Here is a 230,686-nt window from a genome sequence, read left to right as displayed (position 1 = left end):
TTAGATTCTGATTGCCGAGTTGTATTTAATGAGATTACTAAAACCGCGATAAAAGATTCATTTAAGAGACCGAGAAAAATCAATATGGACTTGGTAGATGCCCAACAAGCCAGAAGAGTACTTGACAGACTTGTAGGGTATAAGGTCAGTCCATTATTATGGAAGAAAATTAAAAAGGGTTTAAGTGCAGGACGGGTTCAAACTGTAGCTGTCCGATTGATAGTCGAACGTGAAAAAGAAATTGAAGCTTTTCAACCGGAAGAATATTGGAAGATCAAAGGGATATTCAGTGCTTCGGGCGAAGACTTTGAAGCTCAGTACTTTGGACTCAACGGCAAGAAACAAGAGCTTTCAAATGAAGATGAAGTAAAAGATATCCTGAGTAAAATCAAAGGGAAATCCTTTACGATTGATTCTGTACAGAAGAAAGAACGAAAAAGAAACCCTTCACCGCCATTTATCACTTCTTCCCTGCAGCAGGAAGCTGCTAGAAAGCTTAACTTCAGAGCGAAGAAAACAATGATGCTCGCTCAGCAGCTGTATGAAGGGGTCGACCTTGGAAAAGAAGGTACAGTCGGTTTGATCACTTATATGCGTACTGACTCAACCCGAATCTCAGACACTGCAAAAAGTGAAGCTTCGGAGTTTATCGCTAACGAATATGGAAAACAATACGTGAACAGCTCTAGAGCTGAAAAGAAATCAGGAAAGAATGCTCAGGATGCACATGAAGCTATTCGTCCTACTTCAGTTATGTATCATCCAAAAGAGTTGAAGACCTATTTATCCAGAGACCAGCTCCGTCTTTACAAGCTGATTTGGGAACGTTTTCTGGCAAGTCAGATGTCTTCTGCAGTACTGGACACTATGACTGTTGATCTTCAAAACAATGGAGTAACATTCCGTGCAACAGGATCAAAAGTAAAGTTCCCTGGATTCATGAAGGTTTATGTAGAGGGCAATGATGACGGCAAAAAAGAAGAAGACCGAATCCTGCCTGCTGTACAAGAAGGAATGAAGGTTGACAAGAAAGATTTGGAGCCGACACAGCACTTTACCCAGCCGCCGCCGCGCTATACTGAAGCTAGATTAGTACGGACGATGGAAGAATTGGGGATAGGAAGACCTTCTACTTATGCTCCGACTCTCGATACGATTCAAAAGAGAGGTTATGTTGCATTAGACGACAAGAAGTTCGTTCCAACTGAACTTGGAGAACTTGTCTTAGAGATGACACTTGAGTTTTTCCCTGAAGTCTTTAACGTCGAATTTACTGCCAAGATGGAAAGTGATCTCGATGAAGTTGAAGAAGGAAATATCGATTGGATCAAGATCATTGATGAATTCTATAAAAACTTTGAGAAGAAGCTTAAAATTGCTGAAGCAGAAATGCAAAAAGTAGAAATTAAGGATGAACCGGCCGGGGAAAACTGCGAGAAATGCGGACACGAGATGGTCTATAAGATGGGACGTTTCGGTAAGTTCATGGCATGCTCCAATTTCCCGGATTGCAGAAACACCAAGCCAATCGTCAAAGATATAGGCGTTGAATGTCCATCTTGTCATAAAGGATCAATTGTCGAAAGAAAAAGCAAAAAGAAACGAGTTTTCTATGGCTGCAACAGATATCCTGATTGTGAATTCGTTTCATGGGACAAACCCATTGCAAGAACATGTCCGAAATGTAATAGTATGTTAGTAGAAAAGAAAACGAAAAAAGGAAAAGTTGTTCAATGCGTGTCGTGCGACTATTCCGAAGAGGAAGCAAAGTAAGGAGTTTTACCATGAGCCATCAACATGTTAACGTAATCGGAGCGGGTCTTGCCGGCAGTGAAGCTGCTTGGCAGATCGCAAGCCGAGGAATAAAAGTTAAATTATATGAAATGAGACCGGTTAGACAGACACCGGCTCATCACACTGAAAAATTTGCAGAGCTCGTGTGTTCAAATTCATTGCGGGCAAATACATTAACAAATGCTGTTGGTGTATTAAAAGAAGAAATGAGGAAATTAAATTCCGTTATCATTTCATCTGCAGATGATTGTGCAGTACCTGCAGGCGGCGCTTTAGCTGTCGATCGTCACGAATTTGCAGGGCTTGTAACAGAACGAGTTAAGAATCATCCTAATGTTGAAGTAATAACAGAAGAAGTAACAGAAATTCCAGATGGTCCGACAATTATCGCTACGGGTCCTCTAACTTCTGATCATTTATCAAAAGCTTTAAACTCTTTAACTGGCGAAGAATATTTATATTTTTACGATGCTGCTGCTCCTATTATTGAAGTAGAGAGTATCAATATGGATAAGGTCTATTTGAAGTCCCGCTACGATAAAGGTGAAGCAGCTTATTTAAACTGTCCGATGACTGAAGAAGAATTCGACCGTTTTTACGAAGCTCTTATCACTTCTGAAACGGTTCCTTTAAAAGAGTTTGAAAAAGAAATCTTTTTTGAGGGTTGTATGCCTGTTGAAGTAATGGCTAAGCGTGGCAAGAAGACTCTGCTTTTCGGACCGATGAAACCCGTAGGCCTTGAAGATCCGAAAACAGGAAAGATTCCATATGCTGTCGTTCAGTTAAGACAAGACAATAGTGCAGGGACGCTTTATAATATTGTAGGGTTTCAAACACACTTGAAATGGGGACCTCAAAAAGAACTTATTCAGCTTATCCCAGGTTTAGAAAATGCAGAGGTTGTGCGCTACGGTGTTATGCACCGTAATACATTCTTAAACTCCCCTAAACTATTAAAAGACACTTATCAGCTAAAAGAAAGAGATGATCTTTTCTTTGCAGGGCAGATGACAGGTGTTGAAGGATATGTGGAAAGTGCTGCATCTGGACTGATCGCTGGCATAAATGCAGCAAAACTCGTAAAAGGCGAGGAGTTAGCTGTTTTTCCTAGAGAAACTGCAATCGGAAGTATGGCATATTATATTACGACTGCAAATCCTGATAATTTTCAGCCGATGAATGCAAACTTTGGTTTGATGCCTCCACTTGAAACAAGGATTAAAAACAAGCAGGAAAGAAACATGGCAATCGCAGAACGAGCATTGGAAACAATTCAGAATTTTATAACAAATTTGTGAACATCTATTGCTTTAGCCCCTAAGTTGTGATACGATTTAGGGGCTTTGTGAGGTGTATGAAATGGAATCAGAACGCCAGCTCGTGGTGGATTTTCTTAATTATTTGATGATTGAGAAGAACAGTTCGCCATATACGATCGAACACTATGAAAAAGATATTAATGATTTTACTTCTTTTTTGAAACAGCAAGCAATCGAAGGATTCGCTGCTGTTTCTTATGTTTTAGTTAGACATTATCTCGTGACCCTTCATGAAAAGAAGTATGCGAGAAATACGGTTGCTAGAAAGATATCTTCCATGAGAAGTTTTTACCGGTTCCTGAATCGGGAAAAAGTCGTGGAACAAAACCCTTTTGCAATGGCCTCTCTACCTAAAAAAGCGAAAATGCTTCCTCAATTTCTTTATGAAAAAGAGTTGGAGAAGCTTTTTAACGTGTCTGATTTAAGTACGCCAATCGGACAAAGAAATCAGGCCATTCTCGAATTGCTCTATGGTACTGGCATTCGTGTGAGCGAATGCTGCAAACTGCAATTGAAGGATCTTGATCTTTTTGTCGAGGCTGCCTTAATCAAGGGAAAAGGGAAAAAGGAAAGGTATGTTCCCCTCGGTTCTTTTGCTAAGGAAGCATTAGAAAGATATATCAGCGATGGACGGAAAGTTTTACTTGAAAAAACAGAAAATAAAACGGATTCCCTGTTTTTAAATTATAAAGGGGAACCTTTAAGTGCGAGAAGCGTAAGAAACATATTGAATAAAATCATTGAAGAATCGTCGCTCAATATACATATCAGTCCACACGTTTTAAGACATACTTTTGCGACACACATGCTCAATGAAGGTGCAGACTTAAGAACAGTTCAGGAACTCCTGGGACATTCGCAGCTCTCATCAACACAAGTCTACACACATGTAACGAAAGATCATTTGAAAAAAATCTATAATAATGCGCATCCTCGTGCATAAAAAACAAAAAGGGAGGGATTTTTCGATGTCAACTTTTCATGCGACCACTATTTTTGCTATTCAGCACAATGGAGAAGCTGCAATGACTGGAGATGGCCAGGTCACTTTCGGCAATGCAGTTGTAATGAAGCATACTGCCAAAAAGGTAAGGAAGCTGTATGGTGGGAAAGTACTTGCTGGTTTTGCAGGCTCAGTAGCAGATGCATTTACTCTTTATGAAAAATTCGAGAGCAAACTTGAAGAATACAGCGGCAACTTACAGCGTGCATCTGTTGAAATGGCTAAAGAATGGCGTACTGATCAAGTTTTAAGGAAACTCGAAGCATTGCTGATCGTTATGAACAAAGAGCATATGCTGCTTATTTCAGGAACAGGTGAAGTCATTGAACCTGATGATGGCATCCTTGCAATAGGCTCAGGCGGAAATTATGCTCTTGCAGCAGGAAGAGCATTGAAAAATAATGCTCCTCAGCTTTCTGCTAAAGAAATAGCGCTCGCTTCATTGCAAACAGCCGGAGAGATTTGTGTCTACACAAATACGGAGATTGTATTAGAGGAACTGTAAAATCCTATATAAGGAGTGATTTTGTTTGAACAGTCAACTAACTCCAAGGCAGATCGTTGAAAAACTCGATCAATACATTATTGGACAAAAAGATGCTAAAAAAGCAGTGGCGGTTGCTCTCAGAAACCGTTACAGAAGAAGTCTCCTGGATGATAAACTTCGCGATGAGGTATCTCCAAAAAATATTTTAATGATCGGTCCGACTGGTGTCGGAAAAACAGAGATTGCAAGAAGACTTGCAAAACTTGCTCAAGCTCCTTTTATTAAAATAGAAGCTACGAAATTTACTGAAGTAGGCTATGTTGGTCGAGATGTCGATTCCATGGTTCGTGATCTGGTTGAAACATCTGTGAGGCTTGTTAAAGAGCTGAAAATGAATGAAGTCAAAGACAAGGCCGAACAGAATGCGAATAAGCGTTTAGTAGAACTTCTTGTCCCTGGAAAAAAAACAGAAACAAGCTATAAAAACCCCTTAGAAATGTTTTTCGGCGGCGGGAATCAAAACCAGGAACAGTCAACACAGCAGGATGACGAAGGGAACTTAAAGCAAAGACGAAACCAGATGGCACAAAAATTAGCTCTTGGAGAAATGGAAGATCATCTAGTAACAGTGGAAGTCGATGAGCAAAACCCTTCAATGCTAGATATGTTTCAAGGCTCTGGTCTTGAACAGGTTGGCATGAATATGCAAGACATGTTAGGCGGGATTATGCCTAAGAAAAAAAAGAAAAGAAAGCTTACCGTTCGTGAAGCAAGAAAAGTTCTGACACAAGACGAAGCAGCAAAATTGATCGATATGGATGACGTAACGAGTGAAGCTGTTTATAAGACAGAACAAACAGGTATTATATTTATAGATGAGATTGATAAAATTGCCGGAAAGAATCAAAACTCTGCAGATGTCAGCAGAGAAGGTGTTCAAAGGGATATTCTTCCCATCGTAGAAGGTTCCACTGTCATGACGAAATATGGTTCGATTAAGACTGATCATATTCTATTTATTGCAGCAGGTGCTTTTCACATGGCAAAACCTTCAGATCTCATTCCCGAGCTTCAAGGAAGATTTCCGATCAGGGTAGAATTAAATAGCTTGTCTGTTGAAGATTTTACACGTATATTAATAGAGCCTGATAATGCGATTGTAAAACAGTACAAAGCTCTATTAAGTACAGAAGGTATAAATGTTGAATTTTCTGACGATGCTATTGCTAAGATTGCAAGCATCGCATTTGAAGTCAATCAAGACACCGACAATATTGGTGCGAGAAGACTTCATACCATATTGGAGCGCTTACTCGAAGACTTGTCTTTTGAAGCGCCAGATATCAGTTTAGATCAAATTACCATTACACCCGAGTATGTAGAAGAAAAACTGGCTAATATCGCAAAGAATAAAGATCTGAGCCAATATATTTTATAGGATGCACTAGGAGGAAGAAATACAATGAATTTATTAAACAAAGCAAGAAGCATTAACTCAATGTTGCAACAAACAGGTGGTAAACAAGTAAACTTTAAGGAAATGGCTGAAACACTTAGCTCAGTTATCGGAGCTAATATATTCGTAGTCAGCCGCAGAGGAAAGTTGTTAGGAACTGCTCTAAAGCAGGATATTGAAAACGAGCGTATGAAAAAGATGATTCAGGATCGTCAATTTCCTACGGATTACACGAAAAATCTTTTCAACATTACAGAATCAATGGCTAACATCGATGTTGAAAGTGATTACACAGCTTTCCCTGTTGAGAACAAGGATTTATTCTCGACAGGCTTAACGACGGTGGTACCTATCGTAGGTGGTGGTGAAAGACTAGGAACTCTTATCTTATCCAGACTGTCTACGTCGTTTGAAGAAGATGACCTAGTATTAGCAGAGTATGGTGCTACAGTAGTTGGTATGGAGATACTTCGCGAGAAAGCGGAAGAGATTGAAGAAGAAGCTAGAAATAAAGCTGTTGTTCAAATGGCGATCAGTTCATTATCATATAGTGAGCTTGAAGCGATCGAACATATCTTTGAAGAATTAGAAGGCAATGAGGGCCTTCTAGTTGCGAGTAAAATTGCTGACCGTGTAGGTATCACAAGATCAGTAATCGTTAACGCGCTTCGTAAGTTAGAGAGTGCAGGAGTTATCGAATCTCGTTCACTTGGCATGAAGGGAACGTACATCAAGGTATTAAATGATAAGTTCTTGCTTGAACTTGAAAAATTAAAAACTTCTTAAATCTAAAGATTAAAAACCAATCCGGATAGGGTTGGTTTTTTTTTGGTCTCAAACATGGATGTTTTTGAAAGTGATTGATTTCCGTTCCAGGTGCTCGCTTTCCGCGGGGCGTGCGGTGAGCCCACTCGTTGCTTTGCGACATTGAATGGTCTCACCTGTCCTGCTTCATGGGAGTATCCTTGCTCCTGTGTCTACTAGTAAATGCTACCGATGTAAGGGTTCCTCGTCGCATGCCAAACGAGAAGCTTCTCATGTTGTAGGCACGCACCTTGCACTCCAATCAATCTTTCAATGAAGCGAAAAAAAGTTAGAATGCAATTACCTGTTAGAAAAAATGGTCGATCGTATTTTAGACTGTTCTTGAAGATGATTAATTTCCGTTCCAGGTGTTCGATTACCCTCGGGCTGCGGTGAGCCTTTAAGATTCTCACCCTGACCCGCTTCATGGAAGTATCCTTGCTCCTGCATCTACGAGTAATTGCAACCGATGTGACCTTCCTCGTCGCATGCCTAGGGAGAAGTTTACTATGTGGTAGGTAACTTGCACTCCAATCAACTTGTGAGTAAAGAGAAGTTCAGGAAAAAGGCAACGGTCTACTTAAGATACGTGCTATTCAAAGAGGTATGTTTGAGCGAGCTTTTCATAAAAATATGGACATTTTTATGTTTTTGTTAAAAAAAATGTCGATTAAAAAAAGATTAGTAAAGTTGTACTGTTCGGCTAAATACGACAGGGATTTTATTACTAGATGAAGAATTAGGTATAAAGTCACGGTCGAAACATAGTGCTTTCTATCGAAAAAAGTCATTTTGGGAAAAAATACATAGACACTTTTTGGATATATCACTTAAAATATGATATAGCGGTAAGATTTAACATTAATTGAAACATCTATAGTAAAAAAGAGGGAAGTGATCAACTTGTTCTCTAGCCCTGTCATGAAAAACTTGGAAATGGCATTAGATGGATCAGCGTTAAAACAGAAAACCATTTCAAACAATTTGGCTAATGTGGACACTCCTGGATATAAAGCGAAAGAAACCGTTTTTAAACAGGAATTTGAAAGAAGTTTAAATGCATACCGTACAAATCAGCGCCATTTTACTTTTAGTACGGATCGACCATCCTCTTTTTATGTAAAAGAGCAAGGCGGCACAACCATGAACCATAACGGAAATAATGTGGATGTCGACAAAGAGATGGCTGAACTGGCAAAGAATCAATTGTATTATCAAACACTTGTACAGCGAATTAACGGAAAATTCAATTCAATAAAGATGGTTGTTAAAGGCGGGAGATAAATATGGGTATGTTTGAAGCACTGAATTTTTCTGCATCTGGATTAACTGCACAGCGATTGAGAATGGATGTAGCTTCTTCCAACATGGCAAATGTTGATTCGACAAGAGGCAGGTTGTTAGAAAATGGGGAGTGGGAACCATATAGGCGGAAAATGGTGGTGCTGGATTCAGGAGAGTCCAGTTTTAAAAGCATGTTTAATAAAGCAGTGAATCAGAATGGAAATCTTAATGGTGTTAAAGTAAGTGGAATTAAGAATGATGAGACACCTTTTAAATCTGTCTATCAGCCGGATCATCCGGATGCAGGAGAAGATGGGTTTGTACAACTTCCAAATGTAGATCCTCTAAAAGAGATGGTTGATTTAATGAGTGCGACACGTTCATACGAAGCAAATGTTACAGCATTGAATGCAGCAAAGGGTATGTATTTAAAAGCCCTTGAAATCGGCCGTTAGGAGAGGTAGCACATGGATAAAATTTCTTTAGGAACGATTCAAAGCATGAACGGTGTATCTCCGTCTGCAAAAACGACACCTTATGAAGCTCAAGAAAGCTTCAAAAATTATCTTAAGGGTGCATTGGAGAATGTAAATGAGACACAAGCACAGTCTAACGCAGCTACACAAGCGTTGATGAATGGCAATATGGATAATCTTCATCAGGTCATGATTACGGCAGAGAAAGCGAGTGTTACATTGCAGACCACTCTTGAAATTCGCAATAAAGTGGTAGAAGCATACCAAGAAATCATGAGGATGCAAGTTTAATAGCTAATACATAATTCGAAGTTCGCATTCTATTTTGGGGGTAGCTTCAAAAAATTTTTATTGTGTTTATCGGGGGAAAAAATGAAAGAAAAATGGAAACAAGTCACCAAGCAAATCACTGAACGTTTCAAATCACGTTCTAATGCACAAAAAGGACTAATTCTTGGCGGGATATTCATTTTTATTGCAGGCTTTATTTTTCTGACCGTGATGATGTCCAGTCCGAACCTTGTACCTTTATATACGAATCTCTCTCCGCAAGAAGCTGGGCAGATCCAAGAAAATTTAAACAGTAAAGGGATCGCCAACGAAGTGCAGGATGGCGGGAAAACAATATTGGTTCCACAAGACCAGGTGAATAACCTTCAGGTACAGCTTGCTGCTGAAGGGCTGCCTAAAAGCGGGAATATAGATTTTTCATACTTTGGAGAAAAATCGGGATTCGGAATTACAGATAAAGAATTCGGAGTTCTTGAAAGAGAAGCAACACAAACGGAAATTGCTAACTTGATCAAGAGTATTAATGGGGTAGATGACGCAAGTGTAATGATTACACTTCCGGAGAGCAGTGTCTGGGTCAATCAGGAAGAAGAGAAAGCATCTGCTTCTGTAGTTCTTTCATTAGGTGCCGGGGCACGGCTGGATGAAGAACAAGTGAAAGCACTTTATCACCTAGTATCTAAAAGTGTCGCTGATCTTCCTATGGAAAATATCGTCATCACAGACCAATACTTTAATTATTATGATCTAAACTCAGTGAACTCAACTTCTTCAGCATCAAAGTATGAAGAGCAAAGAAAAATAAAACAGGATGTAGAAAGAGACCTTCAGCGCAGAGTGCAGCAGATGCTGGCTACGATCATGGGACAGGGCAAAGTTGTAGCAACTGTAACGACGGATATAGATTTTACTGAAGAGAAACGTGAAGAAACCTTAATCGAGCCCGTAGATAAGGAAAACATGAAAGGCATCGAGATAAGTGTTGAACGGATTCGGGAGACGTTCACCGGCGAGGGTGCAACTGCCGGGGGTGTATCCGGAACAGGTGATCAGGAAGTACCAACATACCCTGGGTCAGCTGCTGGATCTAACGGAGATTACGAAAAAGTAGAAGAACGCATCAATAATGAAGTGAATAAGATCCGTAAAGAAATCGTAGAGAGTCCATACCAGATTCGCGATCTAGGAATTCAAGTGATGGTTGAACCTCCTAATCCGAAACAACCTGATTCATTGCCGCAAGAAAGATTAGATGATATTGAACAGATTTTGAGTGCGATTGTTAGAACGAGTATTTCAAAGGATGTTAACAGCGAATTAACAGAAGAGCAGATTCAAGAGAAGATCTTCGTTTCTGCACAGCCGTTTAACGGCAAGCCAGACATGGTGACTGCAAAGGCAGGCATTCCACTATGGATCTATATTACAGGCGGTATCCTGCTGATCGTTATTATTCTATTAATCTTCTTGCTGACACGAAAAAGAAGAGCGGAAGAAGATAAAGGCACGATAGAAGAATACGAGATGGAAGAACAACAGACATATTATGTACCTGATGTGAACAAGGAGCAGGGCTCAGAAGGCACGGTACGTAAAGAACAGTTGGAAAGAATGGCTAAAGAAAAACCAGAAGAGTTTGCAAAACTAGTACGAACGTGGTTGTCAGAGGAATAGGAGGTAACGAACGATGGCAAAAGGTGTAAAAGAGCTGTCAGGAAAAGAGAAAGCAGCGATCCTCGTTATCTCTTTAGGTCCTGATGTAGCAGCTCAAGTGTACAAGCATTTGAGTGAAGAAGAAATTGAAAGGTTGACTCTGCAAATCTCTCAAGTAAGAAAAGTAGATTCAACCCTAAAAGAAGAGATTATCACTCAGTTTCACCAATTGGCGCTTGCGCAAGATTACATTACTCAAGGCGGTATAGGGTACGCCAAAACGGTTCTGGAAAAAGCCGTCGGCAAGGATGAAGCCATGCAGATTATAAACAGGCTGACTTCCACACTGCAAGTTAGACCGTTCGATTTTGCGCGTAAAGCTGACCCAGGGCAGATTCTTAATTTTATACAAAATGAGCATCCGCAGACGATTGCACTTATATTAGCTTACTTAGATTCATCCCAGGCCGGACAGATCTTGTCTGAATTGCCGCAGGAAATGCAGGCTGATGTTGCAAAAAGAATTGCACTGATGGATAGGACTTCACCTGAAGTGATCAATGAAGTTGAACAGATTTTGGAGAGGAAGCTGTCAGCTACTGTAACGCAAGACTTTACTCAGGCCGGCGGAGTAGAAGCTGTCGTTGAAGTGCTTAATGGTGTTGACCGGAGTACAGAAAGAACGATACTTGATGCTCTAGAGATTCAAGATCCTGAACTTGCAGAAGAAATTAAGAAGAGAATGTTTGTGTTTGAAGACATCGTTACTCTTGATAACCGTGCGATTCAGCGTGTTATTCGTGAAGTTCAAAATGAAGACTTGCTCCTCGCTCTGCGTGCGTCCAGCGAAGAAGTGAAAGAAGTTATGTTTAAAAACATGTCACAGCGTATGGCTGAGAACTTTAAAGAAGAGATGGAGTTCATGGGTCCTGTACGTCTGCGCGACGTTGAAGAAGCTCAATCGAGAATTGTTGGTACGATCCGCAGACTTGAAGAAGCAGGAGAGCTGGTCATCGCTAGAGGCGGAGGAGATGATGTGATTGTCTAAGGTAATAAAATCTTTTAACAATCGCACGACTGAAAATATTGAGAAGGAAACAGATGTGGTAATCGGTATACAGCCTGTTTCCATATTCACAGCTCCATCCAGCAGTCTTATAGAAGAAGATGATGAAACTAGGATTCAGCGACTAAAAAATGAAGCAGCTGACCTCCTTGAAGAAGCTGAAAACGAAGCAACCAGAATAAAAACAGAGGCTGAAATGTTTCTGCAGGAGACGCAACAAAGACTTGCAGCACAAGAACAAGAGTGGCATTTAAAGATGGAACAGGAATTTGAGAAGACGAAACAAGAAGGCTATGAAACTGGTTTTCAGAATGGTTTAAATCAAGGGCTTGAAAATTGGAGCAATCAACTGGACGAAGTAAAGCATTTTATTGAAAAAACGAAACAAGACTATTATCAAGTTTTAAGTGAAGCAGAACCACAGATGATTTTATTAGCTATGAAAGCAGCCGAGAAAATTATCGGAAAGAAGCTTGAGGAAACACCAGAAACATGGGTTTCGATCGTAAAGCAGCTTGTTAAAGAAGCCCGTGAGTTTGAAGAAGTAAAATTATATGTTCCGGTCGATTGGTTCGATTTGACTGTCCAGCACCGTGAAGAATTGAAGAATGTGCTTCAATCCACTTCTTCACTATTCATCTATCCTGATGAATCATTAAGAGAAAATGGAGCGGTTATTGAGTTTCCGTTCGGAAAAATAGATGCCACTCTTGATGTTCAGCTAAAAGAAATAAGAGATAAGCTGCTGGAACAAATTGAGGTGACAGAAAATGAACGTTGATCACCTGCTGGATTCTTTACAATCGATAGATTCCTTTAAAAGATACGGAAAAGTAATCCGAGTCATTGGTCTGATGATCGAATCCAAAGGACCGAAAACTTCCATCGGTGATGTTTGTTATATTCATACAGCTAATGGCAGAAAACAAAAAATCAAAGCAGAAGTTGTCGGCTTTCAAGAAGAGAATGTGCTGTTGATGCCTTTTACATATGTGAAGGATATTGCCGTAGGCTCTCTTGTTGAGGCGACGGACAGACCTCTTGAAATTAAAGTAGGACAGTCCTTGATCGGCAAGGTTTTAGACGGGATGGGTGCTCCACTCGATGGAGCAGCTCTGCCAAAAGGATTATTCCGATATCCTACAGAAAATGAGCCGCCTAATCCGATGGAACGTCCTAGGATCCATGAGAGCATCCAGCTAGGAATTCGGTCGATCGACAGTCTTTTGACCGTAGGGAAAGGTCAGCGTGTAGGGATATTTGCAGGTAGCGGTGTAGGGAAAAGTACTCTGCTTGGTATGGTGGCGCGAAATTCTACAGCGGATCTGAACGTTATAGCCCTTATAGGCGAACGTGGACGTGAAGTGCTGGATTTTATTGAACGAGATCTTGGTGAAGAAGGGTTAAAACGATCTGTTGTGATTGTTGCAACATCTGATCAGCCAGCGTTGATGCGGATAAAAGGCGCACAGACAGCTACTGCTATTGCTGAATATTTCAGAGACCAAGGAAAGAATGTCATGCTCATGATGGATTCGGTAACACGTGTAGCCATGGCGCAGCGGGAAATCGGGCTGGCAGTAGGTGAGCCTCCGACAACAAAAGGCTATACTCCTAGTGTATTCGCTGTCCTTCCTAAGCTGTTAGAGCGTTCAGGCACGAATAGAAAAGGCACGATTACAGCTTTTTATACGGTGCTTGTAGATGGAGATGACTTTAACGAACCGATTTCTGATACGGTCCGAGGGATATTGGATGGACATTTTATCTTGGATCGGAACCTTGCAAATAAGGGTCAATTTCCAGCGGTGAATATTTTGAAAAGCATTAGCCGTGTAATGAATGATATCGTTTCAAAGGAACATCGGCAGGCTGCAGACCGGTTTAGAGAACTGCTTTCATCCTATGTTGATGCAGAAGACCTGATCAGCATTGGAGCGTACAAGAGAGGCTCTTCCAAATCAGTTGATGAAGCCATTCAGATCTACCCAAGCATTTTAGCTTTTTTAAAACAGCAGATCGATGAAGATGTGAGTTTTGACGAAGCCGTCGGACGGCTGCTTATGGAATTTGGAAAGGATGATCAGTAATGTCGTTTCAATTTTCAATGGAAAAAGTTCTTTCAGTTAAACAAAAAGAAAAAGAATCCATTGAACTGGAGCTTGGTGAAGCTGTTCAGGCATTCGAGAGTATCGCAGAAGAAATTTACAGTCTATTAAAACGTAAAGAAGATATTGAGAATCTCTCAAATCAGCAGTTCCAACAAAGAATCGTCGTCAATGATCTTCAGAATACACAGCGCTTTCTTCTATCTATGTCAAATAAGATTAAAGAAATGCAGCCCGTCTTACAAAGAGCCAGAGAAAGAATGCAAGTCATCCAGCAAAAACTGCTTCAACAGACGATCGAAGTAAAGAAGTATGAAAAATTAAAAGAAAAACAATTTAGTGCCTATGAAATGGAACTGACTTTGTATGAAAACAAACAGAATGATGAATTCTCCGTATTGCGCTATGCGAAGTCGTGAAAACAGGTGAGCTTATGAAACAGAATGAAAAATCAAGCAAGTTTGTATGGTTTCTTCTAGTTATTGCTGTGCCGGCAGTATTTGCTGTCACAGTATTTGGAATCGTGCTTTCATTTATGGGAGTAAATGTGATTGAAGAGGCCAAAAACAGTGGGAAAAAAATTCCGATTGTGAAAAATCTTTTAAATGATGAAGCACCAGCAGTATCTGTAAGTCAGAATACTGAAAAACAATGGAAAGATAGGTTCGAAGAGCAAGAAGAATACATAAAAATTCTTTCGGCGGACCTTCAAAAGAAAGAAAAAGAAGTTACTGTCTTAAAGAGCGATATCGCCTTACTGGAAAAACAAGTGGAAGATGCTGAAACGTCTGTTAAAGCAGATGAGAATGGACAGTTAAAAAAATTATATGAAGCAATGTCAGCGAAAGATGCAGCAGCCGTAATGTCTGAGATGAACAATAATGAAGTTCTAGCGATCCTCACACTATTACAAGCAGAATCACAAGCTGCTATTCTAGCAAAACTTGATGCCAAAAGAGCAGCTGAGTTAACGGTATTAATGGCAAGTAACTCTCTTTAAAGGAGGTGTTAACAATGCAAGTAATGATGGCACAAAGTACAGCGCCGGTTCAAACGACACAGGGCAGCAAACAAACTAGCATTTCCCAATCTCTCTTTTCACAATTTCTTTTACCTGCAGAACAAATTCCATCGGAGAGCAGTGAGGGCGCAGGTGCCTTAGCTGCAATCCTTGCAAATTTATTATCAGCTACAGAAGAAACTGAGCATTTCTGGAATCCGGAAGCAGTTGAAGATCCAGATGTCCAAGCATTGCTGAACGAATTTCCCGATGAAATCAAAGAAATGATCGAATCATTGATGAGTGAACAGATTAGCGGTACAGAAAACATCCAAATTCATGCACCCGAAATGAAGTTAGCTATTCTTTTACAAGCGATGTTCAATGATAAGCAGCACTCGTTGTCACAGCCGCAGCAAAAAGAATTGACTCACTTGATAGAAAAATGGTTTCCGGGATTAAAGCTGGATAGTAAAGATGCTCTTCCAAAACAAGTTGAGCAAATTTTTAGCAACGTAAAAAAACTTTTGCAGGAGAATGGTTCAACAGATAAAAACAGTTTCTATAAAATCATGGAACAGCTTTCCACTGTGAAAAAGGTACAGACTTTTGCTGAACAAGCATACCAGCGATACGTACCGGTAAAACAGACAGAACAGGTATCAAAGGAGTTTCAAACCGTCCAAAGTCCGTTATCTTCATTAGAACAATGGACGTTAAAAGTACCTGCTTCTTCGGAAGAAGGACAAAAGCAGCAATTCGTGCGTGAAATACAGCAGATCATTTCAAGAGGAAAGCTGATGGTAACGGAAGCTGGTTTTACAAAAATGCAGATTAAGCTTACACCGGAAAATCTAGGCACGATTGAAATTCAGCTGACTCAAAAACATGGTGAGATCGCAGCAAAGATTATAGCATCATCTCAGGCAGCCAAAGATGCGTTGGATGGTCAGCTTACTCAGCTAAAACAAGCTTTTGCGGGACAAAATATTGATTTTGAAAAGCTCGAAGTTATATTCCAAAATGAAGAGCAATCCTTTCAATTTCATGATCAGGAAAGTCAAAACCATAAAGAGCAGCATCAGCCAAATGATAACGAAACAGATGACTCTGACAGCATCAATCTTTCATTTGAAGAACAGCTCTCACAAATGGTTTTAAATGAAAAGGTGTGATGAATAATGTCGAAAGTATCAGAAAATCTCATGTTATCCAACTACCAGGCTAAAACAAAACAGACCGGATCCAATATCTTAGGGAAAGATGATTTTCTTAAGATTCTTATCACCCAGCTGCAAAACCAAGATCCTACAAGCCCGATGCAGGACCGAGAATTTATTGCTCAGATGGCGAGCTTCTCCTCACTTGAACAGATGACGAACATGAACCAGACGATGCAGCAGTTTCTGACATTCCAGACAGAAGCATCACTTCTTCAACAAAGCCAGATGATTGGAAAGCAAGTTACTTATGAATCGGAAACTGTAGATGCAGATGGCGAGAAAGTATTAGAAGAAAAAGAAGGTACTGTTAAAGCCGTATTGTTTGAAAAAGGTTCTGTCATGCTTGAAATGAGTGACGGATCAAAGATAACCAGTTTCCAAGTTATTAAGATTACAGACCCAGCAAAATAAGAGGAGTTGATGCTATGAGCGAACGTATAACCGCTCATCAATTGTACCAGCCAACCCTTTACCCAGCACGTGCTCACCAAAAGCATGTTAATCAAAATTCGTTCAAGTCACTATTTGATAAAGAGTTAGATTCAACACTCACGATCAGCAAGCACGCAAAAAAGCGGCTGGAAGACAGGAATATAGAAATAACTGACGCTAGCTGGAACAAAATTGGCGAAAAAATAAAAGAAGCTGGCCGAAAAGGCGTAAAAGACTCTCTTGTGATCTTGAAAGATGTAACCCTTGTAGTAAATGCGCCGAACCAGACCGTGATCACAGCTTTAGGAAGAAACGAATCCGCATCCCAGATCTTCACAAATATTAATGGTGCTATCGTAATGGACGATTAAACGAGCTGGACCTTTACAGGAGGCTCACAAAAACTGCCGATTGATTGAAGCAGTTTACTAAACCAAGTAAGGGAGATAAAAACAAATGTTACGTTCTATGTATTCAGGAATCAGCGGTATGAAAAATTTTCAGGTGAAGCTTGATGTAATCGGAAACAACATCGCAAACGTAAATACATATGGCTTCAAAAAAGGCCGTACGACGTTCAAAGATCTAGTGAGTCAGCAGATTGCCGGTGCTAGTGCTCCTACAGCAGGCGCAAATGGAAGAGGTGGAGTGAATCCTAAACAAGTAGGATTGGGTTCCCAAATGGCTACTATCGATACAGTTCATACGCAAGGGAGCTTACAAACAACAGGACGACCGCTTGATTTAGGAATCTCTGGAGATGGTTTTTTTATTGTAAATGATGGAACTAATGACTACGTAACAAGAGCAGGAAACTTTTATTTGGATAAAAGTGGAAACTTAGTTAATTCAGATGGAATGTTTGTAATTGCTGCTGAACCAAATGCAACAAATACTGGGGTTTTAACAACAGCAGGTAAAATTGCTATTCCAACAGATGCTAAAAGTTTCAGTATTGGACCGGATGGGATGGTGACATATATAGAAGAAGGTACAAGTACACCATTAGTAGCGGGTCAAATTTTATTAGCGAAATTTGCTAATACAGGTGGTTTGGAAAAAGCAGGCGGTAATTTATATAGAGAAACTAGTAACTCTGGAACTATTAAAAATGGAGCTGATTATACAAACGTTGCTCCCCCTGGATCTGCAGGTGCCGGTGAAGTAGTAGCCGGCGCACTTGAAATGTCCAACGTCGACTTATCCGAAGAATTCACGGAAATGATCGTGGCTCAGCGTGGTTTCCAAGCGAATACAAGAATTATTACAACATCCGATGAGATCCTTCAAGAACTGGTGAATTTAAAACGCTAATGAAGGGAGGAGGGGTTAAGCATTCTGTTGCTTAGCCCTGAATTCATATGATTTCTTTAACTCAGTTAAATGGAAATACGTTTACCCTAAATGCAATCTATATTGAACAGGTTCAATCGTTTCCTGATACGACGATTACCTTGACCACTGGGAAGAAATTTGTTGTGAAGGAAAGTGAAGAAATGGTTGCTCAAAAGGTAGCTTCATTTTACAGAGGCATCACCTTGTTGCCGCTGAATGGCAATAAAGAGGAGGGTCAATAGATGGGTAAAAATAAAGCGGTAACGATCATGCTCTCCATGGTTGTAGCTATTGGCCTTATTGGCGCAGCTGGGTACTTTGGTTTTCAATACTTCTCGCCCAAGACCGAAGCTTCAGAACCAACTGCGGAAGAGCTTGATAAGCTGATGGTTGAAACAGAAGAGATTACCACAAATTTGGCTGATAAGTCTTATGTCAAAATCAAGTTTAAGATTCAAGCAGATAATAAGGATGCTAAAAAGGAACTTGAAAAAAGATTGTTCCAAGTTAACAACCTGATCATCTATGAAATTTCAAACAAGAAGACAGAAGAACTTTCAGGACAAAAAGGGTTGATCTCATTAGAAGATACCTTGCAATCAGAGATTAATAAAGTGATGCTAGATGGGAAAGTAGTAAGAGTCTACACTACTCAAAAGATCATTCAATAATCATTAAATACAAGCATGAAAAGAGGTGAGACTCTTGGTAGATGTTTTATCGCAAAACGAAATTGATGCACTTCTCTCCGCTCTGTCAACAGGTGAAATGGATGCAGAAGAGCTGAAAAAGGAAGAGTCAGAGAAAAAAGTAAAAGTTTACGATTTTAAAAGAGCGCTTCGGTTTTCAAAAGAACAGATTCGAAGTTTAACGCGTTTGCATGAAAATTTCGCAAGGTTGTTAACAACCTATTTTTCTGCGCAGTTAAGAACATATGTACAAATCGGAGTGGCTTCTGTTGATCAGCTGCCATATGAAGAATTTATCCGCTCGGTTCCAAAGATGACTCTATTAAATGTATTTGAAGCTCACCCGTTCGAAGGCAGAATATTGATGGAAGTGAATCCGAATATTGCATACGCCATGATGGACAGAGTGATGGGCGGCAGTGGTACTGGTATGAATAAGATCGAGAATCTGACTGAGATCGAAACGAGAATCATGAGCCAGCTGTTTGAAAATACACTAGATAGTTTTAAGGAAGCGTGGACAAGCGTTATTGAATTGGATCCATTCATGCTTGATCTGGAAGTGAACCCGCAATTTTTACAGATGGTTTCACCAAACGAAACAGTGGTAGTTATTTCACTGAATACGACGATTGGTGAGACGAGCGGCATGATCAATATTTGTTTGCCGCATGTTGTGATCGAACCTATCATTCCAAAGCTTTCTGTAAGCCATTGGATGCAGAACAAAAAGAGAGTGCGGACTTCAGGGGAATCGGAGTTTATTGAACAAAAATTAAAAAATGCATTTCTTCCTTTCAAAGTTGAATTAGGTTCTTCAGAGATGTCGATTGAGGAATTTCTTCATCTTGCTCCAGGAGACTGCATTGAACTAGACCAGAGGATCGGCCAGCCGCTTGTAATCAAAGTGGAAAACAATCCTAAGTTTTTCGGCCAGCCTGGAAAGGTGAAGAAAAAGCTAGCTGTACAAATATTAGAAACCATTAAGGAGGATGAGGATCAATGGTAAGTGGAGATATGCTTTCACAAGATGAAATTGATGCTTTGCTGAATGGTGGAAGTCCTTCCTCGTCCGGAACGACACAAACCGAAGACTATTTATCTACTATTGAACAAGATGCACTAGGTGAAATTGGAAACATCTCATTTGGAAGTGCGGCTACTGCGCTATCAACACTTTTAAATCAAAAAGTAGAAATAACGACACCTACAGTTAATGTTGTCAAAAGAACAGAGTTAAAAGACGAATTCCCGATTCCGCATGTTGCTGTACAGGTTACATATACAGAAGGTATCGAAGGTGCAAATCTATTGGTTATCCGTAAGTCGGATGCACAGATCATTGCAGACCTTATGCTTGGAGGTGAAGGGACGAACCCCTCGCCAGATTTTGGGGAACTGCAGCTAAGTGCTGTTGGTGAAGCGATGAACCAGATGATGGGTTCTGCATCGACATCCATGTCAACGATCTTTAACAAGAAAGTAGATATTTCTCCGCCGAAGATTGATTTTCTTGATGTTGAATCAAACACGAGCCTGATACCAGATGAAGAAATCCTAGTAAAAGTTTCGTTCCGTCTAAAAGTAGGAGAATTAATAGATTCTAATATCATGCAATTGATTGATGCTGAGTTCTCAAAGGATCTTGTACACAAATTGATGAATCCTGAACCACAAGCTGAGCAGGAGCCTGTTGCTGATTATAAGCCTCAAGTAGATAAGGAGCCTGTTAAGCAGCCTTCTTTACAGGATCATGAAGAATCTTACGTACAAAGAGAGACGAGACCAGAACCTCCACCATCTTATCAGCCGCAGATGAGAGATGTTTCTGTAAAGCCTGCAAGTTTTTCAGATTTCAGCGATTTTGGTTCCAGCCAGACTGAAACGAAGAACCTGGATATGCTTTTAGATATTCCGCTTCAAGTAACGGTGGAACTAGGACGCACAAAGAAAACGATTAAAGATATTTTAGAGATGTCAGCCGGGTCGATTGTAGAGCTTGATAAGTTGGCAGGAGAACCTGTAGATATCTTTGTGAATCAGAAGATGATAGCTAAAGGTGAAGTAGTTGTAATTGATGAGAATTTTGGTGTTCGCGTAACTGAAATTTTAAGTCAACGCGACCGTTTAGAAAAACTGAAATAAACAACGGAGGTAATTGTAATGGGAGAGCGTATTTTAGTTGTTGATGATGCAGCATTTATGAGAATGATGATTAAAGATATCTTAGTCAAAAATGGTTTTGATGTAGTAGGAGAAGCTGCTGATGGAGCTCAAGCTATTGAAAAGTTTGAAGATCTGAAACCTGATCTAGTAACAATGGATATCACGATGCCTGAAATGGACGGTATTACAGCGCTAAAAGAAATTAAAAAATCACATCCGGATGCAAAAATTATTATGTGTTCTGCTATGGGCCAGCAAGCGATGGTTATTGATGCGATCCAGGCTGGAGCGAAAGATTTTATCGTTAAGCCTTTTGCAGCAGACCGCGTAATCGAAGCTATAAAGAAAACCTTGGGATAAGCAGGAACCATTCCGATGTCGAAATGGATTATATGTTTGTTTGCAGCAGTTTGCCTTTCGTTTGTACCTCATAGCGTACAAGCGGAAGGCAGCAGTCAAGGGAAAACCGTATGGGATACAGTAAATGATTCGAAGAAAACCGATGACAAAGCAGAAAATAAAAGTTCTGAAATGAAAGAACCAGCTAAGAATGAAAGTACATTTTTCATGCTCGTTAAACTTATCTTCATGCTCGGAGTTGTCCTTGTAATTTTGTTTTTTGTCTTACGATTTATTCAAAAGAAATCAGTAAGCTTTCAAGATGGCAAGAACCTTCAATCTCTTGGAGGTATAGGGGTTGGTCAAAACCGGTCGGTACAGCTGATAAAGACAGGTAATTCGGTGCTGGTGGTTGGAGTTGGGGACACAGTTACTTTATTAAAAGAAATAACGAATGAAGATGAAGTGAAGATGATGCTAGAACAGCGTCCAGCCCAACAAGTGAGCTCAATGGCGAACCAGCTGAAATCAAAGTGGTTGAATCGCGAGGAATCATCAAAAAAGACAGTTGATGAGGGTTCGAAAGATCAAACAACGAACTTTAAGAACTTGCTGGCTTCACTAACGAATGAAAGAAAAGAACAGCGTAAAGAAATACAGAAGGCGTTTGAGGAAGGTAAACATCATGAATGAATTTATTCCAGGTCTAGATTTGGATTTTATCAACAATAGCGATCCGGCAAACATGGAAACAACGATTCAGTTGCTGCTGCTCTTAACAGTTCTATCACTCGCGCCAAGTATTCTTATCCTGATGACTTCTTTTACAAGGATCATTATAGTTCTTTCATTTGTAAGAACTTCACTTGCAACACAGCAGATGCCGCCGAATCAGGTGTTAATCGGAATTGCACTTTTTCTTACATTTTTTATTATGGCACCCGTGATGCATGATGTAAATAAAGATGCTATACAGCCACTTGTGAAAGGTGAAATCACACAAAAGGAGGCTTTTGATAAAGGAAGTCTTCCAGTTAAAGAATTTATGGCAAAGCATACAAGGCAGAAGGATTTGATGCTTTTTCTGGAATATTCCGAAGCGAAGAAGCCAGAGAGTATTCAGGATATCCCTTTAACAACACTCGTACCTGCATTTGCGATCAGTGAATTGAAAACGGCTTTTCAGATGGGCTTCATGATCTTTGTACCGTTTTTGATCATTGATATGGTCGTAGCTTCTGTATTAATGGCGATGGGGATGATGATGCTGCCGCCCGTTATGATATCACTGCCATTCAAAATATTGTTATTCGTGCTGGTGGATGGCTGGCATTTAATCGTTAAGTCATTGTTATTAAGCTATTAAAACGGGCAGGTGGAACATGGATTCTCAATTTGTTATATCTTTAGCGGAAAAAGGTGTATACATAACCCTTCTCTTATGTGGACCCTTGCTTGCTTTAGCATTAGTCGTCGGTCTGATCGTCAGTATCTTTCAAGCAACTACACAAATACAAGAACAGACTCTTGCATTTATTCCTAAGATTGTCGCAGTTTTGGTAGGTCTCGTATTTTTTGGACCTTGGATGTTATCCCAGATCCTTGCGTTTACAGCGAATATCTTTCAAAATCTGCACACGTACATAGGTTTATAACATGATAGATTTACTTTCTTTTCCGGCATTTTTATTAATACTAACTAGAGTATCGGCATTTTTTTTAACGATTCCTGTATTTTCAAATAAAAATTTACCAGTGATGCACAAAATCGGTCTTTCTCTATTTTTATCATGGATCATGCTTTACGCCATCAGTCCAGATCCAGTTCCAATTAACGGATTCTTCCTTCTTCTAGTCATTAAAGAAGCCATGATAGGACTAGCGATCGGTTTTATTGCAGCAATCGTCTTTTACGCACTTCAAGTAGCAGGAGGATTCATAGATCTGCAGATGGGTTTTGCGATTGCAAACGTTTTTGATCCGCAGACTGGTATTCAAACGCCCCTGATGGGGAGATACCTTTATACTTTTGCCATGCTCTTTCTTTTAGCTGTAGACGGGCATCACATGCTTCTGGACGGAATCTTTTACAGCTATAACTTTCTACCTTTGGATTCTCCGATCGCTAATTTTGGGAACGGAAGCATGACTAAATTTGTGGTGAGTGTCTTTTCCGGAATGTTTCTAGTTGCACTGCAGATGGCCATACCGATTGTCGGAACACTGTTTTTAGCAGATTTGGCACTTGGAATCGTAGCAAGAACGGTTCCTCAGATGAACATCTTTGTTATCGGCCTTCCGGTAAAAATCTTGATAGCTCTTGTATTATTTTTGGTTGTCATGCCCGCCTTTTTTGTCTCGATTCAAATGCTGATCGAACAGATGCGAGATACCATGGTCAATTTAATGGAACTGTTGGGGGCTGCTTAGTCAGATGAGATACCAGATGAATTTACAATATTTTTCACAAGAAAAAACAGAAAAAGCGACCCCTAAAAAGCGCCAGGAAAGCCGGAAAAAAGGACAGGTAGCAAAAAGTGCTGATATTAACGCAGCATTCGTATTGTTTGTGTCTGTGATGTTTCTTTCATTCATGGGAGGCTGGATGGGTGAGAGATTAAAGCACCTCTTCACACATAGCCTGGAGAAGAAGCTTTTATATGATGTAACAGAAACGAGTATCCCTAAGCTGTTTTGGGAATTGTCGATCGAGGTTGCGATTATTCTTGCTCCGGTAATGATAGCGGCAATGGCGGCTGGTGTCATTGGAAACTATCTGCAGGTGGGTTTCTTACTTTCAACCGAAGCGATTCAGATGAAACTTGAACGCATAAACCCCTTGTCAGGTTTTAAACGAATCTATTCCGTGCGTGCACTTGTTGAACTGTCCAAATCATTATTGAAGATTTTGCTGATCGGCGGTGTGACCTTTTTCGTCTTATGGATGGAGCGAGATGTTTACTTAAGAATGTCACTTGTAAGTATAGAAGCCTCGCTACCTGTTTTTGGCGGACTTGCTATCAAGATGGGATTTGCGGCTTCGCTCGTTTTACTGTTTCTTGCGTTTCTCGATTATATGTATCAAAAATACGACTTTGAGAAAAACATCCGGATGTCTAAACAAGATATAAAGGATGAATACAAAAAGTCTGAAGGTGACCCGAAGATCAAAGGAAAGATTAAGGAAAAACAAAGGCAGATGGCCATGAGACGGATGATGCAGGAAGTGCCAAAGGCAGATGTGATCATCACGAACCCTACCCATTACGCAATATGCTTAAAATATGATGATTCTGGAATGGACGCACCAGTTGTTGTAGCAAAAGGTGTTGACCTGATCGCCCAAAGAATTAAAGAAATCGGCAAAGAACATAATGTCGTGACAGTTGAAAATAAACCTTTAGCCAGAACACTTCATGCCAGGGTCGACATTGGGCATGTCATACCAGAGGATCTGTTTAAAGCCGTAGCCGAAATCTTAGCCTTTGTTTATCGCATCAAGAAAAAAGTGTAAGGAATGAATAGGAGAGTATACAGATGAAAGCTAGAGACATAAGTGTATTAGCGGGTGTTATCTTAATTATCGCCATGCTGGTCATACCAATGCCGACTTTTATGTTGGACTTCTTTATCATAGTAAATATTTCTCTGGCACTTTTAATTATATTGATTGCCATGAATACAACACAGCCTCTCCAGTTCTCTATATTCCCGTCATTACTTTTATTGGTGACACTTTTCAGGCTAGGGCTGAATGTTTCAACGACAAGAAGCATCTTATCCAAAGGAGATGCCGGAAATGTTGTTCATACCTTCGGGGAGTTTGTAGTCGGAGGTAATATTCTTGTAGGTATAGTCGTGTTTTTCATACTTATAATCATCCAGTTTATCGTAATTACAAAAGGATCTGAACGTGTATCCGAAGTGGCAGCAAGATTTACTCTTGATGCGATGCCTGGTAAACAGATGAGTATCGATGCTGACTTAAATGCCGGTATGATATCTGATCGGGAAGCGAAAGAAAGACGCGAAACGATAGAGCGCGAAGCGGATTTTTATGGAGCTATGGACGGTGCCAGCAAGTTTGTAAAAGGAGATGCGATCGCTGGTATCATCATCGTGCTGATTAATATGCTCTTTGGAATTATTATCGGAATGGTTCAAATGGGTCTAAGCTTTGGTGAGAGTGCGGAGATGTTTACCCGTATGACGGTTGGTGACGGGTTAGTATCGCAAATACCTGCTCTTATCATATCTACTGCTACAGGTATTATCGTTACACGGGCAGCATCAGAAGGAAATCTTGGTTTCGATATCAGCAAACAGCTCCTGGCATATCCAATCATGCTTTTTGTAGCTGGCGGAACGATCATCATGCTTGGACTTTTCACACCAATCAATGATTTTTTCACCATTACTATCGGAGGATTGCTTTCGGTCGGAGGATATTTACTTTTAAAAGCTGAGCGGGAACAAAAAGAAAAAGAAGAAGTCGTGGAGGAAGATATTCAGACCGAACAACTTAAAAGTCCAGAATCTGTCGTTAATCTTCTGCAGATCGACCCGATCGAGTTTGAATTCGGGTACAGCTTAATCCCGCTTGCTGATACATCTCAGGGCGGTGACTTGTTAGACAGGATCGTGATGATCAGAAGACAGCTGGCACTTGAACTCGGAATGATCGTACCGGTTGTCAGGATCAGAGACAACATACAGCTACAGCCGAATGAATACAGAATCAAGATTAAAGGCAGCCAAGTCGCAAAAGGAGAACTGCTTTTGGATCATTATCTTGCGATGAGCCCAGGTATCGATGATGAAGAAATAACAGGGATTGATACTGTAGAACCGGCATTCGGTCTACCTGCTATCTGGATCGGTGAGGAAATGAAAGAAAGAGCGGAATTCTCAGGCTATACAGTAGTTGATCCGCCTTCTGTCGTGTCTACTCACTTAACAGAAATCATAAAGAAACATGCACATGAACTAATTGGAAGACAGGAAACAAAACAACTGGTAGATCATCTCAAAGAATCGTATCCAGCAATCGTGGAAGAAGTTACACCAGATGCACTGACGATCGGAGAAATTCAAAAAGTTTTGTCCAAATTGCTTAAAGAGCGGATCTCAATACGCAACCTAGCCATAATTTTTGAAACTTTAGCGGATTTTGCGAAGATGACGAAAGACACAGATCTTCTAACGGAATATGTCAGACAAGGATTATCCCGACAAATCTCTAAAAGCTATGTAGCGGAAAACGAACCTTTGCATGTTATTACGCTTGGGGGATCAGTTGAGAAAAAGATTGCAGATTCAGTTCAGCAAACCGAACACGGCAATTATCTCTCATTAGACCCGCATGATTCACAATCAATATTTGACAGCATCACAAGGGAATTAGAATCCGGAAGAAGCTTTGATCAGTCAATCGTCATCTTGTGTTCTCCAGCGGTAAGGATGTATGTCCGTCAGCTGATCGAACGCTACCTCCCGGATGTAGCCGTATTGTCATATAACGAGTTAGAGCCTGAACTTGAGGTCAAAAGTGTTGGGGTGGTGAATATTTAATGAAGGTTAAAAAGTATACAGCAAACAGCTTGCCGGAAGCTATGAAGCTAGTAAGAGCAGATCTTGGAAGCGGCGCAGTCATTTTAAATACGAGGGAAGTCCAAGCTGGAGGATTTCTTGGATTTTTCACTAAAAAGAATATCGAGATTTTTGCGGGTTTAGATCAAGACATTGATTACCATCCCAAAAAGCCTGTGGTTATAAACAATGAACCAGTCCAAAGTTCGGTAAAAGATGAAGAACTTACACAGGAAATTCGTCAGCTTAAACAAATGGTACACAACATGACGATTCAGAATAAAGATAGTGAACCTATACCTGAATTCGCTGAAGAATGGAGATCCTTTCTACAGCTTCAAGAACTTGAACCAGGTATTTCAGAAGATCTTATTATCCAATTAACCAACAAATATCGTTCGTTTGAGCCAAACGAAGCACAAGAATATGACTGGAATAAATGGATGACAGACTGGCTCAGTGCGCGTATGAAAAAGAGTGATTTTGGCGGGTTTCATTATGAAACAAAATTCTTGAATTTGATCGGGCCTACTGGGGTGGGAAAAACAACCACAATCGCAAAAATTGGCGCGAAAGCAGTTCTGAAGGACGGTAAAAAAGTTGCTTTTATTACAACTGATACATATAGAATTGCAGCGATCGAGCAGCTGAAAACTTATGCTGAAATCTTAAACATTCCTTGTGAAGTAGCTTATACGGCTGATGACTTCAAAAGAGCGAAAGAAAAATTTAATGATTATGATCTAGTACTTGTTGATTCAGCTGGAAGGAATTTTTTAAACCGATTTTATATTGAAGAGCTTCAGCGAATTGTTCATTTTGATAAAGATATGAAAAATTATCTCGTATTGTCGCTTACTTCAAAATATAAGGACATGGAAACGATATATAGTCAGTTTAAGAGTCTTCCAGTCCACAAAGTGATATTTACAAAGAAAGATGAAACGACAACATTTGGTGCGGTATTAAACCTTTCCATCAATCACGGTGTTCCTATCGGCTATATAACAAACGGTCAAAATGTACCTGATGATATGTTTGAAGCAGATGCGGAAGAACTGGTCCAGATGCTATTAAAGGAAAAGCTGAAACATGATTGATCAAGCTGAGAGTCTTAGAAAGCAATTAATGTTATCGTCCGCACAAAGCGCAAGAGTTATATCTGTTGTAAGCGGAAAAGGTGGAGTAGGCAAAACGAATATCACGGTGAACCTAGCTCTCTCTCTTATGAAAATGGGAAAAAGAGTACTCGTTATGGATCTCGATGTCGGAATGGGCAATGTGGATTTAATCTTAGGAAGAAGAGCTCCTAAGCATATTATGGATCTGCTTCAAAACCATTTGTCAGTTTGGGAGATCATAGAAGAAGGCAAAGAAGGTTTGCATACGATTGCAGGCGGCAGAAACTTTGGTTCTCTTGCTCATATAACAGATGAAATGCTGGATCATTTTCTTAAACAGCTTGAAGAACTTGAAACTTTCTACGATTTTATCTTTCTTGATATGGGAGCCGGAGCTACTGAATCGGCTTTGAAGTTTATTCTGTCCAGCCATGAAATTTTAGTGGTCGCAACGCCTGAAATCACATCTATTACAGATGCCTACTCGATGATGAAGTTCATTCATGCGAAGGATAGTTCTCTGCCATTCTATCTGGCGGTTAACCGCTGTGAAAATGAGCGAGAAGGGCGAGAAACTTCATATAAATTAACGAATGTATGCAAGCAATTCTTAAATAAAGAACTCATTCATTTAGGAATGATTCCATTAGACCAAACCGTACTTGAATCGGTAAAAAAACAAGTTCCATTCACCTTAAATAAACCGGCTTCTGAAGCATCACGTGCAGTTGCTGATCTAGCAAGAACCTATACAGGAGCAGCACAGCAGCAAAAAGCATCCTATAAATCATTCATCAGCAGGTTAAAGTCATTATTTAGTGAGAGGTAGATGCTAAAGTGAAACGAATTTCGGTTCTCGTAGTAGACGATTCTGCGTTTATGAGAAAGCTGATCAAAGAATTTTTATCCGAAGACCCGAGGATAAACGTTTTGGATACAGCGAGAAATGGACAAGAAGCCATTGATAAAATCAAAAAACTAGAGCCTGATATTGTAACAATGGATGTAGAAATGCCTGTCTTAAATGGAATAGAAGCAGTGAAAATAATCATGAAACAGCATCCTGTACCGATCATCATGCTTTCAAGCACAACGAAAGCAGGAGCTGAAAATACGATTCTTGCAATGGAAGCAGGAGCAATAGATTTTATCGCAAAACCTTCTGGCGCAATCTCACTGGATTTACACAAGGTAAAGAATGCATTAATTGAGAAGGTTATTACATCGTCTAAAGCAAAATTGAAACCAGTAATACAAGCTCGCATTCCAGATATTAAAATAACGACACAGCGCATAGAAAAGAAAGAGAAAAATAGTCTTTCAAAACTTGTATTAATAGGAACTTCTACGGGCGGACCACGTGCACTGCAGGAAGTGATCTCGAGTCTTCCGGCAGATATTGATGCACCAATCATTGTAGTTCAGCATATGCCGCCAGGCTTTACACAGTCGTTAGCCAACAGGCTTGATACACTTTCTGAAGTGAAGGTGAAAGAGGCGGAACAAAATGAACCTATAAAAAAGGGAACCGTTTATATCGCACCTGGAGGGTACCATGTACGTCTGCAGGAAAAGCTGGGACAAGCATTTCTCACCATCGATCAGGAACCCCCGGTAGGTGGTCACAGACCAGCTGTTAATGTTCTGTTTGAAAGCGCTGCAAAACTAAAAAACTATCATAAAGTGGCCGTCATTATGACAGGCATGGGATCTGACGGCACGCTTGGTATCGTAGAGTTAAAGAATTCAGGTCAGACAACGGTTATAGCTGAAGCGGAAGAATCGTGCATTGTCTACGGAATGCCAAAAGCAGCTGTCCTGACTAAAAAAGTAGATGAAGTCGTACATCTCGGTTCAATTGCAAGTGCTATTCAGAACAATTTGTAAAATGGGAGGGTTTTAACAATGGAAATGACTCAATATCTCGACATATTTATAGAGGAAAGCAAAGAACATCTTCAAGCTATTAATCAGCAGGTGCTTCTGCTTGAAAAATCACCTGAAGAATTATCGATCGTAAATGAAATTTTCCGATCTGCACATACACTTAAAGGAATGTCAGCAACGATGGGGTATGAAGACCTGGCAAGCTTAACACATTGCATGGAAAATGTACTTGATGCTATCCGCAATAAAAAGATCACAGTGACTACTCAAGTACTAGATGTACTTTTCACATCACTTGATCATTTGGAAGCGATGGTCGTCGAGATTTCAGAAGGCGGCAGCGGAAAGCGAGATGTTTCGAAAACTGTGCGCGAACTGGAAGCACTTGAAAAAGGTGAAGTGTCTATACCTCAACAAGAAGGTAAACCTGCTGAACGGTCTCAGTCTTTTGATCAATATGAAAAACAGATCATCTTGCAGTCAAAAGAACAAGGGTTTCACGCATACGAACTTTCTATAAGTCTTCGTAAAGACTGTATTTTAAAGGCAGCCAGAGTCTATATGGTATTTGAAGTGGTTGAGCAAATCGGTGAGATCATAAAAGCTGTTCCCTCTGTAGACATGCTTGAAGCAGAACAGTTTGAATCAGATTTCAAACTCTCGATCCTTACGAAAGAAAATGGTGAAGAATTAAAGCAGCGGATTTTGAAAGTTTCTGAGGTTGACGAAGTGGTTGTTTCAGAGATTAATACAGAAATGCTTAACGACTCCGTACATACTGAAAGCGAACTTACATCAGAAAAAATAATAACAGCAGAAACAAAAAAAGAAGACACTTCAGCAAGCAGTAATGCCGGTTCAGCATCCGGAAAGACAATAAGGGTTAATATTGAAAGACTTGATCAACTAATGAACCTCTTCGAAGAGTTAGTGATCGACCGCGGACGCCTTGAAGAAATTTCTAAAATGCTGAAAAGTACAGAGCTTAATGAAACGGTAGAACGGATGTCCCGTGTTTCAGGTGACTTGCAAAATATTATTCTTACAATGCGCATGGTGCCAGTTGAACAAGTATTTAATCGTTTTCCACGCATGGTTCGCGGACTTGCAAAAGACTTAGGTAAAAATGTGAACCTTGAGATTGTTGGCGCAGAAACCGAATTGGACCGTACTGTGATTGATGAGATCGGTGATCCTCTCGTACATTTACTGAGAAATTCTATAGACCATGGCATTGAGAAGCCATCGGTTCGAAATGCGTCAGGAAAAAATGAGACAGGAACGATCTATTTAAGAGCTTATCACAGCGGTAACCACGTCTTCATTGAGATTGAAGATGATGGAGCAGGTATAAACCGCCAAAAAGTATTAGAAAAGGCGTTAGAAAACGGTATCATCACAAAAGAGATGTCTGAAAATTTGAGCGATAAACAGTGTTTTGAATTATTGTTCGCTTCAGGTTTCTCTACAGCAGAAGTGATTTCTGACATCTCAGGTCGGGGAGTAGGATTGGATGTTGTAAAGAACAAGATTGAGTCATTAGGCGGTTCGATCTCTGTAGATTCAACAGCAGGGTTTGGAACAATTTTTTCTATTCAGCTTCCACTAACACTATCGATCATGTCGGTCATGCTTGTTGAAGTTCAAAAAGAAAAATATGCGATTCCACTTTCTTCTATTATTGAGACTGCAATTATTAAAAAGGAAGAGATATTATCTGCACATAACCAAAAGGTAATGGATTTCCGAGGAAGAGTTGTTCCTTTAGTATTTATGAAAGAAATATTCGAAGTGCCTTCTGCTATGGAAGCAAGTGAATATGTTCCTGTAGTCGTTGTGAGAAAAGGAGATAAAATGGCAGCTCTAGTTGTTGATTCGTTCATTGGGCAGCAAGAGATCGTTCTTAAATCACTGGGGCAATACCTGTCATCTGTTTTCGCTATCTCTGGTGCAACGATATTGGGTGATGGACAAGTAGCATTAATTCTAGATTGCAATGCACTAATCAAATAAATAGGTGGGTGTCCAAATATGTTAAACGAGCAAAAAGTAATCATATTTCAATTAAAAGATGAAGAGTATGCTGTACCTGTTCAAGAAGTAAAGTCCATTGAAAGAATGCAGCATATTACAAGGATTCCAAGGACAGTTCCTTTTGTAAAAGGTGTCATCAATTTACGAGGTGTAGTGACCCCTATCATTGATCTGCGTTCACGCTTCGACATAGAGGAGACCGATTATACAGACAGCACACGTATCATCATCGTATCAGTAGGTACTATTGAAGCTGGACTTATCGTAGACTCAGCAAACGATGTTATTGATCTTGAGGCAGATTCAATAGAACCTCCTCCCGAAGTTGTAGGAGGGGTAGATGCTGAATATATAAAAGGAGTCGCAAAGATAGAGAAACGTCTTCTTATCTTATTGAACCTTACTAAAGTATTAAATCCCGAAAAGCTTGCTGTGCTTCAACCATTAGAAAGCGGAAAGTAATATGGATTTTACAAAGATCAATCATATTCATCTAGATATCCTGCGGGAGATCGGCAATATTGGAGCCGGTCATGCAGCAACAGCCTTGTCTACGATGCTGAATAAAGCTGTTGATATGAAAGTGCCATCTGTAAATGTAATTTCTTTTGACGAAATTACGGAAATGGTTGGCGGTTCCGAAAATATTGTAGCATCTGTTTTTTTAAGGATTGTTGGAGATGCACCAGGTTGCATGTTCTTCATGCTTCCAATTGAACAAGCAGAAAAACTCTTAGGAGACTTGTTGGGAGGAGAGGCAGTCCAGCTTACTGAAGGCGTACACTCAGAAATGACAATATCCGCTCTTCAGGAAGTAGGGAATATCCTGTCAGGGTCATACCTAACATCATTCTCTGATTTTACTGGGCTTAATCTTCAGCCATCTGTTCCAGCAACGAGCATAGACATGGCAGGGGCAATCCTTAGTTTTGGACTTTTAGAAATATCTGCCGTAAGTGATTTTGCAATTGTAATTGATACCGCTTTTACAGATATAAAAAAATTGGATGAAGTAAAAGGACACTTTTTCTTATTGCCAGATCCTGAGTCATTCGCAAAAATTTTTAATGCACTGGGAGTTCCGATGGATGAGTGAAATTATAAAAGTTGGGATAGCGGATATCAACCTCGTATCCCCTCCCGACACGATAAGAACAACAGGTCTTGGTTCTTGCGTAGGAGTTATTTTATACGATGAAGGCAAAAAAATAGCCGGAATGGCACATGTGATGCTGCCTGAATCTGCTCTGATCAAATCAAATACAACTAATTTAGGAAAATTCGCGGATACCGCTGTAAACGCTCTATATGACATGCTTATAAAAAAAGGCGCTTCTGCAAAAAGCATTAAAGCGAAAATAGCGGGAGGAGCCCAGATGTTTCAATTTTCTTCCGGAAGCGAAATGATGAGGATCGGTCCAAGAAACGTTGAAAGTGTAAAACTTCATCTGAACCAATTTGGTATCCCGCTTATTTCGAGTGATGTCGGGGGAAACAGCGGGAGAACAATTGAATTCGATCCGCTAAATTCGCAATTGACCATTAAAACAGTAAACAAAGGCACAAAAATTATTTGAACCGAGACAATCGGTAATAAAACGAGGAGGATTACCATGACGGAGCCATCTTTAGTAGAAGAACAAACTTGCTGGGAAAAGTGGAATACTAGCCGTGATCGAGAAGCAGGTGACGAATTGCTTCGTGCATATTTGCCTCTTGTTAACTATCATGTTCAAAGAATATCGGTTGGACTGCCAAAAAGCGTAAATAAAGATGAACTCCGGTCCCTCGGGATGCTCGGCTTGTATGATGCTTTAAAGAAATTTGAGCCAGAGCGCGATTTGAAATTCGATACTTATGCTTCTTTTCGAATCCGAGGAGCAATCTTAGATGGTCTTCGAAGAGAAGATTGGCTGCCCCGCAGTCTTCGCGAAAAAACAAAAAAAGTAGAAGCTGCCATAGAAAAGCTTGAACAAGAGAACCTGCGTTCTGTAAGTGCGAAAGAGGTTGCTGAGGAACTCGGTCTTTCAGAAAATGATGTAACTACTGTAATGTCCGAAAGCTTTATGGCTAATGTGTTATCGATAGATGAAGAGAATAAAGAAACTGAAAGCCGTGAGAAGGTAAGCTATACAATTGAAGATAAAAAAGCAATAACGCCTGAAAACAGTTTGCTTCAGGAAGAACTTCACGGCGAACTTGCTCTCGTTATTAAAGAACTATCTGAAAAAGAACAGCTTGTTGTAAGTTTGTTTTATTTTGAGGAATTAACGCTGACCGAGATTGGACAAGTACTCGGTTTATCTACATCAAGAATTTCTCAAATTCATTCTAAAGCACTTTTTAGAATCAGGCAGGTTCTTCAACGATACATGTAAGGGGTTAGATGAATGGATCAGTGGTTCAATATAAAACTATTAGAAAAAGAAACGATAGCTATTCTAGTCAAAAAGAGCGACGTTGAAATTAATCCTGAAGAAGTAACCTTTGATCGTCTAACCACCTGGATTCATTCTAAAGGAATTAAGTATGGCTTACAAAGTGATGTAATTCGTAAAGTTGCGGTAAATAATGATACCAATCACTCTCAGATCGAAATAGCTAAAGGGAGACTGCCTGTTCATGGTGAACCTGCAAAATTAATACCTGCTGCAGATGCGGATATAATCAAAAATAATTCCGAAAATGAGAAGGTTGATTTCAAGCGTCTTTTCATTATCCCGACTGTATCATTCGGACAGCTTATAGCGCGAAAACGTGAAGCTACTGAAGGAACACCTGGTATTACCGTCTTTGGTGAACCGATCCCAGCCAAAAGAGGGAAAGACTTAAGAGTTAAAAATGGAGAGAACACCGTATTTAATGAAGAGAATTTAGGTATTTATGCAGCAGCCAGTGGAGAAGTAAGTTATCGATCAAACTGTGTAAATGTTTATCCTGTTTATAGAGTAGACGGAGATCTGTCGTTAAAAACAGGTCACATTGATTTTGTTGGGAATGTCCATGTTACAGGGGATGTCCCTTCTGGTTTTAAAATTAATGCACAAGGTGATGTGAGGATAGAAGGATTAGTCGAAGCTGCAGAGATCGTAGCTGCCGGCAATATTGTAGTAGGTGGAGGAGTTCTTGGTCAAGGTAAAGGGTCTATAAGGTGCAGAGGGAATTTTACTAGTCTGTATATTAACCAAGGTAATATAATGGCTGGTGAAAATATCGAAGTGGCCCAATCTATTCTGCACAGTAACTGTGAGGCAGGCAAAAACATCGTTTGCATAAGCGGAAAAGGAAATATAGCAGGCGGCACATGTACTGCTGAAAACATGATAACTGCTAATGAAATAGGAAATGAGACGTATTCAAAAACGTTGATATATATGAAACAAAATGAAAAGCAACCTAATCAATCATTTGCTGGTGATGAAAAAATTAAAGAATTGCAGTTGAATCTAGAAAAACTGCAGCAGCTAAAAGATGCTTTGGTCAGACAGGCGGGTAATAGCAATAGATTAGATCAGGGAACGGTCAGCAAAATAGACAATACGATCAATCAGACTGCTGCTAAATTATCAGAACTATATATGGAGAAAAATAACTTTGCTTCAAATGAGCAAAGTCACTCGTCTCATGTCATCATTAAAGGAACGTTGCATCCAAATGTAGAAATCAGTATGGGGAAATATAAACGAATCGTTCAGTCTCCTTTCCAGTCAGCAAAAGTTTATATGGAAGAGAAAGAAATAAAAATATATTCCTTATAAAGAATGGGTGTAGAATATGAGCTTGAAATTAATAGAGCTTCAAGTAGCGATTCCACGAACAATGGATGCTGGAAAAACAGCGGCTGAACTAGCACAAAAAGGCATGATTCAACAAGCACACCTTATAGACCAAGATAGAAAAAAACAAATTACTGAATCCAAAAAGGTCTCTGCAAAAGAACGGACAGACAATAGTACGCTGCATACGGGAGAAAACAATACAAGTAAATCCACCCAGCGGTCTGCTATGCATCCGTTTAAAGGACAGGAAATTGATTATTCAGGATAGGTGAAAGCTGTGACAGGTATTATAATTATTAGCTTACTTTTAAATGTTGTCTGTATATATTTTATATATTTACTTTGGAAAAAGATCGATGAGAATCATAAAAATGCTGAATCAACAGATCATATCGAAGAGCTGCTGGAGCTTTTTTCACAGGAGATGCGATACGAGAATGAGCAGCTTTACAAACTGATCTCTGACCTCAACAGCAAAAATAAGCATGATAGACAGGAAATTCATGAAAAGCCAATTAAAAAAGGAATTGAATCCATAAACAATAATACTATTAATGAAGAAAATAACGAAGAAGATGATGAAGTACATATTGAATCAAAATCAACACCTGTTACAAATAAGGTGATTATTTTAGCCAAGCAAGGTTATAATGCAGAGCAAATAGCTAAAATGATGAACAGAGGAAAAGGCGAAGTTGAGCTACTTTTAAAATTTTATTCTTAACATGCCAAAATGACTTGCGGAAATTACGCGAAATATGTTATATTATTTCTCGGTGTTAATCACACACGTTTGCGGATTTGAACAATGTGGTGCTGCTAAAAATGCAGTTATTGTTCAAAGGTGAAACAAACGGAGGAAAAAAACCTAGGAGGTGCCATTATGGCAGTAATTTCAATGAAACAATTGTTAGAAGCTGGTGTACACTTTGGTCATCAGACTCGCCGTTGGAATCCGAAAATGTCTCGTTACATTTTCACAGAAAGAAACGGTATCTACATTATCGATCTTCAAAAGACGGTAAAGAAAGTAGAAGAATGCTACAATGTTATGCGTAACATCGCAGCAGACGGCGGAAAGATTCTTTTCGTTGGTACTAAAAAACAAGCTCAAGATTCAGTGAAGGAAGAAGCTGAACGTTCTGACATGTACTACATCAACCAACGCTGGTTGGGTGGAACATTAACAAACTTCGGTACAATCCGCAAGCGTATCAACCGTTTGAAGGATCTTGAAAAAATGCAGGAAGACGGTACTTTTGATGTGCTTCCGAAGAAAGAAGTAATCCTTCTTAAAAAAGAAATGGAACGTCTTGAAAAGTTCCTAGGCGGAATTAAAGAAATGAACAAGCTTCCTGATGCATTATTCGTTGTTGACCCTCGTAAAGAGCGTATTGCGATTGCTGAAGCTCGTAAATTAAACATTCCGATCATTGCTATTGTTGATACTAACTGTGACCCGGATGAAGTTGACCACGTTATCCCTGGTAACGACGATGCTATCCGTGCAGTTAAACTTCTAACTGGAAAAATGGCTGATGCTATCATCGAAGCTAACCAAGGCGGAGAAGAAACAGCAGAAGCTGCTGAAGAAGAAACAACTGCTTAATTAATTTAATGGAATGCTCAAGGGTGGTAGAGGGGATGACCCTTTATCACCCTTTTTAATGTAAAAGCTCGTTGCTTACGGACTTTATATTCTCTTCTTTGACAAGTTGATTGGAGTGCAAGGTGCGAGACTCCTGCGGGATCAGCGGGACAGGAGAGACTCCTAATGGTGCAAAGCACCAAGGAGGCTCTCCGCACGCCCCGCGGAAAGCGAGCATCCTAAAACGGGAATCAACTACTTTAAAAGCAACTTGTTAAAACAGCCTAATTAAAAAAGTACTACATATCACACAAGGAGGCAAAACACATGGCTATTACAGCTCAAATGGTTAAAGAATTGCGTGAGAAGACTGGCGCAGGTATGATGGATTGTAAAAAAGCACTAACTGAAACAGACGGAAACATGGAGGCAGCAGTTGACTACCTTCGTGAAAAAGGAATCGCTAAAGCAGCTAAAAAAGCTGACCGTATTGCAGCAGAAGGTTTAACTTCTGTTATCGTTGATGGTGACAAAGCGATTATTCTAGAAGTAAACTCTGAAACAGATTTCGTTGCTAAAAACGAAAACTTCAAGAGTCTTATCTCTGAATTAGGAAACCACTTACTAGCTACAGAACCAGCTTCTGTTGAAGATGCATTAGCTTCTGATTACAACGGCACTACAGTTAATGACTATATTAACAGTGCAATCGCTAAGATTGGTGAGAAGATCACGCTTCGCCGTTTTGAAATCTTGAAAAAAGGTGAAAACGCAGCGTTTGGTGCATACTTGCACATGGGTGGAAGAATCGGTGTTCTTTCTGTAGTTGAAGGAACAACTGACGAAGAAGTTGCTAAAGATGTAGCAATGCACGTAGCAGCTGTAAACCCTAAGTATATCTCTCGTGATGAAGTTAGTGAAGAAGAAGTTTCTCGCGAGCGCAAAGTGTTGACTGAGCAAGCTCTTAACGAAGGCAAGCCTGAAAACATCGTTGCTAAAATGGTTGAAGGACGTCTTGGAAAGTACTTCGAAGATATCTGCTTAAACGATCAATCTTTCATTAAAGATCCAGACCAAAAAGTAGGTAAATATGTAGCTTCCAAAGGTGCTACTGTTAAAGCCTTCGTTCGTTTTGAAGTTGGAGAAGGTCTTGAAAAGCGTGAAGACAACTTCGCTGAAGAAGTAATGTCTCAAGTGAAAAAGTAAGCACAATGATTTAAAAAAGGGGAGCACGTTGTGTTCCTCTTTTTTTACAGAAATAACCTTGGATAATTAAGGTTTCATCTTACTAAAAAGATGGTTGCTATTAATCATTTTTAATCGACTTCATAGATTGGTTGATTGAAGTGTAAGGTACGAGACTCCTGCGGGACGAGCAGTCAGGTGAGACACTTAAAGGCGCGAAGCGGCAAGTGGCTCACCGCATGCCCCGCGGAAAGCGAGTACCTGAAACGGAAATCAACCACTTTCAAAAGCAGCGAAGAGTACGAAAATTACAGCCTTAATTAAATACATTTTTTTAGGTGATGGAGGGACAAATGACTACTTCAAAATATAAACGAGTCGTCTTGAAACTTAGCGGAGAAGCGCTAGCTGGTGAACAAACATCTGGAATCGATCCAAAGATTGTTCAATCCATAGCTGAGCAAGTGAAAGAAATTGTAGAATTAGATGTAGAAGTTGCTGTAGTTGTAGGTGGTGGAAACCTATGGCGCGGAAAAACAGGCAGCGAGATGGGTATGGACCGTGCATCTGCAGATTACATGGGCATGCTTGCTACTGTGATGAATTCATTGGCTCTTCAAGACAGTCTTGAAAATATCGGGGTTCAAACAAGAGTACAGACATCAATTGAAATGCGACAGGTTGCAGAACCTTATATCAGAAGAAAAGCCATTCGTCACCTTGAAAAAAAGCGTGTAGTTATTTTTGCAGCAGGAACAGGGAATCCTTATTTCTCTACAGATACTACTGCAGCACTTAGAGCGGCTGAGATCGAAGCAGAAGTTATTTTGATGGCTAAGAATAATGTTGATGGTGTTTATTCAGCTGATCCAAAACTGGATGAAAACGCGGTAAAATATACAACGTTATCATATCTAGATCTGTTAAAAGACGGTTTAGCTGTAATGGATACAACAGCTTCGTCTTTATGTATGGATAATGATATTCCTTTAGTTGTCTTCTCGATCATGGAAGAAGGAAACATTAAGCGTGCTGTCGCGGGCGAAAAAATTGGAACAGTTATAAGGGGGAAAAACTAGATGGCTAAAGAAGTTTTAACTCAAGCTGAAGAAAAGATGCAAAAAGCAATCGGAGCATTAAGACGTGAATACTCTACTCTTCGTGCAGGAAGAGCAAATCCTTCATTATTAGACAGAGTTCAAGTTGATTATTATGGTACACCGACTCCAATTAATCAATTAGCAGGTGTAACGACTCCGGAAGCAAGACTATTAGTGATCCAGCCTTATGATAAAACGGCCATGGGTGATATCGAAAAGGCGATCTTAAAGTCTGATCTTGGTCTTACTCCATCAAATGACGGTCAAGTGATCCGTATTGCTATTCCGGCCCTTACGGAAGAAAGAAGAAAAGAACTAGTTAAATTAGTTAAGAAATTTGCAGAAGAAGCAAAAGTTGCACTTCGCAACATTCGCCGTGATGCAAACGATGACTTAAAGAAACTTGAAAAAGAAGCAGAGATCACAGAAGATGAACTTCGCCGCTACAACGATGATGTTCAAAAGCTTACTGATAAGTATACAGCTGAGGTTGACTCTGTAAGTTCAAATAAAGAAAAAGAAATCATGGAAGTATAAAGCTTTTCCATGTACAATTAAATAAAAAAAGCCCTCTATAAAGGGGGCTTTTTTATTAGACTATATCAACGCGCAGGCAGGAAAAAGGAAATCCTGTCGAATTGTTGATTTCAGCATTATAGAGATCCTGACCGGGCTGATTATATTCATCTAATAGCCGATGGTTTCTTTAAGTAGTCTGAAAAGATGGAGGCTTATACATGCTTGACAAGCTTTTCTTTAGAAAAAAAAGTCATGAAAAGAAATGGGATCTTGACGATAATATTCCATCACATGTTGCAATAATTATGGATGGAAATGGCCGCTGGGCTAGAAAAAGAGCTTTGCCGCGAATCGCTGGCCATCATGAAGGCATGAAAACCGTCAGGAAGATTGTAAAAGAAGCGAATAGAATCGGAATTAAAGTTCTTACTCTATATGCTTTTTCAACTGAAAACTGGAAAAGACCTCGTGAGGAAGTTGATTTCCTTATGAAGCTTCCTGGTGAATTTCTGAACACGTTTTTGCCAGATTTGATTAAAGAGAATGTACAAGTGAGAATAATGGGTAAAAAGGAATTGCTGCCCATACATACTGTTAAGGCAGTCGATCAAGCGATCAGCCAAACCGAAAGTAATACAGGGTTGATTCTGAACTTTGCGTTGAATTATGGGAGCAGAGATGAAATCACCGCTGCCGTCAAAGCAATTGGGACGGAAATTAAAAATGGAACACTCGATCCCTCTCAAATAAATGAAACTACTATTGAAAATCATCTAATGACGTATGGGCTGAGTGATCCAGACCTACTAATCCGTACGAGTGGTGAAGTGCGATTAAGCAATTTTATGCTTTGGCAGCTGGCTTATTCAGAATTCTGGTTTACTGAAGTTTATTGGCCTGATTTTTCAGAGGATCATTTACGAGAAGCTGTATCACAGTTTGCCCAGCGAGGCAGAAGATTTGGCGGGGTTTGATTAAGGAGGACTTATGAAACAACGAATTATTACAGGTGTAATCGCAGCCGTTTTATTTATAGGGATTACCCTTTACGGCAGCTGGCCATTCTCATTATTAATCCTTTTACTTGCAGGAATCGGCATGTACGAGCTGCTGCGGATGAATAGAATGGAACGGACATTTATTGGGCTGATCGGCTACTTATTGGCGATCGTAATTGCTTTACCCGAACAATGGTTGAAAGCGATTGAGCCATTTTCTAAAACAGATGCAATTATACTTGCAGTGCTTTTATTATTAGTTGTAACGGTCATCCATAAAAACAAAACGGAATATAATCATATTTCATTCGTTTTGTTTAGTGCCCTTTATGTAGGTTTTGGTTTTTTCTATTTAGTTGAAACTAGAATATTAGAGAATGGTGTCCAATTGTTGTTCTTAGTTCTATTTATGATTTGGGCAACTGATTCTGGCGCTTATTTCGTAGGCAAATCTATTGGGAAACGAAAACTGTGGCCTATCATTTCACCAAATAAGACGATAGAAGGAGCGGTAGGCGGCATATTCTTCAGTATTTTAGTAGCAGTAATCTGTTATGCTGTAAGTTTTGTTGAACTATCCCTTTTATCAATACTAATCATTTCTGTGTTAGTCGGAGTCTTTGGTCAGATTGGAGACTTGGCTGAATCTGCGTTTAAAAGGATTTATGATGTGAAAGATTCAGGCAGCCTTCTGCCTGGCCATGGGGGAATCTTGGACAGACTGGACAGTGCATTGTTTGTATTCCCTTTGCTGCACGTACTCCACTTGTTAGGATAACATTAAGGGGGATCATATGAAGTTTGTAAGTTTATTAGGTGCAACAGGGTCAATCGGTAAACAGACTCTCGAAGTCATTGCATCCCATCCAGAACAATTTCGATTAAGTTCGATGTCAGTCGGGAAAAATATTGAGGCAGCTGAAGAGATCATTCGAAAGTTCAAACCTGAGATCTGTGCCGTACAGAACGAATCTGATGCACAGAGACTTAAGGAACGGGTAGACAGTTCTACGAAGATTGTTTCTGGGATGGAAGGACTTATAGAAGCGGCGGTTTCTACTGAATCAACTGTAGTCGTTAACTCTGTTATAGGAAGTGTCGGCTTATTGCCCACATTAAAAGCTATAGAAGCCAATAAGACGATTGCATTGGCTAATAAAGAGACTCTCGTTACCGCTGGCCACCTTGTGATGGAAAAAGCTAAAAAGCATAACGTTGCCATTTTGCCTGTAGATTCAGAGCACTCTGCTATATACCAATGTCTGAACGGCGAAGATATAAATCATGTGGAGAAATTGATTCTAACGGCATCTGGCGGAAGTTTTAGAGATAAAACACGTGATGAGCTGAAAAACGTTACCGTTAAAGAAGCTTTAAATCATCCAAACTGGTCGATGGGAGCTAAAATTACAATAGATTCAGCGACAATGATGAACAAAGGGCTAGAAGTTATTGAAGCTCATTGGCTATTTTCATTCGATTATTCAAAAATAGACGTCATTTTACATAAGGAGAGTATCATACACTCTATGGTAGAGTTTGTTGATACAAGCGTAATTGCACATCTAGGACAACCTGATATGCGCGTGCCCATACAGTATGCTCTAACACACCCTGAAAGACTTGAATTAGTAAATGGGAAAAGGTTAAACTTATGGGAAGCCGGCAAACTCCATTTTCAGAAGATGGATTATGACCGTTTCAGATGTTTGAAGTTAGCATTTGAAGCAGGAAAGATAGGCGGCTTAATGCCAACTGTATTAAATGCTGCAAATGAAAAAGCAGTGGAATTATTTTTAGATGGGAAAATATCTTTCCTTGAAATCGAGGAAATGATAGAACGTGCTATGCTGCAGGCTGAAAATATAAACAAGCCTGAATTGGATTCTATACAAGAAACGGATAAAAGGACTCGGAATTTTGTAGAGTCACTACTAAACAAAGGCAGGTAATGGAAATGAACACTGTGATAGCCATTATCATCATTTTAGGGGCTTTGATATTCTTTCATGAACTAGGACATCTTTTGCTGGCAAAACGCGCTGGTATTTTGTGCCGGGAATTTGCAATAGGATTTGGCCCGAAAGTGTTTGCCTTTAAAAAAGGGGAAACCGTCTATACGATTCGTCTATTGCCTCTTGGAGGATTTGTACGAATGGCAGGCGAAGACCCTGAAGGCATCGAATTAAAGGCAGGTCACAGAGTTGGTTTAATTTTTAACAATGCAAATGAAGTAGAAAAGATTATTGTTAATCACCGTGAAAAATATCCGGTACAAAAGACCATTACGATCGAAAAAGCAGATTTAGAGCGTGAGTTATTCTTAACCGGTTTTGAGAACGAAGAGTCAGGACCAGCTACTTACAAGGTTAAAGAAGATGCTCTATTTGTAGCAGATCACCAAGAAATGCAGATTGCTCCTTATAATCGTCAATTTGGTTCTAAAACAATTATGCAAAGAACGCTTGCGATCTTTGCGGGTCCTGCGATGAACTTCTTACTTGCGTTCATTATCCTTGTTGCCTTTTCTTTAATGCAAGGAATTCCTACGAACGAATCAAGACTTGGAACCCTTCAGGAGGGAGCTGCAGCAGATAAATCAGGGTTAGTTGAAGGAGACAAAATTGTAGCCATCCAAGGAGAAAAAATGGATGACTGGAAAGAACTTGTTTCAGTTATTCAGCAAAACCCTGGTGAAAAATTGATGTTCACCATTAATCGTGGCGGAGAAGAAAAAGTTGTTCCGGTAACCTTAGGTTCTAGAAAGGGACCTGACAACAAGAATGAAGGCTTTATTGGAGCGCACCCATTTACTGAGTCTTCATTTGTTGGCTCACTGGAATATGGTGCGAAACAAACATGGTTTATGACTACGGCGATCTTTACAGGAATCGGACAGCTAGTTACAGGTCAGCACGGTATTGATCAGTTGTCTGGACCGCTTGGTATTTATGAGTATACGGATCAAGCCGCAAAAGCCGGTGTGTATATGCTGTTGCAATGGGCTGCTATACTAAGTATAAACTTGGGTATTTTTAATCTTCTGCCTTTGCCTGCTTTGGACGGAGGAAGACTTCTGTTCCTAGGTGTTGAAGCACTTAGAGGAAAGCCGATCGATCCTCAAAAAGAAGGGTTGGTCCATTTTATCGGATTCGCTTTCTTAATGCTGTTGATGTTAGTCGTAACATGGAATGATATACAAAAAATATTTCTGAGCTAATTTGGGATTTTTTGAGGAGTAGAGAAAATGAGACAAAGCCAGTTGTTTATGCCGACACTAAGAGAAGTGCCAGCAGATGCAGATGTAAAGAGTCATCAGCTGCTTTTGCGAGCAGGGTTTATCAGACAAAATGCAGCAGGAATCTATTCATTTCTGCCTCTGGGGAAAAAAGTGCTTCATAAAATAGAAAACATTGTACGTGAGGAAATGAACCGTGCCGGTTCACAGGAAATGATGATGCCGGCCCTTCAGCTAGCAGAACTATGGCAGGAAAGCGGCAGATGGTATAGCTACGGACCAGAACTGATGAGATTAAAAGATCGTCATGATCGTGACTTTGCACTGGGAGCTACGCATGAAGAAGTAATTACAAGCATTATTCGTGACGAGGTTAAATCATACAAAAAGCTTCCATTGAATCTTTATCAGATTCAAACTAAATTCAGAGACGAAAAGCGTCCTCGTTTCGGACTGCTTCGCGGCCGTGAGTTTATCATGAAAGATGCTTATTCTTTTCATGATAAGCAAGAAAGTCTGGATGAAACTTATGAAACAATGAAAGATGCTTATTCTGCTATTTTCAGCCGCTGCGGTTTGAACTTCCGTGCCGTATTAGCAGATTCAGGTGCTATCGGCGGGAAAGATAATCATGAGTTCATGGTTTTGTCTGAAATCGGAGAAGATTTAATCGCCTATTCTACTGAGTCGGATTTTGCTGCGAACATCGAAATGGCTCCTGTCGTATTAAAGGAAGACAGTTCATCTGAAAGTCCGTTTGATATTGAAAAAGTTGAAACACAGACTGCAAAGAATATAGAAGATGTTTCAGTATTTTTAAATGTTCCTGCTTCAAAAATCATTAAGTCCCTTCTCTACATGGCGGATGGTGAGCCTGTACTTGTCTTGGTACGAGGTGATCATGAAGTAAATGAAATCAAATTGAAAAATGAATTATTGGCTTCTGAAATAGTTATGGCAAGTGAAGAAGACGCAGTCAAGTGGCTGAACACTAAACCGGGTTCAATCGGTCCCGTATCAGTTTCAGATGTAAAGGTAATTGCTGATCAAGCTGTACCACTTATGGTTAATGCTGTAAGTGGTGCTAATGAAGAAGGCTATCACTTTGTAAATGTCAACGCAGAAAGAGACTTCAAGATCGATCAGACAGCAGACCTTCGTTTTGTAGTTGAAGGAGACCTTTCTCCAGATGGAAAAGGTAAGATCGTATTCGCAAAAGGTATCGAAGTAGGTCATGTATTCAAACTTGGAAAAGTATATAGTGAGCCTATGAAAGCATCCTACTTAGATGAAAACGGAAAAAATCAAATTATGTCAATGGGCTGCTATGGCATCGGAGTTTCCAGAACGTTAGCTGCAGTGGCAGAAGAAAATAACGATGAAAACGGCTTGATTTGGCCATTATCACTAACGCCATTCGATGTTCATTTAATTGCAGTAAACAGTAAGAATGCAGAACAGGCTGCTCTTTCTGATGAACTGTATGAACAACTGAAAAGTGAAGGATACGATTGTTTATATGATGATCGACCTGAACGGGCAGGTGTTAAATTTGCCGACAGTGATTTAATCGGTCTACCTATTCGTGTTATGGTAGGCAAGAAGGCTGCCGAAGGTATTGTTGAAATGAAAATCCGCAAAAGCGGTGAATCCTATGAAGTTCCTGTATCCGAACTTAAGAGTGTCTTAAAGCGTGAATGGGATAAACTTGTTTAATTAAATCCAGGTGCCTCTTTTATGAGGTGCCTTTCCTATTTAAAAATGAAGGCTGTTTTTGTAAACTTTGTTGGTCTTAGAAAGTGTTGATTTCCGCTCCAGGTACTCGCTTTCCGGGGGGCGTGCGGTGAGCCTCCTCGGCGCTTTGCGCCGTTAGGAGTCTCACCTGTCCCACTGATCCCCCAGGAGTCTCGCACCTTACGCTCCAATCAACTTGTCAATGAAGCAGCTAAAGACCATTTTTTTAAAGCAGCCTATTGAAATAAACCCCTTAAAAAAGGAGGTTCTTATGAGCGGTAATGATCAGCAAATCAGACAAGAACGTCTGTCGCTTCTTTTAGAACAACTTGGAATTCCTGACGAGATGAAAACTGGCTTTTTAGGTGGAACGATTGAAAAACTGACCATTGATAAGGCGAATAGAAGCTGGCATTTTTTAATTGGAATAAAACGCCCTTTATCTTCTAACAGCTATGCGTGGTTCAGTTCAAGTTTACAGCAAACATTTGAGCATATTGCAAAAGTTACTTTTTCTATTCAATGTTCAGAAAGCTTCCAGTCTGAAGAACTGCTAGCCTATTGGCCATTATGCAAAGAACAGCTCGTAAATACAGCAGGTCCGAGCCTAGGAAGTATGCTTTCAACACAAGAGCCTTCAGCGGAAGGTAATTTTTTATGTCTAACCGTAAGAAACGATGCAGAAGAGGCACTTGTACACCGAAAGTTATCTCCAATCATAAAAGAGATGTACCAAACTTTTGGGTTTCACTCAGTACTATTAAAAACGGAAATTAACCATTCCGAGGAAGATTATCAGAGGTTTATTGAACAAAAGAAACAAGAAGACGAACATAAAATAATGGAAGCTCTAGTAGAAAAAGAAAAGGCGTCCAAAAGAGCTGATGCGCCAGCTGCTAGAACTGACATCATGATCGGTTATTCGATCAAGGATGAACCTGTTCCGATTCAGACGATACAAGATGAAGAACGAAAGATCACGATTCAGGGGTATGTATTCCATTCTGAAACAAGAGAACTTCGCAGCGGCAGAACACTATTAACTTTTAAAATTACTGATTATACAGATTCACTACTTATCAAGATTTTCTCACGTGACAAAGAAGATATTCCGATCTTGCAGGGGATTCAGAAGGGAATGTGGCTAAAAGTTCGCGGAGGAATTCAAAATGATACGTTTGTTAGAGATCTCGTAATGATAGCAAACGATATTAATGAGATAAAACCGGAAACTAGAAAAGATCTTGCTGAAGAAGAAAAAAAGCGTGTAGAACTTCATTTGCATACTCCGATGAGTCAAATGGATGCAGTCTCTTCCGTATCTGCGCTCGTAGGACAAGCGAAGAAATGGGGACATCCAGCAATCGCCATTACTGATCATGCGGGTGTACAGTCTTTCCCGGAAGCATATAGTGCAGGAAAGAAAAACGATATCAAAATTTTGTACGGACTCGAAGCGAATCTAGTAGATGATGGTGTCCCGATTGCTTACAATGAAGCACCTAGAAAGCTTTCTGAGGAAACATATGTCGTTTTTGACGTGGAAACTACGGGTCTTTCAGCCGTTTATAATAAAATTATAGAACTAGCAGCAGTTAAGATTAGAGGCGGAGAGATCGTTGACAGATTTGAAGCTTTTGCTAATCCGCATGAATCCTTGTCTCAGACTACTATTGAATTAACAGGCATCACGGATGATATGGTGGAGAATGCTCCTGAGATCGAAGAAGTCCTTCGAGATTTTCATACGTTTATGGGGGATGATATCCTTGTTGCGCATAATGCAAGCTTCGATATGGGCTTCCTGAATGAAGGTTTGCGCAAGATTGGAATAGGAGAAGCAAAGAACCCAGTAATCGATACACTGGAACTTGCCAGATTCTTGCTTCCACAGTTAAAGAATCATAGATTGAACACACTTTGTAAACGGTTTGATATTGAACTGACACAGCATCACCGTGCCATCTATGATGCCGAAGCAACGGGGTATCTTTTATGGAAGCTTCTTAAAGAAACGTTTGAAAAAGAGATCTTTTATCATGACAGGCTGAACGATAATATGGGTCAAGGCGGTTTTCAGCGTTCACGTCCTTTTCATTGTACGCTGCTCGCGGCTACCCAAGAAGGATTGAAGAACTTATATAAACTAGTTTCAGAATCTCATTTATCGTATTTCTACAGAACTCCGCGTATTCCGCGGTCTCGTTTAAGTAAGCTTCGTGAAGGGATATTGGTGGGTTCCGCATGTGATAAAGGCGAAGTTTTTGAGGGCATGATGCAAAAACCGATAGAAGAAGTAGAAAAGATTGCTTCCTTTTATGATTACTTAGAAATTCAGCCGCCAAGCAATTATTATCATCTAATCGAAAGAGAGCTTGTATCAGATGAGATGAACCTTAGAGAGATTCTCTCAAATATTGTACAGCTTGGTGAGAAATTGGATAAGCCGGTTGTTGCCACAGGTAATGTCCATTATTTGAATCCGGAAGATGCGATATACAGGAAGATCTTAATTTCCTCTCAAGGTGGTGCCAACCCGCTCAACAGACAGACACTTCCTGAAGTTCACTTTAGAACAACAGATGAAATGCTGGATTTGTTTTCATTTTTGGGTGAAGAAACTGCTGAAAAAGTAGTGTGTCATAATACGAGGCAGATAGCGGATTCGATCGCTGAAATCAAACCGATTCCAGATGACCTCTATACACCGAAGATCGAGGGTGCAGATGAAGAAGTCCGGTCAATGAGTTACAACCGAGCGAGAAGCATCTACGGAGAAAACCTTCCTGAACTAGTAGAGAAGAGGCTTGAAAAAGAGCTTACAAGCATCATCGGTCATGGTTTTGCAGTTATCTACTTGATCTCGCATAAGCTTGTTAAAAAATCATTGATTGACGGTTATCTAGTAGGATCACGTGGTTCAGTAGGATCTTCATTTGTTGCTACAATGACAGAAATTACAGAAGTTAATCCTCTGCCGCCGCACTATGTTTGCCCAAGCTGCAAAGAGTCGCATTTCTTCAACGATGGATCAGTCGGTTCTGGGTTCGACCTGCCAGATAAAAAATGTCCGAAATGTAATGTTCTATATATTAAAGACGGTCAGGACATTCCCTTTGAAACATTCCTTGGCTTTAAGGGAGATAAAGTACCAGATATCGACTTAAACTTTTCAGGCGAATATCAGCCTAGGGCACATAATTATACGAAAGAACTTTTCGGTGTAGACTATGTATACCGTGCAGGTACGATTGGAACGGTTGCGGAAAAAACAGCTTATGGCTATGTAAAAGGCTATGCAAATGACAATAACCTCACAATCCGATCGGCAGAGGTAGATCGTCTAGTATCTGGGTGCACGGGAGTAAAAAGAACCACAGGACAGCATCCGGGCGGCATAATTGTAGTGCCTGACTATATGGATATTTATGATTTTTGTCCGGTTCAGTTCCCTGCGGATGACAGTTCTTCTGAATGGAAGACAACACATTTTGATTTCCATTCTATCCATGATAACTTGCTCAAACTAGATATATTAGGACACGATGATCCGACGGTGATCAGAATGCTTCAAGATTTAAGCGGAATTGATCCTAAAACAATACCTGCGTCCGACCCGGAAGTTATGAAAATCTTCTCTGGTCCAGAAGTACTCGGGGTAACCGACGAACAGATCATGTGCAAAACAGGGACATTGGGAATACCCGAATTTGGTACTAAGTTTGTAAGACAGATGTTAGAAGAAACAAAACCAAGCACTTTCTCGGAACTCGTACAGATCTCTGGATTATCACACGGTACAGATGTTTGGCTGAATAATGCAAACGAACTTATCGCAAATGGCACATGTGTCTTAAAAGACGTTATCGGCTGCCGTGATGACATCATGGTCTATCTGATCTACAAAGGACTGGAGCCATCGCTTGCATTTAAAATTATGGAGAGCGTTCGTAAAGGTAAAGGTCTTCCAGATGACTGGATCGAAGAAATGAAAAACAACGATGTGCCTGATTGGTATATCGGTTCATGTCTGAAGATCAAATATATGTTCCCGAAAGCCCATGCTGCAGCTTACGTTTTAATGGCTGTCCGGATCGCATATTTTAAAGTGCATTATCCAATCTGGTTCTATGCGGCATACTTTACGGTAAGAGCGGATGACTTTGACGTTGAATCCATGATTCGCGGTTCAAAAGCTCTTCGTGCCAAAATTGAAGAGATCTCGGCAAAAGGTCTTGATGCTTCCACGAAAGAAAAGAACTTGCAGACCGTACTGGAACTTGCACTTGAGATGTGCGAAAGAGGTCTTTCATTCCAAAAGATAGACTTGTATCGTTCGAGTGCTACTGATTTTCTAGTAGAAGGGGATACACTGATTCCGCCTTTCAATTCCATTGCTGGACTTGGAACAAACGCTGCTCTAAATATTGTAAAAGCAAGAGAAGATGGGGAGTTCCTTTCAAAAGAGGATCTTCAGCAGCGTGCAAAATTATCAAAGACAATAATTGAGTATTTAGATGATCAGGGATGTCTCGAAGGACTGCCTGACGCAAACCAGCTTTCTCTCTTCTAACACAAGGGTTTAAGCAGGAAGAAAGTTGCAGTATTTTATTGGTTATGGTATAGTATTTTTGGAAATACTGTTGAATGAATAACTGTCGGCGAAAGAGTGGGGCTCCCCACTCTTTCGTTACGTTTTAAGGTCATTCAGCCAGAAGGAGGGCAGCAATGAGTCAGAAGATTACAGAGCTCACGACTGAGCTTGTAACCCCAATCGTTGAAAAACTAGGACTTGAACTTGTTGACGTTGAATTTGTTAAAGAGGGTAAAAACTGGTTCCTCCGTGTTTATATCGACTCAACCGGCGGTGTTGATATCGAGGAATGCGGAACGGTCAGTGAACAGTTAAGTGAAAAATTAGATGAACTTGATCCGATTGAACAGCCCTACTTTTTAGAAGTATCTTCTCCAGGAGTGGAAAGACCGCTAAAAAAACCAGAAGATGTTAAAAATGCTATTGGCAAAAATGTAAACATAAAACTTTATGAGCCTATTAATGGTGAAAAAGTATATGAAGGACTTTTAAAAGACTTTGACGGTGAAACGCTGTTTATGGAGATTAAAGTGAAAACCCAAGTCAAGAAGGTAGAGTTGCCATATAAAAAAGTGGCAAACGCCCGTCTTGCGGTTGTTTTTTAATGAAGAGGGGAGTAAAAAAATGAGTACCGAGCTTTTGGATGCACTTACATTATTGGAAAAAGAAAAAGGGATCAGCAAAGAAGTAATTATTGAAGCGATTGAAGCAGCCCTTATTTCAGCGTATAAACGCAATTTTCATCAAGCGCAAAATGTTCGTGTGGATTTTAACAGAGATTCAGGCAGTATCCGTGTGTTTTCTAGAAAAAACGTGGTCGCTGAGGTAGAAGACGATCGTCAGGAGATTTCAGTTGCTGAAGCACAAGCGATCAACCCTGGTTATGAGATCGATGATATTGTAGAAGAGGAAGTAACTCCAAAGGATTTTGGACGTATTGCTGCACAAACCGCTAAACAAGTTGTTACACAGCGTGTACGCGAAGCTGAACGTGGAATCATTTTCTCTGAGTTCATCGATCGTGAAGAAGATATCATTACAGGTATCGTACAACGTCAGGACCATCGTTATATGTATGTAAGTCTTGGCCGTGTTGAAGCATTATTGCCTGCAGCAGAGCAGATGCCTGGTGAATCACACACTACGAATGACCGCATTAAAGTATATATCACCAAAGTTGAGAAAACGACTAAAGGGCCTCAAATTTTAGTTTCACGTACTCACCCTGGACTTTTAAAACGATTGTTCGAACTTGAAGTACCTGAGATTTATGATGGTACAGTTGAGATTAAGTCTATAGCTCGAGAAGCAGGAGACCGTTCAAAGATCGCTGTACATGCAGCAGATCCAGAAGTTGACCCAGTAGGTTCGTGTGTTGGTCAAAAAGGTGCGCGAGTACAAACAATCGTTAACGAACTAAACGGCGAGAAGATTGATATTGTCCGATGGAGTGAAGATCCTGTCGTTTACGTCGCAAACTCTTTAAGTCCTGCAAAAGTTCTTGAAGTACAAGTGAACGAAGAAGATAAGATGACGACGGTGATCGTACCTGATTATCAGCTGTCACTTGCTATCGGAAAGCGTGGCCAGAATGCACGTCTTGCTGCCAAGTTAACAGGTTGGAAGATTGATATTAAAAGTGAATCAGAAGCAGTAGAATCAGGTGTCTATGATCCTGCCAATTCAGCAAATGATTCATTCTATAACGACTCTGACGAGGATGAAGAGTAAGAGAAGACGAGGTGGAGACAATGAAAACCCGCAAGATTCCAATGAGAAAATGCGTAGCCTGTCAAGAGATGAAGGCGAAAAAAGAATTAACACGTATTGTCCGCTCACCTGAAGGGGAAGTCTCTGTCGACTCGACCGGAAAAAAATCCGGAAGAGGAGCTTATCTTTGTCATGAACTTGTTTGTGTTGAACAAGCAAAAAAGAAAAAGATTCTAGAGACACACTTGAAGTCGAAAATTCCGGCTGAACTATACGAACAGCTTGAAAAAGGAAGTCATACATCTTGAAAAATAGCCGGTGGGAAAATTTCCTTGGAATAGCTGCTCGGGCTGGGAAAGTTATTTCTGGTGAAGAGCTCGTAGTAAAAAGCATACAAAAACAGAACGCAAAAATCGTTTTATTGTCTAAAGATGCTTCTGAGAACACAAAGAAAAAGGTTACAGATAAGTGTCTTTTCTATAAAGTCGATTATTTTTGGATAGAAGATCGAAATGTTTTAGGCAAAGCAATCGGAAAAGAGCAACGAGTTGTAGTTGCTGTCAATGATCAAGGGTTTTCAAAGCGTTTAAAGGAACTTCTTGATCACTAACACGGGGGTGAACATATGAGTAAAATACGCGTATACGAATATGCGAAACAGAAAAATGTTCAAAGTAAAGACATTATCGAGAAGCTAAAAACGATGGATGTTCATGTAGCGAATCATATGTCTATGATCGATCAGGCTGCTTTAACAAAGCTCGATGAAGCTTATAGTTCAAAAGCTCAAAAAGATCAGCCTGCAAAACCAAAAAATCAGAATCAACTCCCTAAAACAGATAAGAATAGAAACAACTCTGGTAACGACACCAAATCTAATAAAAAGGAAGTTCAAAAAGAGAGTAATATGAAAATTAAAAAAGAGACCGATAATCGTAACTCATCACAATCGAAAAGCCCGCAAACTCAAGGGGCGAAGCCAGGTAATTCAACTAACCAAAATGCTTCAAAGAATAACAATTCAAAAAACAGCAATAACAGAAACCAGAATAATAACAGAAACAACAATAACCGAAACAATAACAACAAGAACCAGAACAGAAACAAGCAAAACAGAGGCGGAGGCAACCAGCAGCAAGCTCCTCAAAAGAAGGTTCTTGAGACTCCAAGCAAAATCACCTTTACCGACACTCTTCAAGTAGGTGAACTTGCGAAAAAGTTAAACAAAGATACTTCTGAAATCATCAAAAAGCTTATGGGTCTTGGCATCATGGCAACGATCAATCAAGAGCTTGATAAAGAAGCGATTGAACTAATCGCCGCTGACTATGATGTTGAAGTGGAAGAAGAGATTATCGTTGATGAAACGGAATTTGAAAATTATGAAGTCGTCGACGATGAAAAAGATATGCAAGTACGTCCGCCGGTTGTAACGATCATGGGACACGTTGACCATGGTAAAACAACGCTTCTTGATGCTATTCGAAACACGAAAGTAACCGCAGGAGAAGCTGGTGGTATCACTCAGCACATCGGTGCATACCAGATTACAAACAACGGAAAACAAATTACATTCCTTGATACACCAGGACATGCTGCGTTTACGACTATGCGTGCACGCGGTGCTCAAGTAACGGATATTACAATTCTTGTTGTAGCTGCTGATGATGGTGTAATGCCACAGACAGTTGAAGCGATCAACCATGCAAAAGCGGCTGAAGTACCGATTATCGTTGCTGTTAACAAAATGGATAAAGAAGCTGCTAATCCAGATCGTGTTATGCAGGAACTTACTGAACATGGACTAGTTTCTGAAGCATGGGGCGGAGATACAATCTTCGTTAACGTTTCTGCTATAAAAGGTGACGGAATTGATGACCTTCTTGAAATGATCAACCTTGTTTCAGAAGTTGAAGAATTAAAAGCAAATCCTAATCGTACTGCTGCTGGAACTGTAATTGAAGCACAGCTTGACAAAGGGCGTGGTTCTGTTGCAACGCTTCTAGTTCAGTCAGGTACATTAAATGTAGGAGATCCTATCGTAGTTGGACATACGTACGGCCGTGTTCGTGCGATGGTGAATGACCTTGGTCGCCGTGTTAAATCTGTTGGACCTTCTACCCCTGTTGAAATTACGGGATTAAATGATGTTCCACAAGCCGGAGATCCGTTCATGGTATTTGCTGATGAGAAAAAAGCTCGCCAAGTTGGAGAATCCCGTTTCAAGAAACAACAGGATGCTCAGCGTAAAGAATCTTCTAAGCTTAACCTGGATGACCTCTTTAATCAGATTAAAGAAGGTGAGATCAAAGATATCAACGTTATCATTAAAGGTGATGTGCAAGGTTCTGTAGAAGCACTTGCAGGTTCTCTTCAAAAGATTGATGTTGAAGGTGTTAAAGTTAAAATCATTCACTCAGGTGTTGGAGCGATCAACGAGTATGATATCATGCTTGCTTCTGCTTCAAATGCAATCGTGATCGGATTTAACGTTCGCCCGGATGCAGGTGCTAAACGTACTGCAGACGCTGAGAAGGTTGATGTACGTCTTCACCGCATCATCTATAACGTTATAGAAGAGATCGAATCAGCGATGAAAGGTATGCTTGATCCTGAATTCGAAGAAAAAGTTATCGGTCAGGTTGAAGTAAGAACAACTTTTAAAGTATCTAAAGTTGGTACGATCGCCGGTTGTTATGTTACTGAAGGTAAAATCACAAGAGATTCAACAGTGCGTTTGATCCGTGATGGTGTTGTTTCGTATGAAGGCAAAATTGATGCACTTAAACGTTTCAAAGATGATGCTAAAGAAGTTTCAGCTGGATACGAATGTGGTATTACTCTTGAAAAGTTCAATGATATTAAAGAAGGCGATATCATTGAAGCTTATATTATGGAAGAAATTAAAGTAAAATGATCGGATTATTAACGGTTGAGTTTTTTATATATGAAGCACAGTCGTTAAAAGATAAGCGTTCAGTTGTTCAAAAAGCGGTTAACAGACTTCGGCAGCGCTTTAATCTTGCTGTATCTGAAACAGGATTTCAGGATTTATGGCAGCGGGCAGAGATAAGTATGGTAACCGTTTCTTCGGACAAAATAATAGCAGAAAAAGAATTGCAAAGAGCACTTGCAATGATTACATCTATTACCGAATTGGAAGTAACCGATTCTAAAGTGGAGTGGCTATAAGGCAAGTGGCAAGAAACGGGGTGTATAAATTATGGGCACAATCCGTTCCAACCGTGTTGGGGAACAGATGAAAAAAGAGCTAACTGATATAATTGGCCGGAAACTTAAAGACCCCCGCGTTGGTTTTGTAACTGTTACGGCGGTTGATGTAACTGGTGACCTGCAGCAAGCGACTGTATACGTTTCTGTTTTTGGCGACAGCGAACAAAAAGAACAGACTTTACGCAGTCTTGCTAAAGCTACTGGTTTTATCAGGACTGAGATTGGAAAACGTATTCGCATGCGTAAAACACCGGACATCTTCTTTAAATTCGATGAATCCTTGAATTATGGAAGCAAGATCGAAAGTCTTTTATCCGAAATTAAACGAGATGACGAAGACAACGAAGAAAATGAAGATTATCCGAAACCATAATAGCAAATGGATAGGCAATTAAATAAATTGTCTATCCATTTTTGCATGAATGCAGGTATGTAAAAGGAGAAATTGATATGACTGTTAGGCAAGGAATTTTAGCACTGAAAAAACCTGCCGGAATGACATCACATGACTGTGTAGCGAAAATACGCAGGATCTTTTCAACCAAAAAAGTGGGACACACTGGAACTCTAGACCCGGAAGTTACTGGAGTACTGCCTATCTGTATTGGGCGAGCGACAAAAATTGCTGAGTATATGTCAGACTACGGCAAGGAATATATAGGAGAAGTTACGCTCGGCTTCTCAACGGATACAGAAGATGCACATGGCGAAAAAGTAATGGAAAAACAAGTAGATGAAGATATAGACTTTGGAAAAATAAAAGAGATCCTGCAGTCTCATTCAGGCGAGATCGAACAAGTTCCTCCCATGTACTCGGCTGTTAAAGTTAACGGAAAAAAACTTTATGAATACGCAAGACAGGGGATTCAGGTTGAAAGGCCAAAACGCAAAGTGACTATATATGAACTTGAACTGCTGAACAAAGAGGATGTTTTACGAAAAGAAAATCCTGTTTTTTCATTTAGGGTCAGATGTTCAAAAGGTACTTACGTCCGCACTCTCGCCGTTGCCATTGGTGAGAAGCTAGGTTATCCCGCTCATATGTCTTCTCTGATCAGAACGGCTTCAGGTCCATTTTCTTTAAGCGATTGCGTCACATTCGAAGACCTGGAAAACGCTGAGTCACCTTTGGATAATTTCTTATTTCCTCTTGAGAAAGGAATCTCGCATTTTCCAAAATGGACGGTTGATGAAGAGACTGAGAGTCAAGTTAGAAATGGATCAGTGCTTCCAAAACCAAAAGAGTTGGAACAAAGCCCGTTTGGTGTTTATAATGAAGAAGGAAAATGTCTAGCCATCTATCAGTTGCATCCTTCTAAACCTGGTTTGATAAAACCAGCGAAAGTGTTAGCCATTGAATAACGAAACAGGTTAGTAGGTGAGTCTTTGGAAACGATCGTCATTAATCATCCTCATCAATATGAAAAAGAAAATCTCCCGCCATTAATTTTGGCATTAGGCTATTTCGACGGAATTCACATCGGACATCAGCGTGTGATAAACTCAGCCGTTGAACTTGCAGAAAGAACTGGTGCAATTCCAGCTGTAATGAGTTTTCATCCACATCCTTCTGTCGTTTTAGGAAAAGCGGATGAAACGTGGACATATATCACGCCGCTTGAAGAAAAGAAAAAAATATTGAAATCTATGGGAGTTAAACGCTTCTATCTTGTTAAATTCGATCTTGATTTTGCATCACTCTCTACAAAGGAATTTGTTGATCAGTATATTATTGGTTTAAATGTAAAGCATGTTGTAACCGGTTTTGATTTTACATACGGTAAGTATGGAAAAGGGAATGTTGAAACATTGGTTCATGAAGCTGACGGCAAGTTTGGTCAAACTGTAATCGAGAAGATCGAGGAAAACGGCCAGAAAATAAGTTCTACTCTTATTCGACAATGCCTTAGAGAAGGAATGGTTGAGAGTATTGTACATTATCTTGGCAGAAGATATAAATTGAATGGTACTGTCATACATGGAGACAAACGGGGACGTACAATAGGTTTTCCTACTGCTAACCTTGATACGGATGTCTATACCCTTCCAAAAGTAGGCGTTTACGCCGTTGAAGTTAGTGTTGATGGAGAAAAGTACTATGCGATGGCAAATGTAGGCTATAAGCCGACTTTCAAAGATGATCAAAAAAGACCTTCTTTAGAAGTCCATATCTTTGACTTTCAAAAAGAAATATATGGGAGTACGATTGGTGTTAATTGGCTTAAAAGGATCAGAGATGAAAAGAAATTCAATTCAATCGATGAATTGATTGAACAGCTTAAAACGGATAAGAACGAGACATTATCAATCATCCAGTCAATGTGTTAAAAAAACTTGCATTTATTTCTTAAACAAGCTATGCTAATACATGTACATTTTTAATGTGCAAAATAACCGTTGCTTGGCAAGTCGAGTCACCGACGCTTGCTCGGTAATAGGTGTTTCTAATATTAAGGAGGTGAAAAGGATGGCTATTACTCAAGAGCGTAAAAACGAATTAATCAGCGAGTATAAGGTACATGATACGGACACTGGATCTCCAGAAGTTCAAATCGCTATCCTTACTGAACAAATTAATGAGTTGAATGATCACTTGCGTACACACAAGAAAGATCACCACTCACGTCGTGGTCTATTAAAAATGGTTGGTAAGCGCCGTAACTTGTTAACGTACCTACGTAACAAGGACATCACGCGTTACCGCGAATTGATCGGAAGACTAGGATTACGTCGTTAATCCAACAAAAGCGGGATTTAATCCCGCTTTTTTTATTGCAAGTAATACGAAAACCGACTTATCAGAAATGTTTTATACGGGTTATTAAATTCTTTACAGTTTTTCTTTTTAGGAAGGACTACGTTAGGATATAATAGAACCATAAAATACTAGGATTTTTTAAGTGTTGAGAGGAGTACCAAGTAAAATGGATCAACAAAAACGAACTTTTACCATGGACTGGGCGGGCAGAACGCTTACGTTCGAAATTGGAGAATTAGCAAAACAAGCAAATGGTGCTGTTATGGTCAGATATGGTGATACGGCAGTACTTTCTACTGCTGTAGCTTCAAAGCAGCCCAAAAATTTAAGTTTCTTCCCATTGACAGTAAACTATGAAGAACGTTTATACGCAGTCGGTAAAATCCCTGGAGGATTTATTAAACGTGAGGGCCGTCCAAGTGAAAAAGCTGTTTTGGCAAGCCGCTTGATCGACCGTCCGATCCGTCCTTTGTTTGCCGATGGTTTCCGTAACGAAGTACAAGTTGTCAGCACCGTAATGAGTGTTGATCAAAATTGTTCTTCTGAAATGGCAGCAATGATCGGATCATCTCTTGCATTGTCAATCTCCGATATTCCTTTTGAAGGACCAATCGCAGGTGTAACTGTTGGACGTATCGACGGTGAGTTTGTTATTAACCCGACTGTTGACCAGAACGAAAAAAGTGATATTCAACTAATCGTAGCAGGAACAAAACATGCGATTAACATGGTTGAAGCAGGTGCAGAAGAAGTTTCTGAGGAAACAATGCTTGAAGCAATCATGTTCGGTCATGAAGAGATCAAGAAATTAATTGCTTTCCAAGAAGAAATCGTTTCTGAAATCGGAAAAGAAAAAATGGAAGTTGTTCTACATGAGCTTGATAAAGATCTTGAGCAAGAAGTCCGTGATTTTGTCGGCAACGATGTAAAAGAAGCTGTAAAAGTAATTGAGAAACACGCTCGTCAAGAAGCACTTGATGCAGTTGGTGCAAATCTCGCTTCACGTTATGAAGAGGATGAAGAAAAAGCTAATGAAGCTAAAGAGATTCTACATAAACTTATCAAAGAAGAAGTTAGACGTTTAATCTTAAAAGAAAAGATTCGTCCAGATGGAAGAAAAACGGATGAAATTCGCAAACTTTCTTCTACTGTAGGGATTTTAGCTAGAACACATGGTTCTGGTTTGTTTACGCGAGGACAGACACAAGCATTGAGTATCTGTACTTTAGGTGCATTAGGTGATGTACAGGTTCTTGACGGACTTGGTGTTGAAGAGTCTAAGCGTTTTATGCACCAATATAATTTCCCGCCATTCAGTGTTGGTGAAACCGGCTTTATGCGAGGACCAGGAAGACGTGAAATAGGTCATGGTGCATTGGGAGAACGTGCCTTAGAACAAGTAATTCCTAATGAAGAGGAATTTCCGTATACAATTCGCTTAGTTTCTGAAGTACTTGAATCCAACGGTTCTACTTCTCAAGCTAGTATTTGTGCAAGTACATTGGCATTGATGGATGCTGGTGTGCCGATCAAGGCGCCGGTTGCAGGTATTGCGATGGGTCTGATCTCAGATGGTGAGGACGTTACTGTTCTTACAGATATTCAAGGTATGGAAGACCATCTTGGAGACATGGACTTTAAAGTAGCAGGTACACCAAACGGCATCACTGCTCTGCAGATGGATATTAAAATTTCAGGTATCAACCGTGAAATTCTTCAAGAGGCACTAACTCAAGCAAAAGAAGGCCGCATGATTATCTTGAAGTCTATGCTTTCTACACTTTCAGAGTCTCGTACGCAATTATCTCAGTATGCTCCAAAGATTTTAACAATGAAGATTAACCCTGACAAAATTCGTGATGTAATCGGACCAAGCGGGAAGATCATCAATAAAATCATTGAAGAAACGGGAGTTAAGATCGACATCGAACAAGACGGTACGATCTTTATTGCTTCAACTGATGAGCCGATGAACAACAAGGCTAAGAAGATTATTGAAGATATCGTAAGAGAAGTTCAAGTTGGCGAATACTACATGGGCAAAGTAAAACGTATTGAAAAATTCGGAGCTTTCGTAGAACTGTTCAGCGGCAAAGATGGATTAGTCCATATTTCAGAACTGGCTGAAGAGCGTGTAGGTAAAGTTGAAGATGTAGTTAAGCTTGGTGACGAAATCCTTGTAAAAGTTATGGAGATCGATAACCAGGGCCGTGTAAACTTATCACGCAAAGTCGTGTTAAAAGAAGAAAAAGCGAAAAACGAACAGCAGCAGAATGTTTAATTCTATATGGATAAAAGCCAGCCTTACATAAAGGCTGGCTTTTTCATTGAAGTCTTATTGTTTCAATAGCGTTCTAACTTGTACAGGTTGTACATAACTTGATTACAGGGAGGGGAGTTATGTGAAAAAATCAATTCTTCACTGGTCCGTCATCGTGTTAATCATTACTGCAACTGCTATTTCGGTGCATAACCCATTTACGAGCACTTATATAGAAAGTATTAAGGCGCAGAGTACGGCAGTTTCACAAATGAAATCAAATTCAATCTATGCACAGATTAAAGAAAAAGCTAAGGAATTAAACAAGCCGCCTCAGAATGCTGAAATCGACCCTGTTTGGAAAGCCACTCCCGGCTACAATGGACTAGTTGTAGATATGGAAGAATCATTTAAGGCTATGAAAAAAGTAAATAAATTCGATGAAAATAAATTAGTGGTAAAGCAAATAGAACCAACGATACATTTAGAAAACTTGCCTGCTTCTCCAATCTATCGAGGAAATCCAGAGAAACCTATGGTAACTCTTCTTGTGAATGTGGCTTGGGGCAATGAGCACCTGCCGGGTATGCTGCAGACAATGAAGAAGAATAATGTACACTCAACTTTCTTTCTGGACGGTTCATGGGTAAAGAAAAATCCTTCTCTGGCAAAAATGATCGCTGAAGAAAATCATGAAATTGGCAACCATGCATACTCTCATCCAGATTTGAAAAAAATGACGAATACGAGAATTACTGAAGAACTCAAACAAACAAATGAAGTCATAAATGCCACGTTGGATAAGTCACCAAAATGGTTTGCACCGCCAAGCGGAAGCTACCGGAACGATGTTGTTCAAATAGCTGCTGACCTTAACATGAAAACGATTCTTTGGTCTGTTGACACAGTAGACTGGAGGAATCCGAATCCTGATGAGATGGTGGAAAGAGTCCTAAAAAAGGTACACCCTGGAGCTATGATTCTTATGCATCCAACTGCTTCAACAGCGGAGGGGTTAGATAAGCTGATTAAAGGAATTAAAGAAAAGGGACTAAGTATCGGAACTGTCTCAGATCTCATGGATGAAAAAAGACTGCTGCCAAAATCAATCAAGTAAAGTTGTATAGGAGTTATGATAATGGTATATTGTTCCTATGATTAGTAGTGGCAGATTTGACAGCTAGGGGGAAACAAGTTTGATAAAAAGACATACATGTTCAAACGGCGTACGCGTCGTTTTGGAGAATATTCCAACTGTACGTTCCGTAGCGATAGGGGTATGGATTGGAACAGGATCCAGGTTTGAAAATACGAAGAACAACGGTATTTCACACTTTCTGGAGCACATGTTTTTCAAAGGTACAAAAACAAGAACTGCCAGAGAAATTGCTGAGTCGTTTGACAGCATAGGTGGTCAAGTGAATGCATTCACTTCCAAAGAATACACATGTTATTATGCAAAGGTTCTTGATACACATGCTCCATATGCGTTAGAAGTGTTAGCTGACATGTTCTTTAATTCAACTTTTGACGACGGTGAATTGTTAAAGGAAAAAAATGTTGTATTAGAAGAGATAAAAATGTATGAAGATACACCAGATGATATCGTTCATGACATGCTTAGCCGGGCTAGCTTTCAAAATCATGAACTCGGTTTTCCTATCTTGGGTACGGAAGAAACACTTCATACTTTTACAGGTAACACTCTTCGTGATTATATGAATACACATTATGTTCCCGAGGAAGTTGTTATTTCCATAGCTGGGAATATTGATGAATCCTTTATTAAAAACGTAGAGGAATTTTTCGGCAGCTACAAGACGAGTTCTTTAGCTAAAACTGAAATGAATTCCCCGGTATTCCATCCTGAAAAATTAGCTCGTAAGAAAGAAACGGAACAGGCTCATTTATGTTTAGGTTTTCCTGGTCTTTCTTTAAAAGATAAACGAAGCTACAGCTTGATCATCCTGAACAATATTTTTGGCTCGAGCATGTCTAGCCGCCTTTTTCAGGAAGTGCGAGAGCAGAAAGGTCTGGCTTACTCAGTCTTTTCCTATCATTCCGCGTTTCAGGACAATGGAATCTTCACTATATATGGCGGTACCGCACCTCATCAGCTCGATGAGTTGTATGAAACAATCACAAATATCGTCGATGACTTAAACGAAAATGGTATTACCGACAAAGAATTGAAAAACTCCAAAGAACAGATAAAAGGAAACTTGATGCTGAGCCTAGAGAGCACGAACAGCCGCATGAGCAGAAATGGGAAGCACGAACTCATCTTAGGCTATCATCGTACTTTGGATGATATGGTTGAATCTATCGATAAAGTTTCAAAAGAAGATGTAAACCAGCTTATTCATTCTATTTTCAATGAAGGCTGCTCAGCATCACTTGTCAGTCCTTCAGGAGAGCTGCCAAAGGGATTGCAATAAAATAACGAATACATTTAAAATCCGGGAACCTATCCCGGGTTTTTTTGATAGAAAAATCTGCTGTGAAAGTAGTCGATTTCCGTTACAGGCGCTCGCTTTCCGCGGGGCGTGCGTTGAGCCTCCTCTGCGCTTTGCACCCTTAGGAGTCTCACCAGTCCCGCTGATCCCGCAGGAGTCTCGCACCTTGCACTCCTTTTGACTAAATCAATGGAGACTACTCAAAAAATATTTGAAAGCAACAATCTTTAAGAATTGAGCTTTTTTAGATAGATCCTTTTTTGTGCTATTGGTTTTCGGCACATTATTGAAGCAGCATCAGGCAAGTTTTTTTATTAAATAAAAATGGGCGTTGCGATTAACTAATGCCCCAAACAAGGCAGATGCTCCTGAATATAATGATGTTGATTGATACCAATAGTTCGTAAAAATGATAATTTGTGACCGTAATTATAAAAAGTAATGCCGTTGTAAAATGGGGTTTTGAGTAACCAGATAGGCGGGGTGTTCATATTATGATGAACGTGGATAGCAATTCCCCTGCAGTAAAGGAACAACGGAGAAAGGGGAGAAAGAATGTTAACGGATTTGCATATCGCTGTATTTGGCGGCGATGCGAGGCAGCTAGAAGTAATCAGGAAGTTAACAGAATTAGACGCGGTACTTACACTTATCGGCTATGACCAGCTTGATCATGGTTTTACTGGCGCATCAAAAATGGATATAGATGAAGTAGATTTCTCAAAGTTAGACAGCATTATATTGCCTGTAAGTGGTACGGGGCTGCAGGGGGAGATTGATACTATTTTCTCAAACCGAAAAATTGTATTAACCGAAGATATGTTGAAAAAAACGAAGAGTCACTGTCAGGTTTTTTCAGGAATCAGCAATTCTTATCTTGATATGATCACAGCCAACAGCAACCGGAAGCTTACAAAACTGTTCGAACGAGACGATGTTGCGATTTACAACAGCATACCCACTGTTGAGGGTACGATCATGATGGTGATCCAGCATACAGATATAACCATACATCAATCAAACACGGTTGTACTGGGATTCGGACGTGTTGGAATGAGTGTGGCAAGAACTTTTCAAGCTCTTGGAGCACATGTGAAAGTAGGGGCAAGAAAATCGGAGCATATGGCAAGAATCTCAGAAATGGGAATGATTCCTTTTCATTTAGATGATTTAAAAAATGAAGTATATGAGACGGATGTATGCATCAACACGATTCCTACTCAGATTGTAAATGCTGATGTTATATCAAAATTCCCGTCCCATACGTTAATCGTTGACTTGGCTTCAAAACCAGGGGGTACAGATTTCCGCTATGCAGAAAAACGGGGTATTAAAGCGTTGTTAGCTCCGGGATTACCTGGAATAGTAGCTCCTAAAACAGCAGGGAAAATTGTGGCTAATGTACTTTCGCAGCTGTTAATCAATGAATTTTATAAGCGGAAGGGGTAGTTTTTATGGATTTTAATGGGAAGCATATCGGTTTTGGATTAACCGGTTCACATTGCACCTATAACGCGGTTTTTCCTCAAATCCAAAAGCTTGTTGACCTTGGTGCAAAAGTGACGCCTTTTTTCACGCATACTGTGATACAAACGACTACGCGCTTTGGAGCTGAGGGAGAATGGGTTGAAAAAATCAAAGAAATTACAGGCAATGAGCCTGTGGATTCAATTGTAAAAGCTGAACCATTTGGACCGAAGACTCCATTAGATTGTATGGTGATTGCTCCTCTTACTGGAAACTCCATCAGTAAATTTGCCAATGCAATGACAGATTCTCCAGTACTTATGGGGGCGAAAGCAACGCTAAGAAATCAGAAGCCTGTTGTTCTAGGAATTTCAACAAATGATGGTTTAGGTTTGAACGGTGTTAACATAATGAGACTTATGGCAACTAAAAATATATATTTCATACCATTCAGCCAGGATGATCCAGTTAAAAAGCAAAATTCATTGGTTGCACACATGGATACATTAATTGAAACCATCGATCTCGCTCTGCAAGGTAAGCAGCTTCAGCCTGTACTCAGGATGATAGATTAATACAACAGAAGAAAATCCGTTCATAACCGCTCAGTTTATGATAAAATATGATAAATTATATGGATTAACTAGGAGAAACCATACAATTGTGTTTCTCCTTCTGTTGTAGCTTGCTTACCTTAAACAATAAAGGAGTCAATAAAAGATGAGCCAAAAATCATTTCATGTAGCCGTAGTAGGTGCGACTGGAGCAGTCGGCCAGCAAATGTTAAATACTTTAAGTGAAAAGAATTTTCCGATCGGCAAGTTATCGCTTCTTGCTAGTAAAAGGTCTGCAGGACAGGTCATCACATTTAACGGGGTATCCCATACGATACAGGAAGCAACACCTGAAGCATTTGAAGGAGTCGATCTTGCTTTATTTTCTGCGGGAGGATCTGTATCTAAACAGCTTGCACATGAGGCAGTAAAACGTGGGGCGATCGTTGTAGATAATACGAGCGCATTCCGTATGGATCCAAATGTGCCTTTGGTTGTACCTGAAGTTAACGAACAAGATCTAATGAATCATAATGGAATCATTGCGAATCCAAACTGTTCTACTATTCAAATGGTAGTCGCACTTCAGCCTCTTCATGAAAAGTATGGCTTGAAAAAGGTGATCGTTTCTACTTATCAAGCTGTTTCAGGAGCGGGTGCCAAAGCAGTAGAGGAATTAAAAGAGCAATCTAAAGCCGTTTTAAACGACGAGCCTTTTGAAGCATCGATAATGCCATGTGCTTCAGATAAAAAACATTATCAAATCGCTTTTAATGCTGTTCCTCAGATTGATAAATTTGAAGAGAACGGCTATACCTTCGAAGAATTGAAAATGATGAATGAAACAAAGAAAATCATGCACTTAGAAAACCTGGAGATCGCTGCAACTTGTGTAAGACTGCCGGTTGAAACGGGGCACTCTGAATCTTTATATGCAGAGTTTGAAAATGGCAATCCAACTGTACAGGAAATAAGAGAAGTATTAAAGTCTGCACCAGGTGTAACATTGCAAGATCAGCCAGAAGAACAGATTTATCCTATGCCGGCACTAGCAGCAGGATTGCCAGACGTATTTGTCGGCCGAATTCGTAAAGATTTAGACCGTGACAACGCATACCATATGTGGGTAGTGTCAGATAATCTATTAAAAGGTGCTGCATACAATTCTGTACAGATCGCAGAAAGCTTGATCAAGTTAAACTTGCTTTAATTTCATAAAGAAGGTGCATTCATGAAGATTATCGTTCAAAAATTTGGAGGAACTTCTTTAAAAGAAGATACGGGCCGTTTAGAAGCAGTCCGTCATATAAAAAAAGCAGTAGATGAAGGCTATAAAGTAGTATGTGTGGTTTCTGCAATGGGAAGATTCGGTGACCCATATGCTACAGATACTTTGTTAAGCCTGTTAGGCGAGAATAATAAAATATCCAATCGTGAACAGGATCTACTTTTATCTTGCGGTGAAATAATTTCTTCGGTAGTATTTTCAGGTCTGTTGAATGCTTCAGACATATCTGCTGCTGCATTAACAGGACCGCAGGCAGGTTTCCGTACAAACGATGACTTTTCTAACGCGAGAATCATTGATATGAAATGTGAGCGAATTAGAGCTGAACTTGAAAATCATTCTGTCGTGGTTGTAGCTGGATTTCAGGGTCAATCGAAGAGCGGAGATATCGCAACACTTGGAAGAGGTGGCAGCGATACGAGTGCTTCTGCCCTTGGAGCGGCTCTTCAAGCAGAATTTATTGATATATTTACAGATGTTGAAGGCGTTATGACGGCTGATCCAAGACTTGTTAAAGATGCAAGACCTCTTTCTGTTGTGACATATGCTGAAATCTGCAACATGGCATATCAGGGAGCAAAGGTTATCCATCCAAGAGCGGTGGAGATCGCCATGCAGGCGAAAATTCCGCTTCGGATCCGTTCTACCTATTCAGACCTTCCCGGAACTCTTGTAACCTCTTCATTAAAAGGTCCGGCAGGAAAAGATGTGCAGGAATCAATCATAACTGGGATCGCTCATGTTTCCAATATTACACAGATTAAAGTTTATGCAAATGACGGGCAGTATGATCTGCAGACAAAGGTATTTAAAGCAATGGCACAAGAACAGATTTCAGTCGATTTTATTAACATCTCTCCTAAAGGTGTTGTCTACACGATTATGGAAGATAAAACCGAGCAGGCGCTGCGTAAACTAAAAGAGATCGGCTACGAACCTGATGTAACAAGAAACTGTGCAAAAGTATCAGCGGTAGGCGCTGGAATTGCAGGGACGCCAGGTGTAACTGCGGCGATCGTGGAATCTCTTTCGAGCAGAAATATTCAGATTCTCCAATCAGCTGACTCCCATACTACAATCTGGGTATTGGTTAAAAAAGAAGATTTAATTGAATCCGTAAATGCTCTTCATACAACTTTCCGCTTAAATGAAGAAGGGATTACCACAAACTTGCAAGAAATTGTACAGCAGCAGTTTAATGAGTATTGAGGAGTGAAAGTAATGAATTTTGGAAGTATTAGCACGGCAATGGTTACACCTTTTGACAGTAAAGGGAATGTTGATTTCGCAAGAACAACAAAGCTAGTTAATCATTTGATAGATAATGGAAGTGACAGTCTGGTTGTTGCAGGAACGACAGGAGAATCACCAACACTTTCAACAGAAGAAAAAGTTGCGCTTTTCAAGCATGTTGTAAAAGCAGTGAACGGAAGAGTACCAGTAATTGCAGGTGCGGGGAGCAACAATACAAAAGCTTCGATCGATCTGTCCAAGAAGGCAGTAGATGTTGGGGTTGATGCCATCATGATTGTTGCTCCTTATTACAACAAGCCAAGCCAAGACGGAATTGTTGCACATTACAAAGCTATCGCAAGCTCTGTAAGCCTGCCGGTCATGGCATATAACATACCTGGAAGATCTGTCATTTCATTTTCGGCAGATACCGTTCTTAGATTGGCTGAGATCCCAAACATTACTGCTCTAAAAGATGCAGGCGGCAACTTGGATTTCATGGCAGAAATCATTGAGAAAACTCCTGATGACTTTTTATTGTACAGCGGAGATGATGGTTTGACATTACCATCATTAGCAATCGGCAGTGCAGGAATCGTGTCAGTAGCATCACATGTAATCGGAAATGAGATGCAGACGATGATCAGCAACTTCAAAAATGGCGAGAACCTTGAAGCAGCACGTATACACCGTAAATTGCTTCCGGTAATGAATGAGTTGTTTAAAGCTCCGAGCCCGGCTCCTGTAAAAACAGCATTACAGCTAAAAGGACTTGATGTTGGAGGAGTAAGACTCCCATTATTGCCATTAAATCAAGCTGAAAGGGCTTCACTCGCTGCACGTCTAAATGAACTGTAAACAAACAAACCGGTAATCCGGTTTGTTTTTTTTGGTTTTTTAAATCTTTGTTGCACTTTTGAAGTGGTTGATTTCCGTTCCAGGATGCTCGCTTTCCAGTTGGCGTGTGCTGAGCCTCGTTTCAAATAATAAAGTGCTGCTCCTGCGTCTACAAGATAATCTGACAGTAGCGTGCTTCCTCGTCCTGCGAGATGAATAGTCAGATAGAGGGCACACTGCCTCTTTTTATATTAATTGTTGTTGCCTCAGTCTTGTTTTGTATTCCTCTGATAAGTTATAATGTTTTTAAGTGACGTGATCGGGATAAATTTTTTACATACAACCTAGGAGGAATATACACATTGTCAAAACAAAATAGAGAGAAAATTAAAGTTTTTGCCCTGGGCGGAGTAGGTGAGATCGGCAAAAACATGTATGTAGTGGATACGGGTGAAGAAATTTTTGTTATGGATTCCGGTCTAATGTTCCCGCAGGAGGAAATGCTCGGAATTGATATCGTAATTCCGGATGTGACTTACTTAAAGGAAAACATTGAACGAGTAACAGGAATCTTCTTGACTCATGCCCACGAAGACCATATTGGAGGACTTCCTTACGTTCTAAGACAAGTTCCTGTTCCTGTTTATGGAACTCGCCTTACATTAGGCCTTGTAGAAGCAAAGTTAAAAGAAGCAGGGCTGCTTCGTTCTACGGAACTGAACTTAATAGATACAAATCAGAAATTATCGTTTAACAGCGCAAAAGTTAGCTTTTTTCACGTGAATCATAGTATTCCAGACGCTGTCGGTATTGCAATTCACACGTCACAGGGAGTTATTGTAAATACTGGTGATTTTAAGATCGATCACACACCGATCGATGGACAGCATACGGAATTTGGAAAAATATCAGCTCTTGCAGAAGAAGGTGTTCTTTGTCTTCTTTCTGACAGTACGAATGCGGAACGTCCAGGCTCTACTGGACCCGAAGCTCAAGTTGGACATGAGATTCTAGATGTATTTCAGGCTGCAAAAGGACGTATTATTATAGCTTCCTTTGCATCAAACGTTCATCGTGTTCAGCAAGTGATGAATGCAGCTGCAAAAACGAACCGTAAAGTTGCTGTTAATGGGCGAAGCATGGTGAAGGTAGTAGACATCGCTTCACAGCTTGGTTATTTAAATATCGAAAAAGACCTCCTTATCACAATCGATCAAGCAAACGATTACAGTGATGAGAAAGTTGTTATTCTAACAACAGGAAGCCAGGGAGAGTCTATGGCTGCTTTATCAAGAATGGCTCAAAAATCTCATAAGCAAATTGCACTGCGTCCTTCAGATACTGTTGTTATTGCCGCTACCCCGATACCTGGTAATGAAACTTCTGTTGCTAAAATGGTAGATAAATTAATGCGAACTGGCGCTGATGTAATTTTCGGCCAAAAAAAGGTTCACGTTTCAGGACATGGAAGTGCAGAAGAGCTGAAATTCATGCTCAGTATGATGAAACCGAAATATTTTATTCCCGTTCATGGTGAATATAAAATGCAGAAGGCCCACCAAAAACTTGCGATTGAAGTAGGCGTTGAAAAAGATAATATCTTTATCATTGATAAAGGTGAAGTCGTAGAATTCGCAAACGGACAGGCTCAAAAGACTGGAAAAGTTCCTTCAGGAAATGTACTTGTAGACGGATTAGGTGTCGGTGATATTGGTAATATCGTACTCCGAGACCGTAAACTTTTATCTCAAGACGGCATTCTTGTTGTTGTAGTAACGATAAGCAAAGATTCTCATCAGCTTATTTCTGGACCAGAAATCATTTCCCGCGGGTTTGTATACGTACGGGAAAGTGAAGCCCTTCTTCAAGAGGCTAATATAAAGGTCCGTGATGTTCTTGAGAAATGCATGAGTGAGAACATGAAAGAATGGTCAAGTCTAAAATCAAACGTAAGAGATACGTTAAGTCAGTATTTATTTGAAAAAACAAAAAGAAGACCAATGATCATGCCTATTATTATGGAAATTTAACCTGCTGTTTTTTAGCAGGTTTTTTTATTTTCTTATCATACGTTTGGAAATTACGCCCATACTAATAAGAACTAAAACTGAAGGGGTGGAGATTATGGACCAAACACCAGAAACAGAAACACCGCAGCCGGATGCGCCTCAAAAAAAAGACGAAAATTCAGGATTGATACAAAAAATTCAATCATTAGGACAAACAAATGTACCTCAGCTTGAAGGTTCGAGTATTCACTGTTTAACGATTGTAGGACAGATAGAAGGTCATATGCAGCTGCCGCCAAATAATAAAGCTACAAAATATGAACATCTGATTCCACAGCTCGTTGCTATCGAGCAAAATCATAAGATAGAGGGATTGCTTGTAATATTAAATACTGTTGGCGGTGATGTAGAAGCGGGTCTTGCTATATCAGAGATGATCGCTTCTCTGTCAAAACCCAGTGTTTCACTAGTACTTGGCGGAGGACATTCTATCGGAGTACCGATCGCTGTCAGCGCGAAATACTCTTTCATCGTTCCCACAGCTACTATGACGATCCATCCTGTAAGGCTTACTGGATTAGTCATAGGTGTGCCGCAAACTTTTGAATATCTGGATAAGATGCAAGAAAGAGTAATTTCCTTTGTGACAAGTCATTCGAAAATAAGTGAAGAGCGTTTTAAAGAGCTGATGTTTTCAAAAGGAAATTTAACGAGAGACATCGGAACAAATGTGATTGGGACTGATGCTGTGAAAGATGGGCTGATTAATGAGGTTGGCGGACTAGGTCAAGCTATCAAAAAACTAAACGAACTGATAGAAGAACATAAAAATGATAAGACAGATGGTATAAAACAATGACTTGGTATACCATGCAGCCTTATGAATTGATGTTCCCTGAAGAAGGAAACAGTAGAGCTATGCAGAATGTAATACTCTATAATGATGTTCCTGTACTTGTTGAACGGGTCGGAGATGAAACAAGAGTGGTTCAGATCATGAGTACAGACCCTTCACATTATTTATTAGAAGACTGTCAGCCTGGAATGACGCTGCGAAACTTTTAATTAGACACCTAAGAAATATGCTATACTATTGTGGGCAGCCTTTCTATATGCAGGGCTGCTTTTCTTTCCTTTTCCTTGTATACATACATAATGAAAACAGCTTGGTTGTGAGGTGAAATTGGTGGCAAAAAACAAGAAAAAGAAAGCTAAGAATAAAGCAAGATGGAAAGAGCAGCTGACATATGAGATAGCAGGTCTGTCATTATTAGCTCTTGCATCATTAGGTCTAGCTAAAATGGGAAATGTCGGTATGGCATTCGTGCATCTTTTACGTTTCTTTAGTGGAGAATGGTATGGCGTACTGCTGTTAGCTTGTATTTTATTATCTTTTTATCTAATTTGGAAACGAAGCTTTCCCCCAATGATTTCAAAAAGATTAACAGGTGTTTATATTTTATTTTTCTCATTTCTCGTTCTGAGTCATTTAACATTGTTTGAACATTTAACGAATGGCGGAGATTGGAAAGATGCTTCCGTAATTAGAAACACTTGGGAACTGTACTGGCTTCAGCTTCAGGGAACGACTGCTGCAGATGATCTGGGGGGAGGTATTGTTGGATCTATAGGCTTTGCGCTATTTTATTTTTTATTTGGAGCGGGTGGCACAAAGCTAGTAATCTTTTTCTTGATTATTGGAAGTCTCCTCTTGATAACAGGCAAATCACTTTCTGTGATTATGCAGAAGATTGTAACGAGTTTAAATGAAACGAGTGCAAAACTAAAAGTATTTCTTTTAGAAAAGAAAAATGCAATTGCTGAAGAACGGTCTAAGAAGACAAGTGAAACAAAGAAATTAAAGCCTGCTTCACCAGATGTTGATGATGAAGCTGAAACTGAAGAAATTATTATTTCTGAAGAACCAGTAATCGAGGATTTTACAAAGAGGGTGCATAATACGGAGAGCGGTGTTCAACTAAAATTCGGTTCTCAAAGCTTTGATGACTCTGATGAAGCAATCCAGAAAAGCGAAACTAAAAAAGCTGAGAGTGAACCTTCAGCTTCACCACTTCCAGCTAATTTTGGTGATGAAGTTATCCAGAACGAGCATTATCAGCTTCCATCCATGAAACATCTGCGTACGCCTCAAAACAGTGGTCAGCATAAGGACAAACAGTATGCAGCCAGTAAAAGCAATGCGAAAAAATTAGAAAAAACATTTGAGAGTTTTGGAGTAAAAGCAAAGGTGCTAAAAGTTCATTTAGGACCGGCTGTTACTAAATATGAGGTATATCCAGATGTGGGTGTTAAAGTAAGCAAAATCGTAAATCTTACAGATGATCTTGCTTTGGCACTTGCAGCAAAAGATATAAGAATTGAAGCGCCGATTCCTGGAAAGTCTGCTGTAGGAATCGAAGTGCCGAACGGCGAAATCTCAATGGTAACGTTAAGAGAAGTGCTAGAAGCACCACAGTTTTCTGGACAAAAATCACCGCTTGCAATCGGTCTAGGAAGAGATATCTCGGGAGAACCGATCGTTGCAGATCTTTCTAAGATGCCTCATCTTCTCGTAGCTGGAGCTACCGGAAGCGGAAAAAGTGTTTGTGTTAATGGAATAATAACCAGTATTCTCATGCGGGCTAAGCCCCATGAAGTTAAAATGATGATGATCGATCCAAAAATGGTCGAGCTAAATATGTATAATGGTATTCCGCATCTCCTAGCTCCGGTTGTAACGGAGCCGAAGAAAGCAGCCCAAGCACTTAAAAGAGTTGTGTCAGAGATGGAAAGAAGATATGAATTGTTTTCTCACAGTGGTACGAGAAACATTGAAGGGTATAATGAATCCATCAGAAAACAGAATGGCAGAAGTGACGCCAAACAGCCGTTTCTGCCTTATATCGTCGTAATCGTCGATGAACTTGCTGATCTGATGATGGTTGCTTCTGGCGACGTGGAAGACGCCATCACACGCCTTGCTCAAATGGCGCGTGCTGCCGGAATCCATTTGATTATTGCAACGCAAAGACCATCGGTAGACGTAATTACAGGGGTTATAAAAGCGAATATACCTTCCCGGATCGCATTTAGTGTATCTTCTCAAACAGATTCAAGAACAATCTTGGATATGGGGGGAGCCGAAAAACTTCTTGGAAGAGGAGATATGCTATTCTTCCCATCTGGAGCTTCAAAGCCTGTACGAGTTCAAGGAGCTTTTCTTTCGGATGAAGAAGTTGAAACAATAGTAGAACATTGTGTAAGCCAGCAAAAAGCTCAGTATCAAAAGGAAATGATCCCTACTGAGGACGCAGAACCTGCAGTAATGGAATCGGAGGATGACCTCTTTTCTGATGCGGTTAAGCTTGTTGTTGATATGCAGACTGCTTCAGTTTCAATGCTCCAAAGAAGGTTCCGTATCGGTTATTCCAGAGCAGCGAGATTAATCGATACGATGGAATCAAAAGGAATAGTCGGACCTTATGAAGGATCGAAACCTCGTGAAGTTCTGATATCTGCAATGCCTGAAGAAAAAGAAGCTTCAAGTTCATAAAAACGGGCTTAAATTGCCCGTTTTTTTCTTATTTCCAAAATTTTTTTGCTGTTGAAGTTTTTTTGTGGGGCACTCTTCCTCGACTAGTTGATTGGAGTGCAGGGTGCGAGACTCCTTGGGGATCAGGTGAGACTCCTAAGAGCGCAAAGCGCCGAGGAGGCTCACCGCACACCCCCCGGAAAGCGAGCATCCCGGAGCGGAAATCAACCACTTCCAAAGACGTCAACGTGTATGAAAACAGCCTTTTTCCTTTACCTTTTTATTGAAAAAGTGGTAAATGAAAATAATACCTATTAAAAATTTGTAAAAATAGTATTTATTTATAGAATTAAAAATGGTATATTAATGTCGATTATTCAAACAATTTGTCATACGTCGAACAACTAGTTAAGGTGGTTTTGTAATGTCGATAAAAGCGGACCATCGCTTGTTATATATTAAAGTGATAGAGAAGTTAAAGAAAGATATTGAAGAAGGTATTTATAAAGAAGGAGAAAAGCTTCCTTCAGAATTTGAACTTTCCAAACAGTTAGGGATAAGCCGTGCGACATTGCGAGAAGCACTTCGAATTTTAGAAGATGAAAACGTCCTCATACGGAAACATGGAGTTGGAACTTTCGTTAGAACAAGAGCACTTTTTTCTTCAGGTATTGAAGAACTGTACAGTGTTACCGATATGATTGAAAGAGGCGGTAAGAAAGCAGGTACTATTTTTCTTTCTTCGCAGACGACAGATGTTACGGATGAACTTCTTGCAAAGTTTAATAACTCGCTGCCTGAGGGGCTCATGATGATGGAACGTGTCCGGACGGCAGATGGAGAACCGGTAGTATTTTGTAAGGATCATATGCCCTCACATTTGTTCCCAGCCAAGGGTCTCCACGATTATGAATCTTTTTTGGAAATGCTTGAAAAAGAAACGGGAAGACGTGTAATGTATGCGGTTACAAACATTGAACCTATCGGATATCATGACAGAATCTCTGAAATTCTGGAAAGTGATGAAGGTGTACCATTGTTAGTGTTAAAACAGATGCACTACGATCAATATGATGAACCTGTGCTTTATTCTTGTAATTACTTTAGATCTGATAAATTTCTATTTTCTGTTTTAAGAAAGCGCTTTTAACTAAAGTCTTTTTTAGGGGGTGATGGGGGTACTTAATCGTAGCACCTAGAGTTAGTCACAAAAATGAAAACATTTTTAGGGGGAAATTAACTTGAAAAAGAAATTAGGTTTAATGGTAACTGCAATGCTTACTGCTGGTACGATCCTTGCAGGTTGCGGAAATTCTGACGAAGGTAAGTCTGGCGGAGACGCTAAAAAAGATTTTAAAGTAGCTATGGTAACGGATACTGGCGGTGTTGATGATAAGTCATTCAACCAGTCCGCTTGGGAAGGTTTAACGAAGTTCGGGAAAGATAACAGCCTGGAGGAAAGCAAAGGCTACAAGTATTTGCAGTCAACTGCCCAAAGTGATTACAAACCAAACTTAAACTCGTTAATCCGTCAAAAGTATGATCTTGTTTTCGGAATCGGCTTCTTGATGGGTACTGATGTTGAAACAGTTGCTAAGCAGCAGCCAGATGCAAAGCTTGCAATCGTAGATATGGTTGTTAAAGGCGATAACGTAGCTAACATCACTTTCTCTGAGCACGAAGGATCTTTCTTAGTAGGATTAATTGCAGGTATGCAAACTACATCTAACAAAGTAGGTTTTGTTGGAGGAGTTAACTCAGAGCTTATCAAAAAGTTTGAAAATGGATTTAAAGCAGGGGTGAAAACTGCAAATCCTGATGCTGAAATTTTAGTTCAATATGCAGAAGACTTTAACAAAGCAGAAAAAGGACAGCAGATCGCTAACACATTCTATGAGCAAGGCGCAGACATTATCTATCATGCTGCTGGCGGAACTGGAATGGGTGTATTCACAGAAGCGAAGAATCGTAAAAAGAACGGTGAAGATGTTTGGGTAATCGGTGTTGACCGTGACCAGCACGAAGAAGGTATGCCAGAGAACGTAACACTAACTTCAATGGTAAAACGTGTAGACCAAGCAGTATATGAAGTATCTGAGCAAACAGCAGCAGGCAAATTCCCAGGCGGGAAAATTGTAGAATTCGGTCTGAAACAAGATGGAGTAGGTATTGCCCCAACTCAAGACAACGTTGAAAAAGACGCACTTAAGTCAGTTGAAGATTACAAGAAGAAAATCATCGACGGTGAAGTGAAAGTTCCTAAGACAGATGCTGAGTTTGAAGAGTTCGTAAAAAACTTAAAGTAAATTCTATGAAACTATCTAAATAACTGGCCAGGACTTGGCATTTGCCAAGTCCTTCCTTATGTACTTTAAAGGGGGGACATCAACAGAATGGAATACGTAATTGACATGCGGAATATCCGTAAAGAATTTCCGGGAATCGTAGCGAATGACAATATTACCCTTCAGGTTAAAAAAGGTGAGATTCATGCCCTTCTTGGAGAGAACGGTGCTGGAAAATCAACGCTTATGAATGTCTTGTTCGGACTTTACGAGCCTGAACAAGGAGAAATATACGTTAAAGGCAATAAAGTGGTGAACAATGATCCGAATATTGCAAACTCACTTGGTATTGGGATGGTTCATCAGCACTTTATGCTCGTTGATAAATTTACCGTTACAGAAAATATCATTCTAGGAAAAGAGCCGACGAAAGGCGGAAAAGTAGATTTACATACTGCCGCAAAAGAAGTTCAGGCCCTTTCTGATCAATATGGACTAAGAGTTGATCCGTATGCAAAGATCGAGGACATATCTGTAGGGATGCAGCAGAGAGTTGAAATCTTAAAGACACTTTATCGCGGTGCAGATATTCTAATATTTGATGAACCTACTGCAGTTTTAACTCCTCAGGAAATCTTGGAACTGATTCAGATTATGAGAAAACTAGTAAGTGAAGGGAAATCCATCATATTGATTACTCATAAGCTGAAAGAGATTATGGAAGTGTGTGACCGCTGTACAGTCATTCGAAGAGGAAGAGGCGTTGGTACAGTGGACGTTAAGGATTCCAATCCAGATTCGCTTGCTGCGATGATGGTAGGTCGGGAAGTGAATTTTACGGTTATCAAGGGAATCTCAGAACCAAAAGAACCTGTTCTGACGATAAAAGATCTTGTTGTTCTAGACAGCCGTAAAGTTCCGGCTGTAAACGGATTGAACCTGACAGTAAAAGCCGGCGAGATAGTCGGTATTGCAGGTGTAGACGGAAATGGCCAATCGGAGCTATTAGAGGCGATTACTGGACTTAGAAAAGCTAATGAAGGTTCTATTCATTTAAGGGATAAAGATATTACCAACAAGACACCTAGAAGTGTAACTGGAAGCGGGCTCGCACATATACCTCAAGATCGTCATAAACATGGACTTGTATTAGATTTTTCGGTTGGAGAGAACATGGTGCTTCAAACCTATTACCAAAAGCCTTTCTCTAAAAACGGAATTCTGAAATTTTCGCCAATATTTGATAAGGCTAAAAAGCTTATCTCTGAATATGACGTTAGAACACCTGATGCATATACACCTGCCCGAGCCTTATCAGGAGGAAATCAGCAGAAAGCGATCATAGCACGAGAAGTAGACCGTGATCCAGACTTCTTAATAGCCGCTCAGCCTACACGCGGATTGGATGTAGGTGCGATCGAATTTATTCACTCTAAACTTATTGAACAACGTGACAAAGGCAAAGCTGTTCTGCTTGTATCCTTTGAACTTGATGAGATTATTAACGTGAGTGATCGTATAGCCGTTATGTATGAAGGCAAAATCGTAGCGATTGTGGATCCGAAAGAAACGACTGAGCAAGAACTTGGCTTATTGATGGCTGGTGGAAAGAGAGGTACTGTAAATGCAGAATAAAAATAATAAAATGAAACTTCTTGTGCCTCTTGTTTCTGTTTTCCTTGGATTGTTAATCGGTGGAATTATCATGCTAGTTAGCGGATACAGACCGATCGAAGCTTATGTAGCATTATTTCAAGGGATGCTTGGAGGCCCGTATTATATCGGTGAAACGATCAGACAGATGTCACCTCTTATTCTTTCCGGACTTGCAGTAGCGTTTGCATTCCGTACCGGATTATTCAATATCGGTGTTGAGGGTCAGCTGTTAGTTGGCTGGCTCGCGGCTGTTTATGTTGGTGTAACTGTTGATGCACCAGCAATTGTACACATTCCTCTTGCTATTCTTGCTGCTGCTGTAGCCGGCGCATTATGGGGAGCAGTACCTGGTATATTAAAAGCTAGATTTAAGGTTCATGAAGTCATTACAACGATAATGATGAACTATATTGCGCTTTACACTACCAATGAAATCATCCGTAACTTTTTGCTTGCTCCAGGTGAGCGAACAGAGAATGTGAAAGAATCTGCTTCTCTTGCCTCACCATTCTTGCAAAGCATCACGGAATATTCAACCTTGCATTACGGTATCATCGTTGCCCTGATTGCGGCTGTGATCATGTGGTTCTTGCTCTGGCGAACTACAATGGGTTATGAACTCCGTGCAGTCGGATTCAATCAGCACGCGTCTCAGTATGCTGGTATTAATGTATCAAAAAATATTGTTCTATCAATGGCCATTTCCGGTGCATTCGCAGGAATCGCAGGAAGTATGGAAGGTCTTGGAACGTATCAGTACATGACGATTAATGCTGCATTCACAGGTGTTGGTTTTGATGGAATCGCAGTAGCTCTTTTAGGGGCAAACAGCGCTATCGGAGTAGTCCTTGGTGCAGCACTATTCGGTGGTTTAAAGATCGGTGCACTCAACATGCAGTCTATCGCAGGTGTTCCGACTGAACTTGTTGGAGTCGTGATCGCACTTATCATCTTCTTTGTTGCATGCAGTTATATCGTTCATTGGCTGATGAACCGTGTAAGCAAAGGGGGTAAAATCTAATGAGTTTTATGGATATTCTTGCACTAATTGTCCCTGCTGCAATCGTTTCAGCAGCTCCACTGATCTTCACAGCGTTAGGCGGTGTATTCAGTGAACGTTCCGGTGTTGTTAATATCGGTCTAGAAGGTTTAATGCTCTTTGGTGCTTTTACAGGAGCAGTAACGATTTATTATGGAGAACAGCTTGGATTAGGCGGTGCATCTCCCTGGGTAAGTTTTATCGTGGCAATGATTGTAGGTGCAATGCTTGCTTCTATTCATGCACTGGCGAGTATTACACTTAAGGCGGATCAAGTTGTATCCGGTGTTGCTTTAAACTTCCTGGCTGCAGGACTTGCTATCTTCTTAACGAAAAAAATCTTTAATGCAGGACAAACACCAGTAATCTCGGAAAGAATTTCAAAGAGCGATATTCCGTTCTTGTCGGATATTCCTCTAATCGGAAAGCTTTTCTTCTCAAACGCGTATCTAACATCCTATGTGGCTGTTGGTGTAGCTTTAATCGTATGGTATGTACTATACAAAACACCTTTCGGGCTGCGTTTGCGTTCTGTAGGTGAACATCCGATGGCTGCTGATACGATGGGGATAAACGTAACAAAAGTACGCTATATCGGAGTTTTATTAAGTGGAGCTCTTGCAGGTCTTGGAGGAGCAGTATATGTGGCTTCAATCTCTGGAAACTTCACACACTCTACGATAACAGGACAAGGTTTTATGGCGCTTGCAGCAATGATTTTTGGAAAGTGGCATCCGCTTGGAGCGTTAGGAGCAGCTTTATTCTTTGGATTAGCTCAAGCGATCAGTATTTCTGGATCTCACATTCCATTCTTACAGGATATTCCGAAAGTATTCCTATTAATCGCCCCATACGTTCTAACAATCTTAGCATTAGCAGGACTTGTAGGACGAGCAGATGCACCGAAAGCTCTTGGAACGCCTTACGAAAAAGGAAAAAGATAAATCACAAGACTGATTTCGTAATTATTGTTGCTATTGGAAGTAGTTGATTTCCGCTCCAGGTGCTCGCTTTCCGCGGGGCGGGCGGTGAGCCTCCTGGCGCATTGCGCCTTCAGGAGTCTCACCTGTCCGCTTCATGGAAGTATCCTTGCTCCTGCGTCTACAAGTAAATGCTACCGATGTGAGCTTCCTCGTCGCATGCCTAGCGAGAGGCTTCTTAGGTGGTAGGCACGCACCTTGCGCTCCAATCAACTAGACAATAAAGCGTACTCAACAAAATCGTCAAAAGCAGCAATCTTTTCAAATTGATCCAAAAACAAAAAGTTCGCCTTATGGCGGACTTTTTTTCTTTTGAAAGAAGGATTGTCATGGTGAGTATAGAAAATGGGTAAACTAGGATGTAGGCTATAATGAAAGGGGCATTTATCCAGATGGGAATAGTAAACCATGAAAAAACAGATCTCCATGGTATAACCGTACATACGATAGAAACAAAGAAGTATAAGACCACGTCTTTTATTCTGCAGATCAAACAGTCAATTAATGAAAAAAACGTTACAAAAAGAGCATTGCTGTCATATGTTCTCCAAAGTGGAACGAAAGATTTTCCATCCAGCAAAGAGTTAAGAAGTGCTTTGGATGACCTATATGGTGCTACCTTAAATGCTGATCTCTCAAAAAAGGGTGAGAACCAGGTAATCAGCATCCGTATGGAAGTAGCAAATGAGAAGTTCTTATCGAAATCTGAACCTGTCCTCGACAAAGCGTTTCATTTGCTCTCTCAAGTTTTGCTAGCGCCTGCTCTTGAAAATGGTGTGTTTAAAGAAAATATTGTAAAAAAAGAGAAGCGCAGCTTAAAACAGCAGATCGAATCCATCTATGACGATAAGATGCGTTATGCAAATAAGAGGTTGCTCGAAGAAATGTATGAATCAGAACCTTATCATTTAAATGTATACGGTAATGAAAATGAAGTAGATGCGATCACTTCAAAGGAATTATTTGATTATTATCAGGAAGTCATCATGAAAGACAGAATAGACCTATATGTAATCGGAGATATTTCAACAAAAGAAATGGTCGAAAAAGTCAAAAAGCACTTTCGTTTTTCAGAAAATCGAAATGAAACGGTTGAAACTGACAAGCAAAATCGCGAAGAAAAGAAAATCTCGGAAGTTAAAGAGATCTTCGAAGAACAAGATGTGCAGCAAGGAAAACTCCATATGGGGTATCGGACATATACCACATACAGCGATGAAGATTATTTTGCACTTCAAGTTTTCAATGGAGTTTACGGAGGCTTTTCGCATTCAAAGCTCTTTATCAATGTTAGAGAAAAAGAGAGTCTTGCATATTATGCGGCTTCCAGGTTTGAAAGCCATAAGGGTGCAGTGTTTGTAATGAGCGGAATCGAAACTGGAAATTACGAAAAAGCGGTAAAGATTATAAAAGAACAGCATGAAGAAATTAAGAACGGAAACATCACAGATGCGGAATTTGAACAGACAAAAGCAATGATCAATAACCAGGTACTTGAAACGATTGATCATCCGATCGGTTTATCAGAGGTCCTCTATCACAATGTAGTCGCAGGGACGAACAGAACCATTGAAGAATGGATTGAAGGCATACAGAATGTAACAAAAGAAGATGTTGTAAGTGTAGCTAAAAAGGTAACATTGGATACCATTTTCTTCTTGAAAGGAGCAGGCACAAATGGGAATGAAAACATTTGAACAACTAGATGAAACATTGCATTTTGAGGAACTTGAAAATGGCTTGAAAGTATATGTGCTTGAAAAGAAAGGCTTTAACAAAACATATGCTACTTTCACAACTCACTATGGATCTGTAGACAACCATTTTAAGCCTCTCGGAAAGAATGAAGAAGTTAAAGTTCCTGATGGGATCGCACACTTTTTAGAGCATAAATTGTTTGAAAAAGAACATGGAGATGTCTTTCAGGATTTCAGCAAACAAGGAGCATCAGCAAATGCATTTACGACATTCAACCGTACTGCATACCTTTTTTCAACAACGAGTGATGTAAAAAAGAATTTAACAACATTGATCGATTTTGTTCAAGAGCCCTACTTTACAGAGAAAACAGTGGAAAAAGAAAAAGGAATTATCGGCCAGGAAATCCGAATGTACGATGATAATCCAGACTGGAGAGTGTACTTCGGGCTGATCGAGAACATGTATCATCATCATCCAGTAAAGATTGATATTGCAGGTACAGAAAAATCAATCGCTAAAATCACAAAAGATACTCTCTATGAGTGCTACGAAACATTTTATCACCCAAGCAACATGATCTTGTTTGTCGTAGGCCCAGTAAATGCTCAAGAAATTCTTCATTTTGTAAAAGAGAATCAATCACAAAAATCTTTTAAAGAAAAAGCACCGATCGAACGTTTTTTTGCAGATGAGCCGCCTGCAGTAGCGAAAACTGAAAAAATAATCGAGATGACTGTGCAGACACCAAAATGCTATATAGGTTTTAAGGAGGCAACTCCTAAGCGTAAAGGAAAAGAATTGATGCGTCATGAGCTTTGTGTAAACTTGGCACTTGAAATGATGTTTGGAAAAAGCTCTCCAAATTACGAAGCGCTTTACGAAGAAGGATTGATCGATCAGACTTTTTCTTTTGATTACACGGAAGAGAACGGTTTCGGCTTTAGTATGCTAGGCGGGGATACTCAGTCTCCTGACGAATTAGTTAAACGTGTATCGAATATGGTTGAAGCTTTTAAACAGGATAATATCTCAACTGATTCATTTGAAAGAGCTCGAAAAAAGAAGATTGGTGCCTTTTTAAGATCATTAAATTCTCCTGAGTTCATTGCAAACCAATTCACAAGATATGCTTTTAATGAAATGGATCTGTTTGATGTAATTCCTGTATTCGAATCATTGCAAGCAAGTGATGTTGAAGAAGTTCTTCAAAATCACTTTAAGAAAGAAGCGATGACTGTTTGCCAAGTTCGTAAAAAAAAGTCATAATATAATCAAAAAAACATCCTGATTCAAGGATGTTTTTTACTTTCAGAGAGGGTTGTGAATTTGAAAACTGCGCTCGTTACTGGTGCAACTGGAGCTATTGGATCTAAAATATGCCAGATGCTAGCCAACCGCGGCTACTTTATATATATACACTACAATACGAACGCTGATGCGGCGATGAAACTTCAAGAAGAACTCGAAACCCGATATAAAGCAAAAAGTGCAATTATTTCTGCAGACTTGTCACTTCCAGAAGGACCGGAAAACTTATCTAAACAAATAACAGGTTCTATAGATATATTAATTTATAACTGTGGAGCACAGCATTACGGGCTTTTGACAGATTTTTCGGATCGATCAATAAATGAAACGATGCAGCTGCACCTTTTAAGTGCTATTTCTGTTACAAGATCAGTCATTCCTGAAATGGTTCGGAATAAAGCAGGAAAAGTGATTATGATTTCCTCGGTTTGGGGAGAGGTAGGAGCTGCCTGTGAAACGGTTTATTCTGCTGCCAAAGGAGGGTTAAATGCTTTTGTAAAAGCATTATCAAAAGAACTTGCCCCGAGCTGCATTCAAGTAAACAGCGTATCACCAGGAGTTATTGCTACACCTATGCTTGATCAGTTTTCAGAAATAGAAAAAGCAGAACTTGCATCAGATATTCCAGCAGGAAGGTTTGGAGAACCTGATGAAGTTGCTCATGCGGTAGAATTTTTGATAAGCGATAAAGCAGATTACATTTCAGGACACATCTTATCAATAAATGGATCGTGGTTTACATAAATTTTATGTATAAAAAACATCAATCTAAGGGATATTAATGCTGTATCAAACCTTTAAGGAGGAGACAGCATGTCTGTATTAGACAACTTTGGCCAATGGAAAAATTTCTTGGCAGAACGATTGAATCATGCTGAGCATGAAGGCATGAACCACGATACGATCTCAAATTTAGCTACAGAAATCGGCGGATATTTAGCTAACCACGTTGAACCTAAGAACGAGGAAGAAAAAGTTCTAGCCGATCTTTGGAAAGTGGCAGATGAAAATGAAAGACACGCCATTGCTAACATGATGGTCAAGCTTGTTCAAAACGACGGTAGCCGCTAAACTTAGAGAGGATGTTAAGATTTTTTTCTTAACATCCTTTTATTTTTCTTTCATAATAAATTGAAATCATTTATTATTAATTACAAGAATAAATGTAGAAATTTGTTTCATTTTGAAGAATAAGGAGCTGAAGCATGGGAGAGCAGGAATGGTATTTAGAGTATGAAATACATAAAAACCGGCCGGGCCTCCTTGGGGATATATCATCCTTGTTAGGTATGCTTGGCATTAACATCATTACGATCAATGGTGTTGATAACGAGCGGCGTGGTATGCTGCTGATTATTGATAATGAAGAGAAAACTAACCGGTTAAGATCTATACTGGATTCTATGGACAACATTACAGTAACCAAATTTCGCAAACCAAAGCTGCGTGACAGACTGGCTGTCAGACATGGACGATATATTGAACGTGATGCGGATGACAAAAAAACGTTTCGGTTTATTCGTGATGAGCTCGGTATATTGGTTGACTTTTTAGCTGAATTATATAAGGTTGAAGGACATAAATTAATCGGTGTCAGAGGAATGCCTCGTGTAGGAAAAACAGAAAGTATAGTAGCTTCGAGTGTATGTGCGAATAAAAGATGGGTCTTTATTTCATCAACTTTGCTTCGTCAAACCGTCAGAAATATGCTTGCCGACGATGAATATGATTCTGATCATGTTTTTATTATCGATGGAGCAGTATCTGCAAGAAATATGAACGATAAGCATTGGCAGCTGATTCGTGAAATAATGAGGCTTCCTGCGGCTAAAGTTGTAGAACACCCTGATCTTTTTGTGCAGCAAACCGAATATACGTTAGATGACTTTGATTACATTATCGAGCTAAAAAGTCACCGCGATGAAGAAATTACATATGAGGCTCTTAAAGAAGATCCAACAGGATTTGGAAATCTAGAATGACATAAGTGGGTGGGAAGGTTGACAGAACTCGGAAAACTATTGAAAGAAAAACGCGAAGAAAAAGGCATGTCACTAGAAGAACTTCAAACAGCGACAAAAATACAAAAGCGTTATTTAGCTGCGATTGAAGAGGGAAACTATGATGTGCTGCCAGGCACATTTTATGCAAGAGCCTTTATTAAAAATTATTGTGAAGCAGTAGGATTAAACTACGAAACGATCTTTGATGAGTATTCACATGAAATCCCGCAGGCAGTAAAAGAAACAACAACGGAATTTGAACCTCGGTCAAAAAGAGAACGCTCATCTGTTAACGAAGAGAATTCTTTTTTAAAGCGGTTAATCCCGATTTTACTTATCGGAGTTTTAATTATTGCAGTTCTTTTCTTTGTGTGGAAATTTTTGCTGCCGGATGGAAATGATCAGGCTAAACCTGGTGAAGATGTAAAATCCGTAGAATTAGATGCGGATGATAACAAACCAAAAAAGAAAGCAGAGCCAAAAAAAGAAGCTGATAAAGAAGAAACAAAAAAGGAAGAACCAGCTGAGAAAGAAGAAGCGGCAACACCAAAATTGACAAAGATTCAGACAACAGGCAAAGTAACAACATATGAGATGTCTGATGGAAATGAGCTCGTGATTGATCTGACAGCATCTGGGCCAAGTTATGTAGGAATTAAGGATGAAACCGGCAAAAGTCATTTTGATAGTCAGATTAAAGAAGGAGAAACAAAAAGTTTTGATTTAACTTCTGCAAAAGAGGTTACTTTAAATATTGGTGCATCTCATGTAACATCTATTAAAATAAATGGTGAACCATTCACTTATCCTGTACCGCCTGCAGATTTAGTTCACCAAAAGATTGTTATTAAAAAGGCACAATAATTAAATAAGACGTTGACCGTATTTTGGAGGAATTTGTTTTGAATTTACCTAACAAGATAACAATATCTCGAATTTTTTTGATCCCGCTATTTATGATTGTACTTTTAGGCGGATTTGATTGGGGAACATGGGAGTTAGCAGGAGAAAAATTACCTGTTACTCATTTTGTAGCCGCTCTGATCTTTATATTTGCATCCAGTACGGACTGGGTAGATGGTTACTATGCACGTAAATACAACTTAGTAACAAACTTAGGAAAGTTTTTAGATCCTCTTGCAGATAAGCTTCTTGTGTCTGCTGCTCTTATCGGTTTAGTAGAACTAGGTGCAGCTCCTGCTTGGATGGTTATCGTTATCCTCAGCCGGGAATTTGCAGTAACGGGTATCCGAGCTGTTGCTTCAGCTGAAGGAGAGGTTATTGCAGCAGGTCAGATGGGGAAACTGAAAATGTGGATACAAATTATAGCAATATCCGCTCTGTTGCTTCATAATCTACCTTTTGCATGGATCGGCTTTCCGTTTGCAACAATAAGCTTATGGCTTGCTACGTTAATCACTCTATATTCCGGGTGGGAATATTTTTTGAACAGCAAACACATTTTACTAAAATCAAAGTAAATCATGAAAAACAGGAGAGGAATACTCCTGTTTTTTTATTCTTACTAAGAGAGAAAACTAAAAATCAAGCTATAATTAGTATAATATCTTTTCTTTTACAAAGTTGAAGTAAAATGAATTGAAGATATAATCAGGGAGAGTGGTTGAGATGAACGCAGAAATTATTGCTGTCGGCAGTGAACTGCTTTTAGGGCAGATCGTTAATTCCAATGCTCAATATATTTCCAAGAACCTGGCTGACATAGGGGTGAACGTTTTTTATCATACGGTTGCCGGAGATAATGAAAAGAGATTGTCTTCTGTTGTAAAAACGGCCTGCTCGCGTTCGAACCTTCTTATTTTTACTGGAGGTCTGGGACCGACAAAGGATGATCTAACAAAAGAGACGATTGCGAAATTATTCAATAAAGAACTGGTTCATGATGAAGTTTCTCTGCGTTACATAACAAATTATTTTGCACAAACAAACAGGGAAATGACTGATAACAACAAGAAACAAGCTCTTGTAATAAAGGATGCCAAAGTATTGCCTAATGAAAACGGAATGGCTCCGGGCATGGCCTTTACTCAAGATGAACTAACCTGTATATTGCTACCAGGTCCTCCGAGTGAAATGAAGCCAATGTTCATTAATTACGCTGTTCCTTTTCTTCTTTCAAAGATGGATGTGCAAACTAGATTATATTCGCGTGTTTTGAAGTTTTTTGGCATAGGTGAATCGATTCTTGAAACAAAGCTTCAAGATTTGATTGAAAAACAAACCAATCCAACGATAGCTCCATTAGCGTCAGAACATGAAGTGACAATCCGTCTGACTGCTGCACATACCGATCAAGAAGAAGCCAAGAAACTACTTGATGAGACAGAGTCAGAGATTGTGAGAAGAACATCTGCTTACTTTTACGGGTACGAGAATGATACACTGGAAAAACAGACAATGGATACTTTGATGAAAAGAAATGCTACTGTTGCCTGCGCAGAAAGTTTAACAGGCGGTTTGTTCGGAAGGGTTTTGACAGATCAGCCAGGGTCGTCATCTGTGTTTAAAGGCGGTATAATTGCCTATTCCAATGAATTAAAGAGAAATTTGCTAAGTGTACCTGATTCTTTACTAAAAAACTACGGTGCAGTCAGTGAAGAATGTGCGGAGTGGATGGCTGAACATATTAAAAAGATAGCCAATACAGATTACGGGATCAGTTTTACAGGTGTCGCAGGACCAGAACAGCAAGAAGAAAAGCCTGCTGGAACAGTTTTTATCGGCGTTGCAGGGCCGAAGCAGACAAAAGTCTTTCCTTTAAAACTTGCAGGAACAAGGAAGAGTATTCGTGAAAAAACAGTAAAACATGGTTTATACTTATTAAATCAATTGGTCAAAGAAGATCAATAAAAAAATCGAATAAATGTTCGCAAAATGATTGGCAAAATGATAAAAAAGAGATATGATAGAAAAGTAGTTAACAAAGGAATTAATGAATCAAAAATAAATGAAGATACAAATTAGAGGAGTGAATTTTGATGAGCGATAGAAAAGCGGCTTTAGATATGGCTCTGCGTCAAATTGAAAAGCAATTTGGTAAAGGTTCAATTATGAAACTGGGTGAACAGACTGATCAGAGAGTTTCAACTGTTTCCAGTGGTTCCATTGCCTTAGATATTGCACTTGGGATCGGCGGTTACCCTCGCGGCAGAATAATCGAAGTTTATGGTCCGGAATCTTCAGGTAAAACAACTGTTGCACTTCATGCCATTGCTGAAGTACAAAGAAACGGCGGACAAGCCGCATTTATTGATGCTGAGCACGCGCTGGATCCTGTATATGCACAAAAACTTGGTGTTAACATCGATGAATTGTTACTGTCACAGCCTGATACCGGTGAGCAAGCGCTGGAAATCGCTGAAGCACTTGTTCGAAGCGGTGCGGTTGATATTCTAATCATTGACTCAGTTGCTGCTCTTGTACCAAAAGCTGAGATTGAAGGGGAAATGGGAGACTCACACGTAGGTCTCCAAGCCCGATTGATGTCTCAAGCATTGCGTAAACTTTCAGGGGCGATTAATAAGTCCAAAACGATCGCAGTATTTATTAACCAGATCCGTGAAAAAGTCGGAGTTATGTTCGGTAATCCTGAAACAACTCCTGGCGGAAGAGCTCTAAAGTTCTATTCTTCAGTACGTCTAGAGGTGAGAAGAGCAGAACAGCTTAAACAGGGTCAGGACGTTGTCGGAAACAAAACAAAGATCAAAGTTGTGAAAAACAAGGTTGCTCCTCCATTCAGAACGGCTGAAGTTGATATCATGTACGGAGAAGGAATCTCTTATCAAGGAGAAATTTTGGATATTGGTTCAGAGATTGATATTGTCCAAAAAAGTGGAGCCTGGTATTCATATGAAGGTGAGCGTTTAGGACAAGGCCGTGAAAATTCTAAGCAATTCTTAAAAGAAAACCCTGAGATTGCGGCAGCGATTGTTGCTGAAATCCGTAACTACTATCAGTTAGAAGGAAAAGCAGCAGAAGTAGAAGCTCCTGCTTTAGAAGAAGAATTTGAGCTGACAGAATAGTAAGAAATGCGGCCAGTCATTTGACTGGCCCTTTTTGTATTTGCTCTCATCACGAGCATACTGGAGCGGAATCAACCACTTCCAAAAGCAATAGTGAATGTGACAACAATCTAATTTCTTGAAGCGGAATTTCGTCGAATAAAGGCAAATAATGCTCCTTGCTATTTTTAAGTCATCCTATTATTATAGAAGATTGACTCTCTTGACAAGCTATTGGCACACCTATAAAATGGAGATATATTTTGATTTCTTATGAAATTAAAAGATATGTATAGAATTTGTACGACATGAATGGTGCAGAGCACATGTAACATGAATGACGCCAAGAAATGCAGTATGAAAAGCAGAAAAGCAGAATAAGCAAGAGGAGGTGGAAATATGCCAAGTTTAGCAGTATTCATCTCCAGTTTGCTTGTCTCATTAGGTGTCGGTGCAATTGTCGGATATCTTGTTAGGAAATCAATTGCTGAAGCGAAGATTTCAAGCGCAGAGCGTGCAGCTGCGCAAATTGTTGAAGATGCAAAGCGCGATGCTGACGCCAGCAAGAAAGAAGCGCTGTTAGAAGCAAAAGATGAAATCCATAAGCTACGTACCGAGGCAGAACGCGAGATTCGCGAACGTCGAAACGAGCTTCAAAAACAAGAACATCGATTGGTTCAGAAAGAAGAGATCCTGGACAGAAAAGGTGAAACTCTTGACAAGAAAGAGGAATCTTTAGAAAGACGTGAGGAATCTCTCACCAAAAAACAGCGACAAATTGAAGAGATTGAAAGCAAAGTGGAGGAATTGCTGGAGGAACAGCAACGAGAGCTTGAGCGCATTTCCAGTATTACCAGGGATGAAGCCCGCCAAATCATTATGACTGAAACTGAGAACGAGATGACACATGAATTGGCAATGATGGTAAAAGAAATGGAAAATCGTGCAAAAGAAGAAGCGGACAAGAAAGCGAAAGAAATTCTTTCACTAGCTATCCAACGCTGCGCAGCCGATCACGTAGCAGAAACAACAGTCTCTGTGGTAAATCTTCCTAACGATGAAATGAAAGGAAGAATTATTGGACGTGAAGGACGAAACATCAGAACACTTGAAACATTAACAGGTATCGACTTAATCATCGATGATACACCTGAAGCTGTTATTTTGTCTGGTTTTGATCCTATCCGTCGCGAGATTGCGCGTATGGCTTTGGATAAACTTGTTCAGGATGGAAGAATCCACCCTGCAAGAATCGAAGAAATGGTTGAGAAATCACGCAGAGAAGTGGATGAGTACATTCGAGAAGTTGGTGAACAAACTACGTTTGAAGTAGGTGTTCACGGACTTCATCCAGATCTAATTAAGATCCTAGGTCGTTTGAAATATCGTACAAGCTACGGTCAGAACGTACTGAAACATTCAACAGAAGTGGCTTACTTAGCTGGCTTAATGGCAGCTGAAGTAGGTGAAGATGTACATCTTGCTAGACGTGCTGGATTGCTTCATGATATCGGTAAAGCGATTGATCATGAAGTTGAAGGCAGCCACGTTGATATCGGGGTTGAACTTGCTACAAAGTATAAGGAACACCCTGTTGTTATCAATAGTATCGCGTCCCACCATGGTGATACAGAACCAACATCAATTATCGCTACTCTAGTGGCAGCAGCAGATGCATTATCAGCTGCAAGGCCAGGAGCGCGCCGTGAAACTTTAGAAACGTATATTCGCAGACTCGAAAAGCTGGAAGAGATTTCAGAGTCATTTGATGGCGTAGAAAAATCTTTTGCTATTCAAGCAGGACGCGAAATTCGTATCATGGTCAAACCGGATATGATTGATGATGTTGCTTCTTATAGACTTGCCCGCGATATAACCAAGAAGATTGAGAGTGAACTGGATTATCCAGGACATATCAAAGTAACGGTTATTCGTGAAACACGAGCAGTAGAATACGCAAAATAATGAACAGGTTCAAAAGGCTATTAAAACCTTTTGAGCCTGTTTTTTTATTTTTCATATGCAATATTCCGAGATTTTTAAAAATCAATAAGGTTTGAACTGTCAATGTTAAGGGAATCAGATAACCGGGGTTTATTCAGAAGGTCAACTCAGCAGAACAAAAGATACAGGTAAATTTGTTACTGCAGGAATACAAGCCTTGATCAATGAATATAGTAGAACAGGTATCTATCCTGAAGGAGGTTCAAAACAATGGAAATATTAAAAGTTTCAGCAAAATCCAACCCCAATTCTGTAGCTGGTGCACTTGCAGGTGTTCTCCGTGAAAGAGGAGGCGCTGAAATACAGGCGATCGGTGCAGGTGCATTAAATCAAGCTGTAAAAGCAGTAGCGATTGCAAGAGGATTCGTAGCACCGAGCGGAGTTGACCTCATATGTATACCAGCATTTACAGATATCTTAATTGATGGGGAAGAAAGAACAGCCATTAAATTAATAGTGGAACCGCGATAATGAAAAAATGAAAAAATGAAAAAACCTGTTTACTTCAAAATGAGTAAGCAGGTTTTTTTGTGATTTAAATTTTCTACAGAGATTGCTTATGGAGGAATATAGAGAAATATAATAGAATTGATTAGTACAAGAACTGTCATGGCATCAATAACAATGTGTCTCTTACATGATTTACCTGTTTTTGAAATAGTTTGAATAATTTCAGCCGAATACTTGCATTTTTATTAAGTTAAGTCTAGAATTGTAGACGTTTAGTACATAATTTATTTAACGTATCAAAACGTTGAAATCACCATGAATGAAAAACACAAAACTAGGTAATTTCTCAAAAATTAACGTTTGGGTTACTGAAAGGGTGGAGTACATGATTGATCAACTTTCTTGGAAAGTTGGCGGACAGCAGGGTGAAGGTATCGATAGTACAGGTGAGATTTTTGCGATGGCTCTTAATCGCCTTGGCTATTATCTCTATAGCTATCGACACTTTTCTTCTAGAATTAAAGGCGGTCATACCAACAATAAAATTCGTGTTAGCACGAGTGAAACCCGTTCTATTTCTGATGATCTTGATATTTTAATAGCATTCGATCAAGAAACGATTGATGTGAATGTACATGAACTTCGTGACGGCGGAGTAGTGATAGGAGATTCTAAATTCAATCCTACTGTACCAGAAGATCTGAATGTCAGATTGTATGCGGTTCCATTTACGGAGATTGCAAGTGAACTTGGTACTTCTCTTATGAAAAATATGGTAGCGATCGGCGCGACAAGTGCCGTATTAGGTCTGCCTGTTGAAAGCTACTTGGAAGTCGTTGAAGAGATTTTCTCCCGCAAAGGTGCAAAAGTAGTAGAAAAGAACATGGAAGCTATCCAAAAAGGCGCAGATCATTTTAATGAATTATCTGGTGGCCAGATTGATGGTTTCCAATTAAATAAAGCAGATGGCAAAAAGAGAATGTTCATGATCGGAAACGATGCAATCGCATTAGGTTTTGTTGCAGGCGGCGTTCGTTTTATGGCAGCTTATCCTATCACACCTGCTTCAGAGATCATGGAGTACCTAATTAAGAAGCTGCCTGAATTTGGCGGAACAGTTATTCAGACAGAAGATGAAATCGCTGCATGTACGATGGCAATTGGTGCGAACTATGCTGGAGTTAGAACGATTACTTCATCTGCAGGTCCTGGACTCTCATTAATGATGGAAGCACTTGGACTGTCCGGAATGACAGAAGTGCCATTAGTTGTTGTTGATACACAGCGTGGAGGACCATCTACAGGACTTCCGACCAAACAAGAACAATCTGATCTAATGGCGATGATTTACGGGACACATGGGGAAATTCCAAAGGTAGTCATGGCACCAAGTACTGTTGAAGAAGCATTTTATGATGCTGTAGAAGCATTAAATATTGCAGAAGAATATCAATGTCCAGTTATATTACTGACAGATCTTCAGCTTTCACTCGGTAAACAATCTGTAGAACCATTAGATTTTAGCCGTGTGGAAATTCGCCGAGGTAAACTTGAACCTAATCAGGAGCTGCCTGAAACGGATGATAAAGATGGTTACTTTAAACGATATGAAGTTACAGAAGATGGTGTCTCGCCTCGTGTAATACCGGGTATGAAAAATGGTATTCACCATGTTACAGGTGTAGAACATGATGAAACTGGAAAACCTTCGGAAGTAGCAGCTAACCGTCAAAAGCAGATGGATAAGCGTCTACGCAAATTAAATAACCTTAAGTTCAATGTACCGGTAGTAAAGCAGGGGCAACACGCGGAACCAGATATTCTTCTTGTAGGATTTAACTCTACTAGAGGTGTTATTGAAGAAGCGATGCCGCGTCTTGAAGCTGATGGATTTAAAGTAAATCATGCGCACATCCGCTTGATCCATCCATTCCCGGCTGATGAGATGAAACCGTTAATCGATTCTGCGAAAACCGTAATCGTTGTTGAAAATAACGCAACTGGACAATTAGCTAACATTTTAAAAATGAATGTTGGACAGCATGAGAAAATTAAGAGCTTACTAAAATATGATGGAAATCCTTTCTTGCCATCTGAAGTTGTCATGAAATGCAAGGAGCTGGTTTAATATGGCTACATTCAAAGATTTTCGTAACAGTATCAAACCTAACTGGTGTCCGGGTTGTGGAGATTTTTCTGTACAGGCAGCTATTCAAAGGGCAGCCGCAAATGTCGGTTTAGAACCAGATAATCTTGCGGTTGTATCTGGAATCGGTTGTTCCGGGCGAATCTCTGGATATATTAAGTCTTATGGTTTCCATGGAATACATGGACGTTCATTGCCTATCGCACAAGGTGTTAAGATGGCAAACCGCGATTTAACTGTTATTGCTTCTGGCGGTGACGGAGACGGATTTGCTATCGGTATGGGTCACACGGTACATGCGATCAGAAGAAATATTGATATCACTTACATCGTTATGGATAACCAAATTTATGGACTGACGAAAGGACAAACGTCTCCGCGTTCAGAAGTTGGTTTTAAGACAAAAAGTACGCCAGAAGGTTCTGTAGAATCAGCTATTGGCATTATGGAGCTTGCTTTAACGGCAGGTGCTACATTTGTTGCTCAAAGCTTTTCAACAGATCTGAAGGAACTTACTTCTATTATTGAAGCCGGTATTAACCACAAAGGGTTCTCTTTAATCAACGTGTTTTCTCCTTGCGTTACATACAATAAGGTAAACACATATGACTGGTTTAAAGAACACTTGGTTCCGTTAAGCTCCATTGAAAACTATGATTCTTCAAACCGCATGATGGCTATGCAAACATTGATGGAGAATAAAGGCCTTGTCAAAGGGATTATCTATCAGGATAAAGTAAAGCCTTCTTACCAGGATCTTGCTCATGGCTATAGCAAAGAAGCTCTAGCTAAAATGGATTTAAACCTTTCAGAGGAAAAGTTTAATCAGCTTATGACAGAATTCATGTAATTCATAGCCTTCTCCTATTTTTAGGGGGAGGTTATTTTATTAATTTCAAATTTTTTTATTAATTTTTTTTTGGTATCTGCGTATGTCCATCTGGGGAGAACACTGCTCTTTACCTCACTATTTATAAAATGTACAATGATGTTGGATATGATATTTGATGTTTAGTGAGGAGTGTTCAGTTTGGAAGGAAAAATGAAAGCGATTGTTAAGCATCATGCGGGATTTGGTGCTCGATTAGAAACAGTAGATATACCTCAAATTAAAGATGATGAAGTATTGATTAAAGTAAAAGCAACTTCAATCTGTGGAACGGATGTCCATATATACACATGGGATGAATGGTCTCAAAGCCGTGTGAAGACACCTTATGTTTTTGGACATGAATTTTCAGGTGTAGTTGAAAAAGTAGGAAGCTCAGTAAAAAATGTTAAAGTTGGAGATCATGTTTCTGCAGAAACTCATATCGTTTGTCATTCTTGTCCACAATGTTTAAAAGGGCAGTTTCATATTTGTAAAAACACTAAGATTATTGGTGTTGATACTCACGGCTGTTTTGCTGAATATGTAGCGATGCCTGCAGAAAACATCTGGAAGAATGATCCTGATATGCCATTTGAACATGGTTCTATTCAAGAACCGATGGGAAATGCTGTTCATACGGTTCTAGCCGGAGACGTAGCAGGGAAAACAATTGCAGTCATCGGCTGCGGACCGATAGGCATCATGGCTGTTAACGTTGCTAAAGCTGCAGGAGCAAGTCAGGTAATAGCACTAGACCTTAACGAATACCGCCTTGATTTAGCAAAAAAGATTGGAGCTACCACTGTTATTAATCCAAAGGATGAAGATCCAGTTGCAAAAGTGATGGAGCTTACCGACGGGAATGGTGTAGATGTTGTCTGTGAGATGAGCGGACATCCAACTGCTATCGATCAAGGGTTTAAAATGATTACAAACGGCGGCAGAGTATCTATTTTAAGTTTGCCTGTTAAGCCTGTTGAGATTGATCTAACAAATGATGTTGTCTTCAAAGGCGTTACAGTACAAGGGATCACCGGCCGGAAGATGTATGAAACATGGCAGCAGGTTTCTGGACTTCTACAATCTGGCAGCATGCATCCTGAAACAATCATTACTCACACTCTTCCAATGGAGCAGTTTGAGGAAGGTTTTGACTTAATGATAAAAGGCAATTGCGGAAAAGTAGTTCTAATACCTTAGAAAGGGGATTGATAGTGATGAAAGGCTTTGAATACTTACAAGAAGAATTGGACCATATGAAAGAAGAGGGAACGTTTAGAAAGCTAGTTCCTCTTGAATCTGAGCAAGGATCAAAAGTGGTTATCAACGGCAAAGAAGTAATACAGCTTTCTTCGAACAACTATTTAGGACTAACAAGCCATCCAAAGATGAAAGACGCAGCATTGAAAGCAGTTGAAGAGTTTGGTGTAGGTACAGGGTCGGTTCGTACGATTGCAGGTACACTTTCTATGCACGAGGAATTCGAAAAAAAGCTTGCTGAATTTAAACATACAGAAGCATGCCTTGTATTCCAATCTGGTTTTTCAACAAATCAAGGAATCCTTTCGGCGATCCTGACAGATCAAGATGTCGTTATTTCAGATGAACTGAACCATGCATCCATAATAGACGGGATCCGTTTAACAAAAGCAAAAAGAAGAATCTATAAGCATGTTGATTTAGAAGATTTGGAAGCTGCATTAAAAGAAACACAGGATTATAGAAAAAGAATCGTTGTGACAGACGGCGTATTCTCAATGGATGGCAATATCGCACCACTCCCTGGAATCGTAGAACTTGCTGAAAAGTATGATGCACTAGTAATGGTTGACGATGCACATGCTAGCGGTGTGTTAGGAACCAACGGACGCGGGACGATCGATCACTTTAATCTAAATGGCCGTGTACACATTCAAGTTGGTACATTAAGCAAAGCGATTGGTGTTCTTGGTGGTTATATTGCAAGTACTCAAACACTCAGAGATTACCTGATCCATAAAGGACGTCCTTTCCTTTTTAGTACATCTCATCCGCCTGCAGTTATCGCGGCAAGTTCTGCTGCTATTGATGTTTTAGAAGAAGAGCCTGAACACATGGAACGTTTATGGGAAAATACGAAATTCTTTAAAGCCGGTCTTAAAGAACTAGGATTCAATACTGGTGTAAGTGAAACGCCAATTACTCCTGTTCTGGTAGGTGATGATGCTTTTGCGCATAAGCTTTCAGATACATTGTTAAAGTATGGTGTATTCGCTCAAGGTATCGCATTCCCTACCGTTGCAAAAGGGAAGGCACGCGTTAGAACAATCGTAACCGCACAGCATACTAAAGAGGAATTGCAAACGGCCCTTGACGCATTTGAAAAGGCTGGAAAAGAACTAGGAATTATTTAATGTAAAAGCTGTTTTATTATGCTTTGTTGCTTTTGAAAGTAGTTGATTTCCGTTCCAGGATGCTCGCTTTCTGCGGGGCGTGCTGTGAGCCTCCTTGGTGCTATGCACCATTAGGAGTCTCACACCTTGCACTCCAATCAACTTTTTAATGAGGGCGAGTGAAAAGAACTTCAAGCGACAATTTTTTTAAAAGAGACAATGCAAAAAGAAGGAGAAATCCTTCTTTTTTGTTTGCACCAAAGATTCGGATTACCATAATAACTTTATGTAAACAAGTGGGATTTCACGTTTTAATAAAACCAATTATTTGATATAATGTTACAGTTAGATATATGTTTGAGAAGATATAAGCAGCAATATGCAGCAAAGGCAGTTAGGAGTGAAAATGTCTTGGATACGAAAGACAATAAAACAAGGAATAGAGAAAAGAATAGAGACTACTCACAATATTTTCAAACCACTTATACTCCGCCTTCTTTAAAAGACGCAAAAAAGCGCGGTAAAGAGCAGACACAAATTCTAAAGGATTTCACAATTCCTGAGAATTTAAAAAATATAGGTGTTGGGAAGAAGTTTTATATTCGTACTTATGGATGCCAGATGAATGAACATGATACAGAGGTTATGGCGGGTATACTCAATGAGATGGGTTATGACGTCACAGACACTTCAGAAGATGCAGATGTTATTTTATTAAATACATGTGCGATCCGTGAAAATGCTGAAAATAAAGTTTTCGGTGAACTTGGACATTTGAAACATACAAAAGCAAACAATCCAAACTTGCTTTTAGGTGTCTGTGGATGTATGTCTCAGGAAGAATCTGTTGTAAACCGAATACTATCAACTTATCCTCAAGTAGACATGATCTTTGGTACTCATAATATTCACCGATTGCCCCAAATCATTGAAAATGCACTATTTTCAAAAGAGATGATCGTAGAGGTTTGGTCTAAAGAAGGTGACATCGTTGAGAACCTTCCTAGAAAACGCAAGGGTAATGTAAAAGGGTGGGTCAACATTATGTACGGATGTGACAAGTTCTGTACGTATTGTATTGTTCCATATACACGAGGAAAAGAACGCAGCAGACATCCGCAGGATATTATCGAGGAAGTCAGACAGTTGGCAAGAGAAGGATATAAGGAAGTTACATTGCTAGGTCAAAATGTAAATGCTTACGGAAAAGATTTCGAAGACTTAGACTACGGTCTTGGAGATCTAATGGATGAGATCCGTAAGATTGATATCCCAAGACTGCGTTTTACGACGAGTCATCCCCGTGATTTTGATGACCGCTTGATCGAAGTGCTTGCAAAGGGTGGTAATATCGTCGAACACATCCATCTTCCTGTTCAGCACGGCAATAGTGATATCTTAAAATTAATGGCTCGAAAATATACACGTGAGCACTATATGGAACTTGTCAATAAGATAAAGGTTGCCGTTCCAAATGCAGCATTAACGACAGATATTATTGTTGGATTTCCTAATGAAACAGATGAGCAGTTTGAAGAAACGATCTCCCTTGTAAAAGAAGTAGAGTACGATGCTGCATATACGTTTATTTATTCACCTCGAGAAGGTACTCCTGCTGCAAAGATGAAAGACAATGTGCCAATGGAGGTTAAACGTGAGCGCCTTCAGCGCTTGAACAGCGTTTTAAATGATATTTCGCTTCGCAAAAACCAGGCTTACATTGGAAAAGTTGTAGAAGTGCTCGTTGAAGGAGAAAGCAAAAAGAATCCTGATGTGCTGACTGGTCACACTGGTTCGAATAAAGTAGTTAACTTTAAAGCTCCTAAACACTTGATCGGTGAAATTGTAAAGGTTAAGATTACTGACGCTAAAACATGGAACCTTGGCGGAGAATTGGTTGTAGAAAAATCAGAGGTGGTAAGCTAATGACAACTTATACGAAAGAAGAAATTTTAGGAAAAGCAAAAGAACTTGCAAAAATGATCGCGACAACTGAAGAAGTGGATTTCTTCAAGAAAGCTGAAGCTCAAATCAACACGAATGCAAACGTTGCAAAATTGATGGGGCAAATTAAGAACTTGCAAAAGCAAGCTGTTAATCTTCAGCATTATCAAAAGCATGAAGCTTCAAGAGAAGTAGAAGAAAAGATCGACGCGCTTATGGCTGAATTAGACAGCATCCCTGTTGTTCAGGAGTTTAAACAATCACAAAATGATGTGAATGATATTCTGCAAATGGTCTCACATACTATCTCAAACAAAGTAACAGATGAGATTATCGAATCGACTGGCGGAGATCTTCTTAAAGGAACAACAGGTTCTCAAGAAGGATGTTCACCTGGTGGCTGCGGCTGCCACTAATCTATCATTTTTAAGGCACGATGTTCTATTAGAGCATCGTGTTTTTTGTTGTTCCACATAATATTGCTAGAAGGAGACGCTAAAAAATAGGAGAAAGACCATTAATCAGGCTTTAGGGTCCTTTAGAGTATTTTATGATCCTTCCACAACATTTATGGGCCTTTAAAAAGATTTATGGTCCCACAAATTTATTTAAGATCCTTCAAAAAGTTTTATAAACTATTCGGCAAAACAGAGCATTTTACATAATTTCACGTACCGTACATCAAAAAAATTTTTTAGAACAATGTGCTAAGAATGCCCATATAAATAGACTAATTGTTGATTTTTTTATTAATAAGCACAATAGGCATTTGCCCTGCATAAAATGTATGGAGAGCGGAAATAGGAGGGATTCATGAATGGCTAGACACGTTGATCAAGAGTTGACTTACAGAGAGATCATCACAAAAGCGGTGTGTGGGAAGGGCAGAAAGTTTTCTCAGGCGACTCATACGATTGCACCAGCCCATCGTCCCAGCAGTATTTTAGGATGCTGGATCATTAATCATGCTTATAAGCCCAAGAGAAACGGTGAATGTGTAGAAGTCGAAGGAAGCTATGATATTAACGTTTGGTACTCATACAATGATAATACTAGAACAGAAGTGGTTACTGAAACCATTCATTTTAATGATAAAGTGGATTTGAGTGTAAGAGATAAACACGCTCTAGGGAACCAGTATGAAGTAACTTGCCGTGCACTGCAGGAACCAAATACGCTGGAAGCAACCATTTCTCCAAACGGCAATAAAGTCATTGTTCAAGTAGAAAGAGAGTTTGTTTGTGAAATTATAGGTGAGACAAAGGTATGCGTTTACGTGAATCCGGATGGATTTGACGATGAGAATACAAGAGATTGGGAATATGATGTTGATGATGAAAACTTCGAAGATCTTGATCCTAATTTTCTGATCGGCGATTTAGAAGAATAATCAGAAGCGGGGAGAATTCTTCCCGCTTTTTTTCATGCAGAGAAAACGAAAAGAAATGAGTAGTTATGATATAATAGCAACATCGAAACGTTATGAAAAAAGGTGAAATTATGTCGCAATATACTCCGATGATACAACAATACTTATCTATTAAGGCAGCTCATCAAGATGCCTTTTTATTTTTTCGTTTAGGCGATTTTTATGAAATGTTTTTTGAAGATGCTGTTCAGGCAGCACAAATCTTAGAGATAACATTAACGAGCAGAGATGGGGGCAGCCAGGATCGCATACCAATGTGTGGAGTACCTTATCATTCTTCTGCAGGTTATATAAAAACACTGGTTGAAAATGGCTATAAAGTAGCCATCTGTGAACAAGTAGAAGACCCGAAGCAGGCAGTAGGGGTTGTGAAGCGGGAAGTTGTTCAGATCATTACGCCAGGAACTGTTATTGATGATCATTTATTACAAGACAGAGAAAATAATTATCTCGTTTCAATTGAAAGAGAGAAAGAGTTATTTGCTTATATTCTTTGTGACTTATCTACTGGAGAATTAAAAGGATATACATATAGCGGTAATCAGCTGTCATTCATCCAATTGCTCTTAAGCCAAGGTGTTAAAGAAATCGTTGGAGATGCAGAGTTACATGCTGAGTGGAATGAAAAGATGTCTCTCAACGGACAGGCTTCGGTTTCCGTTCAACAAGAAAATACCGTCGATGAAAGATTTCAGCACCTCACAGGAGATATTTCGCATCTTTCCTTATTAAAAGCAGCTGGGAGACTGTTTCATTACTTAAACTATACACAGAAGCGCTCCTTTCAGCATCTTATGCCGGTTGAATTTCAGCAGAATGACCTGCGAATGAAGCTTGACGCTTTTTCAAAACGTAATCTGGAGCTCACTGAGTCCATTCGTGCAAAAGGCAAAAAAGGTTCGCTCCTTTGGTTGTTGGATTCTACTATGACGGCAATGGGTGCCAGAAAACTTAAACAATGGGTAGAAGAACCGCTTTTCGTAAAGAAGACCATCGAGAAACGGTTACAACTGGTTGAAGAGCTCATTAATGAATTTTTTATTCGTGAAGAAATGAAAGAACAGCTGAAATCTGTATATGACATGGAACGGCTGATCGCTAAAATCTCTTATGGGAATGCTAGTCCAAGAGATTTAGTCCAGTTAAAAAGATCATTGTTAAGCGTTCCTGTTCTAAAAGAAAAGATAAGTCAGATTCCAGGTGAGTATGCATCAGAAATTCATGAAAAGATGAAGGATCACAATGAGCTGGCTCACTATTTGGATTCAGCTATACATGATGAAGCTCCCGTTCAAATTAAAGAAGGCGGAATCATTAAAAAAGGGTATAATTCAAAGCTTGATGAATATAAAGATGCGAGCATGAACGGAAAAGCTTGGATCGCTGCACTAGAACAGCAAGAAAAAACAGAGACCGGAATTAAATCTTTAAAAATAGGATTCAATAAAATATTCGGCTATTATATCGAAGTTACGAAATCTAACTTATCGATGGTGCCACTTGAACGATATGAAAGAAAACAGACTCTGGCGAACGCAGAACGGTATGTAACTCCTGAACTTAAAGAAAAAGAACGTATTATTTTAGAAGCTGAAGAAAAAATTTCAGGTCTTGAGTACACTTTATTCTTAGAAGTTAGAGAATATGTAAAGCAATATATTCCTGGGCTTCAGCAGCTTGCTTCTGCGATTTCGGAACTTGACGTCATCCAATCGTTTGCTGCGATCAGTGAACAGTACCGTTATGTAAGACCCTCCGTTTCAGAAGATGGAAAAGTAAACATTGTTGGTGGCCGTCACCCCGTTGTAGAAAAAGTAATGGATGCACAAGAATATGTTCCAAATGATATTTTCTTAAATAATGAAAGAAATATGCTTTTGATCACCGGACCTAACATGGCAGGTAAAAGTACGTATATGCGCCAGCTTGCCTTAACGGCCATAATGATGCAAGTTGGTTGTTTTGTACCTGCAGAACAAGCTGAACTGCCGATGTTTGACCAAATTTTTACACGCATTGGTGCAGCTGATGATTTAGTAGGCGGACAAAGTACGTTTATGGTGGAAATGCTTGAAACGAACTTTGCTCTTACAAGTGCAACAGAAAATAGTTTGATTCTTCTTGATGAAATCGGACGTGGAACTTCAACTTATGACGGGATGGCACTCGCACAGTCAATAATTGAATTTATCCATGAAAGAATTCAAGCGAAGACGCTCTTTTCCACCCATTATCATGAGCTGACTGTTCTTGAAAATTCGCTTCCATCCTTAAAAAATGTTTTTGTAAGTGCTGTTGAGGAAAATGGAAGTCTCGTATTTTTGCATAAAGTAATCGATGGACAAGCTGATAAAAGTTTCGGGATTCAAGTAGCAGAATTAGCAGATCTTCCTCAGGATGTTATACAAAGAGCGAAAACCATCCTGCAGACTTATGAAAAACAAGAGAAGAATGAAGCACTCCCTATCCAGGAAGTATCGGCAACAAAAGAAGAAGTACAGGAGAGCCAGTTAAGTTTGTTTGCTGAAAAAAGCACTGTTTCCCGAAGAAGAGATTCAAAAGAAACTGATGTTTTAAAAGACTTAAAAGCATTGAATGTCCTCGAAATGACACCTCTTGAGGCGATGAATGCTTTATATAAACTGCAGACCAAACTGAAATAAGAAGGAGGCTAATAAAGATGGGCAAAATCGTACAGCTTGATGAGCATTTATCGAACAAGATTGCAGCTGGAGAAGTAGTAGAACGCCCAGCCTCTGTTGTAAAAGAACTTGTTGAGAATTCAATTGATGCAAATGCTTCTAGAATCGAGATTGAAGTAGAAGAAGGCGGCTTGTCACTCATTCGTGTGCTTGATAATGGAGACGGTATTGAGGCTGAAGACTGTGTCCTTGCTTTTAATCGTCATGCTACTAGCAAGATTAAGAGTGAACATGACCTTATCCAGATTCGTACGATGGGTTTTCGCGGAGAAGCGCTGCCAAGTATCTCTTCCGTCTCTCAAGTCGAGTTAAAATCTTCTACAGGTGATGGTCCTGGTACTTATCTGTTTATCGAAAACGGTAAAATTAAAAAACAGCAGCAAACGAATAGCAGAAAAGGTACTGACATGACAGTGCGTAACCTGTTTTATAATACACCTGCTCGTCTAAAACATGTAAAGACCATTCAAACGGAACTAGGGACGATCACTGATCTAGTCAACAGGCTTGCATTGGCAAACCCAGATGTTTCTTTTCGGTTAAAACATAACGGAAAAGAATTGCTTCATACATCGGGTAACGGAAACGTGCAGCAGATTATTGCAGCTGTTTATGGTATTCAGACAGCAAAGAATATGCTGCCGGTCTCATTTACATCTCTTGATTATGAAGTAACAGGCTATATAGCCAAACCCGAGATGAACAGAGCATCGAGACAATATATTTCACTGTTTATGAACGGCAGATACATTAAGAACTATGCACTTTCAAAAGCGATCCAAAATGCCTATCATACCTTTTTACCGATTGGACGATTTCCGATTGCTGTTCTTTCCGTAAGGATGGATCCGACAATTATCGATGTAAACGTACATCCTTCAAAACATGAAGCAAGGCTTAGTAAAGAAACAGAACTCGTCCAATTAGTCGAAAACGAATTAAGAAAAGTAATAAAAGCTGTTCAGCTCATCCCAGAAGTTAATATTCAGAAGAAAGAACAGAGGCAAAAAGAAACAGATATGCAGTCTGCTTTTTCATTTGAATACGCTCAAAAGAAACAAGAAATCGAGCCTTATCAAGTACCTGAACGTGTGCATCTTGAAACTTCTATTCCTTCAAATTCTCATGCAGGTATTCAGGAAGCGGTTCAAGTAAACGAAATGATGGATTCATTGTTAGAAACAAAGAATAAGTACACTGAAACAGTTGTTGAAGACATAGAAGAAAGCACCGAAAAAACAGGATCTGACCAGGAGAAGATACCTGTTCTTTATCCAATCGGCCAGATGCACGGGACATATATACTTGCACAGAATGAAAATGGTTTATATTTAATCGATCAGCACGCTGCACAAGAAAGAATTAAGTATGAATATTTCAGGAAAAAAGTAGGCATGGTTGAACGGGAATTACAGCTGTTAACGGTTCCTTACACATTTGAATACGCAACACACGAAGCTGCATTTATTAGTGATCATCTGGATTTTTTAAACCAAGTGGGGCTGTTTCTAGAGCCATTTGGACAAAATACCTTTATTGTTAGAGAACATCCGCAATGGTTTCCAAAAGGATATGAAAAGGAAACCATCATGGATATCATTCAGCAGGTACTAGATCATAGAAAGATTGATATCGAAAAATTAAGAGAAGAAGCTGCCATCATGATGTCTTGTAAAGGATCGATAAAAGCAAACCATCATTTAAGAAACGATGAAATATTTGCTTTACTGGAGACATTACGAAAATCTGAAGATCCTTATACTTGCCCGCATGGGAGACCGATAACCATCCATCTATCAACTTATGAACTCGAGAAAATGTTCAAACGGGTCATGTAGGAGCTAACCATGAAAGAAAAATTAGTAGTTATAGTAGGTCCGACTGCTGTTGGAAAAACGAAAACAAGCGTTGAACTCGCTAAGGCAATCAATGGTGAAATTATCAGCGGTGATTCTATGCAGGTATACCGCGGGTTAGATATTGGAACTGCGAAAATTACAGAAGATGAAATGGAAGGGATCCCTCATTACATGATTGATATCAAAGATCCTTCCGAGCCATTTTCTGTTGCTGAGTTTCAAGAAAAAGCAAAAGAACTGATCAGTATGATTAATAATAAAGGCAAGATTCCTATAATTGTTGGAGGGACTGGCCTCTATATTCGTTCGGTTACACATCATTATGAGTTTTCAGAAGCGAACAAAAATAATAAGATCAGGGATAATCTTCAAAAGAAGGCTGAGAGTGAAGGTCCAGATGCACTTCATTCAGAACTAATGTCAATCGATCCTGTAAGAGCAGCTGATATTCACCCTAATAATGTGCACCGGGTTATTAGGGCTCTAGAAATCTATTATGAAACCGGCAGCATCCCTTCAAAGGAACAAAAAAATATGCAAGACAAAGAGGAATCAACTTATAACTTAGCACTAGTTGGATTAACAATGGAACGGGAAAAGTTATATCAGCGCATAAACGCACGTGTAGATTTGATGATAAAGTCAGGTGTTATTGAAGAAGCGGAGTGGTTATTACAGCAGGATATCACCAATAGTCTTGCTGCAAAAGCGATCGGTTACAAAGAGCTTTTTCCCTATTTAACTGGTGAAATCTCATTAGAAGAATCCATTGAACTTTTGAAGCGAAATTCAAGAAGATACGCTAAAAGACAGTTCACATGGTTCAATAATCAGATGGACGTTCAATGGTTTTCAATGGATGAATCCTCATTTCAGAAAAAATTTATAGAAATTCGTCACTTTGTGGAAGGGAAATTAGATATTTCCGAGAATGTATAAAGGTAATGCCCAAAGAGGAGGATCTGTTCACATGAAGCAATCAATCAATTTACAGGATCATTACTTAAACCAATTACGGCGCGAAAACATTTATGTGACCGTATATTTGCTGAATGGCTTTCAGCTCAAAGGTTTAGTAAAGGGGTTTGACAACTTTACGGTTGTACTTGAGGCAGAAGGGAAACAGCACCTCATATATAAGCATGCCATTTCAACGTTCACCCCGCATCGAAATGTCGATTTATCTTCTGCAAATATGAATGAATAACAAATACTCCCTAAGAACCGAATCAGGTTCTAGGGAGTTTTTATTTGTTTTATGAAGTGGTCGTATCTTTGCAAAGTGAGATGTGATTTTAAACCGAACCAAGACTGAGCTTCTTCCTCTGTTTTACCTGAAGCTAAATAATTTAAAATAGCTGTCCTTCTAAGATGCTGTGAGCTTATACCTTGTCTAATTCCAGATCGTCTTATTTCCTGTCTTAACATCTTCTGAATAGCGATTACAGTTAAGGGTTTTGGTTCATAGATTGAATAATCAAATCGAAAGGTACCTCTTTGATAATCAAAAGCGATAAAAAAACGGTCAGATGAATAATAGTTTGGTCTGATCGCGGCAGGGATATCTTCCTTGTAGGTATATAACAGTTGTTGTGTGAAATCAGTAAGAGGCAAGTGTCTGATATCTGTACCATTTATAACCGTTAACTGTTTCCTTGTAAAATTAACGTGTTTCATTTCAATGTTCGTCAATTCTTGTAAAGTTAATCCGTAATGATACAGCAGTGACAGGATCGCTTCATTTCTTTTGATTAGCAAGTGCCTGAACTTTTGCTGCTTTTCTGTAAGCCCATCAAAAGAAGAGAGTGTTTCAAACAGCTGCTGAAACTCTTCCTCTGTTATAAAATCTTCTTCTAGCAGCTGTTTTTCTTCCTTTAAATCTTTTTCAACGGCTAAAAAAGGGTTTACCTGGATTATCCTTTGAGATTGAAGAAATTGAAAGAGACTTTTTATTACGGTAAATACACGTCTACTGGTCGCGGTGCTATATGCTCGCTGATCGGAAAGAAATAAGAAATATTCCTTTACTTGTTCAGAAGTCAAATTTTGAATCACAAGAATCTGATCACTATCCTTGACCACTCTAAGCCAAGCAAAAAAGTCCTGCAGATCATAATAATAACGTTTGATCGTACTTTTTTTTCTGCCTTTATTTTGAAGATATGAGATAAATGAATTGGCATATTCGGGTAAGTGTGGGTACTCTTCCATAATTGCCTCCTATAACCTCTTTTTCCCATTATATCAAAGGCACTATTTTTTGCATATTTAACATGAGTCCTAACAAAACTACTTAAAAAAGGATGATGAATATGCGAAAATTATCGGTAATAATTATGTGTTTATTCTTTACTCTTGGTGCTTGTTCAGGGAAGAGCGGATCAGGGGATGAGACACTTGATACGAAGCAGGTAAAATACGACACTTCAGAGAGAAAGCCTAATTCTCAAATCGATTCCCCGCGTGTGACAGAACATAGTGATGAAGTACATCAATCAAAAGATTTAGTACAGCTTGCTGAAAAAGTAAACGGAGTTGAAAAAGCATATGCAATCGTTAGTGGAAGTTATACACTGGTCGGAATTGTTTCTTCAGAACCAACAGCGCCTGGTGAAGAAAATGATGCTTTACGCAAGGAAGTTTATCGTGTTCTAAAAGGAAACGCACATGGCAGGAACGCAGCGATTACGACTGACCCGGATAAAATTGAAAAAATAAAAGAATTAGGGCAAATAGCAAATAGGAGTAACAAAGAAAGTAAAAGCGGCGTTTTTAACGAGATGGGCATATTGATCGGGAAGATAAAACCGCTTGAAGGACATTTGAAGTCGACCAGAAGGCAGGATATGCATGAAGAAATCGATCATAGCCGTGATGATCTATATGAATAAGAAGGTTATTATTTCCTAAGGAAGCGCAAAATTTGACACGATCAGACAGTTAATTAATATAATAATCATTATGTTAATTAATGAACAAAAAAAGCATTCTCCACATGAGGAGAATGCTTTAATTATTTCGTGCAGCTTCTGTTTTACCTGGGGCATAAAGAGTAGAGGTAGCTGCAGGTTTCTTGGTTGTTTTTAATTTTCCGGTAATATAAGAAGCGATTGTAATGGCAATGATCGAAATAAGAGCTTTTTTAAAGCCAACCATTACCACAGCTGATGAAACAATAATAAAATCTGTTACAAAAAGTGATAACCCGCGGTTTATATCCGATTTTTGCTCTAGGTATAAAGCGAGTATGTGGATGCCTCCGAGAGAAGCACCTGAATTTAGAACAAAACTCACACCGATCCCTATCAAAAGTCCAGCTATCACAGCAGCAATTACTGGAGTGATCGTTGGGAAACGAACAAAATCCATTAAATCTGATATAACTGATATAAGAAATATACATAAAAAAGTTGATAATGAGAAAGTCCAGCCGAGCTTTTTAATTGAAAGAATAAAGAAAGGGAGATTTACGATTAAAAAAAGAATCCCCCACGACCATTCAGTCATGAAAGTGCCAAGTGTGGCAACACCTGCTGTTCCTCCAAAAGTCAAAGAATGTACAGTTAACAGCTTAATTCCTGCAGCAGTTAAAAATAATCCCAAAATAATCATCATACTTTTATAAAGTTTAGCTTCCAATTTAGTTCCTACTTCCAATATAACAATTCACTTGATATTTCATTATTTAACATATCACGGAAATCGTGCATACTTGAGTATTTTTATTCGTCTGAAAATAGAAAACGCTTACATTTTATTCATAAATATTCATTCAGAAAAAACAAGGCTTGTCATTGTGGTAGACAATGTCGTTTCGTCATAAATTGATAACAGTGGATTATTAATCGATATAGGCATTTGTCACAGGTTTTATCTAACAAGCATATTATGATTTGACTGGTAAAGAGAGGTGGTACCGCTTGAACGAACCGATCGCGATAAAAAAACAGCGGCAGATCAACATTGTATTAAACCAGGGAAATGAGAAGATCAAAACAGATGATGCCATAAATATGGCTGGAAAAGATAAAGTGAAAGAACAGCATCTTCCATTATTAAGAATAGAACAAGATCTTAACAAGCTTGTTGGGATGGATGATTTAAAACATCATGTAAAGGAAATATACGCTTGGCTTCATATTAATAAATGCCGGCAGGAAATGGGAATGAAGGCAGAAAAACAAGCTCTCCATATGTTATTTAAAGGGAATCCAGGCACAGGCAAAACTACTGTGGCAAGAAAACTTGGTACACTTTTTCATGAGATGAAAGTATTATCTAAAGGTCATTTAATTGAAGCGGAGAGAGCAGACCTCGTTGGTGAATACATCGGCCATACCGCTCAAAAAACAAGGGAGTTACTTAAAAAAGCAAATGGAGGAATCCTCTTCATTGATGAAGCCTATTCTTTGGGCAGGGGTGGAGAGAAGGACTTTGGAAAAGAAGCGATAGATACGCTTGTAAAAGCAATGGAAGATCAGCAACATGAATTTATACTAATATTAGCTGGCTATCCGAAAGAGATGGATCGATTTTTAAAACTAAATCCAGGTCTTCCTTCAAGATTTCCGGTTGTAATTTCTTTTCCTGATTACACGGTGGATGAACTAATGGAAATATCCAGAAGGATGCTTTCCGAAAGGGAATACGTATTAACTAGAGACTGTGAGTGGAAACTAAAAACACATATTGAACGAGTCAGAAACTCAGGAAAGGGTTCTTTTGCAAACGGAAGATACATTCGGAACATGATTGAAAAAGCTGTGAGAAGACAATCCGTAAGGCTGTTGAATGATGCAAGGCAGGATAAAAAGGCATTGATGACCATTCAAAGTGATGACCTTGTGCTAGAAGAACGGGATCTGATTTGATATGATGGAAGGAGACTATGGAAAGCAGGGATCGCGAATTTGAACAGACAAAAAGATTCAGTTCAGGAAAAAGCGATTCTCGTCGGCTGTCAGCTTCCGCGGCAGAACGACGAGCGTTTTTTTTATTCGATGGAAGAATTAAAATCGCTGACGAAAACAGCGAATGGTACAGTTTGTGCAGTAGTTTCTCAAAAAAGAGACAGGTATGATTCTGCTACTTTTATAGGTAAAGGTAAAGTCGAAGAATTGATTACTCTTGAGGAAGAACTCGAAGCGGAACTTATTATATTTAACAGTGAGCTATCACCGTCACAAGTGCGTAACCTTTCAAAACATTTTCAAGCAAGAATTATAGACCGTACACAGCTGATTCTTGATATATTTGCTCAGCGTGCCAAAACACGAGAAGGAAAACTTCAGGTTGAACTTGCACAGCTGGAATATCTCTTGCCAAGGCTCTCTGGTATTGGTGCAAGCCTTTCAAGACTTGGCGGTGGAATCGGGACAAGAGGTCCTGGTGAAACAAAATTAGAAAAAGACCGCCGTCACATAAGACTTCGTATCCATGAATTAAAACAGCAGCTTAACCAAGTTGTAAGCCATAGAGAAAGATATAGGGAACGGCGCAAACACCAAGGAGCTTTTCAGGCAGCACTTGTCGGCTATACGAATGCGGGAAAATCAACAATATTCAATAAGCTGACTGAGGCTGACAGTTATGAAGAAGATCAGCTTTTTGCGACGCTAGATCCCTTAACAAGAAAAGTGAAACTGGCAAGCGGTTTTCAATTGCTGCTTACAGATACAGTAGGTTTTATTCAAGATCTCCCTACTTCATTAATTGCTGCTTTTCGATCCACATTAGAAGAAGCCGCTCAGGCAGATCTTCTTATTCACGTTATCGACGGTTCTAGTGAGGACCGCAATCAGCATGAAAAAACAGTTAAAAGAATTTTGAGTGATCTCAAGGCCAGCCACATCCCAATGTTGACGGTCTACAATAAAAAAGATCAATTTGCTTCAGACTTTTTACCTGAAAGTCCGTCTATTTCTATTTCAGCCTTATCAGAACAAGATATCACTACGCTAAAAGAAACGATTGAAAAGGAAGTAACGAAACAGCTTACATTTTACCAAATCAGTGTGCCTGCACACGACGGCAAACAACTTGCGAGACTGCGGTCCGAAACGGTCTTAATCAAACAGGAGTTTGATAAAGAAAAGCTCGTTTATGATTGCAGGGGTTATGCCCTTTCATCTACTTCTATCGAGTCAATCAGCAATAAAGGAGAATAGCATGTATTCGCAGTTTCAGAACGGAGAAATCTTAGAGATAACAGCAAAAAAAGTAGCAGATCGTATAAAGGATGTTCATGAATCGATCGATTCAATAGCACAGTATAATCAACTTAAAGTTTTAAAAGCATTTCAAAAAAATCAGGTTGGAGACCATCATTTCAACCCGTCAACTGGATATGGCTATGATGATTCTGGACGGGATACTCTTGAAAAGGTCTATGCAGATGTCTTTCAAGCAGAGGCGGCTATAGTCAGGCCGCAAATCATTTCGGGAACACATGCGATCACATTATCGCTTTTTGGCGTGCTTCGCCCAGGGGATGAACTTTTATATATAACTGGGAAACCTTATGATACTCTAGAAGAAATTGTTGGGATCAGAGGATCAGGTGAAGGGTCATTAAAAGAATATAACATCTCATATAAGCATGTTGACTTAACTGCACAAGGTGAAATAGATTACGAAGCGGTTACGGGATCTATTACAGAAAAGACAAAAATGATTGGTATTCAGCGTTCCAAAGGGTATGCTGACCGTCCATCATTTACAGTGAATGATATTAAAGAAATGATCGATTATGTAAAACGAATTAAAAAAGACGTAATCGTATTTGTTGATAATTGCTATGGTGAATTTGTTGAACAAACGGAGCCAATCGAAGCTGGTGCAGATATCATAGCAGGTTCTTTGATAAAAAATCCTGGGGGAGGTCTTGCGAAAACAGGAGGATATATCGCTGGAACAGAATCCTTGATTAACAGGATTTCTTACCGTCTTACTTCCCCTGGAATCGGAAGAGAAGCAGGTGCATCACTTTACAGTTTGCAAGAAATGTATCAAGGCTTTTTCTTAGCTCCCCACGTAACAGCACAAGCCTTGAAAGGAGCTGTTTTTACAGCCGCATTCTTGGAAGAGCTAGGCATGGAAACCCGGCCGGCATGGCATGAGAGAAGAACAGATCTCATCCAGTCCGTTATCTTCGGAGACAAAGAGAGAATGATTACATTCTGTCAGGCTATCCAAAAATCATCACCAATTAATTCATTTGCAGTTCCTTATCCTGATTACATGCCAGGTTATGAAGATGACGTCATTATGGCTGCAGGAACATTTATTCAAGGAGCGAGTATAGAGCTTACAGCTGATGGGCCGATAAGACCGCCGTATATTGCATTTGTACAGGGAGGACTTACCTTAGAACATGTCAAGATTGCTGTTATCTCTGCTGTAGATGAACTTTTAACACATGGTTTAATAAAAAAATAAGCATCTTAAAAAGGCCACTCTTGGCCTTTTTTTAATTTGATGTTACTTTTTCTAACATTATGTTTGACATGTTAGCTTTTCTGACATAAGATATAAAAAGAAGTTGGAAGGAGGTAATCATAATGAACGATATGAACCGCAGGAACTTACCTTTGTTCCCAATTAGCATTGTTATGCAGCTGACTGAATTGTCTGCAAGACAGATTCGCTATTATGAAGAACATGAGTTGATTCATCCTGCAAGGACAGAAGGTAATCGTCGTTTGTTTTCTTTCAATGATGTAGATAAGCTTCTTGAGATTAAAGCAATGCTTGAACAAGGTGTGAATCTGGCTGGAATCAAGAAAGTATTTGAACTTAACGAACAGGCAGCTGAATTACTTAAAAATCAGCAAAATGTTCAAGGAGTAAAAGAAATTTCAGAATCTGCGCTTCATCGCCGTCTAAAACGGGAATTGATTCATGCAGGAAGACATGGGAAGACCTCATTAATTCAAGGAGAACTTTCCAGGTTTTTTCACTAAACAAAAACAAAATAATACTTAATAGGTGAACAATCGCCTTAAATAGGCGTTTTTATATTTAAAGGAGGAGAAAGATTTGGCTAAGTACACTAAAGATGACATTTTAAGAATGGTAAAAGAAGAAAATGTAAGGTTCATTCGTTTGCAATTCACAGATTTATTAGGTGTAATTAAAAACGTTGAGATTCCAATCGGACAGCTTGAAAAAGCTTTGGAAAATAAAATGATGTTTGACGGATCTTCAATTGAAGGGTTTGTACGAATTGAAGAATCTGATATGAATCTATTTCCTGATTTAGATACATTTATGATTTTCCCTTGGACATCTGAAAAAGGTAAAGTTGCACGTTTGATCTGTGATATTTACATGCCAGATGGAAATCCGTTTGATGGAGACCCGCGCGGTATTCTAAAGCGAGTATTAAAAGAGATGGAAGACCTAGGATTCTCAGACTTCAACATTGGACCTGAACCTGAATTCTTCTTGTTCAAAAATGATGAAAAAGGTGAGCCTACACTTGAATTAAATGACAAAGGCGGTTACTTTGACCTTGCTCCAACAGACCTTGGTGAAAACTGCCGAAGAGATATCGTATTAGAGCTTGAAGATATGGGCTTTGAAATTGAAGCATCTCACCATGAGGTAGCGCCTGGTCAGCATGAGATTGACTTTAAATATGCGGATGCGGTAAGTACCTGTGATAACATCCAAACATTTAAGCTTGCAGTTAAAACCATTGCACGTAAACACGGGCTTCACGCTACATTCATGGCAAAACCATTATTCGGTGTAAATGGTTCTGGTATGCATGCGAATATGTCTTTATTTAAAGACGGCGAAAACGTGTTTTATGATGAAAAGTCTGAAACAGGATTAAGTGAAACTGCCATGCATTTCTTAGCTGGTATCTTAAAGCACGCACAAGGCTTTACAGCAATTACAAACCCTACTGTAAACTCATATAAGCGTCTAGTTCCTGGGTATGAAGCCCCTTGTTATGTAGCTTGGTCTATGCAAAACAGAAGTCCATTAATCCGTATTCCAGCATCACGCGGTATCAGCACACGTATCGAAGTTCGAAGTGTTGACCCAACTGCTAACCCATATCTTGCAATGGCAGTATTGCTTGCATCAGGTCTTGATGGAATCAAGAATAAATTAGCAGCTCCAAAGCCTGTTGACCGTAACATCTACGTAATGGATAAAGATGAGCGAGAAGCAGAAGGAATTCAAGATCTTCCAGCAACATTAAAAGAAGCTCTAGTTCTTTTCAGTAAAAATGAAGTTCTTACAAAAGCTCTTGGCGAGCATGCTACAGAACATTTCATTGAAGCTAAAGAGATCGAGTGGGATATGTTCCGTACACAAGTTCACCCTTGGGAACGCGAACAATATATGAGCATGTATTAAAATTCAAACCCCTGATACTAATTGGTATCAGGGGTTTTTGTTCTTTTAATATTGTTGAATAATATTCCATTCTTTTGTTTTTTGAAATCTCATGTGGTTTACTCTTTTAAAATAAAAAAACTCATATCATTGCGGATATTAAATAGGTGGTTATAATGATTTCTCCCTTTGTAAGTACATGAAAAGAAGAGATGTTAATAAATAGTCTCTTCTTTTTTGTATTCACAAATTTTTGTTTGAAAACTAATGAATAAATTGGTTTGACAAAGGTACCCTGTTTATGACAGGAGATTTTTTATGTGGTTGCTAATCCTTACTATTACAATTCTTTTAATAATTATATATGTAATGCCAAAAAACATTACGAAATCAGAGGCTTTATTTTCTGTATTTTTTTCAATGGCTTTTCAGCAACTGGTTGATTGTTATTTAGATTTTAAATATGACCTTTATGGATATTTCAGTGTTGATGTTGATTCAGAGTACATCTTGGTTTTACTGCTTTTATTCCCTGCTTTTAAACTTGTATTTATTAATTTTTTTCCTTTTGGTTTAAGCATTCGCTCAAAAGTTAAATACATATTATTTTGGACAGTTTTTTCAACTCTCTATGAATACGGATCCCTTTATACAAGTCTGTTCTATTATCATGGGTGGCGAATAGAATGGTCAATTGCTCTTCAATTAATGGATATGTATTTTATCTTTTTCGTAAATGGAAAGCTGAAGAGCAAGATAGTAATTCCCTCGGATAAGTTTAATGGTTTTATTATTCGATGAATTTAAAAGCACAAAAAAACAAGCCATTTTTTAAAATAGCTTGCTAAAATTACTTATGAATTAATGGATACTCCTGTAAACCCCTATTACTTTACCTAAGATTGTACAGCTCTGCAGAATAATAGGCTCCATAGAAGAGTTCTCTGGCTGAAGCCTGATATGATTCTTTTCTTTAAAGAATCGTTTTACAGTAGCTTCATCTTCATCGGTCATTGCCACGATAATATCTCCATTATTTGCTGTTGGCTGCTGCTTTACAACTACCAAATCTTTGTTAAAGATCCCTGCTTCGATCATACTGTCTCCAACAACGGAAAGCATAAAAACATTTTCATCTCCAACAACATGTTCGGGAAGAGGGAAATATTCTTCTACATTTTCAACAGCGCTGATTGGAAGCCCTGCCGTTACTTTACCGATAACCGGAATCGATACAGATCTAACAGAAGGAATATTATCCTCTAAACCTAATACCTCGATCGCCCTTGGTTTGGTTGGGTCCCTGCGTATTAATCCCTTTTTTTCAAGTCTTGCTAAATGTCCATGAACAGTAGAACTCGAGGCGAGTCCAACGGCTTCACCAATTTCTCTAACAGAAGGCGGATAGCCTTTTTGTGATACTTCTTCTTTTATAAAAGCCAGAATATCCAATTGCCGTCTGGATAACTTAGTCATTTTTAAGCACCTCACCAGATTTTTTATCTATAAAAAGTATAGCATGGCATTCTTGCAGATACAAACATAAGTTCGAAAAAATGTGTTGACACCGAACAAACGTTCCAGCTATTATAGAAATAAGAAATACGAACAAACGTTTGTTGAAAGGGGAATTATAATGAAACAAGGGACGTTGCATGTTATTGTATTTTTAGGTTTAGTAGGTGGAATCTTTTTTACATTATCTAATCTTGCATCACAGGATAAACAATATATAGAAGTTACAATTGAAGAAGGAGACTCACTATGGAGTCTTTCTGAAGAATACAATGCAAAACATCATTATTCCAACTGGGAGTTTATTAAGTGGGTAGAACAAAAAAACAGTGTAAATGCGGCGGCTGTATTTCCTGGTCAGAAAGTAATAATCCCGGTTAATAAATAAAAAGCAGGTCTTAATCAATGAAAGCGATCATTTATTGCAGAGTCAGTACAGAAAAGGATGAACAAACCACATCGATTGAAAGACAAAAAGCAGAGCTGTTAAAGCTGGCACATCAATTTAACTTAGAAGTACTTGATTGTATTTCTGAAAAAGCTAGCGGTTATTCACTGGAACGAGAAGAACTATTGAGTGTATTGGATATGGCAAGGGATGGTGAATTTCACTATCTGCTTGTACAGGATGATACTCGTTTAGGAAGAGGAAAGGCGAAGATGGCGATTCTCCATCAATTGATGAAATACAACATAAAAGTATTTACATTAACACATAACGGAGAATATACTTTGACTGAAGCGGATGAAATGGTCCTAGATATTGTTTCCACAGTAGAGGAATATCAGCGGAAGCTCCATAATATGAAGATTAGAAGAGGTATGAAAAAAGCGGTAAGGGATGGATATAAACCTCAGAAAAATCTTAAGAACAAAACTTATGGAGGCCGTGAAAAAAAAGAAGTACCTATTAACGAAATAGTTCGGCTAAAAGATATGAAGCTGACTTTTCATGATATTGCTGCAACACTCAGAGGGCTAGGCTATAATATCTCAAAAGCTACAGTGCATCGAAGATACAGAGAATATATGGAAAATACGGATAACTAGAAATTCCTTTTCTACTCATGTAAGATTGAGAGAAAGAGATGTTAAAAGGAGTTTTTTTAGATGTTATCTAAAGATAAAATGCAAAGAATAAATGAATTGTCCAGAAAATCAAAGCAAACAGAGCTATCGAACGATGAAAAAATTGAACAAAAAAAACTGCGAGAAGAATATCTTCAAGTATTTAGAAAATCATTTGTTCAAGACTTGCATGGAGTTACATTTGTCGATCCGAACGGAAATGATGTAACACCTGAAAAATTAAAGAGAAGTAAAGATAATAAAAACAACCTTAAACATTAATACTTAATGCCTATTTGCCAGTGTGCAAATAGGCATTTTTTTCTGTTGCATTAAATATTAATTAGTATATACTGTTATATAACAACTTTGAAAGGGGAGAATATTTTGACTTTTTCAATCACGAGTGCAGCTGCTAATCTTTATAAAGATATTGAATTAGGAGCAAAAGAAGGTTTACGTTTGTTTGTGAAGTATGCAGGTAGCGGTGATTCTGGAGGCTTTTCACTTGGTGTCACTCCTGCTGTTCCGGAAGAAAATGACTACATTCAGGAAGTAGAAGGATTAAGATTTTTTGTTAAAGCTGAAGAAAGCTGGTTTGCTGAAAATATGAAGCTTGATTATGATGAAAAAACGGATTATTTCTCTTGTCAGATTCCTAGATTAGCTTAAAATAAATGATACCGCCTGTACTATAACAACGTATCGTTGCAATAGTTTCAGGCGGTTTTTGTATGAACTGGAGAGGGTAATGGTAAAATAACAGTAGTTTATGATGTGTTTACCTTGTCTAATTGGACATGAAGGTTTATTATGTAATTCAAAACTGTTTAGTACATATGAAGGGATGATTTTTTTGTCACGTAATATTGATGAATTAGCAATTAATACGATCAGAACACTATCCATTGACAGCATAGAAAAGGCGAATTCAGGCCATCCAGGAATGCCGATGGGTGCAGCGCCAATGGCGTATAGCCTTTGGGCGAAATATATGAACCATAACCCATCTAATCCAGAATGGTTTAACCGTGACCGATTTGTTTTATCAGCGGGCCATGGTTCAATGCTCTTGTATAGCTTGCTGCATTTAAGCGGTTATGGGTTAACGATTGAAGACTTGCAGCAATTCAGACAATGGGGAAGCAAAACTCCTGGTCATCCTGAATACGGTCATACAGTCGGTGTAGAAGCAACTACTGGTCCGCTTGGACAAGGGATTGCGATGGCTGTCGGAATGGCTATGGCAGAACGTCACCTCGCTGCAAAATATAACCGTGAAGGCTACGAAGTAATCGATCATTATACGTATTCCATCTGTGGGGACGGAGACTTAATGGAAGGTGTATCAGCAGAAGCTGCTTCATTAGCTGGGCACCTTGGATTAGGAAGAATGATTGTTCTTTATGATTCGAACGACATTTCTTTGGATGGCGATCTGCATCATTCATTCTCTGAGAATGTACAGCAAAGATTTGAATCTTATGGCTGGCAAGTTCTATTTGTAGAAGATGGAACTAACTTGGAAGAAATCGAAAAGGCTATTGCAGAAGCACGTGAAGAGTTAAATAAACCGACACTTATCGAAGTTAAAACAGTAATCGGCCACGGTTCACCGAATAAGTCTGGTAAATCAGCTTCACATGGTGCACCACTTGGGAAAGATGAAATACTTTTAACAAAAGAAGCATACAAGTGGACATTTGAGAATGACTTTCATGTGCCTGATGAAGTTAAATCACATTTTGAACAGTTAAAGTCTGAAGGTCAGACAAAAGAAGAGGATTGGAACAAGCAGTTTAAGGCTTATGAAGAAGCTTATCCTGAATTGGCTCAAGAACTTCAACAAGCTATTAAAGGAGAGCTTCCAGAAAATTGGGATCAAGATATGCCTGAATTTGATAAGGCAATTGCTACCCGTTCTTCAGCTGGAAAAGCGTTAAATGTACTTGCTAAAAACGTTCCATCTATCTTTGGAGGATCCGCGGATCTAGCCGGCTCAAACAAAACACTTTTAGAAGGCGAAGTAAACTTTAGCCGAAACGATTATAGCGGGCGTAACATCTGGTTTGGTGTTCGTGAATTCGCAATGGGAGCGGCATTAAACGGAATGGCACTACATGGTGGACTTAAAGTATACGGCGGAACATTTTTTGTTTTCTCTGATTACGTTCGTCCTGCAATCCGCTTGTCTGCATTGATGGGGCTGCCTGTGACATATGTATTAACACATGACAGTGTAATGGTTGGAGAGGACGGCCCTACTCATGAGCCCGTTGAACAGCTTGCTTCATTACGTGCTCTTCCTAACCTAAACTTGATTCGTCCTGCTGACGGATATGAATCAAATGCAGCATGGAAGATTGCCGTTGAAAGTAAAGATCAGCCGACTGCACTAGTTCTAAGCCGTCAAGACTTGCCTATCTTGAAAAATACTAAAGAAAAGGCATATGAAGGTGTAAAACGCGGTGCTTATGTAGTGTCTCCATCTGAATCAGAGGCTGAAGTACTTCTTCTCTCTGCTGGGTCAGAGGTAAGTTTGGCTGTAGAAGCTCAAGAACTTCTGAAAAATGAAGGCATCTCAGCGTCTGTTGTATCCATGCCTTCTTGGGAGAGCTTCGATAAGCAGGATTCAGATTATAAAGAATCAGTACTTCCAAAACATATTACAAAACGATTAGCGATTGAAATGGGTGCTTCATTAGGATGGCATAAATATGTTGGACTAGAAGGTGACACATTAGCGATCGATACTTTTGGAGCTTCTGCCCCTGGTGAAGTTATTCAAAAAGAGTATGGCTTCACACCAGAAAATGTAGTAAAGCGTGTTAAAGAAATGCTAAATAAGTAAAAAGATTTTTAAAAGGAAGGTTTTCAAACGAAAACCTTCTTTTCTTTGTTTTTCGACAAAAAAAGTTGTTTTTCACTTTGTTTTTTAGACAAGCTTTTTCTCCAAATTTGTTTATACTTTCAGCAAAGAAGTTGGAGAGGAGCTTTTATATGAGAGAATTTTATATCTATTTAATAACAAAAGAAGTTGCTCATTCCTACTATGGAAAAGAAAATAAACTTTTTCAATTATTTTATGAAGAACAGCGTTCATCAGGTATATTTAAACAAATCTTAAACAAGCAGATCGGGTACATAACATCCTCCATTTCTGTTTCGCAGCTTGAGGAACATTTTTGGCTTCAATTAAGTAATAAATATGATTGGCAATGTGAAGGTCAAACCTATACACTTGCATGTAAGAACAGTAAAGTAAGAATTGAATTGAACGAAAGGTATCTCCATTTGTACAGCATTGGAAATTTTGAGGCAGAAACTATCATTTTTGAAGCATTAAGGCAATTTGAATCATACTTCTTAGCGATGGATTATGGTGAAAGAAAATACGGATGGCTGTCACCTTTTAAGCTGAACATGGTGTATGCTACTTAATTAACTTTCAAATGTTGTATGTACCCTATAACTTGTAGTAAACTAGTTCTAGACAACATGAAGGAGGAAGTTTTAACAATGAGTACTGGAATGGTAATCCTTGTGGCGGCACTTTCACTGATTGCAGGCGTTGCGATCGGATTTTTTATTGCCCGCAAGTATATGATGAGTTATTTACAAAAAAATCCACCGATTAATGAAAATATGTTGCGTGTGATGATGATGCAGATGGGTCAAAAGCCTTCGCAAAAGAAAATTAACCAAATGATGCAGGCTATGAACAAGCAGATGAAGTAAGTGTACAAGCACCCTGAGTAAAATCGGGTGCTTGTTTTCGTTCTAATTGCTTAAAGCGTCAAAAAAGGATGATGATTATGAACGATATAAAAACAATCCAGATAAATGAAATAGATTCTGATTCACATCTGCTTTTTGATGTCAGGTCCCCTAAAGAATATGAAGAATATCATATACCTGGTGCAAAATGCTTAAGTATTTTTTCAAATGATGAACGAGCAGAAATTGGAACGATCTATAAGCAAAATAGTAAGGAACAAGCAATGGAACGCGGGCTTGAGATTGTAGCTCCCAAATTGCCGCAGTTTTTTAAGTCAATTAAGTCAGAGATGGCAGAAAATCCGGAAAAGCAAGTTGTGATTTATTGTGCGAGAGGTGGGATGCGTTCAAAAAGTATCGCTCAAACAATGTCGATGATGGGGATACATTGTTTGCAGTTAGATGGCGGGATACGTTCTTACAGAAAGCAGATTGAAAGAATGCTTGATGAATATTCACAATATCCGAAAAACATCATAGTTATTGAAGGCTATACAGGCACAATGAAAACTAAGTTTTTGGAGAAACTGCAGGATGAAGGATATCCAGTAATAAATTTAGAGGGAATGGCTAGTCATAAAGGGTCAATTTTTGGAAGAATTGGAGAAGAACCCGCTTCACAGAAAAAGTTTGAATCAAGATTGTTTGAGCGTTTAAAAGATTTAAAAGACTCTCCTGTTTTAATTATTGAATCTGAAAGCAAACGAATCGGAAGGGTTGTTGTTCCCGATTTTTTGTTAGAAGGAAAGTATTCAGGCACCCGAATCCATATCGATATGCCTTTTGGGATGCGTGTAAAGTATATTTGTAATGTATATGATCCGATGTTGCATAAGGAAGAAATTGAAGAAGCAGTATTGAAACTTTCAAAAAGGATTCCATTTCCTATCATGACCGAGATCGAAGAAGCACTCGCACATCAAGAATATGAAAAAGTCGTTTCTTTCTTGCTTGAAAACTATTATGATCCAAAGTATGAGTTTGCTGAACAAAAATATGAAAGTCAATGTATCAAGGTATGTGGAGATTCTTTTGATTACCTTTACAACGAAATTAAGAATGAAATTAACAAAATTCTTTAACTTATTTAAAAGACTGCTCTTAAGGTAGTCTTTTTTTATGAACTTTTTTCTTTTCGGAATTTTCATATATTGGTAAACTATACTTGTTTTAGTTGCATATATGGGGGGACAGATATGAAGGTTTTTATGCAATTGATGTGGTATTTCAAACAAGAGAAAGTTCGATATCTCGGCGGCATCATTATGCTTGCGTTCGTTTCATTGGGTCTGTTAGTACCGCCTAAAATTGTCGGTCTGACTGTCGATCACATTAAGGGAGGTACCTTGACAGAAGAATTGTTATGGCGATATGGGGGATTGCTAATTGCAATTGCTGTAGGCATCTATGTTCTGAGGTATATTTGGAGAATATTAATCTTCGGTGCAGCGGTAAAACTTGCTATGCTGCTGAGAAACAAGCTATATGAGCACTTTACAAAGAAATCGCAAGAATTTTATCAAAAGCGCCGAGTGGGAGATCTTATGGCTCACTCAACAAATGATCTTCAAGCTATCCAGCAAACGGCAGGGGATGGTGTTCTGACCTTAGTAGATTCATTGATGATGGGTGGATTTACTTTGATTGCAATGGCCACAACGATCAGCTGGAAGCTTACCCTCGTAAGTTTACTTCCCTTACCTGTAATGGCATGGGCGACGAATAAATATGGCACTATGCTTCATAAACGATTTCACAGTGCGCAGGAAGCATTTTCGTCACTTAACGATAAAGTGCAGGAAAGTATATCTGGAACTCGTGTAATAAAAGCATTCGGACAGGAAACAGAGGATATTAACAGCTTTAAAGAATTATCAAAAGATGCTGTTAGAAAGAATATGGCGGTCGCTCGAATAGATTCATTGTTTGATCCTACAATTTCACTGATTATCGGCTTTTCATTCTTTCTAGCAGTTAGCTATGGATCATCTTTAGTCATTCAAGGTGAACTTACAATAGGAGAACTAGTATCGTTCACCAGTTACCTGGGATTATTAATCTGGCCAATGCTGGCATTTGGGTGGCTTTTTAATATCGTGGAAAGAGGAAGAGCGTCATATGATCGAATCGAAACATTACTGGCAGTTAGAGAGGAGATTTTGGATGAAGGGACAATTTCTAAGCTGCCAAAAGGTAATATTGAATTTCGTCTGAAGGAATTTAGTTATCTTGGAAAGAGTCCTGTGTTAAAGGACGTCAGTTTCACTTTGAAGAGTGGCCAGTCAATTGGAATCGTCGGAAAAACAGGGAGCGGGAAAACAACACTGTGCAGAATGCTTCTCCGTGAATATCACATCCAAAGAGATGATATTCTTCTAGATGGGGAAGATATCTGTGATTACCGGCTGCATATATTACGATCGGCGATTGGTTATGTACCTCAAGATCATTTTCTTTTTTCTGCTACCATCGCAGAAAACATTGCTTTCGGAAAGGTTGATTCCCCTTTTTCGGAAATAAAAGGAGCTGCAGAAACGGCTTCTATTCACAAAGATATTACCCAGTTTAAATATGGATATGAAACAGTTGTTGGTGAAAGAGGAGTAACGTTATCAGGAGGACAAAAGCAACGGATATCGATAGCGAGATCTCTTGTGACAGATCCTGAAATTCTGATTCTGGATGACTCATTATCTGCTGTCGATGCAAAAACCGAAGAAGAAATCCTTCAGAACTTAAAAGAAAAAAGAAAAAACAAAACAACAATTATTACCGCTCACAGATTGTCTTCTATCGCTCATTGTGACTTAATTATTGTTATGGATAAAGGCACCATTATTCAAAGGGGGACACATCAGTCCTTATTATGTGAAGAAGGATGGTATAAGGAGACTTACGAAAGGCAGGCTCTTGAAACATTGATCGCACAAGGAGGTGGATCCAAATGAGTGGAGACGGCAATGTACAACTAAATGAAGAATTGAATCATATGAATCAATGGACTGTTTTTAAACGTCTCATGTCGTATACAAAAATGCATAAGAAACGGCTTTCTATTGCTTTTCTTCTTCTATTGGCTGCTACTGCCTCAGAACTTACAGCACCGATATTAGTCAAAACGTTTATCGATGATTATTTAACACCTCGGATTTTCGATCAACAAGCACTCATTATTCTTGGGTGCAGTTATATTAGTCTAATTGTGTTGTCAGCATTCGTGAATTATATTCAATTTGTCTTGTTCCAGTCGGTAGCTTTAGACATCATTCAAACATTAAGGATTCAAGTATTCTCAAAAGTACATTCATTAGGGTTGAAATTCTTTGACCGCACTCCAGTCGGAAGTCTTGTTTCAAGGATCACGAATGATACAGAAGCAGTTAAAGATCTATATGTGAGTGTTCTGTCCACGTTTGTCCAGAACATTGTTTTTCTATTTGGTATTTTTGGATTTATGTTTTATTTAAATGTTAAACTTGCGCTTTTTTGTTTAGGTATATTACCATTTATTATTTGTATCATGTGGCTGTACAGAAAGTATAGTTCAAGATCTTTTTATGAAATGAGAGAAAAGCTCAGTCAGTTGAATGCTAAGTTAAACGAGTCACTTCAAGGTATGTCAATCGTTCAAGTCTTTAATCAGCAAAAAAGACTCAAGGAAGAATTTGCGCAAGTAAACAATGAACATAACGATGCTCAGATGAGAAATATAAAATATAATGGCTTACTTTTAAGACCAGCTGTAGACCTTATCTATATGCTGGCTCTTCTGATGATCTTATCCTTTTTTGGCATAAAGTCGTTTGATTCACCAGTTGAAATCGGTGTGATTTATGCTTTCATCAACTACTTGGATCGTTTTTTCGAACCTGTAAATATGATGATGATGAGGCTTTCGATTTTTCAGCAAGCAGTTGTATCTGCCGGAAGAGTATTTACCGTTATGGACGAAACTGAACTTGCTCCAGTTAAAAGATACACAGGTACATTAGACCCTGTTATAGGCAACGGAAAAATTGAATTTAAGAATGTGTCTTTTTCCTATGATGGCGAACAAGAAGTGCTAAAAAATATTTCATTTACCGCTAACCCAGGAGAAACTGTTGCATTAGTAGGGCATACAGGCAGTGGTAAAAGTTCCATTATTAATTTGCTTATGCGTTTTTATGATGTGGAAAAAGGTGAGATATTGATCGATGATATTCCTTTGTCACATTTCGATAATGATGAACTCAGGAAAAAAGTTGGTCTTGTGCTTCAGGATCCATTTTTATTCGTAGGAGATATCGCTCAAAACATCCGATTATACAACAAAGAAATAACAGATGAAGATATTGAGGCAGCGGCACGATTTGTTCAAGCTACAAGCTTTATTGAAAGATTGCCTGAAGAATATAATACGATAATGGGTGAAAGAGGAGCTTCATTTTCGAGCGGACAAAGACAGTTGATTTCATTTGCGAGAACGATGGCATTTTCTCCGAGAATTCTCATTTTAGATGAAGCAACAGCGAACATAGATACTGAGACGGAAGAAGAGATACAGCTTGCTCTTCATAAGATGAGAAGCGGAAGAACAACGATCGCAATCGCGCACAGATTATCAACGATTCAGGATGCAGAGTTAATTTTAGTTCTTCATAAAGGTGAAATCGTTGAAAGAGGAACACATCAAGAGCTGTTGAAGCAGCGGGGATTATATCATAAGATGTTTTTGCTGCAGCATGGTACAGATACAATAGAAGAAGTCAGTTAAGGGGCTGCTCCGAAAGTAAGTTTTACTTACTTTTGGCAGCCTTAAATTTTTATTCTATCAAATAAAAAATTGATATTAACGTAAGCGTTGTTGTTTTGGAAATAATGAATTTTGGTAGCAAGTATGTTTATAAAAAAAGGGTGAATCAAATATTTTTATTTTGAATCATCCTATTTTTTGTCTGAAATTTTTCGAATATATGAATATATTTATTAGGTCATTGACTTATTTGCAAATTATCCTATGATAAGATAGCATACATACAAACTGAACTAAAGGATGAGAGTGTTTTGAAGAAATATGTATTAACATCGGTGCTTATGGGAAGCGTGTTAGTCCTCTCTGCTTGTAAACCAGTAGATTGGGCTGAACAACAATGGAACTCAGCATTTAACAATTCGAAAGAGGAAAAAGCGGAAAAACCGGAAAAACAAAACGAAAATGAACAACAGAAAGACGAACGAAAAGATGAAAAGCCAACTGAGACAGATGGAGATGAAGAACAGGATCAACAAACAGATCTTCCTTGGCTTAGTGAAACCGTAACTGTTTCGGGTGACGGGAAATCAATTGTTCAAAACCTAGATGACATGCTTATCGTTGCAAACAAGGAAAGAAATCTTCCAGAAGACTATGAGCCAGCTGATCTGGTTGTTCCTGATGTTCCTTTTCCTTTTAAAGAAGATCTGCCTAAAAAGAAATTAAGAAAAGAAGCCGCATCGTCAGTAGAACTTTTATTTAAAGCTGCCCAAGAACAAGGTCTAGAACTATTGGCTCAGTCAGGATACCGCTCTTATGATACACAGGTTGCGATCTTTGCATACAATGCAGATCAGTATGGCGAGCATAAAGCCAATCAAACGAGTGCACAGCCGGGGCAAAGTGAGCACCAGACCGGCCTTTCACTGGATGTAACTTCACCACAAGTAAACTATGAACTTGTCGAAAAGTTCGGTGAAACAAAAGAAGGAAAGTGGCTTGCTGAAAATGCTTATAAATATGGATTCATAATTAGATATCTAAAAGGCAAAGAAGATATAACGGGATATCAGTATGAGCCATGGCATCTAAGATATGTCGGAAAAGAACATGCCAAGGAAATACATGATCGTGGAATAACGTTAGAAGAATATTTGCAAAAGCCATAAGTATACTTTAAGACAGCCTGTTGATGGCTGTCTTTCTTAATGATTGAACAAAACGGCTATTTTCTTTAAGATAGAGAGAGAATGTATAAAGGAGCTTCTGCGAATGACCGATCTAAACATTTGGCTTGCTTTCGGGGCCGGGCTGCTGTCTTTTATTTCACCATGCTGCTTGCCCTTATATCCGGCATTTTTATCCTATATCACCGGAATATCAGTTCAGGAACTAAAAGAAGAACAAGCGATGCTCAGAAAGAGAGCCCTGCTACATACAGCTTTTTTCTTATTAGGGTTTTCCATCATATTTATCGTTCTTGGTCTGTCTACAACGATAATCGGAGAATTTTTTGTTGAGTATCAATCTTTATTAAGGCAGATCGGGGCCATCATCATTGTCTTTTTTGGCTTGGTAGTTATAGGTTTCATCTCACCTGAATTCTTAATGAAGGATAAAAAGATGAAGTTCCAATCAAGACCAACTGGCTATTTAGGTTCAGTTTTGATAGGTATCGGTTTCGCTGCAGGCTGGACACCATGTATGGGTCCGATCCTTGCAGGAGTTATAGCGCTCGGTGTATCCAACCCAGCTGCTTCATTAACGTATATGATTGCATATGTTTTAGGGTTTGCTGTTCCGTTTTTTGTTTTAAGTTTCTTTTTGGACAAACTAAAACCAATAAAAAAATTCAATCGTCAATTTATGAAAATCGGTGGAAGTCTAATGGTTATAATGGGAGTCCTTCTCTATTTTAACTGGATGACCCAATTGACTTCGTTTTTAATCAACCGTGTTTTTGGAGGTTTCCAAGGTTTCTAAGAGCAACATAGGAAGGGGAATTGCAACATGTCATCACGCTCAAATGATCTTATTTTAAAAACAACAACAAATATCATTGTTTTCGTTATTCTAGCCTTCTCTGTAAATATGTTATTTTCAGGTCATAATGCACCTGGAGGAGGCTTTATAGGAGGATTGATGGGAGCTGGAGCTTTTTTGCTTCTTTATATCTCATATGGGCTTCAGCCGGTAGATAGAATCTTACCGATTAATTTTACCTATATGATCGCTGCAGGATTGCTGACGGCAATTTTAACAGGTGCCGGATCTTTTGTACTAGGTGTACCGTTTTTGAGTCATTCCTTCGGTTATTTTTATCTCCCTCTGTTAGGGAAAACAGAACTTGCTACTGCTATGCTGTTTGATCTTGGTGTTTATCTGACGGTAATCGGAGTAACGATGACGATTATTCTTTCCATTGCAGAAGACAAAATTGAAAAAGTGGAAGAGGAAGGTAACTAACCGTGTTCTTTATAGCTAGTACTTGTTTTGCCATCATCATGGCAGTGATTATTTTTAATTTCAGAATGAGGGAAACGAGAGAACCTGTAACATCTAAAAAAATCATAATTCCACCTATAGCTATGAGCACAGGCTTTCTTCAATTTGTATTCCCCGCTTTTCACATCACTTGGATCGAAGCAGGGGAGGCCTTTTTAGTCGGAATAATGTTTTCAATCTTTCTGATCATGACAAGTAAGTTTGAAATCAAAGGAAATCATGTATATCTCGTTAGGTCTAAAGCTTTTATCTTCATCATTATCGGACTGTTTGCTATTAGGTTAGGGTTAAAATGGTATATCGGATCTTCTATTTCCATATTCGAAACGAGCTCATTATTTTTTATAGTAGCATTTGGTATGATATTGCCGTGGCGGTTAGCGATGCTATTTTTGTTTATGAAAAAGAAGAACGAGATCGCTTTATAGAAAAACCCCTGAATCTTAGTTGGATTCAGGGGTTTTTATGCGAGCAGTGATTGATATGGTTTAATATCAATGTTTTTCTTCTTTAGTGTTTTTATCAGCCATTTATGATCACGTTTCGGCGTAGCAATGATATAGCCTCTTATGATTAAATCCTCTGTCATTGAAACCGCATTTTCAGCTAATGCGAGCTCACCGATCTTGCCTGCGATCTTTTCTTTTGCAACATCACGGAAAAGTTCAGGTACTGGAGCTACTAATTCATTTAATAGTTTCTTTTGATCATCATTCCATAAGTGGATCGTTTCATTAATATAATGATCCTGCCAATCCAAGATGGATTTACCATCTTTTTTCGGAAGGCGCTTTAAAAACTTTCGGAACATGAAATAACCGCCAATGGCAAACATCGTAAATAAAAAAACGGACCATAGAACAATAAAGGTGATGAACCATCCAGACAATGCGTCCACCTCATATGTATTTTATTTGGCGGGACCATGTGGGAATCGAACCCACCGGAGACGGCACGCGCCTCCCAAAAGGTTTTGAAGACCCAGGCAAGCACCAGCTACACATCTGGCCCCAAGATCTGCCTTAGAATAAAAGATAATTTCTTTTATTCACAAAGACTAGTATAGACTATTGAAATTTAAAATCCAAGTACATTGTTTTTACATTTTTAAAAAATCGAAGGTGGGGGAGGGGAGTTCCGGTTTTAAGAGAGGAGAAATTAGATAAGAGGTATTGAGAAGTTATACTAATTTTTCTTAGATTTAGAATCTTATTTAAAGGGTCCTATAAAAGAATGTGGCTGCAGCTAGTTTGTAAGAACTTTTTCATATAACTAAATTAAAGCAGAGATGCGAGACATCCAACAGGATAAGTAGAAATTATTCTCTATTAAAAACAGCAATTTATACGGAAACGAGCTTGCTAATGAAACCTCGCGCAGCACTGATACAGTTCGCCGATTTTGACTATAACAGTTTATCCTATATAACAGTTAGAAATCAGCACTATAACAGATTGATCTGTGGACAACTGTGAATAACTTTGATTGTGGATAACCTGTGTGTATCCAGCGATGAATATTTATACAATCATGCATAAAGGGTGCGGGAAATAATTTTGTTTGACCAATGCTAAATGATACTATGAATGTAAACAAAGTTATAAATCTTGTGTTTTTTCATCTGTTTTCATAAAGTGTAAAAGAATATGTACATATAGGTGGTTTAAACGATGACGATAAACTATTATACAATCGGTATGGCTGGACATATCGACCATGGAAAGACAACACTTACGAAAGCATTGAGCGGTGTTGATACAGATACTTTGAAAGAAGAGAAAGCACGTAAGATCACTATAGAACCAGGTTTTGCCCCGTTTCCTTTAACTGACAGCATTCATACATCGATCGTAGATGTGCCAGGTCATGAAAAATTAATTCGACAGATGATAGCAGGGGTTGCTGGAATCGATCTTGTTTTGTTGGTCATAGCAGCTGATGAGGGTGTCATGCCCCAAACGAGAGAACATTTTGAGATTCTTTCATTCCTTGATATTCAAAAGGGAATGATCGTTGTTACAAAGTCTGATTTAATTGATGATGAAATGAAACTCCTTATTGAAGAGGAGATCTCTGAGCTTACTAAGGATTCCGTCTTTCAATGGTTTCCCGTTCATTTCGTTGATAGTCTTTCTATGAGCGGTATTAACGATTTGAAAGAATCAATAGCTAATCATTTGAACGATACAGAAACGAGATCTGCGTCTGGACCATTCCGCTTGCCAATCGATCATATTTTTACGGTAAAAGGACAAGGGACTGTTGTACGAGGAACAGTGTACGAAGGTGAAGTTCATGAAGGTGATGAGCTGGAAATTCAGCCAGGGGGTGAAAAAGTTAAAGTAAGAAAACTGCAGGTTCACAAAGAAAGCGTACTGAATGCAAAAGCAGGTCAAAGGGCTGCTATCAATCTTTCCGGAGGCTCGAAGCTCGATTGGAAAAGAGGTCATGTTTTACTGACTCCAGGTGTTTTTTCAGTAACAGATACAGTGGACCTTGTATTAACTACAGGAAAAGAATGGGCAGGAAAGTTAAAGCAGAGAACACAGATTAAATTTTACACAGGAACAGCTGAAGTAATGGGTAAGCTCATATTCTTTGATAGAAACGAACTCGAAAACTCGACAGATCATGTTTTTTGTCAAGTGCGCTTAGAAGAACAAATCGTAACAAAACGAGGCGACCGTTTCATTGTTCGCCGGCCATCTCCTGAAGAAACAATTGGGGGCGGAGAAGTAATTGATCCAAACGGAACTGCTTATAAATTTGGAATAGGTACCATTCGAATGCTTCAGCAAAAATACGAGGGAACCCCTCATGAAAGAGTTTTACAAACTCTTCAGAAAAAAGGATCATTGACACCAGGAGAACTTGTGAAACTTACAGATATGGAAGAGCCTGTATTGGATAAGGTCTTACATGAACTTGTAGAGCTGAAGTCTGTTACTTTTATTAGTGGCTATTATATTGATGAAGAAACAATTAAACGAACAGAAACTGATCTGATCCAAAAATTAACTGTGTTTCACGATGATTATCCATTACGGCAAGGTATTCCCATGGCAGAGGTTGTACAATCGTTAAAAGGTAAGCTTCTCCAAAAAGCAAGCAGCGGTTATATTGATAGATTGATCCAGTTATCTACTATTAAAATTACTGATCAATTTATCCATCTGCCGGCATTTAAGCCGCACTTCCCGAAGAAATGGGAAAAACGCATGTCCCAAGTTGTAAATATCCTAGAAGAAAAGAAGCTTGAACCTGATGATCTTCTTTCAACTTATGAAGCACATCAACTACCAGAAAACCTCTACTCAGATTTTAAGTATTTTTTAGTTAATCATGATAAAGCACTTGTTTTGTTTGACGATGTTTTAATTGAAAAGAACACATTCGATTCGGCAGTTGATTTGCTGAAAAGTCAGACAGAGCAAAGTTTTACTGTTCAAGAAGCAAAAAATGTTCTTAATATTTCAAGGAAGTTTTTGATTCCTATTTTGGAATGTATGGATTCAAAAGGGTATACTGTGAGAGATGCTAACTTAAGGAAATGGGTGTAAGGATTGAAGGATCGTGCATTACAAGTAATGTTTTTCACCCCGTATTTTCATCAAAATCGCGGGAACTCAACAACAGCGAGAAGAATTCAGCACGGCTTACAAAAAGAGAAGGTTTCTGTTTATGTGTATGCGTATGAAGAAGAAGAGCTTACACAAGAGATTCGTGAGCAAATGGATAAGGCAGATGTTTTTCATATATTGCAGTTTGCCCGTTTTTTAAGCTGGTCACAAAAACATCAAATCGAATTAAATAAGCCTTACGTTGTCACTTCAGGCGGAACAGATATTAACCAATCGTTAAAAGAGGATGAAAAAATGTATGCTCCTCTTTTACAAAAAGCAAAGGCTGTTACCGTATTTACGGAAAAGGCAAAGGAATCACTCATCATGGATCATGGATTTTCAAAAGAGTTCATACATGTGATACCACAAAGTGTTTATTTACCTGAAAATAAGGATGAGACGAAGCTAATGCTGCCTGAAGGTAATCCAAGAATTTTACTGCCTGCAGGGTTGCGAAGTATAAAAGATGTGCTCTATGCCATTCCTGCTTTAGCAAAATTAAGAGCTGGATATCCACAAACTGTGTTTTTAATATTAGGGGCAAACTTGGATGATGGGGTATACGAAGAAGTTCGGAAAACTTGTGCAAAATATGAATGGGTTCATTATCTGCCTGAAATAGATTTGTCTAAGATGAAAGAAGTTTATAATTGGGCTGATATTGTAATAAATACATCTATTTCCGAAGGACAGCCAACTTCTTTACTGGAGGCAATGATTGAATATAAACCTGTAATTGCGAGAGATAACACAGGTAATACGAGTATTATTAAGCACAAGGTAAACGGTATGATATTTCGTGACGTAAACGAATTGTTTGATTCTTTAAAACGAATCGTATCAGATAATGCTTTTACACAAAAAGTGATCCGAAACGGGTATCATACTGTAATTGAGAACCACAATTTGAGTAAGGAAATAAACTCATATGTTTGTTTGTATGAGACAATAAAGGAGAATCGTAAATGAAAAAATTAGGTATGTTGTTTGTAATTCTAGCACTGTTAATATCTGCATGCGGTACAAAAGAAGAAAATAAAGATAAAGGTGCAGGCAATAAAGATGGAGTGTTCACAATAGGTGTTATTCCAGCTCAAACAGAAGGTGAAATGAAGGGAGCGCTTGATAAGCTACAGAACATTTTAAGCGAAAAAATGGATCGTGAAGTAAAGATCACTTCTTATCCTGATTACAATGGGGTGGTAGAAGCGATGAATTATGAAAAGATTGATATGGCATATTTCGGACCTCTTACATACGTAGTTGCTCAAGAGGAAAGCGGAGCAAAAGCGATCGTAACACAGCTTATAAAAGGCGAACCATTTTATTATTCTTACTTAATTACTCACAAAGACAGTAAATATGAGACTATTGAAGATATGATAAAAGATGCGAAAAACGTAAAATTTGCTTTCGGTGATCCTTCTTCAACTTCTGGTTCATTAATTCCGGGGATCAAGCTAAAAGATGAAGGTGTATATAAGAGTGAAGCTGAAAATGATTTCAAAAATGTGAGGTTTACTGGGTCACATGACGCTACTGCACTTGCCGTTCAAAATAAACAAGTTGATGTCGGAGCGATTGATAGTGCCATCTATGACAAGCTTGTAGAAGAAGGAACAGTTGATGGGAAACAGTTTAAAGTAATCTGGAAGTCTGAAAAACTGTTTCAATATCCTTGGGCCGTGGCAAAAAATACAGATAAAGAAACAATGAAACAGCTGCAAGATATTTTCTTGGATATTAAAGATAAAGAGATCCTTGATGCATTCGGAGCAACCGGTTTTACAAAAGCGGAGAACAAAGATTACGAAAGTATCCGCAAGGCGGCTATAAAAGAAGGTATGATCAAAGAATAGAGGGGAACAATGGTTTGGTTTAAAAAGAGACAATTCTTTGTCTTTCTCATCATTGCGGTTCTCGCAGTTTATAGTATGAGATTGACAGAGTTCGACCTTTCTAAGTTTCGGGACTTTGAAAATATGGGAGATTTTCTATCAAAATGGTTTCCGATGAATACAGATAGTCTTCCTTACTTATTTACAGAAAGTGTTTTGACGATATCCATCGCATTTTTGGGGAGTTTGTTCGGATTGATCATTGCACTTCCATTGAGCTTTCAGGCAGCGCGAAATACGAGCGGTCATCGCTTGATTTTTGCAGCTACTAGGTTCTATCTCAGCTTTTTACGATCAGTTCCAGAATTTGTATTTGGTTTAATATTATTAACCACATTAGGACTCGGCCCATTTCCAGCGGTTATCGCAATTGTACTCCATAACATCGGAGTGCTAGGAAAGCTCATCTCAGAGCTGATTGAAGCAGCTGATAAAGGTCCGATGGAAGCGATGTCTGCTGTAGGAGCTAAACGCTGGATCGGCAATTTGTTTGCCATTCTTCCTCAGATCTGGCCAAATGTTCTTTCACAATTTTTTTACCGGTTCGAAGTAGCTATCAGGACTTCCCTCATATTAGGTCTGATTGGCGGTGGCGGAATCGGTCAGCAGCTTTTTATTCACTTTAAGACATTTCAATATCAGCTAGTATCTGTAGATGTTTTGTTGATCATGATCATGGTAATTTTAGTAGATTACATTGGCGGGAAAATACGGGAAAAGGTTATTTAGGTGGTAAGATGATCAAATTCGAAAATGTGTCAGTTTTATATCCTGGTGCAGCTGAACCAGCTTTGAAAGATTTGAGCATCCATTTTAATCAAGGGGAGTTCGTGTGTGTATTAGGCAAGAGCGGTGCAGGGAAATCTACATTTATCCGATGCATCAATGGACTTCAACCGGTCTCAGAAGGAACAGTAAAATGGAATGATAAATCGCTAGCTGAAATGACTCCTAAAGAAAATTTAGAGGTTCGCCGCAAAACGGGAATGATTTTTCAGCATTTTAACTTAATTCCTAGGATGAGTGTTGTTCAAAACATATTAACAGGACTGTTTGGCTATAAAAAATCTTATGAAAATCTGCTCGGTTTATTTGATTCAAATGAAAGAATGTCTGCTTTAGAGGCAATAGATCAAGTTGAATTAACAGTGGAGCCAACAAGAAGAGTTGAGAATCTGAGCGGTGGACAAAAGCAAAGGGTAGCAATTGCAAGAGCGCTTATTCAAAATCCTAAAGTATTTTTAGGAGACGAACCTGTGGCTAGTTTAGATCCTGGTACGGCTGAGAGAATTTTTCATCTTTTAAAAGAAACTCATATCAAGCGAAACTTAGTATCGATTATCAATGTTCATGATGTTGGTCTTGCAAAAAAATTTGCGACAAGAATTATTGCTTTGAAAAAAGGAAAACTCATTTTTGATGGCTCCCCAGAAAATTTTGACGAAAAGGTTTATGCTGAAACATATAACCAGTAAAAAAAACTCCGGAAATCCGGAGTTTTTTTAATTAGCAATGATCGGTTTGTCAGTTAGTTCAGTAACTTTTCCAACAATACGAGCATACTGTCTGCCTTCTGCATGAAGACGTTTAATATATTCCTCTGCTTCATCTTCAGGCATGCTCACTAATAGTCCTCCGGAAGTTACCGCATCACATAATATATGCTGCTGCCATACCTCGAGGTGATCACCATACGTCACGTCTTCTTGAATCCAGCGATGGTTTGCTTTTGATCCGCCAGGGACGACCCCTTCTTGAGCGAGTTCTACAGTGCCAGGAAGTAAAGGTACGTCTTCAAAATTGATGTGTATGGAAATGTCTCCAGTGCCTTTAGCCATTTCTGTGGCATGACCGAGCAGACCGAATCCAGTAACATCTGTTACAGCATGAGGAGAAAGACCGTCTAAACATTCTGCAGCTGTTTTATTTAGTTCTGCCATCGTTTCAGTCACAAGCTGGAGCTGTTCTGATGTAAGTTTATCTTTTTTAATAGCAGTTGTCTGAATGCCTACACCAACCGGTTTTGTCAGAACGAGTGCATCACCAGGTCTTGCACCAACGTTTTTAAAAACCTTAGAAGGGTGTACGAGACCCGTTACAGATAGGCCGAATTTCGGCTCAGCATCGTCAATGGAATGTCCGCCTACAAGAACAGCACCAGACTCCTTTACTTTGTCTGCAGCACCTTTAAGTATTTCTGCTAATACATCGTGACCTAGTACTCCGATCGGAAAACCAACGATATTCATGACGGTAGTGGGACGTCCGCCCATCGCGTAAACATCACTTAAAGAATTTGCCGCAGCAATCTGACCAAACATATACGGATCATCAACGATCGGGGTGAAGAAATCAACCGTCTGAATCATTGCAAGTTCATCCGTTAATTTATAGACTCCGGCATCATCAGATGTATCAAGACCTACTAAAAGATTAGGGTCATAATCTCTTTCGGGTAAATGACGCAAAACTTGCGCCAGGTCTTCAGGACCAATTTTGCATCCTCAGCCACCTTTTGATGACAGATGGGTAAGCTTTACTTTATCTTTGCTTGTCATATGTATTACGCACCTCCTATAGGTAGTATAAACAATTTTTTTGTTTATTGGCTAAGGATATACTAAAATAGTCTTAAAAAAGGAGGATGAATGATGAAAGTTAGTATCGAATTCTGCATGATGTGAAACTTTGCACCAAAAGCCGCGAGTCTCGCGGAAGACCTTTTTAGTCATTTTCGTTCACAGATTCCATCACTTGAGCTTATCCCTAGTTCGGGTGGGGTTTTCGAAGTATCTGTTAATGGCAGTAAAATCTATTCGAAAAAGGAAACGGGAGAATTTCCAGATCACGAATGGATCATTCAAGAACTTGAAAAATTGAAAGCTTAAATGGAAAATTCCTCCTAAAAAGGATTTTTATTTAAGCCTTTTAGGAGGAATTTCATTTGAATAAATCTGATCTTTTAAGGCAGTTGCCTGCTGTTCATGAAGTTACGAAAGAAATCAGTTTTGAAGTGAGCGGTATTAATGAGAAGGAAATAACGCGCGCTGTTCAGGATGCGATAGCATTCTGGCGGAATCGTATACAAACGGATAAGGATTCCATTGACTTGAACACTGATATTTATGGACTCATTAAAAAAACGGTCATAAAAAAGTTAGGCAGTCACAAAAATCAGATTCACACAGTTATAAATGCAAGCGGTGTCGTAATCCATACAAATCTGGGAAGATCACGGCTCAGTGAAAAGGCTGTTAAAAGAATGACACAAACAGCCTGTATGTATTCGAACCTGGAGTATAACCTAGAACAAGGGAAAAGAGGTTCAAGACACGATCTGACGGAAGATTTAATAAAGAGATCGACGGGTGCAGAAGCAGCCCTTGTAGTAAACAATAATGCTGCTGCAGTTTATCTTATATTAAAAGCTCTTGCGAAAAGTAGGGAAGTAATTGTTTCTAGAGGCGAGCTTGTTGAGATAGGCGGTTCCTTTCGTGTGTCATCGATCATGGAGGAGAGTGGTGCCCTTTTAAAAGAAGTAGGTACTACGAACAAAACCCATTACGCTGACTATGAAAAAGCGATAAACGAAAATACTGGCATGGTGATGAAAGTACATACGAGCAACTTTAAAGTTATCGGATTCACAAAAAGTGTTTCTTCAGCTGAATTGATGGAACTAAAAAAGGATACACCAGAGGTTATCATCTATGAAGATCTGGGAAGTGGGGCACTTTATCCCTTCCAATCGCATGAAATCGGTGAAGAACCTTTAGTTTCTTCTATAATCAATCAAGGAATTGATTTAGTTTCGTTTAGTGGTGATAAGCTGTTAGGCGGGCCACAGGCAGGGATCATAGCGGGTAAAAAGAAATATATCGATATCTTAAAGAAACATCAGCTCGCACGTGTCCTTCGTATCGATAAATTTACAATCGCTGCATTGAATGAAACCTTAAATGCATATCTTAACGAAGATTTTGAATCTATTCCGACAGTACGGGATATTTTAAAAACCCCTGATGAGATTAAAAATAGAACACTTAAATTAATGAGCCAGATTGAAAATCGGGACAATTTACAGGTAGATCTCATTGAAGACTTTTCAAAAGTAGGTGGAGGCACAATGCCTGAAGTAAAACTGCCAACATATTGTCTTGTATTAAAACATGATAAAGGCGCATCTCATTTAGCAAACCTGCTACGCGAAAACCGAGTGCCAATAATCGTACGAATTAAAGATGAAGAAGTGCTTTTGGATCTAAGAACAGTAACGGAGGAAGAAGAAGCAATATTAATTGAAGCAATAAATTCAGTCGTTGCTTAAAAATAATTTTGGATAATAATGTAAAAACATATGATGACACCTATTTTTATGTGATCAAAAAGATTTTTTATGTGATTAAGTGTAATTTTTATGTGATGATCAGCATTTTTTATATGAAATAACAAGATGGGCTATCCATAACGGACCAGCCCATCTTTTTTTATATAAACTTAACTTCCCTGACCATGATTTTGTCTCGTATGGTTTCTTTGTTTTACTTTTTTTGACCCGCTCATTGGTGCAGGCTGTCCAGGATTTTCTCTTTTAGGTGCATTTTTTCTAATATCTTTAAATGTATTGTGTTCACCCATAAAATTACCCACCTTTTGAATAATAATTATTTAAAATGGAAGCTTAAAGGTATATCAAACCAAAAAAGGAAGGTTATTATGCCATATCACAAAGATAAGCAGCAAGCATACCAGGCAGCAGAACAAGGATACCATCATGCTATTGAAGTTTCTAAACAGTTAAATGCTTTTAACAGTGAATACGGCGTTTATTATTCTCACTTCATGACAGAGAATGAGAAAGCGCGTCAGCAGATTGAAAATGCACTGGAAACAGCATCAGAACATCAACATTCACAGCTGAAAAATTATTTACATGAATTAGAACAGCTTCAGAATCAATTTCCGAAACCTTAATGACGTTTTTTCGTTTTTTTATTGTTTTGGCGTTCAGCTTCACTTAGCTTTTCGTTAGGCAGAGTCAGAGCTTCGTTTCCGAATTCTGTTTCATATCCAGCACCTTTGCCTTGTGCTTTAGCTGCATTCATGCCAGGACGTACATGATTTGCTTTATTTCTTCCCATAATGTTTCACCTCCGTTTTCTTAGTGTGTACAAAATAAAAAAAGAAGAAGCACTCCAAAATAAGGAGTGCTTCATCTGTTCATGATTTATATTTTGATAAAAGCATCCATAAGCCCGAAAGCCCAACTAGACTATAGATAACTTTTGTAACTGTGGTAGCGCTTCCAAATATTTCAGTAACTACGTTGAAGCCAAAAAGACCAATTAATCCCCAGTTTAAAGCTCCGATTAAAACAAGCAGAGCTGCTAATTTTTTTAACCAATCCATCCTATTCCCTCCGATCTTATTGCGGCATGTTGAAGAAGGAAAAAATAAAACAAATTGTATTGCGTACTTTAATATATGTTTATTAAAATTAAACGGTGCTCAACTGATCATAAGTAAAACTTATGTCGATTGATAACGATTAACTATTTTACTTATGAAAGGGTTTTACATATGATTATAAAGGGAAAAAAAGTTTTTATGTGATTTACTAGGGAATTGAGCACATTTTTTCGACAATTTTTCTCATAATCGTGTATGATTGTTAGTGAAGGGAGAGAGTGGAGCATGAAAAAGAATGATGTATTTAATGCCCGTTCTACTTTTGATGTCAACGGTAAGCAATATAGCTACTACCGTTTAGGAGCGTTAGAAGAAGCGGGAATTGGTAACGTATCTAAGTTGCCTTACTCTGTAAAAGTTTTATTAGAATCTGTACTTAGACAGTATGATGGAAAAGTAATTAACAAAGAGCATGTTGAAAACCTTGCTAAATGGGGGACAAGTGAACTCAAAGATATCGATGTTCCTTTTAAGCCATCTCGTGTTATCCTTCAAGACTTTACAGGAGTGCCGGCTGTAGTTGATTTGGCTTCACTTCGTAAAGCAATGAAAGATATGGGTGGAGATCCATCACAGATCAATCCTGATATTCCGGTTGATCTTGTTGTTGACCACTCTGTTCAAGTTGATAAAGCTGGAACTGAAGATTCATTGGCATACAACATGAACCTTGAATTTGCTCGTAATGAAGAGCGTTATAAGTTATTAAGCTGGGCTCAATCTGCATTTGATAACTACCGTGCAGTTCCTCCGGCAACAGGTATCGTTCACCAAGTAAACTTGGAGTACTTAGCGCCAGTTGTTCTGACAAGTGAATCAGAAGGCGAAACGATTGCGTTCCCTGATTCATTGGTAGGAACTGATTCACATACTACAATGATCAACGGTTTAGGTGTACTTGGATGGGGTGTAGGTGGAATTGAAGCGGAAGCTGGAATGTTAGGACAGCCTTCATATTTCCCTGTTCCTGAAGTTATCGGTGTTAAACTTACAGGTTCACTTCCAAACGGAACAACTGCAACTGACCTTGCATTAAAAGTAACGCAAGTTCTGCGTGAGAAGAAGGTTGTAGGAAAGTTCGTAGAATTCTTCGGACCTGGTCTTGCCGAAATGCCGCTTGCTGACCGCGCAACAGTATCGAACATGGCCCCTGAGTATGGAGCTACTTGTGGATTCTTCCCTGTTGATGAAGAAGCACTTAATTACATGAGACTGACTGGCAGAACAGAAGAACAAATTCAGCTAGTTGAAGCATACTGCAAAGAAAACGGATTATTCTACACTGCCGGTGATGCTGATCCTGAATTTACTGATGTTGTTGAAATCGATCTTTCTCAGATCGAACCAAACCTTTCTGGACCAAAACGTCCTCAAGATTTAATTCCTTTGTCTCAAATGAAAGACAGCTTTAATAAAGCTTTAGTTGCTCCTCAAGGAAATGCTGGGTTTGGATTAACTGCTGATGAGATCAATAAGGAAGTTACAGTTAAGCATCCAGGTAATGAAACTTCTACAATGAAAACTGGTGCTGTAGCGATTGCTGCGATTACAAGCTGTACGAACACATCTAACCCGTATGTAATGCTTGGAGCAGGACTAGTTGCTAAAAAAGCAGTTGAAAAAGGCTTGAAAGTACCTGGTTATGTAAAAACATCTTTAGCTCCAGGTTCTAAAGTTGTAACACGTTACCTAGAAGAAGCTGGGTTGATGAGCTATATGGATCAATTAGGATTTAACCTTGTAGGTTACGGTTGTACGACATGTATCGGTAACTCTGGTCCATTAGCACTTGAAGTAGAAAATGCAATTTCTAAAAATGATTTAACAGTTGCATCAGTACTTTCTGGAAACAGAAACTTCGAAGGACGTATCCACCCGCTTGTAAAAGCAAACTACTTGGCTTCACCGCCATTAGTTGTTGCTTACGCACTTGCAGGTACAGTTAACTTCAACCTTCAATCTGATTCTTTTGGAACAGATAAAGATGGCAACGAAGTTTATTTCAAAGATATCTGGCCGACAACTGAAGAAATCAATGAAGCAATGAATAAAGCAGTTACACCTGAATTGTTCAAGAAAGAATATGAGCGAGTATTCGATGAGAACGAACGCTGGAACGAGCTGAAGACATCTGCTGATCAGTTATACGCTTTCGATACTTCTTCAACATATATTCAAAACCCACCGTTCTTTGAAGAGCTTTCAGCTGAACTTAAAGAAATTCAGCCTCTTAAAGATCTAAAACTGATTGCCAAGTTCGGTGATTCTGTAACTACTGACCATATTTCTCCAGCTGGAGCAATTGGTAAAGATACACCGGCAGGAAGATATTTAATTAAAAACGGGGTAGAGCCTCGTGACTTTAACTCATATGGTTCTCGACGAGGAAACCATGAAGTTATGATGCGCGGTACGTTTGCAAACATCCGTATCCGAAATGCTGTTGCTCCTGGAACTGAAGGAGGCTGGACAACTTTCTGGCCTACAAATGAAGTCATGAGCATTTATGACGCAGCGATGAAGTATAAAGAAAAAGGTACTGGCCTGATGGTTATCGCAGGAAAAGATTACGGTATGGGATCATCCCGTGACTGGGCTGCAAAAGGTACAACCCTGCTAGGTATTCAAACGGTTCTTGCTGAAAGCTTTGAGCGTATCCACCGCAGTAACCTAGTGCTTATGGGCGTTCTTCCTCTTCAATTCAAAGATGGAGAAAACGCTGAAACATTCGGCTTAACAGGTAAAGAGACATTCACTGTTCAAGTTGATGAGACAGTTAAGCCTCGAGATCTTGTTAAAGTTACAGCTGTTTTTGAAGACGGAACAGAAAAATCATTCGAAGTTGTTGCACGTTTTGATAGTGAAGTTGAGATTGAATACTACCGTCATGGCGGTATCCTTCCAATGGTACTTCGTAATAAGCTTGCACATTCTTCACAAACACAAAATTAACATAAAAAAATCCTTTGCCATGATCCGGCAAGGGATTTTTTTTTCAGCCATTTCTTGTATGCTTTTCATCCAGCTTTTTTTCAAGCTGTTCGAGATAAGATTCATCTTTTAATAGCTGTCGTTTGTTTTCATTCACAAGTTCACGAAAACTCATCTTTCTGTTCTTTCTCATAATGCCACCTCTAGGAATAAGATATTACCACTATTGCCTATTTAAAGTCAGAATAATCAAATTGCGAATAATTAAACCCTTTATTTGTAAAAAAAATTTGAGAAACATAAAAATGTTCATCTCAACTATACAAAGTCATTAACTGTCTCTTCCAAAACTACAAAGGCTCGTACTAAATGAAATTCTCTCTATTAAAAAAAAATCCAACGTTAATTTCATTAATCCCACGTTAAATTGTATAAAACCATGAGTCGACACCGCACGACAATAAATATATTGATGCTTATCATTCTCCATTAATAGGAGTAGTCCTTCATGCATAGAGCCATTTATTTAAAGGAAAAGTAAAAAGAAGACGAAAGGGGGTAAGACCTTTGAGTAATCCAAAACGCTTTCCAGAAGATTTTGTTCCGAACCACATTGGCACACAGCCAAGAGAAAGCAACAGTAACAAAGGAAAAAAGATGGCGAATAAGTCACATGACCATGCTGACTATGTTCCTCCAAAAGGCAAATAAAATTTAAATGAAAATATTCCCTCCTCCTAATTTTCACATGGACTCCCATATATTAAAGATTTTGTCGAAAAAATGTATGTAGTGAAAGAATTAGGAGGGGTACGTTTGATTACGGCATCTGTCAAACCATTGCCTGTATCACATAATAAAGATGATCAGGATTATTTATACCGTCAGCTTGAAATAGAAATGCAAAGGTTAGGGCATCTTGTTCCATTTCGTGAAGAATTAAACTGGGATAAAGAAGTTACTACGATGGATCTTGGAAATGTTGAAACGCTAGAAAAGCTAAAAAAAGCTGCTGCAAAAAATGATGGGGTATTCTTATTTTATGCAAAGCTAACAAAGGGAACTGTTTATCAGCACATCATCCTTCATCCAAATACGGAAGGATTTTATTTGCCGTTTCGTTTTGAAGAGCCTTTTCAGATTACTGTAAAAAATAAAAAGTATTGGATTGGATCTTCTATACGACTTGCCGAAGAGCTGGCTTGGCTTGAAATCACAATGAAAAATTCGGATGATGAAAGTGTAGTTGAGTATTGGAAGTATCTTACGGAACTTTGTAAAAGCAGTATTGAAAACATGAGTCCAATATTGCTTCAAAAAAATTAGAGAATAAATTATTTGGTTTTTTGCAAACACTATGGTGAATTCAACTTCAAACACAAAGGAGAATACATCATGCAAAAACCAAACAGAGACGATCGCAGTAATAACGTTGAGCGCTTAGAACAAATGGTCGAGAATACTCAACAAAACATTCAAGAAGCAAATGAAACAGCGGATAACACGAATTTAACTGCTAGCCAGAAAGAGCAGATTAAAGAAAAAAATCAGCATAGACAAGAATCGATCGAACAGTTTCAGAACGAAATTCAAGAAGAAAAAGCCTATAGAGAAGGTAATGATCTTCAATAGTTAAAAGACCGGCATATTGCTGGTCTTTTTTTGATATTTCTACTAAAGTGAAAGAAATAGAGAACAAGGGTGGAATGAATTCAAATGAAGTTTATTGAAACAACCGTTGATGTAAGATATGCAGAAACCGATCAAATGGGTGTGGTATACCATGCAAATTATTTAGTCTGGTTTGAAATCGGAAGAACCAAACTCATCGAATCTCTTGGATTTAAATATGCTGATATGGAAGCACAAGGTATTCTTTCACCTGTAACTGACATTCAAGCATCCTATAAAAAACCGTTAACCTATGGACAGCAGGCGATTATCAAAACTGCAATAAAAGAATATACAGGGATTAAAGTTGTGTACGCTTATGAGATTTATAACGAAAATCAGGAGTTGTGTGTGACGGGAATCTCTACACATGTTTGTGTGAAGAAGGAAAACTTTCGTCCGATCTCGATCAAGAAATACTTTCCTGAATGGCATGACGCATACATAAGAGCGAGCAGTGAATCATAATGGCGTTTGGAATAAAAAGATCTCAGCTTAATGAATGGAAGTCAGAAGTGGAAGCAGGTCAGATCGCTTTTCTTACTCATTATTGGCTTGATCCGCGTTTTCCTAACGAAAAGAGTGTAACAAAGGTTGGATGCAAGGATCTGCAGAAACTAATAGCATGGGGAAGTAAATATGGGTTAAAAGCAGAATGGATTCATGTAAGAGATGCCTATCCCCATTTTGATTTGATCGGGGATAAGCAAAGGATGATCATGAAGCAAGAAGGACGCATGAAAGAGCTTAAAAAGTTTTTATAAATTTTAGTTATGATAGGTGAATTTAATTTCATCGTTTTCAACTGAAACAGTTAGATCGTTTTGATCAAAAAACCATTCATCTTCTTCCTCAATAAAAAATTCATGGTTCTGCATGTTCATTTCAACCGCCGGGTGCTTCGGTGTATCTTTATTTATGCCAAGAGAAAATCCATCTTGAACCGTGCTGCAGCCTCCTAATCGGACAAAAAAACGAATTTTGTTGCCTTCTACCGCTTGAAGGTCTTTAATGATATACTCTGCTGTTTCTTCGCTCATGTGAATTTTCAAATGGGAACACTCCTTATATCTGAACAAAATTTATTGGTGCTATTGTGACATATACCTATTTAATAAACAATAAAAATGCCTTTCCAACTATGTTAAAATGGTTATAATAAGTAATAGTTATCTTTGACAGGATCTAACATATATAAAGGGGAAATTAAATGAAACATCGAGTTGCAAGGTTAGCACTAACCTTATTGCCGCAGAATAAAATTTCATCAATCGTTGGCAGAGCCGGACGTTCGAAACTAAGTAAGCGCTATGTAAAACGTTATGCTGAACATTATAAAATTAACCTATCTGAAATTGAGAAGCCCATTCATGAGTATGCCCATCTGACAGAGTTCTTCACCAGAAAACTTAAAAAGGATGCTCGGCCGATTTGTGGTGAAGCAACAGAAGCGGTTTCACCAGTAGATGGACTTGTTACACAGATGGGACGTATAGAAAAGGGGACGATCATACAGGCGAAAGGGATATCATATCCTGTCCAAAAACTCCTTGCAGATGAAGGCAATGCAGACTTCGAAAGCGGTCATTTTATTACCATTTATTTAAGTCCGAAAGATTATCATCGAATCCACATGCCAGTGAAAGGGCAAGTATATAGTTCTACGTACATTCCGGGAAGGCTTTTCCCAGTAAATGATATCGGTGTTAATCATGTAAAAGGACTATTCACAAAAAATGAACGTGTTGTTACATTTGCAGAAACAGACTTCGGCAAGCTCGCAATCGTGAAAGTTGGGGCATTTATTGTAGGAAGTGTAAAGGTTAAATATGATGATAAAGTCCGTAAATGGAAGAAGATCACGAAGACAAACGTTGCGCCTGTAACGTATGAAAAAGGAGAAGAAGTAGGTCTGTTTGAGTTTGGGTCTACAGTCATCCTGTTATTTGAAGATAAGGATTTTTCATTTGATCAATCACTTGAAGTCGGAAAATCTGTGCGTATGGGTGAAATTATCGGAAAGCATCCAGATACATCAAAACAAAAAGATTATTCAACTTCTAATTGATTTCCGCACTGGATCGTTTGAGACCAAATCCAGCCAATTCGCCTAAAATATATCCGGCAGACATTTGTTTGCTGGATTTTTGTTTAAATAAGAAAGGAGTATAGCCATGTTAAGTATAAAAGAGTTCTTTGAAAAAGCAAAAGCCAGTTACAGTGTTCCCGATATTGTTCAAGATCCAAAAATGATCTTTATCCTGGAATCTCCTCATAAAGAAGAGCTGAAAGCAGGCGTCCCTCTTGCCGGACTCTCAGGAAGATCAATGGCTAAGGAACTTTTTTTACAGGAAGATATACTTCCTATGGGGAAACATCTAAAACAGCTTGCTAAAGATAAAAGACAGATTTTTTACGGGATTGTCAACGTTTGTCCTTTTCCGCTTCAAGAATCGGCTTATCCTGATAGGGGATTTGTTCAAAGATTTAAAGGGGAACTGCAAATTGCAGAAGCTATCCGTAAAAGTTCAGCGAGTCAATTTAGAGATGAAGATAAGAAGCTGTTTAATAAATTGCTTATCCAAGATTTTCGAGACCGATTGATAAAAACAATAGAGGATGATTCGATTATCGTGCCCTGCGGAAAATTCGCGGAAAGGTATGTGAATCAATTAGCAATGAAGGATAAGCTGAATATAATTAAAGGAGTGCCACATCCTTCTTATAACTCGTGGTCAAGAGAACGTTATAAAGACGTTATCCAAACTGTCAGGGATCAAGAAAGAATACGAACCTCCTGACTCAGGAGGTTCAAAAGAACAAGACTGTAACCCCATATAGTACCGCGGTGATACCAGCAGCAATAAGTGCAGGTTTCAGCTTGTAGCGTGCATATTTTATAACTGATAAATTTAAGATGCGTGCAATCGTGTTCGTATCATCGCTTAATGGAGAAGCAAAAGCCCCAAAGGTACCACTCGCAAAAACGGCTCCAATCACGAGTGGCAAAGATACGCCAGCTACTCCAGCCATTGAAACCCCAAGAGGCATTAAAATTCCCCAAGTGCCCCAGGCTGAACCTATAAAATAAGACACCGCACAGCCAAATAAGAACAATAACGGAACAATAACAGATGCAGGTATCCAGCCCGCATATTTTGTTACAAATGCAGAAAAACCGAGCTCTTCCGTTACAGAAGAAAGCCCCCATACTACAGCCAGTAAAACAATGACGCTCATGAGTTCATTCCCTCCGAATATGAACCCATTTAGTAGATCGCCTGTTTTCATATGCTGTATTCTTAAGAAGAGAAATGTAAAGATCGAGGTAAACAATAGTGCAATCAGCATAGCATCCATTACATCTGCTGAAATGAATGCCTTTATGAAGCCTCCAGATTTTTTATAACCGTCCCACCATGTAAGGAGGAGGGTCAGAGAAACGATTAAGATTAATGGAATTATTAAATTCCAAGGCTTGTTAGGAAGATCTTTTCCGACTGCTGGATCACAATTATGCCAATCATCGTCCTCTTGTTCTCCGACGTGATCTGGATCACTCTCTTCCGTGGATTTTGAATGGTGAAAGAAACTTAAATAAATGCCAACAATTATCATTACGAATGAAAAGAAATTAAATGGGATACTTTGAATAAATAACGTATATGGATCTCCGCTTAGGTTTTCGTTTTTTAGTGAGATATCTACGATAGACGTCATATAGCCGACGAAAGCTGTAGCGATTGGTATAAGAACGATAATCGGTGTGGCTGTTGTTTCAATAACAAATCCGAGTTCTTGTGTTGACATCTTCACCTTTTTTAGCAATGCCCTCATAATAGGAGCGATCGTTACAAATCGGAAACTAGGTGCCGCAAAAGTACCGATGGTAGAAGCGTACGTTAGAAAAAGAGCACCTTTCTTTGTTTGAATCCTGCTGGATGCTTCTTCAACAAAGCCCCTAATCCCGCCAGAAAGCTTAATCATTGAGATCAATCCTGAAAAAGCATACAGAAAAACTAAAATCTTTATGTTCTTTGGGTCAATTAGTCCTTTTACAAGAAACTGGACCATTTTCTCAAGTCCTCCTACAAACGTAGGTTTAAGGAGATAAGATCCCGTTAAAAGTCCTGCGATCAAGCCCGGCAGCACTTGTTTTGTTTTTATCGCAATCGGTATGACAACTAAAAATGGGATGACTGAAACCCAGCTACTGCTCATAAAAGCCCTTCTTTCGCACGAAGTCATAAGATTAGCGTGTGATGGTTTCAAAAAAATATTCTGATTAAAAAATAAACATTTTTTTTGAGCGTTCATTTTCATGTTTTAACTAGTACTGCTTTGGTTAAAATAACGTAAACTCAAGCCATTTAAATACTGTTCACTAAAATATTTAAGTGCTTCTTGTGATGGAAAGAGTTGCATTTATTATGGTTACATGATAAGTTTAACAACGGAATATATATGGACGGAACAAGTTTGAATTACGGATAGCCTTGTAACTATTAACTTTTAATTTTTACGCATATTCACATGGCCAAGCATTTCCAGTCATTTACACTCGCGGAAATGCTATTTTATGTGCAAAACATGATGTATTTTGAAATCGATTTGGCTGACACCTTAAAGAGATTATTCTTATGTCAGGTCCACGAGGTTATCGTATAAACCTTTTTCGTCAAGAAAAGGAGATAGAACATTGACAACATTTAATGAATTGGGACTTAGTCCCGAGTTGCTTCAATCCATTAATAACATGGGATTTGAGGAAGCAACACCGATTCAGCGTGATACAATCCCTACTGCTTTAAAGGGGACTGACTTAATTGGACAAGCACAAACAGGTACTGGTAAAACAGCAGCGTTTGGTATACCGCTAATCGAAAAAATGGACACAAGATCAAGATTCGTACAAGGAATCGTTCTAGCACCGACTAGAGAATTAGCTGTCCAAGTAGCTGAAGAATTAAATAAAATCGGACAATTCAAAGGAATTAAAACATTGCCGATCTACGGTGGACAATCCATCGTTCGTCAGATTAAAGCGTTAAAAAATGGTCCTCATATCGTAGTAGGAACTCCTGGTCGTGTTCAAGACCATATCAACAGAAAAACATTAAAACTAGAAAATGTTCATACAGTTGTATTGGATGAAGCTGATGAAATGCTTAACATGGGGTTTGTTGAAGATATCGAAAAGATCTTGGAAAACGTTCCGACAGAACGCCATACAATGCTTTTCTCTGCAACAATGCCTAAACAGATTCAAAATCTTGCAGCAAAGTTCATGAAGGATGTTTTACTTATTAAAGTAAAAGCTTCTGAAATGACTGTTAAGAACATTGAACAAGAATATGTTGAAGTAAAAGAACGTCAAAAATTTGATGCTCTTTGCCGCTTTATGGATATTCACTCGCCTGAACTTGCAATCGTTTTTGGACGTACAAAGCGCCGTGTTGATGAATTATCTGAAGCTCTCAGCAAACGTGGATATTCCGCAGAAGGGATCCATGGTGATCTTCCACAGGCTAAACGTGATAAAGTATTGCGTGCATTTAAAAACAATACAATCGAGGTGCTTGTTGCAACGGATGTAGCAGCACGTGGTCTTGATATCTCAGGAGTATCACATGTTTATAACTTTGACATTCCTCAAGATCCTGAAAGCTACGTTCACCGTATTGGACGTACTGGACGTGCAGGAAAAACCGGTTATGCATTAACGTTTATTACTCCGCGTGAAATCGATCACTTGTATACGATTGAAAAAATCACAAAGCGTAAAATGGTAAAACGTTCGATTCCTTCAGTATCTGAAGCAATGGAAGGACAGCAGCAGATTACACTTGAAAAGTTAATGGAAGTTGTTGAAGAAGATAACTTTAGCGGTTATAAGCAAACGGCTGTAGAATTATTGGAAGAAAATGATTCTGTAACGCTTTTAGCAGCTGCTTTAAAACTCTTAACAAAAGAACCTGATACAACTCCAGTTAACTTAACAGATGAGCCGCCTTTATCAGTGAAAAAGCGCCGTCCAAACAACCGTTTCTCTGACCGCAGACGTTCTTCTGGAGGCAAAAGAGAAGGTGGAGGCGGAAGAGACCGTCGTTCCGGCTTCTCAAAAGGGGATAGAAGCGGATCTCGTGAAGGCGGAAGCCGAAGCGGTGGACGTGATCAGTCTTATCGTTCTCAAAAGCGTGTGCGTGAAGATTTTAAAAACAGAGGATAAATAAAAAGAAAAAAGCAAGGGGTGCAGTCAATGTCCCTTTGCTTTTTTTATTTTGGAGGATATCTGCAGTGAAAAAGATATTGATTTTATCTGATACTCATATGCCCCAAAAAGGTAGAGTGCTCCCTGATCAAATCATAAGTGTTTTAAAGGAAGGTGTGGATTATATCATTCACGCTGGAGACTGGTCTGAAAAGTCCGTGTATGAGGAGCTAACTCTCTATGCTCCAGTTTATGGCGTGAAAGGGAACGTCGAAAAAGATGAATGGGCTGAACAACTCCCAGAAAAAGAAGTGCTACAGGCAGAGCATTTGAATATCGCAATCGTCCATGGCCATCTCGGAAAGGGAAGGACGACACCTGATAGAGCTTTTCAATTATGTATTGACGAAGAACCAGACCTTATCGTTTTCGGTCATTCACACATCCCTTTTATGGAGAAGCGTGATAGGATCATACTATTCAATCCGGGTTCACCTACCGATAAAAGGAGACAAAAGGAGTTCTCCTATGGGTTATTAACGATTGATGCTAATGAAATTCAGTTACAGCACCACTATTTTACGTAATGAATGACAACATATGAAAAAGACATAATAAGAAAATATTGACAAGGGAGGAAATAGTGTATGCAGAGCGGGGAAATTTTTTCTTTTGGTGCAAAAAACGGTGAAACAATTATACTGCGTCCAGTAGATGAAAAAGATGCACAAGATATAATAAAGCATGTTGAAACGATTGTTAAAGCAGGAAGATATCTTCAAAAAGAAGAACCACGCTCTTTAGAAGAAGAAAGAAATTTTATTCATGAAACAAGGCTAAAAGGAAACATGTACACAGCTGTTGAACGCAAGGGGAAAGTGGTGGGAATCGCACGAGTTTTAAAAGGTGAACTCGAGATGAAAAAACATACCGGCATATTCAGGACGTGGATCCATCCAGATTCCCAAGGGTTGGGGATTGGCAAACAAGTTATGAATTATACGTTAAGATGGGGACGTACTAACAACTTACATAAATTATGGCTTACTGTTTTTTCAGGAAATGAGAAAGCGGTATTGGTATATGAAAAATCTGGTTTCATTATTGAGGGCAGACAAAAGAACCAGGCGATTATTGACGGGAAATTTGAAGATGAGATATTTATGGCCTATTTTTTTAATTCGAAGTAAGAAATTAATGGAAGAAATCTGTTTTCACGTATTCAGAATGATAAACAATGGTGAAATCGTTATCATATATATGGTAAAGTGAATAGTGATACATGAACCAAAGACAGGTGGATACGATGAAATCAACTGAAAAAGAATTGTTATATTCGGAAAAACAGCGTTTGATCGCTTTATATGAAAAGTTTGATGAGATAAAGGAACTTGAAAGAGCAGAACAGATTAGTGAACTATTTCTTAAAGTAGCTGAAGAAGAGTATGCTATCGCATTCTGCGGTCACTTCTCTGCTGGAAAATCCAGTTTGATCAATGCTTTATCAAATACGGGAATTTTACCTGCAAGTCCTATACCTACAAGCGCGAATATCGTAAAAATGAAACAAGGTGAACCTAAGGCGGTTGTTCATCTGAAAAATAAAGAAGTAGTTACGTTCAATCATCCTTATAACGTAGAAGAAATCAAGACTCTATGCAAGGACGCAGAACTCGTAGATGCTATCGAGCTCTTTTACGATTCAGAGGAAAACAATGCTGCAAACATTGCATTTTATGATACTCCTGGAATTGATTCTACAGATCCTGCTCATAAAAAAGCGACTGAGAACGTCATACATTTAGCGGATGTTATTTTTTATGTTATGGATTATAACCATATCCTCTCAGAGACAAATATTGAATTTATTAAATCGTTGAATGAAAAGGGCAAATCGATACGGTTAATTATTAATCAGATTGACAAACATCAGGAAGAAGAACTTTCTTTTCATTCTTTTAAAGAGAACGTGTTTGAAGCTTTTAAAGCATATGGAATCAATAAGGAACAAATCTTTTTTACAAGTGTCAGGTCCCCTGAACTTCCTTCTAACGATTTATCAGCTTTAGTAGCTTATATCAAAAAAATAGAAATAAATAAAGACCATTTACTCCTCGAAGAAACAAACCGCCAGCTTCGTTATTTTGTAACAGAGTTTGTGGAGCAAAATGAAAATAACAAACTAAATTTAGATGCGATTGACGAAAAGCTGGCACTTTTGTATAACGAAAAAGAAAAACACCATTCATTAATAAGCGATACTGAACAGACTAATAAGGAAAAAGAAGAAAACATTCGTGATCAGTTTGTGAAAATTATAGAGTCTGCTCAATTAATGCCTTATGAAACTAGGGAAAAAGCAGGGTTGTTTATTGAAGGTGCAAAAAAAGATTTTAAAGTAGGTTTGTTTTTTTCAAAACAAAAAACAGAGCATGAACGAAATCAAAGGAAAAATGCTTTTCAAGAAAAACTTCAAGAGTCGATTGATGCACATATTAACTGGCATGCACAAAATTATCTAAATAGCTTGCAGAAGGAGTTTCAAACAGATTTTCCCCAATGGGAAACGATAAGGCTAAAAGATGAAACGTTATATTCCCATGTGCAATCAGGTTTGTCTTCACAAGGACAAGGCTTGATCAATTATTGTGATAGCATTGCTGGGGAAGTTAAAAAGAAAGCCAGGCAGCAGATGAGTGATTTTATCTCTTTTGCTATTTCCCAAATAAAAGAAAAGAATAATAAAGTTTTTGCGCTATATCAAAAAAAAGCAGAAAGAATGAATCAAGAAATAGCAGCTCTTGAAAAGGAAAAAGAGGAAGCTGTTATTTGGGTTGAAAAAAAGAAAGAATTAGTTAGTATTGTTAGGTCTGAAGATTCATTTGTATTTCCAGTAAAAGAGTACGAGGAAAAATTCAAATCTCAATACAATGAGATATCTGTTGCAGAGTTTAAGAGTAAATTTAATAAAAAATCAGAAGACAATATTGTGAAAGCTGAACAAATTCATTCTGAAGTACAAAAGAAAGAAAATGAAAGATCCAGCACAATTCAAGATGAGACTGCAAATTTATATAAGACAGCAGCTCTGCTGAAGCCATTATCCGGGTTTTCAAACATAGCTGATGAGATGGATCAGCTTGCTGACAGGCTAAAGAAGCGGTCCTTCTCAACTGTATTATTTGGAGCATTTTCTGCAGGGAAATCTTCCTTCGCCAATGCCTTATTTGGAGAAGCGATTCTTCCTTCATCACCAAATCCAACAACAGCTGCCATAAATGAAATTCGAAAACCAGATGAAGGTAATGAGCACGGCACCGTAACAATTGAAATGAAATCAGAGCTGGAAGTTTTAAATGAAATCAATACGCTTCTTCAAGCGAATTATAGTGATTTAAGTCTTTTACAAGAAGCTTCTAGAGAAGAATTCAAAGATAACAAGCATGTAGGAGCCTTTTTGGAAGGATATCAAGATTCAAAGGGACAGTTAGGCACACAAATTAAAGCTGATATGTCGGAAATCAGAAACTTTGCAGCGGTTGAATCTAAAGCTTGCTATGTAAGAAAAATTACCATATATTACAGCTGTCCGCTAACCGAAAAAGGTCTTGTACTCGTAGATACACCTGGAGCAAACTCCATACATTCACGTCATACAGAAGTCGCATTCGAATATATGAAACAAGCGGATATCATTATCTATCTGACTTATTTTAATCATGCGTTCTCCTATGCAGACAGAGAGTTTTTAATACAGTTAGGTAGAATTAAAGACACATTTGCTTCCGATAAAATGTTTTTCGCCATTAATGCTTCCGATCTTGCAAACAGCGAAGAAGATAAAATGGATGTCGTTAATCATGTGAAAGGAAACCTTCAGACGTTTGGAATCCGCAATCCAAGATTATTTTCGGTATCCAGTAAAAATGAACTTTCCCAGCCAGGGCACCGTGAGAGCGGTTTTGGCTTATTTACTGAAAGTTTGTTCCATTATGTAGAGAATGATCTTGAACAGGCGATGATTAATAGTGCTCTAGCTTCTCAGATTCATGCAAGAAATGTCGTTCACAACATGCTCTCTGAAACAGAGCTGAGACTGAAGCAAGAAGATGAATACTTAAATGCAGTTCAACGAAGAGAAAATTCGTTGGTGGAGTATTGCTCGAAGAATATTTTCTTAGTTAAAAAGCAATTTGACCAAGAGCAGAAAGAGCTTTTATTCTACGTTAAACAGAGGGTTTTGATTCGTTATCATGATTTTTATAAAGAAACCATTCATCCAGCTGCTGTCAGATCTTCTAAAGCTGAGCTTAATGCATGTATCTCAGAATTATATGATAAGTTAGCACATGATCTTCACCAGGAATTCAGAGCAAGTTCACTGCGCTTAGATAAATGGATACAAAAAAATATAAATGACAAAGAAAAGAAAATGATAGAAAAAGCTGAGGAAATTCAGATTAGCTTAAAGGTTCCCTCAGAGAATACAGAATTGTATTTTACACCTTCACTTTCTTCTAAATTCAATGAGAGTGCAGGAAGAGATAATAAAGAATGGTTATCTTATTTTAAAAATGCTAAACAATTTTTCGAGCAAGGCGGTTCTAACGATCTAAAGAATGATTTGGCTAAACAAGTAGAAACAGAAGTGGAGCAATGGATTGCAGATGCTGAAAAAGCACTTGAACAGCATTACACATCAGTTATCGCGAAAGCAGAACTTCATTCAAAAGAAGATTTCTTAGATCAGATCACTGGTTATTTTAACGAATTAAAAAAACCAGGGGATTTAGAAGCACGCATCATTGAATTAAAAAATTGTCTAAATAAGATTGCACATTAATAAAAAGAGTTATTGCAAACTTTCTTGCTCTTGAAAGAGGTTGCTTCTGCGTCTACAAGATATTCCTGTCGAAGCTAGCTTCCTCGTCGCATGCCTTACGAGAGGAAAACTCATGTAGCTGGCACGCTCCAATCAACTTGTCAGAGAGGCTTACAAAAAACATTCGAAAGCAACAACAATCTCAAAAGAATCTTAACAAAAAAACAGCACCGCTGCTCAAGCATGTGCTGTTTTTTTCGTTTTATAACGCTGCTTTATTCAATGATTGAAAAAGTTTGACTGTAGATAAATCGGAATCTGAAGGATATTGATATTTTTCTTTGTAGCTCTCAGGTCCTTTTCCCGTTATAATGACCACACTTTTTGGAGGAGCTTCCCTTAATGCATAAAAAATAGCTTCCGTTCTGTCAGAAATTATTGTTGGAGTGTGCGGTCCGGCAGGTAGGGCTTCTTTTGTTTCTTGAATAAGCTGCTCACTTGGAACTCCATCTAAATCATCTACTGTTAAGACGGTTTGATCGCTATATTCTAAAGAGATGCTTATCATTTCCGATCTTTTCGTCACATCCCGATTTCCTCTAAACCCAAAAACGTGATAGAACGGGCGGCTGCCCGCTTTTTTTCTGGCAGCTTCTAACACTTGAGAAACGCCGTCAGGAGTATGTGCGTAATCGATGATGACTTCAGTTCCATTATTAAGAGTAAGTTCCTCAAACCTGCCAGGGATGCCTTGAAAGTTCTTAAGATGGTTGATCGAATCCTTTATTGGTACACCGTAATCAAGTGCAGCAGCGATAGCGGCAGTAGTATTTAACGCGTTATATTCACCAGGCAAGGGAAGAGGGACTGTGACATGAAGAGTTTCATGAACAAGATTAAAATAATTTTTCCCTACATCTTCAATATAAAAGTTGTCAGTTTTTCTTTTTCCATAAGTCCAAACCTGTAATGTGTTCGTTGAAGACAATTCCTGAATTAAACGTCTTCCATAGCTTCCTTCACTGCAAATTATAGCTGTGCCTTTTGGTTTTAAATATGAAAAAAGTTTTGCTTTGCACTGATAATAAGATTCCATCGTACCATGATAGTCCAAGTGATCATGAGTAAGGTTTAAGAAGATAGCTTGATCATATGTGATTCCCTCAATCCTATTTTGTTCAAGGCCATGTGAACTTACTTCCATCACAACTGCTTCGTCATTACTTTCACTCAACATTTTCTGCAACGTAACAGGGTCAGGGGTAGTGTGAGAGCTTTTGACAATTTTAGAATTAATATAATGATGGACAGTGCCGAACAATGCGGTTGATATATCATGTGATAGGAGGATATGCTGCAAAAGAAAGGAAGTCGTTGTTTTTCCATTAGTCCCAGTAATCCCTGTCATCTTATGCTTTTTATAGGGCTCATCATAGAAATAAGAAGCAGCAATACTTAACAGACGTTTCGTGTCTTCTGCGTAAAAGTAGAGTCCAGAGGCTGATGTTTCGCGATATTCACCAACTACAGCTGCAGCACCATTCTCAAATGCTTCTTGTATGTATTGATGTCCGTCCGCCTGCACACCTGAAATCGCAAAGAACAAATAACCCGGCTCTACTTTTTTTGAATGAGAAGTAATACCGGTGATTATTGGATCTTGGTCTGTATGGCATGCAATGTGCAGGTGGTTTAATAATGCTTTTAAATTCACGGAAACGTCATCCTTTTAATAAAGTATTTGTAGTGTTTTTCTAATTTGAGTTCTTATACACGAACCTAAATTTAACCGTAATATGGTTATGTAAACTATTCGAAAAAACTGCCCAATTTAGGGCAGTTTAAGAAATAGTTTTTATAAAATTTTCTAGACCGTTCATACCTTTTTCCAGCTGCTCTATAGATGCAGCGTAAGAGATTCTGATATAACCCTCTCCAAGGGAAGAAAAGGCATCACCCGGTACGACAGCTATACCTTGTTGTTTAAGGAGATTTAAAGCAAATTGATAAGAAGGTAAACCAAATTGCTTAACAGGTATGAAAAGGTAAAAGGCGCCATTAGGTTTTTCGAAAGCCAGTCCCATCTGCTCCAAACGCGTAGAACAGTATTCCAATCTTTTTTTATATTCATTTCTCATAGGAGCTGCATCATCTTTGCCCTTAGTCAGTGCTTCTATTGCAGCAGCCTGTGAAATCGTTGATGCACAAGTAACATTGTACTGATGAACCTTTAAAACATGCTGTAGGATTTCAGAAGGGGCGAATAAAAGCCCGATTCTCCAGCCTGTCATGCTATGTGATTTAGAAAGACCATTTATAACAAAGGTTTTTTCGCGCATCCCATTAAAAGAGGCTATAGACTGGTGTTTTCCGTTATATCTAAGTTCACTGTAGATTTCGTCAGAAATGACAAAGATATTTTGGTTACATAAGTATTGAGCCAGTTCGTCTAGTTCACGATCTTCAAGTGTTACTCCAGTTGGGTTGGATGGGAACGGAAGAATAATGGCTTTGGTTTTAGAAGTAATAGCTTCCTTAATAAGGTCTGGTGTTACTTTAAAACCTGTTTCTGTAGTATCCATATATATAGCTTTCGCTCCGCAAAGTGTAATTACGGGTTCATATCCCGGATAAACTGGTGCTGGCAGTAACACTTCGTCGCCTTCGGACAAAATGGCTCTCAAAGAAATATCGATCGCTTCACTTGCTCCCGCAGTAACAATAACTTCATCTTGATGGTTATAGTTTAGATCATATTTTTCATGAACAAATGAAACCGCAGCTTTTCTTAATTCTTCATAACCAGCGTTATGTGAATACACGGTTTGATTGTTATGTATGGCTTTTATAGCTGCTTCCTTGACATGCAGTGGAGTAGGAAAATCAGGCTGGCCAAGAGTGAGGGATATAGCGTCTGGATATTTCGCCACCTCATTAAAGAACTTGCGAATACCTGATATTTGAATGGATTTAGCACGGCTGTTTAGAAAATGTTCCATTAATTATTACTTCCTTTCGTCTTCCACATGCGATTTCTAAGAATTTTTGTTTAAAATCACTTTTCAATAAGTGTAGCTTTAATTTGTTTCTGCAGTCAATGGGTGGATTTTCTTGTATGGTTTCAGTACTTTTTACAATACTAAAGAGGTAATAGTACGGTTGTGGAGGATATTATGGAAGCTAAGAAAAAATGGGACCTGCTCGCACTCGCATCAATTCCTCTTGTAATGACACTTGGAAATTCGATGCTTATACCTGTTTTGCCTGAGATCGGAAAAGAACTAAAGATTTCCTCATTTCAGGTTTCAATGATCATCACAGTCTATTCAATTGTAGCCATTCTTTTAATACCCATCGCGGGGTACCTTTCTGATCGATATGGGCGTAAAAAAGTAATTATCCCGAGTCTGTTTATCGCAGGGATCGGTGGATTAATCTCAGGATGGGCCGCCTGGCAGGCTGATAATGCGTTCATGCTTATTCTTGTAGGGAGGTTCCTTCAGGGGGTGGGTTCTTCGGGTGCAGCACCAGTAGTAATGCCTCTAGTTGGAGATATGTTCAAAGAAGAGGAACAGGTAAGCTCTGGTCTAGGCTTGATTGAAACGTCCAATACGATAGGGAAGGTTTTAAGCCCGATCCTCGGCGCTTTTCTAGCCACAATTATTTGGTTTTTGCCTTTTTGGCTCATTCCCGTATTCTGTGTTATTTCTATTTTATTGGTATTATTTTTAGTTAAAGTCCCAAAGAAAGAACAAGAAAAACAGCCTTTTAAAGAGTTTTTAAAAAATGTTAAAGAAATCTTTCATAATGAAGGCAAATGGCTCATGGCTATTTTTTTTATCGGTGGGGTCATTATGTTTGTGCTTTTCGGAATTTTATTTTACCTTTCAACGATCTTGGAAGAAAAATACGGCATAAAAGGTGTCATGAAAGGTCTAGTGCTGGCTGTTCCTCTATTGGCTCTATCCATTTGCTCATATATCGCAGGTAAAAAAATTAAACAAAATAAGATAGTTATGAAATGGTGCACGTTCATATCCATGGTTCTTCTTGGAGGATCTGCCTTTTTAATTACTTTTTTTGAGAACGTATATTTTTTATTAGGTGCATTATTCATTGCTGGGATTGGAATTGGAGCAGCATTGCCTTGTTTAGACGCTTTGATTACAGAGGGAATTGATAAAGAAGCCAGAGGAACAATAACCTCTATTTACAGTTCAATGCGATTCGTGGGAGTAGCTTTAGGTCCTCCCATCTATGCAGTTCTGATGAAATCTTCACACGAAATCGTTTTCTATACGTCCGCAGGTGTAAGTATTCTAGCTGCAATAGCTGCTTTTTTTGCGATAAAACCTGAAAAAGAAAAAGGCGGCGGAGATGAAGGCAGCAAAGAAGCAAAGCCTGCAAAGAGTTTAGAGCCAGCAGTAGAGTAAAATGAAAGAAAAGGCTTAGTCCATTGAAAGTGGAAGTGGCTCGTTCAGCCCCGATAAGATGAGGAATAACATGAGTATTCTCCATGAAAGAGTGTGTCCAGGCACCTCGCCAGATTTTCGTGTATGCGTAAAATAGGCAATCAAAAACAGCGGACAAAAGCCGCTGTTTTTTTGGGTTTATTCTTCTATGAGTACAACACGTGCAGGGGAGGCATCTAGACCCCTGATCTTTAATGGTGCAGCAACCATCAGATATTCTCCTTCTGGAACATCTTTCAACTGCAGACCTTCAATAATGATCACATCATTTTGAAACAACTGTTTGTGAGTAGGGTGATTTTCTTGCGCCCGCTCGACTCCGAGAGCATCGATGCCCACACCAGATACTCCAATCTCAGCAAGTGTTTTGGCAGCTTCATGGTTTACAAAAATAAATTCAAAGTTAAATTCCGTATCCCACGAGTTTTTCGTCTTGAAAAGTACAAAATCATCTTTTTGAATATCTTTACCAGCAAGATCTTCCGCTTTTATTGAATCTTCAGCATTCGTAAGGTCGATTACTTTTGCTTTTCGTACTAGTTTTTCTAACGGCAGAGTTTCGATCGTATCACCGCCAGGCACCATGTGAAGGGGAGCATCAACATGTGTTCCTGTATGAACATCCATGGCTATTCTAGTTTCGGTAACATGGCCGTTTTGTGAAGTGTCAAAAGAAGGCTGTTTTTCAGGTTTGTTTTTATATACGGGCATACCTTCATAAATCGGTAATGAAACGTCATAAACTTTCATATGTTTAACATTCCTCTCTAACTTTAGTTGGTTCCCACCATGAATGGCCGTCTGCGTTTAATAATTGTTCTGCTTCTACAGGGCCCATACTGCCAGAATCGTAATACGTAATTGGAGCACCGGCACCGTTCCAAGTTTTAGTAATACGGTCAATGAACTCCCAGCTTAACGCAACTTCATCCCAGCGTGTAAAGTATGTTGAATTTCCCAGTAAACAATCATGCAAAAGCTTTTCATAGGCCTCAGGAGAGTTCATGTCTGTAGCTGATTTATTGTTATATGTCATATCGATCGGCAATAAATCAGATGTGTCTCCTTTTGGTTTAGCATTAAGTGTGAGACTGACACCTTCATCAGGCTGAATATGAATTCTTAGCAAGTTAGGCTGATATTTTTCAGTATTAGCGTGATAGAGAGCCATAGGACCTTGTTTAAACTGGATAACAATCTCTGTTGATTTAACAGCCATGCGCTTACCAGTTCGAATATAAAACGGAACGCCTGTCCATCTGAAATTGTCTATGAACAGTTTTGCGGCAACAAAAGTTTCAGTTTTTGAATCGGGATCTACATTTTCTTCCTCTAAGTAAGCCGGAACTGATTCCCCTTTTATCGTCCCATCTGTATATTGACCGCGAATAACGTTCTTTCTTACTTCTTCTTCGTTAAAGAAACGCAATGAACGAAGTACTTTTACTTTTTCATCACGGATATGCTCAGGCTTTAGTTCACCAGGCGGTTCCATAGCGACCATCATAACCATTTGAAGCATATGATTTTGTACCATATCTAACAGAGCTCCTGATTTTTCATAATACGCAGCTCTGTCCTCGACCCCTAGTGTCTCACTTGAAGTAATCTGTACAGAATCAATATATTTATTGTTCCAGATCGATTCAAAGATCGCATTTCCAAATCGGATCACTTGTATGTTCTGTACCATCTCTTTACCGAGATAGTGATCAATTCGATAGATATCATCTTCATTAAAACTTTGCTGAATTTCTTCATTCAGCTTAGTAGCAGAAGGAAGGTCATGACCGAACGGTTTTTCAATGACGATTCTTTGCCAGCCTTCTGTATTTGTGATTCCTTCAGATTTTAAGAATGTAGGTATGGTACCGAAGAAACGCGGTGCCATCGCTAAATAATAGAGACGGTTCCCGTTTGTCTGATAATCTCTGTCTAGAACATTCAGCAGTTCTTCAAGCTCATGATAGCTCGGTTCACTTGTAACATCCATCTTTAAGTAGTAGAAATGAGAAGCAAATTTCTTTAGCTTTTCAATCTCAGTTCCTGGCGTGTGTTCGTTAACAGCTTCGAACACTTCCTGCTGAAATTGCTCATGTGAATACTCTTTTCTGGATACACCTACAACAGAAAAGTTCTCTTTCATATGACCCTTTTGGTACAATTGATAAAGAGCAGGGAAGAGTTTTCGGTGAGCGAGGTCACCTGTCGCTCCAAAGATTACAATAGAAGCATTTGGTATACTATGTATCATTTTGCAAGTCACTTCTTTCTATCTGTTCTAATAGTTACAGGTTTCCCTAGATGAAGATAAATTAACGAAAATACTTCATAAAAAGGTGGTTATCTTATGTCCAATTTAGTAAGTCCCGAATGGGTGGACAGTAAAATAAAGGATGAAAATACTGTTATTTTCGATTGCCGTTTTTCATTGGCTGACCCTGAAATGGGTTATAAGGTGTACGAAAAAGATCATATCGAAGGAGCATTTTATGCTGACTTAGATAAACATTTATCTGGCTCCATTACAACTCATGGCGGACGTCATCCGTTACCTTCCGTAAACATACTATCACAATTTTTAAGCAGTTGTGGAGTAGACAAAGAAAAAATAATAGTAGCTTACGACGATCAATCCGGGACAATGGCAGCGAGATTTTGGTGGCTTATGAAATATGCCGGCATGAAACAAGTTTATGTTTTGCAGGGCGGTTACACACACTATAAAGAAAAAGGGTATGCTGTCTCAAGTAAAGTGCCTGATAAAAAGTCTTCAAAAATTGAGATTGATATAAATGAGAATATGATAATTACACGTGATGAAGTGGTTACAGCTGTTCAGCAAAAAGATAAGCAGCTTATTGATGCAAGAGAGCCTAAGCGTTTTAAAGGGATTATCGAACCGATTGATGGGGTCGCAGGACATATACCAACAGCGATAAATGTCCCGTGGGAGATTCATTTTAATAAACCAGGATGGTGGAAAGATAAAGAAGAGCTGCAGTATATATATAAAGATCTATTAGTCGATAAAAGTAAGACGCCAGTTGTTTATTGCGGATCTGGTGTAACGGCATGTGTGAATGTATTGGCAATGAGTGAAGCAGGATTAAAGATGCCTATATTATATGCGGGCAGCTGGAGTGACTGGATCAGTTATAATGATCATCAAATAGAAAAAGACTAAAAATATAATTTCACGTACCGTACTTAAAAAAGAAATTGAGGTGAAAACAATGAAACAAGGTGATCTGCATACACATACCACTGCTTCTGATGGAACGTTCTCGCCATCAGAAAACATCCAGCGGGCGATTGAAAAAGGATTGAAAGCAATTGCGATCACTGATCACGATACAATAAACGGGGTAGAAGAGGCATTAGAAGAGGCAAGCAAGCATAGTGATTTTGAATGTATTCCTGGAATCGAAATCAGTACGCTGTATAAAGGACAGGATATTCATGTCTTAGGATACTATATTGATTATAAAGATAAGAATTTTCTAATGATCCTAGATAAGCTAACTTCAGTTAGAAACCAGCGAAATAAGATGATCATACAAAAATTAAATAAGCTGGGTATACAAATAGATGAATCAGAACTTGAATCTAAAAGGTGTGGTGAAGGTAACGTAGGCAGAGGGCATATAGCAGAGATATTAATGGAAAAAGGGATCGTGAATTCACTTCCTGAAGCATTTGAAAAATATCTGGGCAAAGGTAGAGCAGCATACGCTATACCTGATCGTATTTCACCTTTAGAAGCAGTAAGAATTATTCAGGATGCGAATGGTGTCCCTGTATTAGCTCATCCTGGAATCTATGATGCTGACGAGCTGATTCCTTTATTAAGTAAAAACGGACTGGCAGGCATCGAATGCTGTCACCCTGACCATACATTAGAACAAGTTCATCATTATGAGAAACTAGCAGATAAATATTTCTTAATAAAGACTGCGGGTAGTGATTTTCACGGCTTTAGGAATGGTGAAGTCTTCCACGGAGATATAGGAAGCTGCACGGTTTCATTACGTACATTGCAATCTTTAAAAAATTTTTGTAAATAATTCTTGCCAGCAAGCTCGTAACCTTATAAGATTCAATACGGAGAGTTATTGAATTTAGAGAGGAAGTACGAGTTTGACTTGGGATCTTTTAAATATCATTGGCACGATCGCATTTGCAATTTCAGGCGCGCTCGTTGCTATGGAAGAAGATTATGACATACTGGGTGTATTTATTTTAGGATTGGTGACTGCGTTCGGTGGAGGAATCATTCGAAATGTATTAATAGGACTTCCTGTGGATACGATTTGGGAACAGGGTCTATTACTTAAATCAGCATTAGTTGCTATGGGCATTGTCTTTTTTATGCCGGAAAACTTAATTCGGTTCTCAAAGAGAAGCTTGCATTTCTTTGATGCAATCGGTCTTTCAGCTTTCGCTATTCAAGGAGCAATCGCTGCTTCAAGCATGGGTCATCCGATGAGCGCAATTATTGTTGCTGCGATTTTAACAGGAATAGGCGGGGGAATTATTCGTGATATTCTAGCTGGCAGAAAACCAGTAGTACTGAGAGAAGAAATCTATGCTGTTTGGGCTCTTTTAGGCGGACTGATCGTAGGATTGAATATAGTAAACGGTACAATTGAATATATGCTGCTGTTTATCACCCTTGTTGTATTTAGAATGCTATCACTAAAATATAACTGGAAGCTGCCCCATAGGGCATTGTGAACAAAATTACTCAGCTATCAGCTAAATTACTGAAAAAGCTAGTATTATTCAATAAAAATATCCCTTCTGATCATATTCAGAAGGGATATTTTTATTTTAAGAGAAAAACAAGGTGATTTTTACTAAAAACGATTGAAGCAAGAGTAGCTCTTATAGTCAAAAGCTCATATCAGTGAATGTTCGTGTACCGAAACTTTTTAAGATGGTACCTTGTGGGGTATACAGCGCATTTCAAGAATCGCATTACAAAATTTAACGGGATCAATCCAAAAATATGGGGTGTTTATCCACGAGTTTTAGCACTGAATCAAAAAGTTTCAGCAGTATATCCACGAGTTTACAATCCTCGACATATTTCGCACGTCATATACCCCTTTCACTAACAATTTTAAGGAGGGATCGAAAACGGTGAAATGCAGTTATTACAGAAAATCCGGCACACTAACCAGAATCAACAAGGGTAGTTTTTGTGCAGGAATTTTTCCGTATTTTATGGAATCTATGTAAAAGAGACAGGAGGGCTGATAAGTGTATACGACTTTTTATAAAAATGAAAAAATTCTCCAGCCGAATTTTACAGCCGAGGTTTGTTTTGATTATTATAACGAACGGATTCGAGTTGATGACTACCGCGGAAATGTAAATTTATTATCAAATTGGCTCGATGAGATCGTTTCTCAAAATAAATTTCAAAAAATAATAATTAAATGCCGACACGATGATCTTTCCCAATGGCTTGAGAAGGGCTTTATAAATGAAGGTGAATTTACAGGTTTCTTTAACGGTGCGTCTGCAGTGTCAATGTGCAAGTATTTTAGTAACGAAAGAAGAAACAGCAATTATTGGATAGAAGAAGACAAAATAATAAATGATGTTTTAAAGCTTCCGCAAGGTTCTATTTCAAGTTTAATCCCGAATGAATATACATTGCGTATGGCAGATGAACAAGACGCGAAAGAACTTGCAGATTTATATAATCAGGTATTTGAGGTATATCCAACACCAATGGATGACCCTGAATATGTCCTTAAAATGATTAGATCGGGAACGTTGTTCTGTGTGGTTACTTATAAACAAAAAATCATAAGCGCTGCATCAGCTGATGTAAATGCTGTATATCATAATGCTGAAATCACTGATTGTGCAACTCTCAAGGAACATAGAAAATTTGGCCTCATGAAACATTTGATCAATCGCTTGGAAAAAGAACTTTTTAACAGAAAAATCTATTGTTCCTATTCTATAGCTAGAGCTCTTTCATTTGGCATGAATGCTGTATTCCATCAAAAGGGATATGTTTTTAAAGGAAGACTGGCTAATAACTGCAAAATTTTTGATAAATATGAAGATATGAATATTTGGGTTAAAGATCTATCCAAAAATATATAAGTGCCTAAAATTCGGCACATGCTGACAAATAATCGGCATAAAAGGTGGTGTTGATTCATGATTTCTGGATCAATGGAAACAGCTGAAACATTAAATGCAATCCTAAAGACAATTGATGAAGGCATTCATGTTGTAGATGCAAATGGAATGACGATCTTCTACAATTCGGTAGCTGCCTCATTAGACGGTTTGACTTTGGAAGAGGTGCATGATCACCATGTTTTGGATGCATTTCCTTCCCTTACAAAAGAAACGAGTACGTTATTAAAGGTTATACAGACAGGTACTCCTATATATAATCAGCATCAATCTTACATGAATCGAAAAGGAAAACAAATTGACACTGTAAATTCAACCCTTCCTCTATGGCTGGATGATGAATTGATCGGAGCAGTTGAGGTAGCAAAAGATATATCAAAAGTTAAACAGCTTTCGGATAAACTGCTCGAATTGCAGGCTAAGATGAAAACATCAAAAAATAAAACCGATAAACAAACTTTCTCTACTTATTATTTTGATAATATTTTAAGCTTAGATCCCTTACTTAACAAAATTAAGGAACAATGCCGAAAAGCATCCAGGACAAGTTCTCCGATATTGATCTATGGTGAAACGGGAACAGGTAAAGAAATGTTTGTACAAGCTATTCATAATGAATCACCGAGGGCTGATAAACCATTTGTTGTTCAAAACTGTGCGGCTATACCAGGACCTTTACTTGAAGGGATTTTGTTTGGCACCAAAAAGGGCAGTTTTACCGGTGCGGTTGACCGTCCAGGGGTTTTTGAACTGGCTGATGGAGGTACATTATTTTTAGATGAAATAAATTCAATGCCTATTGAACTTCAGGCAAAGCTGCTTCGTGTTATCCAAGAAGGGGTGGTACAGCGGATAGGAAGTACAAATTTAAGAAAAGTAAATGTAAGAATAATATCTGCTCTTAATGAAACCCCTGAACAATGTTTATCAAAAGGTCTCTTAAGACAGGACTTGTATTTCAGGTTAAATGTCGTTTATATCGAGCTTCCTCCATTACGCGAAAGGCACAAAGATATTTCCTTTCTATCCGATCATTTCTTAAAAGAATTAAATACTGCTTTTAAAAAGAATGTGTTGGGATTCACAGAGGAAGCAGTGCAGTTACTTAATGAATATAGCTGGCCGGGAAACATTAGAGAGCTGAAACACGCCATCGAGCATTGTATGAATTTTGCGGATAACAATACAACGATCGGAATTGCCTTATTACCTAAACATATCAAAGGTACAATCAGAACTGAAAATCACATACCTCATCCTTCAGCAATACCCCCCTTGAGGGAAGCTCTAGGAGAGTATGAAAAGCAGATCATACAAATGGCTTTAAAACAAACCGCTGGTAATATACAGCAAGCTGCAAAAATATTGCAAGTTCCAAGGCAGACGCTTCAATATAAAATAAGACAAAAATAACCGCCGAAAAATCGGCGGTTTTTCTATTTCAGTAATTTAATATTAGGCCCGAAAAAGCTCTATCATGCATAAACTATAGCGTATTTATCATCATTTAGAAATTTCAGTCAATTGGCATGAATCTTGCATGTGTTATGAGGTGTAGAAATAAAGGAGGTCATTTATATGCCGGTAGTGAATGGATTGTTTCAACCTAAGAAACATTGGAAAGAGTATGAGCTTTGGAAAGATGTAACTGAGGAGCAATGGAATGATTGGTTATGGCAGCTTACTAATACAATCAGAAATCTAAACGATTTAAGAAAAGTGGTTAATTTGACACCTGAAGAAGAAGAAGGCGTTAAAATTTCTACTATGACGATTCCTTTGAACATCACACCTTATTATGCATGGCTGATGGATCAAGACGATGCTAGATGTCCTATACGAATGCAGTCTGTACCTATTGGAAAAGAAATATTAAAGACAAAATACGATTTAGAAGATCCCCTTCATGAAGATGAGGACTCTCCTGTACCTGGGCTTACTCACCGTTATCCGGACAGGGTTCTTTTCTTGGTAACAAATCAATGCTCTATGTATTGTCGTTATTGTACGAGAAGAAGATTCTCAGGACAGATCGGTATGGGGGTTCCAAAAAAGCAGCTCGATGCAGCCATTAATTATATAAGAAATAATCCACAAGTTAGAGACTGCTTGATCTCTGGCGGGGATGGACTATTAATCAATGACAATATACTTGAATATATTTTAAAGAACCTTAGAGAAATACCGCACCTTGAGATTATTCGCATCGGAACTAGAGCTCCAGTAGTATTCCCACAAAGAATTACAGAAAATCTATGTAATATCCTTAAGAAATATCACCCAGTGTGGCTCAATACACACTTCAATACTTCCTTAGAGATAACTGAGGAATCGAAGAGAGCTTGTGAGATGCTTGCGAATGCAGGGGTTCCTGTTGGTAATCAATCTGTCATTCTAGCAGGAATTAATGACAGTGTACCGATCATGAAGAAGTTAATGCATGATCTTGTAAAAATAAGAGTTAGACCGTACTACATCTATCAGTGTGACCTATCTGAAGGAATCGGTCATTTCAGGGCACCAGTATCAAAAGGTCTTGAAATTATTGAAGGATTAAGAGGGCATACATCTGGATACGCTGTTCCAACATTCGTTGTTGACGCTCCTGGAGGCGGAGGGAAAATCGCAGTCCAGCCAAATTATTTGATCTCTCAATCACCCGAAAAAGTAGTACTCAGAAATTTTGAAGGTGTAATTACATCCTACCCTGAACCGCAAAACTATCAAGCTGGCAGAGCTGATGCCTATTTTAATGAAATCATGGGAACCGATCATATCAAACCTGCTATCGGTGTATCTGCTTTAATGCGTGACGAAGCTTTCAACTTAGTTCCCCAAGGCTTAAAACGTTTAGAACGAAGAGAGGATTACGGCACAAACCCTGAACATAGTTCATTAAAAGATAAACGGGATAAGCGTGATGAACTGAAAGAGAAAAAATTTAAATTTGAACAAGAAAAAAACGCAGGAGTTTCTGCTACACCTGAAGAACAAAAGAATGCATAAGAATGGAGGATAACATGAAGTGTTTATGGTGTGAAAATGAAAATGCAGAACAGACTGCCCGTACTGGTTATTGGGAACTTCCAGATGGAACTAGGGCAGTTGAAATAACGATAATTCCTTCCGTTTCCTGTCCGTCTTGCGGCATGGAGTATCAAGAAGACCATATTGTAGATGAAATAGAGGATCAGCTTATGCTCATTGACACCAAGAAGATTGATGCTTCTATTTCCTATACTGAGTTGATGAGCATACCAAGGTTTTTAAAGAAAAATTACTTTAAGCTATAACAACTCATAGAAGAAGGAAATGTCTGCGAATATTGGCATTTCCTTTTTAACCTCACGAGGAAGGAGCCTTTTTTATGAGGAGAACACATCTCATTAAACCGGTTCTAGGAAATGATTATCCTGTAATTAGTCATGGTAAAGGAATCTACTTATATGACAAAGACGGAAAACAATACATTGACGGATCATCAGGAGCTATTACCGCCAATATTGGCCACGGTGTACAAGAAATTGCGGAGGCGATGTGGAATCAGGCAAAACACGTATCCTTTGTATACCGATCACAGTTTACAAGTGATGCTGCAGAGATGCTGGCTGAAAAACTAGCAGAATGTGCACCGGGAGATCTTAATTCCGTTTTCTTTGTTAATAGTGGTTCTGAGGCAACTGAAACAGCATTAAAGATTGCTATTCAATATTTTCAAGAGCAAGGAATTTTAACGAAAACAAAAGTACTATCGAGATGGACCAGCTACCACGGGATTACGCTAGGTGCTTTATCCATGTCCGGGCATCAGTTAAGAAGACAGCGCTTTAACTCTCTTTTGGAAGATTTCCCTGTTGCCCCAGCACCCTATTGCTATCAATGCCCGTTAAAAGATACTTATCCGGGATGCGGTGTGAGATGCGCAGATGAACTTGAAAACATCGTTCAAGCGATAGGAGCCGAACAGATCGCTGCTTTTATAGTCGAACCAGTGATCGGGGCTTCAGGTGGAGCTATCGTTCCTCCTGATGAGTATTATTCAAAGATTAGAGCGATCTGCAATAAATATGACATATTAATGATCGCGGATGAAGTCATGACTGGAATGGGCAGAACCGGAAAAATGTTTGCTATGGAACATTGGGGAGTTGTACCAGATATCATTGCACTCGGAAAAGGCATGAGTGCAGGTTATACACCTATGGCAGCTACAATCGTTTCAGACAAAATTATGAATGTCATTGAATCAGGGAGCAGAGTTGTGATGAGCGGCCATACGTTTAGTGCTAATCCTCAGTCAGCGGCAGCTTGTCTTGCAGTTCTTCATTATATGGAAAAAAATAATCTTCAAGAAAATGCAGCATTAATGGGTGACTATCTTCAAAATCATTTACAACGATTGCAATGGAAATATTCATTGATCGGTGATGTTCGTGGAAAAGGACTCTTATGCGGACTTGAACTGGTCAAAGATCCTATGACTCGAGAACCGTTTGAACTATCCAACAAGATTACAGATCGGCTGTTATCAATTTGTTTTGAAAAAGGGCTGCTTGTATATCCTGCGGTTGGCGGTGTAACTGGATTTTCAGGAGATTCTATCCTGATCTCTCCACCACTGACGGTAACAAAAGAACAGATCAATGACATGATAGATATCCTTGATCAATCAATAAGTGAACTTACGAATCAATTAATCTCTGAAGGTTTATATATTACGGAAGCTACGAGTTGAAAGAGGTGTGGGAGATGGCACAAGTAAATAAACAAATTTCATTAGAAAGTGCATCTCAATATTTTTTTAACGGAATGTCACTTATGGTTGGCGGCTTTGGAGGGGTAGGTGCTCCTCCTTCTTTAGTGAATCTCATTCTGGAAAAGAATATTCAAGATATTTTTCTTATTAGCAATGATACAGGGTTTCCATGGATTGGCCCTGGTAAGCTGATTACTGAAAAACGAGTTAAAAAGCTGATCGCATCTCATATCGGTTCAAATCCTGAAGCCGGAAAACAAATGCAGGATGGCTCTTTGGAAGTAGAGTTTGTGCCTCAAGGAACGCTCGCAGAAAAAATCAGGGCTGGAGGCATGGGACTAGGCGGAATTTTAGTAGACGTGGGTTTGGGTACTGTGGTTGAAGCAAATAAAGAAAAAGTTCATGTGAACAGCAAAGAGTATATGATAGAGACCGCTTTAACAGCTGACGTTTCCATTATCTATGCGAAAAAAGCAGATTTGTATGGAAATCTTGTATATGACAAAAGTGCGAGAAATACAAATCCCCTTATAGCGACAGCAGGCCAAATTACGATCGCTGAAGTTGAAGAAATTGTGCCGACCGGTTCATTAAATCCAGAAGAAATCATTACTCCTGGTGTATTTGTTGATTACATTATTCAAAGTAAAGGGGTGGACTGGAAATGGGTTTGGGAATTGAAACAAGGCACAGGATCGCAAGAAGGGCAGCGCTCGAAATAAAAGATGGCATGACCGTTAATCTGGGCATAGGAATTCCAACACTTGTTGCAGATTATATAGCAAAAGATTTACATATTATGCTCCACACTGAGAATGGCATTTTAGGAATGGGCGGTTCACCTGCAGAAGGGGAGGAAGATGGAAACCTATCAAATGCGGGAGGGTATCCAGTAACGATTCAGCCTGGTGCTTCTTATTTTGACAGTGCCACTGCTTTCGGAATCATCCGCAAAGGCTTGCTTGATGTAACGATATTAGGTGCACTTGAAGTCAGCGAGAAAGGGGATATCGCAAATTGGATCGTTCCCGGAAAGCGTGTACCGGGCATGGGCGGTGCAATTGACCTTGCTCAAAAAGCAAAAAAAGTAATCATATTAATGAACCATACAGACAAATTCGGAAATCCAAAAATTGTTAAGAATTGTTCTCTACCGCTCACTGTAAGAGAAGGAGCGCATATGATTATCACTGAAAAAGCGGTCTTTCATTGTGAGAACGGTCAATTATTTCTCAGAGAAATTATGAATCCATATACGATCGAAGAGGTTATCCATACGACAGGTGCTGCTGTTATCGTTGATGAAAAAGTTTCTGTATTTCAGTAAAGTACTGAGGGAGGACAGTCATGCTTTTAAAAGAAAAACTCTCGAATTGGCTTTTAAAAGAACAAGATAATGCGATACGTTTTTTGCAGGAAACGGTTCAAGAAGCAAGTACAACCGGGAATGAAGCAGGCGTTCAAAATCTGATCGCGAAAAAACTCCACGATATGGGGCTCGAAGTTGATATGTGGCACCCTGATGGGGAAGAACTGGCAAGGCATCCTTATTTCTGTGCAAGCCGAACGAACTTTGTCAGCAGCCCTAATGTTGTAGGGATTTGGCGAGGAAAAGGAAATGGGCGTTCACTTGTCCTAAACGGACATATTGATGTTGTTCCTGAGGGAGATCTGAATCAATGGGATGACCATCCATACAGCGGAAAGATTATCGATGGGAAACTATTTGGACGAGGATCCACTGACATGAAAGGGGGCAACTTGTCACTTCTTCTTGCTATTCAGGCGTTAAAAGAAACAGGCACAACATTAGATGGGGACTTATTTTTTCATAGTGTTATAGAAGAAGAGAGCGGCGGTGCAGGTACACTGGCTGCTGTTCTTAGAGGATATACGGCAGATGCTGCAATTATTCCTGAACCAACGAATATGAAAATCTTCCCTACCCAGCAAGGATCCATGTGGTTTAAGCTAACCATAAAAGGAAAGGCAGCACATGGAGGCACCCGCTATGAAGGAGTCAGTGCAATTGAAAAAACGGCTTTAGTTTTAGAAGCAGTCAAAGCTCTTGAAACGAAACGCAACAAAAGAATAACGGATCCGTTATATAGCGATATACCCATCCCGGTTCCCATCAATGTAGGAAGAATCTCAGGTGGCAACTGGCCATCTTCTGTTCCTGATACCGTTCAATTAGAAGGAAGGATAGGCGTTGCACCTGATGAAACATTAGAAGAAGTAAAACGTGAGTTAGAAGACTATCTTTCTAATATTCAGGATGAATGGCTATTGGAGCATCCTGTTTCTGTAGAATGGTTTGGTGCTCAATGGCTGCCGGGATCTATTGATACAGATCATCCTCTTATGAATACTTTAATTAAAAACTATGAACAGGTAAAAAAAGAACGGCCGATCATAGAAGCATCGCCATGGGGAACTGACGGCGGCCTGCTTTCACAAGCAGGAAATACACCCTCTATTGTGTTCGGACCGGGCGTTACTGCCGTAGCACATTATCCAAATGAATACATTGAAATCTCAAAGATTATTGAGGCAGCAGAAATTATAGCTTTAACCATTTATGACTGGTGCGGGGGGAGTAACTAATGAAGAAATCAGAAGAATTATTAAAGAGAAAAGAGCTGAATGTACCAAGAGGGCCGTTTAATACTGTATTGAGCTTTCTGGATCATGCAAAAGGAAGTACGATGACAGATGTTGACGGCAAGGAATACATTGATTTTGCCGGTGCTATCGGCACACTTAATGTCGGCCATTGTCCGCCTAGGGTTGTTGAAGCATTAAAGAATCAAATTGATAAATACATTCATCCTTGTTTTCATGTCATGATGTACGAACCTTATATAAAGCTAGCTGAAAAATTAAATGAGATCACCCCTGGAACTCATCATAAAAAGACATTCTTCCTGAACAGCGGAGCAGAAGCAGTAGAGAACGCAGTTAAAATCGCTCGGAAATATACGGGGCGAAAAGCGATCATCTCATTCGAACGCGGATTCCATGGAAGGACACTTCTTGCCATGTCATTAACAAGCAAAGTAAAACCATATAAGTTTGAATTTGGTCCATTTGCTCCTGAAACATACAAGATGCCATATCCTTATTATTATAGAGATGAGCGCAATACGGAAGAAACCGATGCAGCGATTTTAAGCAAGTTTGAGGATTTCTTTTTAGGGGAAGTTCCTCCAGAAGAAATCGCAGCAATAATCTTTGAACCTGTACAAGGCGAAGGCGGTTTTGTTGTACCATCCAAGACTTTTATAAAAGGACTTCGGCAGATCTGTGATAAATATAATATTTTATTAATAGCAGACGAAATACAAACCGGTTTCGGGCGTACTGGTAAAATGTTTGCCATGGAGCACTTTGATGTGGTTCCAGACTTGATGACAATGTCTAAATCAATTGCTGCCGGCCTTCCTATCTCTGCAGTAACAGGAAGAGCAGAAATTATGGATGCACCCGCTCCAGGTGAAATTGGTGGAACATATGGCGGCAGTCCCCTTGGCTGTGTCGCCGCACTGGAAGTAATTGCAATGATTGAAGAAGAACAGCTATTAACGAAAGCCAATAAAATAGGTGAAATCATATTAGAAACTTTTACCAAGTGGAAAGATCAATATGAGTTTATCGGTGACGTACGAGGTATCGGAGCGATGTGCGCACTGGAGATCGTGAGAGATAAAAAAACCAAAGCTCCAGATGCAGACAAAGCGAAGAAAATCATCGCTTTATGCAACCTTAACGGTGTAGCGATCATGGGAGCAGGATTATACAGCAATGTGATCAGGATACTCTCACCGCTTGTTATTTCAGAAGAGCAGCTTCTAAAAGGGTTGAATGTTATTGAAGCCCAATTAAATCATATAAGTGAAACTGTATCTATGTAATTAATCAACCCTTGCTGAATCTAAATCAGCAAGGGTTTTACAATTCCCAATAACTAGTATTTATTCATAAATATTCAAAATATTATGGTATTATTTAAGTAATAAAGAGATAACATGAGGGGTTGTAATCTTGAACAAATGGAAAAAGGTTTTAATAGGATCTTTATTACTAGCAGGTTTTGCGCTTTATCTTCAAAATGAAAAAAGCGCTGAACCTGTATGGAAGGTAAATGGGAAGGAATTTACTTTAGTAAACTCATTGCAAGATGGAATGAAAAGAGAATATATCAAATTTGATGAACTTGAGGTCGTTGATAATTATGGTTTTCTTCAAAAATCGAATAAAACGATCCATTTAAACGATGAGCTTCGAACTTTAAAATTTGAAAAGATCTGGAATCTGCACGGCCGTTTATATATTTTGTACAGTGTCGATCTTAAGGAACGCGACAAGGATGAAAGAGATATCCCTCGAATCACCGTTAAAAGGATGGAGCTTTCAGCAAAAGACGGAAAAGAAGAAATCTTTGATGCTAGTGAGGATACAGGAGTTCCCGGAACAAGAGATGAGGGTTTTGTTTTTAAACATCGGCTTTATCGGTCAATGATGATTGTTCCAATGGTATCGAACAGTGAACAAATGGATTGGGATTTCCTTTCAAATATCAATAGAATTGAACTGCAGGGAATAGAACTCGCTGATAATGAAGGAACTGAACCATTAAAGAATATTGCATTTAAAATATCCTCTGAGAATATATACGAAAAAGTACTCGAAACTTCTTTAATCAACAAAAAGTTTACATATAACGATAAAAAAGAAGCTGAAATCATTTCTTATGATGTTCTGCTTTATGAACAAAAATTTTCTTTATCGATGCCAAAAGGTGATAAAGACCTCATTGGATTTTTAGGCTACAAAAGTAATCAGTCAGAAACTTTTGTGATGGATATTATCGGAACGGAATCCAAAGGATATTCCATTCCGTTCTATGAAGATTTAACTCAGCCTAGTGCAGCTAGTAAAGATAAATCGATTACTTTACAATCATCCATTCATAAAGATGAACAAACTTACACATGGACCGTTCCAAAAGAAGATATTACTAAATTTAACAGGAATATTGATCAGCCTGTAGCTAAGAATGAAAAAATCGTAAATAGAGACAACATTCAAATCGTTTATGAAGGGTTAACCAAGTACAACGAAAGGCCAACGATAAAAATCAGCGTAATATCTTCTAATAAAAATGACATAAACTTTGTTAGGCTCATTCCTGAAAGCTATTATGGAACTGAAAAAATTCCAGAAGAATATGTTCGCAGTTTTCAAAAAAATCTGCTGACTATCACCAACGTGAAAAAAGAAAAGTTAGGGAACTTTGACATGTTTATTGATGAAACAAACTCTAAATCAACTTTTTATATAAATTTTTATAAGGAAGAAATTAATGAAGGAGCAACCAACAATATACCTATACCTGAAGAAAACTTAACATTCACGATATCAGATTTAGCATATTCTGAACCATTAAACTCACCCGTAACAATCAAATATAAAGTATCTGAAATCAAGAAATAGATGATAGATATCAACAAAAAGGGGAATCGACATTGAACAGCAAATGGGGAAAAATCATGATGGGAGCTGCTTTATTAATTGGCTTCGTAATCCTTACACAATTTAAGAAGAATGCTGAGCCAGCTTGGAAAGTAAACGCAGAAAACTTTACCGTCCTAGATAACTGGGAAGAGTTAATGGATTTTGAAAAAATGAAATATAATGAATTAAAATTTGCGGATCATTTTAACTTATTTAAAGACAGTGACATTTCTGTCCCGCTCTCAAATGAACACAGAACTTTAAGAATTGAAAAGACTTGGAATAATGGGTTTCAACTTTACGTGCTTTATAGTGTCGATCTAAAAGAAAGAGATAAAAATGAGGGCGATGTACCAAGATTGAATGTAGAAAAAATCAAGGTAACATCAACCCAAAGTAAAGAATTCTTAGGCAATGCAGAAATATATCCTGGTGAAACTTCGTCAAGAGGATATGTGTATAAACATCGCTTATATAGCTCAATGATGATTCATCCCGAATTTAATAATGCTGTAAACTCACAAGAAGATTGGGAAGAAGTGATGAAAAGCAATAGATACGAACTAAATGACATCTCCATGATTTCGAAGAATGGGATAATAAACCTGAAGCCTATTGCTTTTCAAGTTGAACCAGCTCAGATAAAAGGTCTTCCAAAAGCTATCGCATCAACCCCGATCAATCAAACTTTGCATATAAATAATGGCGATAAAATAAATTTAAAAAATATGGAGTTCTATCAGATCGGTTCCAGGATTATGCTGGATAAGAAAATTGATAAAGACCTGGTTACTCTGATTGGAGAAGTTAATATCAATAACAGAAAACATCCAGTTGAATATGAGATTGAATCATTAAATGAATCAGAGGATTTTATTCAAGGATACTCATTAATGAGTGAGCTATTTAATATCGAAGAAGCTGATGAGGGAAGTTTTTCAATAACACATTCTGTTCACCGTACCAATAATGAATATTCCTTTTCTGTACCTAAAATCGACATAGAAAAATATAATGCAAACCAAGCAGAAGGGGTAAGTAAAAACGAATTAGTTGTCAACGAAAATGGGTTAAACGTTGTTTATGAAGGATTGTATAGGGATGATGCCAATAATCAAGGCGGTATAAAATTCTCACTCGAAACTTTACCTAAACAAGACTCTATTCAGGATTTCTTTATTTATCCTCGTCCCAGTTATCATTTTAGTCCTCAGTCATACGATGAACGATACGCGAAAAACCTTGTCTCTGTTAGGGATTCTTCAGGTAAACCATTGGAGGAGTTTGACATAACTCAAATTTACCAAGACGAAAAACCTTCATTTTTAATTTATTTTTATAACGGTTTGCCTGTTGAGGACCTGTTTGTTACTCTTTCAAATCTCACACACATTGAGCCATTAAAACAAAAGGTAGTTGTTCCTTTAAAACTTCCTCCTGCAAAATGATAGAAAAGATGTAAGACTGCCTAAACCTTAAGGCAGTCTTTTTTGTCCATTATCTTGGATTGCTTTGAGCACGTTTAATGTACATTTCTTCTTCACCTACAATACCGCAAGCTCCGCATTGAATTAATCTTTCGGAACCCTTGTAAGGCAAGTGGAACATATCCAGTTGTCCTTCTTCATACTGCTGCACAACATCACCTGTAGAAGGGTCAAGTTTTACAGAAACCGGATTTTGTTCGATAACATTAAAACGTGTTCGATTTGTTTTGCAATTAGGGCACAAATAAGGATTTGCCAATGTAAAGACCTCCTTTTAAGTATTAGCCTAACCATTTGAGGAAAAATTATGTAAGTTTTAATTTAATCATATTTAGCCATAGTAAATATAAGGAGGGATAACTTATGGGCAGACAGAAAAAAGGCAATGCGAATGCGCAAAGAAACAACAATGTAAAAGAAAACGGAGCAGAAAACCAAACGGAATTTGCTTCTTATGCTGAGATGGAAGTTCAAAAGATGCATCACGGCAAAAAAACAAAATAATTTTACTTCTGATCCAAGACAGAGTATAATAAAAATCTGCGATGTTAGTGGCTTTCCAATGTCTTTAACCTATGTGCTAAAGACGGGAATCCAATATGATCTGTCAGACAGTCATGCCTTGCACTCGACTTGGAAGGCTGTAACGGCAGCTGCGGATACCCACCTGAGAGATCAGGTTCCAAAGGCATATAAAGTCACGGCAGAGCGGATTTTACTTAACAATTAACAAGCGTATTTTACTTTACTGTAAAATGCGCTTTTTTCATAACATAACCGGGGGATTTTGGAATGGAGAAGAAAGAAGTACTATTATTGATCGATGGATTTAACCTGCTAAGCAGATGTTATTTTGCAACAGCATATGGCAAAGAGATGCATGATTTGCCGAGAAATTCGAAAGGGCAGTTTACAAACGCCATCCGTGTGACCATTCAGAAGTTACTGATGCTTGTTAGGGAACACGAGCCTACTCATATCGCAGTTGCTTGGGATGTAAAGCGGGAAGAAACACTTAGAAGAGAGAAATTTGCAGATTATAAAGGAACACGAAACGAATTGCCTGAGCCACTAATTCAACAATATGAAACACTTGTTGATTTGTTTGATACGATCGGAATTACACAGCTTACGATTCCTAGATATGAAGCAGACGATATCATCGGTACAATGGTAAACCGCTGGCGCAATGAAAGAGACGGAGAATGCATTATCTATAGCAATGACCGAGATTTATTACAACTGCTATGCGACCGAACATCTCAGCTTATTTCAATAAAACGTGAAGAGTTAAAGTACACGCTGAACCATTTTCAAGAAGAATATGGGATCACTCCAGCACAATGGATCGATGTAAAAGCATTGCTAGGTGATAAAAGTGATAACATTCCTGGAGTAGCAGGTGTAGGAGATAAAGCTGCGTTACCTCTTATACAGCAATATGGTGCAGTTGAGCTCATCTATGAAAATTTTGAAAACCTTGATCCAAAATTTAAACGTTATCTGAAAAAACTTGAAGCAGGAAAGGATATGGCTGTTTTAAGTAAAGATTTATGTACGATCTTCACTGATGTTCCGGATATAATCGACAGAGATCTTGAAGAATGCAGATATCTATTAAATAAAGAAGCGGTTCGAGAAGCTATGCAGGCTTTGGAAATACAAATAAGAGTGGGTTAATATCCCACTCTTTTTGTTTTCTTTTTAAATGTGAAGTCACTGTATTTCAACTCAGAAAGAATCATACCGAACAAAATGAGAATACATCCGAACAGTGCTTTTGAACCTAAGCGTTCATTAAGCACAATAAATGCAGTAATTGCTGCAAACACAGGTTCCATCGCGAATATCAATGCCACTCTTGCAGGAGTGGTAAAGGATTGAAAATACGTTTGGGCTAAAAAGGCCAGAGCAGTCGCAAACAATGAAGTGATGAGAAGAGCTGTAATTACTTCAGATTTAAGCAGCATATTAATAGCAAAGATCTCCTGCCATCGCTCCGTAAAAAATGCTGTGATAAAGCTTAAGAAGGACACAGTAAAAAGCTGTAAAACTGTCAGGCATAAAGCATCAAAGGATTTGGCGAATTTACCTGTAAAAACAATATGCAGTGCAAACGATACAGCACATAGAAGTACGTAACCATCACCTATGTTTAGGGAAAAACGATTATGGATAGTAAGTAGATACAGACCAGCTACTGCAAGTAATGAACTAATTCCAATCTGCCAGTTCAGTTTTTGTTTTAGCAGTACATAGCTAAAAAGAGGGACTAGAACTACGCTTAATCCGGTTATAAATCCAGCTTTTGATGAAGTCGTATACAGAAGTCCAACAGTTTGAAATCCGTACCCTAGAAACAGCCAAAATCCTAATAACATTCCGCTTTTTAAAAGACTTTTATTTTTAAATTCCTGAAATGATGAACGCTTAAAAAAGTATATAATGAATAATAATAGTATAGCAGCTATAAAAAAACGGACAGTATTAAATGAATATGGTTCAAGAAAAGCGATGGCTTTTTGAACAATAACAAACGTCGTTCCCCATACGAACGCGACTAACAGCAGGTTAAAATCAGCAAACCATGGTTTTTTGATCATTTAGAACTCCTGTTCAACTGGATGGCTTTTCTAGCCAGTTCATCTGCTGCTTTATTTTGTTTCGACGGAATCCACTTTATAAAAAACAAATCGAGCTGGTCTGCTAAACTCAAAGCTTTCTCAAGGAGTACCGTATATCTTTTGTCTTTGGCATATCTCTTATCTACTGCGCTTTCCACGGCTTGAGAATCTGTCCGGAATGAGACAATCTGCCACTTGTTTTCTACACATAACTCCAAGCCTCGTATGAGAGCTTGAAACTCTGCTTCATGGTTAGACATGTTACCTAGTGGGAAATGATAAGATTGGGTTGTGCCATCTCCAACTTTTACATAAACTCCTGCACCTGACAATCCGGGATCACCAGCACTTGCACCATCTATATATACTTCGATCAATGGATGACTCTCCTCTGTGTAAATTTATATACGTTATTATAATGCACTTTAAATAAAACAAAAAGGAGATTGCTATGAACTTCTCCATAGAATATATGTTTAAGCATCCCAAATCACAATTGAAAATCAGATTTGTATCAGATCCTGTTTCGTTGCAAGAAGCAATTTTTACAGCGAATGATCTGGAAAAAACCGGCCGGATCTCTGAATTGATATTCATCGACACTAAAGGTGTTACCTGGACAAAAAAAGAACTGTTAAAACTTACTGAAGTTAAAAAAGAAGAGCCTAAAGAAATCTCTGTATTTTTTGATGGAGGTTTTTTGGCAGAATCAAGACTGAGCGGCCAGGGAATCGTTATTTATTACTCACAGAACGGCGTAAATTACCGTTTAAAGAAAAACGCCAATTTTACAAACATTGAATCTAATAATGAAGCTGAATATGCAGCATTATGGGTTGCAGCCATGGAACTTGAAGAACTGGGTGTTCAGTATGAGCAGGTGTTAATTCAAGGGGACTCTAAGGTAGTAATCGAACAGATGAAAGGTGAATGGCCATGCTATGAAGTGAACCTACAAAACTGGGCAGATAAAATAGAAAACCTGTTTAAGAAGCTTCAGATTGAACCTGTTTACGAATGGATTGCAAGAAATGAAAATAAAGATGCTGACCAATTAGTAAATCAGGCGTTGAATGGCAAGATCATCAAAGCGAAAAAAGAAGTCATTGATAATACCTGATTCTAACTGGTACAATTTACTAGTATCTTTTGATTTTGGGGTTGAGTAAAACGATGGAAGCAAACATTTTAGAAGATTATGTAGCACTGCTAGCTTCAAAAGGTTTTCGTCTTTCTGATGGGGATCTTCACTTTATTGATTTTGGCAAACATTATACAGAAGCAACTGATTCTCAAGTGAAAATAGCTTTAGAAGTTACACTCATCAAACAATTATCTTTTGATGGGAGTTATTTTATTGCTCTGCTTGAATCATTTGTTAAAGAAGGTGTTCGTTCCAAGAAACGTGCATATGAATTACTTGACCGATTACAATCGAACAGAGAAATTAACCAATCATGTACAGTGGGGTAAAGATGAGTCAATTAATGATAGAAAAAACAGAGGAATTTGTTAAAGAAAAATTAAAAGACGAAAGCAGCGGGCATGACTGGTACCATATTTACCGTGTAAAAAAGCTGGCAGAAAAGATTGCCGAGCAAGAAGGTGCTGATCATTTTACATGTGTAATGGCCGCATTACTTCATGATATCGCTGATGAAAAAATAGCAGGTACTGAAGAAAAAGGGCTTAAAGAGGTTAAATCATGGCTGGAGTCTATAGCCTTAGAGAGTCAATACATAGAACAAATCATTTCGATTATAAGCACGATGTCATTTAAAGGCGGAAACCAGTCTGCCATGCAAACCCTTGAGGGACAAGTTGTCCAAGATGCTGACAGGCTGGATGCTATTGGAGCGATAGGTATAGGGAGGACTTTTGCTTATTCAGGAGCAAAAGGACAATTGATGTACGACCCCGAGATTCCAGTTCGGGAAAAGATGACGAAAGATCAATACCGAAATGAAAAGAGTACAGCAGTTAATCACTTTTACGAAAAATTATTAAAATTAAAAGATACAATGAATACAGCTTCCGCAAAAAAGCTTGCTAATGAACGTCATGCATTCTTGGAGAGCTTTTTAGAGCAATTTTTTGGAGAATGGGAAGGGAAACAGTAGAAATTTTTACATGAAAGCTATGTTCGGTGCAGTAATTTCACCGATTTCATTATTAATTTCACCCAAAGCAGGAATATATATCTAAAATGAACTTAATTTCACTTTTAACTAAGTTTTATTAATATTTCAACATTTAACAACAAAAAAAGGGCCCCCACGGCCCTTTTTTTATTCGCATTCTTCAGCCGGACGAGGTCCAGCATCTAAACCTTCGGAACTTACAGTAAGTACAGGTTTGATCGACGCATCAGAACTTACGCAAATCTGACATGAAAGTCTGACGTTGCCGGATAAGCCTTTTGTTTCAATGATGTTAGCTTCTTTTTCTCCAATTGGACCAAGATCACCGGATAATACTTCTACACGGCAAGAAGTACATTTTGCTTTTCCTCCACAGCGGTGAAGAATATCAATCCCATTGTCTTCAAGTGCCAAAACAAGTTTTTTGCCATTTTCGATGTTATACGTTCCATAGCCTTGTACATCAATTTTTGCCATTAAGGTGCCTCCTTAAGAATATCTTTCCATTTCTATTATACGATAACCTGAATTCAAGTAAACTAAACGAATTAAAGTTATCATATAAAAACTAATCGCATCACATACTTATTTCATATACAATAGAGGGTGGAGACAATTTTACATATGGAGGGTCTAATCAACATGCTAGAAAAGGTTACGTATAAAAGTGATATCGAGATTGCCCAATCAGCTAAGATGCTGCGCATTGAAGAAATTGTAGGACAACTGGGAATTGATGAAGATGATTGGGAACCTTATGGAAGATATAAAGGGAAACTATCCTTAGATCTATTTCAAAAGCTTCAAAATGTTGAGGATGGAAAAGTAGTCTTAGTTACAGCAATCAGTCCAACGCTAGCAGGGGAAGGTAAATCAACTGTCACTGTTGGACTTGGACAAGCACTTAACCGCGTTGGAAAGAAAACGATTATCGCTTTACGCGAACCTTCTCTTGGCCCTAGCATGGGGATAAAAGGCGGTGCAGCAGGCGGGGGTTACTCTCAAGTCATGCCGATGGAAGATATCAACCTGCATTTTACTGGAGACCTTCATGCGATCACGACTGCAAATAACGCACTAGCTGCACTAATTGATAATCATATCCATCAAGGCAACTCATTGAATATTGATCCACGCAGAATCGTTTGGAAACGCGCTTTGGATATGAACGATCGTGCTTTGAGAAAGATTGTTATCGGTTTAGGCGGACCAGTTCAAGGTGTACCTCGTGAAGATGGCTTTGACATTACAGTTGCTTCAGAAATCATGGCCATTTTTTGCTTGGCTAATAACCTTGAAGATTTAAAGCTCAGACTCTCAAAAATGGTCGTAGCATTCGATTATGATAATGAGCCTGTAACAGCTGGAGATTTAAATGCACATGGTGCGTTAACACTTCTATTAAAAGATGCTGTCCGTCCTAATATTGTCCAAACACTTGAGAATACTCCAGCCCTTGTTCATGGCGGTCCTTTTGCAAACATTGCTCATGGTTGCAACAGTGTAATTGCAACGAAGCTAGCATCCAAGCTTGGTGAGATGGTAGTTACCGAAGCAGGTTTCGGAGCCGATTTAGGTGCTGAAAAGTTTTTAGATATAAAAGCCAGATATGCAGGAATTAATCCTAGTGCGGTTGTGATAGTCGCAACAGTTAGAGCACTCAAGATGCATGGCGGACTAGCGAAAGAATATTTGAAAACTCCTGATCTTGCTGCCCTTGAAAAAGGAATGCCAAATCTGGAAAAACACCTTGAAACATTAAGACTATTTGGAGTTCCAGTTGTTGTAGCCATCAATAAGTTTGTTACAGACACCGAAGAAGAAATCGCTTTTATTAAAGATTGGTGCAGTAAAAAAGGTGTCGCTTCAGAGGAAGCTGATGTATGGGCAAAAGGTGGAGAAGGCGGAGAAGAACTTGCAAAAAGAGTACTAGAGACGATTGAAAATGAGAAGAATGAATATAGCCCATTATACGAACTTGATTTATCGATTTCTGAAAAAATTGAAACGATATGTAAAAAAGTGTATGGTGCAGGTGAGGTTCAATTTTCACCTAAAGCTTTAAAGCAAATGAAACAATATAGTGAGTTTGGCTGGGACAAGCTGCCTATTTGTATGGCTAAAACACAATATTCTTTCTCAGATGACCCTAAAAAACTCGGCCGTCCCGAAAACTTTACAATAACGATCAGAGAATTAAAACCATCTATTGGTGCTGGATTTATTGTGGCGTTAACAGGTGATGTGATGACAATGCCTGGGCTGCCAAAAGTTCCTGCTGCTAATAATATGGATGTTACAGAAGACGGCAAAGCAGTTGGCCTATTCTAAAAAAATGAGTGAACAGCTTATTTTGCTGCTAAACTTTTTGCTGGAGGGAAGCATATGAAACCATTACAACTTTCTGCTGAAACCGCGGTTAAATTAGCAAAAGAATTAAATGTACCACTAGAGCAATTAATGCATATGCCTCAGCACATACTAGTAAAAAAACTAATGGAGCTTGAGGCAACAAAAGATAATAAAGATGAATAAAAAGAAACAAGAAGGCGAAAACCTACTATGTAGGTTTTTCTTTTTTTCTTTAACCCTCTTTTCTAAAAGATGTTACAACTAACAGAGTTTGTCGAAATTCTTCATTGAATAGTTAATTGGAGAGGAAGGGCGAGACTCCTGCAGGATGAGTGGGACAGGTGAGACCACTCAAGGTCGCGAGGCGACGAGGGGGCTCACAGCACACCATGCGGAAAGTGAGTCCTGTAGCGGAAATTAACCTCTTACAAAAACAACAAAGTAAACAGCCTTCTTAATTGATCAACAGAAAAGGAATGAAACGATGGAATCAAAAAAACCTGGATTAGTATATACCCTAAAAGTACTCAGAGATTCAGATTTAGGGTACGTTTTAGATTTAGAAGACGGAAAAGAAGTGCTTTTGCATAAAGCTGAAGCAAAAGGAAAGTATGAAGAGGGTGCGAGTGTTGAAGTCTTTCTCTATCAGGACCATGAAGGGAGAATAGCAGCGACCGAAACCATTCCAAAAGTAAGACTTGATTCTTTGGCTTGGCTGGAAGTAGCTGGGGTAAATCATAAGCTTGGAGTATTTTTGCATATTGGCATCAAAAAAGATCTTCTTCTTTCAAAAGACGATCTCCCTGAATCGTGGGATGAATGGCCACATATTGGTGATAAATTGTATTCTGGTATGAAACTTGATAAAAAAGGCCGCTTATTTGCTGATTTAGCTACCGAGGAAGAGATGGTTGAACAAGCAGAAGCAGCAACTGAAGCAGCTTTTAATCAACAAACATCGGGATATGTTTATAAAATCAATGAATCTGGCGTATTAGTGTTTACTGATGAACAGCACATTGGATTTATTCATAATGATGAATTGAAAGTAAAGCCGCGTTTGGGGCAAAAACTGGGAGCAAGAGTGGCTTTTGTACGCGAAGATGGAAGAATTAATCTGTCTATGAAAGCTAGAAAAGAAGTAGCTTATAGTGAAGATGCGGAACGGATCTATCAATACTTGCGAGAGAATAAAGGGCAGATGCCTTTAACGGATAAGTCATCACCTGATGAAATAAAAGCAACATTCCAAATGAGCAAAGCTGCTTTTAAAAGAGCTCTTGGAAAGCTTATGAAGGAAGAAAAAATTATACAGGAAAACGATAAAACTTATCTTCAAATATAAAGAAAGGAGCCTCTATAAAGGCTTCTTTTTTTTGCCACTGAATCATCACATGAAAAAACGATTCATAATAGTGATGAGTTGAATATCAACCCCTTGGGTAAAATAAATGATGATCGAAAGGTGGTATTATCATTGAGAAGAAATCTAGGGTTTTGGGTGTTAACAGCTTTAGTAGTCGGAAATATGGTAGGGTCAGGAATCTTCATGCTGCCAAGATCTCTAGCAGAAGTGGCTAGTCCTGCAGGAGTGATTTCAGCTTGGGTAATTACCGGTTTTGGTGTATTAATGACCGCTTTGGTATTTGGGAATTTATCTCTTAGAAAACCAGAATTAAATGGAGGCCCGCAAAACTATGCTAAAGCATTATTTGAGGAAAATAAAAAATCTGCCTTATTAAGCGGATACCTTGTCAGCTGGGGCTACTGGGTTGCTAACTGGTCAGGAAACGTTGCTATCATAACAACTTTTGCTAGTTATTTATCTACTTTCTTTCCTGTTATGACAAGTTCAAATGCCTTGTTCAAAGTACTGGGAACTACGATAACTACTGGTGGAGTCATAACATTTGTCGTATGTACGATTCTTCTGTGGGGAGTGCACCTCTTAATATTAAATGGAATTGAAGGTGCTGGAAAAGTAAACTTTATCGCTACTGCTGCAAAAGTATTAGGGTTCTTATTATTCATTTTTGCATGCATGTATTCTTTTCAAAGCAGTAACATTGTTCCTTTTTACGAGCCTATTGAAGGAGAAGGAGGAGTAGCTAACGGATTTTTAAGTCAGATCAATAATGCAGCGATCGCAACTCTTTGGGCGTTTGTTGGTGTAGAATCTGCGGTAGTATTCTCAACACGTGCCAAAAAAAAGAGCGATGTTAAAAAAGCAACTATTTTAGGGCTTTTAATCGCTCTGGCACTTTATTTAAGCATTACACTACTAGTTATGGGGACTCTTCCTCAAAATGAATTAGTCTCTTCCCAAAAGCCGCTGGTTGATGCGTTAATGGTTGCAATTGGCCCATCAGGAAGTATGATCATGGCACTTCTCGGAGTTATTTCATTATTAGGAGCAACGATTGGCTGGGTACTGCTTTCAGCTGAAGTACCTTTTCAGGCAGCCCAGCAAAGAATGTTTATACCTGCGTTTTTAAAGGAAAATATAAAAGGAGCTCCCGTCTTTTCATTATGGGTCACTAACTTATGTACACAGCTCTTTTTATTTTCAGTGGTTTCACAATCCATGGCACAAGCATTTGATTTTATGATATTTATAGCTACACTTGCGTTTTTAGTTCCTTATATTGTCGCATCCCTTTATCAATTAAAACTCGTAATAAAAGGGGAGACGTATGATAAATCCGGCAATAAAAGAACGACAGATGGTATTATTGCAGCATTAGCAGCGATTTATTCGATCTGGGTTATTTATGCAGGAACAGCAGATATCAAAACATTCCTTTTCGGAATTGCACTGCTTGCATCTGGAATATTGTTTTATCCGTTCGTTCCAAAGAATGCGGATAAAAGTGAAAAACCGGCTGAGTGACAGCCGGTTTTTCCTTTATGCTCCTTTACGTAAACCTGAACCTGTGTTAGCTTTTACGAGAATTTCATTAAACTTGTCTTCATCAGATGGCTTAGATAGCATTGTTCCTACAAATGCGCCTAAGAACCCAAGAGGGATGGAGACAATGCCGGGGTTAGCAAGAGGGAAAATAGCTTCTCCCGTTAGAATGGCTGCTCCCTCAACTGGAGACCAGACACTTGGAGACAGCGCTACAAGAATAAGAGAACTTAATAATCCCACAAGCATACCAGTAACGGCACCGGCAGTGTTAAAGCGTTTCCAAAAAATCGTTAATAAAATGATTGGAAGATTCGCACTGGCAGCAACTGCAAAAGCAAGCGATACCAGAAATGCCACATTCAATTTTTGAGCGAACAAAGCTAAAATAATGGATATGATCGCAACACCTACAGATGCCCATTTTGCTGCTTTCATCTGTTCTTTTTCTGTAGCTTTTCCTTTTCGGACAATGTGTGTATAGAAGTCATGAGCAAAGGCTGAAGCTGCTGATAAAACTAGACCGGCAACTACAGCTAAGATAGTCGCGAAAGCAACAGCTGAAACGAATGCGAATAAAAATTCACCGCCTAATACTTGTGCTAACAAGGGAGCGGCCATATTTCCTGCGGCATTTGCCGCTACGATGTTGTCTTGTCCAACAAAAGCTGCAGCACCAAATCCTAGAAAAATCGTCATGATATAAAAAGCACCTATAAGCCATGTCGCATAAACAACAGACTTTCTCGCTGTTGGTGCATCTTTAACAGTAAAGAACCTAATTAATATATGCGGAAGTCCAGCTGTCCCTAACACAAGTGCTAAATTCAATGAAATCGTATCGAGCGGATCTTTAAACTTGTTGCCCGGATTCAAGAAAGACTCTCCTAATGGAGTAGATTGCTTAACTTGTGCAAACATCTCTGTAAAACTAAATCCAAACTTTGCAAAAACCATAATTGATATAATAAAAGTCCCAATCATTAAAAGAACTGCTTTTACAATCTGCACCCAGGACGTAGCAGTCATTCCTCCAAATACAACATATACAGTCATCAATACTCCAACGATCAGTACTGAATATACATAATCGATTCCGAGAAGGAGTTTGATAAGCGCTCCTGCGCCAACAAGCTGAGCAACCATGTAGAATGTCGAGATTGCCATGGTATTTAATGCTGCAACACCGCGAACTTTCTTATCATTGAAACGCGCAGCAATCATATCTGCCATCGTATATTTCCCTAGATTCCGAAGAGGTTCCGCTACTAGATATAAAACAACAAGATAAGCAACTAAAAATCCGATACTATAGAAGAAGCCATCAAATCCAGCTAAAGCGATTGAACCTGCAATACCCAAAAACGACGCAGCCGACATATAATCTCCTGCGATGGCCAGTCCATTCTGCATTCCAGTTAGTCCGCCATCAGCTGTATAAAAATCACTCGTTGTTTTCGTCCTTTTGGAAGCAAAATATGTAATGACCAAAGTAAGGGCAACGATTGCTAAGAATAAAGTGAATGCTGTACCATTCATGAAGAGACCTCCTTATCCATTTCAGATACAACTTTTTCTGCAAGTTCATCAAATCGCTTTGCTTTTTTTGTATAGATCATGCAAAGTGCCCACGTCATTATAAATTGCGCAAATGCAAATATCCATGCCCAGGATATATCGCCTATTGCCTTATTATTTAAGACATTCGAATAAGCTGTCAGGACGGGAAGGCTGAAATAAAACAGTAAAAAAAATAAAGTCATCGGTAAGATAAAACGCTTTTTTTCTTCCATCAGCTGTTTAAAGTAATTGGAATGAACAATTTCGCTATACCTTGGTCCTTCATAGTTTTTCTGTTTTTTAGGTAACACGGATCTTCCTCCTTTGAGTGTGTTGTGTTATAGAAAACTGAACACCCAACCCTCCTTTACAGAATTATTTTTATTTTCAGATAATAAAGCTTTTCTTATTATAAACGGAAAACCGTTACCAATTCAAATTAATCAGCTTAATGTTTAGAAGGAATATATACTGTGGTTTGCGTATTATTAAGTAAGGGCAAAAACAGAGAAGAGGTGCAAACATCATGAGTGTTGTCTTAGTTAAATTAGGGATATCCGCTTTTTTCGGATTAATAATCGGTATCGAACGCGAATTAAAAAACAAACCAGTAGGGCTTAAAACAAGCCTTGTCATCTCAATCAGCAGTTGTTTGCTCACTATTGTAAGCATAGAATCAGCTGAACAATTCTCTACCGTATCGGGACAAACCGTTATGGACCCCATGCGTCTCGCAGCACAGATAGTAAGCGGAATAGGTTTTCTTGGTGCTGGGGTCATATTAAGAAGAAGCAATGATGTCATTTCAGGACTTACCACGGCTGCAATGATTTGGGGGGCTTCTGGTTTAGGAATTGCAGCTGGGGCAGGTTTTTACAAAGAAGCTGCAGCTGGAGCTTTATTAATTTTAATCAGCGTAGAATTAATACCTTTGATCATGAAATGGATCGGCCCGAAGGCATTGAGACAGATTGATGTAAAGTTAAAATTAATCGTTGAACCTGAAACAAACATGAGTGATGTGATGAAACAGATCAACGAGCTGAACGTACGTATTGTAAACGTAAGAATTAAAGACCTCGAGAATGATAACCGGAAAATGGAGATGGCTGCTTCTATTTATGAAAAAAGGTACACCACTGATCTGTATGACGATGTAAAAAAAATTCAAGGAATACGAAGTGTTGAAATTGAAACACTTGATTAATAGGAGGAAAAAATGAAAGCTTTAGTAGTAATTGATTACACGAATGATTTTGTCGCTGATGAAGGAAAGCTTACATGCGGAAAACCTGGTCAGGAAATTGAAGAGAGAATTACAGCAGTCACTGAAGAATTTATTAAAAATGAGGATTATGTTGTATTTGCAGTAGATGTTCATGACGAAAACGATCTTTATCACCCAGAAAGCAAACTGTTTCCCCCACACAATATCAGGAATACTGAAGGCAGGGAACTGTACGGAAAGCTCAAGAATGTATTCGTTGAGAACATGGCTCGGCCGGAAAAAAATATTTTATGGCTCGATAAAACACGCTATAGTGCTTTTGCGGGTACAGATCTGGAGATTAAACTAAGGGAGAGGAATATTCAAGAAGTACATCTGACTGGAGTATGTACTGACATTTGTGTATTACATACTGCGGTAGATGCTTACAATAAAGGTTTTTCAATTGTGATACACGAGGATGCAGTACAAAGTTTTAGCCAGCCAGGACATGAATGGGCACTATCCCATTTTAAAAATACACTAGGGGCAAAAGTTGTCAGTAAGAACAACAGTCTCGTTTAAAACAAAGGCATGACCTCAAAAGTATAAAAGCTTTTGAGGTCATGCCTCTTAATAGAGTTTATTCTCCCCGCACCTTGGTTGAAAGGGGCTTTCGTTATTGGTTATTGGTAGTTTTTACGGTACGTGTTCTTTATTCTGTTACACGTTTTCCGATAAAAGTGGAGCTTTCTCCGATAGATTGGTTGTTTCTGCCGGTAATCGACAAATTTTCGCCAATACAATAAAAAAATCAGACTTCCAAAAGTAAGTTCACCTCTACTTTAGGATTGTGTGCTTATTTTTACTAATAACGCTTTAATGAAACATCAGCAGCATTATCTTTATAATACCGGACAAGAACCGGCACATATTCTTCAAATGGCGGACACGTTATTCCAGTACCTTCTAGATCCTGGACTAGTTGAGAAGTATCATAATCTGCTTCATGTGAAAAGTAAGAAAGTGTTTCACGGGGTACTCCAAGCCATTTTGATATAAACGAAATCGATAACATTCGATCCGCAATTGTTCGAGGTAAATGCCAGCTAGGCTTCTTATCATTAAGCTCTTTGCATATTAACGTATACGCATCATGAATCTTTGGCGATGATGGACTTAACAAATGATAAGTTTTGGATTCACCCCGTTTATCGTGCAAAAGGAATACAGAAGCATTAATAATAAAGTCAACCGGAACAAGGTGAATGTTAGAAGCAGTACGGCCGATGTAAGGGATTGGCAGGGCAGATAGTCTTCTTAAGAATTGCATCATAAAATAAGGACCATCAAACTTTATTGTCTGACCAGTTCTTGAATCACCTACTATGATTCCAGGTCTTAAAATGGTGATTGGCATTTCATCCATATTCATTCTTACTATACGTTCTGCCTCATTCTTGGTTTGTTCATAATAGTTGCGAAAGCCCGCAGGTTCTGACAAGCTGAATTCTACTATTTTTCCTTTTTCATTCCCTGATACATATGCAGTGCTGAAATAACCAAACCGTCTAATATTTTTACATGTTTTCACGAATTTTATTACATGTTCAGTACCAATGACATTACAAGAATAAGAAGGGGAATAAGCTGCAGTTAGATCGTAAAGAGCAGCCAGATGGATACAATGTGTTATTTTTTCAGCTATTTCTCTACTCAAATAATCAGGTAGACCAAGTCCTTCTTTGGTTATGTCGCCTTCTAATAAAACGGTGTTTTTTCCGTAATCTTTAAGTTTTTGCTCAGCAATTTTTCTCTCTTGTTTTAGAGTAAGTAAATAAAATTGTGATGAAGGATATTTGTTTTGAAGTGCTTCTAATAGTTTTGTAGCTATAAAACCTGGAAATCCAGTGATAAAATAAGTATGTTCCAAAATTAGCACCAGCCTGTCTTAATATTTTCTTAGATTTTAATAAGCAGAAGGGATTTTTAAGTATGAATGAAAAAACTGTTATTGTAGCAGGGGCAAGCGGTCTTGTTGGCAAAGAAGTTGTAAAACAGCTTATTGCTGACCAGTGTTGCAAAGAAATAATACTGCTCGTTAGAAATAAATTAGAAATAAAACATCCAAAAATTAAAGAGATTTTATTTGACTTTACAAAATCAGAATATGAGATTGAGAACGTAGAGGCAGATAACATGATCATTTGTATTGGTACTACTATGAAAAAGGTACAAACAAAAGAAAGATTTAAAGAGGTCGACCTCAATATTCCTGTGAAACTTGCAAGATTAGCAATTAAGTTAAACGTTCAAAATGTTGCAATCATTTCTGCAATGGGAGCAAATTCCAAATCATCGTTCTTTTACAACCGTGTAAAAGGGGAGATGGAAACACAATTGATTTCCTTAAATATAAATAATCTTACTATAATAAGACCTTCCTTATTAATTGGAGATCGTAACGAATTTCGTTTCGGAGAAAGATTAGCAGAAAAGGTCTATTCAATCATTCCTTACATTTTCCCCAAAAAATATAGACCGATTGATGCGAGCAATGTTGCCAGAGCACTGATTAAAGCTAGCTTTGCTCCTTCAGATAAACAAGTGAACATCATTGAAAACTCTGACATTCATGAGTTAAGCCTAAACAGTTAAAAAAATAGCTTGTTTACGTTATAATAACATTGTATGTAAATGATTCGTTTTCAGGAGGAATACTTGATGAATGCCTATGAAGAATATATGAAACAAATGGCTCAGCCCATGAGAGATGAATTGACTCGTGCTGGGTTTGAAGAATTAAAAACACCAGAAGAAGTAAATTATTTTATGCAAGAAACTGAAGGAACTGCACTTGTAGTAATTAATTCCGTATGCGGATGCGCAGCAGGTCTAGCTCGTCCAGTAGCAGTAGCATCATTGAATCACTCAGAAAAACCGGACCAGTTTGTTACTGTATTTGCAGGACAGGATAAAGAAGCAACCGCTCAGATCAGAGAATTCTTCGGTGATATCCCGCCGTCTTCTCCTTCAATGGCTCTTTTAAAAGATGGAAAAGTGGTGCATTTTATCCACAGACATAACATTGAGAATCACTCACCAGAAGAAATTCTAGAAAACTTGCTAGGAGCTTATGATCAGCACTGTTAAACTCATGGATAATTTTGGTAATGTGTTGCAATCTAATTTTATCACAGTGCATTAAAAGAGAGAAGCGGATTCGCTTCTCTCTTTTTTTCATAAAATAATTACATTAATGAGAAGATGATGATGACTCATCTTTGTCGCAGTCGTCTTTACCATGGAAAGCTGTAGCACCGATAATGATTAATAGAATGAACAGAACAACAATAATTAAGAATCCGCATCCATAACCATGACCATAGCCACCGCCATATCCACCGTGAATAGGCATGTTAGCTACTGGCTTCATGCCAATATTCATATTGTCACCGTAAGGCATATTCATTTTCTTATTTTCCATTTCAGTCCCTCCAAAATTTAAGTCTAGGTCAACGTCACATTACACAATATGACCGGACTACCTAAGTCGACACGGACAAATGCGGAGTTTTTAGTGAAATCGCCTGTACTTTTTTAGGAGAAGAGCCTATTTTTTTAAAACATAAGAAAAACCGTTCTTAAAATTAAGAACGGTCATTAGATCCATTTTACTTTTGGCTCAGTTTTCTTAGCGATCCGAACAATATTCTGCCTATGTCTATACAATAAAAAGAGGGTAAATCCAATCAGGATATAAGTTGTAATGTTATCAGCAAGAAAAACACTTAAGATTACTGAGCCTACACCAGCCATGATTGATGAAAGAGATACATATTTACTTATGTATAAAGTTAAAAAGAAAGTAATCAAAACCAATAGAAATAATAAGGGCTCTGCAAACAAAAGAACTCCGCCAGATGTTGCTACAGCTTTTCCGCCCTTGAATTTTGCGAATACTGGATAACAATGCCCAATAACAGCGGGAATTCCTGCAACTAATGGATGAAGGTCTGCATTTAATATGAAGGGCAGGCTGGCAGCGAGTGTTCCTTTTAATACATCTGCTGCAGAAACGATAAATCCTGCTTTTTTACCCAATATCCGAAAAGTGTTGGTGCCGCCTAAATTTCCGCTCCCATGCTGACGAATATCAATGCCATAACCAAGTTTTCCAACTAACAGCGCAAAGGGGATAGAGCCTAGCAAATAGGAAAGAAGGATAATAATAACTGTGTCGATCATATAAACACCCCTAATATAAATAGCTAATTCTTATTATAGGACATAATGTTTTAATTTCCCACTATTGTTTAATGAAAAAAGCACCCTTATTAAAGAGTGCTTCGCTTTTTATTTCGTTTTGAAAAAGGCATCCACCAGTTCCAGTGTCCGAGTAGTTTCATAAGTGAAGGAACAAAAATCATCCTTACAATGGTTGCATCGATAAATATGGCTAATGCAATGGCAATTCCTATCTGTTTGACTGGCATTACATCTGTAAATGCGAATGACCCCGTAATAACGATCATTATTGCTGCTGCAGAAGTGATAATCTTCGAGGTTGAAGTCAGCCCCAGCAATGTTGCATTATCATTGTCACCTGTTTCTTCATATATTTCTTGAATTCTAGAGATCAAGAACACTTCATAGTCCATACTTAATCCAAAAACGATACCAAAAGTAAAGACTGGAATCATTAGTCCAATTTCTACCGGCTCCATAATTGTTCCGCTTTGGAATATCCACACGAGTATACCGAAAGTAGCTGCTAGACTCAGCATGTTCATAAAGATTGCTTTAAGTGGAATAAAGACAGACCTAAAAGCAACCATTAAGATAAGCAGAGTAGCTGCAAGCACAACAGCAAGTCCATATGGTGCTTTTTCAATAATCTCGTCAAAGATTTCTTGGTTAAACTTAGTTGCCCCGCCAATCGTTAAAGAAAGACCTTCATGTTTATTTTCCCATTCTTTCACAAACTGTTTTGCATCATTTCCTGTAACATCTACTGATAGATATGCTCGAATAACAGATGTACGGTCATTTACAAAAGGTTCTAGAGCAGGAGATAGCTGTTGTTTTCCTTGTTCTGTCTGAAGAAATTGGAATAGTTCGGTGCTGCTTAACTGATTCGTATAATCAAAGATTGATTCTGTTTTTGTGATTTCTTCTTGTTCTTTCAGGTCTTTTACTAAACGTTCTAAGGACAGCAATGCATCTTTATCTTTGAGATATGATTTCTCTGATTCTGCAACAATAAGAACGGGATACAACTCATCTTCCCCAAAAGTCTTTTCAAACTTTTCAAATGCTGTTCTAGATTCATAATCAGGTGGTAGAGCCTCTGCTTCTGGAATTGAAAGTTTCATATCTTTAATAGGTGTTACCGAGAAAATGAGCAAAATAGCTGCAAATAATGCCATTATTACTGGCCTTTTCATCACGAAAGATGCAAATGAATGCCAGATAGATCGATTATTTTCTTTTGTTTTGAGTATTTTTAGTGCATTAACCCGTTTACCAAGTACCGCAAGCAATGCTGGCAGGAATGTAATAGCGTTCAAGACAGACAACACAACAACAACCATTCCGCCAACAGCTACTGTTTTAAAAATATCGATATCAATAAGTAGCATTCCTGATAGTCCTAAAAACACACATAAACCAGAAAAAGCGATTGATCTTCCTGCTGTTTGTACAGATATGATTGTTGCTTTTTCAACACCGAGATGAAGTTCCTCCCGAAAACGGTTAACCAGAAGAAGTGCAAAATCAATTCCTAATGCCAGTCCGATCATAGGAACAACGTTTAATAAAAATATACTGACATTGGCTTCTAATCCATAAAAGTACAATAAACCAAGGGAGCTTGCTACACTGATCAACCCAACAATAATAGGCAGTCCTGCTGCTACTAGACCTCCAAACGCAAGCAATAGAATGATAAGAGCTGCTGGAATACCAATAGCTTCTGCACGTGCTAGATCCTGCTGGCTTGCTGTATTCATATCCTCAGCAATAACAGGGCCGCCCGTTAATGAGACAGAAATATCACTGTCTTTCGGCAGTCTGTCTCTTATTTGATCAATGGATTTTTTTAAATCATTAAAACTTTTATCAAATCGAATTGAGGCAAATGAAACGTTTTCTTTTATCATTTTATCTGGAGCATCATAGGGACTCTGAACACCTACTGCATCTTCAACATCTTTTACTGATGCAAGTGTCTTATTTACAAATTGTTTATAAGGTTCATCCTTTGCTTTGTATTTTTTTGAATCAAAGACTAACATTACAGAAGACTTAGGCTGGTTAAACTTGTCTTGGAGAATATTTTCAACTTTTGAAAATGATCCGTCCATCTCAAACCCGCTGCCGCTTAATATGGAAGGCAATTTTATCGCAAAGAAGCCCAATAGAATGGTAGTCAAGATCCAAAATGCTATAATAGCTATACGGAATCGATATGTAATTCTTCCTAATCCCAGGAAAGGGGAGCTTTTTTTCATTATTGTGCCTCCTTGTATATATCTTCCCATATTTTAGGTTTGTTCCAAGAGATATGCAAATAATACGAAATATGTTAAAGCAATTATTTTTTAGACAGGATGATCTTAATGATAGTGACAACCGCAGGAAAAAATGCTGAAAGAATATATGAGAAAGCAAAAGAAACTGCACAATTATTAAATAGCTCATTTGTAGATAGAGGACGTCATTCTATATCATCAATTATTGAAAAATATAACGATAATGTTCTAATGATCGGAGTAGATAAAATTTCTTATCACCCGAAAGACGGGAGTTCTCCTTTCTTCTTTCATCCTAATTCCTCTATGTTTAGGGTAAAGCAACTACTTAGGGGCGATAAAGATTCATTAATTGAAGCAGCAAAATTAAACACGGGTATGTCATTACTCGATTGTACTCTTGGACTCGGTTCTGATTCTATTGTTGCAAGTTTAGTAGCCGGTGAAAATGGAAAGGTGACTGGAATCGAGAGCAGTAGGGCTATTTCATTTGTTGTACGGAGCGGTTTGAAAGTATGGGATAGCAGTATAAAAGATATGAATGATGCAATGCGCCGCATTGAAGTCATTCATAGTGATCATTATGAATTCTTAAAAAAGGCAGCAGATAACTGTTTTGATGTTGTATATTTTGATCCCATGTTTGAATCAAGTATCCAATCACCTGGAATTCAAGGATTAAAAGGGAGTGCTGATTATCGTGTGATCACACCAGAAGTTATTGATGAAGCTATACGAGTTGCATCACAGCGAGTGGTAATGAAAGACAGCAGAAACAGCAGTAAATTTGAAGAGCTTGGATTCAAAGTAATTCAGAGAAACGCCAGCTTTTTATATGGAGTCATTGAGAAGAATAATTAAATTAGAGGTGATAGAATGATTGATTTAAGAAGCGATACACTTACACAACCGACTAAAAGAATGAGACAAGCTATTTTTGAAGCAACGGTAGGGGATGATGTTTACGGAGAGGACCCAACCATAAACCAGCTAGAAGAACTGGCAGCAGAAATGCTTGGCAAGGAAGACGCACTATTTGTTACAAGCGGAACACAGGGAAATCAATTAGCTGTCCTTGGTTATTGTTCACCCGGCGATGAAATTATCGTAGAATCTGAGTCTCACATCTTCTTTTATGAAGGAGGGGCGATTTCAGCATTAGCTGGAGTTCAACCCCGTGTAATTAAGGGGATAAAAGGGGCGATGGATCCAAAAGAAGTTAAGAGCGCTGTTCGGTCAGAGGATATTCATTTTCCTGATACTTCCTTGATCTGTCTTGAAAACACACATAACCGTTCAGGAGGCTCGATTGTTTCAACAGAGAATATGAAAGAGATCTTTGAGGTAGCCAAACAGGCATCTATACCTGTACATATAGATGGTGCAAGATTATTTAATGCGGCAGTAGCTTCCAATAAAAAGGTCACCGATTATACACAATATTGTGATTCCGTTCAGGTTTGTTTATCCAAAGGTTTAGGTTCTCCAGTCGGATCACTCTTAGCTGGAAATAAAGAGCTGATACAAAAAGCTAGAAAATGGAGAAAACGATTAGGAGGCGGTTTAAGACAGGCAGGTTTTTTAGCAGCGAGTGGTATAATTTCATTAACTGAAATGGTAGATCGATTAGCTGAAGATCATGAAAAAGCATTACGGCTAGCTGATGCTATTGAAGAGATTAACGGACTTTCCTTAAAAAATAGACCAGACACAAACATCGTGATAGTAAATATCGAAAAGACCCATAAATCGAATGAAGAATTTTTAAACGATCTAAAAAGAGAAGGTGTTCTTGCTGTATCTTTTGGTGAAGGTCAAATTCGATTAACGACTCATTATGATGTGAGTTTTGAAGATATTGAACAGGCAATCTCTGCATTAAAGAAAATCGTATAATGGTATGAACCTTTTTTCACGGACATGTTTTGCATAAGAATTATAGACATGAACCAACGTTAAATACGAGCTGCCAAAACCAAAAACCGGGGAAAGTCCCCGGTTCTTTTTTATTTGAGCTCAATCGGTTTACGCTTTTGGGTTGCTTGTTCATATGCATATGCAAACTCGATCAGTTTTTTCTCGGAGAATGCTTCTGCAGTAAAAATGATGCTTAAAGGCATTCCATCTTCATCAAATCCTGAAGGAACTGAAATGGAAGGGTAGCCCGCTTTTGCAGGAATGCCATACCAAACATCATTAGGACTGATAAGTGCATCAAGCTGATTTTCTTGCATGACTAAGTCAATTCCATTATTTTGTGTATTCTCTAAGTCATTCAACCTAGACTTCAAATAATCAGGGCTTGTTAATGTTCCTTCTGTCAGGTCACTCTCAACCAATAATTCTTGATTATGTTTTAGACAATCTTCTTTATGTTTTTCGTTATAAGCGATGATATCTGATAACGTCTGTAAACCTAAGGAAGGGGATACTGTCTTCAGGTAATTATTAATACCTGATTTAAATTCATGCAATAAAACGTTATAATCAAACCGGCCTTTCTCTAATGGAGAGATTTGATCCAGATAAACAATCTCGGCTCCTTCTTTTTTAAGGTCAAAAAGGGCTTGGTCAAACACCAATTTTTGATTTTCATTTAAGTTTTTTATACAAAAATCGTACGTAACTCCTAATCTTTTTCCCTTTAATGATGTATTTGTAAGTCCATCCGTGTAGGATGTGGCAGATGGTGCACAATGAGTAGCAGCATCTTCAGAGTCACAGCCTGCTAATATTTCCAGCAAAACTGCAGCATCCTTTACATTTCTCGCCATTGGTCCCGCTGTATCCTGGCTAATAGAAATAGGGATGATTCCTGTTCTTGAAACAAGACCTACTGTTGGTTTGATCCCAACAATATTGTTATTACCTGCCGGGCAGAGGATAGAGCCAGAAGTTTCCGTTCCAACTGCAAGCATCGCAAAATTACAGGCTACCGCTGCTCCTGACCCGGAACTCGAACCACTTACATCAAGGACACCGGGACCATAAGGATTTAACACTTTTCCACCCCTGGAACTGAAGCCATTCGGCATATTATAAGCCATGAAATTTGCCCATTCTGTCATATTAGCTTTACCGAGAATGATGGCTCCTGCATCTCTAAGTTTTTGTACAATGAACGCATCCTTATTTGCGTAATGATTTTGAAGGGCTAATGAACCGGCGCTTGTATGCATCTGATCATCAGTATCGATATTATCCTTAATTATCACAGGTACACCATGTAAAGGACCTCGAATTTTGCCGTTTTTTCGCTCAGCATCCAAATTGCGGGCAATAAATAACGCCTCTGGGTTTACTTCTAGAATGGAATTGATAGATGGACCTGACTTATCGTACAATGCTATTCGTTTCAAATAGTGTTTAACAAGATCGAATGACGTCAATTCCTCATTTTTAAAATAAGTTTGTAGCTGATCCAGTGTCAATTCTTCAATCTGAAATAGGTTTATTTGTGACATTTTGCCGCTTCCTCTCTTATTTACTCATTACTTATTATATAAAACTGTCACAAAAAAAGGAATTTTCATATTATTGCTAGAATACATAAAAAAAGGCCCGTATCATGCAGACCTTTAAGAGAATTAGCCGAATTGCTGTATCAGTCTTCTATTGAGATTTTCATTGGTGTCCATTCGCCAATGATACCTTGTCCATGAAGCGAAGTACTTCCTTCAGGAGATAAATCTTTCTCAGTCATTAAACCAAGTGCAACTGTAAATTCATTAAACTTGATCGGGACATTTTTCTCGATTCTCACTGCATCACCATTCACTGAAAAAACAACTTCATCGGTTGCACGATTATAACAGATCTCATACTCATTCCATTCTCTACGCTTAAATGCTGATTCTTCTTTAAAGATACAAAAATATCTCGTTTTATTCGTTTCAGGCACTTGTACACCCGGAAAAGGGAGGACTGCATATACACTCGCATACTGGTCATTGCCTGCAAAGAAATCAAGTGCTGCACCCGTTGTGAAATCTAATAAATTTACAGAAACAAATCCATCATATAAATCGCCAGGATTCGTGCCGATTGGCCGTGACCGCATTTTCCACTTAAATGCGATGCTTCCTTCTTCAGGGACTTTCACTGGTTCTTTCGAATAATACATGTGCTTTGCATTATCTAAAAATTGAACAGAAGGGTGGTTTTTAGTAAATGGATTAACTCTGACATATAATTCATCATTTCTTACGATCACAACTGCTTCCGGTTCTCTAAACTCATGGAAGGATCCATCAGGAAGAGGGAAACCTCCCATTTTCCATGTGTCAGATTCCGATAAAATGGAATGAAAATTACCCAGTACAATTTCACTTTGAAGTTTTTTCATTAAACACAGCTCCTAGTTATTTGCTTTATAAAGTTATTTAATCAAATAAAGAGTGTTGAGGCAAATGTTGGCTGTTCTATTAATACCCGTCCATAAAAAAGCTAGATTAATTACATGGACAAGTATATTTCAGAAAAAACTGAATAATAATGGTATTAAGAGCTCGCAAATTAAAGGAGGGTGTTTCTCTATGAAAACGGTATCTCATATTAATTTACGAAAAGAAAAAGAAAAGACGTTCACTTGTGATGATAGAATCATGTTGTTTATTACAAAATTTCATTTAAAATCCAAAAGGGACAAATGGTTAACATTGAGGCTTCTTCTTAGAAAAGGTTCTGTCGATCTAGTAGAACAAATTTTAATCAGTTCAGAATACAGAAGAGATTTTCCTGAACTGCTTGAGGACGAAACGGTTAGAGATTTTTACTTGGACTTAAAGAATCCGAAAAAAGAAATGTGCCTTACCATTTAGCCTTTTGGGAAACCAAAAGGTTTTCTTCTTGCCGTTTTTAGTGTGCATATTTACCTTCATTTGTTATAATACTGACAAGAATATGAAGGAGCATGATTTATGAAACGTTATACATTAGAAGAAGCGAATCAGCTGCTGCCGATACTGTCAAAGGAATTTGATTCACTTCATAACCTGCAAAGAGAATTTGATCTTTGGTACGAATCGTTCCAGCAGGTCGAGCCGCATTTAAATGCAGATGAAAAAGCAGAATGGGAAAAAAGAATTCAATACATGGAATTGGAAGCAGAAATTTTCATCTCCAATATTCTTTCTCATGGTGTATGGTTTGAAGATGCATTTTCATCTACACTTCATTTTCCTGCTATTTTAAATGGAGAAAAAGGTATCTTCAAATGGCATCCAGAAGAACCGTTAATAACCGTCTATCAAAGTACAGAAGAAAAAATCACTCCATTAAACTTAGTAAATTAAGGTAACCGTATATAATTGTTGTAAAAAAAGCTTGTTTTATTTCTATTTATTGTTTATGATATTAATCGTGACGGTAATTAGCGCCTATAGTGAAATGGATATCACACGAGATTTCGGCTCTCGTATTCTGGGTTCGAATCCTGGTGGGCGCGCCACTTTCCAATTGAATATATGATTATCGGTAATTCCGGTACTCACCACGGGGAATGGCAATTGGGACCGGTGGTTTTTTATTTGGCGTCATAAATAAACTAACGTTGCAGGTTGGTGATTATTAATGTCAGAAAAAATGAGAGTACTTTTGTATTATAAGTATGTACCGATTGATGATCCAGAGAGCTTTAAGGACGAACATTTAAAGTTTTGTAAGGATTTAGGACTTCTTGGACGTATCATTGTTGCGCCAGAAGGAATCAACGGGACAGTTTCAGGTACATTTGAACAAACACAAATCTATATGGACCACTTAAAAGCAGACCCTCGCTTTGAAGATATGGTTTTTAAAATAGATGAAGTTGAAGAACATACATTCAAGAAAATATTTGTTCGTCATAAAAAAGAACTGGTAACTTGGCGCTTTGAAGAAGATGTGAATCCGAATCAGCTTTCGGGTAAACGATTGTCGCCAAAAGAGTTTTATGAAGCACTTCAAGATGAAGATGTAATCGTAATCGATGGCCGTAATGACTATGAGTACGAAATCGGCCATTTCAAAGGTGCTATTAAACCTGATGTAAAAGCTTCACGCGATTTCCCAAAATGGGTCCGTGAAAACTTAAGCGAATTTAAAGATAAGAAAGTATTAACATATTGTACAGGAGGAATCCGTTGCGAAAAGTTCTCTGGTTTCCTTCTGCAAGAAGGCTTTAAAGATGTTTCACAGCTGGAAGGCGGTATCGTAACCTATGGAAAAGATCCTGAAGTACAAGGACGATACTGGAACGGTAAATGTTACGTATTTGACGAGCGCATCTCCGTGCCAATTAATCGCACTGAAGAAGATGTAGTTATCGCTACATGTTATTATTGCGGTAAAACAGAAGATCGATACGTAAACTGCGCAAATCCAGAGTGCAATAAACAGCATGTGTGCTGTACGGATTGTGAAGTAAAACATAAACGTTCATGCACAAAGGAATGTTTGGAGCATCCTCGTAACCGATACGAAACAGAAAGCAAAGAACAACAGAACGTTTAAACATAAGCCAGTATATATACTGGCTTTTTCTATTTGCCTGTTTTAAAGTTAACTATAACAACTCAACTAGTACTAGGGGGAACAAATGTGAACCGTGCAAATGAAATCTCTGAAAAAGTAATCAATAATTATCAGAAAGATGAAGGAATGATGATCATTATTTATGCCCAGTGGTGTGTAAATAATGGACTTGATCCAAAAGCTGTCTATTTAAAAGCTTATCCTGACCAAGGTAATAACGAATATGTTATGCATATGCTTGAGCAGACTGTAGCAAAAGAAGAGGCCGAAGATATTACTAATGAAACACTTCTACAAGTTTTATCTTTATTCGGGAACGAGGACCTAGCTTTTACTGTATCAAAAGAGATAGATGCATTGGAGGCGAAAAAGAATGACAGCAAATAAAAAGTTAGTGCTTGCCAGTTATAAAACAGGGCAATATATAGGTGAAGCAGAAGACGAAAGAAATCAAATGGTACTCCTAAAAGTTCTGGCAGTTGTATCACATCCTTGGCAAGGAGACCTTCATAATCCCAAGACAGCTGATGTTCCATTTTTTCAGGAAAGAAGAGCTTTAAGCCATGGAGAAAGAACATGGGTGCCGATTCATACGATTAAAGAATATGATGGGAATCTACCTGAATATAAACAATCTTTACGAACGGCTTTAAGCAATTACATAACTCAACTTAAGGAAGATAATAGTGATTGGGCTAAACGTTCACTGGAATGCCTTTTTCAATTAGAAAAAGATTATAAATTTGATTAAGATCCTTTAAATTGTGGAAATGAATTAAAAATACACACTCAATAAGGTGGCGATATAATTGGATTTGCAGCAAAAAATTATTGAAGAGTTATTAGTAAAACCTGAAATAGATATTGATAATGAAATTAATCAAAGAATACAGTTTTTGAAAGATTATGTAAAAAAAACAGGTGCGAAAGGTTATGTTCTAGGTATTAGCGGTGGACAGGATTCTACTCTAGCAGGTAAATTAGCTCAGCTCGCAATGGAACAGCTAAGAGAGGAAACAGGTAACGATTATTCATTTATTGCTGTACGACTTCCATATGGTGAACAAAAAGATGAAGAAGATGCACAACAAGCAATGAAATTTATTAATCCTGATCTTTCTCTTACAGTCAATATTAAAGCAGCAGTTGATGCATCAGTAAAAAATTTTAAAGATGCAACTGATAAAGAATTAAATAACTTTCTTAAAGGAAATACGAAGGCAAGGGAAAGAATGAAAGTGCAATACGATATAGCTGGTGCCTATCAATGTCTTGTAATCGGAACAGACCATGCGGCAGAAGCGATTACTGGTTTTTTCACTAAACACGGCGACGGTGCATGTGACCTCGTACCTTTATTCGGACTTAACAAGAGACAAGGCAGAGCTTTATTAAAGCACTTAGGAGCTGACAAACGCCTTTATTTAAAAGTGCCTACAGCTGATTTAGAAGATGACAAACCACTTATTCCAGATGAAACGGCATTAGGGGTAACATATGAAGAAATCGATGATTATTTAGAAGGAAAAGAAATTTCGGCATCCTCAAAAGAAAAAATTGAAAAACGATTCATACAAACCATGCATAAACGAAATCCTCCTGCCTCCGTTCATGATACATGGTGGAAATAACATTGAACACCTGGTCTTAAGCCAGGTGTTTTTGTTTTAACGTTTTTAGGTTATACTTGTTTTTGGAGAAAAGGGGAAGGGGATTCTTAAATTGAGTAAAACAGCAAAAATCATTATTGTCGCAGGAGTTATCTTTTTAGCTTATTTTGTATTTGATACAATTAATCGTGAAAATACTAGAAAAGAACGCCTTAATGTAATCGACGATCATTTTAAAAAACCTTTTAAAATAGAAGAAGAACTTAAAGAGCAATATGATGAAGATTTTTTAATTGAAATGGACGATGAATTTTATATGGTAACTGTTAAAGACAATAAAGTTGTTAAGACCGTTAAACAATAATGTAAAGACCGCAGAAAAGAGCGGTCTTTTTATTTTAAGATTTATTTTTAAAACAACCACTTATTTGTACATCTCTTAAGGCATGTGAAGAGGAAACATGCACCCCGAGGACAGCGAGTATACAGGATCAGTGATCTAATGCTAATCACATAAAATTATGGAATTATCACATAAAAAAGCGGGTTAATCACATATTTAACCATTTTATGGAAATTTGTCCACATGTAAAAATACCTTCTTTAAAAAGGAGATGTGAATTGAATTACTCCATAAACAGCGACCTGAAATATGTTCTATAACAAAGTTAGTAGGTCCTTATACTCAAAAACTTCACAAAACTTTTATATAAAAAGTTCTTTAGGAGCAATTTTATTTACAATTGAAAATGCTTGCTAACTCCTTAGCTTTCGTATGCTATGATTTTTTTGGCTTTATAAAATCATTAAAAGGGGTTTGTTTTATGAAATGGAAAAATTGTATATCCGCATTTGTAATATTAACTTCAGCTATTTCAGTTCAATCACCGTCTAGTTCACCTGTAAGTGCTGCAGGAACAATTGCAGGTCCAGTCATATCTGAAGTAGCATGGATGGGTACAACCATAGATGCAAACGACGAATGGGTTGAACTGTATAATCCGACAAACGAAGTCATCGAGCTAGATGGGTGGACACTTAAAGCTTCTGACGGAACTCCTACTGTGCAGCTTTCTGGCTCCATCAGCCCCGGAGACACTTATCTACTCGAAAGAACTAATGATTCAACAGTTCCCGGAATAACAGCGGATCAGATTTATACTGGCGCTCTTTCAAATACCGGGGAAATTCTAGAACTAATAGATGGAGCTAATCAAACCATTGATACCATTTCAAGCTGGTATGCTGGTGATTCAGCATCAAGAGCAACGATGGAAAGAATAAGCCCTTCTGGATCTGGTGATGATTCTCAAAACTGGCAGACTGCAACTGTAAACTATGACGCAGGATTTGGAACACCTGGAACAGTAAGTGGTACGTCAAACGGTCAGCCAGAACAATTAAATAATATTAGTAATGAAGCGGGAGCCATAAATGTTTATTTTAATAAAAGTGCATTAACTCAGTTTGCAACACCTGGTAATTCTGCAAACTATAATGTGAACTTAGAAAACCGTTTGATTAACCGGATTAACGAAGCAACAGAATCTATTGATATCGCTACATATGAGATCAATCTTCCAAACGTAGTCAATGCTTTAATCGAAAAGGCTGCTGCAGGTGTTACAGTTCGTATGATCGCTGACGCAAAGCCATTAAGTGATGCTGAGCATGATGCAAGATATGAACTTATGAAACTTTATTTGGAGAAATTAACGAGAGGAAAAGACGGAGCAGTTAACACTGCTGATGATGTTCATATTTTTTCGGATTCAATTATCTTCGCTGTAGAGGATTCCACTAAACGATCTCAGTATAATCTACCTCAATCTGGTTATCAGGATTTCACACTGCGCACAGTGAGTGTAGGCAGCGGCAGCCAAACAGGCCACATGCTTGTTGATGGGGAGTCCAAAGATACAAATGCTTATTATTCACCAGATGATCAGATGCATAATAAATATCTGATAATTGATGGGAAATGGGTATTTACAGGAAGCTGGAACTTCACCACTACAGGGCTTTACGGTACAGATGAGAACAGGGAGTCTGGAATATTAGATGGGAACTCCAATCATTCAATTGAATTACATTCAACTGAACTCTCATCCATATATAAGACTGAATTTGATGAAATGTGGGGAAGTACTGATTTGCAGCCAAATCCTGAAGTTTCTAACTTTGGATCTCGCAAAACAGATAATACACCGCATCAAGTTACAGTAGGAGGCAAAGTGATAGAAGTGTATTTCTCTCCTGGTGATAATGCAGTCCCTAAAATGAATGAGACTATTGAAACATCAGCTGATCAAAGTGCGTATTTCAGTATATTTGCATGGTCCGACCAAGCACTTGTGGATACACTGAAAGTCAAATGGGAAGGCTCTCCTCAAGATATGGAAGGTACACTGACTGGCTTTGATATCAAAGGGGTTTTTGATGATTCATTCTGGAATATGTGGTGGTCAGCCTCAGTGGATATGACAGGAAGAACTGCTTCACAAACGAGTACAAACAACCCTAATACACGCTGGAATAATCCTGCTCCCGTTTATATGGATAAGGAATCAAGAAAACTTCATCATAAATACTTTATCATTGATGCGGATACTTCCAGTGACCCGTTAGTTATTACGGGTTCTACAAACTGGAGTACAAACGGTAACGATGTAAATGACGAAAATGCATTGTGGATTCATGACTTATCCATTACGAACCAATTCAAACAAGAATTTATGGCAAGATACGAACAAGCTGGCGGTGCTATTCAATAAAATATATATTTGTAATAAAGTGACTCTTGAAGGGAGTCACTTTTTCATTTACAGTAGATGAAAGCTCAATTGCATACATACTATATAGATGAGGTGGTTAATACATGGAAAATTCATACGTTTTATATCATGATCAGATTATTAAAAGCGGCTCAATACCTGTAGATCCCGAAGATAGAGGGTATTTATTTGGAGATGGCATCTATGAAGTTGTTTTTGTATACGACAAAAAGCCATTTGCATTTAATGAGCATTTTGAACGGTTTGAGCAAAGCGCAAATAAACTAGAACTTGCAATGCCTTATGATATTTCAACCTTTAAACATCTGACAGAAGAACTAATAACGAAAAATAATATTGTGAACGGAATGGTTTATATTCAAATGACAAGAGGGGTTGCACCTCGCAACCACTTGTATGAACGTAATATGCAGAGTGTAGTTACGGGGTTTGCTAAATCTGTTTCTTTAGATTCCATTGAAAAATCTCAATCCAACGGAATTCAAACATATCTGACAGAAGATATCCGCTGGCTGCGCTGTGATATTAAAAGTTTAAATCTGCTTGGTAATGTAATGGCTAAAAGAAAAGCTGCAGATTCGGACTGTCAGGAAGCAATCCAGCACAGGGATGGGACTGTTACGGAAGGTTCATCATCCAATGTTTTTATTGTTAAAGATGGGATGCTAAAAACTCATCCTGCTACAAACCTCATTTTAAATGGGATTACAAGACAGGTGGTTCTTAAAATTGCTGAAAGCCTTCAAATTCCAGTAGTAGAGGAATCATTTACAGTAGAAGAATTAATTCATGCAGAGGAAGTATTTATTACGAGTACAACGATGGAAGTAACCCCCGTTGTTCAGTTAAAAGGGGAAAAAGAACAAACATATAAAATTGGACCTGTAACTGCAGAATTACAAAAACAGTTTAAAACTCAAATCCAGCTAAATACTTCTGCGATGAAATCTTAAAAAACGTTAGAGGAAAACATGAAGACTTTACTCAAATATTTTATTAATGGGTTATTAACAATCCTTCCGATCGTGTTAGCGGTCTATATTATTTACAAGATCTTTGGTTTCTTAGACAGTATTCTTGGAAACTTATTAAAAGATGTATTAAAAGAAGACTATATTCCTGGAATTGGTCTCGTATCAACCATTGTCTTAATAACGGTTTTAGGATGGATGTCTACACAGTATATATCAGGCAAGATATTTAGACTTATTGATCGAGTACTTGAAAAAACACCTTTTGTGAAAACGGTATATACAGTGATAAAGGATACGGTTCATTCACTCTTTGGTGAAAAACGTTCTTTCTCAATCGTTGTTCTTATCGAATATCCAGAGCTTAATATGAAAAGTGTAGGATTTGTCACAACAGAGGATGTAAGCAGTCTAGGAGACGAACTCGCCGATCACGTTGCAGTCTATATTCCACAAACCTTTCAGATAGCAGGTTTTACATTTTTAGTTCCAAAGAATAGAGTAAAAATACTGGATGTAAAGCCAGAAGAAGCAATGAAATTTTTGCTGTCCGGTGGCGTTGCCTCAAAATAAATGAAGAAGCATCCTTACTTGTTAAGGGTGTTTTTTTTGTGTTATAAACCTTTTCTTTTCATACATTGTGAATAAAGGAAGGTGTTAATATTGGGAACCTCTAAAAGATTTTATACAAAATTGACACTTATTCCGCTGCATATTATCATGCATTCTCTTTTTATGATTAAAAAGCAGAAGGTAATCTGGAAGATCGATACCAATCAAGAACAACAATTAAAGCGGAAATGGAATAAAATATCATTGAAGCGCTCTGAAGGGTTTTCTATAACTTTTCAAAAAGACAGAGAATTAATTGATCGTATTAAAAGGGAAACCTTACTTCATAACAAAAACAATATAACAAGAACAGCTGCATACCTTGCCTATTATAAAAGCCACCCTGAAGTTCACTGGTCTTTTTTAGCACACATGGTTTCCAGGAACGCCGGTTATTTTATGACCGATTTAAAAGGAGAATTTTTGCCTGAGCTGATAGAACCTTCTGTCATTCAAGAGTTATATTTTACCCTCGAAAAAGGGAACAGTATGATTTTTCATGACGCATATCCTCAGCTACTTTTATATGAAGAGAGTAAAAGAAGAAAGTGCTCACTATTTCACTTATGCAAATTCTTTAACGTTTCTACTTTTATGGAAGGGGTATGGGAGATGTTTTTTGATGGCGACCGCACTCCTTTATTGCCATCCGCACAAATAATTAATGAACAAAACCATATCGAGAAGAATTTGATTAGAACCGAACAGTTTCAAAAGTTGCAACACCAATTATCTTTTAAACTGCAAGAGTGGCTTCACCTTTCACAAATTCTTTTCCCAGTATTGCCGATCAATAAGTCAATAGGGAAGACCATGCAAGGTTTTGAGAGCGCAAAAAAAAGGATAGTGTTAGGACAAAACTTATACGTCATGCTCTTTCAGCGAAACAATTTTAGACCAGTCTATCATTTTGCATGTAATAACCGTCATACTGGATCTCGTTCTGATTATGATTCTGAGGTATTTGGTGCCTCTAAAAGTCAAACCTGCCATTCGCCAAAAGAAAAGTTATCTTTTTTCAAAACCAAAAAAAGTCAAAAACTATACAGCCCTAACCTTGAGGAAGTGTGGGACAATACCTATCACGGACCATTTCATTCTTCCGATTGGTTCTCTATTTCGAAAAATATTATTTCTCAGATCCGATTAGTCTCAAAACCGTCTCCTCAAATTAGGGTGGCTTATTGGGCAGGACTTCATCAAATAGAGACAGTTTATCTTTTAAAACAATATTTTAGATTAATAAAAAAAAATAGAGGCCTTTAAAAAGGCTCTATTTAAACAAAGAAAGTATGTTTCCCATTTGCTGAGCTAGACCCATAACTTGGTTTGCTCCACCCATCATCTTGCCAAAATTAAATCCTGAATTTTGTGTGCTTGGATACATCGATGCATTCTGTGGCTTTCCTTGAAATGGCATACCCTGCATCATTGGATGAGGGGCTAATCCAGGCGGCATCATTGGTGGCATATATGGCATGTATGGCTGTGCAAATCCTTGTGTATATTGCTGTGGCATAGTGGGAGCAGGAGCTGCTGGTGCATAAGGAGGTCTGTCAGGGATGTTATGGCTTTGGGAGAATACTTTTGGAGAAGGAGTAGAAAAAGGATCATATCCGCCATATGGGAACATTCTCGCAGATTTCTCTTTCAAAAAAAATCACCTCAAAATAGTTTCTATATATATATATTCAACTATACAAAAAGCGACATAACCCTTAGGAGGAACTGATTAAAACGCCCTGTCCAAATTTTATTCACATCCTTAATGTAGGGGAAGGTGCGAGACTCCAGGGGACTGGCGGACAGGTGAGACACTTAAAAGTGAAACGTCCGAATGTGGCTCACCGCTTGCCCCGCGGAAAGCGAGTACCTGGACCGGAAATCAACAACTTCCAAAAACTACAATGTTTAGAGAACAAAAAAACACAAAGCCGTATAACAGCTTTGTGTTTTATAAATTTTAGAGTACAGGCACTTTTTCAAATTCTTTGCGCAATGTTTTTGAACGTTCAGCAGCATTTTCTACAGCAGCTTCAATTGCTTTTCCGCCTCCGTTTTCATCTAGAGCATCCAGACCGGCTGCCGTCGTTCCGTTCGGTGAAGTAACCTTTTTGCGGAGCTCAGCAGGAGAATCATCTGATTGCATAACCATTTTACTTGCTCCATATAAAGTCTGTGCTGCAATATCTCTAGCCATCTCTCGATCAAGTCCGTTCTCAACTGCAACATCTTCCATATGTTCTAGCAGATAGTAGAAATAAGCCGGACCGCTTCCAGCGATTCCTGTGAAAACATCCATTTGTTTTTCGGATATAATTTTTACTTTACCAATTGCTTTCGATAATTCTTGAGCTAAATCCAAATCTTCATTTTTAACATATTTACCAGCGCTGATTCCGGTTATGGATTCTCCAATCATACTGGATGTATTAGGCATAACACGAATTACTGGGAGGCTTTTTCCAATTATCTCTTCAATAAATGGTGTTGAGATTCCAGCAAGAACAGATAAAATGATATGATGGTCTTGCAAATTGGGCTTTAACTGCTGCAGAACCTCTTCTGCTTGTTTTGGTTTTACCGCAAGAATAATCACATCTGTATTATTTAATGAAAAATCATTAAAAGAAACAGCTTGAATATCATATTTGTTGATTAGTTCAGATCTTCTTTCAACATTAGAATGATTTGCTGCAGTAATCCGTTCAGGTAAGATACCAGCATTATTAATAAGTCCTGATATCATTGCTTCTGCCATAGATCCTGCCCCAATAAAAGAAATGTTTCTGTATTTTAACATGCAACCCCTCTTTCAAAAATTTAACTGTTGTTTATAAAGTACTATGTTAACATGTTCACATTTAGATGCAAGTTTATCTGTTCATTATTACGTGATTGTAATATGATTTTTACATTAAAACGTTTTCAATGAAGGAGAGGGCAAATGAAATTTTATATCGCATCCAGTTTTAAAAATAAAGAGCTTGTTCAAAAGATATCAATAGATATTCGATCACAGCTAGGATGGAAACTTACATATGATTGGACTCAGAACGAAAGAGCGGAATCAATCGAAACACTGACAGAGATCGGAGTAAAAGAATTTGCAGGAGTATTAGAATCAGATGTGGTTATCGTGATTCTGCCCGGAGGAAAAGGGTGTCATATAGAAATGGGAATTGCGCTCGGCAGTAAGAAGCTCTTATTCCTATATGATCCAGACAGAATCTTAAATAACCTAGAAGATGCAGCAGCATTCTATTTTTTACCGGAGATTAAACATTGGAACGGTGATATAAAAGTATTGAATAATACTTGCTGTTCATAAAAATTATTGAGCTTTTTTATAGGAATGGTTTTGAAATGTTGTAATTGTTTTTTCGGCAATTCGGTCATAGCCTTCATCATTAGGATGAATGGAGTCATAGAGCCATTTATCAATATCATCTGTTTGAAGTGCGTCACTTACTGGAACCACTACAGACGGAGGATGGGAAAGTGCCGTTTCATAAGCAATTAAATTCCAGTCATTTAATAATTTTTCTGTAGCTGGATAATAGTTTTTCTCAGACTTTACGACATTGTATAATTCATTAAGCACTAATACAGCATCAGGATTATGATTACGGATTAATTTAAAAATATCTTCTAAATTCTGTTCGTAATCGGATTTAACTTCATCATAGCTTTGAATAGCTTTAAGAGGCCCTTCTTCTTTCGCGATTTGAACAATATCATTGCCACCAATATTAATCGAAATAATATCTGCTTTCCTTACGGATTCCTGCACAGCTGGTATCTGGAGCTGATTCAGCAAACCTTGACTGGTTGCACCAGAAATCCCTTGGTTTTCAAGAACAAAAGTTTTGTCAGTTAAGCTCTCTAGGTTTGTATTTACTTTTTGAGCAAATCCGCCTTCTTCAGAACCTCTCCCTTGTGCAACGGAATCACCTAGTACTAAGTGACTGAATGTTGATTTTGGATTGTCTTTGAAGTATTCAAGATAGGTGATCTGTTTCTTATCCTTATTTTCACTTTTAACGATAACCGATGCTTCTTTAATTTGATTTATTTTATATTGTGGATAATAGTACCACCCAGCTGTACCGATTATAATGAACAAAAGAAGCAAGGATACGATATATCTTTTTTTCACTTTTATCCCTCCTCCTTGAATGTTTTTATATTAAAAGATATTAACATAAATATGACTAGAAAGTGCAAGGTGACAATTTGAAAAACGATACGCTTAAAATACCCGTTTTAATTCCATTGATTATCGGAATTATTGCTATATCATTTTCATCCATTTTTGTAAAATGGTCAGACGCTCCTGTATCTGTACAAGGAATGTACCGGCTTTTATTCACATTATTTTTAATGCTGCCATTTACTTTGAAGTATATTAATACTCTCAAAAGCATCTCATTAAGAGAATGGTTGCTGCTGCTTTTATCAGGAATATTCTTAGCACTTCACTTCTTGTTTTGGATGGGTTCTTTAAAATTAACAACGGTTGCAAGCTCCACAATATTACTTTCACTGCAGCCGGTTTTTGTTATGGCCGGTGCATATTTTGCATTTCGGGAAAAGACATCTAAACCTGCTATGATCGGAATGTTTGTTGCTATTACAGGTGCTGTGATGATCGGGTGGGGAGACATAGGTATCTCGAAACAACACATTCAAGGAGATATTCTATCCATATTAGGAACAATCGTTGTTGCTGTTCATATGTTGATCGGTCAAAAGCTTCTTAAATCGATATCAGCAGCTATTTATAGTTTTACTGTATTTTTATCTGCAGTTGCCGTTTTTGCTGTATACAATACACTTTTACACATACCGATGACAGGATATTCCGAGAAAGATTGGGGAATATTTCTATTGCTAGCCATTGTGCCAACCGTTTTTGGACATGTTCTTTTCAATTGGCTTTTAAAGTACGTAACCGCTGCAACGATCTCTATGGCAATTTTAGGGGAGCCTGTAGGAGCTACATTACTCGCATATTTATTATTAAATGAAACATTATCTTTCTCACAATGGGCTGGTGGAGCAATTGTTCTATTGGGACTATACTACTTTTTAAAAAATACCCGAAAACTAAAGAAAGATAAACCACCAGCTCCGATAAAAAGCCCAGTAACTGCAGGGCCTATCGTTAAAAAAGGATAATGACAGATAATCGTTAAGCCTTTTTCTATGCTTTTGTAAGGCATTCTTATATGATGGAACAAATAGATTTAAAAAGGAGTTTGATTTCATGAAGAACTATGAAATTGCGACTTTTGCTGGAGGCTGCTTTTGGTGTATGGTAACACCTTTTGAAGAGTGGCCAGGCATTATCAAAGTTGAATCAGGTTATACAGGAGGTCATAAAGAAAACCCTACGTATAAAGAAGTGTGCAGTGAGACGACAGGACATTTTGAAGCTGTCCAAATCACGTTTGACCCCTTGATTATTTCTTATGAAAAAATAGTATCAGTTTTCTGGAAACAAATTGATCCTACAGATGCAGGAGGACAATTCTACGATAGAGGAGACTCTTATCGCACTGCTATTTTTTATCACAATGAAGATCAAAAGAATATAGCTGAACAATCTAAAGCGGAATTACAGGAAAGTGGAAGGTTCGATAAGCCAATTGCAACCTTAATTCTGCCTGCACATACTTTTTATAAAGCTGAAGAATATCATCAAGATTATCATAAGAAAAATCCGTTTCATTATAAAAGATACCGACAAGGTTCTGGACGTGATTCCTTTATAAAATCACATTGGGAAGATAAAGGGAAAAAAGAAGAAATACTGAAAACACTGAACCCCATGCAATATAATGTTACACAGAACGATGCAACAGAACCGCCTTTCCAAAACGAATTTTGGAACCATACGGAAGAAGGCATTTATGTCGATATTGTATCAGGTGAACCGCTTTTTAGTTCTCTTGATAAGTTTGACAGCAGCTGCGGATGGCCAAGCTTTACTAAACCTGTTCGTTCTTCGACGATCGATGAAAAAGAAGATCTTTCTCATGGAATGATCCGTACAGAAGTCAGAAGCAAAGAAGCTGATTCTCATCTAGGCCATGTTTTTACAGACGGTCCTAGAGATAAAGGTGGTCTTCGTTACTGTATAAATTCTGCGGCTCTTCGCTTTATTCCAAAAGAACAATTAAAGGAAAAGGGTTATGAAGAATACTTGACACTCTTTGATAATAAATAAAACCAGCCATTGGCTGGTTTTATTTGTTTATAAGTTTTGAATAAGAGTTGGATTGTACTGATTTAAGTCGGATAAATAACATGATTGCGCCAGCTGAAAGACCTGAAATTAATCCTATCCAGTATCCATATGCGCCAAAAGAAGTGAAGTTGGCTAAATAATACCCGACAGGCAAACCAAGTACCCAATAAGAGATGAATGACAATATAAATGTAACATTTACATCTTTATATCCTCTTAATGCACCCTGGATAGGGGCTCCTATCGCATCAGCTAGCTGGAAAAACACGGCGTACCATAAAAAAGAAATAGTAAGCTGTATAACCTCTGGTTCATTCGAGTAAATTCGGGCAACTTGTTCATCAAACCCAATAAGAAGTCCTGATAAAATAAGGGCAAAGCCAATTGCGGTAAGAATCCCAATATAACCGTACTGTGCAGCATCTTTATATCGTGAAGCACCAACTTCAAATCCAACTGCGATCGTTAGAGCAAAGGAGATGCTCAAAGGAAGCATATAAAGAAAAGAAGCAAAATTTAAAGCAGCCTGATGAGCAGCTATTGTAACGGTATTAAAGTCACTCATCAGTAATGTAACAGCAGCAAAAATACTAACTTCAAAAAAGATCGCCAGTCCAATAGGTATTCCGATCTTCAATTGTTCCTTCCATGCTGAAAGGGAAGGTTTAAAAAACTCTTTAAATAGATGATAACTTCTAAATACGTTTAACTTCATCACAATGAAAATCGTTATAACAGCTGATATCCAATAGGTTATTGAAGAAGCAACTCCGGCTCCAATTCCTCCTAATTCAGGAAATCCAGCTTTACCAAAAATAAACAAATAATTGAAAAAAGCATTTACGGGTAATGCTATAAGAGTAACAAACATTGATATTCTAGTTTGGCCCAATGCATCGATAAAAGATCTTAACGCTCCGTATAAAAATAACGGCAGTATCCCAAAAGACAATGCGATTAAATATCCTCTTGCTACACGTTCAACCTCTCCCTCTAACGACATCGCATCCAAAATCGGATTCAATATAAAGGAACCAAGAACAATCACGAATAATGAAAGTACAACGGAAAGGTAAACTGCCTGCATAACAGCTCTAGGAACGTTTTTAGTGTTTCTTGCACCTGTCAGTTGAGATACAATCGGAGTCAATGCCATTAAGATACCGTTTAAACCTGTAAAAATCGGCACCCAAAGACTCGTGCCAATCGCAACACCTGCAAGCTGTTTTGCACCAGCATGACCACTCATGACTGTGTCGAAAAAGTTCATAGCATATAGTCCAAGCTGAGTGATGAGAACAGGGACAACTAGAATTAAAAATTGCTTATATTTATCTTTTAATGTGTGTGTTTGGAACATTTGCATACTTCCTTTGTGTTTTTAACTGACAAACAGAGCTAATGCATTATATCATATAATTATCGACACAAACGTAAAGGAGCAGCTATGAGCGTTCAATTTTTATTTGAAGTTGAGTCAGTTCAGCCAGGGGAGCAAACAGATGAAAAAATAGTTTTGGTATCAACAGAACTTCTTTATAAAAGCAGTGGAGAGACGATCTTTACTGGTATCATACCTGTCCGGGTGAGTGATCACGGCGTCTTCGTTTCTATACAAGCTATTTCCTCTGCATTCACCTCCAAATATTTGCGAACAGAAACATTGTTCAGGCTGAAAAGATACATCAAAAAGATGAAAGATTACTTAGATTTTGACTAAATGGAATATGTTGACTTTTCAGGATATCCCTCATATAATATGAAAAACTAAAGAACCGAACATTTATGAAAAAGAGAGTAACCTGTCTAGTTTGTTATAGAGAGCCGGGAACGGTGGAAGCCTGGCACAGCTGACAGAAGAAGCGCACTTTGGAAATGTTTGCTTGAAGATTAGTAGGGCAGACCGGGACATCCCGTTAACAGATCAAGCGGCCTTATTAAGGCAACAAGAGTGGTACCGCGGTCTAATCCGTCTCTTCTATATATTAGAAGAGGCGGTTTTTTATTTTGGGAGGGAAAAATATGAATGAAAAAAAAGAGTTTGCATCTTATCTTAAAAGTCAGATCGGAGAAGATTTTTCTTTAGAACAAATCGAATCATTAATTGAAAAACCGAAGCAGCTGCATCAAGGCGATTTAGCGTTTCCTTGTTTTCAGCTAGCAAAGATCTATAAAACTTCTCCCGCTGAGATTGCTTACAGATTGTCAGCAAGTAGCCTCCCAAGTCTTTTTAGTAAGGTTGAAACCGTCGGTGGTTATGTGAACGTGTTCTTGGATAAAAAATCAGCGGCAGCTTACCTGATAACTAACATATTAAAGGAACAAGAGAATTATGGCAGTCATTTGATCGGAAAAAACAAAACAATTGTGTTTGACCTGTCATCACCTAATATCGCGAAACCTTTTTCAATGGGACACCTTCGTTCAACTGTAATCGGATCTTCTTTAGCCTTAATCAGTGAAAAATGCGGTTATGATACTGTGAAGATCAATTATATTGGTGACTGGGGCACTCAGTTTGGAAAATTAATCTCTGCTTATTTACGATGGGGAAAGGAAGAAAGAGTTAAAGAAAACCCAATCCCAGAGCTGACAACACTTTATGTTCGCTTTCACGAAGAAGCAGATAAAGATCCTTCTTTAAACGATGAGGGCAGAAAATGGTTCAAGAAGCTGGAAGACGGTGATCCAGAAGCATCACAATTGTGGATCTGGTTTAAGGAAGTATCATTAAATGCATTTCAGAAGATTTATGAACTTCTTGGTGTCGAGTTCGATTCGTATAACGGAGAGGCATTTTTTAACGATAAAATGGATGCTACTATAAAAGAACTGACGGACAAAAACCTTCTCGAACTTTCAGACGGTGCTCAAATTGTAAGTGTCGGTGAAGACATACCACCATGCCTGATCAAAAAAACAGATGGGGCGACACTCTATGCGACACGTGATCTAACTGCAGCCATATATAGAAAAAACACTTACGATTTTGATCAAGCTTTTTATGTTGTAGGACATGAACAATCTTTGCATTTTGAGCAAGTTAAACGAGTCCTTACTAAAATGGGATATGATTGGTCAAAAAACATGCATCATGTTCCATTCGGGCTTATTTTGCAGGATGGAAAGAAGATGAGTACGCGAAAAGGAAGAACTGTTTTGCTTGAAACCGTTCTTTTAGATGCTATTCAACTTGCTGAAAATAATATTCGAGAAAAAAATCCAGCATTACTCGAGGTGGACGAAGTAGCTCGTCAAGTTGGAGTAGGCGCGGTAATCTTTCATGACTTAAAGAATGAGAAAGGCAATGATGTTGAATTCTCTCTTGAACAGATGCTCAAGTTTGAAGGAGATACAGGACCTTACGTGCAATATACAGCTGCCAGAATTCAAACGTTATTAAATAAAGGCCCATTTAATGGTCAAATTCCAGATGAATTTTCAATTGCAGAAGAGAGCTGGGAAATGATTTCTGTTTTAAACGATTTTCCATTAATTGTACAAAATGCATTCTTGCGAAAAGAACCTTCAATTATATCGAAATATATCTTAAAGTTATCACACAAGTTCAATCATTTTTATGGAAGTGTTAAAATCCTTAACAGTGATAAGACGGCAGAAAGACTTGCATTATGCGCCAGCATACAGATCGTCCTTAAAGAGGGCTTAAGATTATTAGGGATTCAGACCCCTAAACAAATGTAGCGGGGTAGTAACTATTGAAGTGTGTTTACAATATTATATAGAAGAAAATAATTTTTTCTTTTAAGTTTACTTGCTAGCAAATTCTTTCGATTCCGTTATATAATCTTATAACCTTAAATCTTCCGGAATCGAGGAAAAGATCTATGAAAACATACAGCGAACAAACTAAAGGAGTCTGGTACGCAGCTTTAGCGTACTTGATCTGGGGGTTCCTTCCATTATATTGGAAACCTCTAGCCCATTCAGGGTCAGGAGAAATATTAGCTCATCGTATCTTTTGGTCATTTGTACTCATGCTGGCAGTTATGTTTATTCTAAAGAGAAAAAAGGATCTCATTAGAGATATTAAGATCCTTTTATCCAGTAAAAAACAATTCTTTTCTGTTTTTATAGCTTCTATATTAATCAGCGGAAACTGGCTAATGTATATTTGGGCTGTTAATAATGATCATGTAGTTGAAGCAAGCTTAGGATATTACATTAATCCGCTTGTAAATGTTATTTTAGGCATGGCAGTTTTAAAAGAAAGATTAAATAGCTGGCAGGTTGTATCCTTTGTTATTGCAGCATGCGGTGTTTTTCTTTTAACTTGGGAATATGGAAAATTCCCTTGGGTAGCAATATCCCTGGCTCTCTCATTTGGACTTTATGGGCTGGCAAAAAAACTGGGGAGCTTTGATTCATTAACCGGGTTAACATTAGAAACAATGTTTGTCGTTCCTGCTGCTTTTGCTTATTTAGTATTTCTTCAGTGGAACGGCACAGGTTCTTTTTTCGCTTCCGGTATCTCAACAACTGTTCTTCTATGGGGAGCAGGGGTTGTAACTGCATTGCCGCTCGTATTGTTCGCTCAAGGAGTTAAGCGGATTACAATGACGATGACAGGATTCCTGCAATATATTGCGCCAACCATTATGCTATTGCTGGGAGTCTTCTTATATCACGAGACATTTACGGAAATTCATCTCATTTCTTTTACCTTGATCTGGCTCGCACTCCTTATATTTACTATAAGTAAAACGAAATGGGCAAATTATCTTATAAATCGCAAAAACAAAAATTCACTTTCTGCGAAAATATAGTATAATGGCAATGACCATTGTTACAGTTGAAACCTTATCAATGATAAGGTTCTTTTCATTCATTGTTTGAGAGCGCTTTATATAGGGAAAAATTAATGGCGAGAAATGATGAATCACCTGTTAACAGCAACAGCACAATACTTACAAAGGGAAGCAGGAGGGAACAAAAGATGAGTCATCAACGTTCCAAATCAGAAAATCCTTGGCAGGGACTAAGCGGGCCAAATATGGCTTATGTCCTTGAACTATATGATCAATATAGTGTGGATCCGGAATCTGTTGACAGTTCTTTCAAAGAAAAATTTGAAACTTGGGGGCCTCCAAGCGAGGATTCTGCACCAAGTGAACGTACTGGACAGAGTTTTGATGGAATGAATTTAGAGAAATTAGCAGCTGCACTTAAACTTGCGGAAAACATCCGCACATACGGTCACTTAGCAGCTAACTTATATCCAGTTGGCGAATTTCCTAAAGACAACCACCATATTGACCCAAAAGAATTTAATTTATCAATTGAAGATTTGAAAGCGATACCACCTTCCTTTATTTGGAAAGAAGCTCCCGCATCTGTAAAAGACGGCTGGCAAGCAATCCAAATGCTGCAGGAAGTGTATACGAAGAACATCGCCTATGAATTCAGTCATGTTCATGAAACAGAAGAACGTCAATGGCTGAACACTATGGTAGAAACAAGCCAGCATTACCCTGATTTTTCAGCTGAAGATAAGAAAAATCTTCTATACCGTCTATCAGAGGTAGAAGGTTTTGAAAAATTCCTTCACAAGACTTTTGTAGGACAGAAGCGTTTTTCTATCGAAGGTGTAGATATGCTTGTACCGATGCTCGATGAAGCTGCAAAAGAAGGCTGCCGTGATGGAGCAGAGCACGCATTAATCGGAATGGCGCATAGAGGACGTCTGAATGTTCTTGCACACGTACTCGGTAAACCATACGAATTAATTTTCTCTGAATTTCATCATTCGCCAAACAAAGAGCTGATTCCTTCTGAAGGTTCAAGAGGAATCAACTTCGGCTGGACTGGTGACGTAAAGTACCATTTAGGTGCAAGCCGTACAGTTGAAACAGATCAAGCGCACAAGATCAAGATTTCTTTGGCTAATAACCCAAGTCACCTGGAATATGTTGATCCAGTTGTAGAAGGTTACACTAGAGCTGCACAGGAAACACGTGACAGCAAAGGTTATCCTGTTCAAGACACTTCAAAAGCATTTGCTATCTTAATTCATGGAGACGCTGCATTTCCAGGTGAGGGAATTGTTGCAGAAACACTGAACTTGAGCCGTTTAAGAGGCTATCAAACAGGTGGAACACTCCATATTATCGCAAATAACCTTGTTGGGTTTACAACCGATAGTGGAGATTCCCGTTCAACTAAATATGCGAGTGACCTTGCTAAAGGATTTGAGATTCCGATTATTCACGTGAACGCAGATGATCCTGAAGCTTGTATCGCTGCTGTTCACTTAGCTTATGAATATCGTAAAAAGTTTCAGAAAGACGTTTTAATCGATTTGATCGGATACCGCCGTTTCGGGCACAACGAGATGGATGACCCTTCTGCAACACAGCCTAGACTGTACAAACAAGTAAACAGCCATCCGACTGTTCGTGATGTTTATGCGAAACAGCTAGTAAAAGAAGGCGTTCTTTCAGAAGATGATGTTAAAACGATTGAAGATGAAGTTTTAACAAAACATCAAACAGAGTACGAAAAAGTACAAGGCCGCAAAGAAAAATTCAAACTGGAAGACACTAGACTTCCGGATCCGTTATCCAAAGCACTTCCTGATATCGATACCACAATTTCAGTAACAGAACTGCAAGAGCTAACGGAAAACATGCTGAAGTGGCCAGGAGATTTTAATGTATATCCTAAAATCAAGCGTATCTTAGAGCGCAGACGCAAAGCGTTCCAAGGAGAAAAGATTGACTGGGGTATGGCTGAATCTTTAGCATTTGCATCTATCTTAAAAGATGGAACACCAATTCGTATTACAGGTCAGGACTCCGAGCGCGGAACATTCGCTCAAAGACATCTTGTTCTTAATGACAGTGAAAGCGGAAAGAAATTTTCCCCGCTTCACGGAATGGATGAAATCGATGTTTCATTCGCTATTCATAACAGTCCGCTGTCTGAATCTTCAGTAGTAGGATTTGAATATGGCTATAACGTTTTTGCACCAGAAACTCTAGTTATCTGGGAAGCTCAATACGGAGACTTCGCAAACGTGGCACAAGTTTTGTTCGATCAGTTCCTTTCTGCTGGCCGTGCGAAGTGGGGACAAAAATCAGGTATGGTTATGCTTCTTCCACATGGTTATGAAGGACAAGGGCCTGAGCACTCCAGTGCACGTTTAGAACGTTTCTTGCAGTTAGGTGCCGAAAACAACTGGACAGTTGCGAACGTTACTACGGCTTCTCAATACTTCCATTTGTTAAGACGCCAAGCGAAGCTTCTTTCTATGGATGAAGTTCGTCCATTAGTTGTAATGACGCCTAAGAGTTTGCTTCGTGATACAAAGGTTGCGTCACTACCAGAAGCTTTCGAAAGTGATCACTTTATGCCATTGCTTGAACAGCCAGGTCTTGGCAAAGAAAATGACAAAGTTAAGAAAATCTTGTTATGTTCTGGTAAAATTGCGATTGATCTTGAAAAAGCGCTTGAGCAGGATCAAGTTGCTAGAACTGAGATGCATATCGTTCGAGTAGAACAGATTTATCCGTTCCCAGAAGAAGAGATGACCGCTCTCTTAAATGAGTATCCAAATGTTGAAGACTTGATCTGGGTTCAAGAAGAACCTAAGAACATGGGTTCATGGCTATACATCGAACCAAAACTCCGTGCTGTAGCACCTAAAGGAGCACATGTTTCTTACATCGGCAGACAAGAACGCTCAAGTACAGCTGGCGGGGAACCAGACATCTATAAAAAAGAACAAGAACAAATTATCCAAACATCATTAGCACTAGACATTCAATCGCGAGAGGGAGGCCGTGAACATGTTTGACGTTAAAGTTCCGGAGTTAGCCGAATCAATTTCAGAAGGTACAGTTGCACAATGGCTTAAAAAAGAAGGCGACAAAGTTGTAAAAGGTGAAGATATCGTTGAGTTGGAAACTGATAAAGTTAACATCGAGATCAGTGCTGAGCGTGACGGAATCTTAAAAAATATTAAAGTTGAGCCTGGCGACACAGTTGCTGTTGGAGATGTAATTGCTTCAATCGTTGATGGTGATGGATCAGCCGCTGAAACTGAGTCTAAACCTGAAGAGAAGCCAGCTGCGGAAGAAAAAACAGAGCCAGCTAAAAAACAAGAGCAGTCTTCTGAAAAAGCTGAAGCTGAAGAAGAAGATTCGAAGGCTGCAGATCGCCCAATCGCATCACCAGCTGCTCGCAAACTGGCACGCGAAAAAGGAATCGACCTTTCTGAAGTAAGTTCACGTGATCCACTTGGACGTGTCCGTACAGAAGACGTTAAGCGTCATGCTGAAGGCGGAAACAGCGAAAAGGCAGCGAGCTCGTCTAAGCCAGCTGCTAGCACATCTCAGCAGCAGCCAAAAGCAGCTGAAGCTGTAAATCCTGAAAAGCCGGTAGAACGAGTTAAGATGTCACGCCGACGTCAAACAATCGCAAAACGTCTTGTTGAAGCACAGCAAACAGCTGCAATGCTTACAACTTTTAACGAAGTAGACATGACTGCGATCAACGAAGTCCGCGCTCGCCGCAAGGACAAGTTCTATGAGCAAAACGGCGTAAAACTTGGCTACATGTCATTCTTTACGAAAGCTGTTGTAGGCGCATTGAAGAAATTCCCTGCAATCAACGCAGAAATTCAAGGCGACGAAATGGTGCTTAAGAAGTTCTATGATATCGGTATTGCAGTAGGCGCTGAAGAAGGACTAGTTGTACCGGTCGTTCGCAACGCGGATCGTTTAAGCTTTGCTGGCATCGAGAAAGAAATCGGGAACTTGGCTGAGAAGGCCCGCAACAAGAAGTTGTCTTTAGAAGACCTTCAAGGCGGTTCATTCACAATCACGAACGGCGGTATCTTCGGATCAATGCTTTCTACACCGATTCTGAACGCTCCTCAAGTAGGTATCCTTGGAATGCACACAATCCAATGGAGACCGGTAGCAATCGATAAAGAGCGCATGGAAAACCGTCCGATGATGTACATCGCGCTATCTTACGACCACCGCATCGTAGATGGAAAAGAAGCAGTAAGCTTCTTAACTACTATAAAATCACTCCTAGAAGATCCAGAATCATTGCTTTTAGAAGGTTAATTAGAAGATTGTGGCCACCTTCAGCTGTTGCTGAGGGTGGTTTTTTTGTATGGCAGCATGGTGGTCGACAAGGTCATACTTTGTTGGCGGGAATGAATAGTTTAATGTCGGAATTTAAGTTAATTTGTCGAAAAGCCCATAAAGTTAATTGTGGGATCATAAATAATTTTGAAGGACCATAAGTTTTTTTGAAGGATCATAAAATAATTTGAAGGATCATAAAAATGATTCAAGGACCATAAAATTATATTCACTATTTTGAAGGAAATTACAGTACTAATCTTGAACTGTATCTTGTTGATTTAAAAGGGAGAGGTGATTATTTGATTGTGAAGAAAAGAACTAAACCGCTAAAACTAATGAAACTAGAAGTACTAAATGGACGAATCGTACAAAACCACTCAAAAATCCACCTTATAGGAAGCGATTTTGCAAAATATCAAGCTGGCTTTAAAGGGGAAATGTCACTCGATTTTTATTTAAAGGATCTAAATGAAGATGAATATCATATTTTCCATGATTTAAGGCTACCTCAATCGAGCAATGAACAATTTTACTTTCAAATTGACACTTTAATTGTACACTCTCAATTTTGTATACTTATTGAAGTTAAAAATCTAATAGGTAATTTATATTTTGACCATCAATTTGATCAAATGATAAGAACTAGAGACGGAGTAGATGAAACTTTTTCAGACCCCATAAACCAGGTGGAATTGCAAAAAGCACAATTTGCAAAGTGGTTAAAGTTAAATAAATTTCCTGAAATCCCGCTTCACTCCCTCGTGGCAATTACAAACCCCAAATCATACATAAGAATTTCTCCTAAGTACGGAAAAAAATCACAAAAAATTATTCGTGGAAACACCTTAGTAAATAAAATAAATGGATATGTTTCTTCTGAGCAAGAGAGCGTATTACTAAAGAAAGATCTAAAGAGATTAACTAAATATTTAATTAGAGAAGATACTCCACAGAACCCTGATATATTAAGAAACTACAGTATTCAAAGAGAAGAAATAGTGACAGGTGTTTTTTGTCCCAAATGTAAAAAACCCCCTATGATTAGATTAAAGAGAACCTGGCTTTGTTTGAATTGTTCAGGAAAATCTAGCAATGCTCATGAAAAGGCGCTACAAGATTATGCTCTATGATTTAATCCTCAAGTAAAAAATAGTGATATTAGAGACTTTCTTAACGTAGAATCTCGTTCTTCTGTAAAGAAGCTACTTCAGGCAATGAACATTAAGCCTATTGGTTTGCGCAAAGCTGCTATCTACACACTTCCACTACCAAAGGAAAAGGTTTAACAGAGCAGAAAAAAATTATCGGTTGAAAGTACTTATTTTGATAAAATAATCGATAGTTGTATATTACAAATACAATAAGTTGCACTACACAAATACCTCTAATATAATCATTTGCATTATGCAACTAAACTACAAAAAAGACGGTCAAGACAGCCGCCATCCATGTTTTTATCTCATTTAAGGAATCAACAAAAGCTTTCCGGTACTTTTTCTGCTTTCAATAAACTCATGTGCTTTTCTACCTTCACTTAAAGGAAAGACAGTTTTTAAAATTGTCACTTTACCTTCAGCAATCCATTCAAACAATTCACCGGAACGGGTAACGCGTTCTTCGCTGGAAGTAAGTACGTTCCACAAGTCTCCGCCAGTTAATGTTTTGGATGTATCCATCAGCATGCGAGGATCGATCTTTACAGGATCACCGCCTGCCATCCCGAAAAACACAACCGTTCCGCCAACACGAGTTACTTCAAAACTATCTATTATTGTTGAACCTACAGATTCATAGACAACATCTACACCTTTACCTGATGTCATCTGCACAACTGAATCTTTCCAGTTGTCATTATATAAAAATACAGATTCGGCACCAGCAGATATGGCAACTTGCCGTTTTTCTTCAGAGGAGGTTAAGCCTATTGCTGTTCCTCCGAGCAGGTTAATAATCTGGATCAACAGCTGTCCAACACCGCCTGCAACAGCATGAACCAGGGCGACATCACCTTTTTTAATAGAATAACTGTCTTTCGTTAAATAATGAGCTGTAAGACCTTGCAATAGAAGAGAGGCAGCTGATTCAAACGAAACATCATCGGGAATGGGTATCGCCTTATCCTTTGGAACAGCGACTAATTCTGCGTTTGCAGCAGGGACGTCGGCAAATGCAATCCGGTCTCCAACCTTAACATCATGCACATTATCCCCGATACTTTTTACAATTCCCGCGCCTTCATAACCTAATATATAAGGAGGCTGTCCTTCAAGATGATAATTTCCTTTTCTTCTATATACATCTGCAAAATTTAAACCGATCGCTTTCATTTCAAGCAAGATTTCATCTGGACCAATAACAGGATCATCTATTTCACGATAATCTAAGACGTCTGGACCGCCAAACTTTTCAAACACTAATGCTTTCATGATTTTCTCCACCATCCATATATGTTTTGTTCCTATTTATTTTAACGATAAAAATAATGAAAGACTAGGGAAGCCCCTCGTGAAAAGATGAATTTGACATTATTCCTTCTGCACCATTATCATTTAAGGAAGAAAGCTTTATTTGCCGCATCCATATTTAAAGGAGAGAATTTAAGATGATTCACTTAGATTGGGCTACAAGACCAACAATTCGAGAAATTAAATGTGTACACACGAATGCCGAAAAATATATGGTAGACAGAGCTTTAACAGGCGGAAAGATGTACGAATTGAAAAACGAAACAGAAGAGTTTTATTTTGTTATTGATAACACTGGAAAAATCGGCGGGTATTATAAAGAATACTTTGAAGGTTGAACAATAGTAAAAACTGCATAAAGAAAGCCTGACTCCTTGAGCCAGGCTTTTGCTATTATATTAGGAATGAATCTTTACTTTTTCCTTATTTAAAAGGGCATCCATGAATTCATGGAATTCAGGAATGTTCATCTGCTGGGCTGAGTCGGATAGTGCGACTGCTGGATCTGGGTGTACTTCAGCCATTACAGCATCTGCACCGATTGCCATAGCTGCTTTAGCGGCAGGCAAGAGGAGGTCCTTACGCCCTGTAGAATGTGTCACATCTACAACAACCGGTAAATGTGTTTCTTTTTTCAAGATCGGTACAGCAGAGATGTCCAGCGTGTTACGCGTTGCACGCTCGTAAGTACGGATACCTCGCTCGCAGAGGATTACCTGGCTGTTACCTTGAGCTAGGATGTATTCAGCAGCGTACATGAACTCTTCAATTGTGGCAGCTAACCCGCGTTTTAGGAGAACCGGTTTGTTGACCGAACCTGCAGCTTTTAATAAATCGAAGTTCTGCATGTTACGTGCACCGATTTGGATAACATCAACATAATCCAATGCCATTTCAATGTCATTCGGATTCAGGATCTCACTTACTACAGCGAGCTGGTGTTCATCGGCAGCTTTACGCAGAATCTTTAGTCCTTCCAGACCTAGTCCTTGGAAATCGTAAGGGGAGGTACGCGGCTTGAATGCACCGCCCCGAATTAATGTTAATCCTTTTTCAGCGATTACCTCGGCAACTTGCTTCACTTGTTCATAGCTTTCAACCGCACAAGGACCCATGATGAAATGAGGGTTTCCATCACCAATTTTTTCACCTTTTACATTTACAATTGTATCTTCCGGCTTCTTTTTACGAGATACTAGCAATGCTTTTCTATTATCATCTTTTTGCAGCTCTAAACTTGCCTTGAAAATTTGTTTGAAGATATGCTGCACAGTAGAGGTTTCGAATGGTCCATCGTTATGGGAAGCAATCAAATCTAAAAGGTTTCTCTCTCTGACTGGATCAAAACGCTTCACACCTTGCGTTTCTTTTAACTTTCCAATCTTCTGCGCGACATTGCCGCGTTCATTTAACAGTTCTAAAATTTTTAATGAAATCTCATCAACTTCTTTGCGTAACACTTCTAATTCGTTTGACATCGGCGGTTCCTCCCCAATTGTTTGTACTTCTCCACATTTCCTATATCGCGGCCGCTAATAGGCTATTTGTCATTTATTATCACACCGGACACTTTCGCGCTTTAAAGCGTGTGTCTCATAAAGTATTGTTTGTAACTTTAAATGGATTTGAAAAGAAAGTCAAGAGCTTTTCCAAAAAAAGTTTTATTAAATTTCTGAATGTTCATTTTAGTAAGTTGACTATTAGATGAAGGTAATGTAAATTTTAAGAAAAATGAATGAATTCCCTTTACAACAGCGCTTCAACGTGTTAAAACTGTCTATAACTTTATAAAACAAATCGCTATGAAAGAAAACGAGTAGTGAAATGGTTCCCTGTTTTAGAGAGCTGATGGTGGTGCGAATCAGTACAAAACCTTTCGCGAATTACAATTCTTGAGCATGCTTTTTTATAAAAGCCGGACTTTTCCGTTATGACAATGAAGGTGGCAGAGATTGATCTTTGCTGTCAGGGTGGTATCGCGATTAATTCGTCCCTGCTTATTAGCAGGGATTTTTTTGTACAAAAAATTAGCAAACAGCACATTGGAGGAATGAATTATGAGATATTTAACAGCCGGTGAATCACACGGACCGCAGCTTACAACGATAATAGAGGGTGTACCAGCCGGTCTTCCTCTTTTAGCTGAAGACATAAACGAAGAACTTTCAAGAAGACAAAAAGGACATGGCAGAGGACGCCGCATGCAGATTGAAAGAGATCAGGTACAGATTCTTAGCGGTGTAAGACACGGTATAACGCTTGGTTCACCAATCACATTAGTCGTTGAGAACAAGGATTTTACCCATTGGACAAAAATCATGGGTGCTGATCCGCTTGAAGATGAAAATGCTGAAGTTAAACGTGTCATTTCAAGACCACGTCCTGGACACGCTGATCTCAACGGAGCTATTAAGTACAACCATCGAGATATGAGAAACGTGCTCGAACGATCTTCAGCCCGGGAAACAACTGTACGTGTAGCGGCAGGAGCTGTGGCGAAAAAACTCCTAAAAGAGCTAGGTGTTGAAGTTGGTGGCCATGTGCTAGAAATCGGCGGCGTCAGAGCAGATCAAACAACATATGAAACACTTAACGAACTTCGTGAAAAAACAGAGGCATCTCCAGTTAGATGTTTAGATAAAACGGCAGAAAAAGAGATGATGAATGCCATTGACCACGCAAAAGAAAACGGTGATTCAATTGGCGGCATCGTAGAAGTTATTGCTGAGGGGATGCCTGTTGCTGTAGGAAGCTACACGCATTATGACAACAAACTAGATGCAAAACTTGCTGCAGCAATCATGAGTATTAATGCATTTAAAGGTGCTGAGATCGGCATCGGTTTTGAAGCAGCAAGAAAACCAGGCAGTGAAGTACATGACGAAATTCAATGGGATATCGAGAATGGATACACTCGCAAAACGAATAATGCCGGGGGATTTGAAGGAGGAATGACAACAGGAATGCCCGTTGTAGTCCGGGGAGTGATGAAGCCGATTCCGACATTATATAAGCCCCTGCAAAGTGTTGATATAGAAACGAAAGAAGCATTCGCTGCAAGCATCGAGCGATCTGACAGCTGTGCGGTTCCAGCAGCAAGTGTCGTTGCAGAATCTGTAGTAGCATGGGAACTCGCAAGCGCACTCGTACAGCAATTCGGTCAGGATAATATGGAAGTGATCAAGAAGAATATCGTTCAGCATCAAGAACGTGCAAGGGTGTTTTAAATGGAGCAATTCAATATCACGACGCCTTCTAAAAACTATCCCGTTTATGTAGGTGAAAGAGCGATTACTAAACTAGGCAGAGTTTTACAATCCTTAACACCTGCACCAAAAAGTCTGCTGATCATCACGGATCATCATGTAGGAGATTTATATCTTAACGATGTTCAAGCAGAACTGGATCAAAATTTTTCATATGAAACCTTTCAAATCAAGCCGGGCGATAGTCAGAAATCTTTTGAAAACTATTACGCCTGCCAAAGTTTTGCGCTAGAGAAAGGACTTGACAGGACATCTGTAATTCTAGCACTAGGCGGTGGAATGATCGGTGACATCGCTGGCTTTGTCGCTGGGACCTATATGAGAGGCATTCGTTTTATTCAAATACCAACTACCATTCTTGCTCATGATAGTGCAGTAGGAGGAAAGACAGGGATCAACCATCCTCAAGGCAAAAACATGATAGGTGTTTTTCACCAGCCAGAAGCCGTAATCTATTCAACAGATTTTCTATCAACTCTACCTCGAAACGAAATAAGATCTGGATTTGCAGAAGTGATCAAGCATGCGTTAATAGCAGATCGTAGCTTCTATGATTATCTTCGCAAAAATATAACAAGTTTGGATGATCTAAAAGACGAACTCCTGTTAAACTGCCTTACTAGAGGAATTGAGATTAAGAACGAAGTAGTATCACAGGATGAGAGAGAAAAGGGCATGAGAGCTTTTTTGAATTTTGGACACACTCTCGGACATGCCATTGAAGGGGAGCTCCAATACAAAGGTATCACACATGGTGAGGCGGTAGCACATGGTATGCTGTTCGCTTTATCACTTAAAGAAGAAACCATACAGCTGGGGAAAGATCTCAAAAAATGGCTACATGACCTTGGGTTTCCACCAATACCAAAGAATCTTTCCGTACCATCTCTTATCAACCGAATGAAAAAAGATAAGAAAGCTGCAGGAGGAACTATTAACATGGTGCTTCTAGAACAAACAGGACACCCTTATTTAGCTCCTTACCAAGCTATCGATTTAGAAGAAAAATTAACTGATTTCTTAAAAGAGAATTAACCCCAAAGGAGCCTGCACATGAAGAACGTCTTGCTGATAGGAGTCGGATTGATTGGCGGATCGATCGCTTTAACAATAAAAAATGAACATGAAGCGGTTATCACAGGATATGACGTCCAGACTGCTAATTGCGAGACAGCAGTAAAATTAGGAGTCATTGACAGAGTCGCAAATGATTTGCAACAAGATGCAGCCGACGCTGACCTTATCATAATCGCTACGCCAGTTGAAGCAACATTGAACATTATGGATCAATTATCTTCCATAAAAACAGGAATTAAAGCTCTCGTAATGGATGTCGGAAGCACGAAGAACACCATAATGAAAAAGGCTGAAAAGCTCGCTG

228 protein-coding genes, 2 tRNA genes, 1 other RNA gene and 2 other annotated features (2 of these 233 running past the window's edge) are annotated in these 230,686 nt (G+C 38.6%); of the genes, 197 read left to right on the top strand and 34 right to left on the bottom strand.

The genetic code is table 11. The features are described from left to right. The 100 genes from topA to hfq all read left to right on the top strand — a co-directional run. Positions 1–1,773, top strand: the 3' portion of a protein-coding gene (gene topA / locus EV282_RS10055; protein WP_130295697.1) for a type I DNA topoisomerase. Its footprint begins 303 nt before the window's first position; the window shows 1,773 of its 2,076 coding nt (coding positions 304–2,076); its start codon lies off the left edge, out of view; it ends in the stop codon at positions 1,771–1,773. An 11-nt stretch (positions 1,774–1,784) separates the two neighbouring features. Continuing rightward, positions 1,785–3,092, top strand: coding sequence for an FADH(2)-oxidizing methylenetetrahydrofolate--tRNA-(uracil(54)-C(5))-methyltransferase TrmFO (gene trmFO / locus EV282_RS10050; RefSeq protein WP_130295696.1), 1,308 nt, complete (start codon positions 1,785–1,787; stop codon positions 3,090–3,092). 61 nt (positions 3,093–3,153) lie between these two features. Beyond that, on the top strand, positions 3,154–4,056 hold the full coding sequence (gene xerC / locus EV282_RS10045; protein WP_130295695.1) for a tyrosine recombinase XerC: 903 nt from the start codon (positions 3,154–3,156) through the stop codon (positions 4,054–4,056). 25 nt (positions 4,057–4,081) lie between these two features. Then, a complete protein-coding gene (hslV, locus tag EV282_RS10040) occupies positions 4,082–4,621 on the top strand; it encodes an ATP-dependent protease subunit HslV (RefSeq protein ID WP_130295694.1) in 540 nt (179 codons plus the stop codon). A gap of 25 nt (positions 4,622–4,646) precedes the next feature. Next, positions 4,647–6,041 carry an HslU--HslV peptidase ATPase subunit gene (gene hslU, locus EV282_RS10035; protein ID WP_130295693.1) on the top strand — a complete coding sequence of 465 codons (1,395 nt, stop codon included), beginning with the start codon at positions 4,647–4,649 and terminating at the stop codon, positions 6,039–6,041. 24 nt (positions 6,042–6,065) lie between these two features. Beyond that, positions 6,066–6,845 carry a GTP-sensing pleiotropic transcriptional regulator CodY gene (codY, locus tag EV282_RS10030; RefSeq protein WP_066289397.1) on the top strand — a complete coding sequence of 260 codons (780 nt, stop codon included), beginning with the start codon at positions 6,066–6,068 and terminating at the stop codon, positions 6,843–6,845. A gap of 915 nt (positions 6,846–7,760) precedes the next feature. Further along, positions 7,761–8,147, top strand: coding sequence for a flagellar basal body rod protein FlgB (gene flgB / locus EV282_RS10025; RefSeq protein WP_130296953.1), 387 nt, complete (start codon positions 7,761–7,763; stop codon positions 8,145–8,147). 8 nt (positions 8,148–8,155) lie between these two features. After that, positions 8,156–8,602 carry a flagellar basal body rod protein FlgC gene (flgC, locus tag EV282_RS10020; protein WP_130296952.1) on the top strand — a complete coding sequence of 149 codons (447 nt, stop codon included), beginning with the start codon at positions 8,156–8,158 and terminating at the stop codon, positions 8,600–8,602. 12 nt (positions 8,603–8,614) lie between these two features. Next, entirely contained in the window at positions 8,615–8,914 is a 300-nt protein-coding gene (fliE, locus tag EV282_RS10015; RefSeq protein ID WP_130295692.1) for a flagellar hook-basal body complex protein FliE, read from the top strand. An 81-nt stretch (positions 8,915–8,995) separates the two neighbouring features. Then, positions 8,996–10,588, top strand: a complete 1,593-nt coding sequence (gene fliF, locus EV282_RS10010; protein WP_130295691.1) for a flagellar basal-body MS-ring/collar protein FliF — start codon at positions 8,996–8,998, stop codon at positions 10,586–10,588. A 13-nt stretch (positions 10,589–10,601) separates the two neighbouring features. Continuing rightward, positions 10,602–11,615: a flagellar motor switch protein FliG gene (fliG, locus tag EV282_RS10005; protein ID WP_066289406.1), complete on the top strand. Its 1,014-nt coding sequence runs from the start codon at positions 10,602–10,604 to the stop codon at positions 11,613–11,615. Beyond that, positions 11,608–12,414 (top strand): flagellar assembly protein FliH, encoded by an 807-nt coding sequence (gene fliH / locus EV282_RS10000; protein WP_130295690.1) that lies wholly within the window; start codon positions 11,608–11,610, stop codon positions 12,412–12,414. The genes fliG and fliH overlap by 8 nt, the downstream gene beginning before the upstream one ends. Then, positions 12,404–13,723, top strand: a complete 1,320-nt coding sequence (gene fliI, locus EV282_RS09995) for a flagellar protein export ATPase FliI (protein ID WP_130295689.1) — start codon at positions 12,404–12,406, stop codon at positions 13,721–13,723. Before fliH ends, fliI begins: the two co-directional genes overlap by 11 nt. Next, positions 13,723–14,160: a flagellar export protein FliJ gene (fliJ, locus tag EV282_RS09990; protein WP_130295688.1), complete on the top strand. Its 438-nt coding sequence runs from the start codon at positions 13,723–13,725 to the stop codon at positions 14,158–14,160. The genes fliI and fliJ overlap by 1 nt, the downstream gene beginning before the upstream one ends. A gap of 14 nt (positions 14,161–14,174) precedes the next feature. Beyond that, positions 14,175–14,741 (top strand): MotE family protein, encoded by a 567-nt coding sequence (locus EV282_RS09985; protein ID WP_130295687.1) that lies wholly within the window; start codon positions 14,175–14,177, stop codon positions 14,739–14,741. A 14-nt stretch (positions 14,742–14,755) separates the two neighbouring features. Continuing rightward, the gene (locus EV282_RS09980; protein WP_130295686.1) at positions 14,756–15,916 is read left to right on the top strand and encodes a flagellar hook-length control protein FliK; all 1,161 of its coding nucleotides are present in this window, start codon (positions 14,756–14,758) and stop codon (positions 15,914–15,916) included. A 6-nt stretch (positions 15,917–15,922) separates the two neighbouring features. Further along, on the top strand, positions 15,923–16,375 hold the full coding sequence (gene flgD, locus EV282_RS09975) for a flagellar hook assembly protein FlgD (protein WP_130295685.1): 453 nt from the start codon (positions 15,923–15,925) through the stop codon (positions 16,373–16,375). A gap of 14 nt (positions 16,376–16,389) precedes the next feature. Further along, entirely contained in the window at positions 16,390–16,767 is a 378-nt protein-coding gene (locus tag EV282_RS09970) for a TIGR02530 family flagellar biosynthesis protein (RefSeq protein WP_130295684.1), read from the top strand. Positions 16,768–16,852: 85 nt separating this feature from the next. Further along, on the top strand, positions 16,853–17,710 hold the full coding sequence (gene flgG / locus EV282_RS09965; protein ID WP_130295683.1) for a flagellar basal body rod protein FlgG: 858 nt from the start codon (positions 16,853–16,855) through the stop codon (positions 17,708–17,710). Positions 17,711–17,757: 47 nt separating this feature from the next. Then, positions 17,758–17,973 (top strand): flagellar FlbD family protein, encoded by a 216-nt coding sequence (locus EV282_RS09960; RefSeq protein ID WP_130295682.1) that lies wholly within the window; start codon positions 17,758–17,760, stop codon positions 17,971–17,973. Then, positions 17,974–18,402 (top strand): flagellar basal body-associated protein FliL, encoded by a 429-nt coding sequence (gene fliL, locus EV282_RS09955; protein WP_130295681.1) that lies wholly within the window; start codon positions 17,974–17,976, stop codon positions 18,400–18,402. Between the two features lie 34 nt (positions 18,403–18,436). Continuing rightward, positions 18,437–19,429 carry a flagellar motor switch protein FliM gene (gene fliM / locus EV282_RS09950; RefSeq protein WP_130295680.1) on the top strand — a complete coding sequence of 331 codons (993 nt, stop codon included), beginning with the start codon at positions 18,437–18,439 and terminating at the stop codon, positions 19,427–19,429. Then, positions 19,423–20,565: a flagellar motor switch phosphatase FliY gene (gene fliY / locus EV282_RS09945; RefSeq protein WP_130295679.1), complete on the top strand. Its 1,143-nt coding sequence runs from the start codon at positions 19,423–19,425 to the stop codon at positions 20,563–20,565. Before fliM ends, fliY begins: the two co-directional genes overlap by 7 nt. Positions 20,566–20,583: 18 nt before the next feature. Further along, positions 20,584–20,946, top strand: a complete 363-nt coding sequence (locus EV282_RS09940; RefSeq protein WP_066289440.1) for a response regulator — start codon at positions 20,584–20,586, stop codon at positions 20,944–20,946. A 15-nt stretch (positions 20,947–20,961) separates the two neighbouring features. Then, on the top strand, positions 20,962–21,618 hold the full coding sequence (locus EV282_RS09935) for a flagellar biosynthetic protein FliO (RefSeq protein WP_130295678.1): 657 nt from the start codon (positions 20,962–20,964) through the stop codon (positions 21,616–21,618). After that, the gene (gene fliP / locus EV282_RS09930; RefSeq protein WP_130295677.1) at positions 21,611–22,291 is read left to right on the top strand and encodes a flagellar type III secretion system pore protein FliP; all 681 of its coding nucleotides are present in this window, start codon (positions 21,611–21,613) and stop codon (positions 22,289–22,291) included. Before EV282_RS09935 ends, fliP begins: the two co-directional genes overlap by 8 nt. Before the next feature lie 16 nt (positions 22,292–22,307). Next, on the top strand, positions 22,308–22,580 hold the full coding sequence (gene fliQ / locus EV282_RS09925) for a flagellar biosynthesis protein FliQ (RefSeq protein ID WP_066289449.1): 273 nt from the start codon (positions 22,308–22,310) through the stop codon (positions 22,578–22,580). A 1-nt stretch (position 22,581) separates the two neighbouring features. Next, positions 22,582–23,355 carry a flagellar biosynthetic protein FliR gene (gene fliR, locus EV282_RS09920; RefSeq protein ID WP_130295676.1) on the top strand — a complete coding sequence of 258 codons (774 nt, stop codon included), beginning with the start codon at positions 22,582–22,584 and terminating at the stop codon, positions 23,353–23,355. 4 nt (positions 23,356–23,359) lie between these two features. Continuing rightward, positions 23,360–24,439, top strand: a complete 1,080-nt coding sequence (gene flhB / locus EV282_RS09915; protein WP_130295675.1) for a flagellar biosynthesis protein FlhB — start codon at positions 23,360–23,362, stop codon at positions 24,437–24,439. A 23-nt stretch (positions 24,440–24,462) separates the two neighbouring features. Then, a complete protein-coding gene (flhA, locus tag EV282_RS09910; RefSeq protein WP_130295674.1) occupies positions 24,463–26,496 on the top strand; it encodes a flagellar biosynthesis protein FlhA in 2,034 nt (677 codons plus the stop codon). Continuing rightward, positions 26,496–27,614, top strand: coding sequence for a flagellar biosynthesis protein FlhF (flhF, locus tag EV282_RS09905; RefSeq protein WP_130295673.1), 1,119 nt, complete (start codon positions 26,496–26,498; stop codon positions 27,612–27,614). Before flhA ends, flhF begins: the two co-directional genes overlap by 1 nt. Beyond that, entirely contained in the window at positions 27,607–28,464 is an 858-nt protein-coding gene (locus EV282_RS09900; protein ID WP_130295672.1) for a MinD/ParA family protein, read from the top strand. Before flhF ends, EV282_RS09900 begins: the two co-directional genes overlap by 8 nt. Before the next feature lie 8 nt (positions 28,465–28,472). Continuing rightward, positions 28,473–29,522 (top strand): protein-glutamate methylesterase/protein-glutamine glutaminase, encoded by a 1,050-nt coding sequence (locus EV282_RS09895; protein WP_130295671.1) that lies wholly within the window; start codon positions 28,473–28,475, stop codon positions 29,520–29,522. Positions 29,523–29,540: 18 nt separating this feature from the next. Next, positions 29,541–31,535: a chemotaxis protein CheA gene (locus tag EV282_RS09890; RefSeq protein ID WP_130295670.1), complete on the top strand. Its 1,995-nt coding sequence runs from the start codon at positions 29,541–29,543 to the stop codon at positions 31,533–31,535. Between the two features lie 18 nt (positions 31,536–31,553). Beyond that, the gene (locus tag EV282_RS09885; protein ID WP_130295669.1) at positions 31,554–32,018 is read left to right on the top strand and encodes a chemotaxis protein CheW; all 465 of its coding nucleotides are present in this window, start codon (positions 31,554–31,556) and stop codon (positions 32,016–32,018) included. Position 32,019: 1 nt separating this feature from the next. Further along, positions 32,020–32,652 (top strand): chemotaxis protein CheC, encoded by a 633-nt coding sequence (locus EV282_RS09880; RefSeq protein ID WP_130295668.1) that lies wholly within the window; start codon positions 32,020–32,022, stop codon positions 32,650–32,652. Beyond that, positions 32,645–33,133 (top strand): chemotaxis protein CheD, encoded by a 489-nt coding sequence (locus EV282_RS09875; RefSeq protein ID WP_130295667.1) that lies wholly within the window; start codon positions 32,645–32,647, stop codon positions 33,131–33,133. Before EV282_RS09880 ends, EV282_RS09875 begins: the two co-directional genes overlap by 8 nt. 36 nt (positions 33,134–33,169) lie before the next feature. Continuing rightward, entirely contained in the window at positions 33,170–33,934 is a 765-nt protein-coding gene (locus EV282_RS09870) for a FliA/WhiG family RNA polymerase sigma factor (protein ID WP_130295666.1), read from the top strand. Positions 33,935–33,946: 12 nt separating this feature from the next. After that, a complete protein-coding gene (locus EV282_RS09865) occupies positions 33,947–35,314 on the top strand; it encodes a DUF342 domain-containing protein (protein WP_130295665.1) in 1,368 nt (455 codons plus the stop codon). Between the two features lie 16 nt (positions 35,315–35,330). Continuing rightward, positions 35,331–35,603 carry a hypothetical protein gene (locus EV282_RS09860; protein ID WP_130295664.1) on the top strand — a complete coding sequence of 91 codons (273 nt, stop codon included), beginning with the start codon at positions 35,331–35,333 and terminating at the stop codon, positions 35,601–35,603. Between the two features lie 9 nt (positions 35,604–35,612). Beyond that, positions 35,613–36,059 (top strand): DUF6115 domain-containing protein, encoded by a 447-nt coding sequence (locus EV282_RS09855; RefSeq protein ID WP_130295663.1) that lies wholly within the window; start codon positions 35,613–35,615, stop codon positions 36,057–36,059. A 159-nt stretch (positions 36,060–36,218) separates the two neighbouring features. Further along, complete coding sequence (gene rpsB, locus EV282_RS09850; RefSeq protein ID WP_066294767.1) at positions 36,219–36,944, top strand: 30S ribosomal protein S2; 726 nt, start codon at positions 36,219–36,221, stop codon at positions 36,942–36,944. Between the two features lie 306 nt (positions 36,945–37,250). Beyond that, on the top strand, positions 37,251–38,129 hold the full coding sequence (gene tsf / locus EV282_RS09845) for a translation elongation factor Ts (protein ID WP_130295662.1): 879 nt from the start codon (positions 37,251–37,253) through the stop codon (positions 38,127–38,129). A gap of 332 nt (positions 38,130–38,461) precedes the next feature. Further along, entirely contained in the window at positions 38,462–39,187 is a 726-nt protein-coding gene (gene pyrH / locus EV282_RS09840) for a UMP kinase (RefSeq protein WP_066240860.1), read from the top strand. Further along, positions 39,188–39,745: a ribosome recycling factor gene (gene frr, locus EV282_RS09835; RefSeq protein ID WP_077361240.1), complete on the top strand. Its 558-nt coding sequence runs from the start codon at positions 39,188–39,190 to the stop codon at positions 39,743–39,745. 200 nt (positions 39,746–39,945) lie between these two features. Further along, on the top strand, positions 39,946–40,701 hold the full coding sequence (locus EV282_RS09830; RefSeq protein WP_130295661.1) for an isoprenyl transferase: 756 nt from the start codon (positions 39,946–39,948) through the stop codon (positions 40,699–40,701). A 13-nt stretch (positions 40,702–40,714) separates the two neighbouring features. Next, positions 40,715–41,503 (top strand): phosphatidate cytidylyltransferase, encoded by a 789-nt coding sequence (locus tag EV282_RS09825; protein ID WP_130295660.1) that lies wholly within the window; start codon positions 40,715–40,717, stop codon positions 41,501–41,503. A gap of 16 nt (positions 41,504–41,519) precedes the next feature. Then, positions 41,520–42,677: a 1-deoxy-D-xylulose-5-phosphate reductoisomerase gene (dxr, locus tag EV282_RS09820; protein WP_130295659.1), complete on the top strand. Its 1,158-nt coding sequence runs from the start codon at positions 41,520–41,522 to the stop codon at positions 42,675–42,677. Between the two features lie 5 nt (positions 42,678–42,682). Next, positions 42,683–43,945 carry an RIP metalloprotease RseP gene (gene rseP, locus EV282_RS09815; RefSeq protein ID WP_130295658.1) on the top strand — a complete coding sequence of 421 codons (1,263 nt, stop codon included), beginning with the start codon at positions 42,683–42,685 and terminating at the stop codon, positions 43,943–43,945. Between the two features lie 27 nt (positions 43,946–43,972). Beyond that, complete coding sequence (locus tag EV282_RS09810) at positions 43,973–45,679, top strand: proline--tRNA ligase (RefSeq protein WP_130295657.1); 1,707 nt, start codon at positions 43,973–43,975, stop codon at positions 45,677–45,679. A 289-nt stretch (positions 45,680–45,968) separates the two neighbouring features. After that, complete coding sequence (locus EV282_RS09805) at positions 45,969–50,270, top strand: PolC-type DNA polymerase III (RefSeq protein WP_130295656.1); 4,302 nt, start codon at positions 45,969–45,971, stop codon at positions 50,268–50,270. A 155-nt stretch (positions 50,271–50,425) separates the two neighbouring features. After that, positions 50,426–50,896 (top strand): ribosome maturation factor RimP, encoded by a 471-nt coding sequence (gene rimP / locus EV282_RS09800; protein WP_066289524.1) that lies wholly within the window; start codon positions 50,426–50,428, stop codon positions 50,894–50,896. 19 nt (positions 50,897–50,915) lie between these two features. Then, the gene (gene nusA / locus EV282_RS09795) at positions 50,916–52,022 is read left to right on the top strand and encodes a transcription termination factor NusA (RefSeq protein WP_130295655.1); all 1,107 of its coding nucleotides are present in this window, start codon (positions 50,916–50,918) and stop codon (positions 52,020–52,022) included. A 20-nt stretch (positions 52,023–52,042) separates the two neighbouring features. Continuing rightward, entirely contained in the window at positions 52,043–52,309 is a 267-nt protein-coding gene (gene rnpM / locus EV282_RS09790; protein WP_077361224.1) for an RNase P modulator RnpM, read from the top strand. Next, positions 52,306–52,611 (top strand): YlxQ family RNA-binding protein, encoded by a 306-nt coding sequence (locus tag EV282_RS09785; RefSeq protein WP_130295654.1) that lies wholly within the window; start codon positions 52,306–52,308, stop codon positions 52,609–52,611. The genes rnpM and EV282_RS09785 overlap by 4 nt, the downstream gene beginning before the upstream one ends. Before the next feature lie 15 nt (positions 52,612–52,626). Then, the gene (gene infB / locus EV282_RS09780; RefSeq protein WP_130295653.1) at positions 52,627–54,918 is read left to right on the top strand and encodes a translation initiation factor IF-2; all 2,292 of its coding nucleotides are present in this window, start codon (positions 52,627–52,629) and stop codon (positions 54,916–54,918) included. Beyond that, complete coding sequence (locus EV282_RS09775) at positions 54,915–55,193, top strand: DUF503 domain-containing protein (protein ID WP_077361220.1); 279 nt, start codon at positions 54,915–54,917, stop codon at positions 55,191–55,193. Before infB ends, EV282_RS09775 begins: the two co-directional genes overlap by 4 nt. A gap of 31 nt (positions 55,194–55,224) precedes the next feature. After that, positions 55,225–55,608: a 30S ribosome-binding factor RbfA gene (rbfA, locus tag EV282_RS09770; RefSeq protein WP_130295652.1), complete on the top strand. Its 384-nt coding sequence runs from the start codon at positions 55,225–55,227 to the stop codon at positions 55,606–55,608. 77 nt (positions 55,609–55,685) lie between these two features. Next, a complete protein-coding gene (gene truB, locus EV282_RS09765) occupies positions 55,686–56,597 on the top strand; it encodes a tRNA pseudouridine(55) synthase TruB (RefSeq protein WP_130295651.1) in 912 nt (303 codons plus the stop codon). 24 nt (positions 56,598–56,621) lie between these two features. After that, positions 56,622–57,563, top strand: a complete 942-nt coding sequence (locus EV282_RS09760; RefSeq protein ID WP_130295650.1) for a bifunctional riboflavin kinase/FAD synthetase — start codon at positions 56,622–56,624, stop codon at positions 57,561–57,563. A 139-nt stretch (positions 57,564–57,702) separates the two neighbouring features. Further along, the gene (gene rpsO, locus EV282_RS09755; RefSeq protein WP_066240919.1) at positions 57,703–57,972 is read left to right on the top strand and encodes a 30S ribosomal protein S15; all 270 of its coding nucleotides are present in this window, start codon (positions 57,703–57,705) and stop codon (positions 57,970–57,972) included. 187 nt (positions 57,973–58,159) lie between these two features. Then, the gene (gene pnp, locus EV282_RS09750) at positions 58,160–60,274 is read left to right on the top strand and encodes a polyribonucleotide nucleotidyltransferase (RefSeq protein WP_130295649.1); all 2,115 of its coding nucleotides are present in this window, start codon (positions 58,160–58,162) and stop codon (positions 60,272–60,274) included. Positions 60,275–60,395: 121 nt separating this feature from the next. After that, complete coding sequence (locus EV282_RS09745; RefSeq protein WP_130295648.1) at positions 60,396–61,370, top strand: polysaccharide deacetylase family protein; 975 nt, start codon at positions 60,396–60,398, stop codon at positions 61,368–61,370. Positions 61,371–61,449: 79 nt separating this feature from the next. Then, a complete protein-coding gene (locus EV282_RS09740) occupies positions 61,450–62,691 on the top strand; it encodes a M16 family metallopeptidase (RefSeq protein ID WP_130295647.1) in 1,242 nt (413 codons plus the stop codon). A 573-nt stretch (positions 62,692–63,264) separates the two neighbouring features. Then, positions 63,265–64,158 (top strand): dipicolinic acid synthetase subunit A, encoded by an 894-nt coding sequence (gene dpaA, locus EV282_RS09735; protein WP_130295646.1) that lies wholly within the window; start codon positions 63,265–63,267, stop codon positions 64,156–64,158. Positions 64,159–64,163: 5 nt separating this feature from the next. Beyond that, a complete protein-coding gene (gene dpaB / locus EV282_RS09730) occupies positions 64,164–64,751 on the top strand; it encodes a dipicolinate synthase subunit B (RefSeq protein WP_130295645.1) in 588 nt (195 codons plus the stop codon). 145 nt (positions 64,752–64,896) lie between these two features. Beyond that, positions 64,897–65,940, top strand: coding sequence for an aspartate-semialdehyde dehydrogenase (gene asd / locus EV282_RS09725; protein ID WP_130295644.1), 1,044 nt, complete (start codon positions 64,897–64,899; stop codon positions 65,938–65,940). Between the two features lie 21 nt (positions 65,941–65,961). Next, positions 65,962–67,227 (top strand): aspartate kinase, encoded by a 1,266-nt coding sequence (dapG, locus tag EV282_RS09720; protein ID WP_130295643.1) that lies wholly within the window; start codon positions 65,962–65,964, stop codon positions 67,225–67,227. Positions 67,228–67,239: 12 nt separating this feature from the next. Beyond that, entirely contained in the window at positions 67,240–68,109 is an 870-nt protein-coding gene (gene dapA, locus EV282_RS09715; RefSeq protein ID WP_130295642.1) for a 4-hydroxy-tetrahydrodipicolinate synthase, read from the top strand. A 341-nt stretch (positions 68,110–68,450) separates the two neighbouring features. Continuing rightward, positions 68,451–70,118 carry a ribonuclease J gene (locus EV282_RS09710; protein ID WP_130295641.1) on the top strand — a complete coding sequence of 556 codons (1,668 nt, stop codon included), beginning with the start codon at positions 68,451–68,453 and terminating at the stop codon, positions 70,116–70,118. Between the two features lie 94 nt (positions 70,119–70,212). Next, positions 70,213–70,956, top strand: a complete 744-nt coding sequence (locus EV282_RS09705; protein WP_130295640.1) for a ClpP family protease — start codon at positions 70,213–70,215, stop codon at positions 70,954–70,956. Continuing rightward, positions 70,953–71,162 carry a YlzJ-like family protein gene (locus EV282_RS09700; protein WP_130295639.1) on the top strand — a complete coding sequence of 70 codons (210 nt, stop codon included), beginning with the start codon at positions 70,953–70,955 and terminating at the stop codon, positions 71,160–71,162. Before EV282_RS09705 ends, EV282_RS09700 begins: the two co-directional genes overlap by 4 nt. 121 nt (positions 71,163–71,283) lie before the next feature. After that, entirely contained in the window at positions 71,284–73,650 is a 2,367-nt protein-coding gene (locus tag EV282_RS09695) for a DNA translocase FtsK (RefSeq protein WP_130295638.1), read from the top strand. Between the two features lie 403 nt (positions 73,651–74,053). Further along, on the top strand, positions 74,054–74,779 hold the full coding sequence (locus tag EV282_RS09690; RefSeq protein ID WP_130295637.1) for a GntR family transcriptional regulator: 726 nt from the start codon (positions 74,054–74,056) through the stop codon (positions 74,777–74,779). Between the two features lie 91 nt (positions 74,780–74,870). Beyond that, positions 74,871–75,935: a BMP family lipoprotein gene (locus EV282_RS09685; protein ID WP_207224290.1), complete on the top strand. Its 1,065-nt coding sequence runs from the start codon at positions 74,871–74,873 to the stop codon at positions 75,933–75,935. An 87-nt stretch (positions 75,936–76,022) separates the two neighbouring features. After that, on the top strand, positions 76,023–77,549 hold the full coding sequence (locus EV282_RS09680; RefSeq protein ID WP_130295636.1) for an ABC transporter ATP-binding protein: 1,527 nt from the start codon (positions 76,023–76,025) through the stop codon (positions 77,547–77,549). After that, entirely contained in the window at positions 77,539–78,591 is a 1,053-nt protein-coding gene (locus EV282_RS09675; protein ID WP_226534736.1) for an ABC transporter permease, read from the top strand. The genes EV282_RS09680 and EV282_RS09675 overlap by 11 nt, the downstream gene beginning before the upstream one ends. Then, the gene (locus EV282_RS09670) at positions 78,591–79,553 is read left to right on the top strand and encodes an ABC transporter permease (protein WP_130295635.1); all 963 of its coding nucleotides are present in this window, start codon (positions 78,591–78,593) and stop codon (positions 79,551–79,553) included. Before EV282_RS09675 ends, EV282_RS09670 begins: the two co-directional genes overlap by 1 nt. A gap of 407 nt (positions 79,554–79,960) precedes the next feature. Further along, a complete protein-coding gene (yfmF, locus tag EV282_RS09665; RefSeq protein ID WP_242611849.1) occupies positions 79,961–81,286 on the top strand; it encodes an EF-P 5-aminopentanol modification-associated protein YfmF in 1,326 nt (441 codons plus the stop codon). Further along, positions 81,267–82,556: an EF-P 5-aminopentanol modification-associated protein YfmH gene (gene yfmH / locus EV282_RS09660; RefSeq protein ID WP_130295634.1), complete on the top strand. Its 1,290-nt coding sequence runs from the start codon at positions 81,267–81,269 to the stop codon at positions 82,554–82,556. Before yfmF ends, yfmH begins: the two co-directional genes overlap by 20 nt. Before the next feature lie 60 nt (positions 82,557–82,616). Beyond that, positions 82,617–83,342: an elongation factor P 5-aminopentanone reductase gene (gene ymfI, locus EV282_RS09655; RefSeq protein WP_130295633.1), complete on the top strand. Its 726-nt coding sequence runs from the start codon at positions 82,617–82,619 to the stop codon at positions 83,340–83,342. Between the two features lie 69 nt (positions 83,343–83,411). Beyond that, on the top strand, positions 83,412–83,669 hold the full coding sequence (locus tag EV282_RS09650) for a DUF3243 domain-containing protein (RefSeq protein ID WP_130295632.1): 258 nt from the start codon (positions 83,412–83,414) through the stop codon (positions 83,667–83,669). Between the two features lie 134 nt (positions 83,670–83,803). Continuing rightward, entirely contained in the window at positions 83,804–84,580 is a 777-nt protein-coding gene (locus tag EV282_RS09645; RefSeq protein ID WP_130295631.1) for a DUF3388 domain-containing protein, read from the top strand. 18 nt (positions 84,581–84,598) lie between these two features. Beyond that, positions 84,599–85,465: a helix-turn-helix domain-containing protein gene (locus EV282_RS09640; RefSeq protein ID WP_130295630.1), complete on the top strand. Its 867-nt coding sequence runs from the start codon at positions 84,599–84,601 to the stop codon at positions 85,463–85,465. A gap of 38 nt (positions 85,466–85,503) precedes the next feature. Next, positions 85,504–86,082, top strand: coding sequence for a CDP-diacylglycerol--glycerol-3-phosphate 3-phosphatidyltransferase (pgsA, locus tag EV282_RS09635; protein ID WP_130295629.1), 579 nt, complete (start codon positions 85,504–85,506; stop codon positions 86,080–86,082). A 148-nt stretch (positions 86,083–86,230) separates the two neighbouring features. Further along, positions 86,231–87,472 (top strand): competence/damage-inducible protein A, encoded by a 1,242-nt coding sequence (locus tag EV282_RS09630; protein WP_130295628.1) that lies wholly within the window; start codon positions 86,231–86,233, stop codon positions 87,470–87,472. A 128-nt stretch (positions 87,473–87,600) separates the two neighbouring features. After that, a complete protein-coding gene (gene recA / locus EV282_RS09625; RefSeq protein WP_130295627.1) occupies positions 87,601–88,644 on the top strand; it encodes a recombinase RecA in 1,044 nt (347 codons plus the stop codon). Positions 88,645–89,022: 378 nt separating this feature from the next. Further along, on the top strand, positions 89,023–90,588 hold the full coding sequence (gene rny / locus EV282_RS09620) for a ribonuclease Y (RefSeq protein ID WP_130295626.1): 1,566 nt from the start codon (positions 89,023–89,025) through the stop codon (positions 90,586–90,588). Positions 90,589–90,837: 249 nt separating this feature from the next. Continuing rightward, a complete protein-coding gene (gene spoVS, locus EV282_RS09615) occupies positions 90,838–91,098 on the top strand; it encodes a stage V sporulation protein SpoVS (protein ID WP_010193268.1) in 261 nt (86 codons plus the stop codon). Positions 91,099–91,462: 364 nt separating this feature from the next. After that, positions 91,463–93,205, top strand: coding sequence for a 2-oxoacid:acceptor oxidoreductase subunit alpha (locus EV282_RS09610; protein ID WP_130295625.1), 1,743 nt, complete (start codon positions 91,463–91,465; stop codon positions 93,203–93,205). A gap of 1 nt (position 93,206) precedes the next feature. Beyond that, positions 93,207–94,073, top strand: coding sequence for a 2-oxoacid:ferredoxin oxidoreductase subunit beta (locus tag EV282_RS09605; RefSeq protein WP_130295624.1), 867 nt, complete (start codon positions 93,207–93,209; stop codon positions 94,071–94,073). Positions 94,074–94,253: 180 nt separating this feature from the next. Continuing rightward, entirely contained in the window at positions 94,254–95,294 is a 1,041-nt protein-coding gene (tdh, locus tag EV282_RS09600; protein WP_242611848.1) for an L-threonine 3-dehydrogenase, read from the top strand. Positions 95,295–95,311: 17 nt separating this feature from the next. Then, a complete protein-coding gene (locus EV282_RS09595) occupies positions 95,312–96,487 on the top strand; it encodes a glycine C-acetyltransferase (protein ID WP_130295623.1) in 1,176 nt (391 codons plus the stop codon). Between the two features lie 315 nt (positions 96,488–96,802). Beyond that, a complete protein-coding gene (gene miaB / locus EV282_RS09590; protein WP_130295622.1) occupies positions 96,803–98,392 on the top strand; it encodes a tRNA (N6-isopentenyl adenosine(37)-C2)-methylthiotransferase MiaB in 1,590 nt (529 codons plus the stop codon). Continuing rightward, a complete protein-coding gene (locus EV282_RS09585) occupies positions 98,392–98,826 on the top strand; it encodes a RicAFT regulatory complex protein RicA family protein (RefSeq protein ID WP_130295621.1) in 435 nt (144 codons plus the stop codon). Before miaB ends, EV282_RS09585 begins: the two co-directional genes overlap by 1 nt. Positions 98,827–99,227: 401 nt before the next feature. Further along, entirely contained in the window at positions 99,228–99,800 is a 573-nt protein-coding gene (gene cotE / locus EV282_RS09580; protein WP_130295620.1) for an outer spore coat protein CotE, read from the top strand. A gap of 110 nt (positions 99,801–99,910) precedes the next feature. Beyond that, complete coding sequence (mutS, locus tag EV282_RS09575; protein ID WP_207224289.1) at positions 99,911–102,502, top strand: DNA mismatch repair protein MutS; 2,592 nt, start codon at positions 99,911–99,913, stop codon at positions 102,500–102,502. Between the two features lie 17 nt (positions 102,503–102,519). Continuing rightward, positions 102,520–104,379: a DNA mismatch repair endonuclease MutL gene (gene mutL / locus EV282_RS09570; RefSeq protein WP_130295619.1), complete on the top strand. Its 1,860-nt coding sequence runs from the start codon at positions 102,520–102,522 to the stop codon at positions 104,377–104,379. A gap of 9 nt (positions 104,380–104,388) precedes the next feature. Next, positions 104,389–105,339 carry a tRNA (adenosine(37)-N6)-dimethylallyltransferase MiaA gene (gene miaA, locus EV282_RS09565; RefSeq protein WP_130295618.1) on the top strand — a complete coding sequence of 317 codons (951 nt, stop codon included), beginning with the start codon at positions 104,389–104,391 and terminating at the stop codon, positions 105,337–105,339. Positions 105,340–105,370: 31 nt separating this feature from the next. Continuing rightward, positions 105,371–105,607, top strand: a complete 237-nt coding sequence (hfq, locus tag EV282_RS09560; protein ID WP_066289634.1) for an RNA chaperone Hfq — start codon at positions 105,371–105,373, stop codon at positions 105,605–105,607. Between the two features lie 29 nt (positions 105,608–105,636). On the opposite strand, the gene EV282_RS09555 is transcribed toward hfq, so the two are convergent. Next, positions 105,637–106,611: a tyrosine-type recombinase/integrase gene (locus EV282_RS09555; protein ID WP_130295617.1), complete on the bottom strand. Its 975-nt coding sequence runs from the start codon at positions 106,609–106,611 to the stop codon at positions 105,637–105,639. 101 nt (positions 106,612–106,712) lie between these two features. Here EV282_RS09555 and EV282_RS09550 point away from each other — a divergent pair, with 101 nt between their 5' ends. Then, entirely contained in the window at positions 106,713–107,291 is a 579-nt protein-coding gene (locus tag EV282_RS09550; protein ID WP_165389411.1) for a YhcN/YlaJ family sporulation lipoprotein, read from the top strand. Between the two features lie 118 nt (positions 107,292–107,409). Here the strand turns inward: EV282_RS09550 and EV282_RS09545 are convergent, their stop codons facing one another. Further along, complete coding sequence (locus EV282_RS09545) at positions 107,410–108,039, bottom strand: YitT family protein (RefSeq protein ID WP_130295615.1); 630 nt, start codon at positions 108,037–108,039, stop codon at positions 107,410–107,412. 281 nt (positions 108,040–108,320) lie between these two features. Here EV282_RS09545 and spoVK point away from each other — a divergent pair, with 281 nt between their 5' ends. The 6 genes from spoVK to EV282_RS09515 all read left to right on the top strand — a co-directional run bounded on the left by spoVK (position 108,321) and on the right by EV282_RS09515 (position 114,552). Next, positions 108,321–109,271 carry a stage V sporulation protein K gene (gene spoVK, locus EV282_RS09540; RefSeq protein ID WP_130295614.1) on the top strand — a complete coding sequence of 317 codons (951 nt, stop codon included), beginning with the start codon at positions 108,321–108,323 and terminating at the stop codon, positions 109,269–109,271. Between the two features lie 39 nt (positions 109,272–109,310). Further along, entirely contained in the window at positions 109,311–110,567 is a 1,257-nt protein-coding gene (hflX, locus tag EV282_RS09535; protein ID WP_130295613.1) for a GTPase HflX, read from the top strand. Between the two features lies 1 nt (position 110,568). Further along, positions 110,569–111,837 (top strand): aminotransferase class I/II-fold pyridoxal phosphate-dependent enzyme, encoded by a 1,269-nt coding sequence (locus tag EV282_RS09530; RefSeq protein ID WP_130295612.1) that lies wholly within the window; start codon positions 110,569–110,571, stop codon positions 111,835–111,837. A 122-nt stretch (positions 111,838–111,959) separates the two neighbouring features. After that, the gene (locus EV282_RS09525; RefSeq protein ID WP_130295611.1) at positions 111,960–112,361 is read left to right on the top strand and encodes a MerR family transcriptional regulator; all 402 of its coding nucleotides are present in this window, start codon (positions 111,960–111,962) and stop codon (positions 112,359–112,361) included. A 76-nt stretch (positions 112,362–112,437) separates the two neighbouring features. Then, the gene (gene glnA / locus EV282_RS09520; RefSeq protein ID WP_066289654.1) at positions 112,438–113,772 is read left to right on the top strand and encodes a type I glutamate--ammonia ligase; all 1,335 of its coding nucleotides are present in this window, start codon (positions 112,438–112,440) and stop codon (positions 113,770–113,772) included. A gap of 297 nt (positions 113,773–114,069) precedes the next feature. Then, positions 114,070–114,552, top strand: coding sequence for a hypothetical protein (locus tag EV282_RS09515; protein WP_130295610.1), 483 nt, complete (start codon positions 114,070–114,072; stop codon positions 114,550–114,552). A gap of 60 nt (positions 114,553–114,612) precedes the next feature. Here EV282_RS09515 and lexA read toward each other — a convergent pair whose 3' ends face one another. Continuing rightward, entirely contained in the window at positions 114,613–115,227 is a 615-nt protein-coding gene (gene lexA / locus EV282_RS09510) for a transcriptional repressor LexA (RefSeq protein WP_066289770.1), read from the bottom strand. Positions 115,228–115,387: 160 nt separating this feature from the next. On the opposite strand from lexA, the gene yneA reads away from it, so the two are divergent. The 14 genes from yneA (at position 115,388) to EV282_RS09440 (ending at position 127,779) form a co-directional block, all read left to right on the top strand. After that, positions 115,388–115,654 carry a cell division suppressor protein YneA gene (gene yneA, locus EV282_RS09505; RefSeq protein ID WP_130295609.1) on the top strand — a complete coding sequence of 89 codons (267 nt, stop codon included), beginning with the start codon at positions 115,388–115,390 and terminating at the stop codon, positions 115,652–115,654. Between the two features lie 17 nt (positions 115,655–115,671). Beyond that, positions 115,672–116,316, top strand: a complete 645-nt coding sequence (locus EV282_RS09500; protein ID WP_130295608.1) for a YneB family resolvase-like protein — start codon at positions 115,672–115,674, stop codon at positions 116,314–116,316. A 60-nt stretch (positions 116,317–116,376) separates the two neighbouring features. Then, complete coding sequence (locus EV282_RS09495; protein WP_130295607.1) at positions 116,377–116,616, top strand: DUF896 domain-containing protein; 240 nt, start codon at positions 116,377–116,379, stop codon at positions 116,614–116,616. 105 nt (positions 116,617–116,721) lie between these two features. After that, complete coding sequence (locus EV282_RS09490; RefSeq protein ID WP_165389410.1) at positions 116,722–117,006, top strand: HesB/YadR/YfhF family protein; 285 nt, start codon at positions 116,722–116,724, stop codon at positions 117,004–117,006. A gap of 175 nt (positions 117,007–117,181) precedes the next feature. After that, on the top strand, positions 117,182–119,185 hold the full coding sequence (tkt, locus tag EV282_RS09485) for a transketolase (RefSeq protein ID WP_413466108.1): 2,004 nt from the start codon (positions 117,182–117,184) through the stop codon (positions 119,183–119,185). A 149-nt stretch (positions 119,186–119,334) separates the two neighbouring features. Beyond that, positions 119,335–119,775 carry a sporulation inhibitor of replication protein SirA gene (gene sirA, locus EV282_RS09480; protein WP_130295604.1) on the top strand — a complete coding sequence of 147 codons (441 nt, stop codon included), beginning with the start codon at positions 119,335–119,337 and terminating at the stop codon, positions 119,773–119,775. Between the two features lie 78 nt (positions 119,776–119,853). Next, a complete protein-coding gene (locus EV282_RS09475) occupies positions 119,854–120,072 on the top strand; it encodes a YneF family protein (RefSeq protein WP_077364545.1) in 219 nt (72 codons plus the stop codon). Positions 120,073–120,149: 77 nt separating this feature from the next. After that, complete coding sequence (gene mnmH / locus EV282_RS09470) at positions 120,150–121,193, top strand: tRNA 2-selenouridine(34) synthase MnmH (protein ID WP_165389409.1); 1,044 nt, start codon at positions 120,150–120,152, stop codon at positions 121,191–121,193. 114 nt (positions 121,194–121,307) lie between these two features. Continuing rightward, complete coding sequence (locus EV282_RS09465; protein ID WP_130295602.1) at positions 121,308–123,059, top strand: ABC transporter transmembrane domain-containing protein; 1,752 nt, start codon at positions 121,308–121,310, stop codon at positions 123,057–123,059. Then, positions 123,056–124,867, top strand: coding sequence for an ABC transporter ATP-binding protein (locus EV282_RS09460; RefSeq protein ID WP_425590192.1), 1,812 nt, complete (start codon positions 123,056–123,058; stop codon positions 124,865–124,867). Before EV282_RS09465 ends, EV282_RS09460 begins: the two co-directional genes overlap by 4 nt. 290 nt (positions 124,868–125,157) lie before the next feature. After that, the gene (locus EV282_RS09455; protein WP_242611847.1) at positions 125,158–126,015 is read left to right on the top strand and encodes a M15 family metallopeptidase; all 858 of its coding nucleotides are present in this window, start codon (positions 125,158–125,160) and stop codon (positions 126,013–126,015) included. 103 nt (positions 126,016–126,118) lie between these two features. Beyond that, positions 126,119–126,829: a cytochrome c biogenesis CcdA family protein gene (locus tag EV282_RS09450; RefSeq protein ID WP_130295600.1), complete on the top strand. Its 711-nt coding sequence runs from the start codon at positions 126,119–126,121 to the stop codon at positions 126,827–126,829. A 27-nt stretch (positions 126,830–126,856) separates the two neighbouring features. Further along, on the top strand, positions 126,857–127,312 hold the full coding sequence (locus EV282_RS09445; protein ID WP_130295599.1) for a Na(+)/H(+) antiporter subunit B: 456 nt from the start codon (positions 126,857–126,859) through the stop codon (positions 127,310–127,312). Positions 127,313–127,314: 2 nt separating this feature from the next. Next, positions 127,315–127,779: a CcdC family protein gene (locus EV282_RS09440; protein WP_130295598.1), complete on the top strand. Its 465-nt coding sequence runs from the start codon at positions 127,315–127,317 to the stop codon at positions 127,777–127,779. A gap of 35 nt (positions 127,780–127,814) precedes the next feature. Here EV282_RS09440 and EV282_RS09435 read toward each other — a convergent pair whose 3' ends face one another. Further along, entirely contained in the window at positions 127,815–128,240 is a 426-nt protein-coding gene (locus tag EV282_RS09435) for a DUF2621 domain-containing protein (protein ID WP_130295597.1), read from the bottom strand. Between the two features lie 26 nt (positions 128,241–128,266). Beyond that, a tRNA-Sec gene (locus EV282_RS20205) sits at positions 128,267–128,363 on the bottom strand. 658 nt (positions 128,364–129,021) lie between these two features. Between EV282_RS20205 and selB the strand changes: the two genes are divergently transcribed. Genes selB through phnC form a run of 5 tightly spaced genes read left to right on the top strand, consistent with a single transcriptional unit; the run spans position 129,022 to position 134,347 of the window. After that, positions 129,022–130,911 carry a selenocysteine-specific translation elongation factor gene (gene selB, locus EV282_RS09430; RefSeq protein ID WP_130295596.1) on the top strand — a complete coding sequence of 630 codons (1,890 nt, stop codon included), beginning with the start codon at positions 129,022–129,024 and terminating at the stop codon, positions 130,909–130,911. Between the two features lie 3 nt (positions 130,912–130,914). Then, complete coding sequence (locus EV282_RS09425) at positions 130,915–131,943, top strand: glycosyltransferase family 4 protein (RefSeq protein ID WP_130295595.1); 1,029 nt, start codon at positions 130,915–130,917, stop codon at positions 131,941–131,943. After that, complete coding sequence (gene phnD / locus EV282_RS09420; protein WP_130295594.1) at positions 131,940–132,833, top strand: phosphate/phosphite/phosphonate ABC transporter substrate-binding protein; 894 nt, start codon at positions 131,940–131,942, stop codon at positions 132,831–132,833. The genes EV282_RS09425 and phnD overlap by 4 nt, the downstream gene beginning before the upstream one ends. A 9-nt stretch (positions 132,834–132,842) precedes the next feature. Continuing rightward, positions 132,843–133,601 (top strand): phosphonate ABC transporter, permease protein PhnE, encoded by a 759-nt coding sequence (gene phnE, locus EV282_RS09415; protein WP_130295593.1) that lies wholly within the window; start codon positions 132,843–132,845, stop codon positions 133,599–133,601. Positions 133,602–133,609: 8 nt separating this feature from the next. Further along, on the top strand, positions 133,610–134,347 hold the full coding sequence (gene phnC, locus EV282_RS09410) for a phosphonate ABC transporter ATP-binding protein (RefSeq protein WP_130295592.1): 738 nt from the start codon (positions 133,610–133,612) through the stop codon (positions 134,345–134,347). Positions 134,348–134,374: 27 nt separating this feature from the next. Here the strand turns inward: phnC and selD are convergent, their stop codons facing one another. After that, positions 134,375–135,430: a selenide, water dikinase SelD gene (selD, locus tag EV282_RS09405; protein ID WP_130295591.1), complete on the bottom strand. Its 1,056-nt coding sequence runs from the start codon at positions 135,428–135,430 to the stop codon at positions 134,375–134,377. 93 nt (positions 135,431–135,523) lie between these two features. Between selD and EV282_RS20570 the strand changes: the two genes are divergently transcribed. Then, positions 135,524–135,760: an Rdx family protein gene (locus EV282_RS20570; protein WP_413466110.1), complete on the top strand. Its 237-nt coding sequence runs from the start codon at positions 135,524–135,526 to the stop codon at positions 135,758–135,760. A 56-nt stretch (positions 135,761–135,816) separates the two neighbouring features. Beyond that, complete coding sequence (gene selA / locus EV282_RS09395) at positions 135,817–137,199, top strand: L-seryl-tRNA(Sec) selenium transferase (RefSeq protein WP_130295589.1); 1,383 nt, start codon at positions 135,817–135,819, stop codon at positions 137,197–137,199. Positions 137,200–137,369: 170 nt separating this feature from the next. Here the strand turns inward: selA and EV282_RS09390 are convergent, their stop codons facing one another. Beyond that, a complete protein-coding gene (locus tag EV282_RS09390) occupies positions 137,370–137,510 on the bottom strand; it encodes a small acid-soluble spore protein P (RefSeq protein ID WP_130295588.1) in 141 nt (46 codons plus the stop codon). Between the two features lie 78 nt (positions 137,511–137,588). Here EV282_RS09390 and EV282_RS09385 point away from each other — a divergent pair, with 78 nt between their 5' ends. Beyond that, positions 137,589–137,846 (top strand): hypothetical protein, encoded by a 258-nt coding sequence (locus EV282_RS09385; protein WP_130295587.1) that lies wholly within the window; start codon positions 137,589–137,591, stop codon positions 137,844–137,846. Here the strand turns inward: EV282_RS09385 and sspO are convergent. Both sspO and EV282_RS09375 read right to left on the bottom strand, forming a co-directional pair. Beyond that, positions 137,843–138,013 (bottom strand): small acid-soluble spore protein O, encoded by a 171-nt coding sequence (gene sspO, locus EV282_RS09380; RefSeq protein WP_077364495.1) that lies wholly within the window; start codon positions 138,011–138,013, stop codon positions 137,843–137,845. The two genes, EV282_RS09385 and sspO, sit on opposite strands and share 4 nt — an antisense overlap. A gap of 79 nt (positions 138,014–138,092) precedes the next feature. Further along, entirely contained in the window at positions 138,093–138,281 is a 189-nt protein-coding gene (locus EV282_RS09375; protein ID WP_130295586.1) for a DUF378 domain-containing protein, read from the bottom strand. Between the two features lie 285 nt (positions 138,282–138,566). Between EV282_RS09375 and acnA the strand changes: the two genes are divergently transcribed. Next, positions 138,567–141,293 carry an aconitate hydratase AcnA gene (acnA, locus tag EV282_RS09370; RefSeq protein WP_130295585.1) on the top strand — a complete coding sequence of 909 codons (2,727 nt, stop codon included), beginning with the start codon at positions 138,567–138,569 and terminating at the stop codon, positions 141,291–141,293. Between the two features lie 43 nt (positions 141,294–141,336). On the opposite strand, the gene EV282_RS09365 is transcribed toward acnA, so the two are convergent. Beyond that, positions 141,337–141,465, bottom strand: a complete 129-nt coding sequence (locus EV282_RS09365) for an FbpB family small basic protein (protein WP_077364491.1) — start codon at positions 141,463–141,465, stop codon at positions 141,337–141,339. 374 nt (positions 141,466–141,839) lie between these two features. Between EV282_RS09365 and EV282_RS09360 the strand changes: the two genes are divergently transcribed. From EV282_RS09360 to EV282_RS09340, 5 genes are all read left to right on the top strand, one after another. Beyond that, positions 141,840–141,983: an acid-soluble spore protein N gene (locus EV282_RS09360; protein ID WP_130295584.1), complete on the top strand. Its 144-nt coding sequence runs from the start codon at positions 141,840–141,842 to the stop codon at positions 141,981–141,983. Positions 141,984–142,088: 105 nt separating this feature from the next. Then, on the top strand, positions 142,089–142,598 hold the full coding sequence (locus tag EV282_RS09355) for a hypothetical protein (RefSeq protein ID WP_130295583.1): 510 nt from the start codon (positions 142,089–142,091) through the stop codon (positions 142,596–142,598). Between the two features lie 69 nt (positions 142,599–142,667). Beyond that, positions 142,668–142,904: a small acid-soluble spore protein Tlp gene (gene tlp, locus EV282_RS09350; RefSeq protein ID WP_130295582.1), complete on the top strand. Its 237-nt coding sequence runs from the start codon at positions 142,668–142,670 to the stop codon at positions 142,902–142,904. 84 nt (positions 142,905–142,988) lie between these two features. Continuing rightward, positions 142,989–143,411, top strand: a complete 423-nt coding sequence (locus EV282_RS09345; RefSeq protein ID WP_130295581.1) for an acyl-CoA thioesterase — start codon at positions 142,989–142,991, stop codon at positions 143,409–143,411. Next, positions 143,411–143,707, top strand: coding sequence for a hypothetical protein (locus EV282_RS09340; RefSeq protein ID WP_130295580.1), 297 nt, complete (start codon positions 143,411–143,413; stop codon positions 143,705–143,707). The genes EV282_RS09345 and EV282_RS09340 overlap by 1 nt, the downstream gene beginning before the upstream one ends. 3 nt (positions 143,708–143,710) lie before the next feature. Here EV282_RS09340 and EV282_RS09335 read toward each other — a convergent pair whose 3' ends face one another. Next, positions 143,711–143,995, bottom strand: coding sequence for a HesB/YadR/YfhF family protein (locus EV282_RS09335; RefSeq protein ID WP_130295579.1), 285 nt, complete (start codon positions 143,993–143,995; stop codon positions 143,711–143,713). A gap of 158 nt (positions 143,996–144,153) precedes the next feature. Here EV282_RS09335 and asd (EV282_RS09330) point away from each other — a divergent pair, with 158 nt between their 5' ends. Both asd (EV282_RS09330) and EV282_RS09325 read left to right on the top strand, forming a co-directional pair. Continuing rightward, the gene (gene asd, locus EV282_RS09330; RefSeq protein WP_130295578.1) at positions 144,154–145,011 is read left to right on the top strand and encodes an archaetidylserine decarboxylase; all 858 of its coding nucleotides are present in this window, start codon (positions 144,154–144,156) and stop codon (positions 145,009–145,011) included. A 106-nt stretch (positions 145,012–145,117) separates the two neighbouring features. After that, entirely contained in the window at positions 145,118–145,744 is a 627-nt protein-coding gene (locus tag EV282_RS09325; protein ID WP_130295577.1) for a uracil-DNA glycosylase family protein, read from the top strand. Positions 145,745–145,754: 10 nt separating this feature from the next. Here the strand turns inward: EV282_RS09325 and EV282_RS09320 are convergent, their stop codons facing one another. After that, on the bottom strand, positions 145,755–147,164 hold the full coding sequence (locus tag EV282_RS09320) for a Na+/H+ antiporter NhaC family protein (RefSeq protein WP_130295576.1): 1,410 nt from the start codon (positions 147,162–147,164) through the stop codon (positions 145,755–145,757). A gap of 478 nt (positions 147,165–147,642) precedes the next feature. On the opposite strand from EV282_RS09320, the gene EV282_RS09315 reads away from it, so the two are divergent. From EV282_RS09315 to EV282_RS09300, 4 genes are all read left to right on the top strand, one after another. Next, positions 147,643–149,172 carry a DEAD/DEAH box helicase gene (locus EV282_RS09315; RefSeq protein WP_130295575.1) on the top strand — a complete coding sequence of 510 codons (1,530 nt, stop codon included), beginning with the start codon at positions 147,643–147,645 and terminating at the stop codon, positions 149,170–149,172. Positions 149,173–149,240: 68 nt separating this feature from the next. Then, positions 149,241–149,741, top strand: a complete 501-nt coding sequence (locus EV282_RS09310) for a metallophosphoesterase family protein (protein ID WP_130295574.1) — start codon at positions 149,241–149,243, stop codon at positions 149,739–149,741. 60 nt (positions 149,742–149,801) lie between these two features. Beyond that, on the top strand, positions 149,802–150,344 hold the full coding sequence (locus EV282_RS09305; RefSeq protein WP_130295573.1) for a GNAT family N-acetyltransferase: 543 nt from the start codon (positions 149,802–149,804) through the stop codon (positions 150,342–150,344). A gap of 116 nt (positions 150,345–150,460) precedes the next feature. Then, a complete protein-coding gene (locus EV282_RS09300; protein WP_165389408.1) occupies positions 150,461–153,997 on the top strand; it encodes a dynamin family protein in 3,537 nt (1,178 codons plus the stop codon). Positions 153,998–154,238: 241 nt separating this feature from the next. Here the strand turns inward: EV282_RS09300 and EV282_RS09295 are convergent, their stop codons facing one another. Beyond that, positions 154,239–155,690 carry a UDP-N-acetylmuramoyl-L-alanyl-D-glutamate--2,6-diaminopimelate ligase gene (locus EV282_RS09295; RefSeq protein ID WP_130295571.1) on the bottom strand — a complete coding sequence of 484 codons (1,452 nt, stop codon included), beginning with the start codon at positions 155,688–155,690 and terminating at the stop codon, positions 154,239–154,241. 127 nt (positions 155,691–155,817) lie between these two features. Further along, positions 155,818–156,975 carry an aminotransferase A gene (locus EV282_RS09290; protein ID WP_130295570.1) on the bottom strand — a complete coding sequence of 386 codons (1,158 nt, stop codon included), beginning with the start codon at positions 156,973–156,975 and terminating at the stop codon, positions 155,818–155,820. 174 nt (positions 156,976–157,149) lie between these two features. Between EV282_RS09290 and EV282_RS09285 the strand changes: the two genes are divergently transcribed. Next, on the top strand, positions 157,150–158,409 hold the full coding sequence (locus EV282_RS09285; protein WP_130295569.1) for an MFS transporter: 1,260 nt from the start codon (positions 157,150–157,152) through the stop codon (positions 158,407–158,409). 177 nt (positions 158,410–158,586) lie between these two features. Here EV282_RS09285 and EV282_RS09280 read toward each other — a convergent pair whose 3' ends face one another. Next, complete coding sequence (locus EV282_RS09280) at positions 158,587–159,198, bottom strand: cyclase family protein (protein ID WP_130295568.1); 612 nt, start codon at positions 159,196–159,198, stop codon at positions 158,587–158,589. Positions 159,199–159,202: 4 nt separating this feature from the next. Next, on the bottom strand, positions 159,203–160,702 hold the full coding sequence (gene zwf / locus EV282_RS09275) for a glucose-6-phosphate dehydrogenase (RefSeq protein ID WP_130295567.1): 1,500 nt from the start codon (positions 160,700–160,702) through the stop codon (positions 159,203–159,205). A 96-nt stretch (positions 160,703–160,798) separates the two neighbouring features. Here zwf and EV282_RS09270 point away from each other — a divergent pair, with 96 nt between their 5' ends. From EV282_RS09270 to EV282_RS09205, 14 genes are all read left to right on the top strand, one after another. Continuing rightward, complete coding sequence (locus tag EV282_RS09270) at positions 160,799–161,635, top strand: sulfurtransferase (RefSeq protein ID WP_130295566.1); 837 nt, start codon at positions 160,799–160,801, stop codon at positions 161,633–161,635. A 49-nt stretch (positions 161,636–161,684) separates the two neighbouring features. Then, positions 161,685–162,515, top strand: coding sequence for a PHP domain-containing protein (locus EV282_RS09265; RefSeq protein ID WP_130295565.1), 831 nt, complete (start codon positions 161,685–161,687; stop codon positions 162,513–162,515). Positions 162,516–162,588: 73 nt separating this feature from the next. Then, complete coding sequence (locus EV282_RS09260) at positions 162,589–163,185, top strand: trimeric intracellular cation channel family protein (RefSeq protein ID WP_130295564.1); 597 nt, start codon at positions 162,589–162,591, stop codon at positions 163,183–163,185. Between the two features lie 528 nt (positions 163,186–163,713). Next, the gene (ablB, locus tag EV282_RS09255) at positions 163,714–164,574 is read left to right on the top strand and encodes a putative beta-lysine N-acetyltransferase (RefSeq protein WP_130295563.1); all 861 of its coding nucleotides are present in this window, start codon (positions 163,714–163,716) and stop codon (positions 164,572–164,574) included. 57 nt (positions 164,575–164,631) lie between these two features. Beyond that, the gene (locus tag EV282_RS09250; RefSeq protein ID WP_130295562.1) at positions 164,632–166,026 is read left to right on the top strand and encodes a sigma-54 interaction domain-containing protein; all 1,395 of its coding nucleotides are present in this window, start codon (positions 164,632–164,634) and stop codon (positions 166,024–166,026) included. Between the two features lie 165 nt (positions 166,027–166,191). After that, positions 166,192–167,619 (top strand): lysine 2,3-aminomutase, encoded by a 1,428-nt coding sequence (gene ablA / locus EV282_RS09245; protein WP_130295561.1) that lies wholly within the window; start codon positions 166,192–166,194, stop codon positions 167,617–167,619. A gap of 14 nt (positions 167,620–167,633) precedes the next feature. Beyond that, positions 167,634–167,906, top strand: coding sequence for a YokU family protein (locus tag EV282_RS09240; protein ID WP_130295560.1), 273 nt, complete (start codon positions 167,634–167,636; stop codon positions 167,904–167,906). A 74-nt stretch (positions 167,907–167,980) separates the two neighbouring features. Further along, a complete protein-coding gene (locus EV282_RS09235) occupies positions 167,981–169,348 on the top strand; it encodes an aspartate aminotransferase family protein (protein WP_130295559.1) in 1,368 nt (455 codons plus the stop codon). Positions 169,349–169,362: 14 nt separating this feature from the next. Next, positions 169,363–170,091 (top strand): CoA transferase subunit A, encoded by a 729-nt coding sequence (locus EV282_RS09230; RefSeq protein WP_130295558.1) that lies wholly within the window; start codon positions 169,363–169,365, stop codon positions 170,089–170,091. After that, complete coding sequence (locus EV282_RS09225; protein WP_130295557.1) at positions 170,034–170,696, top strand: 3-oxoacid CoA-transferase subunit B; 663 nt, start codon at positions 170,034–170,036, stop codon at positions 170,694–170,696. The genes EV282_RS09230 and EV282_RS09225 overlap by 58 nt, the downstream gene beginning before the upstream one ends. A 20-nt stretch (positions 170,697–170,716) precedes the next feature. Then, positions 170,717–171,976: a peptidase gene (locus tag EV282_RS09220; protein WP_130295556.1), complete on the top strand. Its 1,260-nt coding sequence runs from the start codon at positions 170,717–170,719 to the stop codon at positions 171,974–171,976. Further along, the gene (gene gabT / locus EV282_RS09215; protein WP_130295555.1) at positions 171,976–173,283 is read left to right on the top strand and encodes a 4-aminobutyrate--2-oxoglutarate transaminase; all 1,308 of its coding nucleotides are present in this window, start codon (positions 171,976–171,978) and stop codon (positions 173,281–173,283) included. The genes EV282_RS09220 and gabT overlap by 1 nt, the downstream gene beginning before the upstream one ends. A 130-nt stretch (positions 173,284–173,413) precedes the next feature. Further along, complete coding sequence (locus EV282_RS09210; RefSeq protein ID WP_130295554.1) at positions 173,414–174,865, top strand: hypothetical protein; 1,452 nt, start codon at positions 173,414–173,416, stop codon at positions 174,863–174,865. A gap of 32 nt (positions 174,866–174,897) precedes the next feature. Then, complete coding sequence (locus tag EV282_RS09205; protein WP_130295553.1) at positions 174,898–176,334, top strand: hypothetical protein; 1,437 nt, start codon at positions 174,898–174,900, stop codon at positions 176,332–176,334. 49 nt (positions 176,335–176,383) lie between these two features. Here EV282_RS09205 and EV282_RS09200 read toward each other — a convergent pair whose 3' ends face one another. Then, entirely contained in the window at positions 176,384–176,632 is a 249-nt protein-coding gene (locus EV282_RS09200) for a DNA alkylation repair protein (protein WP_066289906.1), read from the bottom strand. A gap of 104 nt (positions 176,633–176,736) precedes the next feature. On the opposite strand from EV282_RS09200, the gene EV282_RS20200 reads away from it, so the two are divergent. From EV282_RS20200 to EV282_RS09190, 3 genes are all read left to right on the top strand, one after another. After that, positions 176,737–176,877: a hypothetical protein gene (locus EV282_RS20200; RefSeq protein ID WP_165389407.1), complete on the top strand. Its 141-nt coding sequence runs from the start codon at positions 176,737–176,739 to the stop codon at positions 176,875–176,877. Positions 176,878–176,907: 30 nt separating this feature from the next. Further along, positions 176,908–177,092: non-coding RNA, 6S RNA (gene ssrS / locus EV282_RS09195), on the top strand. 73 nt (positions 177,093–177,165) lie between these two features. Beyond that, a complete protein-coding gene (locus tag EV282_RS09190) occupies positions 177,166–178,053 on the top strand; it encodes a 5'-3' exonuclease (RefSeq protein WP_130295552.1) in 888 nt (295 codons plus the stop codon). Here the strand turns inward: EV282_RS09190 and EV282_RS09185 are convergent. Both EV282_RS09185 and EV282_RS09180 read right to left on the bottom strand, forming a co-directional pair. Beyond that, the gene (locus EV282_RS09185; protein ID WP_207224288.1) at positions 178,050–178,976 is read right to left on the bottom strand and encodes a DMT family transporter; all 927 of its coding nucleotides are present in this window, start codon (positions 178,974–178,976) and stop codon (positions 178,050–178,052) included. The genes EV282_RS09190 and EV282_RS09185 overlap by 4 nt on opposite strands. After that, positions 178,973–179,374: a reverse transcriptase-like protein gene (locus EV282_RS09180; protein WP_130295551.1), complete on the bottom strand. Its 402-nt coding sequence runs from the start codon at positions 179,372–179,374 to the stop codon at positions 178,973–178,975. Before EV282_RS09180 ends, EV282_RS09185 begins: the two co-directional genes overlap by 4 nt. A gap of 74 nt (positions 179,375–179,448) precedes the next feature. On the opposite strand from EV282_RS09180, the gene EV282_RS09175 reads away from it, so the two are divergent. The 3 genes from EV282_RS09175 to EV282_RS09165 are packed head-to-tail and all read left to right on the top strand — an operon-like array spanning position 179,449 to position 181,117. Continuing rightward, the gene (locus tag EV282_RS09175) at positions 179,449–180,117 is read left to right on the top strand and encodes a reverse transcriptase-like protein (protein WP_130295550.1); all 669 of its coding nucleotides are present in this window, start codon (positions 179,449–179,451) and stop codon (positions 180,115–180,117) included. A 53-nt stretch (positions 180,118–180,170) separates the two neighbouring features. Beyond that, the gene (locus EV282_RS09170; RefSeq protein ID WP_130295549.1) at positions 180,171–180,470 is read left to right on the top strand and encodes a DUF6123 family protein; all 300 of its coding nucleotides are present in this window, start codon (positions 180,171–180,173) and stop codon (positions 180,468–180,470) included. A gap of 2 nt (positions 180,471–180,472) precedes the next feature. Further along, the gene (locus EV282_RS09165) at positions 180,473–181,117 is read left to right on the top strand and encodes an HD domain-containing protein (RefSeq protein ID WP_130295548.1); all 645 of its coding nucleotides are present in this window, start codon (positions 180,473–180,475) and stop codon (positions 181,115–181,117) included. Between the two features lie 168 nt (positions 181,118–181,285). Here the strand turns inward: EV282_RS09165 and EV282_RS09160 are convergent, their stop codons facing one another. Further along, positions 181,286–181,615: a 2Fe-2S iron-sulfur cluster-binding protein gene (locus tag EV282_RS09160; RefSeq protein ID WP_130295547.1), complete on the bottom strand. Its 330-nt coding sequence runs from the start codon at positions 181,613–181,615 to the stop codon at positions 181,286–181,288. A gap of 165 nt (positions 181,616–181,780) precedes the next feature. Here EV282_RS09160 and EV282_RS09155 point away from each other — a divergent pair, with 165 nt between their 5' ends. From EV282_RS09155 to EV282_RS09140, 4 genes are all read left to right on the top strand, one after another. Further along, a complete protein-coding gene (locus EV282_RS09155) occupies positions 181,781–183,469 on the top strand; it encodes a formate--tetrahydrofolate ligase (RefSeq protein ID WP_130295546.1) in 1,689 nt (562 codons plus the stop codon). 54 nt (positions 183,470–183,523) lie between these two features. Then, a complete protein-coding gene (locus EV282_RS09150; protein ID WP_130295545.1) occupies positions 183,524–183,673 on the top strand; it encodes a YycC family protein in 150 nt (49 codons plus the stop codon). Positions 183,674–183,974: 301 nt separating this feature from the next. Further along, positions 183,975–184,835 (top strand): CvfB family protein, encoded by an 861-nt coding sequence (locus tag EV282_RS09145; protein WP_130295544.1) that lies wholly within the window; start codon positions 183,975–183,977, stop codon positions 184,833–184,835. Between the two features lie 132 nt (positions 184,836–184,967). Next, complete coding sequence (locus EV282_RS09140) at positions 184,968–186,380, top strand: amino acid permease (RefSeq protein WP_278043768.1); 1,413 nt, start codon at positions 184,968–184,970, stop codon at positions 186,378–186,380. 15 nt (positions 186,381–186,395) lie between these two features. Here EV282_RS09140 and EV282_RS09135 read toward each other — a convergent pair whose 3' ends face one another. Both EV282_RS09135 and EV282_RS09130 read right to left on the bottom strand, forming a co-directional pair. Next, a complete protein-coding gene (locus EV282_RS09135) occupies positions 186,396–187,937 on the bottom strand; it encodes a solute symporter family protein (RefSeq protein ID WP_130295542.1) in 1,542 nt (513 codons plus the stop codon). Next, the gene (locus tag EV282_RS09130) at positions 187,934–188,269 is read right to left on the bottom strand and encodes a DUF485 domain-containing protein (RefSeq protein ID WP_242611846.1); all 336 of its coding nucleotides are present in this window, start codon (positions 188,267–188,269) and stop codon (positions 187,934–187,936) included. The genes EV282_RS09135 and EV282_RS09130 overlap by 4 nt, the downstream gene beginning before the upstream one ends. A 215-nt stretch (positions 188,270–188,484) precedes the next feature. Between EV282_RS09130 and EV282_RS20430 the strand changes: the two genes are divergently transcribed. Both EV282_RS20430 and EV282_RS20425 read left to right on the top strand, forming a co-directional pair. Beyond that, on the top strand, positions 188,485–189,165 hold the full coding sequence (locus EV282_RS20430; RefSeq protein WP_077364405.1) for an MgtC/SapB family protein: 681 nt from the start codon (positions 188,485–188,487) through the stop codon (positions 189,163–189,165). A gap of 12 nt (positions 189,166–189,177) precedes the next feature. Continuing rightward, positions 189,178–189,750, top strand: coding sequence for a cysteine hydrolase family protein (locus EV282_RS20425; RefSeq protein ID WP_207224287.1), 573 nt, complete (start codon positions 189,178–189,180; stop codon positions 189,748–189,750). A gap of 283 nt (positions 189,751–190,033) precedes the next feature. Here the strand turns inward: EV282_RS20425 and EV282_RS09120 are convergent, their stop codons facing one another. After that, entirely contained in the window at positions 190,034–191,098 is a 1,065-nt protein-coding gene (locus EV282_RS09120; protein WP_165389406.1) for an SDR family oxidoreductase, read from the bottom strand. A 62-nt stretch (positions 191,099–191,160) separates the two neighbouring features. Here EV282_RS09120 and EV282_RS09115 point away from each other — a divergent pair, with 62 nt between their 5' ends. Together EV282_RS09115 and EV282_RS09110 are read left to right on the top strand one after the other, a co-directional pair. Then, positions 191,161–191,823 carry an NAD(P)H-binding protein gene (locus EV282_RS09115; protein ID WP_130295540.1) on the top strand — a complete coding sequence of 221 codons (663 nt, stop codon included), beginning with the start codon at positions 191,161–191,163 and terminating at the stop codon, positions 191,821–191,823. A 63-nt stretch (positions 191,824–191,886) separates the two neighbouring features. Beyond that, positions 191,887–192,318 carry a BrxA/BrxB family bacilliredoxin gene (locus tag EV282_RS09110; RefSeq protein ID WP_130295539.1) on the top strand — a complete coding sequence of 144 codons (432 nt, stop codon included), beginning with the start codon at positions 191,887–191,889 and terminating at the stop codon, positions 192,316–192,318. 103 nt (positions 192,319–192,421) lie between these two features. Here the strand turns inward: EV282_RS09110 and EV282_RS09105 are convergent, their stop codons facing one another. From EV282_RS09105 to EV282_RS09095, 3 genes are all read right to left on the bottom strand, one after another. Then, positions 192,422–192,601 carry a YjcZ family sporulation protein gene (locus tag EV282_RS09105; protein ID WP_278043783.1) on the bottom strand — a complete coding sequence of 60 codons (180 nt, stop codon included), beginning with the start codon at positions 192,599–192,601 and terminating at the stop codon, positions 192,422–192,424. Positions 192,602–192,828: 227 nt separating this feature from the next. Then, positions 192,829–193,413 (bottom strand): glycerol-3-phosphate 1-O-acyltransferase PlsY, encoded by a 585-nt coding sequence (gene plsY, locus EV282_RS09100; protein WP_130295538.1) that lies wholly within the window; start codon positions 193,411–193,413, stop codon positions 192,829–192,831. Positions 193,414–193,502: 89 nt separating this feature from the next. Continuing rightward, positions 193,503–195,680: an MMPL family transporter gene (locus EV282_RS09095; protein WP_130295537.1), complete on the bottom strand. Its 2,178-nt coding sequence runs from the start codon at positions 195,678–195,680 to the stop codon at positions 193,503–193,505. Between the two features lie 108 nt (positions 195,681–195,788). Here EV282_RS09095 and EV282_RS09090 point away from each other — a divergent pair, with 108 nt between their 5' ends. Both EV282_RS09090 and ltaE read left to right on the top strand, forming a co-directional pair. After that, entirely contained in the window at positions 195,789–196,562 is a 774-nt protein-coding gene (locus tag EV282_RS09090; protein ID WP_130295536.1) for a class I SAM-dependent methyltransferase, read from the top strand. A gap of 15 nt (positions 196,563–196,577) precedes the next feature. Then, complete coding sequence (gene ltaE / locus EV282_RS09085; RefSeq protein ID WP_130295535.1) at positions 196,578–197,597, top strand: low-specificity L-threonine aldolase; 1,020 nt, start codon at positions 196,578–196,580, stop codon at positions 197,595–197,597. A gap of 110 nt (positions 197,598–197,707) precedes the next feature. Here ltaE and EV282_RS09080 read toward each other — a convergent pair whose 3' ends face one another. Together EV282_RS09080 and EV282_RS09075 are read right to left on the bottom strand one after the other, a co-directional pair. Continuing rightward, positions 197,708–199,165 carry an amidase family protein gene (locus tag EV282_RS09080; RefSeq protein ID WP_130295534.1) on the bottom strand — a complete coding sequence of 486 codons (1,458 nt, stop codon included), beginning with the start codon at positions 199,163–199,165 and terminating at the stop codon, positions 197,708–197,710. A gap of 140 nt (positions 199,166–199,305) precedes the next feature. Continuing rightward, a complete protein-coding gene (locus tag EV282_RS09075; protein ID WP_130295533.1) occupies positions 199,306–200,046 on the bottom strand; it encodes a DUF6081 family protein in 741 nt (246 codons plus the stop codon). Between the two features lie 190 nt (positions 200,047–200,236). Between EV282_RS09075 and EV282_RS09070 the strand changes: the two genes are divergently transcribed. The 12 genes from EV282_RS09070 (at position 200,237) to EV282_RS09015 (ending at position 209,468) form a co-directional block, all read left to right on the top strand. Further along, positions 200,237–200,521 carry a hypothetical protein gene (locus EV282_RS09070; RefSeq protein WP_130295532.1) on the top strand — a complete coding sequence of 95 codons (285 nt, stop codon included), beginning with the start codon at positions 200,237–200,239 and terminating at the stop codon, positions 200,519–200,521. A 99-nt stretch (positions 200,522–200,620) separates the two neighbouring features. Next, on the top strand, positions 200,621–200,995 hold the full coding sequence (locus EV282_RS09065) for a DUF2203 domain-containing protein (RefSeq protein ID WP_077364381.1): 375 nt from the start codon (positions 200,621–200,623) through the stop codon (positions 200,993–200,995). A gap of 80 nt (positions 200,996–201,075) precedes the next feature. Then, a tRNA-Arg gene (locus EV282_RS09060) sits at positions 201,076–201,150 on the top strand. Between the two features lie 122 nt (positions 201,151–201,272). After that, positions 201,273–202,193 (top strand): rhodanese-related sulfurtransferase, encoded by a 921-nt coding sequence (locus EV282_RS09055; protein ID WP_130295531.1) that lies wholly within the window; start codon positions 201,273–201,275, stop codon positions 202,191–202,193. Between the two features lie 87 nt (positions 202,194–202,280). Next, a complete protein-coding gene (locus tag EV282_RS09050; protein ID WP_130295530.1) occupies positions 202,281–202,601 on the top strand; it encodes a hypothetical protein in 321 nt (106 codons plus the stop codon). Continuing rightward, entirely contained in the window at positions 202,588–202,965 is a 378-nt protein-coding gene (locus EV282_RS09045) for a kinase-associated lipoprotein B (RefSeq protein ID WP_130295529.1), read from the top strand. The genes EV282_RS09050 and EV282_RS09045 overlap by 14 nt, the downstream gene beginning before the upstream one ends. Positions 202,966–203,029: 64 nt before the next feature. Beyond that, complete coding sequence (gene nadE, locus EV282_RS09040; protein WP_130296942.1) at positions 203,030–203,845, top strand: ammonia-dependent NAD(+) synthetase; 816 nt, start codon at positions 203,030–203,032, stop codon at positions 203,843–203,845. A 91-nt stretch (positions 203,846–203,936) separates the two neighbouring features. Continuing rightward, positions 203,937–204,188: a hypothetical protein gene (locus EV282_RS09035; RefSeq protein WP_130295528.1), complete on the top strand. Its 252-nt coding sequence runs from the start codon at positions 203,937–203,939 to the stop codon at positions 204,186–204,188. A 460-nt stretch (positions 204,189–204,648) separates the two neighbouring features. Beyond that, a complete protein-coding gene (locus tag EV282_RS09030; protein WP_130295527.1) occupies positions 204,649–206,598 on the top strand; it encodes a phospholipase D-like domain-containing protein in 1,950 nt (649 codons plus the stop codon). A gap of 104 nt (positions 206,599–206,702) precedes the next feature. After that, complete coding sequence (dat, locus tag EV282_RS09025) at positions 206,703–207,572, top strand: D-amino-acid transaminase (RefSeq protein WP_130295526.1); 870 nt, start codon at positions 206,703–206,705, stop codon at positions 207,570–207,572. An 18-nt stretch (positions 207,573–207,590) separates the two neighbouring features. Next, positions 207,591–208,163 carry a DUF502 domain-containing protein gene (locus EV282_RS09020; protein WP_130295525.1) on the top strand — a complete coding sequence of 191 codons (573 nt, stop codon included), beginning with the start codon at positions 207,591–207,593 and terminating at the stop codon, positions 208,161–208,163. Between the two features lie 147 nt (positions 208,164–208,310). Continuing rightward, positions 208,311–209,468, top strand: a complete 1,158-nt coding sequence (locus EV282_RS09015) for a DUF2515 family protein (protein WP_347400198.1) — start codon at positions 208,311–208,313, stop codon at positions 209,466–209,468. A gap of 7 nt (positions 209,469–209,475) precedes the next feature. Here the strand turns inward: EV282_RS09015 and EV282_RS09010 are convergent, their stop codons facing one another. Together EV282_RS09010 and proC are read right to left on the bottom strand one after the other, a co-directional pair. Beyond that, positions 209,476–209,856 (bottom strand): hypothetical protein, encoded by a 381-nt coding sequence (locus tag EV282_RS09010; protein ID WP_130295523.1) that lies wholly within the window; start codon positions 209,854–209,856, stop codon positions 209,476–209,478. 309 nt (positions 209,857–210,165) lie between these two features. Then, positions 210,166–211,005: a pyrroline-5-carboxylate reductase gene (proC, locus tag EV282_RS09005; RefSeq protein ID WP_130295522.1), complete on the bottom strand. Its 840-nt coding sequence runs from the start codon at positions 211,003–211,005 to the stop codon at positions 210,166–210,168. Between the two features lie 144 nt (positions 211,006–211,149). Here proC and EV282_RS09000 point away from each other — a divergent pair, with 144 nt between their 5' ends. Then, positions 211,150–211,533: a group-specific protein gene (locus tag EV282_RS09000; protein ID WP_130295521.1), complete on the top strand. Its 384-nt coding sequence runs from the start codon at positions 211,150–211,152 to the stop codon at positions 211,531–211,533. Between the two features lie 3 nt (positions 211,534–211,536). Here the strand turns inward: EV282_RS09000 and EV282_RS08995 are convergent, their stop codons facing one another. Continuing rightward, entirely contained in the window at positions 211,537–212,361 is an 825-nt protein-coding gene (locus EV282_RS08995) for a GDSL-type esterase/lipase family protein (protein WP_165389405.1), read from the bottom strand. A 77-nt stretch (positions 212,362–212,438) separates the two neighbouring features. Here EV282_RS08995 and EV282_RS08990 point away from each other — a divergent pair, with 77 nt between their 5' ends. Further along, positions 212,439–213,383, top strand: coding sequence for a DMT family transporter (locus EV282_RS08990; protein WP_130295519.1), 945 nt, complete (start codon positions 212,439–212,441; stop codon positions 213,381–213,383). An 88-nt stretch (positions 213,384–213,471) separates the two neighbouring features. After that, entirely contained in the window at positions 213,472–214,434 is a 963-nt protein-coding gene (gene msrA / locus EV282_RS08985) for a peptide-methionine (S)-S-oxide reductase MsrA (RefSeq protein ID WP_130295518.1), read from the top strand. A 19-nt stretch (positions 214,435–214,453) separates the two neighbouring features. Here the strand turns inward: msrA and EV282_RS08980 are convergent, their stop codons facing one another. Beyond that, positions 214,454–215,815, bottom strand: a complete 1,362-nt coding sequence (locus tag EV282_RS08980) for an MATE family efflux transporter (RefSeq protein ID WP_130295517.1) — start codon at positions 215,813–215,815, stop codon at positions 214,454–214,456. 87 nt (positions 215,816–215,902) lie between these two features. Between EV282_RS08980 and EV282_RS08975 the strand changes: the two genes are divergently transcribed. The 6 genes from EV282_RS08975 (at position 215,903) to EV282_RS08950 (ending at position 224,704) form a co-directional block, all read left to right on the top strand. Next, positions 215,903–216,175 (top strand): hypothetical protein, encoded by a 273-nt coding sequence (locus EV282_RS08975; protein ID WP_130295516.1) that lies wholly within the window; start codon positions 215,903–215,905, stop codon positions 216,173–216,175. Between the two features lie 56 nt (positions 216,176–216,231). Further along, positions 216,232–216,435: a binding site (T-box leader), on the top strand. Positions 216,436–216,477: 42 nt separating this feature from the next. After that, complete coding sequence (gene argS, locus EV282_RS08970; RefSeq protein WP_130295515.1) at positions 216,478–218,160, top strand: arginine--tRNA ligase; 1,683 nt, start codon at positions 216,478–216,480, stop codon at positions 218,158–218,160. Between the two features lie 143 nt (positions 218,161–218,303). Further along, the gene (rarD, locus tag EV282_RS08965; RefSeq protein WP_130295514.1) at positions 218,304–219,242 is read left to right on the top strand and encodes an EamA family transporter RarD; all 939 of its coding nucleotides are present in this window, start codon (positions 218,304–218,306) and stop codon (positions 219,240–219,242) included. Positions 219,243–219,412: 170 nt separating this feature from the next. Then, positions 219,413–222,271 carry a 2-oxoglutarate dehydrogenase E1 component gene (locus EV282_RS08960; RefSeq protein WP_130295513.1) on the top strand — a complete coding sequence of 953 codons (2,859 nt, stop codon included), beginning with the start codon at positions 219,413–219,415 and terminating at the stop codon, positions 222,269–222,271. Next, the gene (gene odhB, locus EV282_RS08955; protein ID WP_130295512.1) at positions 222,264–223,550 is read left to right on the top strand and encodes a 2-oxoglutarate dehydrogenase complex dihydrolipoyllysine-residue succinyltransferase; all 1,287 of its coding nucleotides are present in this window, start codon (positions 222,264–222,266) and stop codon (positions 223,548–223,550) included. The genes EV282_RS08960 and odhB overlap by 8 nt, the downstream gene beginning before the upstream one ends. 329 nt (positions 223,551–223,879) lie before the next feature. Beyond that, complete coding sequence (locus EV282_RS08950) at positions 223,880–224,704, top strand: nuclease-related domain-containing protein (protein WP_130295511.1); 825 nt, start codon at positions 223,880–223,882, stop codon at positions 224,702–224,704. A 333-nt stretch (positions 224,705–225,037) separates the two neighbouring features. Here EV282_RS08950 and EV282_RS08945 read toward each other — a convergent pair whose 3' ends face one another. Next, on the bottom strand, positions 225,038–226,000 hold the full coding sequence (locus tag EV282_RS08945; protein WP_130295510.1) for a quinone oxidoreductase family protein: 963 nt from the start codon (positions 225,998–226,000) through the stop codon (positions 225,038–225,040). Between the two features lie 176 nt (positions 226,001–226,176). Here EV282_RS08945 and EV282_RS08940 point away from each other — a divergent pair, with 176 nt between their 5' ends. Further along, the gene (locus EV282_RS08940) at positions 226,177–226,377 is read left to right on the top strand and encodes a DUF6501 family protein (protein WP_066290020.1); all 201 of its coding nucleotides are present in this window, start codon (positions 226,177–226,179) and stop codon (positions 226,375–226,377) included. A 60-nt stretch (positions 226,378–226,437) separates the two neighbouring features. Here the strand turns inward: EV282_RS08940 and EV282_RS08935 are convergent, their stop codons facing one another. Further along, positions 226,438–227,517, bottom strand: coding sequence for a bifunctional 3-deoxy-7-phosphoheptulonate synthase/chorismate mutase (locus tag EV282_RS08935; RefSeq protein ID WP_130295509.1), 1,080 nt, complete (start codon positions 227,515–227,517; stop codon positions 226,438–226,440). Positions 227,518–227,832: 315 nt separating this feature from the next. Further along, positions 227,833–228,037 (top strand) — a binding site (T-box leader). A 59-nt stretch (positions 228,038–228,096) separates the two neighbouring features. On the opposite strand from EV282_RS08935, the gene aroC reads away from it, so the two are divergent. The 3 genes in view from aroC to EV282_RS08920 are tightly spaced (at most 18 nt apart) and all read left to right on the top strand, a layout consistent with a single transcriptional unit that may run on beyond the window. Continuing rightward, the gene (gene aroC / locus EV282_RS08930) at positions 228,097–229,266 is read left to right on the top strand and encodes a chorismate synthase (protein WP_130295508.1); all 1,170 of its coding nucleotides are present in this window, start codon (positions 228,097–228,099) and stop codon (positions 229,264–229,266) included. Continuing rightward, entirely contained in the window at positions 229,267–230,340 is a 1,074-nt protein-coding gene (gene aroB / locus EV282_RS08925; protein WP_130295507.1) for a 3-dehydroquinate synthase, read from the top strand. Between the two features lie 18 nt (positions 230,341–230,358). Then, positions 230,359–230,686 carry the start of a prephenate dehydrogenase gene (locus EV282_RS08920; RefSeq protein ID WP_130295506.1) on the top strand. Its footprint extends 770 nt past the window's final position, so only the first 328 of its 1,098 coding nucleotides appear in the window; the start codon lies at positions 230,359–230,361; its stop codon lies beyond the right edge, outside the window.

The organism is Fictibacillus sp. BK138 (assembly GCF_004216955.1).
GTDB lineage: Bacteria > Bacillota > Bacilli > Bacillales > Fictibacillaceae > Fictibacillus.
This window is presented reverse-complemented; position numbering and strand designations above follow the sequence as displayed.

What these genes read in the sequence shown, in the direction of transcription:
- trmFO (WP_130295696.1), top strand. Translation starts at nt 1,785, where the DNA reads ATGAGCCATCAACATGTTAACGTAATCGGAGCGGGTCTTGCCGGCAGT.
- xerC (WP_130295695.1), top strand. Translation starts at nt 3,154, where the DNA reads ATGGAATCAGAACGCCAGCTCGTGGTGGATTTTCTTAATTATTTGATG.
- hslV (WP_130295694.1), top strand. Translation starts at nt 4,082, where the DNA reads ATGTCAACTTTTCATGCGACCACTATTTTTGCTATTCAGCACAATGGA.
- codY (WP_066289397.1), top strand. Translation starts at nt 6,066, where the DNA reads ATGAATTTATTAAACAAAGCAAGAAGCATTAACTCAATGTTGCAACAA.
- flgC (WP_130296952.1), top strand. Translation starts at nt 8,156, where the DNA reads ATGTTTGAAGCACTGAATTTTTCTGCATCTGGATTAACTGCACAGCGA.
- fliE (WP_130295692.1), top strand. Translation starts at nt 8,615, where the DNA reads ATGGATAAAATTTCTTTAGGAACGATTCAAAGCATGAACGGTGTATCT.
- fliF (WP_130295691.1), top strand. Translation starts at nt 8,996, where the DNA reads ATGAAAGAAAAATGGAAACAAGTCACCAAGCAAATCACTGAACGTTTC.
- fliG (WP_066289406.1), top strand. Translation starts at nt 10,602, where the DNA reads ATGGCAAAAGGTGTAAAAGAGCTGTCAGGAAAAGAGAAAGCAGCGATC.
- fliI (WP_130295689.1), top strand. Translation starts at nt 12,404, where the DNA reads ATGAACGTTGATCACCTGCTGGATTCTTTACAATCGATAGATTCCTTT.
- fliJ (WP_130295688.1), top strand. Translation starts at nt 13,723, where the DNA reads ATGTCGTTTCAATTTTCAATGGAAAAAGTTCTTTCAGTTAAACAAAAA.
- EV282_RS09985 (WP_130295687.1), top strand. Translation starts at nt 14,175, where the DNA reads ATGAAACAGAATGAAAAATCAAGCAAGTTTGTATGGTTTCTTCTAGTT.
- EV282_RS09980 (WP_130295686.1), top strand. Translation starts at nt 14,756, where the DNA reads ATGCAAGTAATGATGGCACAAAGTACAGCGCCGGTTCAAACGACACAG.
- flgD (WP_130295685.1), top strand. Translation starts at nt 15,923, where the DNA reads ATGTCGAAAGTATCAGAAAATCTCATGTTATCCAACTACCAGGCTAAA.
- EV282_RS09970 (WP_130295684.1), top strand. Translation starts at nt 16,390, where the DNA reads ATGAGCGAACGTATAACCGCTCATCAATTGTACCAGCCAACCCTTTAC.
- flgG (WP_130295683.1), top strand. Translation starts at nt 16,853, where the DNA reads ATGTTACGTTCTATGTATTCAGGAATCAGCGGTATGAAAAATTTTCAG.
- EV282_RS09960 (WP_130295682.1), top strand. Translation starts at nt 17,758, where the DNA reads ATGATTTCTTTAACTCAGTTAAATGGAAATACGTTTACCCTAAATGCA.
- fliL (WP_130295681.1), top strand. Translation starts at nt 17,974, where the DNA reads ATGGGTAAAAATAAAGCGGTAACGATCATGCTCTCCATGGTTGTAGCT.
- fliY (WP_130295679.1), top strand. Translation starts at nt 19,423, where the DNA reads ATGGTAAGTGGAGATATGCTTTCACAAGATGAAATTGATGCTTTGCTG.
- EV282_RS09940 (WP_066289440.1), top strand. Translation starts at nt 20,584, where the DNA reads ATGGGAGAGCGTATTTTAGTTGTTGATGATGCAGCATTTATGAGAATG.
- EV282_RS09935 (WP_130295678.1), top strand. Translation starts at nt 20,962, where the DNA reads ATGTCGAAATGGATTATATGTTTGTTTGCAGCAGTTTGCCTTTCGTTT.
- fliP (WP_130295677.1), top strand. Translation starts at nt 21,611, where the DNA reads ATGAATGAATTTATTCCAGGTCTAGATTTGGATTTTATCAACAATAGC.
- fliQ (WP_066289449.1), top strand. Translation starts at nt 22,308, where the DNA reads ATGGATTCTCAATTTGTTATATCTTTAGCGGAAAAAGGTGTATACATA.
- fliR (WP_130295676.1), top strand. Translation starts at nt 22,582, where the DNA reads ATGATAGATTTACTTTCTTTTCCGGCATTTTTATTAATACTAACTAGA.
- flhB (WP_130295675.1), top strand. Translation starts at nt 23,360, where the DNA reads ATGAGATACCAGATGAATTTACAATATTTTTCACAAGAAAAAACAGAA.
- flhA (WP_130295674.1), top strand. Translation starts at nt 24,463, where the DNA reads ATGAAAGCTAGAGACATAAGTGTATTAGCGGGTGTTATCTTAATTATC.
- flhF (WP_130295673.1), top strand. Translation starts at nt 26,496, where the DNA reads ATGAAGGTTAAAAAGTATACAGCAAACAGCTTGCCGGAAGCTATGAAG.
- EV282_RS09900 (WP_130295672.1), top strand. Translation starts at nt 27,607, where the DNA reads ATGATTGATCAAGCTGAGAGTCTTAGAAAGCAATTAATGTTATCGTCC.
- EV282_RS09890 (WP_130295670.1), top strand. Translation starts at nt 29,541, where the DNA reads ATGGAAATGACTCAATATCTCGACATATTTATAGAGGAAAGCAAAGAA.
- EV282_RS09885 (WP_130295669.1), top strand. Translation starts at nt 31,554, where the DNA reads ATGTTAAACGAGCAAAAAGTAATCATATTTCAATTAAAAGATGAAGAG.
- EV282_RS09880 (WP_130295668.1), top strand. Translation starts at nt 32,020, where the DNA reads ATGGATTTTACAAAGATCAATCATATTCATCTAGATATCCTGCGGGAG.
- EV282_RS09875 (WP_130295667.1), top strand. Translation starts at nt 32,645, where the DNA reads ATGAGTGAAATTATAAAAGTTGGGATAGCGGATATCAACCTCGTATCC.
- EV282_RS09870 (WP_130295666.1), top strand. Translation starts at nt 33,170, where the DNA reads ATGACGGAGCCATCTTTAGTAGAAGAACAAACTTGCTGGGAAAAGTGG.
- EV282_RS09865 (WP_130295665.1), top strand. Translation starts at nt 33,947, where the DNA reads ATGGATCAGTGGTTCAATATAAAACTATTAGAAAAAGAAACGATAGCT.
- EV282_RS09860 (WP_130295664.1), top strand. Translation starts at nt 35,331, where the DNA reads ATGAGCTTGAAATTAATAGAGCTTCAAGTAGCGATTCCACGAACAATG.
- rpsB (WP_066294767.1), top strand. Translation starts at nt 36,219, where the DNA reads ATGGCAGTAATTTCAATGAAACAATTGTTAGAAGCTGGTGTACACTTT.
- tsf (WP_130295662.1), top strand. Translation starts at nt 37,251, where the DNA reads ATGGCTATTACAGCTCAAATGGTTAAAGAATTGCGTGAGAAGACTGGC.
- pyrH (WP_066240860.1), top strand. Translation starts at nt 38,462, where the DNA reads ATGACTACTTCAAAATATAAACGAGTCGTCTTGAAACTTAGCGGAGAA.
- frr (WP_077361240.1), top strand. Translation starts at nt 39,188, where the DNA reads ATGGCTAAAGAAGTTTTAACTCAAGCTGAAGAAAAGATGCAAAAAGCA.
- EV282_RS09830 (WP_130295661.1), top strand. Translation starts at nt 39,946, where the DNA reads ATGCTTGACAAGCTTTTCTTTAGAAAAAAAAGTCATGAAAAGAAATGG.
- EV282_RS09825 (WP_130295660.1), top strand. Translation starts at nt 40,715, where the DNA reads ATGAAACAACGAATTATTACAGGTGTAATCGCAGCCGTTTTATTTATA.
- dxr (WP_130295659.1), top strand. Translation starts at nt 41,520, where the DNA reads ATGAAGTTTGTAAGTTTATTAGGTGCAACAGGGTCAATCGGTAAACAG.
- rseP (WP_130295658.1), top strand. Translation starts at nt 42,683, where the DNA reads ATGAACACTGTGATAGCCATTATCATCATTTTAGGGGCTTTGATATTC.
- EV282_RS09810 (WP_130295657.1), top strand. Translation starts at nt 43,973, where the DNA reads ATGAGACAAAGCCAGTTGTTTATGCCGACACTAAGAGAAGTGCCAGCA.
- EV282_RS09805 (WP_130295656.1), top strand. Translation starts at nt 45,969, where the DNA reads ATGAGCGGTAATGATCAGCAAATCAGACAAGAACGTCTGTCGCTTCTT.
- rimP (WP_066289524.1), top strand. Translation starts at nt 50,426, where the DNA reads ATGAGTCAGAAGATTACAGAGCTCACGACTGAGCTTGTAACCCCAATC.
- nusA (WP_130295655.1), top strand. Translation starts at nt 50,916, where the DNA reads ATGAGTACCGAGCTTTTGGATGCACTTACATTATTGGAAAAAGAAAAA.
- rnpM (WP_077361224.1), top strand. Translation starts at nt 52,043, where the DNA reads ATGAAAACCCGCAAGATTCCAATGAGAAAATGCGTAGCCTGTCAAGAG.
- infB (WP_130295653.1), top strand. Translation starts at nt 52,627, where the DNA reads ATGAGTAAAATACGCGTATACGAATATGCGAAACAGAAAAATGTTCAA.
- EV282_RS09775 (WP_077361220.1), top strand. Translation starts at nt 54,915, where the DNA reads ATGATCGGATTATTAACGGTTGAGTTTTTTATATATGAAGCACAGTCG.
- rbfA (WP_130295652.1), top strand. Translation starts at nt 55,225, where the DNA reads ATGGGCACAATCCGTTCCAACCGTGTTGGGGAACAGATGAAAAAAGAG.
- truB (WP_130295651.1), top strand. Translation starts at nt 55,686, where the DNA reads ATGACTGTTAGGCAAGGAATTTTAGCACTGAAAAAACCTGCCGGAATG.
- rpsO (WP_066240919.1), top strand. Translation starts at nt 57,703, where the DNA reads ATGGCTATTACTCAAGAGCGTAAAAACGAATTAATCAGCGAGTATAAG.
- pnp (WP_130295649.1), top strand. Translation starts at nt 58,160, where the DNA reads ATGGATCAACAAAAACGAACTTTTACCATGGACTGGGCGGGCAGAACG.
- dpaA (WP_130295646.1), top strand. Translation starts at nt 63,265, where the DNA reads ATGTTAACGGATTTGCATATCGCTGTATTTGGCGGCGATGCGAGGCAG.
- dpaB (WP_130295645.1), top strand. Translation starts at nt 64,164, where the DNA reads ATGGATTTTAATGGGAAGCATATCGGTTTTGGATTAACCGGTTCACAT.
- asd (WP_130295644.1), top strand. Translation starts at nt 64,897, where the DNA reads ATGAGCCAAAAATCATTTCATGTAGCCGTAGTAGGTGCGACTGGAGCA.
- dapG (WP_130295643.1), top strand. Translation starts at nt 65,962, where the DNA reads ATGAAGATTATCGTTCAAAAATTTGGAGGAACTTCTTTAAAAGAAGAT.
- dapA (WP_130295642.1), top strand. Translation starts at nt 67,240, where the DNA reads ATGAATTTTGGAAGTATTAGCACGGCAATGGTTACACCTTTTGACAGT.
- EV282_RS09705 (WP_130295640.1), top strand. Translation starts at nt 70,213, where the DNA reads ATGGACCAAACACCAGAAACAGAAACACCGCAGCCGGATGCGCCTCAA.
- EV282_RS09700 (WP_130295639.1), top strand. Translation starts at nt 70,953, where the DNA reads ATGACTTGGTATACCATGCAGCCTTATGAATTGATGTTCCCTGAAGAA.
- EV282_RS09690 (WP_130295637.1), top strand. Translation starts at nt 74,054, where the DNA reads ATGTCGATAAAAGCGGACCATCGCTTGTTATATATTAAAGTGATAGAG.
- EV282_RS09680 (WP_130295636.1), top strand. Translation starts at nt 76,023, where the DNA reads ATGGAATACGTAATTGACATGCGGAATATCCGTAAAGAATTTCCGGGA.
- EV282_RS09675 (WP_226534736.1), top strand. Translation starts at nt 77,539, where the DNA reads ATGCAGAATAAAAATAATAAAATGAAACTTCTTGTGCCTCTTGTTTCT.
- EV282_RS09670 (WP_130295635.1), top strand. Translation starts at nt 78,591, where the DNA reads ATGAGTTTTATGGATATTCTTGCACTAATTGTCCCTGCTGCAATCGTT.
- yfmF (WP_242611849.1), top strand. Translation starts at nt 79,961, where the DNA reads ATGAAAGGGGCATTTATCCAGATGGGAATAGTAAACCATGAAAAAACA.
- yfmH (WP_130295634.1), top strand. Translation starts at nt 81,267, where the DNA reads ATGGGAATGAAAACATTTGAACAACTAGATGAAACATTGCATTTTGAG.
- EV282_RS09650 (WP_130295632.1), top strand. Translation starts at nt 83,412, where the DNA reads ATGTCTGTATTAGACAACTTTGGCCAATGGAAAAATTTCTTGGCAGAA.
- EV282_RS09645 (WP_130295631.1), top strand. Translation starts at nt 83,804, where the DNA reads ATGGGAGAGCAGGAATGGTATTTAGAGTATGAAATACATAAAAACCGG.
- EV282_RS09630 (WP_130295628.1), top strand. Translation starts at nt 86,231, where the DNA reads ATGAACGCAGAAATTATTGCTGTCGGCAGTGAACTGCTTTTAGGGCAG.
- recA (WP_130295627.1), top strand. Translation starts at nt 87,601, where the DNA reads ATGAGCGATAGAAAAGCGGCTTTAGATATGGCTCTGCGTCAAATTGAA.
- rny (WP_130295626.1), top strand. Translation starts at nt 89,023, where the DNA reads ATGCCAAGTTTAGCAGTATTCATCTCCAGTTTGCTTGTCTCATTAGGT.
- spoVS (WP_010193268.1), top strand. Translation starts at nt 90,838, where the DNA reads ATGGAAATATTAAAAGTTTCAGCAAAATCCAACCCCAATTCTGTAGCT.
- EV282_RS09610 (WP_130295625.1), top strand. Translation starts at nt 91,463, where the DNA reads ATGATTGATCAACTTTCTTGGAAAGTTGGCGGACAGCAGGGTGAAGGT.
- EV282_RS09605 (WP_130295624.1), top strand. Translation starts at nt 93,207, where the DNA reads ATGGCTACATTCAAAGATTTTCGTAACAGTATCAAACCTAACTGGTGT.
- EV282_RS09595 (WP_130295623.1), top strand. Translation starts at nt 95,312, where the DNA reads ATGAAAGGCTTTGAATACTTACAAGAAGAATTGGACCATATGAAAGAA.
- miaB (WP_130295622.1), top strand. Translation starts at nt 96,803, where the DNA reads ATGTTACAGTTAGATATATGTTTGAGAAGATATAAGCAGCAATATGCA.
- EV282_RS09585 (WP_130295621.1), top strand. Translation starts at nt 98,392, where the DNA reads ATGACAACTTATACGAAAGAAGAAATTTTAGGAAAAGCAAAAGAACTT.
- cotE (WP_130295620.1), top strand. Translation starts at nt 99,228, where the DNA reads ATGGCTAGACACGTTGATCAAGAGTTGACTTACAGAGAGATCATCACA.
- mutS (WP_207224289.1), top strand. Translation starts at nt 99,911, where the DNA reads ATGTCGCAATATACTCCGATGATACAACAATACTTATCTATTAAGGCA.
- mutL (WP_130295619.1), top strand. Translation starts at nt 102,520, where the DNA reads ATGGGCAAAATCGTACAGCTTGATGAGCATTTATCGAACAAGATTGCA.
- miaA (WP_130295618.1), top strand. Translation starts at nt 104,389, where the DNA reads ATGAAAGAAAAATTAGTAGTTATAGTAGGTCCGACTGCTGTTGGAAAA.
- hfq (WP_066289634.1), top strand. Translation starts at nt 105,371, where the DNA reads ATGAAGCAATCAATCAATTTACAGGATCATTACTTAAACCAATTACGG.
- EV282_RS09555 (WP_130295617.1), bottom strand. Translation starts at nt 106,611, where the DNA reads ATGGAAGAGTACCCACACTTACCCGAATATGCCAATTCATTTATCTCA.
- EV282_RS09550 (WP_165389411.1), top strand. Translation starts at nt 106,713, where the DNA reads ATGCGAAAATTATCGGTAATAATTATGTGTTTATTCTTTACTCTTGGT.
- EV282_RS09530 (WP_130295612.1), top strand. Translation starts at nt 110,569, where the DNA reads ATGTATTCGCAGTTTCAGAACGGAGAAATCTTAGAGATAACAGCAAAA.
- EV282_RS09525 (WP_130295611.1), top strand. Translation starts at nt 111,960, where the DNA reads ATGAACGATATGAACCGCAGGAACTTACCTTTGTTCCCAATTAGCATT.
- EV282_RS09515 (WP_130295610.1), top strand. Translation starts at nt 114,070, where the DNA reads ATGTGGTTGCTAATCCTTACTATTACAATTCTTTTAATAATTATATAT.
- lexA (WP_066289770.1), bottom strand. Translation starts at nt 115,227, where the DNA reads ATGACTAAGTTATCCAGACGGCAATTGGATATTCTGGCTTTTATAAAA.
- yneA (WP_130295609.1), top strand. Translation starts at nt 115,388, where the DNA reads ATGAAACAAGGGACGTTGCATGTTATTGTATTTTTAGGTTTAGTAGGT.
- EV282_RS09500 (WP_130295608.1), top strand. Translation starts at nt 115,672, where the DNA reads ATGAAAGCGATCATTTATTGCAGAGTCAGTACAGAAAAGGATGAACAA.
- EV282_RS09495 (WP_130295607.1), top strand. Translation starts at nt 116,377, where the DNA reads ATGTTATCTAAAGATAAAATGCAAAGAATAAATGAATTGTCCAGAAAA.
- tkt (WP_413466108.1), top strand. Translation starts at nt 117,182, where the DNA reads ATGATTTTTTTGTCACGTAATATTGATGAATTAGCAATTAATACGATC.
- sirA (WP_130295604.1), top strand. Translation starts at nt 119,335, where the DNA reads ATGAGAGAATTTTATATCTATTTAATAACAAAAGAAGTTGCTCATTCC.
- EV282_RS09475 (WP_077364545.1), top strand. Translation starts at nt 119,854, where the DNA reads ATGAGTACTGGAATGGTAATCCTTGTGGCGGCACTTTCACTGATTGCA.
- mnmH (WP_165389409.1), top strand. Translation starts at nt 120,150, where the DNA reads ATGAACGATATAAAAACAATCCAGATAAATGAAATAGATTCTGATTCA.
- EV282_RS09465 (WP_130295602.1), top strand. Translation starts at nt 121,308, where the DNA reads ATGAAGGTTTTTATGCAATTGATGTGGTATTTCAAACAAGAGAAAGTT.
- EV282_RS09460 (WP_425590192.1), top strand. Translation starts at nt 123,056, where the DNA reads ATGAGTGGAGACGGCAATGTACAACTAAATGAAGAATTGAATCATATG.
- EV282_RS09450 (WP_130295600.1), top strand. Translation starts at nt 126,119, where the DNA reads ATGACCGATCTAAACATTTGGCTTGCTTTCGGGGCCGGGCTGCTGTCT.
- EV282_RS09445 (WP_130295599.1), top strand. Translation starts at nt 126,857, where the DNA reads ATGTCATCACGCTCAAATGATCTTATTTTAAAAACAACAACAAATATC.
- selB (WP_130295596.1), top strand. Translation starts at nt 129,022, where the DNA reads ATGACGATAAACTATTATACAATCGGTATGGCTGGACATATCGACCAT.
- phnD (WP_130295594.1), top strand. Translation starts at nt 131,940, where the DNA reads ATGAAAAAATTAGGTATGTTGTTTGTAATTCTAGCACTGTTAATATCT.
- phnE (WP_130295593.1), top strand. Translation starts at nt 132,843, where the DNA reads ATGGTTTGGTTTAAAAAGAGACAATTCTTTGTCTTTCTCATCATTGCG.
- phnC (WP_130295592.1), top strand. Translation starts at nt 133,610, where the DNA reads ATGATCAAATTCGAAAATGTGTCAGTTTTATATCCTGGTGCAGCTGAA.
- EV282_RS09390 (WP_130295588.1), bottom strand. Translation starts at nt 137,510, where the DNA reads ATGGGTGAACACAATACATTTAAAGATATTAGAAAAAATGCACCTAAA.
- EV282_RS09385 (WP_130295587.1), top strand. Translation starts at nt 137,589, where the DNA reads ATGCCATATCACAAAGATAAGCAGCAAGCATACCAGGCAGCAGAACAA.
- sspO (WP_077364495.1), bottom strand. Translation starts at nt 138,013, where the DNA reads ATGGGAAGAAATAAAGCAAATCATGTACGTCCTGGCATGAATGCAGCT.
- EV282_RS09375 (WP_130295586.1), bottom strand. Translation starts at nt 138,281, where the DNA reads ATGGATTGGTTAAAAAAATTAGCAGCTCTGCTTGTTTTAATCGGAGCT.
- acnA (WP_130295585.1), top strand. Translation starts at nt 138,567, where the DNA reads ATGAAAAAGAATGATGTATTTAATGCCCGTTCTACTTTTGATGTCAAC.
- EV282_RS09365 (WP_077364491.1), bottom strand. Translation starts at nt 141,465, where the DNA reads ATGAGAAAGAACAGAAAGATGAGTTTTCGTGAACTTGTGAATGAAAAC.
- tlp (WP_130295582.1), top strand. Translation starts at nt 142,668, where the DNA reads ATGCAAAAACCAAACAGAGACGATCGCAGTAATAACGTTGAGCGCTTA.
- EV282_RS09345 (WP_130295581.1), top strand. Translation starts at nt 142,989, where the DNA reads ATGAAGTTTATTGAAACAACCGTTGATGTAAGATATGCAGAAACCGAT.
- EV282_RS09340 (WP_130295580.1), top strand. Translation starts at nt 143,411, where the DNA reads ATGGCGTTTGGAATAAAAAGATCTCAGCTTAATGAATGGAAGTCAGAA.
- asd (WP_130295578.1), top strand. Translation starts at nt 144,154, where the DNA reads ATGAAACATCGAGTTGCAAGGTTAGCACTAACCTTATTGCCGCAGAAT.
- EV282_RS09325 (WP_130295577.1), top strand. Translation starts at nt 145,118, where the DNA reads ATGTTAAGTATAAAAGAGTTCTTTGAAAAAGCAAAAGCCAGTTACAGT.
- EV282_RS09320 (WP_130295576.1), bottom strand. Translation starts at nt 147,164, where the DNA reads ATGAGCAGTAGCTGGGTTTCAGTCATCCCATTTTTAGTTGTCATACCG.
- EV282_RS09305 (WP_130295573.1), top strand. Translation starts at nt 149,802, where the DNA reads ATGCAGAGCGGGGAAATTTTTTCTTTTGGTGCAAAAAACGGTGAAACA.
- EV282_RS09300 (WP_165389408.1), top strand. Translation starts at nt 150,461, where the DNA reads ATGAAATCAACTGAAAAAGAATTGTTATATTCGGAAAAACAGCGTTTG.
- EV282_RS09290 (WP_130295570.1), bottom strand. Translation starts at nt 156,975, where the DNA reads ATGGAACATTTTCTAAACAGCCGTGCTAAATCCATTCAAATATCAGGT.
- EV282_RS09285 (WP_130295569.1), top strand. Translation starts at nt 157,150, where the DNA reads ATGGAAGCTAAGAAAAAATGGGACCTGCTCGCACTCGCATCAATTCCT.
- EV282_RS09280 (WP_130295568.1), bottom strand. Translation starts at nt 159,198, where the DNA reads ATGAAAGTTTATGACGTTTCATTACCGATTTATGAAGGTATGCCCGTA.
- zwf (WP_130295567.1), bottom strand. Translation starts at nt 160,702, where the DNA reads ATGATACATAGTATACCAAATGCTTCTATTGTAATCTTTGGAGCGACA.
- EV282_RS09270 (WP_130295566.1), top strand. Translation starts at nt 160,799, where the DNA reads ATGTCCAATTTAGTAAGTCCCGAATGGGTGGACAGTAAAATAAAGGAT.
- EV282_RS09265 (WP_130295565.1), top strand. Translation starts at nt 161,685, where the DNA reads ATGAAACAAGGTGATCTGCATACACATACCACTGCTTCTGATGGAACG.
- EV282_RS09250 (WP_130295562.1), top strand. Translation starts at nt 164,632, where the DNA reads ATGATTTCTGGATCAATGGAAACAGCTGAAACATTAAATGCAATCCTA.
- ablA (WP_130295561.1), top strand. Translation starts at nt 166,192, where the DNA reads ATGCCGGTAGTGAATGGATTGTTTCAACCTAAGAAACATTGGAAAGAG.
- EV282_RS09240 (WP_130295560.1), top strand. Translation starts at nt 167,634, where the DNA reads ATGAAGTGTTTATGGTGTGAAAATGAAAATGCAGAACAGACTGCCCGT.
- EV282_RS09235 (WP_130295559.1), top strand. Translation starts at nt 167,981, where the DNA reads ATGAGGAGAACACATCTCATTAAACCGGTTCTAGGAAATGATTATCCT.
- EV282_RS09230 (WP_130295558.1), top strand. Translation starts at nt 169,363, where the DNA reads ATGGCACAAGTAAATAAACAAATTTCATTAGAAAGTGCATCTCAATAT.
- EV282_RS09225 (WP_130295557.1), top strand. Translation starts at nt 170,034, where the DNA reads ATGGGTTTGGGAATTGAAACAAGGCACAGGATCGCAAGAAGGGCAGCG.
- EV282_RS09220 (WP_130295556.1), top strand. Translation starts at nt 170,717, where the DNA reads ATGCTTTTAAAAGAAAAACTCTCGAATTGGCTTTTAAAAGAACAAGAT.
- gabT (WP_130295555.1), top strand. Translation starts at nt 171,976, where the DNA reads ATGAAGAAATCAGAAGAATTATTAAAGAGAAAAGAGCTGAATGTACCA.
- EV282_RS20200 (WP_165389407.1), top strand. Translation starts at nt 176,737, where the DNA reads ATGGGCAGACAGAAAAAAGGCAATGCGAATGCGCAAAGAAACAACAAT.
- EV282_RS09190 (WP_130295552.1), top strand. Translation starts at nt 177,166, where the DNA reads ATGGAGAAGAAAGAAGTACTATTATTGATCGATGGATTTAACCTGCTA.
- EV282_RS09185 (WP_207224288.1), bottom strand. Translation starts at nt 178,976, where the DNA reads ATGATCAAAAAACCATGGTTTGCTGATTTTAACCTGCTGTTAGTCGCG.
- EV282_RS09175 (WP_130295550.1), top strand. Translation starts at nt 179,449, where the DNA reads ATGAACTTCTCCATAGAATATATGTTTAAGCATCCCAAATCACAATTG.
- EV282_RS09170 (WP_130295549.1), top strand. Translation starts at nt 180,171, where the DNA reads ATGGAAGCAAACATTTTAGAAGATTATGTAGCACTGCTAGCTTCAAAA.
- EV282_RS09165 (WP_130295548.1), top strand. Translation starts at nt 180,473, where the DNA reads ATGAGTCAATTAATGATAGAAAAAACAGAGGAATTTGTTAAAGAAAAA.
- EV282_RS09160 (WP_130295547.1), bottom strand. Translation starts at nt 181,615, where the DNA reads ATGGCAAAAATTGATGTACAAGGCTATGGAACGTATAACATCGAAAAT.
- EV282_RS09155 (WP_130295546.1), top strand. Translation starts at nt 181,781, where the DNA reads ATGCTAGAAAAGGTTACGTATAAAAGTGATATCGAGATTGCCCAATCA.
- EV282_RS09150 (WP_130295545.1), top strand. Translation starts at nt 183,524, where the DNA reads ATGAAACCATTACAACTTTCTGCTGAAACCGCGGTTAAATTAGCAAAA.
- EV282_RS09145 (WP_130295544.1), top strand. Translation starts at nt 183,975, where the DNA reads ATGGAATCAAAAAAACCTGGATTAGTATATACCCTAAAAGTACTCAGA.
- EV282_RS09135 (WP_130295542.1), bottom strand. Translation starts at nt 187,937, where the DNA reads ATGAATGGTACAGCATTCACTTTATTCTTAGCAATCGTTGCCCTTACT.
- EV282_RS20430 (WP_077364405.1), top strand. Translation starts at nt 188,485, where the DNA reads ATGAGTGTTGTCTTAGTTAAATTAGGGATATCCGCTTTTTTCGGATTA.
- EV282_RS20425 (WP_207224287.1), top strand. Translation starts at nt 189,178, where the DNA reads ATGAAAGCTTTAGTAGTAATTGATTACACGAATGATTTTGTCGCTGAT.
- EV282_RS09115 (WP_130295540.1), top strand. Translation starts at nt 191,161, where the DNA reads ATGAATGAAAAAACTGTTATTGTAGCAGGGGCAAGCGGTCTTGTTGGC.
- EV282_RS09105 (WP_278043783.1), bottom strand. Translation starts at nt 192,601, where the DNA reads ATGAAGCCAGTAGCTAACATGCCTATTCACGGTGGATATGGCGGTGGC.
- plsY (WP_130295538.1), bottom strand. Translation starts at nt 193,413, where the DNA reads ATGATCGACACAGTTATTATTATCCTTCTTTCCTATTTGCTAGGCTCT.
- EV282_RS09095 (WP_130295537.1), bottom strand. Translation starts at nt 195,680, where the DNA reads ATGAAAAAAAGCTCCCCTTTCCTGGGATTAGGAAGAATTACATATCGA.
- EV282_RS09090 (WP_130295536.1), top strand. Translation starts at nt 195,789, where the DNA reads ATGATAGTGACAACCGCAGGAAAAAATGCTGAAAGAATATATGAGAAA.
- ltaE (WP_130295535.1), top strand. Translation starts at nt 196,578, where the DNA reads ATGATTGATTTAAGAAGCGATACACTTACACAACCGACTAAAAGAATG.
- EV282_RS09080 (WP_130295534.1), bottom strand. Translation starts at nt 199,165, where the DNA reads ATGTCACAAATAAACCTATTTCAGATTGAAGAATTGACACTGGATCAG.
- EV282_RS09075 (WP_130295533.1), bottom strand. Translation starts at nt 200,046, where the DNA reads ATGAAAAAACTTCAAAGTGAAATTGTACTGGGTAATTTTCATTCCATT.
- EV282_RS09070 (WP_130295532.1), top strand. Translation starts at nt 200,237, where the DNA reads ATGAAAACGGTATCTCATATTAATTTACGAAAAGAAAAAGAAAAGACG.
- EV282_RS09065 (WP_077364381.1), top strand. Translation starts at nt 200,621, where the DNA reads ATGAAACGTTATACATTAGAAGAAGCGAATCAGCTGCTGCCGATACTG.
- EV282_RS09055 (WP_130295531.1), top strand. Translation starts at nt 201,273, where the DNA reads ATGTCAGAAAAAATGAGAGTACTTTTGTATTATAAGTATGTACCGATT.
- EV282_RS09045 (WP_130295529.1), top strand. Translation starts at nt 202,588, where the DNA reads ATGACAGCAAATAAAAAGTTAGTGCTTGCCAGTTATAAAACAGGGCAA.
- EV282_RS09030 (WP_130295527.1), top strand. Translation starts at nt 204,649, where the DNA reads ATGAAATGGAAAAATTGTATATCCGCATTTGTAATATTAACTTCAGCT.
- dat (WP_130295526.1), top strand. Translation starts at nt 206,703, where the DNA reads ATGGAAAATTCATACGTTTTATATCATGATCAGATTATTAAAAGCGGC.
- EV282_RS09020 (WP_130295525.1), top strand. Translation starts at nt 207,591, where the DNA reads ATGAAGACTTTACTCAAATATTTTATTAATGGGTTATTAACAATCCTT.
- EV282_RS09015 (WP_347400198.1), top strand. Translation starts at nt 208,311, where the DNA reads ATGCATTCTCTTTTTATGATTAAAAAGCAGAAGGTAATCTGGAAGATC.
- proC (WP_130295522.1), bottom strand. Translation starts at nt 211,005, where the DNA reads ATGTTAAAATACAGAAACATTTCTTTTATTGGGGCAGGATCTATGGCA.
- EV282_RS09000 (WP_130295521.1), top strand. Translation starts at nt 211,150, where the DNA reads ATGAAATTTTATATCGCATCCAGTTTTAAAAATAAAGAGCTTGTTCAA.
- msrA (WP_130295518.1), top strand. Translation starts at nt 213,472, where the DNA reads ATGAAGAACTATGAAATTGCGACTTTTGCTGGAGGCTGCTTTTGGTGT.
- EV282_RS08980 (WP_130295517.1), bottom strand. Translation starts at nt 215,815, where the DNA reads ATGTTCCAAACACACACATTAAAAGATAAATATAAGCAATTTTTAATT.
- EV282_RS08975 (WP_130295516.1), top strand. Translation starts at nt 215,903, where the DNA reads ATGAGCGTTCAATTTTTATTTGAAGTTGAGTCAGTTCAGCCAGGGGAG.
- argS (WP_130295515.1), top strand. Translation starts at nt 216,478, where the DNA reads ATGAATGAAAAAAAAGAGTTTGCATCTTATCTTAAAAGTCAGATCGGA.
- rarD (WP_130295514.1), top strand. Translation starts at nt 218,304, where the DNA reads ATGAAAACATACAGCGAACAAACTAAAGGAGTCTGGTACGCAGCTTTA.
- EV282_RS08960 (WP_130295513.1), top strand. Translation starts at nt 219,413, where the DNA reads ATGAGTCATCAACGTTCCAAATCAGAAAATCCTTGGCAGGGACTAAGC.
- odhB (WP_130295512.1), top strand. Translation starts at nt 222,264, where the DNA reads ATGTTTGACGTTAAAGTTCCGGAGTTAGCCGAATCAATTTCAGAAGGT.
- EV282_RS08945 (WP_130295510.1), bottom strand. Translation starts at nt 226,000, where the DNA reads ATGAAAGCATTAGTGTTTGAAAAGTTTGGCGGTCCAGACGTCTTAGAT.
- EV282_RS08940 (WP_066290020.1), top strand. Translation starts at nt 226,177, where the DNA reads ATGATTCACTTAGATTGGGCTACAAGACCAACAATTCGAGAAATTAAA.
- EV282_RS08935 (WP_130295509.1), bottom strand. Translation starts at nt 227,517, where the DNA reads ATGTCAAACGAATTAGAAGTGTTACGCAAAGAAGTTGATGAGATTTCA.
- aroC (WP_130295508.1), top strand. Translation starts at nt 228,097, where the DNA reads ATGAGATATTTAACAGCCGGTGAATCACACGGACCGCAGCTTACAACG.
- aroB (WP_130295507.1), top strand. Translation starts at nt 229,267, where the DNA reads ATGGAGCAATTCAATATCACGACGCCTTCTAAAAACTATCCCGTTTAT.